202 protein-coding genes, 1 tRNA gene, 1 other RNA gene, 7 pseudogenes and 1 riboswitch (1 of these 212 cut by a window edge) are annotated in these 230,686 nt (G+C 39.9%); of the genes and pseudogenes, 107 read left to right on the top strand and 104 right to left on the bottom strand.

Annotated features, from left to right (window positions below):
• From FTU12_RS07300 to dnaX, 3 genes are all read left to right on the top strand, one after another.
• Positions 1-422: the 3' portion of a serine hydrolase gene (locus FTU12_RS07300; protein WP_180114064.1), read on the top strand. 865 nt of this gene lie to the left of the window's left edge; 422 of the gene's 1,287 nt are visible here — the last part of the coding sequence; its start codon lies beyond the left edge, outside the window; its stop codon occupies positions 420-422.
• A gap of 84 nt (positions 423-506) precedes the next feature.
• Positions 507-956, top strand: coding sequence for a copper resistance protein NlpE N-terminal domain-containing protein (locus tag FTU12_RS07295; RefSeq protein ID WP_180114063.1), 450 nt, complete (start codon positions 507-509; stop codon positions 954-956).
• Positions 957-1,090: 134 nt separating this feature from the next.
• On the top strand, positions 1,091-3,337 hold the full coding sequence (gene dnaX / locus FTU12_RS07290; protein ID WP_180114062.1) for a DNA polymerase III subunit gamma/tau: 2,247 nt from the start codon (positions 1,091-1,093) through the stop codon (positions 3,335-3,337).
• Positions 3,338-3,358: 21 nt separating this feature from the next.
• Here dnaX and FTU12_RS07285 read toward each other — a convergent pair whose 3' ends face one another.
• Positions 3,359-3,790: a thioesterase family protein gene (locus FTU12_RS07285; protein ID WP_180007898.1), complete on the bottom strand. Its 432-nt coding sequence runs from the start codon at positions 3,788-3,790 to the stop codon at positions 3,359-3,361.
• A 36-nt stretch (positions 3,791-3,826) separates the two neighbouring features.
• Complete coding sequence (locus FTU12_RS07280; protein ID WP_180114061.1) at positions 3,827-4,987, bottom strand: iron-containing alcohol dehydrogenase; 1,161 nt, start codon at positions 4,985-4,987, stop codon at positions 3,827-3,829.
• Positions 4,988-5,105: 118 nt separating this feature from the next.
• On the opposite strand from FTU12_RS07280, the gene FTU12_RS07275 reads away from it, so the two are divergent.
• The 4 genes from FTU12_RS07275 to FTU12_RS07260 are packed head-to-tail and all read left to right on the top strand — an operon-like array spanning position 5,106 to position 8,870.
• Entirely contained in the window at positions 5,106-5,621 is a 516-nt protein-coding gene (locus FTU12_RS07275) for a low molecular weight protein-tyrosine-phosphatase (protein ID WP_180005225.1), read from the top strand.
• A 9-nt stretch (positions 5,622-5,630) separates the two neighbouring features.
• Positions 5,631-6,665, top strand: coding sequence for a UDP-N-acetylmuramate dehydrogenase (gene murB, locus FTU12_RS07270; protein WP_180005226.1), 1,035 nt, complete (start codon positions 5,631-5,633; stop codon positions 6,663-6,665).
• A gap of 22 nt (positions 6,666-6,687) precedes the next feature.
• A complete protein-coding gene (locus tag FTU12_RS07265) occupies positions 6,688-7,827 on the top strand; it encodes a YdcF family protein (protein ID WP_180114060.1) in 1,140 nt (379 codons plus the stop codon).
• A complete protein-coding gene (locus tag FTU12_RS07260; protein ID WP_168377747.1) occupies positions 7,827-8,870 on the top strand; it encodes an alpha/beta hydrolase in 1,044 nt (347 codons plus the stop codon). The genes FTU12_RS07265 and FTU12_RS07260 overlap by 1 nt, the downstream gene beginning before the upstream one ends.
• Positions 8,871-9,320: 450 nt before the next feature.
• Here FTU12_RS07260 and FTU12_RS07255 read toward each other — a convergent pair whose 3' ends face one another.
• Complete coding sequence (locus FTU12_RS07255; RefSeq protein WP_180114059.1) at positions 9,321-10,991, bottom strand: FMN-binding glutamate synthase family protein; 1,671 nt, start codon at positions 10,989-10,991, stop codon at positions 9,321-9,323.
• Positions 10,992-11,831: 840 nt separating this feature from the next.
• Positions 11,832-12,830 (bottom strand): YafY family protein, encoded by a 999-nt coding sequence (locus tag FTU12_RS07250; RefSeq protein WP_180007905.1) that lies wholly within the window; start codon positions 12,828-12,830, stop codon positions 11,832-11,834.
• A 260-nt stretch (positions 12,831-13,090) separates the two neighbouring features.
• Between FTU12_RS07250 and FTU12_RS07245 the strand changes: the two genes are divergently transcribed.
• Genes FTU12_RS07245 through FTU12_RS07230 form a run of 4 tightly spaced genes read left to right on the top strand, consistent with a single transcriptional unit; the run spans position 13,091 to position 16,791 of the window.
• Entirely contained in the window at positions 13,091-14,638 is a 1,548-nt protein-coding gene (locus FTU12_RS07245; protein ID WP_180114058.1) for a circularly permuted type 2 ATP-grasp protein, read from the top strand.
• Between the two features lie 22 nt (positions 14,639-14,660).
• The gene (locus tag FTU12_RS07240) at positions 14,661-15,263 is read left to right on the top strand and encodes an alpha-E domain-containing protein (protein WP_168377743.1); all 603 of its coding nucleotides are present in this window, start codon (positions 14,661-14,663) and stop codon (positions 15,261-15,263) included.
• Positions 15,260-16,039 (top strand): transglutaminase family protein, encoded by a 780-nt coding sequence (locus tag FTU12_RS07235; protein ID WP_168377742.1) that lies wholly within the window; start codon positions 15,260-15,262, stop codon positions 16,037-16,039. The genes FTU12_RS07240 and FTU12_RS07235 overlap by 4 nt, the downstream gene beginning before the upstream one ends.
• A 17-nt stretch (positions 16,040-16,056) precedes the next feature.
• A complete protein-coding gene (locus FTU12_RS07230) occupies positions 16,057-16,791 on the top strand; it encodes a proteasome-type protease (RefSeq protein ID WP_168377741.1) in 735 nt (244 codons plus the stop codon).
• Between the two features lie 95 nt (positions 16,792-16,886).
• Here the strand turns inward: FTU12_RS07230 and alr are convergent, their stop codons facing one another.
• The 14 genes from alr to ppsA form a co-directional block, all read right to left on the bottom strand.
• On the bottom strand, positions 16,887-17,960 hold the full coding sequence (gene alr / locus FTU12_RS07225; RefSeq protein ID WP_180114057.1) for an alanine racemase: 1,074 nt from the start codon (positions 17,958-17,960) through the stop codon (positions 16,887-16,889).
• 48 nt (positions 17,961-18,008) lie between these two features.
• Positions 18,009-19,448, bottom strand: coding sequence for a replicative DNA helicase (gene dnaB, locus FTU12_RS07220; RefSeq protein ID WP_180114056.1), 1,440 nt, complete (start codon positions 19,446-19,448; stop codon positions 18,009-18,011).
• Between the two features lie 238 nt (positions 19,449-19,686).
• Positions 19,687-20,133 (bottom strand): 50S ribosomal protein L9, encoded by a 447-nt coding sequence (rplI, locus tag FTU12_RS07215; RefSeq protein WP_078188585.1) that lies wholly within the window; start codon positions 20,131-20,133, stop codon positions 19,687-19,689.
• A 9-nt stretch (positions 20,134-20,142) separates the two neighbouring features.
• Positions 20,143-20,370: a 30S ribosomal protein S18 gene (gene rpsR / locus FTU12_RS07210; RefSeq protein ID WP_004278792.1), complete on the bottom strand. Its 228-nt coding sequence runs from the start codon at positions 20,368-20,370 to the stop codon at positions 20,143-20,145.
• Between the two features lie 12 nt (positions 20,371-20,382).
• The gene (gene rpsF / locus FTU12_RS07205; protein WP_004696436.1) at positions 20,383-20,769 is read right to left on the bottom strand and encodes a 30S ribosomal protein S6; all 387 of its coding nucleotides are present in this window, start codon (positions 20,767-20,769) and stop codon (positions 20,383-20,385) included.
• Positions 20,770-20,926: 157 nt separating this feature from the next.
• Entirely contained in the window at positions 20,927-21,715 is a 789-nt protein-coding gene (locus FTU12_RS07200; protein ID WP_168377858.1) for a DUF3142 domain-containing protein, read from the bottom strand.
• A 6-nt stretch (positions 21,716-21,721) separates the two neighbouring features.
• Positions 21,722-23,839, bottom strand: coding sequence for a hypothetical protein (locus FTU12_RS07195; protein WP_180114055.1), 2,118 nt, complete (start codon positions 23,837-23,839; stop codon positions 21,722-21,724).
• A 102-nt stretch (positions 23,840-23,941) separates the two neighbouring features.
• A complete protein-coding gene (gene cyoE / locus FTU12_RS07190) occupies positions 23,942-24,820 on the bottom strand; it encodes a heme o synthase (protein WP_180114054.1) in 879 nt (292 codons plus the stop codon).
• A gap of 10 nt (positions 24,821-24,830) precedes the next feature.
• On the bottom strand, positions 24,831-25,157 hold the full coding sequence (locus tag FTU12_RS07185; protein WP_078188582.1) for a cytochrome o ubiquinol oxidase subunit IV: 327 nt from the start codon (positions 25,155-25,157) through the stop codon (positions 24,831-24,833).
• The gene (gene cyoC / locus FTU12_RS07180) at positions 25,157-25,777 is read right to left on the bottom strand and encodes a cytochrome o ubiquinol oxidase subunit III (protein ID WP_078188581.1); all 621 of its coding nucleotides are present in this window, start codon (positions 25,775-25,777) and stop codon (positions 25,157-25,159) included. The genes FTU12_RS07185 and cyoC overlap by 1 nt, the downstream gene beginning before the upstream one ends.
• Before the next feature lie 4 nt (positions 25,778-25,781).
• Positions 25,782-27,770, bottom strand: coding sequence for a cytochrome o ubiquinol oxidase subunit I (gene cyoB, locus FTU12_RS07175; protein WP_078193968.1), 1,989 nt, complete (start codon positions 27,768-27,770; stop codon positions 25,782-25,784).
• A 3-nt stretch (positions 27,771-27,773) separates the two neighbouring features.
• Complete coding sequence (gene cyoA, locus FTU12_RS07170; RefSeq protein ID WP_180114053.1) at positions 27,774-28,841, bottom strand: ubiquinol oxidase subunit II; 1,068 nt, start codon at positions 28,839-28,841, stop codon at positions 27,774-27,776.
• A gap of 302 nt (positions 28,842-29,143) precedes the next feature.
• Positions 29,144-29,926 carry an RDD family protein gene (locus FTU12_RS07165; RefSeq protein ID WP_180005233.1) on the bottom strand — a complete coding sequence of 261 codons (783 nt, stop codon included), beginning with the start codon at positions 29,924-29,926 and terminating at the stop codon, positions 29,144-29,146.
• Positions 29,927-30,008: 82 nt separating this feature from the next.
• A complete protein-coding gene (ppsA, locus tag FTU12_RS07160) occupies positions 30,009-32,387 on the bottom strand; it encodes a phosphoenolpyruvate synthase (protein ID WP_180114052.1) in 2,379 nt (792 codons plus the stop codon).
• Positions 32,388-32,540: 153 nt separating this feature from the next.
• Between ppsA and FTU12_RS07155 the strand changes: the two genes are divergently transcribed.
• Positions 32,541-33,377: a pyruvate, water dikinase regulatory protein gene (locus tag FTU12_RS07155; RefSeq protein WP_078188576.1), complete on the top strand. Its 837-nt coding sequence runs from the start codon at positions 32,541-32,543 to the stop codon at positions 33,375-33,377.
• A gap of 997 nt (positions 33,378-34,374) precedes the next feature.
• On the opposite strand, the gene FTU12_RS07150 is transcribed toward FTU12_RS07155, so the two are convergent.
• The 5 genes and pseudogenes from FTU12_RS07150 to FTU12_RS07130 form a co-directional block, all read right to left on the bottom strand.
• Positions 34,375-34,947: a flavoprotein gene (locus FTU12_RS07150; protein WP_180063546.1), complete on the bottom strand. Its 573-nt coding sequence runs from the start codon at positions 34,945-34,947 to the stop codon at positions 34,375-34,377.
• 263 nt (positions 34,948-35,210) lie between these two features.
• A pseudogene (gene yiaA, locus FTU12_RS07145) lies at positions 35,211-35,687 on the bottom strand (inner membrane protein YiaA).
• Positions 35,688-35,918: 231 nt separating this feature from the next.
• The gene (locus FTU12_RS07140) at positions 35,919-36,926 is read right to left on the bottom strand and encodes an LLM class flavin-dependent oxidoreductase (RefSeq protein ID WP_180114051.1); all 1,008 of its coding nucleotides are present in this window, start codon (positions 36,924-36,926) and stop codon (positions 35,919-35,921) included.
• 179 nt (positions 36,927-37,105) lie between these two features.
• Complete coding sequence (locus FTU12_RS07135) at positions 37,106-37,621, bottom strand: hypothetical protein (protein ID WP_078188572.1); 516 nt, start codon at positions 37,619-37,621, stop codon at positions 37,106-37,108.
• 286 nt (positions 37,622-37,907) lie between these two features.
• Positions 37,908-38,336, bottom strand: a complete 429-nt coding sequence (locus FTU12_RS07130) for a glycine zipper domain-containing protein (protein WP_078193959.1) — start codon at positions 38,334-38,336, stop codon at positions 37,908-37,910.
• Between the two features lie 368 nt (positions 38,337-38,704).
• Between FTU12_RS07130 and prfA the strand changes: the two genes are divergently transcribed.
• On the top strand, positions 38,705-39,793 hold the full coding sequence (prfA, locus tag FTU12_RS07125; protein ID WP_078188570.1) for a peptide chain release factor 1: 1,089 nt from the start codon (positions 38,705-38,707) through the stop codon (positions 39,791-39,793).
• On the top strand, positions 39,793-40,611 hold the full coding sequence (gene prmC / locus FTU12_RS07120; protein WP_180063547.1) for a peptide chain release factor N(5)-glutamine methyltransferase: 819 nt from the start codon (positions 39,793-39,795) through the stop codon (positions 40,609-40,611). Before prfA ends, prmC begins: the two co-directional genes overlap by 1 nt.
• A 69-nt stretch (positions 40,612-40,680) precedes the next feature.
• Here prmC and FTU12_RS07115 read toward each other — a convergent pair whose 3' ends face one another.
• On the bottom strand, positions 40,681-41,034 hold the full coding sequence (locus FTU12_RS07115; protein WP_078188566.1) for a hypothetical protein: 354 nt from the start codon (positions 41,032-41,034) through the stop codon (positions 40,681-40,683).
• Between the two features lie 200 nt (positions 41,035-41,234).
• Complete coding sequence (locus FTU12_RS07110; RefSeq protein ID WP_180114050.1) at positions 41,235-42,269, bottom strand: AraC family transcriptional regulator; 1,035 nt, start codon at positions 42,267-42,269, stop codon at positions 41,235-41,237.
• A 141-nt stretch (positions 42,270-42,410) separates the two neighbouring features.
• On the opposite strand from FTU12_RS07110, the gene FTU12_RS07105 reads away from it, so the two are divergent.
• The 3 genes from FTU12_RS07105 to FTU12_RS07095 all read left to right on the top strand — a co-directional run bounded on the left by FTU12_RS07105 (position 42,411) and on the right by FTU12_RS07095 (position 46,620).
• Complete coding sequence (locus tag FTU12_RS07105; protein WP_078188564.1) at positions 42,411-43,181, top strand: 3-hydroxyacyl-CoA dehydrogenase; 771 nt, start codon at positions 42,411-42,413, stop codon at positions 43,179-43,181.
• Positions 43,182-43,499: 318 nt separating this feature from the next.
• Positions 43,500-44,636 (top strand): acyl-CoA dehydrogenase family protein, encoded by a 1,137-nt coding sequence (locus FTU12_RS07100; protein WP_180114049.1) that lies wholly within the window; start codon positions 43,500-43,502, stop codon positions 44,634-44,636.
• A gap of 340 nt (positions 44,637-44,976) precedes the next feature.
• Positions 44,977-46,620, top strand: a complete 1,644-nt coding sequence (locus FTU12_RS07095; RefSeq protein ID WP_180004949.1) for an AMP-binding protein — start codon at positions 44,977-44,979, stop codon at positions 46,618-46,620.
• Positions 46,621-46,718: 98 nt separating this feature from the next.
• Here FTU12_RS07095 and FTU12_RS07090 read toward each other — a convergent pair.
• Positions 46,719-47,894: pseudogene (locus FTU12_RS07090) on the bottom strand (multidrug effflux MFS transporter).
• 95 nt (positions 47,895-47,989) lie between these two features.
• On the opposite strand from FTU12_RS07090, the gene FTU12_RS07085 reads away from it, so the two are divergent.
• The 7 genes from FTU12_RS07085 (at position 47,990) to FTU12_RS07055 (ending at position 53,202) form a co-directional block, all read left to right on the top strand.
• The gene (locus FTU12_RS07085; RefSeq protein WP_180088172.1) at positions 47,990-48,592 is read left to right on the top strand and encodes a TetR/AcrR family transcriptional regulator; all 603 of its coding nucleotides are present in this window, start codon (positions 47,990-47,992) and stop codon (positions 48,590-48,592) included.
• Between the two features lie 104 nt (positions 48,593-48,696).
• Entirely contained in the window at positions 48,697-49,476 is a 780-nt protein-coding gene (locus FTU12_RS07080; protein ID WP_180114048.1) for a HesA/MoeB/ThiF family protein, read from the top strand.
• 58 nt (positions 49,477-49,534) lie between these two features.
• On the top strand, positions 49,535-50,833 hold the full coding sequence (locus FTU12_RS07075) for an AarF/ABC1/UbiB kinase family protein (protein ID WP_180114047.1): 1,299 nt from the start codon (positions 49,535-49,537) through the stop codon (positions 50,831-50,833).
• An 83-nt stretch (positions 50,834-50,916) separates the two neighbouring features.
• Entirely contained in the window at positions 50,917-51,297 is a 381-nt protein-coding gene (folB, locus tag FTU12_RS07070; RefSeq protein ID WP_078188558.1) for a dihydroneopterin aldolase, read from the top strand.
• The gene (locus FTU12_RS07065; RefSeq protein ID WP_111884984.1) at positions 51,254-51,703 is read left to right on the top strand and encodes a 2-amino-4-hydroxy-6-hydroxymethyldihydropteridine diphosphokinase; all 450 of its coding nucleotides are present in this window, start codon (positions 51,254-51,256) and stop codon (positions 51,701-51,703) included. Before folB ends, FTU12_RS07065 begins: the two co-directional genes overlap by 44 nt.
• 162 nt (positions 51,704-51,865) lie before the next feature.
• Complete coding sequence (locus FTU12_RS07060; RefSeq protein WP_257227296.1) at positions 51,866-52,444, top strand: DedA family protein; 579 nt, start codon at positions 51,866-51,868, stop codon at positions 52,442-52,444.
• A gap of 77 nt (positions 52,445-52,521) precedes the next feature.
• Positions 52,522-53,202 (top strand): hypothetical protein, encoded by a 681-nt coding sequence (locus FTU12_RS07055; RefSeq protein ID WP_180048876.1) that lies wholly within the window; start codon positions 52,522-52,524, stop codon positions 53,200-53,202.
• Positions 53,203-53,271: 69 nt separating this feature from the next.
• On the opposite strand, the gene coq7 is transcribed toward FTU12_RS07055, so the two are convergent.
• Complete coding sequence (coq7, locus tag FTU12_RS07050) at positions 53,272-53,907, bottom strand: 2-polyprenyl-3-methyl-6-methoxy-1,4-benzoquinone monooxygenase (protein WP_168377720.1); 636 nt, start codon at positions 53,905-53,907, stop codon at positions 53,272-53,274.
• 3 nt (positions 53,908-53,910) lie between these two features.
• Entirely contained in the window at positions 53,911-55,230 is a 1,320-nt protein-coding gene (locus tag FTU12_RS07045; RefSeq protein WP_180114046.1) for an MFS transporter, read from the bottom strand.
• A 177-nt stretch (positions 55,231-55,407) separates the two neighbouring features.
• Between FTU12_RS07045 and FTU12_RS07040 the strand changes: the two genes are divergently transcribed.
• From FTU12_RS07040 to rapA, 6 genes and pseudogenes are all read left to right on the top strand, one after another.
• A complete protein-coding gene (locus FTU12_RS07040) occupies positions 55,408-58,149 on the top strand; it encodes an autotransporter assembly complex family protein (protein WP_180114045.1) in 2,742 nt (913 codons plus the stop codon).
• A 21-nt stretch (positions 58,150-58,170) separates the two neighbouring features.
• Positions 58,171-62,691, top strand: coding sequence for a translocation/assembly module TamB domain-containing protein (locus tag FTU12_RS07035; RefSeq protein ID WP_180114044.1), 4,521 nt, complete (start codon positions 58,171-58,173; stop codon positions 62,689-62,691).
• Positions 62,692-63,030: 339 nt separating this feature from the next.
• Positions 63,031-63,361 (top strand): annotated as a pseudogene (locus FTU12_RS16475) (IS3 family transposase); the annotation flags it as partial.
• Between the two features lie 119 nt (positions 63,362-63,480).
• On the top strand, positions 63,481-64,185 hold the full coding sequence (locus tag FTU12_RS07030) for a phosphopantetheine-binding protein (protein WP_180114043.1): 705 nt from the start codon (positions 63,481-63,483) through the stop codon (positions 64,183-64,185).
• Positions 64,186-64,318: 133 nt separating this feature from the next.
• Positions 64,319-64,963 carry an RluA family pseudouridine synthase gene (locus tag FTU12_RS07025; protein ID WP_180114042.1) on the top strand — a complete coding sequence of 215 codons (645 nt, stop codon included), beginning with the start codon at positions 64,319-64,321 and terminating at the stop codon, positions 64,961-64,963.
• Positions 64,964-65,104: 141 nt separating this feature from the next.
• Positions 65,105-67,942 carry an RNA polymerase-associated protein RapA gene (gene rapA, locus FTU12_RS07020; RefSeq protein ID WP_180114041.1) on the top strand — a complete coding sequence of 946 codons (2,838 nt, stop codon included), beginning with the start codon at positions 65,105-65,107 and terminating at the stop codon, positions 67,940-67,942.
• Between the two features lie 110 nt (positions 67,943-68,052).
• On the opposite strand, the gene FTU12_RS07015 is transcribed toward rapA, so the two are convergent.
• On the bottom strand, positions 68,053-68,490 hold the full coding sequence (locus FTU12_RS07015; protein WP_180114040.1) for a hypothetical protein: 438 nt from the start codon (positions 68,488-68,490) through the stop codon (positions 68,053-68,055).
• 447 nt (positions 68,491-68,937) lie between these two features.
• On the opposite strand from FTU12_RS07015, the gene FTU12_RS07010 reads away from it, so the two are divergent.
• Together FTU12_RS07010 and FTU12_RS07005 are read left to right on the top strand one after the other, a co-directional pair.
• Positions 68,938-69,201 (top strand): PAAR domain-containing protein, encoded by a 264-nt coding sequence (locus FTU12_RS07010; protein WP_180114039.1) that lies wholly within the window; start codon positions 68,938-68,940, stop codon positions 69,199-69,201.
• A gap of 107 nt (positions 69,202-69,308) precedes the next feature.
• Positions 69,309-70,106 (top strand): alpha/beta fold hydrolase, encoded by a 798-nt coding sequence (locus FTU12_RS07005; protein ID WP_180114038.1) that lies wholly within the window; start codon positions 69,309-69,311, stop codon positions 70,104-70,106.
• 64 nt (positions 70,107-70,170) lie between these two features.
• Here the strand turns inward: FTU12_RS07005 and fabR are convergent, their stop codons facing one another.
• Entirely contained in the window at positions 70,171-70,845 is a 675-nt protein-coding gene (gene fabR, locus FTU12_RS07000; protein ID WP_373684140.1) for an HTH-type transcriptional repressor FabR, read from the bottom strand.
• A gap of 168 nt (positions 70,846-71,013) precedes the next feature.
• On the opposite strand from fabR, the gene FTU12_RS06995 reads away from it, so the two are divergent.
• Together FTU12_RS06995 and FTU12_RS06990 are read left to right on the top strand one after the other, a co-directional pair.
• Positions 71,014-72,081 (top strand): ferredoxin reductase, encoded by a 1,068-nt coding sequence (locus tag FTU12_RS06995; RefSeq protein ID WP_180048882.1) that lies wholly within the window; start codon positions 71,014-71,016, stop codon positions 72,079-72,081.
• Positions 72,082-72,093: 12 nt separating this feature from the next.
• Complete coding sequence (locus FTU12_RS06990) at positions 72,094-73,188, top strand: acyl-CoA desaturase (RefSeq protein WP_180040084.1); 1,095 nt, start codon at positions 72,094-72,096, stop codon at positions 73,186-73,188.
• Positions 73,189-73,275: 87 nt separating this feature from the next.
• Here FTU12_RS06990 and FTU12_RS06985 read toward each other — a convergent pair whose 3' ends face one another.
• From FTU12_RS06985 to FTU12_RS06975, 3 genes are all read right to left on the bottom strand, one after another.
• The gene (locus FTU12_RS06985; protein WP_078188800.1) at positions 73,276-73,479 is read right to left on the bottom strand and encodes a hypothetical protein; all 204 of its coding nucleotides are present in this window, start codon (positions 73,477-73,479) and stop codon (positions 73,276-73,278) included.
• A 176-nt stretch (positions 73,480-73,655) separates the two neighbouring features.
• A complete protein-coding gene (locus tag FTU12_RS06980; protein ID WP_180114037.1) occupies positions 73,656-74,285 on the bottom strand; it encodes an HAD-IB family hydrolase in 630 nt (209 codons plus the stop codon).
• Entirely contained in the window at positions 74,252-75,457 is a 1,206-nt protein-coding gene (locus tag FTU12_RS06975; protein ID WP_180114036.1) for a DUF1615 domain-containing protein, read from the bottom strand. Before FTU12_RS06975 ends, FTU12_RS06980 begins: the two co-directional genes overlap by 34 nt.
• 275 nt (positions 75,458-75,732) lie before the next feature.
• On the opposite strand from FTU12_RS06975, the gene FTU12_RS06970 reads away from it, so the two are divergent.
• Both FTU12_RS06970 and FTU12_RS06965 read left to right on the top strand, forming a co-directional pair.
• A complete protein-coding gene (locus FTU12_RS06970) occupies positions 75,733-75,915 on the top strand; it encodes a hypothetical protein (protein ID WP_168377709.1) in 183 nt (60 codons plus the stop codon).
• A gap of 161 nt (positions 75,916-76,076) precedes the next feature.
• Positions 76,077-76,244: an acyl-CoA thioesterase gene (locus FTU12_RS06965; protein ID WP_373683444.1), complete on the top strand. Its 168-nt coding sequence runs from the start codon at positions 76,077-76,079 to the stop codon at positions 76,242-76,244.
• Between the two features lie 91 nt (positions 76,245-76,335).
• Here the strand turns inward: FTU12_RS06965 and FTU12_RS06960 are convergent, their stop codons facing one another.
• Complete coding sequence (locus FTU12_RS06960) at positions 76,336-76,506, bottom strand: hypothetical protein (protein WP_171262568.1); 171 nt, start codon at positions 76,504-76,506, stop codon at positions 76,336-76,338.
• Between the two features lie 329 nt (positions 76,507-76,835).
• Positions 76,836-77,210 (bottom strand): hypothetical protein, encoded by a 375-nt coding sequence (locus FTU12_RS06955; protein ID WP_180027044.1) that lies wholly within the window; start codon positions 77,208-77,210, stop codon positions 76,836-76,838.
• Positions 77,211-77,685: 475 nt separating this feature from the next.
• Between FTU12_RS06955 and dusB the strand changes: the two genes are divergently transcribed.
• Positions 77,686-78,690, top strand: coding sequence for a tRNA dihydrouridine synthase DusB (gene dusB, locus FTU12_RS06950; protein WP_313042773.1), 1,005 nt, complete (start codon positions 77,686-77,688; stop codon positions 78,688-78,690).
• A gap of 218 nt (positions 78,691-78,908) precedes the next feature.
• On the opposite strand, the gene FTU12_RS06945 is transcribed toward dusB, so the two are convergent.
• On the bottom strand, positions 78,909-79,952 hold the full coding sequence (locus tag FTU12_RS06945) for a nitronate monooxygenase family protein (RefSeq protein WP_180114035.1): 1,044 nt from the start codon (positions 79,950-79,952) through the stop codon (positions 78,909-78,911).
• 214 nt (positions 79,953-80,166) lie between these two features.
• Between FTU12_RS06945 and FTU12_RS06940 the strand changes: the two genes are divergently transcribed.
• The 3 genes from FTU12_RS06940 (at position 80,167) to FTU12_RS06930 (ending at position 82,802) form a co-directional block, all read left to right on the top strand.
• The gene (locus tag FTU12_RS06940; protein WP_180106200.1) at positions 80,167-81,426 is read left to right on the top strand and encodes a putative DNA modification/repair radical SAM protein; all 1,260 of its coding nucleotides are present in this window, start codon (positions 80,167-80,169) and stop codon (positions 81,424-81,426) included.
• Positions 81,427-81,435: 9 nt separating this feature from the next.
• Positions 81,436-82,215: a TIGR03915 family putative DNA repair protein gene (locus FTU12_RS06935; RefSeq protein WP_180114034.1), complete on the top strand. Its 780-nt coding sequence runs from the start codon at positions 81,436-81,438 to the stop codon at positions 82,213-82,215.
• A 65-nt stretch (positions 82,216-82,280) separates the two neighbouring features.
• Positions 82,281-82,802, top strand: coding sequence for a hypothetical protein (locus FTU12_RS06930; protein WP_180114033.1), 522 nt, complete (start codon positions 82,281-82,283; stop codon positions 82,800-82,802).
• Between the two features lie 39 nt (positions 82,803-82,841).
• On the opposite strand, the gene FTU12_RS06925 is transcribed toward FTU12_RS06930, so the two are convergent.
• The 5 genes from FTU12_RS06925 to metK all read right to left on the bottom strand — a co-directional run bounded on the left by FTU12_RS06925 (position 82,842) and on the right by metK (position 87,311).
• The gene (locus tag FTU12_RS06925) at positions 82,842-84,053 is read right to left on the bottom strand and encodes a YeeE/YedE family protein (protein ID WP_180114032.1); all 1,212 of its coding nucleotides are present in this window, start codon (positions 84,051-84,053) and stop codon (positions 82,842-82,844) included.
• 135 nt (positions 84,054-84,188) lie between these two features.
• Positions 84,189-84,890 (bottom strand): VIT family protein, encoded by a 702-nt coding sequence (locus FTU12_RS06920; protein ID WP_180034757.1) that lies wholly within the window; start codon positions 84,888-84,890, stop codon positions 84,189-84,191.
• A 147-nt stretch (positions 84,891-85,037) separates the two neighbouring features.
• Positions 85,038-85,382 (bottom strand): hypothetical protein, encoded by a 345-nt coding sequence (locus FTU12_RS06915; RefSeq protein ID WP_180106194.1) that lies wholly within the window; start codon positions 85,380-85,382, stop codon positions 85,038-85,040.
• A 151-nt stretch (positions 85,383-85,533) separates the two neighbouring features.
• Entirely contained in the window at positions 85,534-85,974 is a 441-nt protein-coding gene (locus tag FTU12_RS06910; RefSeq protein WP_180114031.1) for an SMI1/KNR4 family protein, read from the bottom strand.
• 170 nt (positions 85,975-86,144) lie between these two features.
• Positions 86,145-87,311, bottom strand: coding sequence for a methionine adenosyltransferase (gene metK / locus FTU12_RS06905; RefSeq protein ID WP_078188779.1), 1,167 nt, complete (start codon positions 87,309-87,311; stop codon positions 86,145-86,147).
• Positions 87,312-87,755: 444 nt separating this feature from the next.
• Between metK and FTU12_RS06900 the strand changes: the two genes are divergently transcribed.
• The 4 genes from FTU12_RS06900 (at position 87,756) to FTU12_RS06885 (ending at position 91,663) form a co-directional block, all read left to right on the top strand.
• The gene (locus tag FTU12_RS06900) at positions 87,756-88,181 is read left to right on the top strand and encodes a pilin (RefSeq protein WP_180114030.1); all 426 of its coding nucleotides are present in this window, start codon (positions 87,756-87,758) and stop codon (positions 88,179-88,181) included.
• A gap of 463 nt (positions 88,182-88,644) precedes the next feature.
• The gene (gene tkt, locus FTU12_RS06895) at positions 88,645-90,633 is read left to right on the top strand and encodes a transketolase (protein ID WP_180114029.1); all 1,989 of its coding nucleotides are present in this window, start codon (positions 88,645-88,647) and stop codon (positions 90,631-90,633) included.
• Between the two features lie 182 nt (positions 90,634-90,815).
• Positions 90,816-91,031 carry a hypothetical protein gene (locus FTU12_RS06890; protein ID WP_180114028.1) on the top strand — a complete coding sequence of 72 codons (216 nt, stop codon included), beginning with the start codon at positions 90,816-90,818 and terminating at the stop codon, positions 91,029-91,031.
• 188 nt (positions 91,032-91,219) lie between these two features.
• The gene (locus FTU12_RS06885; protein ID WP_180114027.1) at positions 91,220-91,663 is read left to right on the top strand and encodes a GNAT family N-acetyltransferase; all 444 of its coding nucleotides are present in this window, start codon (positions 91,220-91,222) and stop codon (positions 91,661-91,663) included.
• A 66-nt stretch (positions 91,664-91,729) separates the two neighbouring features.
• On the opposite strand, the gene FTU12_RS16465 is transcribed toward FTU12_RS06885, so the two are convergent.
• Complete coding sequence (locus FTU12_RS16465; RefSeq protein ID WP_257227295.1) at positions 91,730-92,245, bottom strand: nuclear transport factor 2 family protein; 516 nt, start codon at positions 92,243-92,245, stop codon at positions 91,730-91,732.
• A gap of 293 nt (positions 92,246-92,538) precedes the next feature.
• On the opposite strand from FTU12_RS16465, the gene FTU12_RS06875 reads away from it, so the two are divergent.
• Positions 92,539-93,135 (top strand): YceI family protein, encoded by a 597-nt coding sequence (locus FTU12_RS06875; protein WP_180114026.1) that lies wholly within the window; start codon positions 92,539-92,541, stop codon positions 93,133-93,135.
• Between the two features lie 81 nt (positions 93,136-93,216).
• Here the strand turns inward: FTU12_RS06875 and FTU12_RS06870 are convergent, their stop codons facing one another.
• Positions 93,217-93,846 (bottom strand): LysE family transporter, encoded by a 630-nt coding sequence (locus tag FTU12_RS06870; RefSeq protein ID WP_180114025.1) that lies wholly within the window; start codon positions 93,844-93,846, stop codon positions 93,217-93,219.
• A gap of 66 nt (positions 93,847-93,912) precedes the next feature.
• Positions 93,913-94,620 carry a glutamine amidotransferase gene (locus FTU12_RS06865; protein ID WP_180114024.1) on the bottom strand — a complete coding sequence of 236 codons (708 nt, stop codon included), beginning with the start codon at positions 94,618-94,620 and terminating at the stop codon, positions 93,913-93,915.
• 417 nt (positions 94,621-95,037) lie between these two features.
• Between FTU12_RS06865 and FTU12_RS06860 the strand changes: the two genes are divergently transcribed.
• The gene (locus tag FTU12_RS06860; RefSeq protein ID WP_078193570.1) at positions 95,038-95,313 is read left to right on the top strand and encodes a hypothetical protein; all 276 of its coding nucleotides are present in this window, start codon (positions 95,038-95,040) and stop codon (positions 95,311-95,313) included.
• A gap of 85 nt (positions 95,314-95,398) precedes the next feature.
• Here FTU12_RS06860 and FTU12_RS06855 read toward each other — a convergent pair whose 3' ends face one another.
• The 3 genes from FTU12_RS06855 to cysS form a co-directional block, all read right to left on the bottom strand.
• The gene (locus FTU12_RS06855; protein WP_180114023.1) at positions 95,399-97,498 is read right to left on the bottom strand and encodes a TonB-dependent siderophore receptor; all 2,100 of its coding nucleotides are present in this window, start codon (positions 97,496-97,498) and stop codon (positions 95,399-95,401) included.
• A gap of 624 nt (positions 97,499-98,122) precedes the next feature.
• Positions 98,123-98,198 (bottom strand) — tRNA-Gly (locus FTU12_RS06850).
• A 62-nt stretch (positions 98,199-98,260) separates the two neighbouring features.
• Complete coding sequence (gene cysS / locus FTU12_RS06845; RefSeq protein ID WP_180114022.1) at positions 98,261-99,682, bottom strand: cysteine--tRNA ligase; 1,422 nt, start codon at positions 99,680-99,682, stop codon at positions 98,261-98,263.
• A 356-nt stretch (positions 99,683-100,038) separates the two neighbouring features.
• Here cysS and FTU12_RS06840 point away from each other — a divergent pair, with 356 nt between their 5' ends.
• From FTU12_RS06840 to FTU12_RS06805, 8 genes are all read left to right on the top strand, one after another.
• On the top strand, positions 100,039-101,016 hold the full coding sequence (locus FTU12_RS06840; RefSeq protein WP_168377848.1) for an SIS domain-containing protein: 978 nt from the start codon (positions 100,039-100,041) through the stop codon (positions 101,014-101,016).
• 4 nt (positions 101,017-101,020) lie between these two features.
• Positions 101,021-101,560 carry an HAD family hydrolase gene (locus tag FTU12_RS06835; protein WP_078188762.1) on the top strand — a complete coding sequence of 180 codons (540 nt, stop codon included), beginning with the start codon at positions 101,021-101,023 and terminating at the stop codon, positions 101,558-101,560.
• A 35-nt stretch (positions 101,561-101,595) separates the two neighbouring features.
• Positions 101,596-102,138, top strand: a complete 543-nt coding sequence (gene lptC / locus FTU12_RS06830; protein ID WP_078188761.1) for an LPS export ABC transporter periplasmic protein LptC — start codon at positions 101,596-101,598, stop codon at positions 102,136-102,138.
• The gene (gene lptA, locus FTU12_RS06825; RefSeq protein WP_168377635.1) at positions 102,128-102,694 is read left to right on the top strand and encodes a lipopolysaccharide transport periplasmic protein LptA; all 567 of its coding nucleotides are present in this window, start codon (positions 102,128-102,130) and stop codon (positions 102,692-102,694) included. Before lptC ends, lptA begins: the two co-directional genes overlap by 11 nt.
• Complete coding sequence (gene lptB, locus FTU12_RS06820) at positions 102,694-103,437, top strand: LPS export ABC transporter ATP-binding protein (protein ID WP_078188759.1); 744 nt, start codon at positions 102,694-102,696, stop codon at positions 103,435-103,437. The genes lptA and lptB overlap by 1 nt, the downstream gene beginning before the upstream one ends.
• Before the next feature lie 269 nt (positions 103,438-103,706).
• Positions 103,707-104,306, top strand: a complete 600-nt coding sequence (locus tag FTU12_RS06815; RefSeq protein ID WP_180114021.1) for a YigZ family protein — start codon at positions 103,707-103,709, stop codon at positions 104,304-104,306.
• On the top strand, positions 104,299-104,916 hold the full coding sequence (locus tag FTU12_RS06810) for a DapH/DapD/GlmU-related protein (RefSeq protein ID WP_180114020.1): 618 nt from the start codon (positions 104,299-104,301) through the stop codon (positions 104,914-104,916). Before FTU12_RS06815 ends, FTU12_RS06810 begins: the two co-directional genes overlap by 8 nt.
• A 130-nt stretch (positions 104,917-105,046) precedes the next feature.
• Positions 105,047-105,889 carry a universal stress protein gene (locus FTU12_RS06805; RefSeq protein WP_078188753.1) on the top strand — a complete coding sequence of 281 codons (843 nt, stop codon included), beginning with the start codon at positions 105,047-105,049 and terminating at the stop codon, positions 105,887-105,889.
• A 209-nt stretch (positions 105,890-106,098) separates the two neighbouring features.
• Here the strand turns inward: FTU12_RS06805 and FTU12_RS06800 are convergent, their stop codons facing one another.
• From FTU12_RS06800 to FTU12_RS06735, 14 genes and pseudogenes are all read right to left on the bottom strand, one after another.
• Positions 106,099-106,764: an O-methyltransferase gene (locus FTU12_RS06800; RefSeq protein WP_180114019.1), complete on the bottom strand. Its 666-nt coding sequence runs from the start codon at positions 106,762-106,764 to the stop codon at positions 106,099-106,101.
• Between the two features lie 131 nt (positions 106,765-106,895).
• The gene (locus FTU12_RS06795; RefSeq protein WP_078188751.1) at positions 106,896-107,618 is read right to left on the bottom strand and encodes a D-Ala-D-Ala carboxypeptidase family metallohydrolase; all 723 of its coding nucleotides are present in this window, start codon (positions 107,616-107,618) and stop codon (positions 106,896-106,898) included.
• A gap of 138 nt (positions 107,619-107,756) precedes the next feature.
• The gene (gene fdxA, locus FTU12_RS06790) at positions 107,757-108,080 is read right to left on the bottom strand and encodes a ferredoxin FdxA (RefSeq protein ID WP_004651686.1); all 324 of its coding nucleotides are present in this window, start codon (positions 108,078-108,080) and stop codon (positions 107,757-107,759) included.
• Positions 108,081-108,465: 385 nt separating this feature from the next.
• A complete protein-coding gene (gene mutS, locus FTU12_RS06785; protein ID WP_180064208.1) occupies positions 108,466-111,096 on the bottom strand; it encodes a DNA mismatch repair protein MutS in 2,631 nt (876 codons plus the stop codon).
• Between the two features lie 286 nt (positions 111,097-111,382).
• Positions 111,383-112,600: pseudogene (locus tag FTU12_RS16655) on the bottom strand (GGDEF domain-containing protein).
• Between the two features lie 250 nt (positions 112,601-112,850).
• Positions 112,851-114,818, bottom strand: coding sequence for an esterase/lipase family protein (locus tag FTU12_RS06775; RefSeq protein ID WP_373683043.1), 1,968 nt, complete (start codon positions 114,816-114,818; stop codon positions 112,851-112,853).
• Positions 114,819-114,985: 167 nt separating this feature from the next.
• Positions 114,986-115,900 (bottom strand): ABUW_2363 family tetratricopeptide repeat lipoprotein, encoded by a 915-nt coding sequence (locus FTU12_RS06770; RefSeq protein WP_180003856.1) that lies wholly within the window; start codon positions 115,898-115,900, stop codon positions 114,986-114,988.
• 105 nt (positions 115,901-116,005) lie between these two features.
• A complete protein-coding gene (cysE, locus tag FTU12_RS06765; RefSeq protein WP_180003858.1) occupies positions 116,006-116,815 on the bottom strand; it encodes a serine O-acetyltransferase in 810 nt (269 codons plus the stop codon).
• Positions 116,808-117,650 (bottom strand): RNA methyltransferase, encoded by an 843-nt coding sequence (locus FTU12_RS06760; protein ID WP_078193553.1) that lies wholly within the window; start codon positions 117,648-117,650, stop codon positions 116,808-116,810. Before FTU12_RS06760 ends, cysE begins: the two co-directional genes overlap by 8 nt.
• A 51-nt stretch (positions 117,651-117,701) precedes the next feature.
• Entirely contained in the window at positions 117,702-121,274 is a 3,573-nt protein-coding gene (gene dnaE / locus FTU12_RS06755) for a DNA polymerase III subunit alpha (RefSeq protein WP_180003861.1), read from the bottom strand.
• 233 nt (positions 121,275-121,507) lie between these two features.
• On the bottom strand, positions 121,508-121,909 hold the full coding sequence (locus FTU12_RS16445; protein ID WP_257222563.1) for a hypothetical protein: 402 nt from the start codon (positions 121,907-121,909) through the stop codon (positions 121,508-121,510).
• Positions 121,910-122,273: 364 nt separating this feature from the next.
• Positions 122,274-122,969, bottom strand: a complete 696-nt coding sequence (locus tag FTU12_RS06745) for a methionine ABC transporter permease (protein WP_078188742.1) — start codon at positions 122,967-122,969, stop codon at positions 122,274-122,276.
• Positions 122,966-123,991: a methionine ABC transporter ATP-binding protein gene (locus FTU12_RS06740; protein WP_180003863.1), complete on the bottom strand. Its 1,026-nt coding sequence runs from the start codon at positions 123,989-123,991 to the stop codon at positions 122,966-122,968. The genes FTU12_RS06745 and FTU12_RS06740 overlap by 4 nt, the downstream gene beginning before the upstream one ends.
• A 75-nt stretch (positions 123,992-124,066) precedes the next feature.
• Positions 124,067-124,939, bottom strand: coding sequence for a MetQ/NlpA family ABC transporter substrate-binding protein (locus FTU12_RS06735; RefSeq protein ID WP_180007758.1), 873 nt, complete (start codon positions 124,937-124,939; stop codon positions 124,067-124,069).
• Between the two features lie 654 nt (positions 124,940-125,593).
• On the opposite strand from FTU12_RS06735, the gene FTU12_RS06730 reads away from it, so the two are divergent.
• On the top strand, positions 125,594-125,914 hold the full coding sequence (locus tag FTU12_RS06730) for a pyrimidine/purine nucleoside phosphorylase (RefSeq protein ID WP_078188739.1): 321 nt from the start codon (positions 125,594-125,596) through the stop codon (positions 125,912-125,914).
• Between the two features lie 247 nt (positions 125,915-126,161).
• On the opposite strand, the gene FTU12_RS06725 is transcribed toward FTU12_RS06730, so the two are convergent.
• The 10 genes from FTU12_RS06725 to FTU12_RS06680 all read right to left on the bottom strand — a co-directional run bounded on the left by FTU12_RS06725 (position 126,162) and on the right by FTU12_RS06680 (position 135,693).
• Entirely contained in the window at positions 126,162-126,719 is a 558-nt protein-coding gene (locus FTU12_RS06725) for a GNAT family N-acetyltransferase (protein ID WP_180114018.1), read from the bottom strand.
• A 12-nt stretch (positions 126,720-126,731) separates the two neighbouring features.
• Positions 126,732-127,574 (bottom strand): TIGR02391 family protein, encoded by an 843-nt coding sequence (locus FTU12_RS06720; RefSeq protein ID WP_168377620.1) that lies wholly within the window; start codon positions 127,572-127,574, stop codon positions 126,732-126,734.
• 81 nt (positions 127,575-127,655) lie between these two features.
• Positions 127,656-128,939, bottom strand: coding sequence for a phosphoribosylamine--glycine ligase (gene purD / locus FTU12_RS06715; protein ID WP_180114017.1), 1,284 nt, complete (start codon positions 128,937-128,939; stop codon positions 127,656-127,658).
• 150 nt (positions 128,940-129,089) lie between these two features.
• Positions 129,090-130,664, bottom strand: a complete 1,575-nt coding sequence (gene purH, locus FTU12_RS06710) for a bifunctional phosphoribosylaminoimidazolecarboxamide formyltransferase/IMP cyclohydrolase (RefSeq protein WP_180088454.1) — start codon at positions 130,662-130,664, stop codon at positions 129,090-129,092.
• A 95-nt stretch (positions 130,665-130,759) separates the two neighbouring features.
• Complete coding sequence (gene fis, locus FTU12_RS06705) at positions 130,760-131,029, bottom strand: DNA-binding transcriptional regulator Fis (RefSeq protein WP_001086304.1); 270 nt, start codon at positions 131,027-131,029, stop codon at positions 130,760-130,762.
• Positions 131,030-131,421: 392 nt separating this feature from the next.
• Positions 131,422-132,306, bottom strand: coding sequence for a DUF3426 domain-containing protein (locus tag FTU12_RS06700; RefSeq protein WP_180114016.1), 885 nt, complete (start codon positions 132,304-132,306; stop codon positions 131,422-131,424).
• A gap of 18 nt (positions 132,307-132,324) precedes the next feature.
• Positions 132,325-133,227, bottom strand: a complete 903-nt coding sequence (gene prmA / locus FTU12_RS06695) for a 50S ribosomal protein L11 methyltransferase (protein ID WP_078188734.1) — start codon at positions 133,225-133,227, stop codon at positions 132,325-132,327.
• Positions 133,228-133,353: 126 nt separating this feature from the next.
• Positions 133,354-134,241 (bottom strand): bile acid:sodium symporter family protein, encoded by an 888-nt coding sequence (locus tag FTU12_RS06690; protein ID WP_180114015.1) that lies wholly within the window; start codon positions 134,239-134,241, stop codon positions 133,354-133,356.
• Positions 134,242-134,316: 75 nt separating this feature from the next.
• Positions 134,317-135,195, bottom strand: a complete 879-nt coding sequence (locus FTU12_RS06685; protein WP_180114014.1) for a bile acid:sodium symporter family protein — start codon at positions 135,193-135,195, stop codon at positions 134,317-134,319.
• A 147-nt stretch (positions 135,196-135,342) separates the two neighbouring features.
• The gene (locus tag FTU12_RS06680) at positions 135,343-135,693 is read right to left on the bottom strand and encodes a hypothetical protein (RefSeq protein ID WP_078188731.1); all 351 of its coding nucleotides are present in this window, start codon (positions 135,691-135,693) and stop codon (positions 135,343-135,345) included.
• Positions 135,694-135,946: 253 nt separating this feature from the next.
• Here FTU12_RS06680 and mnmG point away from each other — a divergent pair, with 253 nt between their 5' ends.
• From mnmG to FTU12_RS06665, 3 genes are all read left to right on the top strand, one after another.
• Positions 135,947-137,827 (top strand): tRNA uridine-5-carboxymethylaminomethyl(34) synthesis enzyme MnmG, encoded by a 1,881-nt coding sequence (mnmG, locus tag FTU12_RS06675; RefSeq protein WP_180003879.1) that lies wholly within the window; start codon positions 135,947-135,949, stop codon positions 137,825-137,827.
• 343 nt (positions 137,828-138,170) lie between these two features.
• The gene (mhpT, locus tag FTU12_RS06670; RefSeq protein WP_180007765.1) at positions 138,171-139,376 is read left to right on the top strand and encodes a 3-(3-hydroxy-phenyl)propionate transporter MhpT; all 1,206 of its coding nucleotides are present in this window, start codon (positions 138,171-138,173) and stop codon (positions 139,374-139,376) included.
• Between the two features lie 114 nt (positions 139,377-139,490).
• The gene (locus tag FTU12_RS06665) at positions 139,491-139,817 is read left to right on the top strand and encodes a hypothetical protein (protein WP_078193710.1); all 327 of its coding nucleotides are present in this window, start codon (positions 139,491-139,493) and stop codon (positions 139,815-139,817) included.
• 70 nt (positions 139,818-139,887) lie between these two features.
• Here the strand turns inward: FTU12_RS06665 and glnG are convergent, their stop codons facing one another.
• Entirely contained in the window at positions 139,888-141,363 is a 1,476-nt protein-coding gene (gene glnG / locus FTU12_RS06660; protein ID WP_168377613.1) for a nitrogen regulation protein NR(I), read from the bottom strand.
• Positions 141,353-142,459: a nitrogen regulation protein NR(II) gene (glnL, locus tag FTU12_RS06655; protein ID WP_078188727.1), complete on the bottom strand. Its 1,107-nt coding sequence runs from the start codon at positions 142,457-142,459 to the stop codon at positions 141,353-141,355. Before glnL ends, glnG begins: the two co-directional genes overlap by 11 nt.
• A gap of 352 nt (positions 142,460-142,811) precedes the next feature.
• Here glnL and rimO point away from each other — a divergent pair, with 352 nt between their 5' ends.
• From rimO to lpxA, 12 genes are all read left to right on the top strand, one after another.
• Entirely contained in the window at positions 142,812-144,155 is a 1,344-nt protein-coding gene (gene rimO, locus FTU12_RS06650; RefSeq protein ID WP_078193536.1) for a 30S ribosomal protein S12 methylthiotransferase RimO, read from the top strand.
• A 45-nt stretch (positions 144,156-144,200) separates the two neighbouring features.
• Positions 144,201-144,929 carry a UMP kinase gene (pyrH, locus tag FTU12_RS06645; RefSeq protein ID WP_078193535.1) on the top strand — a complete coding sequence of 243 codons (729 nt, stop codon included), beginning with the start codon at positions 144,201-144,203 and terminating at the stop codon, positions 144,927-144,929.
• A 79-nt stretch (positions 144,930-145,008) separates the two neighbouring features.
• Positions 145,009-145,563 (top strand): ribosome recycling factor, encoded by a 555-nt coding sequence (gene frr / locus FTU12_RS06640; protein ID WP_078188724.1) that lies wholly within the window; start codon positions 145,009-145,011, stop codon positions 145,561-145,563.
• Between the two features lie 6 nt (positions 145,564-145,569).
• Positions 145,570-146,325 (top strand): polyprenyl diphosphate synthase, encoded by a 756-nt coding sequence (uppS, locus tag FTU12_RS06635; protein ID WP_180114013.1) that lies wholly within the window; start codon positions 145,570-145,572, stop codon positions 146,323-146,325.
• Positions 146,326-147,150, top strand: a complete 825-nt coding sequence (locus FTU12_RS06630; protein ID WP_180114012.1) for a CDP-archaeol synthase — start codon at positions 146,326-146,328, stop codon at positions 147,148-147,150.
• A complete protein-coding gene (gene ispC / locus FTU12_RS06625) occupies positions 147,151-148,347 on the top strand; it encodes a 1-deoxy-D-xylulose-5-phosphate reductoisomerase (RefSeq protein WP_180114011.1) in 1,197 nt (398 codons plus the stop codon).
• Between the two features lie 3 nt (positions 148,348-148,350).
• Entirely contained in the window at positions 148,351-149,706 is a 1,356-nt protein-coding gene (gene rseP / locus FTU12_RS06620; protein WP_180084302.1) for an RIP metalloprotease RseP, read from the top strand.
• A 40-nt stretch (positions 149,707-149,746) separates the two neighbouring features.
• The gene (bamA, locus tag FTU12_RS06615; RefSeq protein ID WP_180007770.1) at positions 149,747-152,290 is read left to right on the top strand and encodes an outer membrane protein assembly factor BamA; all 2,544 of its coding nucleotides are present in this window, start codon (positions 149,747-149,749) and stop codon (positions 152,288-152,290) included.
• A 41-nt stretch (positions 152,291-152,331) separates the two neighbouring features.
• Positions 152,332-152,832: an OmpH family outer membrane protein gene (locus tag FTU12_RS06610; protein WP_180007771.1), complete on the top strand. Its 501-nt coding sequence runs from the start codon at positions 152,332-152,334 to the stop codon at positions 152,830-152,832.
• A 3-nt stretch (positions 152,833-152,835) separates the two neighbouring features.
• A complete protein-coding gene (lpxD, locus tag FTU12_RS06605; protein WP_180007772.1) occupies positions 152,836-153,906 on the top strand; it encodes a UDP-3-O-(3-hydroxymyristoyl)glucosamine N-acyltransferase in 1,071 nt (356 codons plus the stop codon).
• Between the two features lie 5 nt (positions 153,907-153,911).
• Positions 153,912-154,397 carry a 3-hydroxyacyl-ACP dehydratase FabZ gene (gene fabZ / locus FTU12_RS06600; protein ID WP_171263789.1) on the top strand — a complete coding sequence of 162 codons (486 nt, stop codon included), beginning with the start codon at positions 153,912-153,914 and terminating at the stop codon, positions 154,395-154,397.
• Positions 154,394-155,182, top strand: coding sequence for an acyl-ACP--UDP-N-acetylglucosamine O-acyltransferase (lpxA, locus tag FTU12_RS06595; protein WP_180114010.1), 789 nt, complete (start codon positions 154,394-154,396; stop codon positions 155,180-155,182). The genes fabZ and lpxA overlap by 4 nt, the downstream gene beginning before the upstream one ends.
• Positions 155,183-155,242: 60 nt before the next feature.
• On the opposite strand, the pseudogene FTU12_RS06590 reads toward lpxA, so the two are convergent.
• Positions 155,243-156,104 (bottom strand): annotated as a pseudogene (locus FTU12_RS06590) (YbgF trimerization domain-containing protein).
• 291 nt (positions 156,105-156,395) lie between these two features.
• Between FTU12_RS06590 and ffs the strand changes: the two are divergent.
• Positions 156,396-156,492, top strand: an RNA gene (gene ffs / locus FTU12_RS06585) — signal recognition particle sRNA small type.
• Between the two features lie 107 nt (positions 156,493-156,599).
• On the opposite strand, the gene FTU12_RS06580 is transcribed toward ffs, so the two are convergent.
• The 4 genes from FTU12_RS06580 to FTU12_RS06565 form a co-directional block, all read right to left on the bottom strand.
• Positions 156,600-157,244: a regulatory protein RecX gene (locus tag FTU12_RS06580; protein WP_180114009.1), complete on the bottom strand. Its 645-nt coding sequence runs from the start codon at positions 157,242-157,244 to the stop codon at positions 156,600-156,602.
• An 80-nt stretch (positions 157,245-157,324) separates the two neighbouring features.
• Positions 157,325-158,368 carry a recombinase RecA gene (gene recA, locus FTU12_RS06575; RefSeq protein WP_180088428.1) on the bottom strand — a complete coding sequence of 348 codons (1,044 nt, stop codon included), beginning with the start codon at positions 158,366-158,368 and terminating at the stop codon, positions 157,325-157,327.
• A gap of 146 nt (positions 158,369-158,514) precedes the next feature.
• Positions 158,515-158,955 (bottom strand): RNA-binding S4 domain-containing protein, encoded by a 441-nt coding sequence (locus tag FTU12_RS06570; protein WP_180007773.1) that lies wholly within the window; start codon positions 158,953-158,955, stop codon positions 158,515-158,517.
• Complete coding sequence (locus tag FTU12_RS06565) at positions 158,948-159,649, bottom strand: HAD-IA family hydrolase (protein ID WP_180007774.1); 702 nt, start codon at positions 159,647-159,649, stop codon at positions 158,948-158,950. Before FTU12_RS06565 ends, FTU12_RS06570 begins: the two co-directional genes overlap by 8 nt.
• Positions 159,650-159,662: 13 nt before the next feature.
• Here FTU12_RS06565 and FTU12_RS06560 point away from each other — a divergent pair, with 13 nt between their 5' ends.
• Together FTU12_RS06560 and FTU12_RS06555 are read left to right on the top strand one after the other, a co-directional pair.
• Positions 159,663-160,514, top strand: a complete 852-nt coding sequence (locus FTU12_RS06560) for a 3'(2'),5'-bisphosphate nucleotidase CysQ (RefSeq protein ID WP_180021720.1) — start codon at positions 159,663-159,665, stop codon at positions 160,512-160,514.
• 69 nt (positions 160,515-160,583) lie between these two features.
• Positions 160,584-161,327, top strand: coding sequence for a histidine phosphatase family protein (locus tag FTU12_RS06555; protein WP_078188709.1), 744 nt, complete (start codon positions 160,584-160,586; stop codon positions 161,325-161,327).
• Positions 161,328-161,415: 88 nt separating this feature from the next.
• Here FTU12_RS06555 and FTU12_RS06550 read toward each other — a convergent pair whose 3' ends face one another.
• Complete coding sequence (locus tag FTU12_RS06550) at positions 161,416-161,859, bottom strand: hypothetical protein (protein WP_180066534.1); 444 nt, start codon at positions 161,857-161,859, stop codon at positions 161,416-161,418.
• A 444-nt stretch (positions 161,860-162,303) separates the two neighbouring features.
• Between FTU12_RS06550 and FTU12_RS06545 the strand changes: the two genes are divergently transcribed.
• Positions 162,304-164,898, top strand: a complete 2,595-nt coding sequence (locus FTU12_RS06545) for a M66 family metalloprotease (RefSeq protein ID WP_180114008.1) — start codon at positions 162,304-162,306, stop codon at positions 164,896-164,898.
• A gap of 104 nt (positions 164,899-165,002) precedes the next feature.
• Here FTU12_RS06545 and rpsT read toward each other — a convergent pair whose 3' ends face one another.
• Entirely contained in the window at positions 165,003-165,269 is a 267-nt protein-coding gene (rpsT, locus tag FTU12_RS06540; protein WP_078188707.1) for a 30S ribosomal protein S20, read from the bottom strand.
• A 215-nt stretch (positions 165,270-165,484) separates the two neighbouring features.
• On the opposite strand from rpsT, the gene FTU12_RS06535 reads away from it, so the two are divergent.
• From FTU12_RS06535 to FTU12_RS06510, 6 genes and pseudogenes are all read left to right on the top strand, one after another.
• Positions 165,485-166,150 (top strand): NAD(P)H-binding protein, encoded by a 666-nt coding sequence (locus FTU12_RS06535; protein ID WP_180114007.1) that lies wholly within the window; start codon positions 165,485-165,487, stop codon positions 166,148-166,150.
• Between the two features lie 10 nt (positions 166,151-166,160).
• The gene (gene rraA, locus FTU12_RS06530) at positions 166,161-166,673 is read left to right on the top strand and encodes a ribonuclease E activity regulator RraA (RefSeq protein WP_168377554.1); all 513 of its coding nucleotides are present in this window, start codon (positions 166,161-166,163) and stop codon (positions 166,671-166,673) included.
• A 146-nt stretch (positions 166,674-166,819) separates the two neighbouring features.
• The gene (locus FTU12_RS06525; protein WP_180114006.1) at positions 166,820-167,599 is read left to right on the top strand and encodes a glutathione S-transferase N-terminal domain-containing protein; all 780 of its coding nucleotides are present in this window, start codon (positions 166,820-166,822) and stop codon (positions 167,597-167,599) included.
• 226 nt (positions 167,600-167,825) lie between these two features.
• Positions 167,826-168,509: a response regulator transcription factor gene (locus tag FTU12_RS06520; protein WP_078188703.1), complete on the top strand. Its 684-nt coding sequence runs from the start codon at positions 167,826-167,828 to the stop codon at positions 168,507-168,509.
• A 53-nt stretch (positions 168,510-168,562) separates the two neighbouring features.
• Positions 168,563-170,401, top strand: coding sequence for an ATP-binding protein (locus tag FTU12_RS06515; protein WP_257227293.1), 1,839 nt, complete (start codon positions 168,563-168,565; stop codon positions 170,399-170,401).
• A 42-nt stretch (positions 170,402-170,443) separates the two neighbouring features.
• Positions 170,444-170,878 (top strand): annotated as a pseudogene (locus FTU12_RS06510) (nitroreductase family protein); the annotation flags it as partial.
• Between the two features lie 156 nt (positions 170,879-171,034).
• On the opposite strand, the gene FTU12_RS06505 reads toward FTU12_RS06510, so the two are convergent.
• On the bottom strand, positions 171,035-172,822 hold the full coding sequence (locus FTU12_RS06505; RefSeq protein WP_180114004.1) for an acyl-CoA dehydrogenase: 1,788 nt from the start codon (positions 172,820-172,822) through the stop codon (positions 171,035-171,037).
• A gap of 122 nt (positions 172,823-172,944) precedes the next feature.
• On the opposite strand from FTU12_RS06505, the gene FTU12_RS06500 reads away from it, so the two are divergent.
• Positions 172,945-173,931 (top strand): GlxA family transcriptional regulator, encoded by a 987-nt coding sequence (locus FTU12_RS06500; protein ID WP_180114003.1) that lies wholly within the window; start codon positions 172,945-172,947, stop codon positions 173,929-173,931.
• A 7-nt stretch (positions 173,932-173,938) separates the two neighbouring features.
• On the opposite strand, the gene FTU12_RS06495 is transcribed toward FTU12_RS06500, so the two are convergent.
• The 5 genes from FTU12_RS06495 to FTU12_RS06475 all read right to left on the bottom strand — a co-directional run bounded on the left by FTU12_RS06495 (position 173,939) and on the right by FTU12_RS06475 (position 178,360).
• Entirely contained in the window at positions 173,939-175,138 is a 1,200-nt protein-coding gene (locus FTU12_RS06495; RefSeq protein WP_180114002.1) for an MFS transporter, read from the bottom strand.
• Positions 175,122-175,568, bottom strand: coding sequence for a MarR family winged helix-turn-helix transcriptional regulator (locus FTU12_RS06490; RefSeq protein WP_180114001.1), 447 nt, complete (start codon positions 175,566-175,568; stop codon positions 175,122-175,124). The genes FTU12_RS06495 and FTU12_RS06490 overlap by 17 nt, the downstream gene beginning before the upstream one ends.
• Before the next feature lie 190 nt (positions 175,569-175,758).
• Positions 175,759-176,532 (bottom strand): DUF805 domain-containing protein, encoded by a 774-nt coding sequence (locus FTU12_RS06485; RefSeq protein WP_180059602.1) that lies wholly within the window; start codon positions 176,530-176,532, stop codon positions 175,759-175,761.
• Between the two features lie 139 nt (positions 176,533-176,671).
• A complete protein-coding gene (locus FTU12_RS06480) occupies positions 176,672-177,226 on the bottom strand; it encodes a thermonuclease family protein (protein WP_078193824.1) in 555 nt (184 codons plus the stop codon).
• A gap of 216 nt (positions 177,227-177,442) precedes the next feature.
• Complete coding sequence (locus tag FTU12_RS06475; RefSeq protein WP_168377547.1) at positions 177,443-178,360, bottom strand: LysR family transcriptional regulator; 918 nt, start codon at positions 178,358-178,360, stop codon at positions 177,443-177,445.
• 93 nt (positions 178,361-178,453) lie between these two features.
• Between FTU12_RS06475 and FTU12_RS06470 the strand changes: the two genes are divergently transcribed.
• From FTU12_RS06470 to FTU12_RS06450, 5 genes are all read left to right on the top strand, one after another.
• On the top strand, positions 178,454-179,695 hold the full coding sequence (locus FTU12_RS06470; protein WP_180114000.1) for an acyl-CoA dehydrogenase family protein: 1,242 nt from the start codon (positions 178,454-178,456) through the stop codon (positions 179,693-179,695).
• Positions 179,696-179,805: 110 nt separating this feature from the next.
• On the top strand, positions 179,806-180,927 hold the full coding sequence (locus FTU12_RS06465) for a phosphotransferase family protein (RefSeq protein ID WP_180113999.1): 1,122 nt from the start codon (positions 179,806-179,808) through the stop codon (positions 180,925-180,927).
• On the top strand, positions 180,924-181,622 hold the full coding sequence (locus tag FTU12_RS06460) for a histidine phosphatase family protein (protein ID WP_180003718.1): 699 nt from the start codon (positions 180,924-180,926) through the stop codon (positions 181,620-181,622). The genes FTU12_RS06465 and FTU12_RS06460 overlap by 4 nt, the downstream gene beginning before the upstream one ends.
• Before the next feature lie 19 nt (positions 181,623-181,641).
• Entirely contained in the window at positions 181,642-182,385 is a 744-nt protein-coding gene (locus tag FTU12_RS06455; RefSeq protein ID WP_078193819.1) for an SDR family oxidoreductase, read from the top strand.
• Between the two features lie 294 nt (positions 182,386-182,679).
• Entirely contained in the window at positions 182,680-183,726 is a 1,047-nt protein-coding gene (locus FTU12_RS06450; RefSeq protein WP_180113998.1) for a fatty acid desaturase, read from the top strand.
• Positions 183,727-183,790: 64 nt separating this feature from the next.
• Here the strand turns inward: FTU12_RS06450 and FTU12_RS16440 are convergent, their stop codons facing one another.
• Positions 183,791-184,222, bottom strand: a complete 432-nt coding sequence (locus tag FTU12_RS16440; protein ID WP_257227292.1) for an esterase family protein — start codon at positions 184,220-184,222, stop codon at positions 183,791-183,793.
• 10 nt (positions 184,223-184,232) lie between these two features.
• A complete protein-coding gene (locus FTU12_RS06445) occupies positions 184,233-185,156 on the bottom strand; it encodes an enterochelin esterase domain-containing protein (protein WP_257227291.1) in 924 nt (307 codons plus the stop codon).
• Between the two features lie 228 nt (positions 185,157-185,384).
• Here FTU12_RS06445 and FTU12_RS06440 point away from each other — a divergent pair, with 228 nt between their 5' ends.
• Positions 185,385-186,101, top strand: coding sequence for an SGNH/GDSL hydrolase family protein (locus tag FTU12_RS06440; RefSeq protein ID WP_180113997.1), 717 nt, complete (start codon positions 185,385-185,387; stop codon positions 186,099-186,101).
• Between the two features lie 39 nt (positions 186,102-186,140).
• Positions 186,141-186,749: a uracil-DNA glycosylase family protein gene (locus tag FTU12_RS06435; protein ID WP_180113996.1), complete on the top strand. Its 609-nt coding sequence runs from the start codon at positions 186,141-186,143 to the stop codon at positions 186,747-186,749.
• 107 nt (positions 186,750-186,856) lie between these two features.
• Here FTU12_RS06435 and FTU12_RS06430 read toward each other — a convergent pair whose 3' ends face one another.
• On the bottom strand, positions 186,857-187,294 hold the full coding sequence (locus tag FTU12_RS06430) for a hypothetical protein (protein WP_180113995.1): 438 nt from the start codon (positions 187,292-187,294) through the stop codon (positions 186,857-186,859).
• Positions 187,295-187,431: 137 nt separating this feature from the next.
• Here FTU12_RS06430 and FTU12_RS06425 point away from each other — a divergent pair, with 137 nt between their 5' ends.
• Positions 187,432-188,100, top strand: coding sequence for a class I SAM-dependent methyltransferase (locus tag FTU12_RS06425; protein ID WP_180113994.1), 669 nt, complete (start codon positions 187,432-187,434; stop codon positions 188,098-188,100).
• A gap of 92 nt (positions 188,101-188,192) precedes the next feature.
• On the opposite strand, the gene FTU12_RS06420 is transcribed toward FTU12_RS06425, so the two are convergent.
• Positions 188,193-189,749, bottom strand: a complete 1,557-nt coding sequence (locus tag FTU12_RS06420; protein ID WP_168377539.1) for a phospholipase D family protein — start codon at positions 189,747-189,749, stop codon at positions 188,193-188,195.
• A 125-nt stretch (positions 189,750-189,874) separates the two neighbouring features.
• Here FTU12_RS06420 and FTU12_RS06415 point away from each other — a divergent pair, with 125 nt between their 5' ends.
• The 3 genes from FTU12_RS06415 to FTU12_RS06405 all read left to right on the top strand — a co-directional run bounded on the left by FTU12_RS06415 (position 189,875) and on the right by FTU12_RS06405 (position 193,506).
• Entirely contained in the window at positions 189,875-190,990 is a 1,116-nt protein-coding gene (locus FTU12_RS06415) for an S-(hydroxymethyl)glutathione dehydrogenase/class III alcohol dehydrogenase (protein WP_078193885.1), read from the top strand.
• 291 nt (positions 190,991-191,281) lie between these two features.
• Positions 191,282-192,301 carry a flavin reductase family protein gene (locus tag FTU12_RS06410; protein WP_180113993.1) on the top strand — a complete coding sequence of 340 codons (1,020 nt, stop codon included), beginning with the start codon at positions 191,282-191,284 and terminating at the stop codon, positions 192,299-192,301.
• Between the two features lie 35 nt (positions 192,302-192,336).
• Positions 192,337-193,506 (top strand): acyl-CoA desaturase, encoded by a 1,170-nt coding sequence (locus FTU12_RS06405; RefSeq protein WP_180113992.1) that lies wholly within the window; start codon positions 192,337-192,339, stop codon positions 193,504-193,506.
• A 491-nt stretch (positions 193,507-193,997) separates the two neighbouring features.
• On the opposite strand, the gene FTU12_RS06400 is transcribed toward FTU12_RS06405, so the two are convergent.
• Positions 193,998-195,581 carry an ATP-binding cassette domain-containing protein gene (locus FTU12_RS06400; RefSeq protein ID WP_180113991.1) on the bottom strand — a complete coding sequence of 528 codons (1,584 nt, stop codon included), beginning with the start codon at positions 195,579-195,581 and terminating at the stop codon, positions 193,998-194,000.
• Between the two features lie 700 nt (positions 195,582-196,281).
• On the opposite strand from FTU12_RS06400, the gene FTU12_RS06395 reads away from it, so the two are divergent.
• Both FTU12_RS06395 and FTU12_RS06390 read left to right on the top strand, forming a co-directional pair.
• Positions 196,282-197,364 carry a 3-deoxy-7-phosphoheptulonate synthase gene (locus tag FTU12_RS06395; RefSeq protein WP_180113990.1) on the top strand — a complete coding sequence of 361 codons (1,083 nt, stop codon included), beginning with the start codon at positions 196,282-196,284 and terminating at the stop codon, positions 197,362-197,364.
• A gap of 270 nt (positions 197,365-197,634) precedes the next feature.
• Entirely contained in the window at positions 197,635-198,825 is a 1,191-nt protein-coding gene (locus tag FTU12_RS06390; protein WP_111884361.1) for a PilT/PilU family type 4a pilus ATPase, read from the top strand.
• Between the two features lie 97 nt (positions 198,826-198,922).
• On the opposite strand, the gene gcvH is transcribed toward FTU12_RS06390, so the two are convergent.
• From gcvH to FTU12_RS06335, 11 genes are all read right to left on the bottom strand, one after another.
• A complete protein-coding gene (gcvH, locus tag FTU12_RS06385; RefSeq protein WP_180008881.1) occupies positions 198,923-199,297 on the bottom strand; it encodes a glycine cleavage system protein GcvH in 375 nt (124 codons plus the stop codon).
• A gap of 72 nt (positions 199,298-199,369) precedes the next feature.
• Positions 199,370-200,398 (bottom strand): AraC family transcriptional regulator, encoded by a 1,029-nt coding sequence (locus tag FTU12_RS06380; RefSeq protein ID WP_078190954.1) that lies wholly within the window; start codon positions 200,396-200,398, stop codon positions 199,370-199,372.
• A 149-nt stretch (positions 200,399-200,547) separates the two neighbouring features.
• A complete protein-coding gene (locus tag FTU12_RS06375; protein WP_180054813.1) occupies positions 200,548-200,997 on the bottom strand; it encodes a MaoC family dehydratase in 450 nt (149 codons plus the stop codon).
• Positions 200,975-202,849 carry an ABC transporter ATP-binding protein gene (locus tag FTU12_RS06370; protein WP_180113989.1) on the bottom strand — a complete coding sequence of 625 codons (1,875 nt, stop codon included), beginning with the start codon at positions 202,847-202,849 and terminating at the stop codon, positions 200,975-200,977. Before FTU12_RS06370 ends, FTU12_RS06375 begins: the two co-directional genes overlap by 23 nt.
• A 95-nt stretch (positions 202,850-202,944) precedes the next feature.
• On the bottom strand, positions 202,945-204,228 hold the full coding sequence (locus FTU12_RS06365) for a GGDEF domain-containing protein (protein WP_180113988.1): 1,284 nt from the start codon (positions 204,226-204,228) through the stop codon (positions 202,945-202,947).
• A gap of 635 nt (positions 204,229-204,863) precedes the next feature.
• Complete coding sequence (locus FTU12_RS06360; protein WP_168377530.1) at positions 204,864-206,114, bottom strand: mechanosensitive ion channel family protein; 1,251 nt, start codon at positions 206,112-206,114, stop codon at positions 204,864-204,866.
• A gap of 247 nt (positions 206,115-206,361) precedes the next feature.
• Positions 206,362-206,898, bottom strand: coding sequence for a DUF2058 domain-containing protein (locus FTU12_RS06355; RefSeq protein ID WP_168377529.1), 537 nt, complete (start codon positions 206,896-206,898; stop codon positions 206,362-206,364).
• Positions 206,899-206,910: 12 nt separating this feature from the next.
• Positions 206,911-207,585, bottom strand: a complete 675-nt coding sequence (locus FTU12_RS06350; RefSeq protein WP_180008875.1) for a YoaK family protein — start codon at positions 207,583-207,585, stop codon at positions 206,911-206,913.
• A 34-nt stretch (positions 207,586-207,619) separates the two neighbouring features.
• Positions 207,620-208,813 (bottom strand): serine/threonine transporter SstT, encoded by a 1,194-nt coding sequence (sstT, locus tag FTU12_RS06345; RefSeq protein ID WP_180054809.1) that lies wholly within the window; start codon positions 208,811-208,813, stop codon positions 207,620-207,622.
• A 204-nt stretch (positions 208,814-209,017) separates the two neighbouring features.
• The gene (locus FTU12_RS06340; RefSeq protein ID WP_180113987.1) at positions 209,018-210,754 is read right to left on the bottom strand and encodes a SulP family inorganic anion transporter; all 1,737 of its coding nucleotides are present in this window, start codon (positions 210,752-210,754) and stop codon (positions 209,018-209,020) included.
• Between the two features lie 302 nt (positions 210,755-211,056).
• Positions 211,057-211,374 carry a helix-turn-helix transcriptional regulator gene (locus FTU12_RS06335; RefSeq protein ID WP_078193801.1) on the bottom strand — a complete coding sequence of 106 codons (318 nt, stop codon included), beginning with the start codon at positions 211,372-211,374 and terminating at the stop codon, positions 211,057-211,059.
• Between the two features lie 282 nt (positions 211,375-211,656).
• Between FTU12_RS06335 and cysK the strand changes: the two genes are divergently transcribed.
• The 5 genes and pseudogenes from cysK to FTU12_RS06315 all read left to right on the top strand — a co-directional run bounded on the left by cysK (position 211,657) and on the right by FTU12_RS06315 (position 216,582).
• Positions 211,657-212,655 carry a cysteine synthase A gene (cysK, locus tag FTU12_RS06330; protein ID WP_180011715.1) on the top strand — a complete coding sequence of 333 codons (999 nt, stop codon included), beginning with the start codon at positions 211,657-211,659 and terminating at the stop codon, positions 212,653-212,655.
• A gap of 571 nt (positions 212,656-213,226) precedes the next feature.
• Positions 213,227-213,388: pseudogene (locus tag FTU12_RS16650) on the top strand (cation transporter); the annotation flags it as partial.
• A gap of 72 nt (positions 213,389-213,460) precedes the next feature.
• Positions 213,461-215,899, top strand: coding sequence for a copper-translocating P-type ATPase (locus FTU12_RS06325; protein WP_373684141.1), 2,439 nt, complete (start codon positions 213,461-213,463; stop codon positions 215,897-215,899).
• Position 215,900: 1 nt separating this feature from the next.
• A complete protein-coding gene (gene cueR / locus FTU12_RS06320; protein WP_180113985.1) occupies positions 215,901-216,320 on the top strand; it encodes a Cu(I)-responsive transcriptional regulator in 420 nt (139 codons plus the stop codon).
• 67 nt (positions 216,321-216,387) lie between these two features.
• On the top strand, positions 216,388-216,582 hold the full coding sequence (locus FTU12_RS06315; protein WP_078190942.1) for a heavy-metal-associated domain-containing protein: 195 nt from the start codon (positions 216,388-216,390) through the stop codon (positions 216,580-216,582).
• 66 nt (positions 216,583-216,648) lie between these two features.
• Here the strand turns inward: FTU12_RS06315 and FTU12_RS06310 are convergent, their stop codons facing one another.
• The gene (locus FTU12_RS06310; protein WP_078190941.1) at positions 216,649-217,254 is read right to left on the bottom strand and encodes a TetR/AcrR family transcriptional regulator; all 606 of its coding nucleotides are present in this window, start codon (positions 217,252-217,254) and stop codon (positions 216,649-216,651) included.
• A 605-nt stretch (positions 217,255-217,859) separates the two neighbouring features.
• Between FTU12_RS06310 and FTU12_RS06305 the strand changes: the two genes are divergently transcribed.
• From FTU12_RS06305 to FTU12_RS06290, 4 genes are all read left to right on the top strand, one after another.
• Positions 217,860-219,638, top strand: coding sequence for an acyl-CoA dehydrogenase C-terminal domain-containing protein (locus FTU12_RS06305; protein WP_180113984.1), 1,779 nt, complete (start codon positions 217,860-217,862; stop codon positions 219,636-219,638).
• Positions 219,639-219,739: 101 nt separating this feature from the next.
• Positions 219,740-220,909, top strand: a complete 1,170-nt coding sequence (locus FTU12_RS06300) for a thiolase family protein (RefSeq protein WP_180113983.1) — start codon at positions 219,740-219,742, stop codon at positions 220,907-220,909.
• A 133-nt stretch (positions 220,910-221,042) separates the two neighbouring features.
• Positions 221,043-222,542 (top strand): succinate CoA transferase, encoded by a 1,500-nt coding sequence (locus FTU12_RS06295; RefSeq protein WP_180041494.1) that lies wholly within the window; start codon positions 221,043-221,045, stop codon positions 222,540-222,542.
• Positions 222,543-222,765: 223 nt separating this feature from the next.
• Positions 222,766-223,083: a hypothetical protein gene (locus FTU12_RS06290; protein WP_111884393.1), complete on the top strand. Its 318-nt coding sequence runs from the start codon at positions 222,766-222,768 to the stop codon at positions 223,081-223,083.
• 90 nt (positions 223,084-223,173) lie between these two features.
• Here the strand turns inward: FTU12_RS06290 and FTU12_RS06285 are convergent, their stop codons facing one another.
• Entirely contained in the window at positions 223,174-223,875 is a 702-nt protein-coding gene (locus tag FTU12_RS06285; RefSeq protein ID WP_180113982.1) for an HAD family phosphatase, read from the bottom strand.
• A gap of 190 nt (positions 223,876-224,065) precedes the next feature.
• Between FTU12_RS06285 and FTU12_RS06280 the strand changes: the two genes are divergently transcribed.
• The 4 genes from FTU12_RS06280 (at position 224,066) to uca (ending at position 230,318) form a co-directional block, all read left to right on the top strand.
• Positions 224,066-224,959: a LysR substrate-binding domain-containing protein gene (locus FTU12_RS06280; protein ID WP_168377518.1), complete on the top strand. Its 894-nt coding sequence runs from the start codon at positions 224,066-224,068 to the stop codon at positions 224,957-224,959.
• A gap of 196 nt (positions 224,960-225,155) precedes the next feature.
• A riboswitch (guanidine-I (ykkC/yxkD leader) is annotated at positions 225,156-225,267 on the top strand.
• Positions 225,268-225,296: 29 nt separating this feature from the next.
• Positions 225,297-226,034 carry an urea amidolyase associated protein UAAP1 gene (locus FTU12_RS06275; protein ID WP_180113981.1) on the top strand — a complete coding sequence of 246 codons (738 nt, stop codon included), beginning with the start codon at positions 225,297-225,299 and terminating at the stop codon, positions 226,032-226,034.
• An 11-nt stretch (positions 226,035-226,045) separates the two neighbouring features.
• Entirely contained in the window at positions 226,046-226,708 is a 663-nt protein-coding gene (locus FTU12_RS06270; protein ID WP_180113980.1) for an urea amidolyase associated protein UAAP2, read from the top strand.
• A gap of 4 nt (positions 226,709-226,712) precedes the next feature.
• Positions 226,713-230,318: an urea carboxylase gene (gene uca, locus FTU12_RS06265; protein WP_180113979.1), complete on the top strand. Its 3,606-nt coding sequence runs from the start codon at positions 226,713-226,715 to the stop codon at positions 230,316-230,318.
• The last annotated feature ends 368 nt before the right edge of the window (positions 230,319-230,686 follow it).

Below are 230,686 nucleotides of genomic sequence, written 5' to 3'. Positions count from 1 at the left end.
AGGGTTTACAAGCCATTATACCTGCGGCTACTGGTGTATTTAGTGCCAATAGTTTAGCGAAAATCTATGCAATGCTGGCTAACCAAGGGCAGTGGCAAGGACAGACCTTAATCACGCCACAAGTTTTTGAATCTTTAAGTAAAATTCAATATAAAAAACGTGATCGTATTATGCCTTTACCAATGAATTGGCGTTTGGGTTATCACCGCATTTTAACTTTAGGCAAATCTAGTGAAGGTTTTGGACATATAGGTTTTAATGGTTCTGGGGCCTGGTGTGATCCGCAGCGTGATTTAAGTTTTGCTTATACACATAACTTTGCGACGGGTTCAATCACTGGCGATTATCGCTTATGGGGCTTAACTCAAGAAACGCTACGCTGTGCAGACAAAGCACTTAAAGGACGTAAGGGCTGGCTTTAAGATACTTCGGGATAGAACAGGAATTGGGGAAATGTGAAAAATATGCTATTTTCCCACGTAGTTTTAGACTGCTGTGATATCCCTATGAAAAAAGTTGTTTTGATTCCCTTAGTAGTAACGTCGGCAATGTTGGGTTGTCAGGATTCAACTCAAACGAAAGCAAAAGAGATAGAAGCGATTACTGCCGAAAAACAGCAAGCTGCATGGGTCGGTGATTTTAAAGGTACAACGCCGTGTATGGGCTGTCTTTCTCGTTGTGAAGATTGTCCCGGTATGGCTGTGGCTCTTGAGCTACATGAAGACCAAACCTATACACTTACTCGTGAAAGTCTAAGTGGTCATAACGAAGTAGAAGTGCTAAAAGGTGTAATTCGTTTTAAAGATGAATCAAAGCAGCAGCTAGAACTTATGAATGTGCAAACGCGTAATCTTTTGTATGTTGATTTGGATCAGCAATTACTTGAAATTCGGGAAGACCAGACGGCGAAACGCTATCAAATGCAAAGTGATTTCCTTTTAAATAAAGCAGTTTAAGCATTCGTAATTTATATTAAATTTGCCTGATCATTGGGAGAGCCCAAGATCGGATTTTTATTGTCCAAACTCTGCCATTTATTTCACTATTAGACAAAAAAACAGTATGCTTACACCTGTAAAAAGGAGCATACATGTATCAAGTACTTGCACGAAAATACCGTCCACGAAATTTCATTGAACTCGTGGGGCAAAACCATGTGTCACGCGCACTTACCAGTGCCTTAGAACGTGGTCGGTTACATCATGCGTATTTATTTACAGGTACTCGAGGCGTGGGTAAAACCACCATTGCCCGTATTTTGGCAAAATGTCTGAACTGTGAAACGGGTGTAACCTCAACGCCGTGTGAAGTCTGCCCAACGTGTAAAGCAGTAAATGAAGGTCGTTTTATTGATTTAATTGAAATCGATGCGGCATCACGGACCAAAGTTGAAGATACCCGAGAGCTTCTCGACAACGTTCCTTATGCACCAACCCAAGGTCGCTTCAAGGTTTATCTAATCGATGAAGTGCATATGCTCTCTACGCATTCATTTAATGCGTTATTAAAGACTCTCGAAGAACCGCCAGAGCATGTGAAGTTCTTATTTGCAACCACAGATCCACAAAAATTACCGATTACGGTCATTTCACGTTGCTTGCAATTTACTTTGCGTCCTTTAGCCGTGGATGAAATCACCACGCATCTGACCGATATTTTACAAAAAGAACAAATTCAAGCGGAGCAAGATGCGATTTGGCAAATTGCTGAATCGGCTCAAGGTTCACTGCGTGATGCGCTGTCACTGACTGACCAAGCCATTGCCTATGGTCAGGGTTCAATTCAGCACCAAGATGTTAAAGACATGTTGGGCCTAATTGACCGTACGATCATTTATGATTTGATTTTAGCCATTCATCAAAATCAGCGTGAACGCGTGAGTGCTTTACTCATGCAATTCCGTCAACAAGCGTTGGATGTTTCGCTGGTATTAGATCAGTTGATTTCAACGTTACATGAACTGGCATTATTACAATACTTGCCAGACTTAGCGTTGAAATATAGCGCTGAGATCAATCAAAAAATTATGCAATTGTCGCAGTTGATTTCAGCTCAAGATTTGCAGTTGTATTATCAAGTCGCATGCAAAGGTCGGGCAGACTTGCAGTTGGCAGTCACGCAAGAGCAAGGTTTTGAGATGTGTGTGCTGCGTCTATTAGCATTCCGACCATTACAGCCAAACGAAATGTTGGTCTCTGCCGTACAGCAAGAGTCAGCCGCACAGCCACAGCTTGCTCAAAATCAGGCCGAAACAGTTCAGCCGACTCAAACACAGTCTTTGCAGCAACCCAATACCGTTGTTGAGTCTGCTGCACAGGTTGCCACTGTTGAGCAGCCTGAAGCTGTACCCGCTGTAGACACATCGCCAGCGTTCGATGATTTTGATGATTCACATTATGATGACGATGATGACGATGATGACGATGATGACGATGATGGCTATGTTTCTGCACCTGCAGCCGACGAACCTTCATCTGATGATTTTTTAGATGATCCTGAAGAAGACGCAATAAGCCAAACTTCTACAGCATCTACAGCAAATGGCACTCTAGATACGCAAGAGGTTGCACCGGTTGAGTCTGTATCGACACAGCAAAATGACACGCTTGTTATGGATGCCGTGGCAGAAGATACATTATTTGATTTAGATCCGACGCCGAGTACTGAAACTGAAGAAGTTGATGTGAGCGCTATAAATTTTGAAGATATTACACCTTTAGAACCAACAGCTTTAGAGTCAAAAAGTGTAGAGCCTGAAACAGCTCAGCCACATTTGATAAATGCCATTGAACCACAACATGTGGTGAATGAATCAGTTTCGGGTGCTCAAGGCGACAATGGTTTTGATCTAGCATCACCACAAGTTACGCAAAGTTCCGTTTCTTCGGATGTTGTTCAAACGGGTTCATCTTCTCCCTTGATGCCACAAGATATTTTGACTTTACAGCCTCAAACCCTTGAAGGTGAGTGGACGGTCGAAAAGTGGGAGTATTGGTTCCGAAATAGTCAACTTTCACCTGCGGTACAAGAGTTGGCGCAGCATGGCATTATGCGCGGTACGATTGACGGTGAATCGACTTTCCATATTCCAAAGCGATACGAAGCTTTAGTGACTCAATTACAGCATGTATTGGAACAAGCCATTCATGCACAATGGTCAAAATGTCGTTTCCATATCAGCTTTGAAGATGTCGAAGAAACCACACCGTATGCTTTACAGCATGTCCGCAAAGAAAAAGCGTTTGCACGTGCAAATGAGTTATTACATGCAGAGCCTGTTGTGAAAGACTTACTCAAAAGCTTTGATGGTGAGTTGCAAAATATCCAGCTCAAATAAGTTTTAAGCTGGATATAAAAATTAAAGTAAAAACTGAGTTAAAGCATATCGCATATCATCGGGTATCGAGGTGCTTTTTCGTGTTTGGCGGTCGACAAACACATGTACGAAATGTCCTTGGGCAGCAGCCTCATTTTGTCCTTGTTTAAAAATGGCTAAGTCATAACGCAGTGAAGAATTGCCAATTTTTTCAATCGAAACCCCAACTTCAATGATTTCAGGATAGGACAGTTCTTGTAAAAAGCTGCAGGCTGAATCGACCACTAAACCAATGATCGGGGTATTTCGCAAATCAAAACCGGCATGTTGAATCAAGAGCGCATTTGCAGCGGTATCAAAATAGCTGTAATAGGTGACATTATTGACGTGGCCATACATATCGTTGTCTGCCCAACGCGTTTGGATTGGAAATAAAAATCGATAGTTTTGGCGGCGTTTAGTTTCAGGTTTCATCGTTGGTATTTTCTTTATTTCAAAAATGAGTGAACTTTAGGCATAAATTGATTGGTAAATCTGGCGTGCATCTTCAAACTGCAGTTCTCGCGGATTATTTTGTAATAGTCGTGTTTGTAATAATGCGTCTTCTGCTAAACGATTGAGCATATTTTCAGGCACATTCAGTTGGCTGAGTTTTAGCACCAAACCGCTCTGATCTAAATGATTTTGCATATGATCAATAAATAAATCACATAAACCATCGGTACAGCCCGTACTGTATGGATCTAGCCAACTCATGAGTTCTGCATAATGCTGCTTGGCCTGAGGTGCATTAAACTTTAACACCTCGGCTAGAACCAGTGCATTGGTATGACCATGCGATAGATGAAAGTGTCCACCGAGTGGATAGGCGAGTGCATGCACCGCTGCAACAGGTGCATTAGCAAAGGCCTGACCTGCAAGCATTGAACCGACTAGCATGTGCTGACGCGCTTCAAGGTTATGTCCATCTTGTAAAACCAGTGCTAAGTTTTTATTGAGTAAACGCAAAGCTTGTTTGGCGAGCATATCCGCATACGGATTTTTTTTAATTTTTGACGTATAGGCTTCAATGGCATGCACCATGGCATCGATACCGGTTGCTGCGGTAATGTGTGCGGGAAGATTTAATGTAAAGTTCGCATCGAGGATACAGACATCGGCATACAATACAGGGGAGACAATACCAGTTTTGGTGGTTTCACCTGTAGTGACGATAGAGATTGGTGTGACTTCAGAGCCAGTCCCTGCCGTTGTCGGAATCAAAATGAGTGGCAAGCGAGGTCGTTTTGCATTAGCAACACCATATAAATCACTGATTTGTTGTGTTTGCTTAGGATGAGCTAAGATCGCAATAATTTTAGCCACATCCATTGAACTACCACCACCAAAGCCAACAATCAAATCCACTTTTTCATTCTTGGCAAATTGAACTGCATCTAAAACTATATGTTCTGCAGGGTCAGCTTGAATACTGGAATAAATCACATAATCTTGATGGATACTTTCTAAAATATCCAAAATGGGTAAATGTAATTGTTGTTGCAACATACCGGGGTCGGTCACAAGCATGACACGTTTGGCTTGAAAGTCGTCTAGGACCTCTCTCAGTTGGGAAATAGAGCCTAAGCCTGAAATAATATTGCTGACGGTTTGAAACTGAAATTGACTCATTGGCTTATCCCTAATTTTTTATATCCAAATAAACATTATTCTTGAGTGTTGATATAGGATTCATCCTGTAAATAACTTAACATAAGACGCTTGAAATAAAAGTAGTCTTGAGGTTGTTATGTCATCCAGCACGCCATATAAGGTGTTGTGTGTTTGTTTAGGAAATATTTGCCGTTCACCTACGGCTGAAGTGGTTTTTAGACATTTTTGTGATGAAGCGCAACTCAATATTCACGTCGATTCTGCGGGTACGAGCAATTATCATCCGGGTAAAGCGCCTGATCTTCGTAGTCAACAGCATGCAAAATTACGTGGCTATAACTTATCTGCATTACGCGCACGTCAGTTAACGGTTCATGATTTTATTAAATTTGATTTGATCTTGGCCATGGACTACGAAAATTTAGACAATATTCAAAACCTCATGCAAAAAGCGCAGCAACAATTGGGTCAGCTACGTGCCCAAGTGTCTTTGATGAGTCAACATGATCACCAATATCCGCAACAAGAAGTACCAGATCCGTACTATGGTGGTGATGCAGGGTTTGAACATGTATTAGATCAATGCGAATCTAGCAGTCAGGCTTGGGTCAATTATTTAAAAACTCAGTTACAAGCACAGCAAAAAAATTAAGGTTTAAGAATGCAAATTCAAACACAGGTTCAGCTTAAGCCATTTAATACATTAAGTCTCGATGCTGTAGCATCTCATTATGTACGTGTTCAATCGGTAGAAGATATCCAAGCAGCGCTCGACTTTGCCAAAGCTGAGCAATTAAATGTATTGGTACTTTCAGGAGGCAGTAATATGCTGTTGCCTGAGCAAATACATGCTTTAGTGATGCATATGGATATTCAAGGTATTGAATATGTACAAGACGATGCCGCAACCCAAACTTTAAAAGTGGGTGCAGGGCAAGTGTGGCATGACTTTGTACTTTGGACGACGGCACACCAGTTTTATGGCTTACAAAATCTAGCATTGATACCCGGTTTAGTAGGGGCTTCACCTGTCCAAAATATCGGGGCTTATGGTGTTGAAGCGGGTGAATTTATTGAATCTGTACAGGTCTATGATCGTGTAAAAAAACAGCAAAGTAGTATTAGCGCTGCCGATTGTCATTTTTCATATCGCCATAGTATTTTTAAAGATGAGCCAGAGCGTTTTATTATTACGCATGTCACTTTTAAACTTTTAAAACACGCCGATTTAAAATTAAATTATGGTGATTTAAAGCAGGCTGTAAGCGAAGACTTAAGTGCAGAAAACCTACAACAGCAAGTCATTCATATCCGCCAAACTAAACTTCCAGATCCCAAAGAATTTCCAAATGTCGGAAGTTTCTTTAAAAATCCTGTGATTAGCCAGCAAGCCTTTGACCAAATTGCGCTGCAATTTCCAAATTTACCCCATTACCCACAACCGAATAATGCGGTAAAACTGGCAGCGGGCTGGTTGATTGACCAAGCGGGTTGGAAAGGGAAATCTGTGGGTTCAGTGGGAATGTTTCATAAGCAAGCTTTGGTATTGGTCAATTACCAAGACGCCACGCTGCAAGATGTGCGTACAACTTACAAAGCTGTACAACATGATGTTTTTGAAAAATTTAATATTGAACTACATCCAGAGCCTGTATTATTTGATACAAATGGCTTGATTCGATCTCACGCAGATTAATAAAAACATAGGTTTTAGATTTATGCATAAAACACATTGGATGGTTCGCTTAGTACAAATTGCCGCAGTGCTATTTGTACTTTTGGGCTGTCTGATGATTTTTATCTATACGCCGTTTTATTCTAAATTGATCGTTAAAAGTTTAAATTATTTCGTTCCTGTAGAAGTCAATCAGCTCGCAGCGCAAAGTCAAAAACTCGGTGCTTTGAGTGATGATGATAACTATGAGCCGGGTTCTGACTTATGGATCGCGCGCCAAGCGTATTTAAAACTCATGGAGCAAGCCATACAGTCTGATGAGCCTCAAGACTTGACCCTTATACAAGCGCGTTATAAGGCTTTACAGCAGCTCATTGAAGAAGAACATGAAAAAGAAATAAGTGATAATCAAAAGGACATACCGAAAGTTCCTTTGCTGAATCCTTCTGCATCCGAGGCGGCATCCTCTGAAGCAATGGCGGAAAATCCTGCTCAAAAAATGAAAGAGCTGCTTGAGCTCAATAGTGCGGAAAATAAAGGACTCATGACGCAATATACAGAGTTCTTAAAAACTCATGAAATTGAACAAGCGGCTTCAGAAGCGGAACCGATCGATGATGAAACCTATCTTGATCTAGCCAAAATGAAAGATAAAACCCTGAAGAAACCAACCGCAGATCCGTATGCGATCGTGGTGTTAGGTGGTGGCTTAACTTTAGATAAAAATGATAAAGATATCGTGGTGAATGACTACACACGACTTCGACTGGAAAAAACACTCGATGTCGAACGCACACATAAGCTACCGATTGTACTGAGTGGTGTGGAAGCACCGTATATGCAAGCTTGGTTAAAGCAATATGATGTCGATGCGAAATTGCTTGAAAACCGGAGTATGAATACTTGCGAAAATTCACGCTTTAGTTCGTTACTTTTACAGAAAAAAGGCGGCGCACCGACGGTTATTTTAATCACCGACCAATATCATATGCCTCGAACACGGCGTTTATTTGCATTAAATGGTATCGAAACCATTCCTGTTGTTGCACCTATGCCAACGACATTAACCACATGGCGACCAAGTGAAAAAAATTATGACCATAGTCGTCGTGCCAATTATGAATTATTAGCTACCTTACGTGACGTTTGGTTTGGCTCAAGTGACTGTCGGGAGGTCCCATAATGTCAGATATCCCATTTCTTAATCCTTCGATCCTTAAACAATTAGATCTTCCTGTTCCAAGTCGAGAATTAACCCCACAATTATTAGAACCGCTAAATTTAAATCGGCCGTTTGAGCCTAGTGTCGAAATACAATCTTATCGACGACTCTACGGCTTAGATGCCTTGAACTGCGAACATTGGCAAGGCTATGTAGAAATGCCTTTGTTCAAACTACATGTACAAGTGTTTCAACCGAAACTAAAGGCTGAAACAGATGTCATTAAAGGCACTGTATTTTTATTACATGGTTATTTAGAGCATAGTGGAATATATCAGCCGATTATTCGTGAGCTCTTAGATCAAGGTTTTAGTGTTTTGACCTATGATTTACCGGGGCATGGTCTAAGCAATGGCTCGCCAGCCAGTATTCAAAACTTTGACCATTACCAACAAGTTTTGGAAGCGGTATATCGTTATGTGAAACATGCAGCTCAATTACCGACACCGTGGTTAGGGATTGGGCAGAGTACGGGTGGTGCGATTTGGCTGCATCATCTGTTAGATTTTGCTGAACATCGCAAAAACCCTTATGTCGAACGGGTTTTATTATTATCTCCGCTGATTCGTCCTGCAAAAACGGCATGGTGGCATAACTCGGTTGGATTAGGCATTATTCGTCGTATTAAACGTGAAGTGCCACGTCATTTTAGACGGAATAATCATAACCCTGAGTTTTTACGTTTTGTCCGCTTAAAAGATCCACTACAACCTCGAATGATGGGGATGGATTGGATTTTGGCCATGTCAAAATGGATGCAGGAGATGGAAGAACGCCCAGCGTGCCGTATTCCAGTGTGGTTAGCGCAAGGCGCACAGGATCAGACGGTAGATTGGCGTTATAACATTGAGTTTATACGTCGTAAATTTCGTTTACAGACGCTTCTCATGCTTGAAGAAGGTTCGCATCAGCTGATTAATGAACGTGCCGATATTCGTGCTGCATTAACAGGTTTGATCCCGGCATTCTTGCATGCTCAATCCAACAGTAAGTCTTATTACTAACTGATGTTACGCACTAACATCAGGAGCGTAATTTGATTCAAATAAAAGTACGATACGCGGGAAGGTCATCCGCAAGTATTTGAGACTGGACTACTCCTAATCAAAAATGTTTTTGCAATACTTTGAATAATTTGACGCTAGTGAACGAGTTTTGTTGGTGAGGTGCATTGCACCGCAAGATGGTTTCCTTGCGAAGCACGCTTCTCATTTTACCAAATGAGAAACAACGTTTCGTAAGAGTACCTCCAGCCGAAGGCTAATCCCGTTATTTAAGCCCTAGATGTAAGACTCCGTCGAATAGGCTTAAAAATTATTTTAAAAATGCGTAATTACTTTTACGCGCGTAACATCAGTTACTAATTGACGATTGAGCACAGCCTACCTTAATCGGTGTGATGGATCTAGACGAAAAAAAGAGGCGTAGTCGCCTCTTTTTTTATGGGGTAGGAATCAGAACTTTTCTAGATGTGCCATATTCCACATACGGAAATAGAAGTTTTCTTCATCTTTATTTTCACAGCTGAGTAACTCCCCATCTTTTAACCAAAAATGTAGCTGTGCATAGTTTTTAATTTCACGGTTGTTAATACGCTGTGCTAGATGGTGTGCACGGATATCCGACGGGTGTTGTAAACCCGCAGAGGCAATAAGTTCAGATAAACCATGCAAGGTATTTTTGTGGAAATTAAAAACACGCTCTGCTTTAGTTGGGACATGAATGGCTTTTTGACGGTCTTTGTCCTGCGTTGCAACGCCAACAGGACATTGGTTGGTGTGACAGCTTTGAGCCTGAATACACCCGACTGCAAACATAAAGCCACGAGCCGAATTGACCCAATCTGCGCCAATTGCCATGGTACTGGCAATATCAAAAGCACTAATAATTTTACCACTGGCACCCACTTTAATTTTTGAACGTAAGCCTGCACCAATCAGGGTGTTATTGACAAAGAGTAGGCCTTCCCGCAGTGGCGTACCCATATTATCGATCAATTCAATTGGCGCTGCGCCAGTCCCACCTTCAGAACCATCAACCACGATAAAATCGGGTGTAATCCCTGTATGTAACATGGCTTTTACGATACTCATAAATTGCCATGGTTGCCCGATACACAGTTTAAAGCCTACAGGTTTACCTTCGGAAAGCTCGCGCAATTGCTGAATAAATTGCATCATTTCAATAGGGGTGCTAAAGGCAGGATGGCTAGATGGAGAGATACAGTCATGTTCACGGCTGACACCACGGATTTGAGCAATCTCTTCGGAAATTTTGTCTTTAGGTAAAATACCACCATGGCCTGGTTTTGCACCTTGAGATAATTTGATCTCAATCATTTTGACTTGAGGGTGCTTGGCTTGTTCAGCAAAACGTACAGGATCGAATTGACCATCAATGGTACGACAGCCAAAGTAACCACTACCGAGTTCCCAAACAATGTCGCCACCATTTTCCAAGTGATACGGACTAATACTGCCTTCACCGGTGTCATGGTAGAAATTGCCCATTTTTGCACCTAAGTTTAAGGCACGAATGGCATTGGCACTTAAGCTACCAAAGCTCATCGCAGAAATGTTTAATATCGATGCACTATACGGTTGCTTACATTGTTCATTACCGATGTTAATACGGAATGTTTCAGGAATGGCAGGAATGCAAGGTGACAAGGAGTGATTGATAAAGCGGTAATCATTTTGGTATACATCAACAATTGAACCAAATGGTTTATCTGCATTTTGGTTTTTTGCACGTTGATAGACCAAACTACGCTGCATACGAGAAAAGGGCAGTGCATCTTGATCAGATTCAATAAAATATTGGCGAATTTCAGGTCGAAATTCTTCAAAAAGAAAACGAAAGTGCCCCATGATGGGGTAATTTTTTAAAATCGAATGTTTGTTTTGTATGACGTCATACAAACCCAATAAACTCAAAAGCCCAGTAATGACCCAGATACTATTCAATAAGGTCTGTGGAATAAAATATTGAATATAACGAGGGGAATAACCTAAATGAAAACTCGAAATGAGTAGGAAGATAAAAATACAAACAAACCAAATGGAATGCCGAGAAAAAAAAGTATTCAGTAGCTTGTGGCGAATAGTTTGCGCTGGACTGGCCATATTTTGAAAAATCTTATTCAGCTCATTTGCTCATAATTTGCCGAGTTTATGCACAATGCTCAAGCTTTAATTTGTTGATTCAGTGTAGCATTTATAAAAAACAGCACTGAAGTTGGATGAATTTTTCATTTAAAGCCAAATGAGATAAGAAAAGCAGGAATGTTCTTTAAGAAAATTTGTGAAAAGTAGCGCGGTTCTTGTTATTTCACAGTGCGCAAAATGAAGGTTAAAGTGATTTTACTTTCTAAACACGAGGTGCTGAATATGACTATGAAATCTATTCGTTATAATAATGCCGACCTAGCCTGCCTATGTCAGTAATTGATTATAGCCATGAGAAATTAGCGCTACGGCATAAGGTATTCAGCAGGTACTTATGCTGTAGTTCCTTTGACCTAAACGACTAAAATTACAAAAATATTCTAAGAAATTATCCAGTCCCAGCGTTGGGACTTTTTTATGTGTTGATATTTTAAGGGAAAATCTAAGCATAAATAATGTACTAGATATTCATTATGCGTTAGAAGTTGTCACCTCAAATAAAAGAATGATACGCGGTAAGGTCATCCGCAAGTGTTTGAGACAGGACTACATTTATTTAAAAATGTTTTTGCGATACTTTGAATAAGTAGACGTTAGTGAACGAGTTTTGCGGATGACAATGGTTTTGGGTGCTTTTGCCGAAACAAAAGTACCTCCAGCCGAAGGCTAATTCATTTATTTAAACCCTAGATGTAAGACTCCGTCGAATAGACTTAAAAATCATTTTTAAAATGCGAAATTACTTTTATGTGCGTAACATTAGTTAGTATTTCAGGTAGCAGAAAACCTTAGATCGGTTTAGTCATTGCGTTGTTGTACAACGACAGCGACTTCTTCAGGTTCAATTTTCTGAATCTTTTTACCAAAACTACGTAGCCACCAAGTTAACTGAGAGGTAAATGGTACTGTTGCGCTAACTTCAACCCAGCCATCTTCGGTTTTTTGAATCACTTGATCTTTACTTAGCTGACTTTCTTCAAAATAAACTGCTTCTGATTCCGACATGGTTAATTTGAGCTGAATCATTTCAGTCGGCTTATTGAAGTCCACACGGAAGCCAAGCGCTCCAGAGTCAATATAGGCATCAATATCAAAATCGACAGGGTGTAATGCACGTGAATTTAAGACCGTAGCAGATTTAAAACGATGTAAAGCAAAGGTTTGGATGTCTGTTTTGTCATGACGTGTGCACACCAAATAAATAATTGCACCTTTTTGGACCAACGCCAGTGGATTTAAAATATAGGTTTTTTCTTCGCTTTGCTGTCCACGACCTTGATATAGACATTCAAGTTGTTTGTCTTGTAGTAAACCTTCATAAATCGATTGCTGTGCGGCCTTTTCAACCACTGGTGGAATCAATGGCTGAGTTGCTGGCACGATACGCACGCGGTTAATCCACTGACGAACATTATTTTGCGACGACAGGCTCCGACGTGCGAGGTCAAACCAAGGATTCATTTCTTCAATTAAGCTTGGTGGAAGCAAATGTTTTAGGTGTTCCTCAACCATCATAAAGGTGACCGCTTGTGAGCTAGTCATATGTGGCAAGCTTTGAATCGGTGCATCAGAACGCCAACGCCAGCCTTGTGGCGTTGTTTTACTACTCTCAATTGGGAAACGCAGAGAAATTTGATTTAAGTCACGCTGAATGGTGCGTAGGCTGATATCAATGCCTTCACGGTTCAGTATTTCTTGTAATTCACGCGTACCCATCCACTTACCTGTGGACAGTCGTGAAAGAATTTGCCACTGACGATAGAGGCTGTTCGACGTTTCTTTTTCTTGTGAAGACATAATCTAGTGCTTGAACTTGGACTTAAATGAATAAAATGATGCTGTGGGACACAATAAGAAATCTTCCTGCGTTAAGCAAGTCTTCATCTGAAAAAACTAAGATGATTTTAATAACGCAATTTGACACAACTTGAGCAGTTACATGCTGTACCACTTTGCAAAAATGATGCATAAATAATCAAAGAGAAGCAGCATATGTATTGATGGCATATATATTGCTTTATCTGATTTACAAAACATGACAAAAACATGGAGTTGCTATGCTGAAAGAAAATCGTAATACAACTTCAAATGGAATTGAGGGTTATGAGGCAAAGTTAGTCAATACTTCTGTCTCTACATTAAAAAATTTACCTCTTGCTCGAGGACATGCGCTGTTTAATCAATTTTATTCGGATTTTTTTAATGAAATGCGCGATAGCAAAACGGTAGCTAAAGAATCATGCCAACGGATAGAGCAGTGGTTATCACAGCATACGCTTGATGAATTGAAGCAGCTGAATCAGGTTGCAAAACAACATTTTCTCTATGAAGGCATTACCTTTACAGTGTATGGCGAAGATGAGGGCATTGAACGCACCATACCTTATGATCTTATTCCTCGTGTGATTGCACGAAAGGAATGGAATAATTTATCTCTAGGCTGTGCACAGCGCGTGAAAGCACTCAATCTGTTTTTACATGATGTCTATCATCAACAAGATATTTTAAAAGCAGGAATTATTCCTGAACTGCAAGTCTTAACCCATGAAGCCTATTTGCCACAAATGTATATGCATGGGCTAAAAGGTAAAATTTATAGCCAAATCAGTGGCATTGATATCATCCGAGATCAATCAGGCGAATTTTACGTCCTTGAGGATAATCTTAGAACACCGTCTGGTGTGTCGTATATGCTAGAAAGCCGTAAGATCAGTCAAAAACTGATGCCTGAACTTTGCCAGCAAAGCAACATCATGGGGATTGAGCAGTATCCGCAGCTTTTACGTGAAATTCTTGCAGAAAATGCCTACGTCGATAACCCGTTTATCGTGGTTTTAACCCCAGGGCGTTTTAACAGTGCTTATTATGAACATGCTTTTTTGGCAAGGGAGATGGATGTACCCTTAGTGACATCGCGTGACCTTTATGTAGAAAACGATAAGGTTTATGTGAAAACCATTAAAGGCCGACAACAGGTTGATGTAATTTATCGTCGTGTGGATGATGCTTTTCTCGATCCATTATGTTTCAAACCTGACAGTACTTTGGGCGTAGCAGGGCTCATGTCAGCGTATATGCAACATAATGTGGTCATTGCAAATGCACCGGGAACAGGCGTAGCAGATGATAAATCGATTTATCCATATGTGGATAAAATGATTCATTTCTATTTAGGCGAACAAGCGATCCTGAAAAATGTGCCGACCTATCAATGTCGTGAGCAGAACGACTTGGACTATGTGCTGTCGAATATCGAAAAATTGGTGGTCAAAGAAGCGCAGGGTTCAGGTGGTTACGGCATGCTGATCGGTCCACAAGCTTCTTTACAAGAATTAAATAGCTTTAAAGATAAAGTGGCCGCAGCACCACATTTATATATTGCACAGCCGACTTTAAATTTATCTGTCAACCCAACCCTAAGTGAGGCGGGTGTTTCGGAACGCCATATCGATTTACGCCCATTTGTACTGAGTTCACCATATCGAACTGAAATTGTACCGGGTGGCTTAACTCGTGTCGCGATGCAAGCAGGTTCATTGGTAGTGAATTCTTCTCAAGGCGGCGGCATTAAAGATACGTGGGTAGTAGACGATTTACGCTCATAGCACTCCAGTGAAGGAGCAAAACATGATTTTATTAAACAGTAATGCAGAACATATTTTTTGGTTGGGGCGTTATTTAGCACGTACTCAATATTTATGCAGTATTTTCCCTTTTCAAGATGTTGATACGGCATTGAACTATGCACATGCTTTTTGTTTGCCAGCATTTGATGCCGACTCAATGAATGAGTTAGTTTTAAATGCGGAGCAGCCGGCGTCATTTTCCAGCCAATTTCAATATGCGCAAAGTAATATTCAGGACTTAAGGGGTGTACTTTCAGCAAAAAGTTATGCAGAACTCAGCCGTTTAATTCGTAATGCGAGTGATAACCCAGGTTATATCTGTGACGTGGTAACAGATTGCCAAGATGTTTTAGAGTCCGAATCTGAAGATGTATTTTTATTTTTTAGTTTAGGACAAGCCATAGAGCAGCTTGATCGCCAGTTACGCATGCAGCAGGACATTCAACACACCCTAGCGAAGATTGAACATATTGTCATGGCTTTGGTTCAGTTTGGATGGGAAAGCGTGCAAGAGGCATGGTTGGCACTTAAACAGCAGCCGAATAGCCAAAACTTCTACCATTTCAGTGATCATATCCAAAATATGTTTGAGGTGGCTGTATGAGGCTCATGATCAACCATCAGACCCATTATGTTTACACTGATGTGGTAAACAGAAGCATTCAATATATCAAAATGACCCCGTCCACCAATGCACACCAACAGGTGCAAAATTGGGATGTGAGTGTGCCGGGGCAGCGTGATATGCAATTGGATACTTTTGGTAATGTGTGGTTGACCACAACGCAGCGCGAACCTTATCTGCAAATGACCATTATGGCGCAGGGCATCGTAGAGATGAATTTGAGTTCAAATGATTCAAATGCGGATGATTTAAACCCGAAATTGTTTTTACAGCCAACGCCGAGTACGCAGTACGATATTCACATGAAAAGTTTTGCCGATTGCTATGTCCCTCGTATCAATCGTGCCAATCTGATTCGTTTGGCTGAAGCGATATTGGCGCATATTCCCTATGTATCGAATCAAACATCGGTACATACTTCAGCGATTGATGCTTTTCATCATAAGCAAGGGGTATGTCAGGATCATAGCCATGTCATGATCGCAATGTGTCGCTATTTGGGTATTCCTGCACGTTATATTTCTGGGTATTTATTTGTGCCGAATAGTAGCCACCTTGCCAGTCACGCTTGGGTAGAAGTCTATATCGAAAATAAATGGTATTGTTTTGATGTCAGTAATCAGCTATTTACACCACAATCACATATTTATGTTGCGATTGGGCGGGACTACTGGGATGTAGCTCCAGTTCGAGGCGTTCGTGATAAAGGTGGTATTGAGTCTATGAGCTCAATTGTACAAGTGCTGAGTTGTTAATCATTTGAGGGATAAAAATGACCTATTGTTGTGCATTACGGTTAAAAGATGGCATGGTATTTATCAGTGATACACGGACAAATGCAGGTGTTGACCATATTTCAGTTTTTCGCAAACTTTATTCCTTTGGTATTGTGGGTGAGCGATTTATTACCATCCAAACCTCTGGAAATTTAGCCACAACACAAGCGGTCATTGGGCATTTACAAAATCAGCTAGAGGTCAAACAAGAGCCGAATTTATATAGTGTAAATACGATGTTCGAAGTGGCTGAATTGGTCGGGCATACCTTAAAAAAAGTCATCTCAGATGTCACCTCAGATATTTTAGAACAAAGTAATTATTACTGTAGTTTATTGGTAGGCGGTCAAATTGGCAGTGCGGATATGCAGTTATATAACATCTATCCACAAGGCAACTTTATTTGTGCGACACCAGATACCCCATATTTTCAAATTGGCGAAAGCAAATATGGCAAGCCGATACTCGACCGAACTTTGCGTTACGATATGCCGCTCGATGAAGCAATGCGTTGTAGCTTAATTTCTTTTGATTCAACGATACGCTCAAATGTGTCAGTGGGTATGCCTTTAGATGCTTTGGTTTATAAAAAAGACAGTTTAGAAATACCAAATGGTAAGCGCATTTATGAAGAGGACCCATATTTCACCATGATCAGTAAAGGCTGGTCAGAAGCATTGCGTCAGGGTTTGATTGAATTGGCAAAACCAACAGCTGACTATTTTCAATAACCATTTGATCAACAAATCGATCAATTTAAAAAGTGAATAAAAAAAGCGAGATAAAAAAAAGCCCAGAATTGATCTGGGCTTTTTGATTTGGCTAATTAAGCTAATTTACGTACAGGGCGCGCGCTCATACGGCATAATAATTCATAGCCAATGGTTCCGTTCGCTTCTGCAACGTCATCAACTAAACGGTCTTTACCCCAAAGCTCAACTTCAGTGCCTATTGGTGCATGCATACCGGTGATATCAATTGCAATCATATCCATGGCAACACGGCCAATCACACGCGTTTTTTGTCCTTGAATAGATACATAGTTTTGTTTAGGGAAGGCACGTGGATAACCGTCACCATAACCAATCGACACAATCGCAAGATTCATTTCTTGTTCTGCAACGAAAGTCGATCCATAACCCACAGATTCACCAGCTTGAATGGTGTTTAAAGCAATCACTTCAGCGGTAAAGGTCATCACTGGTTTAAGATCTAAGGCTTCTACAGAACGATCTGCAAAAGGGGTTGCGCCATATAGCATGATGCCCGGGCGAACAAAATCAAAATTCAGTTCTGGCCATTTGAAAATCGCAGCCGAGTTACAGCACGAACCCATGATTGGCGCACAAGCTTCTTTGACGTGTAAAAATTGTTCACGTTGTTGGTCATTTAAAGGATGATTTTCTGCGTCGGCATTGGCAAAGTGCATCGCCAGTACGCAAGTAAAACCTTCCGCCTTTAATGCATTGATGACATCAATAATTTCAGGCACTTTAAAGCCTAAACGGTTCATACCGCTGTTGAGTTTGACCCAAACTTTTAGACCTTGAGCGATATAGGCATCTTTATGCGCACGTAACCAATCTAGTTGTTGCTGATGATGCACTACACATTCAATTTTTTTATCGATGATAATTTGCATTTCATCATCTGAGAAAATACCTTCAATCAACGTAATGGGTTGTTCATAACCCAACTCACGAATTTCTAAGGCTTCTTCTAGGCAAGCAACACCGAAGGCATCACTGTCTTTTAAGGCTGCTAAGCAGTCTTTAACTCCATGTCCATAAGCATTGGCTTTCACCATGCTTACAATTTTAGCGGTTGGGGCAAGTTGTTTGACACGGTTTAAATTATATTGAAGTGCTTGTTGATCAATATAAACTGTAGCTTGGCGCACCCTAAATACTCCTACAGGGTCGATGAATTAATGGATGATAAAGAGTCTTTACTCTTCATCATCATACTGAGCATAAAACTCAGGGGAGAGGTTACTAAATTTGGTGTATTGACCTTCGAAGGCAAGACGCACAGTACCAATTGGACCGTTACGCTGTTTACCAATAATAATTTCTGCAGTACCTGCTTCTTTAGACTCTTTGTTATAAACCTCGTCGCGGTAAATAAACATGATCAAATCGGCATCCTGCTCGATCGCACCCGATTCACGTAAGTCGGACATCACTGGGCGTTTATTAGGGCGGTTTTCCAGTGATCGGTTCAACTGAGACAGTGCAATTACAGGGCAGTGCATTTCTTTAGCCAGTGCCTTTAAGCTTCGGGAAATTTCCGAGATCTCGCCAACACGGTTATCGCCCATACCGGGTACTTTCATAAGCTGCAAGTAATCGACCATGATACAGCCGAGTTTACCGCCATGCATTTTTGCAATGCGTCGCGCACGGGCACGTACTTCCGTTGGAGGAAGTGCAGATGAGTCATCGATATACAAATTCTTTTCTTGGAGATGCACAATGGTACTGGTGACTTTTGACCATTCATCAGCATCCATTTTACCTGCACGTAAATGCCCTTGGTGTACACGACCGAATGAGGATATCAAACGCATGGCAATTGAGTCTGCAGGCATCTCCATGGAATAAACCAGAGCGGGCAGGTTGTTATTAAACAGCACGCTTTCAACCAAGTTCATGGCAAAAGTAGTTTTACCCATCGATGGACGAGCCGCTACAATAATCAAATCGCCTGCTTGCATACCTGAGGTTTTATTATCAAGTTCAACAAATCCAGTAGTTAAACCCGTGATACTACCTTCAGTTTGTGAAAGTTCATTCAACTTATCAAAAACACTGGCAACGACAGAGTTAATGGCTTTAGGGCCTTGTGCTTTGGCGTTATTGTTGTGTTGTTCGGCAATCGAGAAAATATTGGTTTCTGCTAGATCTAAAATTTCACTGACCGTACGACCTTTGGTGTCATAGGCATTTTGTAAAATTTCAGAGCTGACCTTAATCATATTACGTAAGGTTGAGAACTCTTTAATTTTGGCTGCATACGTTTCAATGTTATAGAAACTTGAAGGGGAATCTGACATCAATTGCATCAGATATTCTTCACCACCAGCAGCATCAAGTAGGTTTTGTTTAATTAGCCAGTCATTGACCAGCACAGCATCATACGGTGAATTGTCTTTCGATAATTGATCGATGGCTCGGAAAATATATTTATGTCGTGTTGCATAAAAATCAGCTTCTGTCAGCACATCACCCACTTGCTCAAAAGACTCAGCCACAGTCATCAGTGCGGCTAGTACAGCTTGTTCAATGGCAAGATTATGGGGTGGGGTACGAAACTCTTTCAACGAACTTTGTTCTGTGGTTTTTGCTGTTGGCGTAGAGTTTGGCTTGATGGCATTCGCCTGTGACATAAAAATCCCTGATGCTGAAACCATTTAATGTGATGGAAATGGGTGCTAATTACAGTTTTTTCAACTCTTCATTGAACTGAAATGATAGGCGTTTTCTACAGAAATGCGAACAAGTATTTCCGATTAATTCGTCATACATTGAATTGAATGAAGAGTTAAAAATATAAAAAAGTTGGAGCACTATTTTTTACAGATAAAAAAAGAGCATGCGTAAGCATGCTCTTTTCTTTGCAAGAAATTACTCAGCTACGATAGTAACTAGAACTTCTGCAACAACATCATGATGCAATTGGATTGCGATGTTGAATTCACCAGTGTTGCGAAGCGCACCATTTGGTAAACGAACTTCTGCGCGGTCTACAACAAGACCAGCATTAGTTAACGCGTCAGCGATGTCACGAGTACCGATAGAACCGAATAGTTTACCTTCGTCACCAGCTTTAGCAGTGATCACGATGTTAACTTCGTTCAATTGGTCAGCACGTGCTTGAGCAGCAGCTAATACTTCAGCTTCTTGTTTCTCAAGTTCAGCACGACGAGCTTCAAATGCAGCAGTGTTAGCTTCAGTAGCAGCAACTGCTTTACCTTGAGGGATAAGGAAGTTACGGCCGTAACCAGCTTTAACTGAAACTTTATCGCCTAATTTACCAAGGTTTTTAATGCGTTGTAATAAGATAATATCCACAGCTCAACCTCACTTATGATTGTCAGTGTAAGGGATCAAAGACAAGTAGCGAGCTTGTTTGATAGCAAGCGCTAATTGACGTTGGTAACGAGCTTTAGTACCTGTAATACGGCTAGGAACAATCTTGCCGTTTTCAGTGATGTACTGTTTTAAAGTGTCGATATCTTTGTAGTCGATGTACGTAACGTTCTCAGCTGTAAAGCGGCAGAACTTGCGACGACGGTAAAAACGTGCCATGTTATGTTCTCCTTATGCTTCAGCAGAGTCTTGAGCTTGTTGTGCTTCTTCACGTTGAGCTTTACGCGCACGTTTTTCTTCAGCACTCTTAGCCAATAGTGACTCTTCAGTGATAGCGTTTTCACGACGGATGATAAGGCTACGAATGATTGCATCGTTGTAACGGAACAATTCTTCTAGCTCATCAAGAGTAGTTTGACCACACTCAACATTCATAAGAATGTAGTGAGCTTTGTGGATCTTGTTGATTGGGTAAGCCAATTGACGACGACCCCAGTCTTCAAGACGGTGGATTTGACCTTCAGCTTCTTTGATGTGAGTTAGGTAACGTTCTACCATACCCACAACTTGATCGCTTTGGTCTGGATGTACCAATAGTACGATTTCGTAGTGACGCATTGTCAGCTCCTTACGGTTTAGGCAGCCCCAATCATTAATTGATTGAAGCAAGGAGTCACAACCAAAGTTGTGTCGCAATAATTGCGAAGCGTGAATTCTAGAGCGTTTAGGTTTGAAATACAAGGCATGGATTTAAAATGCATGAATTATTTATGGTTTAAGGCCGATTAGCGGTACGCAATAAAAACACCACATAACCTTTGAAATAAGGATCTTGAATTAAATGTTTGGGTGCTTGCCAAAGGCCATTTTGTACAAGGCCTATTTTATAAGGTAGTTTCAATTTTGAGACTTTATTCAAATAGCTCGTGTAATTCTCGATCGTGACACTACCACGATAAGTTTGAATAGCGATCTCATCAATATTGCGTCGCAAAACACTGAGCGTTTGCTGATCTTGAATATTTGTCCAATCCATTAAACCAGTAATGCTTAAACGATATTTTTGAGGTAGTTGCTTTCGTATATTTTCAAGGAATAAGGCATATTGATGAATGTTTTTAGTTTTTGCGTCAAAATCGATTTGTAAGCCTTGGATCTGATTGCCGTTATTTTCCCAATGTTTTAGCCGCTGCAAAATTTGCTGAATATTGCTATTTGACCATTGTAAATGATGGCTACGGATTACAATCCAAATTTTCTGCTGTGGTTTATGGAGGACTTGAATGCCTTGAGGGATAAACTCGGATCGTTTTAAAGGTTTATTCCAATTCAATTCACCTTGTAAAATATAGAGCTCCGTGGCTTGCTGTAAGTAGGGGCTACTAGAAATATTGCCCCAAATCCAAAAACTTGAATAATGTGCTGCATCAACACGTTGCTGTAATTTGGTTTGAGCCTGTTGTGTTTTTCCAGATTGGGCAGGTGTGCAAGCAGAGCACAAACCTATACTCAAGATAAGCAAAAGTCGAAATGTTCTTGACCACTTGATCACCTGCAAAATCATCATCAATTACCAATAATATTTTAGAGATTTAGCCCAGCTGGTTTCTGGATAGTCGCGTTTGATTTGATCAAACCATTGTTTTCGAACCGACTTATTTACATCTTTGTCTTGGCATTCATTATTGCCACTTGGCGCATAACATTGAATGGCACGGTACAGCGCATAAGCCGTTAATTCAGATTTTGTCCCTGTTTTAATAATGTTTTTATATACATCGCCACGGGCAAAATAAGTCCCCTTGAAACTTTGCAGTGAATGATCAGGCAGGTAGTTGAGATTTAGTATGGTATAGGCTTGTGAACTACGCGCATATTCACCTAAGCATAAATTAAGGCTCAAGTCTTTTGGGTTGACTTGCAATTGTTGGGTCAAAGTTGCCAAGTCAGGACATTTAATCGAATTGCTCACGCTTGCACCTTTCCATAAGAAATTTGCAAATGATGGCTGATTGCGAAACTTCTCCGCAGTGTTTTGTTCAGTATTAAATTGAGCCGCGTTGCTTGGTAATTCACGGTACGCTTGGTTAAATAAATCAAAGTTTTGATAAGCCAATGACTTATTTAGTAGGGTATAAAGCGCTACATTTTTTTGATCTTGTGTGGCCACATTATTTTTGACCACAGACATTAAACTTTGTTCATTCGCTGCATCGACTAAATATTGTTGCTGTAGATAAGCTTGCTTGATTTTGGCTGAAGAACCAATAAATTGTGCAGTATTTTGCTGTTGAGCATAGTAACGATACAGCATAAGTTCAGCCAATCCACGTTGTTCGGCGGTTTTGCTGATGGAAAGTAGGTTTTCCCAATATTTTTGAGTGGCCTGATTTCGCCCACTAGCTTCCAGAATACGGCCTTTAAGTAGTAACTGACTCAACTGTAGATAACTGTTGATGCTGCTCGGTGCTCGTTGTGGCAGATATTTGAGTGCTTCTTGTGCTTTGTTTTGCACATAAAATAAGTGATTTGCCTGCAAATACTGGAACAGTTCTAGTGAATCTTTAAAATAATTTTTCTGTGCGTTTAACTCAGCCCATGAAATGACCACATCATCTGCCGTTTCTTTTTTGCGCATATGCATAAGGTCATAAATGCTAAGAAAAAATGGATCTTTCAAATTTTTGACATTGAGTCTATTACTTTGAAAAACATGTCGATCTAATTCATAAGGTAGATTTGGCAATTCTAAATTATAGACGCTGGATGTTGGATGATTGATTTGCCAGACATATTCATTGATCAGTAAATCGTGTTTACCACTCAGCCAAAAACCACGTCTTAATAAACCGCGTGCGCTTGCTGCATATTGACCCTGCGGATAGAGCTTAAAGTACTGAGTAATGTTATTAAAAAAAGTGGTTAATAAGTTTTGATTGAGTTTGTCATGTACTAAATCACCATATTCACCAACACCACTTTGATAGGCTTCATTTAAGGTGCTACGAATCAGCATATATTGAGAAGTTTCTTTTAACCACGCTTGATCAACATTGGTTAGTACTGAATAAATCTTAGTCGCTGTGGAAAAGTGAGTATTATAAAAAGAGATCGTTGCATTTAGATAGGATACATATTGACGTGCAGCGGCAGACCAATTTGGATTCACGCTCAGTAAAGCTAATGTGTTTTCACAATTATTAATTTTTTCACGCTCATGGATCAACATGTCTTTTTCACTGCTTGAAAGCTTAGTGTCCGTTTTGACTTGTTGAATAAACGCGTGCGCACCATTTTGCAGGCTATTGCAATGCTCGTTATAGCTTAAATCTGGTGCTTTTAGAGGTTTGCGTGCATTTGGCAATTTATTGTGGCTATTCACTAAAAGACTGGAAACTTCAAAAGGAACTTTGCTATAGCTAGTTGTCCATAAAGTGGATTTTTCTTCTTGAATATTAAATTTGGCAATGCCTAAATCGCTAAGCAACAGCAGCATATTGGTTTGATTGTCATTTGCCGGCGTGAGCGCAGGCAATTCATTGCATGCAGTATAGGCAGTGGTCTGAATTTCAGTCGAAGGTTCACAATAGACATCCATACCTGCATGACTGTGTGCACTAAAGAAAATGCCAAAAGGAATACATGATGTGAAAAGAGCAGAGCGAAGAATTTTTTGTTGAGAAGACATAAGGCACAGTTATTTATAATTGTAGGTGCAATGATATCAAGTGGGGAAAGTTGATTGAAGATGCCTAGAAATAAAAAAAGATAGAGTAAAACTCTATCTTGTTTAAAAAAATACAATTGGCTTTAGAGGGGCAGTGGAGGTAAAACTAAAAATTAAACTAATCACTGTGATCAATTTGACCGAAAACATGAAATATTGTTTTGCCCAAACTTGATCATCTTCAGCTTTGAATCCTTGAATGGTTAAATAAATCCAATACAGACTTAAGGCATTCAGGACAATCATATAAATCCAATTGGCATAACCATAAAAGTATAAACCGTTCATGGTAATGCAGAACAAAATCACGTAAACCAAAGATTCAACCTTGGTTCGATGAATTGAACGTGCTACAGGTAAAATTGGAATTCCTGCATTTTTGTAGTCATCAAATCGGTAAACTGCAATTCCCCAAGAATGAGGCATTTGCCAAAATGCATAACCAATAAAAATCAGTAATGCACCTAAATCAAACTGGTTTGCAACTGCCGTATACCCGATTACAGGTGGCGCTGCGCCAGAAAGACTGCCGATAATGGTTTGATGGATTGTTGTTCGTTTTGTCCATAAGCTGTAAAAACCAACGTATACGACAAAACCAATAACAGCAAAAAGAAAAGCGTAAGCATTTACCCAGAACCATAAAATGCTAAAACCAATTACACCTAAAACTAAAGCAAAAACTAAAGCAACAGGAATCGAGATTGATTTTTTAACCATCGCACGATTTTGTGTGCGTTGCATTTTTGAGTCGATGTCTTGGTCAATAACGTTATTGACAACACATCCAGAAGCGACCACAAAGAGGGTGCCTAAGAGGGTAAGAAGCAACAGAAGGAAATCTACAAAACCTTGGGCAGCTACAAAGTAGCCACCCAAAGCGGTAACAAAGTTACCAAAGAGAATTCCTGGTTTAGTCAGGAATAAATACTTTTTCAGCATGACGAGCAGTTTAGATCATCATGTTGAAGTGAAGGTAGTTCATAATCCACACAGAACCTACTAAAAGGATAGCAATTGTGAGGATTGTATAAACAAATGCAATCACGTTCCAGCGTTGCTCTGAAGAAGAGTTCATATGCAGGAAGTAAACTAACTGAATAAGAACCTGAGCAACCGCAGTAATCGCGATTACGGCAACCAATAGACCGCGGCTAAAACCACCTGCCATTACCATACCGAATGGAATTACGGTAAGTAGAACAGAAAGGATAAAACCGATTGTATATTGTTTAACGTTACCGTGAGCTGCACCAGCAGAGTTATGATCGTGACTCATTAGATAACTCCCATCAAGTAAACAACGCTGAATACGCAGATCCAAACGATGTCAAGGAAGTGCCAGAACAAGCTTAGGCAAGCAAGACGACGAGTGTTTGGAAGTGTCAAACCATATTTCTTGATTTGGAACATCAACACAAGCATCCATACCAAACCAGAAGTTACGTGAATACCATGCGTACCAACTAGAGTAAAGAACGCAGATAAGAACGCACTTGTGCTTGGGCCATGACCAGCATGAACTAAATGGTTGAACTCATAAAGTTCCATGCCAATGAAGGCTGCACCAAATACCCAAGTAACTGCTAACCAAGTTAAAACTTGACCAACATTTTTCTTGTATGCTGCAAGAACAGCAAAACCAAAAGTTACAGAAGAGATAAGAAGGGCGAAAGTTTCAGTTAAAACGAAACCTAAAGATTCACCAAACAGCTCTTGTGCACTTGGCGTACCCACTGGAACGTGGCTACTTAATACAGCGAACGCGATGAAGAGTGTCCCGAAAAGAACCAAGTCACTCATCAAGTAAGTCCAGAAACCAAAGACAGTGATGTCAGTATCATCGTGATGATGATGCTCGTCATGTCCGTGGTTGTCGTGATGAAGTACTTCAGCCATTGTCTTAGTCCTTCTTCAAGTGTTTTTCAAGAAGCGCATAGCGTTCGTTTTCGATACGTTCAACTTCTGCAGCTGGAACATAGTAGTCAACTTTCTTAGTGAAAGAAGAAACGATGAAGCTGATAATTGAAGCAATGAAAGTTACAACGACTAACCACCAGATATGCCAGATTAATGCGAAGCCCATAACTGTAATAAACATTGCAATTACGAAACCTGCCGCACGGTTTGTAGGCATATGGATGTCTTCGTATGTAGTTGGCTTAGCGTAAGCAACACCATTTTCTTTGTCAGTCCAGAAAGTATCAATACCATTGATCTTTGGAAGATAAGCAAAGTTATAGAATGGTGAAGGAGATGAAGTAGCCCACTCAAGAGTACGACCATCCCAGATATCGCCAGTAACGTCCATGTTGTCTTTGCGTTGAAGGAAACCAACAACGATTTGCATAACAAAACAGAAGATACCGATAGCAACCAATACAGAACCAAATAAAGCGATCGCTAAGTACGGATCCCATTCAGGGTTGTCATATGTATTCAAACGACGAGTCATACCCATGAAACCAAGGATATAAAGTGGCATGAATGCAAAGTAGAAACCGAAGAACCAGAACCAGAACGCTGCTTTACCCCAAGTTTCATTCAATTTCCAACCAAACATTTTTGGCCAGTAGAAAATGATACCCGCGAACATCGCGAACACTACACCACCAATAATTACGTTATGGAAGTGAGCGATAAGGAATAAAGAGTTGTGTACTAAGAAGTCCGCTGGTGGAACTGCCATTAATACGCCTGTTAAACCACCAATACCGAAAGTCACAAGGAAGCCAAGTGTCCAAAGCATTGGAGTTGTATAGGTGATGCGGCCCTTGTACATAGTGAATAACCAAGAGAAGATTTTCACACCAGTAGGGATCGCAATGATCATGGTCATGATACCGAAGAACGCGTTAACGTTGGCACCAGCACCCATTGTAAAGAAGTGGTGAACCCATACAACTAGTGAAAGAACACCAATTGCTACAGTTGCGTACACCATAGATTTGTAGCCGAACAACGCTTTGCGTGAGAACACAGCAGTAACTTCTGAGTAAATACCAAAAGCTGGTAATACCAAGATGTAAACTTCCGGGTGACCCCAAGTCCAAATCAAGTTTACATACAACATTGGGCTACCACCCATGTCATTTGTAAAGAAATGGAAGCCGAAGTAACGGTCAAGTGAAAGCATTGCAATAGTCGCAGTCAAAACTGGGAATGTTGCAACGATAAGCACTACAGTAACTAATGCAGTCCAAGTGAAAATAGGCATGTCCATAAGTTTCATGCCAGGCGCACGCATTTTGATGATGGTAACGAAGAAGTTAACACCAGTAAGAAGCGTACCTAGACCAGAAACCTGAAGTGCCCAGATATAGTAGTCTACACCTACACCTGGAGAGTATTCGATGCCAGAAAGTGGAGGGTAAGCCATCCAACCTGTTGCAGCGAATTCACCAATTGCAAGAGAAGCCATCATCAAGCCCGCAGCGCCGGCGAATAACCAGAAGCTAAGAGAGTTTAATAATGGGAATGCTACGTCACGTGCGCCAATTTGAAGTGGTACAGCAACGTTCATTAAACCAACAACTAGACCCATTGCTACGAAGAAGATCATGATTACGCCATGGGCAGTAAAGATCTGGTCATAGTGTTCTGGGTGTAAGTAACCTTCACCGCCACCTTTTGCAAGGAACAGTTGAAGACGCATCATAATCGCATCGGCAAAACCACGCACAAGCATGACAATTGACACGAGGATATACATGATACCAATTTTTTTATGGTCTACAGATGTGAACCATTCGTTCCACAAGTAGCCCCATTTTTTAAAGTAGGTGATACCAGCAACAATTGCGATACCGCCAAGGATCATCATTGCAACAGTAACCAACACGATTGGATCGTGTGGAATTGCATCTGGTCCTAACTTACCTAATAAGCTCATGTCTTATTCCCCTGCAACAGTCGCATGTTCAACGCCTGCATGAGCTTCAGAAGCAGCAGCTTCGTGTCCAACAGTAGCTGTATGATCAGCACCGTGGTAGTTACTCATGTATTTATTGATCACTGATTCGAACAATTTAGGTTCTACTGAAGAGTAATAAGTCACTGGATGTGGCTTAGTAGGGTAAGGCTTCATTGCTTCAGCTTTAGCCTTTTCTTCAGGAGTAGTTGCTCTAGCAACTAAAGCTTCGATCTGATGTTTAGAGCGGTCGCCGTCTTTAAGAGTTTGGAATTCAGCTTGGTCTAAAACAGTTTTTTGAACTGCTTGTGGATTCACTGAAGTACCATTACCAGCTTTAACAGCAGAAATCCATTCAGCAAACTGAGTATCTGTCACAGAGTGAGCGCGGAAGCGCATTTGTGAGAAACCGTAACCTGAGTAGTTAGATGAGAAACCACGGAAGCCTTCAGCAGGACTAAGTTCGTCAGCTAAAAGGTTCAGGTGAGTTTGCATACCCGCCATTGCATAAATCTGACCACCTAACGCAGGGATGAAGAATGAGTTCATCGTAAAGTTAGATGTAATACGAAGCGATACCGGAGTTTTCTCTGGGAAACGCATTTCGTTTACAGTCGCGATGCCTTGTTCCGGGTAGATAAAGATCCATTTAAATTGTTCAGCAATAACTTGAACTGTTAATGGTGCTTTTTCTGATTTTAATGGTTTGTATGGATCGTACTCGTGTGAGCCCCACCATGTTAATGCCGCTAAAATACCAATAATAATGACAGGAATACCCCAAACTACAACTTCAATTGCAGTCGAGTGTGCCCAAGTAGGTTTATAGTCTGCATCTTTATTTGACGCGCGATATTTCCAACCAAACCATAACGCCATAAGTGCTGATGGAATAACGACCAACAACATTAGGTAGATCGCAGTAAGCATGAGGTTTGATTGACCTTCAGCAACTGGACCTTTTGAGTTTAGAAGTACCATATCACCACCACACCCAGTTAAGAGTGCAGCGATCGCAGATAAAGACAATACAGCTAAAATTGTTTGTCTCATTTTACAACCTCGGTGAAGAGTCCCATTCCCTAAATTTAAAATTTGGGATAGCGAATAAAGTGTCGCATGATTGTGATTTTTTCAGACATGAAAAAACAGTCACAATGATGCGACACCGCTACGTTGTAGGGCATTATGCCTGATATCGGCAAACTAAGCTATACATAAAGATGCTTTAAATGACTGTATTAAAACCCTATTTTGCTAGTCGGGATTGTATTTTTTTTATCTAAATTTTATTTTAATTTCAATATAATGCACAAAAAAGGGATGAAAAAATCATCCCTGAATAAAAGTGAAAATTATTGGTTTATTACCTTGGTTTTTGCTAATTTGTCATGCAAGGTTTGACGCTTCTTGCCGAAAATGAAAACGGAATCGATGATTACGCTTAATGGCATTGATAAAAAGTTCAGGAAAATAAATAAAACACTGCGTAAAGTGAAGCCACGCATGAGGTTTACAGGTTGACTGGTTTCGGCATCTACAATTTTAATCTTGGTGATTTTTTTACCAATGCTTTGACCTGATTTAGCAATCAAATACGCTTGAATGAAAAGCATGATAAATAGGTAGGCAAACATTGCAATCCAAGCTTGGTTGGGAAACATTTCAACCATTTGTGTTTGTAATGCCTGTAAAACATTGGGGTCAGCATTTGGGGTCATCACAGCTTGCATAAACTGTTCATTCAGATTTGCAAATTGTGTCTTTTCACTTGGACTAAAAAATGCCGTTAAGATAAAAGTTGCTGGTATCCAAAGCAGTAAATCGACGATTTTCGCCAAAACACGTTTAGGAATACTAGCTAGGCTAGTTTGCTCTTGTACCGCTTGAGGCTGTGCATAGGTATTTGATGGCGTAGTTGCAGTTTGATTTGATTCGAATGCTGTTGGTGCAGTATATCCTGCAGGCATATAAACCAACTGACCTTGAGTGAGTTCACCCAAAGCTTTCCATTCGGTCATACCTTGGTGCCAAACCAAGTCCGTGAGTAACACTTGTTGGCTCGCGAGCATTTGGTTAAGTTGTTCTAAGGTGTAGGGACCAGCTTGTTGGTTATTTCGTGCCAAGTAAATCTGCATAAAACTAAAATCTCAAAAAACGTCTGTAAAAGTATAAATAAAAAAAAAGACCCACATGTGGGTCTTTTTTTAACACAGTTTATTAAGCTTGTTGAGCTTTTTCTTCAGAAAGGAAGAACCATGTGTCTAATACTGAGTCTGGGTTAAGCGAAACAGACTCGATGCCTTGTTCCATTAACCATTTAGCTAGGTCAGGGTGGTCTGAAGGACCTTGACCACAAATACCTACGTATTTGCCAGCTTTACGACAAGCATGAATTGCCATAGAAAGAAGTGCTTTAACGGCTGGATCGCGTTCATCAAATAGGTGAGAAACGATACCAGAGTCACGGTCTAGACCGAGTGTTAACTGAGTTAAGTCGTTAGAACCGATAGAGAAACCGTCGAAGTGTTCAAGGAACTGTTCAGCCAACAATGCATTGGTTGGAAGTTCACACATCATGATCACTTTAAGACCATTTTCACCACGTTTAAGACCGTTAAGCGCTAACAATTCAATAACACGTTTCGCTTCAGCAACAGTACGTACGAAAGGAATCATGATTTGAATGTTAGTTAAGCCCATTTCGTCACGTGCTTTTTTCAGTGCGCGGCATTCAAGTTCGAAGCAGTCACGGAAATTGTCAGACACATAACGGCTTGCACCACGGAAGCCAAGCATTGGGTTTTCTTCTTCAGGTTCGTATAACTTACCACCGATTAAGTTTGCATATTCGTTTGACTTAAAGTCAGACATACGAACAATCACTGGTTTGTCAGCAAACGCTGCAGCAAGTGTAGAAATACCTTCAACTAGTTTTTCAACATAGAATTCGATAGGAGATGCATAACCCGCAGTACGTGACATTACAGCAGCACGAGTTTCACGTGGTAGGCTGTCAATGTTAAGCAATGCTTTAGGATGTACACCGATCATACGGTTGATAATGAACTCAAGACGAGCAAGACCAACACCTTCGTTAGGAATTTGAGCAAAGTCAAATGCACGGTCAGGGTTACCTACGTTCATCATGATTTTGAACGGAAGTTTAGGCATAGATTCGATAGAGTTGCGTTGGATTTCAAAGTCCAAAGCACCTTCGTAAATAAAGCCTGTGTCACCTTCAGCGCAAGACACAGTCACTTCTTGACCGTCAGTCAATACTTCAGTTGCATTACCACAACCTACGATTGCAGGAACACCAAGTTCACGTGCAATAATCGCAGCGTGACAAGTACGACCACCACGGTTAGTGACAATCGCAGCAGCACGTTTCATTACTGGTTCCCAATCTGGGTCAGTCATGTCAGATACAAGTACGTCGCCGTCTTGAACTTTGTCCATTTCTTTGATTGAAGTCACGATACGCACGCGACCAGAACCAATACGTTGACCGATTGAACGACCTTCACAAATCACATTACCTTTTTGTTTAAGAAGGTAGCGTTCCATTGTGCCTACATTTTGACGGCTCTTCACAGTTTCAGGACGTGCTTGAACGATATAGATTTGGCCATCATCGCCATCTTTCGCCCATTCGATGTCCATTGCTGAACCGTAATGGTTTTCAATGATCAATGCTTGTTTAGCAAGTTCTTGAAGTTCGTGGTCATTTAAAGCGAATTGTTGACGATCTGCTTTTTCAACGTCTACAACAACCACTGATTTACCCGCAGCACCTTCTTCACCATAAATCATTTTTTGGTGTTTAGAACCAAGGTTACGACGTAATACAGCGTGTTTTCCTGCATTTAGAAGTGGTTTAGATACATAGAATTCGTCAGGGTTAACTGCACCTTGTACAACCATTTCACCCAAGCCATAAGATGCTGTGATGAAAACTGCGTCACGGAAACCAGATTCTGTATCAAGTGTAAACATTACACCAGCAGCACCTGTTTCAGAGCGAACCATGCGTTGAACACCAGCAGATAACGCAACGACGTCATGTGCGAAGTTTTGGTGTACACGGTAAGAAATTGCGCGGTCGTTATAAAGTGAAGCAAATACTTCTTTAATCGCAACAAGGATGTTATCGATACCACGGATGTTCAAGAAAGTTTCTTGTTGGCCTGCAAATGAAGCGTCTGGTAAGTCTTCTGCAGTTGCAGATGAACGAACGGCAACCGCGATTTCAGGGTTGCCGTTTGAAAGAGCTGTGAAAGCTTCACGAATTTCTTTTTCAAGTTCAGCAGTCAGCGGAGTGTCTACAATCCATTGACGGATTTTCGCACCAGTTTCAGCAAGTGCATTTACATCGTCAACATTGAGTGCAGCAAGTTCAGCGTTAATTTTAGCGTTCAGGCCACTTTGCTCGAGGAATTCACGATATGCTTGAGCTGTAGTAGCAAAACCACCAGGAACAGATACACCAGCATTTGCGAGATGGCTGATCATTTCACCTAATGATGAGTTTTTACCGCCCACGAGTTCTACGTCGTGTTTCCCTAATTTTTCTAGACCAATTACGCGCGCTTCCAAAGTTGTTACTCCACTTTTGCAGTATTAATCACTATCTTGGCATGAAATTATAACAAATTACTTAGCATTCTAAATTTACTAAGTGACAGTCATGTAAGATGGTTTACTATAATGATTATATAGCACTAAGACAAATTTTGGAGGAGAATTTTAATGTCAGAAGGTAAACAGATTCAGCGTAGTGTTTTCTTTGTTTCGGATGGGACAGCGATTACCGCAGAAACGCTTGGTCATTCACTGTTAGCCCAGTTTCCTCATGTAGATTTTGACATTCATATTATTCCTTATATTACCTCTGAAGAAGCGGCTACAAATGTGGTTGCAGAGATCAATCTTAGAGCGCAGCAAGACGGTCAAAAGCCTTTGGTGTTTGACACCCTTGTTGACCCGTATGTACGTGACATTATTAATACGGCAAATGCAGTAAATCTTGATGTTTTTGAAGGGCTTATCAGTAAGCTGTCTGACGAGTTAGGTACTGCGCCTACGACTTTAGTCGGTCAAACCCATGCAGTAACAGATTCTGAGTCTTATAAAGCACGTATTGATGCGGTGCATTTTGCTTTAGATAACGATGATGGGGCACGTACTCGTCATTATGATAAAGCCGACTTAATTTTAATCGGGGTATCACGTTCGGGTAAAACACCAACTTCCATCTATCTCTCTTTGCAATTTGGTATTCGTGTAGCGAACTATCCTTTGACAGAAGAAGACTTGGATGACAACCGTTTACCTGCAGTTTTACGTGAACATAAGCATAAGTTATTTGGCTTGATGATTGATGCAGAGCGCCTTGTAGCAATTCGTTCAGAACGTAAGGCCAATAGTCGTTATGCAAGTTTTAGTCAGTGCCAGATGGAATTACGTGCGATTGAAGGTATTTATATTTCAGAAGGAATCAAATACTTAAATGTGTCGGAAATGTCGATTGAAGAAATTTCAACTCGTGTTTTACAAATGACTGGACTGAAACGTCGTATTGGTTAAGTGTAAATTGAGCCACTTCGGTGGCTCTTTTGATGATAATGAATTTCTGTATAAATTATATAAAAATAGTATTAATTTCTGGCTTGTCATACTTTTAATGAATGATAAATATTTAAAATATTGATGAAAATTTTCCTCAATATTTAGACTTAAAATTTAAGCAATTTCTGCATTCAAATGTGTACCAATTTGATGAATTTTTTTGGCTGAAAATTTATAAAATATGGCCTAATTGACAGCTTGAATCTTTTAAAATAATCCGTGCTGTGCTGTATTTTTAGCTATGAATTAAGCCTGAATAATCTACTTGATAAGAGTGGTGTATATACCTGATTTAGCACATACAGTTTAATATTTGATCAAGTTTTCAAAAATAGCTTGTTTAAATGCAAAAAAAATAGGCAAAAATAGAATAAAAAATAATCAAACAGTTGCTTTTAGGTGTTAAATCTCAAGAAATGGCATCATTTATTTAATTGATGTGGGTGAAAAATAGTCAAATTAATAACATTCAGGCTCTAAACTCCGATATAAATTGATATTTAAACTGGATTTCAATCTGTTATTTTCCTATTAAATATAGATAACAATATAGGTAAATATCGGTTGAACATAAGCATCAATATAAATTTTTCAACTTACAGTTAAGGAGTAAATAGAGCTGTGTAAAAAAAATAAGCACTGAAAAATTATTGGTTTGATATAAATTTTTTATGAAGAATTGATCATAACTATTCAAAATTGCACGTCTATAAACTCGCTGTAGCTGATGGTGTAGGTCGGAGGCATGATTTAAGTCTGAGAGATGAAAAAGCATGTAGCACGATTAAAGCTATTTTCATTTATGGATTTTTAAGAATCCTTAGCCTTATCGAATGAAAGTATTCAATAACGTAGGGGATTTACTAAAAGCCACCAAAGATGGCTTTTAGTGTTGTGAATTTTGATCAATTGGATAAATTTTAGTAAATGTCATGTGAAAATAATTGCAATGTCATTACTTTTCTTTGGATTGGTTAGATTCGCTGCGCACAATGACATCACACTCAAACGTATGTTCATCTAAAGCCGTGATTGAATTACTCTGAATTTTTGCAATTGGCCAAGTATTTAAGATGCAGTTTGGCTGCTGTAATGCTGCATAATAATGATCAGATTTTAGGAAGGTTTTGTTCTGAATTGCGGTATTTGGACTGAGTAAATGTCTTAACCAATGGTTCGGCACTTGATCTTCTAAAAACCGAATCGCCAAAATACTCTTAATACGATTGCTAAATAAACGTCGATTTTTTGCAATCAGTGGGTGCTGGATTAATTTATTCAGTAGACGTTCGGTGCGTGGTAAGACAAATTGCGGTTTGATTTGATAGACCATGATGTTATCTGCAACCTGACATAGATGATGTAGTTCAGAGACCACATGCTGATCTATCCCAATAATGGCGATTTTTTGATTCTTAAAATCATAATCTTTGATCTGTTCTGAACTGATGATCGTTCCACGAAAGTGTTCAAAATCCTCTAGATGATTATTAAAAATATGGTGGGTTGCATCCTGCTTGTTGGCCATATTTATTCCTTGTCTTTTGTTTTTTTAGTTGAGTCTTAGATAGGAATATATTCTGTGATGGGCCAGTCGGGGTAAAGCGTTTTTTCAGTCTGATGAGTCATACAATTTGTCTAGAATTGATTTGCTTGGCCCTTGTCATTTATACATTTCTAGGAGTGAACTGATTTTTTTATGCGTTGTAGTTCATTAACCGCTCAAGCAGATCGATAAAACAATGAGCGACCTGCATGAACAGCTTTTGAGATCTATAAATTTTGTGAGTTTTAAAGTGGTTCATCATCTGATGAGTTATAGTCAAGCTGACTCGGGGTTGAATGCTTAAGTTCGGGTTGGTCGGTATGTGTACGTAAATAGTCCATATCACGAATATTTTTTTGTACAGCAACTGCGCCAAACAAACTCATTAGGAAAGCCATCATGTAAAAACCTTTTTCACTTAATGCCAGTTCAGTATTCTATAGACCAATGGCAAGGAGTACGAGGCAAATAATGACGGATGCCCAGCAAAGTCCGAAGTAGATTGCAGTGACATGCATTCCTTCTAAACGGTCACGAATGATTTTTTGTAGTGAAACCGATGAAAATAATCCATAGAGCAATAAAATGAGATAAAAGCCTTTTTCATTCAACATCATATTTGCATTGAATAAACCTATGCAAAACACCACAGCGCCTAAGATCAGTGCACACCAACTTGCTGCGATAAATGCGGGTGTGGGTTTATTAATATATTGGCTCATCTGCTTATTTTTCTCTTTGTTTTGCTTATGTTTAATATTTATACAGTAATAAAAATGAGTAAAGCAATTATTTCGTTGAGGCAATGATGGTTTTTAAGTGTAGTGATGGTCGTTGTTAGCCGAAACCATATTATCTGTTGACTGCTATCCGTCTAAAGAACCACAAAACGTAGTCGCAATCCTGCCTTTAGACGGATTAAACGCTTGGATTAGATCATTAAGTTGAGAGTCTTAAGCGAGATCATTTTTGATTTGCATTAAACGCTCGAAGTTTTCAATGCGCTTATCGGTATCGTAAATGTCGCAGGTGAAAATAAATTCATCAACGTCATATTTAGTAAGCAGGTTTTCTAAACCTGCTCGAACGGTTGCATTTGAACCGACTTGTCCCATAGCGTAGAAATTATCAACAGACATCTTTTCTGCAGCAGACCATAAGCCTTGCATACTGTTGACTGGAGCTTTGAGTTTTAAACTTTGACCACGCATTAAACCTAAAACGCGTTGATAAGCACTTGTTGCTAGATATTCTGCTTCTTCATCTGTTTCAGCAACAACCGTTGGTACGCCCATAGAGACATAAGGTTGATCTAAATATTCGGATGCTTGGAAATTTTCACGATAGAGCTGAATTGCTTGTCCAAGCATGCGTGGTGCGAAATGTGAAGCAAAAGAATAGGGTAGACCTAAACGTGCAGCGAGTTGTGCACTGAATAAACTAGAACCTAGAAGCCATACGGGAACATGTGTATTTTGTCCTGGTGTAGCAATGATGCGCTGCTGTGGCTCAGGTGCTTTAAAATATTGCAATATCTCAAGGACATCTTGTGGAAATTGATCTTCAGTTTCCTGACGGCCACGGCGTAGTGCGCGCATGGTGGTTTGGTCTGTACCTGGTGCTCGACCTAAGCCGAGTTCAATACGGCCGGGATATAGCGTTTCAAGCGTGCCAAATTGTTCAGCGACAACCAAAGGTGCATGGTTGGGCAACATAATCCCGCCTGAACCGAGCTTGATGGATTGTGTATTTGCTAAGAGATAACCAAGTAAAACCGCAGTTGCAGAACTTGCGATGCCATCCATATTGTGGTGTTCGGCTAACCATAGACGCTCATAGCCAAGTTGTTCCGCTTTTTGTGCTAACTGGAGTGCATGTTTGAGTGAAAATTCGATGGTTTTATCATCTCGAACAGGTGCGAGTTCAAGTATTGAAAATTTTGTATCGGCTAGAGTACGCATGTTTTCTCTCAGAGATCTTTATATCGAAATAATACGATATAAAAAGCTGAATGTATATCGAATAAATTCGATATGGTCGTGGGGCGGTGTAAAAAGACAACTTTAGATATATCTAAACTTTTTTTATATACAAAAAAAGCACCCGAAGGTGCTGATTTTTTTCCATTGAAATATATCGATTAACGTTTACCGTTTTTGTACCAACCTAAGTGACGACCATTGTCTCCACGGTAGCCTCGGTCATTGTAGCTATAATTATTGGTACGATAGCCACGGTTGTTATAACGACGGTCATAGCGATCATCATAACGATCATCATAGCGACGGTCTTCAGACACTTTTTTACCTAGTGCAGAACCACCGGCTGAACCAAGTGCAGCACCGATATAACCACCGTTTGTGCCGCCCATGTTTTTACCTACGGTATAACCACCTGCGCCACCAAGTGCACCACCGATGATGGCACCATTACGGTCACGTTTGTTTGCCGATGCTGCTGCACCTGCACCGCCACCAATTGCTGAACCAATCATTGCGCCAGTTTGGCCGCCAACTTGGTTCCCGATTGCTGCACCAACAACACCACCTAAAGCAGAAGTTAAAGCAGTATTGGTGCTATTACCTGCATGTGTAGCAGTCATGGTAAGCGCTGAAGCGGCAATTGCTGCACTGAATAGAATTTTATTAATTTTCATTTTTAAACTCCTTACGAAGCATGATGTTTATCTGTTGATATCAATATATGAAAACACATAGCGAATATTTGGAGCGTGATGTGAAATAAAATATGTGTTCCGTTGCTGCAATGTAAATTTTGCACTTTATTTCTACATGATTGATCACATGGATAGAGTGGATCAACTCTACATATTTGAGGTGCAATAAATAAAATTGTATTTATCATTTGAAAAAAGGCGATACATAAAAAAAGCACCCGAAGGTGCTCTTTTCACGATCCAATACGGACTCACTAATTTTGAATTAGTGACGACGACGGTAACGTTTTTTGTATTTACGTTCTTGGTGTTTGTCGTAGGCTTTATCTTTAGAGATTTTATTACCTAGAGCAGCACCACCAGCAGCACCTAGTGCAGAGCCGATGTAACCACCGTTTGTACCGCCCATGCTTTTACCAACGGTATAACCTGTACCACCACCTAAAGCACCGCCGATAGCAGATTCTGTACGGTTACGTTTATTACTTGCTACCGCAGCACCACCAGCACCACCAAGAGCAGCACCAATTGTAGCGCCGGTATTACCGCCCATGTTTTTACCAATTGCAGTACCTGCAACACTACCTAATGCACTAGCTGCAGCAACGCGTGTTGTACTATCTGCATTTGCAGACACAGTGAACATAGAAGCAGTTGCTAGAGTGGCTGTCATTAAAAGAGTATTCAGTTTCATAGTTCACTCCATGTCCTTCATAAACGCGAGGACTTTTTCATAATCATTTCGATGGCAGTAAATGTAACAAAACTATTCGCTATAAATATGGAGAGCTTTCACTTTATTTAGTGATTTGAGTGTCTAGTTTGTATAAGTTTTATTAATATTGTGAAAAAAAAGGTCGAATGCTGAAAATCTGTACGACTTTATGGAGAAAGGTAGGAGTGATGAAGTTCACACTTTGATATTTAGGGTCATTGATAGGCCAAAAAACAATATATATGTCATTTCAGACCCATTATCGGTACACTAGCGCCATTATTTTGAATTTTGGCATATCCGTGAAAGTTTAGCGGTAGAGCCTGTGTATTGAGATTTTTTGAAAAATGAAAGAATCGTTACGTTTACGATTAGATCAGCTCTCTGACCGTCACGAAGAATTAAATGCATTACTCGCAGATGTAGAAGTCATTTCAGACAACAAACGTTTCCGTCAGTTGTCACGTGAGCATAGTGATTTATCTGAAATCACTGAAGTTTGGAAAAAATACCGTCAAGCAGAAGAAGATATTGAGACTGCTGAAGTAATGATGACGGATCCAGATTTTAAAGAAATGGCCGTTGAGGAAATCAAAGAAAATAAAGCTTTGATCGGTCAGCTTGAAGCAGACTTAAACATTCTGATGATTCCAAAAGATCCGAATGATGCGAACTCTGCTTATTTAGAAATTCGTGCCGGAACAGGTGGTGACGAAGCTGCAATTTTCTCGGGTGACTTGTATCGAATGTACAGTAAATATGCTGAATCACAAGGTTGGCGTATTGAAGTGCTGTCTGAAAATGACGGCGAACATGGCGGTTATAAAGAAGTGATTTGCCTTATCAATGGTGAAGGTGTATATGGTCGTTTGAAATTTGAAAGTGGTGCACATCGTGTACAGCGTGTTCCTGCAACAGAGTCACAAGGTCGTGTTCATACTTCGGCATGTACTGTTGCGATTTTGCCGGAAATTGATGTAGACACAAGTGTTGAAATTAATCCTTCAGAATTACGTATTGATACCTATCGTGCCTCTGGTGCAGGTGGTCAGCACATTAACAAAACTGACTCCGCGGTGCGTATTACCCATATACCAACGGGTACAGTTGTAGAATGTCAGGATGAACGTTCACAACATAAAAACAAAGCCAAAGCGATGGCGCTGTTGGTTTCTCGTTTAGAAAATGCCAAACGTGCGGCGGCAGATGCCGCGACATCTGAAATGCGTCGTGACTTAGTAGGTTCTGGTGACCGTTCTGAGCGTATTCGTACCTATAATTATCCACAAGGTCGTATGACTGATCATCGGATTAACCTAACGCTGTATAAGTTGGATGCAGTGATGGAAGGTGATTTGACTGAATTGCTAGATAGTTTGCATCGTGAATATCAAGCCGATCAGTTGGCGTTATTAGCACAGCAGAATGGTGGCTGATGAATATTGCACAGGCTTTGGCCTATCGTGGTGAACCTGAAAGTTATGAACGTCAGGAAAATGCGTGGTTGTTAGAGCACATCACCAAGATTGATTCTTTTGATTTAATCATGAAAAAGGATCAAGAATTGACGGCAGAACAAGAACAACTCTATGTCGACAGTCTTGCTCGTATTGCAGCAGGTGAGCCTTTGGCTTATGTCACAGGTTCTCAGCCATTTTGGACGCTAGACTTAAAAGTGACTAAAGATACTTTGGTTCCACGTCCTGATACGGAAGTACTCGTTGAAACTGTACTCCGTTTAGAACTTCCTGAAGATGCTCGTGTGGTCGATTTAGGAACAGGAACTGGTGCTGTAGCCTTGTCATTAGCCAGTGAACGTCCAGATTGGTCAATTGTAGCTTCGGATATTTACGAACCTACCTTGGAAGTTGCTGAGTTTAATGCCAAAAAGCATGATCTTGAACATGTGCAGTTTGTCTTAGGTTCTTGGTTGAAACCCTTTGGTCGTGCTTTCTTTGATGTAATTGTGTCAAATCCGCCGTATATCGATGCTGATGATGTACACATGAAAGATTTGGCGACAGAGCCTGAACGTGCTTTGGTTGCGGACAATCATGGGCTTGCAGATATTGAGCAAATCATTCTTCAAGCTAAAAAACATTTAACCGTGAATGGTTGGGTGGTGCTCGAACATGGCTATGACCAAGGTGAATCGGTCAGACATTTGTTCTTGCAGGCTGGATATCGAAATGTTCGGACTATAAAAGATTATGGCGGTAATGACCGTGTCAGCTTAGGTCAGTGGCAACATTGATTTAGTGTTAGATAAATAGTCAAAAATAAAGCGCATTGAATGCGCTTTATTTTTATATTCGATCAATGCTTACATTGGGTAGTCTTGTAAGCTATCGAAAACTTCAACTTGTTCTAAAGCTGCTGTTTCTACTGCAAGACAGTAAGCAATAATTTTTGCAGTTGCATTCACTAAATTTTCATCTTTTAGATTTGCACCTGCTTGAATTGCTTCAATGTCATCTGCTTGGATATCCAGTGCATGAGCAACTTCAACTGCATTTTCAGTGCTAAAAAATTGTGAGATCAAATTTTGCAAATCGATATCTGCGACAGTTTTAAGCTGTTCATGAAACAGTTCATCAATTGCGTCAATCTGAGTGAAAAGAGAATCTGAAAAGTTTTGAACAAGTTGTTGTTCAAGAACATCAATCATCTTAAGCATAGGAAAGCCTTTCAAGGAGATGCAGGAGAATTGGAATATAAATAAGCAAAGTGCTTTAAATTGAGTGAAAAATAACCTAATTAGACTAAAGTAGCAATCGTTCAAGGATGAATGGTCAGTCTATTTATTGAATATTTTTAAGTTATTGATTTTCTATTAATTAGATGAATATTCAATTTATAAATAGCGAATATCAAATTTTAGGCCTTGAATTCAGGCGCATTATTTTGTCGATACGCACCGGGACTGACACCTGTCCATTTTTTAAAAGCCCGATGAAAAGCACTCGGATCATGAAAATTTAGTTCTTCACTGATATCTTGTAAGCTTTTATCGGTATGGGTTAAAAAATCGATGGCAGTATCACGTCGGATATCATTTTTGAGTTGTTGATAACTCACACCTTCACTTTTAAGACGGCGATGCATCGTGGCTTCCGACATATTCATTTTGACTGCCAACTCATAAAACTCTAACCATTCGGCAGGAGAAACGTCTAAGAGTTGTTTGCGAATTTGGCTGCTAAGTGCATACGGGTTTTTAAAACGAACCAAGAGGTTTTCAGGCGTTTGTTGTAGGAATTGATACCAGGAACGTGTGTCTTGTTTGATGGGAAGGCTTAAATAACTGGCATCGAGCTGTATATAGTTTTGACTGGCTTGGTAATGAATATTTTCGCAGAAGCGAACTTTATAGTCGTGATCATCAAGCGGTGCATCACATTTAAATTGGATTTGGTTTAATAAAATCCGTTGACCACTTAGCCAGCACAGTAGCGTGTGGATGAGCATTAAATATGTGGCATAGCTGAACATGCGTTTAGGCGCATGTTGGTCATAGATCACGATATAAGCAAAGTGATCTTCAATGGTTAAATCGCTATGTAAGTCATCTAAAACCAGATTTAAAAATTGTAGGATTTGCTTGAGTGCATCACCCAATGTGCTGTTATGCATGACCATTTTCGACAGTAGCTTAAAACTACCACGTCGCATAGCATGCCGATCCATGCCAAAAAATTCATCATCCATCACATCTGCAAGATGAGTCCATAAAGCCGCATATTGTGAAACGGAAACTCTGGTTTTACGCGATAGCAGTAACTCTGAGGGTATACCAGACTTTTGTAAAATAGCAGAAATATCAAAGTGCTTTTTTTGCGCATCGTGTAATGCTTCATGCACCAAGTCGATAGAAATCGTCCCTTTGCTGTATTCGAGTCCATGCTTCGGCATATGTGCGGATAGGTCCTTGTTCAGAATTGTCCAAATACATCAGAAAAGATGCAACATTTGGAAATTGTACTGAATAAATTCTCTGTTTACTCTGCATCTTAAGTCGAATTTAAAACAAGACATCGTAAATAGGGAAATGCTATGGACATTAAAGGAAAAGTTTTTGTTGTGACAGGTGGTGCATCAGGACTAGGCGCTGCGACAGCAACACATCTGATTGGCTTGGGTGCCAAAGTGATTATTGTGGATATGAATCATGAGCATGGCGAAGCGATGCAACGTCAACTAGGTGATCATGCCAAATTTGTTCAATTGGATGTCACTGATGAACAAGCGGTCGGCGCTTTCTTTGCACAAGTTGAAGCTGAATTTGGTCAACTCAATGGCTTAGTGAACTGTGCAGGTATCGCACCCTCTGCAAAAGTTTTAGGGCGTGACGGATTACATGATTTGGCGATGTTCCAAAAAGTATTAAATATTAATGTTTCAGGCACATTCAATATGCTGCGCTATGCGGCACAACTGATTGCTAAATATGAATTAAAAGCAGGTGAAGAAGAGCGTGGCGTGATTGTGAATACGGCGTCGGTTGCAGCTTTTGATGGTCAAATTGGTCAGTCGGCTTATGCAGCATCTAAAGGGGCAGTGGTTGCAATGACATTACCTCTTGCACGTGAGCTTGCACGTGAGTCGATTCGTGTGATGACCATTGCTCCGGGCATTATGGAAACGCCGATGCTCAAAGGCTTGGCACAAAATGTACAAGATGCTTTGGGGCAAATGGTGCCTTTCCCACCACGCTTAGCAAAACCACAAGAGTTTGCAAAATTAGTGACGCATATTTTTGAAAACGCTTATCTCAATGGCGAAGTGATACGTCTTGATGGCGCGATTCGTATGCAGCCTAAATAGTTATTTATTAAAACTGCTTATTCAGGCTTCTACGACGGAGTCTTATCGAGAATAACTTCGTTGACAGTAGCTCATCTCATTACTTTTGTTTCGGCAAAAGTAACCAAAACCATTGTCATTTGCAAAACTCGTCATCAAGTATTTATTGATTTATAGGTCGCAGAAACATTTGAGATTAATGGCGTCCTGCCTCAGACAGTTGCAAATGACGTCGTCGTGTATCCAACTTTGCTTTATACAGCCAAAGTATTTTTAATTCCGCAGTTATCCAAAAATTAAAGCTATACACGCTATAAAAGATTTAGAAAAGGAAGTCTCATGATTTTAAATGATGAACAAAAAATGGTTCAGGACATGATGCGAAGTTATTCGCAAGAAAAACTGAAACCGACGGCAGCAGAGCGTGACAAAATGGCATCATTTCCTGCACAAGAGCTAAAGGAACTTGGTGAGCTGGGTGCTTTAGGCATGACGGTTTCGGACGAATGGGGTGGTGCAGGTTTAGACTATGTGTCTTTGGTTGTTGCCTTAGAGGAAATTGCTGCAGGTGATGGTGCGATTTCGACGATTGTCAGCGTACAAAACTCACTGCCATGTGGCATTACACAGCGTTATGGTACTGAATCACAAAAAGAAAAATACTTAAAAAAATTAGCCACAGGCGAATGGTTAGGTTGTTTTTGCCTAACAGAACCACAAGTGGGTTCAGATGCGAGCGCATTGGAATGCAAAGCGGAGCGTGATGGTGACGAGTGGGTGTTAAATGGCACCAAGCAATTTATTACCACAGGAAAACATGCCCAAGTAGCCTTAGTTTTTGCGGTAACGGATAAGTCTGCAGGTAAAAAAGGGATTTCGTGCTTTTTAGTGCCGACGGATGCGCCGGGTTATATCGTATCGCGATTAGAAGACAAAATGGGTCAGCATTGTTCCGATACAGCAACTATTGTTTTAGATGACTGTCGGATACCTGCAGATAGTCTCTTAGGTCAAGAGGGAGAAGGCTATAAAATTGCCTTATCAAACTTAGAGTCAGGTCGAATTGGTATTGCAGCGCAGTCTGTGGGTATGGCACGAGCAGCACTTGATGCAGCCGTTGAATATGCCAATGAACGAAAGGCATTTGGGGTGGAGATTGTTCAGCATCAAGCCGTGGCATTTCGCTTAGCAGATATGGCCACCCAAATTGAGGCAGCACGCCAATTAATCTTCCATGCAGCGACGTTAAAAGATGCCGGTTTTCCATGCTTAAAAGAAGCCTCGATGGCGAAACTTTTTGCATCGACAATGGCTGAACGGGTGTGTTCAGATGCCATACAAATCCATGGTGGCTACGGTTATGTATCTGATTTCCCTGTAGAACGAATTTATCGTGATGTGCGTGTCAGTCAAATCTATGAAGGTGCATCGGACATTCAACGGCTAGTGATTGCACGTGAAGTAACCAAAGGGTAGCTGATTAAAAAATAGACTTTTGTCGATGTTCAAACCCTGCAATGGCATTGATAGTTATGGAAATTGCAGGGCACATCCAAACATGGTTATCTAGGTATAGACAATCTAAGAATAGGTAATTTACGAATAGATAGTCTAAGAATAGACAGCCTAAGAATAGATTGTCGAAGAGTATAAGCTTCAAAACTAAAAAACCGACCTTGCAATCGGTGTATGGAAAAGCAGTAAAAGCAAACGTGGCAAAGGAATCGTCACTAGTACGCAGCGGTATAACAACAAGATTAATAAACCTCAAAGTATTGCACTTTGAATCATAGAGAACAGGATAGGAATTGTCGTCATGAAGACACTAGAACAAGCATATCGTGATTTTAATTTTGAAAAAATGGTTGCAGAACAATTGGTCGGTACGCCAAGTTCAATCAATGCTTATGATGAATGTTGTGGGCGCTATGTTGGGCAAAATCGAACTGCGCTGATTTGGGAAGGCAAGAATGGTGAATCTGAGCAATGGACTTTTGAGCAATTAGATTTATCTTCTGCACAATTGGCAAATTATTATCAACGCATTGGATTGAAAGCAGGTGATTGCATTGCAGGTCTATTACCCCGCACAGCAGAGTTATTGATCACCGTATTGGCAACATGGCGTATAGGGGCAATTTATCAACCGTTGTTTACGGCATTTGAATCCAAAGCGATTGAACATCGGGTGCAAACTGCGGGAACAAAGCTGATTGTAACCAACACTGAGCAACGATCAAAACTCAATCATATTGATTTACCACATATTTTAACCGTGCATGCCGATCAAGCAATTCAAACAGATCCTGACTTTTGGTCAGAGTTGCAATTGCATGACGCCACATTTAACTCAGTTCCCCGTTCATTTGACGATGAATTTTTAATGATGTTTACATCGGGAACGACCGGTTTAGCCAAGTCTGTACCTGTGCCACACAAAGCGTTATTGGCATTTAAAGGGTATATGACACATGCGGTTGATTTGCGTGATGAAGATTCATTTTGGAATTTGGCAGATCCGGGTTGGGCTTATGGTTTGTACTATGGAATTGCAGGGCCATTAAGTTTAGGACACAGCATTATTATGGATGAACGGGCTTTTAGTGTTGATCATGCACTTCAAGTCATCAAAAAATATAAAGTCAGTAATTTGACCGGTTCTCCAACGGCTTTTCGTATGTTCTTTGGCTTCAAAGAAAAATTTGACGCATCCATAAAATCACATTTACGGGTTGTGAGTAGCGCAGGTGAGCCGCTAACGCCTGAAGTGATTCAATGGTTTAATCACGACTTAAACGTCAATATTTATGACCAATATGGACAAACGGAACTTGGAATGGTGATTGCAAATCATCATGCTTTAGAACACTACAAAAAAGTGGGTTCAGCCGGTTTTGCTATACCGGGTCATCGTTTCGCGGTGCTTAATAAAGACTATCAAGAAATTGAACGTGGTGGCATTGGAACATTGGCATTAGATTGGTCGCAATCTCCACTCATGTGGTTCACAGGTTATGGTGGCAATAACCGTAAAGCCTTTGTCGGGAACTACTATTTAACCGGTGATACCGTTCGTTTAAACGAAGAAGGCGGCATTGATTTTGTAGGTCGTGCAGACGATGTCATTACAACGTCAGGCTATCGTGTAGGGCCTTTCGATGTGGAAAGCACATTATTAGAATGTGAAGAGGTTTTAGAGTCGGCAGTTGTTGGTAAGCCTGATCCTGAGCGAACTGAATTGGTCAAAGCTTTTGTGGTATTGAAACCACAATATCAAGCAAGTTCAGAACTCATGGATAAGCTACAAGCCTATGTAAGATCTCGTTTATCCAAGCATGCTTATCCAAAAGAAATTGAATTTGTGGATGGGTTGCCTAAAACATCGAGTGGAAAAATCCAACGTAACTTATTAAAGCAACAAGAAGTGGCCAAAGCGCAATTAATTCAAAAGGTCAGTTAAGTTTAGGCTGAGATAGATTAAAGGAAAGGCTGCGTAAATGCAGCCTTTTTTGATTTGCTTATTTAAGTTGGATAATAATTATTTTTGAGTTTGCAATTTTAATGCTGAGACATCGGTAAATGTTTTGGAAAGCTAATGAGGCAAAGCAGTGCAGAAATAAGTGCACAAGCAAACATGATTGTGACTAAACCTAAGCTGCCAAAACTACTAAATTTACCGGTTAAAGTTGTAATGATCGCACCAAAGCCAAATTGTAAAGCCCCTAATAATGCAGATGCTGTGCCAGCATTTTTATGCTGAAACATAAGAGCCAACTGGCTGCCGGTAGGCATAATGAAACCTAATAGTGCAACGGCAATAAATAGTGCGCTACAGAAGAATATTAGATTTGAATAGCCTAAGCATTGGGCAAGGAGCAATACAGCCATAATGAGCAAGAAACTGCTGTTCATGATTTTATAGGTATTCAGTGGGCCAAAGTTTTCATGCACTTTGGGGTTGAAGATTGCCGCAACAATTAAACCAAATGCATTGAATGCAAAGAGCAGGCTAAATTGGGTAGAACTTAGCTGATACTCACTGATAAATACACTGGCTGAACCAGCGATATAAGCAAAGAAGCCAGCTTGCGCAATACACAGTGTCAGTGAGTAAATGATGAACTTACGATCCCTGATAATTTGCCCATATAATTTGATGGTTTGTGAAAGCTTGAATTGTTGGCGCAATTCCACTTGACGTGTTTCAGGGAGCAGCACCGCAACGGCTGCCAATACAATCGCCGCATATACGGCTAAAAAAATAAAAATATTTCGCCATGAACCTAAAGCCTGTAAGCCATCGCCAACTAAAGGTGCTGCCACCGGTGATAGTCCTAATATCGCCAAAACCATCGACATCAATTTGCCCATTGCCGGACCTTGAAACTGATCTTTGATAATCGCAAAGGCAATCACCATCCCAATTGAACCACCTAAACCTTGAATAAAGCGAATTCATTGTAATTGTTCAACGCTTTGTGCAAATGTGCAGCCGATCGAGCCTAAAATATAAATCCCTAAACCTAAGTAAATAAGCGGCTTACGGCCAAATTTATCCGATAGTGGGCCATACATCAGCTGGCCAAGCATTAAACCCACAAAAAATGTCATCAAACTCAGTTGGATCGCACCTTCGCTACTCCCTAAAGATGTTGCCATAACGGGAATGCTTGGTAGGTACATATCAATACCTATCGGGCCGATGGTTGCGAGTAATGCAATGAGTATGGGCATTGCACGTGTATTTGATGCTGTCATAATGTGGTTGGATCTTGTGGAAAGCAGCGCATTCTGAAACTTATCGGTTTCCTAAGTCAAAGAGAGCAGCATTGGCAAAACTAGGCCGTCCTTTGGTCATGTCGGCAGAACAGCGGCGTGCAGAAATTTTTTCTATTGCAGAACAACTCTTTGGTGAGAAGGGCTTTGAAAATGTCACCATGTCTGAAATTGCGACCGCAGCAGGTATGTCTAAAAAAACGCTATATGTGTATTTTTCTGATAAACGTGAACTGCTTATTTCATTGGTTGAGTCGTCCTATATCTGGACTGAAGATGCTTTTGATGCCAATAGTTTAGATCGTGTGTTGGCCTTGCAAAATCAACTGAAGAAAATTGCTGAGCATGTCCTGTCCGAGCGGCATATTAAGTTGTGCCGACTGGCGATCGCAGAGCGTGTTGGTGTTGATGGAATAAGTGATACTTTTTATGAAAAAGGTATCGCCAAAAGCCGAGATCATTTGATTCATACTGTGAGTCATATTCCAAGTGCCCAATTTGTATTGAACTTAAATGCAGATATCATGGCGGATATGTTATTTGGTGCAACCATTTCGAAGCCTTTCGTCGATTTACTATTTTTAAATCAGCAGATCGATATGCAGCAGGTGTATACGGCAATTGAACAAAGTATTCAGGCTTTGTTTAAAATGTGAATGCCTAAATTTTCATAGCAAAATTGAATATTTATTTTCGTCCTTATCTTTGGATTGCTCGTTATAATGGCCTCGGTTTTATGTTTTAAATGAGATAGCAGAACATGGATGCACAGCTCGATCTAGATTCAGACATGGAATTAAGTGATGATGAAATGCATCTATACAGCCGTCAAATATTGCTTGATGGTTGGGACATCGATGCGCAAGAGAAGCTAAAACTTGCCAATGTACTCATCGTAGGGTGTGGTGGAATTGGTTGTACTACAGCCGAATTATTGGCACGTGCAGGCGTCGGACAAATTACTTTAATCGATGCAGATCGCATTGAAATCAGTAATTTGCAACGACAAATCGCGTATACAGAACACGATGTAGGTTTTTATAAATCGGAAATTTTGGCTAAACGATTACAAGCGATTAACACGCATATTCGTGTGCAAAGCTATACCACAAAATTAGATGAAAGCAACGCAAAGATATTGATTTCACAGCAAGATTTGGTTCTCGACGGTTGTGATAATTTCAGCACGCGTTATTTGGTCAATGCAAGCTGCGTAGAAAATAATGTGGCGCTGATTAGTGCTTCAGCGATTGGTTTCCAAGGGCAACTGTTTATGGTCGAAGGAAACGCGGCATGTTATGAATGTCTATTTCCAAAAGAACAGCATGCCAATGAAAGTTTGCGCTGTGCAGACTCGGGTGTGCTTGCAACCACACCAAATGTTATGGCAAGTTTGCAAGCTCATCATGCTTTGCTTTATTTGGGTTTAGGAAAGACAGTATTGAAACAAAAACTTTTGTTGTGGGATGGTCTGTCAATGAAACAAAAAATTCTCGCTTTTGAAATAGATCCCGATTGTCCAATCTGTCAGGCAAGATAAAGCAGCAAGCCCTTATTTTTTTGCTACACTCACGTTAATTATTTTTTTCTAAGACATTATGAAAAACAATATCTGGTTAGATGGAATTCGCTCGGTTGCCCGCATGGGTGAGACCGCTATCGTTGCGGCAAAAGCCGGCTTTAAATATGCAACTGAAAAACCAAGTAACGCAAAATTAATGCGTGAAACTTTTGAATCACTAGGTTCAACCTATATTAAATTGGGTCAATTTATTGCCAGTACACCTTCTTTATTTCCGCGTGAATATGTCGAAGAGTTCCAAGGCTGTTTAGATCAGACACCGTCATTGCCGTTTAGTTATGTGCAGCAGGTATTGGCTTCAGAATTTGCTGGTCGTAATTTAGATGAAATATTTGCTTCAATTGATGAAAAGCCTTTGGCTTCTGCATCGATTGCACAGGTGCATGCCGCTAAATTGGTCACTGGTGAAAATGTTGTTATTAAGGTGCAAAAACCGGGTGTCGAGACGATTCTCTATACAGATTTAAACGTCTTACATTGGGCTACTAAACTGGTCGAAAAAGCTGTACCCAAAGTCAAATTTGCTTCACTTGCAGATATCGTTGAAGAAATTAAAGTTCGCATGGTACGTGAGGTGGACTTTATTGAAGAAGCTCAAAATCTTGACGACTTTGTGAATTATCTGAACGTAACTCAAAACAAAGCCGCAACAGCACCAAAGGTTTATCACCAATATTCAACACGTCGTGTCTTAACCATGGAACGTTTATACGGCGTGCCATTGACCGATTTTGACGTGGTCAAGAAAGTCGCTAAAGATCCATCGCAAGTTTTGGTGACAGCGATGAATACATGGTTTGGCAGCTTGATGTTATGTAACAGTTTCCATGCAGACTTACATGCAGGCAACCTGATGCTGCTAGAAGATGGTCGAGTAGGCTTCATCGATTTTGGTATCGTGGGCCAGTTGAAACCTGAAGTGTGGACAGCATGTATTGCGTTTATGGATGCCCTACAAAAAACTGACTACAACTTGATGGCTGAAAACATGCTGAAAATGGGCATGACGGCTGTCAAAATTGACACACAAGTCTTAGCTGCCGATTTAGAGCGTTTATTTAGCGGTGTGCTTTTGGCTGATCCACAGGAATTATTAACCTCAAATCCTGCCGATTTGAATGACATCATGATGGATATGGTACAAGTCGGAGAGCGTCATGGTATTCGCTTCCCACGTGACTTCGCTTTATTATTCAAACAAATGTTGTACTTTGACCGCTTTATGCGCATCCTTGCGCCATATACTGATATTTATGCAGACCAGCGTATTCAAATGGTGCAGACTATGGACCCTAATTTATTGTTGAAGCAATAATTTAGCCGCAAGATATAAATAAAACCCTCCTTCTTTAACAGGAGGATTTTATCGATGTTTAAGATTTTAATTTGAGTGTAAGAATGGACGCAATTATCATTGAAGGTTTGAAAGTTGAGACCGTCATCGGCTGTTTCAATTGGGAGCGTCAAATTATTCAGCCTTTGATGCTCGACCTCAATATTCAAACCAGTTTAGCGCAGGCGGCTCAGTCAGATGAGCTTGAAGATACCTTGAATTATGCTGAAATTTGCGAAATATCAGCCAAAGTCATTCAAACTGCTCAACCTAAATTGATCGAACATGCAGCAAAACTGGTGATTGATGCACTTTTCGCTACCTATGACAGTATTGAATCTATTATGATTACCATCCGGAAGCCTGCCATTATCGCGCAAGCCAATTCTGTAGGAATTCGTCTTGAACGCCACCGAAACGATTTTCGCCCTAGCTCTGGCGAGTAATTTCAATCCCAAACCGCATTTTCAACTGGCTTTACGTCAAATTCAGGCTTTGGGTCATGCTGAATTTTCCAAAATTTATGTGATTCCTTGTCGTGATGGCATTGGGGCGGATTATTGGAATGCAGCTTGTTTGGTGAAAAGCAGTTTATCTGTAGATGAAATCAGCACCTTACTGAAAAAAATGGAAGCAGACTCAGGTCGTGTTCGTCCGTCTCATAATATCGCTTTGGATCTAGATCTGATCGCGTGGGGCGAAGGCTTAGCGCACATGCAATTTAATCCGAAAAAACTGCCATTAGCACTCGATGTTAAAATTCCAATGTTCGATATTTGGAAAAATGAGATGTTTGAACATCCAGCACATCAATTTCCTATGGTGAGTTGTCAAAAAGTTTTAGTGGATTGAGCGAATGAAACGCAATGTTTTCAATGCACATGAGTGGTATTTCAAACTGACCTAACTATGCTAGATAAACAATAACAAAAATATTCAAATCCTGTCATGGTATGCGCTAGCGTATAGGCTGTCGCAGGATTACATTATCTTTTTTAGCTTCAAAATAATGATATGAACTGGACTGATCTGATTCAGCATTATGGCTATATTGCGATTTTTATTGGCACATTGTTTGAGGGAGAAACAGTGCTGATGATTGGCGCCTATGCCGTCCATCAACACATACTTCATTTTCCAATGTTGATTGCAGTGGCGATGTTGGGCAGTTTTATTGGCGATCAGTTTTATTATCAAATGGGCGCTCGCTATGGGCAAAAACTTATCCAGTCGAATGCAGAATTTGCACAAAAATTCGATCGTGCGAGCCAGTTTATTGAACGTTATCCTATTTTGACCATTTTATTTATGCGCTTTGCTTGGGGTTTTAGAACTATTTTACCTATTGCAGTCGGTGTGCGTGCTTATCCTGTTTGGAAATATGTGCTGATTAATCTAGTTGCCTGTTTTATTTGGGCGATGTTAGTCGCAACGATTGGCTTCCAAATCAGTCATTATTTACATCTATTTTGGGCGAAAATGCTGCCTTATCATCAAGATATTTACATCGTTATTGCCGTTATTTTATGTATCGTATTCTTCCGTGTGCTCTATACGGTGTTGAAGTGGTGGTGTAAGCATCATCAACATTGATAAAGTGCAAGTGTTTGATCTGATAAAGTCGTCAAAACATAATTAAAAGATTTAAAGGGATATTTAGTGAGAGCAATATGGGCTTAGGTTATGGTGCGGGTGCGGGAGGTTTCCTTATTATTTGCTTTGCGATTTTGGTGCTATTTATTGTCATTGCGATTTGGTTGAGTTGGAATAATTGGTATAAAAAGCAAAAAAATCGACCATATAAAGTAAATGCGGTACTTAAAATTGGTTTATCTGGCGTATTGTTTTTCCCTTTATTTGTTGCAGTAACGCTTGGATTGTTCGTGATTTCAGATCTTAGTTCTGACTATGCAGAGTGGCAGCATCAAAAGAAAATTCATATACAGTTGCAGGAACCTTTAAACTTTGGAGAGGTTGTACTGCCTGAAGGCACGTGGATTAACCGATCATTTGAAACCGATTATACTCTGGAACAGATGACTGATATTCGTCAAGGTTTGACATCGGCTCGTTTTCCACAGCCGATTCAAATAGCTGGATTTGATGTTATTGCATTTGAGCTGCATCGCCATTTATTGCTTGAGTTGGCACATGATCAAACCGTTATGATGAATAACCAAAAAGTAATTTGTCCGGCAGGATGGCTGCTTGAATTAGGGGGATCAGGTTATCCGTCCACTGCACAACGTTATAGTTTGAATTTTGATTGGTTTACACCAAGTCGATGGCAGCCTATAAACTGTTTTGATGGTGAAGGAATTATTGTATTAAAGTCAAAAGATTTCTCATAAAAAAGCCTGCATCATTGCAGGCTTTTTTTTCACTATTTATAAAACTTAGCGACAATCATTAGAAAATCATTAAATGTAATAACTGGTTTTGGTCATCAGCTTTGAAATACCAGTCATGGCAATACGAACTGGAACAGGAAGGTCTACACCACCTGCATTGAGTGCTGTATCACGGTGATGCAGCTCATCTTCATTCATTTGCACTAAGATTTTACGTGAACGTTCGTCTTGTTCAGGAAGTTGGCGGATGTGATCTTCTAAATGCAGGCTCACTTGACGCTCAGTTTCAGCGACAAAACCTAGGCTGTATTGATCACCGGCAATACCTGCCAATGCACCCATCCCAAAAGAAAGGCCGTACCAAACAGGGTTGAGCAGACTGGTATGGCTGTCTAATTCTTTTAAGCGGTCTTCACACCAAGCCAAATGATCTTGTTCTTCAATCGCAGCTTGTTCCATTTCACGGCGTACATTTGGAAGTTTCGCGGTGAGGGCTTGGCCATGATAAAGCGCTTGAGCACACACTTCACCACTATGGTTGACCCGCATTAGGCCTGCCACATGGCGTGCTTCGCTGACTGCAAGTTGAGTCTTTTCAGCGACAGACGGATTTTCACGATGTGCAGCCGTTGCTCCGGGAACTAAACTACGTAAGGCCTGATCAAATGAGTGAATAAGTTTGTCGACACCTGTAAATTGACGCATGGATTAATCCTCCAGAGAGACTTGCGTAGTGTGAAGCAAAGGTTTGATGCGTAATAGCAGCCAAATACAAAAGATTGCACTGAGTACTGCAGTTATACAAAAAAGTATTTTAATATCAATCTTTAAAACACTCAGAATAATAATTGAAAATATAGCAGAAGATACCATAAATACCGCATTTAAAATGTTGTTTGCGGCAACGACTCGTGCACGATGTGAGCGTGGAGAATAAGCTTGCATCATTACATAGAGCGGAACGATGTAAAAACCACCACTAATACCTAATAAAGTCACGGCAATCATGACATGGTAATAGCCCCAACCTTGATGAAAAACTTCTGAAAGGTTAATAAGTGGGCCAGTTTGAGTAGGGACGAGGGTCAAACTAAAGGCTAAATACAGTGCAAATACCGTTAAACCTACAGCACCGATGGGAACCATCTTAATATTGACTTGAGTGCCGCCCAATTTACGACAAAGTAATGAACCCACGCCTACACCGACAGAGAAAAAAGTCAATAGCAAGCTAACGACATTTTCAGAGGCATGTAGGTTTTGCTGGGTCATTTGTGGAATTTGAGTGAGGTAGGTAGCACCATAAAACCAATACCACGAGTTCCCCAATAAAATGGTAAAAATCAGCGGCAAACTTTTGGCATATTTCATCGTTTGGTAACTGGTACGAAAAAAGTTCCAATCGATTTTTAAATCAGGTGTTGTGACATTTTGCTTAAGAATAAAACGACTGGTGATATAACCTAAAATGGCGATGGTCATTACCGTCAGGCTGATCCACATTAAATTGCCTTGTGATGAAGCAATCACTGCACCGCCCAAAATCATCCCGAATAAAATTGCCATGGATGTTGCCGATTGGAAGAGCGCATTGCCTGACATCAGCTCATTGGGCTTTAAAATTTCAGGCAAAATTGCATATTTGATTGGACCAAAAAATGTCGAATGGGTCCCCATCAAAAATAAAGCCAGCAACAATAACCATAAATGACCGGTCAGAAAGCCAATACTGCCGATGATCATGATGATAATTTCTAAAATTTTGATGCCACGGACAAGTTGTGAACGTTCAAACTTATCTGCGATCTGTCCCGCTGTCGCTGAAAAAATAAAGTAGGGTAAAATAAACAATAATGCAGCCAGATTGTTTAGCGTGCTGATGGGTAATGCCTGTTGTTGGATTAATCCATAGGTAATGACCAACAATAAAGCCTGTTTATAGACATTGTCATTGAGCGCCCCAAAAAATTGGGTCAAAAACATAGGCAGGAAACGGCGTGTACCTAGCAGATGTTCGTTGTTATTCATAAGCGTCTTGCTACATTAAGTTTTATTAAGAAATGTGAGTGATTGGTAAAATCTCTAAAAAAATCATGTAATATGTTTTTGAGTTTGGAGATGGCGAAAAACCAATAGATATAAGATCTTTAGCTCTACATCTGGTTGACTAAGTCCATTACATAATGAAATTTGTTAGAGTTTGCTATGCCTGCAAAAATCAAGTTTAAAAAAACAATGCTTCATCACAGTATGGCTCACTGCATACGACAGCATCATAGCAATAAAAGTCTATATATGAGCATCTTTTTGACCTTGTGTGCTCAGCATAGTTTCGCCCAAACTCCCGCAGAAACGGTTCCAACATCTACCGATACAAAAGCAGAGATTGTTGCTGAAATCAAGGATGAGGCTGTAAAGCAAGGGCTATCGACGCCTGAAGCAATTGAAAAAATTGAAAATATAAATGAACCAGAAGAATCTGTTGATAGCATGAAAATGCTGCAAGAACAGCAGCAAGCAGGAACTCAACTACAAGAATTTAAACCCATTGAGTTTGAAGATTTAGAAAACTTACCCGTGACACCTGTTGATCAAAACATGGCGAATGAAATCTTCCAAGTTGCTGAAGAAGCCAAACGTCAAGCGCAGGAGTACCGTGCAACACAGCAAACAGAAGTTGCTGTTGCAGATATTACCCAAAAAGAGTTAACGGAAATTAACCAAGCGCCAGTCAATATTGATCAGCTCATGGGTGAAATTCGTTCGGATAATGAAATTACCGCGACACGAAATGAAAATGCCAGTACGCTGCAAGAGCTGCATAACCCAACAGTTGAGGATGATGCAGAGCCGGGTATTTTCAAGCGCTTATTATATAAAGTACGTCCGCCACGTCAGATGAACACGGCAAAAGTGCCACGAATTAGTGCGGATGTTGAAATTACATCAGCACATAATACCAGTCAAACGTCGAGTAAAGCCTACGGTGCGGCACTGGAAGATCTCAAAGCCAATATTAAAGGCAAGCTTTCAAGTTTTACTCAAGAATCCTTTAGTGATTTTCCATCGGCTTTGCCTCAATTACGTAGCTTGTCCAATCAAGCCGCGCAAGCCGTGGGTTTCTATCAATCTGAATTCAAATTTGAAAAAGTGTCTGACAGCAAAGTTCGTGTATTGGTTACACCAAATACGCCTGTGCAAATTGAAAAACAGAATGTTGAATTTTCTGGGGCTGGGGCGAACCAAGCTCAGTTTCAGGTGATTGGTGTATTACCAGATCAGGAAGAAGGTGACATTCTTAATCATGGTAAATACGAAACCACGAAAAGCCGAATCAATGAGGCAGCGACCAATAACGGTTACTTCGACTCGTATTGGCGTTTACATGATGTAAAAGTGGCGCAACCGCAAAATACTGCCGATATTAATTTGCGCTTTGAGACGGGCGAGCGTTATAAGCTTGGCGCAGTTGAATTTAGAATGAGCGATCCGAATGCAGAGTTTCCATTGGATCGCGATATTTTAGAAAGTTTGGTGACGTGGAAAGACGGTGCTGACTATACTTTCTGGCGTGTGAATGGTTTGGCTAATAACTTGACCAACTCTCGCTATTTTAACTACACCTTGGTTGATCCAATTCGACCAGACCCGATTGAAAAGCCACTTGAACTGCCCCCGGATATTCAAACCTTGGTCGATCAAAATCAGTTGTCAGAAAGTTCACAAGTGGTGAAAGACAAAACTGAAGTGATGTCGAATAAAGAAGTGACGCAAAAAGTGGTCGATGAAGACCAATTTGCGGGGGTGAATGATGCAGAGCAACCATCTAAATTACGCAGTTTGCAAGATACGCAAGACGCCAAACAAGAAGAGCAAGAACGCTTAAAGGCCCAAGTACGTGAAGATAAAAAAGTCCCTGTGATCGTGACACTGAATGCAGACAAGCTGAATAGTGCAGAAATTGGTGCAGGTTTCGGTACCGATACAGGTACACGTGTTCGTGGACAGTATCGCCGTGCAATCGTGAATAGACGCGGTCATTCATTTGATGCCAACATGGAAGTATCCAAAATCCGTCAATCGATTGATGGTCGCTATAACATTCCATATAACCATCCATTAAATGACTATGTCAGCTTAGTCGGTGGTTATGAACGTGAAGAACGTGATGATGTCGGTCAAGGCGTCAATCTTTCGATTGAATCTGCTGTAGCTGGGGTTGACCGGATTATTAAAAACCCCCGTGGTAGTTGGCAGCATACCTTTGGTTTACGTTATCGTTTGGACCGTATTACTGATGACGGACTTAATCCTAGTGATGATATTCCAGATGCGTTCTTGGTCAATACTAACAATGAACAGCAATCCTTAATGTTTGGCTATGAAATTTCTCGAACCGACTCAGATAAACGTGTGAATCCAAGTAAAGGGATAAAGCAAACCTATAAAGTTGAAGTCGGAAGTGAAAGCTTACTTTCGGATGTTGATATGGCTATCTTGAATGCGGGCTGGCGCTTTATTTATTCATTGGGTGAAAATGATAATCACCAGTTCGTGGGGCGCAGTGATGTAGGTTATATTCTGACAGAGAACTTTGATAAAGTTCCTTATAACTTACGCTATTTTACCGGTGGTGACCAAACCATTCGCGGCTTTGACTATAAGAGTTTAGCGGCTGAAGAAGATGGCTATAAAATTGGTGGTCAAGTTTTGGCAACTGGCTCATTAGAATATAACTACCAATTTAAAGAAGGTTGGCGTGCTGCGGTCTTTAGTGACTTCGGTAATGCTTACGATAAAGACTTTAATACACCGACTGCATATAGCGCAGGTGTGGGGATACGTTGGGCATCGCCAATTGGTCCAATTCGTTTAGATGTGGCTACGGGACTTTCTGACGACAGCAAACCAATTCGTTTACATTTCTTTATTGGTTCACAATTATAATTTTTAGGTGATGTGTTTTTTATGACTGAACAAGAGCAGCAAGAACCAGAAAACGAAACGCCGGTAGAACAACTGCCGAAGAAGCGTCGTATTCTTCGAAGTGTCATTTTGACCTTCGTGTTCGTGCTTATCTTTTTGGTGGCTGCATTAGCAGTTATGTTCTCTACAGACAAAGGCAGTAAGTTTTTACTTGACCGTGTTCTGGAACGTCAGCAAATCATTCACTATGAATATGAAGGTGGTAACCTGTGGCGGGGCATTATTCTACGAAATGTCCTCGTTACGCTAAAACCTGTCGATGTAAAGATTGACCGTGCCGATATTACACTCGGCTGGCGCGCCATTATTAATAAAGAAATTCATTTAAATAAGGCAGATGTTAAAAATCTGCAAATTATTACCAAGACACCGCCAAGCGATAAACCTTTTGCATTTAGTGAAATCCGTCTGCCTTTCGTACTTCGTGTCGATCATGCAGATCTAGATCATATGCTGATTAAAACCCATAGTTCTGGTGTGGATTTCTATGACATTGAATTAAATGAAGCGCTTTGGTCAGGGACGGAATTAAAATTTGAAGATACCCGTATGGATATGGGCTATTTATCTGTGCGCCAAGCCTCGGGGAATATGAAATTTGAAGGCAAGTATCCGCTAAATGCTGTGGGGATTGTTAATTTACCTTCATTACGTGAAAGCCTGAAAATTCATGATATTCAAGTGGTGGCTAAAGGATCTCTTGATACGATTCAAGCCGGTGTGGCAACTCATACGCCTGATCTTTTAACAGGATGGGCAGTGGTCCATCCAATGCGTCCACATGTCCCGATGTTTGGTGCGCTTAAATTTAAAAACTATCATTTACCTTTACTGACTGAGCAAAAGCTCTTTGCTAAAAATGGGCTGGCAAAATTCAAAGGGGATATTCAGCGTCTCAATTTAGATTTAGACACGGACCTGAGCGGGGCCAATATTCCTGAGGGTAAATATACTGCGCTCATGAGTACGGACTTGGTCAACCAACTTGATATTTCTAACCTAAATGGTCAAGTGATGGGCGGTGCTGTCAATTTGGGTGGCGTGGTGAGTTGGAAAGATCAGGTCACTTGGGATGTAAGTGGTCGTTTGGATAAAATTAATCCAAAACATAAGCTGATCCCGCAAGTGGTTCAAGATTTTCTACCTGTAAATTTAAACAGTAAGATTGCGTCCAAAGGGACCCTTGAAAAAGGTATGCACTTGACGGCGTTGGTGGATTTTGACCAATATGAAACTTGGAATTTAAAACTCGATCAAGCGCCTGCCAAAAATAATAAAGCTCAGCCGATGCTGATGGATGTGTCTTGGAAAAATATAGACCGTGCAGTGCCATATGTTGGATGGTTGAGTAGTGATTCGGGCAATGTGCAATTGGCGCTTACAGAAGGTCAGCAGAACATCAACGTGGCGACCACCGTGTCAAGACATGAAAAAGGTGCTCTGCCTGCTGGACAATATCAAGCCAAACTGAATCTGAAAAATAACAATCTCAATGTCCCTGCCTTTAGTTATGTGGCCGACAAAGGTCAGCTCAAAGGTAATGCAGTTGTAGAATTGCCTGATCAAAAACGTATGCTGAAATGGCAAGCCAATGTACAAGCACAGCAGTTCAATCCGCAAACCATCGTAGCTGCTGCGCCTGTCGATCAAATTACAGGGTCATTAAAAGCCAATGGTTATGCAAAACCAAATCAACAGATTATTCAGCTGAATAATATTGATTTGTTAGGCCGACTAGCACAGCAAAATGAAACGGTTCATTTAACAGGTAAATCTACTGCTGCGCTGACTTTCCATGATGAGAAACAAGGTGGAGGCTTTAAAGCTTTTGCTGTGAATTATAATGGTGGCCTCAATGCAAGCCAAGTTGCCGCAAGTAAAGGCAGTTTGATTTTCAAAGTATCGGGTACACCTGAATTAATTAAAATAGCCGAGCTACGTCATGATGGCGTGGCAGGTAAAATTTCTGCCAATGGACAGGTTTTACTACAAAAAGCCATTGGTTGGGATATCAATGCATCACTGGTGCATTTTAAGCCGCATTACTTTGCCTCAAATGTACGGGGTGAATTATCTGGAAATTTAAAAACCAGTGGTGTGTGGTCAGATACGCTAAAACGTATTCAAATTGAACGTCTGAATTTGGCAGGTATGATCAATAACAAACCTGTCCGTGGTCAAGGTAACTTGGCGATGGTGATTAATTCAAATCAATCTGGTTTTATGCCAAAACAGTTTGAAGCGAATAATTTACTGTTGGCTTATGCCAATAACCAAATTCAAGCCACAGGTAATGCACAAAATTTACAATTGAAAATTAATGCACCGGCATTATATGAAATTTATGCAGGCCTACGTGGACGTGCTTATGGCTACTTAAATGTTCAAGCACAACCACGACTGCAAGCATCTGCCAATATCGCAATAGATGATTTTGCTTTTAATAATTTATTCAGTGTGAAAAAAATACGGGTGCAAGGCGAGTTGCCAACTTCTGCGACTTCACCAAGTTTATTAACGGCAACGATGGATAATTTACGCAGTAACAACCGTGAGATTGTGAAAGGTCAAATTTCACTAGCCGGAACACGTAATGCGCATTTATTAAAAGTCAGTGCTGAAAATAAATTATCAAAATTTTATGTGCAGTTAGCTGGTGGTTTTAACGCACAAAATAATTGGCTTGGTCAGATTCAAAAAGGCGATTTTGACTCCTTACGTACCCGTCTTGTGCAGCGTCAAAATGCATCGATTATTTACAACACTGCACAGTCTGACTTATTTGTTGGCGCACATTGTTGGATGAGCCAGCAAAGTGAATTATGTTTTGATCAGCCGATCCGTGTGAATAAAAACCGCGGCAATGTATCTTTTGTGACAAAGAATCTAGACTTAAACGACTTTGCAGCATTTATGCCTGAAGGCCTGGCGATTACGGGTAAAGTGAATGGTTATGCGAAAGCGTCTTGGGCGAAAGGTGCAAAACCTAAAATTGATGCACGATTAGTGACTCGTGACGGTTTACTCGGTTTAGCAGCGGAAGACCCACAGTATTTAGCATCCACTTTAAAATATGATGAAGTAGGTTTGATTGCGAAAAGTGTCGCTGAAGGGCTACAAATTCGACTCGATACCAAAGCTCCTGATATTGGTACAGGTTATGCCAATATTATTATTGATCCGTATAAAGCCAATAAACCGATCCGTGGTGAAGTGGCCTTTAACCAAGTTCAATTGAAAATCTTAAAACCATTTATACAAGATGTCCGTTCAATGGGCGGTACGTTGTCTTATGCGGCAAAAATTAGCGGAACATTGTCACAGCCTTTAATGGATGGTGAGATTCGAGTGAAAAATGGCTCGATTAGCATGATTTCATTACCTGTGAACTTGACCAATATTCAGTTGTATTCTGCTGTACGTCAAAACCACGCGACGATTGATGGTGCATTTAATAGTGGTCGTGGTGTGGGCAAATTAAACGGAAATATTGACTGGAAAAATGATCCACGTATCCAGTTGAATTTAACGGGTAATGAAATGTTGGTCCGTCAAGCGCCATTGATCACTGCTGTTGTAACGCCTGATTTATCTTTAGATGTGCTGCCTTTTAGTAAGAAATTAACCCTAAAAGGTAAAATTGATGTGCCGCGCGCATTAATTTCGATGCCAGAATCTTCTGCAACCGTGGTTGGGGTATCTTCAGATGTACGTGTAGTGCATGAAGGTGATAACCAACTTGAAATCTTAAAATCGGCACGTCCTTGGGATATTCGCGCAGATGTACAGGTGAACATTGGTAATCAAGTGATTTTCCAAGGTTTTGATAGTCGAATTCCACTGATTGGTCGTTTGAATTTGACACAACGTGGATTAGAAACAGCAATGCGTGCCAATGGTGCAATCGGTGTTTCTCAGCGTGTGAAAATCGAAGCTTATGGTCAAAGTCTGGACTTGAACCGTGCGATTGCCCGTTTTAATGGGCCATTGGCGAACCCTACTTTAGATATTGATGCCAATAAAGCCGTTCAAGGCAGTACCGTTGGTGTCCGTGTGATGGGTACAGCATCAAGTCCTGCAATTCAGGTGTATAACGATGCAGGTCTATCTGAACAAGAAGCCTTAAATGCCTTAATTACAGGTCGTATCAATGAAGGAAGTTCAGGTTTAAGTCAGGCGGAAGGTTTCCGTTCTGATGTGAACAACACGATTGCTGCTGCCGGTATTAGTATGGGCTTGGGTGGTACACGTGCATTGACCAACCAAATTGGTCGTACATTTGGTCTGAGTGGTTTGGCACTAGATGCTCAAGGAACAGGGGATGATACTCAGGTTTCTGTGACGGGTTATATCACACCTGACTTATTCATTCGTTATGGTGTCGGGGTATTTACACCAGTGAATAAACTGACCTTACGTTATCAAATGAATCAACGTTTGTACTTGGAAGCGAGTCAGTCTTTAGAGCGTGCAATTGACTTGTTTTATAATTGGCGTTTCTAAGGTGTTGAATTATAAGTGATAATCTAAGGTTTTAATAAAAATTCTTGTTTATGGCTGATCTAATAATTTTTAGACTAGACAAAAATAGGTCTATAAAGCGGTTTTGTGTAACACAACCCTTTAAGAAAGATCCTACAATCATACATATTTGAAGTGCTTAAAGCGGGTGTAGAGCTATTAAAAAATAAAAGAGGTGTGTTTCCACAAACAGTAGCTCAAACAATTGGCCTCAAAAAAAGTATTAAATTTGTTGAGAGAAGGATCAGGAAATTTGGACAATTGACATAAGTATATTTGTCTCCCTAAATGATGTTGTAAACATCAATATATCAGTATTTTATGGCACATGGACCAAGAAGAAATCATTCAAATGATTTTAAAGCTAAGTGAGCATTTGCTGCGATTAAAGCGGAAAAACACTTGTTGAATTAAGTGCTGAATTTGATTTTATCAAAACCAAATTATCGACTGGGAAAATCAATTGATCGCAGCCTCATTGCAAGCTTTCGATCAATTAAAAGCTCTTATAGAACTGCAAATTGATCTAAAAAAAACTACATGCAAAAATCGGCGAGCAGGCATGAAAAAGTGATTTTTCAGAAGGTGTGTTGAAGAAAATGGGGCGCTTCAACCACAAAAGTTAATTTGCAGCTCACTTCAAATTTCAGTTTTAGTTGTCCAACAAGTGAAATCACCTCCAAGTACATCATCATAAGATGAAAGCCACTTTGAGACTCGGTTCTGCGGTAACATAACTGTTGTTCCAACATGAGTTTTTACCGAGCCTGTATGCTTTACCCAATGCCCAAAAAAATCCAATTTATACCATCTCAAGCGAAATGGCAGCTGGCATCAACACAGTCGGTATTGGTTCTGGTTGGCTTACAAAATTTACGCATGCAGCATGGCATACAAGATACGCAGTTGATGGAAAATTTGATCCAACTGATCAATAAAGCCAAAGCATTAGAGATTCCGATTGTTGATTTATATGGTGATGATTTACTTCAAGGCATGCAGCAGCTCGGTGAATATGCAACAACACACCCGCAGCTGATCTTTACAGGGCAAATCACGCCTATGCTGAAACAGATCTTGCCGCATCTATATAGCGTGACAGAGCAAATCTGTATTATTGATGACGCAATTGTGCTGAATAATCAGGAACAGCATATTCAGTGGGTGGACTCCATGTCAGGCCAAGGTATACATCATATGAGTAGTTATAATTTGATGCGGCTTTGGAATCTGTCAGCACCAACGGAATTCGTCTTGTCGGCCAAAGGCATATTATTGGCTATTGCAGAGCAGCTAGATATGGACGCATTGGAAATAGATCCCTTAATCGATTTACGCAGTTATGGACTCGATTCCGTTGCCATGGTCAGCTTAATTGGTTTGTGGCGTGCCAATGGTGCAAACATCCGTTATGAAGACTTTTTAGAGGATGCAAGTTTAAAAGTATTGCTAGAAAAATTGCTCAGTACAGACTAAACAAAGCCAATTGGAATTATTTTTGTTCTAAATCGGAAAATACGTCGGGAAATATAGCTTTGTGCATTGTAATTGTTGGCTAAGCTTTTTATTATTGCCGCCTTGTTTTTCGAGATCAGAACTGGATTGAACTTTGAGTAATTTTCTAACCGAACACCTGATACATCGTGACACTGACTTTATGGTGATCCATAAACCAGCAGGTTTACTCACAGTTCCGGGAAAAACAGCAGATTTACAAGACTGTGTTATCAATCGATTATTAAAAATTGAACCGAATACCTTGCTCATCCATCGTTTGGATCGTGATACCTCAGGTATTTTGGTTTTTGCATTAACCCGTCAAGGGCAAAATCGAATTTCACGCCAGTTCCAAGAACGTCAAACTTCAAAAACATATCAGGCATTGGTTGCGGGTACGCTCGAAGGTGAAGGTACTGTCGATGTACCGGTCATATATGACCCAGAACATCCGCCACTGCATATTGCCGATCCTGCACACAATAAGCCTGCGCTTACGCATTGGAAAGCCACTGAACATTTTGAGATTCAGGGGCAAGCCGTAACACGTGTAGTGTTAACGCCTATTACCGGTCGATCACATCAGCTTCGTGTTCATATGCAATATTTAGGTCATCCTATTGTAGGTGATACTTTGTATGCAACAACTGAGCAACAGCAGCTGATGCTGCGCTTATGTTTACATGCTGAGCGCTTGAGTTTTAACCATCCTGAAACTGAGCAAACAGTTGAATTTCACTGTCCTGTACCATTTTAGGAAAATCATTTAAATCCCTAAGAATTCTGCTCACTATTTAGTGGGCTTTATGTCAAAATATATTGCTTTATGGTCTAGATTTTTGCTCAAATAACGTTCACAGTTTGAGCATAATATTTTCAGACCGAACTTGAGAAAAAGGTGGAAAAATTGCAGCAGTTTGCTATTGGTCAACGTTGGTTATCAGATACAGAAACGGAACTGGGTTTAGGTGTTCTTATTGATGTTGATGAGCGATCGGTCAGCATTTTATTCCCAAAAAGTGATGAAACTCGTGTCTATGCCCGTCACAATGCACCTTTATCTCGTATTGTTTTCAATGTAAATGACGAAGTCCAAGACCAAGAAGGTCAAATTTGGATTGTCGAATCTCTTGAAGACCGTGGTGGTGTGGTTCGTTATAACGCGGTACGTAAACTTCCCGATGGCACAGAAGAGCGTAAAGCACTGAATGAAACACGTATTGGTGCAAGTATTCAGTTAGCAAAACCATTAGATCGTTTGCTTGCAAGCCAAGTGGACTATAAAGAATGGTATGACCTGCGTATCGAAGCACTGCTTCTTCAAGCCAATATGAAGTCTAGCCCTCTACGTGGCTTGGTAGGTTCACGTGTGGGTCTCATTCCACACCAACTGTATATTGCGCATGAAGTGGGTAAACGTTTTGCTCCACGTGTATTACTTGCTGATGAAGTGGGTCTAGGTAAAACCATCGAAGCAGGTCTGATTATTCATCAGCAACTCAAAACGGGTCGTTCAGAACGTATCTTGGTCTTAGTACCTGATTCATTGCAATATCAATGGATGATTGAAATGCGTCGTCGTTTCAATCTTGAGTTCTCATTATTTGATCTGACACGTACAGCATCAATTAAAGAACACGATCCAGATCTAAACCCATTCTTAACAGAACAATGCATCATTGCGAGTGTCGATTTGATGATCGACCATGATGACTTGCGTGAACAAGCCCTTGAAGCTGGGTTTGATTTGCTCGTAGTCGATGAAGCCCATCATTTAATGTGGTCAGAAGAAGAAGGCGGCAATGACCGTTATGACCTTGTTGAAGAACTTGCTGAAAAAACGCCGGGTGTCTTGTTATTAACAGCAACGCCTGAACAATTAGGTGTGGAAAGTCACTTTGCACGTTTACGTTTACTTGATCCACAACGTTTTAGTTCACTTGATCGTTTCTTGGATGAAGAGGAGCAGTATCACCAAACAGCTAAAATTGCTGAAGTGCTGATGTCTGATCTGCCACTCGAAGAAGGGCATTTGGCAGCGATTGAAAGCCTATTAGGTCATCGAATTACTGACGAGCCAGAACAACGATTCCGTGCTATTCATGAGTTATTAGACCGTCATGGTACAGGTCGTATTTTATTCCGTAATACCCGTGAAGCGATTCAAGGCTTCCCAGGTCGTGACTGTCAGCCTGCGCCATTACCTGCACCTGAAAACTGGTCTAAAGATGGCAAGCTACGTGAACAAATGTGGCCTGAAGAAGCGCAGCTTGATGGCTCGTGGATGGAAACTGACCCACGTGTGATGTGGTTGATGGAACGTCTGCGTACAGACCTGAAACACAAAAAAGTGTTATTGATTGCACGCAGTGGTCCAGTGGTTGAGTCTTTAGAAAATGTACTTCGTTTGCATGCAGGTATTCGCACAGCGATGTTCCATGAAGGCATGAGCCTATTAGAGCGTGACCAAGCAGCGGCTTACTTTGCGGAAGAGTCATACGGTGCGCAAATTTTACTATGTTCAGAAATTGGTTCTGAAGGTCGTAACTTCCAATTTGCATCGGACCTTGTGTTATTTGACTTACCTGCTAACCCAGACGTACTTGAACAACGTATTGGTCGTTTAGACCGTATTGGTCAAGAAAATCGTATTCAAATTCATGTGCCTTATCTGGTTGGTACTGCTCAAGAGCGTATGTTCCGTTGGTATAACGAAGCATTAAATATTTTCTGTAATATCTCGCCGACAGCGCAAACCTTACAAGAAAACTTCATCGTCAATCTGAAAGATTGTTTGTTGGCAGATAAAGGCCAAGAGTTTGAAGATCTGCTCGAAGCCGTAAGTGTGCAACGTGAAGCGCTTGAAGCTGAACTTCAAGAAGGTCGTGACCGTTTACTTGAATACAACTCTTGCCGTCCAATCGTGGCACAAGAAATTGTGACTGCACTTGAAGACTACGACGACAATACTACGTTACCAATGTTCATGAAGCGCTTTATGGCGGCTACAAACATTGATTTTGATGAGCAAAGTAATGGTACCGTGATCATCAAACCTACGGATCAAATGCAAGTTCAAGGTCTGACTTTGGACGAAGAAGGTATGACGGCGACGTTCTATCGTGACCAAGCACAGATTCGTGAAGATGCTCAGTATTTAACACTTGAGCATCCATTCACTGAAAGTGTGATGGAAATGATTAATACACAAAGCTTTGGTAGTACTAACGTTGCTGTATTGAAATCAGCAGCTTTACCACAAGGTTCTGTGTTAATGGAAGTGTGGTTTAAAGTCGATGTCGTTGCACCGAAAGCACTGAATTTGCCGTCAAGTTTGCCACAACAGTTGGTTCGTGTATTACTAAGCGAAAAAGGTCAGGATTTATCGCAAAAAATTGCACCTGAAATTTTACGTCCTTATTTACATCATCTTGATGGCAACAGTTGCCGCCAAGTGGTTAAGGCGCGTCGTGATGTCATTGAACAGCGTTATACACAAGCACTTGAAATTGCGCGTGGTGCATTACCGGGCTTTAAACAACAAGCTAAAGAAATCTACGGTAGCAAATGGCAATATGAAATTGACCGTTTAACTTATTTGAAGCAGTTCAACCCAAGTATTCGTGAAGACGAAATTGCACGTTTACAAAAACTGCAAAAAGAAGGATTAACACTGCTTGATGGTCTGGCGGTTACACCAGAAGCAATTCAAATTATGGTAGTGGTTAAGCCATAAGTTAAGAATCTTCAAAAAGCACCTTCGGGTGCTTTTTTTTATGGCTAAAATTATAACTGTAAAATTAATCACGACAGATTTAAGCTAAATCTTAGTTTTGTATTATTTTTTTAATCTAAATTGTCGACATCGGCATAAAAAAAGTAACTATTTTTCAGTAATTCTACAGCTTGATCAAAATCTTCTAGTTCATCCAACATATAAAATATGGCTTCGAGCTTGGTAAAGTCCGGATGATTTTTTGCTAACTGAATTTGGATCGTACATCGGTCTGCTTGGCTGCGTGTTGCATAATGAGCGCTAAGTAAATCAAACTTGATGTCATTACATAGTGGCTGTTTTAAAGCGATTGCATCACAATAATCATGTATTTCAGGCAGTAAGCGTAAGACTAAATTTGCCTCTTTGTTTTCCGCCACGATGAGTTCTGGGTCTGCGGTCTTACACAAGGCGAGTATTTCTGTTAACAGGGTTGAGTCATCTAGTGTATGGTCTAACACGATGACTTTTTTGGGTTGAGTTAAATCAAAGTCATTTATCAAAATCATAAAACCTCCTGAAAATAGAATGGTTATGCTTTATTTATCTGTGCTACAAATGAAATGGTGGTATGTATTGAGTCTAAATATTTACTAAAAATGCTTTTGAATAATATGTTCAGTCTATGAGCGTTCTAAAGTTAATCATGGCGTAGAAAAGCACCATTTTCTGATTCGAAGCTCAGTTAAATACTGAAATTGTAAAATGGGGCGCTACGCTTCATGCTCATTGCTATACCCAATATACATGCTTTGATTAGTAAAAGAATCAGTGTGGCGACATAAGCTGTCGTTGTTGATGTCGATTGAATCATGAACTGTCTTAATGTCGTGTTTTGATGCTTTAGTTAAGTAAAGTTTTGGCTTTGTTAAAATTATACGTCGATGCTAGCGAGTTGAGGGCAGTTCCGTTAAAATGCTTCAAATTTCAGCAGTTCGTTAAAAGAAAATAAAAATATGAAATCCTTAATTACCTTAGGAAGTAAAACATCACACGGTGGCGTGGTCGCAGAATGTGAACCTTCATTTGTCATTAATGGTATTGCAGTACATTTAAATGGCATGAAACATTTTTGCCCGAAATGTAATTCGACTGTGGCTGCGATCGCGGCAGATCAAAGTACAACGGTAAAGGGGCGTGGTGTTGTGGTTGCTGGAGATAAAACCACTTGTGGCGCAACCTTTTTACCGAATCAAACGATGGTCGGATCACAAAAATAATCTGCGTACTGACTTTTGGGTCATCTTGATAAGCTTATTAAGTCCTGTTTAAATCGCTTTGATCACTTTATGATGGGCCATCATCAGTTGATTGGATGAATTTATACATGAAAAGTGCGATTCATTTTACCCATGCCAATGGTATTCCTGCTGCGAGTTATCAAAAGTTTTTATCCTACTTTTCACCGCAGTTCGATGTGAAGGCGATACCGCTTATTGGTATGGATGAACGCTATCCGATCACCAAAGACTGGCGATATTTGGTTGATCAAGTTATTGCAGATATTGAGCAACAATTTCCAAAGCAAAAAGTGATTGGGCTAGGGCATTCTTTTGGCTCTTTAGTGACACTCATGGCAGCGTATCAGCGTCCTGATTTATTTTCGCAATTGGTCATTATGGACCCGCCTTTTGTAATTGGCCCTAAGTCCGCAATTTTTGAAGGCATGCAAAAATTAAAGCTCAAAGCAGTCGATAAAATTACCCCAGCAGCAATTACATTGAAGCGTAATGACCATTGGCCAAATTTGGATGAAGCCTATACGGCACTACGGAATAATCGTTTATTTAAAAGTTTTGATGCGCAGTGTTTTGAAGATTATTTTGCACAAGGCATTCAAGCTGATGAAAAACGCGGTGGCGTGACCCTCAGCATTCCAAAAGCCGTGGAAGCACAAATTTTCCGTACAGTGCCTGCATGGTGGTGGCGTACTCCACGTAAAGCGCCCCAAATACCTGTACACCTTATCACCGCAGATGACAGCCATTTTTATAAACAAGGTTTGCCTGACGGAATGAAGAAAACCTATGGTATAGATTATAGTGTAGTTGAAGGTGGACACATGTTTCCACTTGAGCAGCCGAAACAGACAGCGCTACACGTCATGCAGTACTTACAGCATTAGAAAAATATATTTTGCTCATAAAAAAGGAGACCTGAACGTCTCCTTTATTTCTCACCGTTAATTTTTAGCGAATCTGTGCTTCGTCTAAATGGCGAGCACCTTCCAAGATCATACGAATCATAATCATGGTTTGTTCGGCAACTTCTTTGCGTTGTTCTGTCGGTAGATCAATGACTTTTGCACCCATGTTAAACACCAATTGGGTAATACCACGTGCCACGATGTCAGGATGAGCCAACTTGCTCTGATTTAAACGTTCTAGGACGATTAAATCTTCTCTTAATTCTTGTTGGAAATAGTTAAGTTGACGCTCAACTGCATTTTTATAGGAATGCGAACCAGTATAGCCTTCACGAAGCAATAGGCTTAAGTTGCCTTCATCGGCATCTAGCTGCTGAATAAATACTTCAACTGAACTACGAATAATACTGCTTTGGCGTGATGCCTGAAGGCGTGCTTCATGCAAAATTTGACGTAACACACCGCCAGCTCGATCAATCAATTCAATGGCTAATTCATCAATATCTTTGAAATGACGATAAAAACTATTTGGAGCAATGCCAGCTTCACGTGCAACTTCACGCAAACTCAGTGATGAAATACTTTTTTGTGGACCAATTAAATTAAGCGCTGCCTGAAACAGTTCTTCCTTGGTAATCGTTGCTTTACGACCTACAGTGCGAACTGTAAGTGGAGTTTCAGCTTCAGAATGTAATTCTTCCTGGTACATGTTAACCATATTCGTCTGTGCAGACTGAGTCATATTTTTTAATAGATTAAAAACATTAACATATTATAGCGTCTGCTAATAGCTTTTGTGAAAATGTCGATTAAATGCACAAGCGTATATACAAATATATATACATATGTATAATAATTAAAAACCTCCCATGAGTTGTATTTGATTATGCATGTACTCGAAAAAGCGAAAAAGCCTTTAAACGCACTCAAAGACAGTGTTGTAGACGTCAATGCGGTAAATTTCTGGTTGCAGAAATTTAATCCGTTATGGTCTGGTAATCAGGCTCTCGGCAAAATTGTACAAAAAGAAAATGCAGCAAATGAGATGGTCAGCCTAACTATACAGGTGAACCGTTTGTTTAAAATGGGTGAAGCTGGTCAGCATCATCCTGTTTTTGCTCGTGTAAATGGGATCCGTTACGAACGTACTTATAGTTTGACTCAGTTAGATGATCAACACGTATTGCTTAGCGTAAAAAAAGTGAATACGGGTATTGTGAGTACTTGGCTGGTAGAACAAGCACAAGTTGGTGACATCTTAGAATTTGGTCAGCCTTTTGGTGATATGACTTTGGTGTCAAATTCTACACCCTTGCTACTATTGGCTGCGGGTAGTGGTATTACGCCAATGTTGAGTTTGTTGAAAGGGATGAGCAAAACTAAGCAAATTGCGGAGCAACCAATTCAGTTAATGTATTGGGTTAAGTATCACGATGATGCTGCATTCAAATTACGCTTCGAAGCTTTGGCAAATCAATATCCAAACTTTAAATTTCAAATTTTCTTTACCCAAGAAGATGTTGCTGATCCACGATTAAATGCCTCTCACGCTGCTCAATTTGACAACATTGAGCACAGTACTGTGTTTGCATGTGGTCCATCGGGTTTCGTCACTCAGGCCGAAGCGTTATTTGATCATGCACAGTGCTTTATGAGTGAAGCATTTAGCATGAGTCCAATCGCAACGGATGATATTGGCTTTGTGAATGTCACGCTTACGCAATCCAATAAAACCGTCAGTATTCCAAAAGGCCAATCAATTCTAGCAAGTCTTGAGCAGCAAAATATCAAACCTAATCACGGTTGCCGTATGGGCATTTGTAATAAATGTGCCTGCAACAAAGTAGAAGGTTCGACTAAAAATATGGTCAATGGTAGCCAAAATACAGAGCCGGGTAATTTACTCAAAATTTGTGTGAACTCAGCACAGTCAGATCTTGTTATTGATTTATAAGGTAGAAAAAATATGAACATGCCTGTAAAAATTGAATATTTTAAAAATCCAAAAAACCGTGAGTTAACCCAATCGCAATTAGACGAACTTGCGCGTGAGCTTGATGCCATTAAGCAAGAAGTTTTAGATGACTTAGGTGAAAAAGACGCGAAATACATTCGCCGAGTGTATTCGACAGTTCGTTATTCATCTATGGCGGGTCGTGCTTTATTGTTTGCAGGCTGGTTTCCGCCAGCGTGGATTTTGGGTACAGGTCTTTTAGGTTTTGCCAAAATCATGGAAAACATGGAATTGGGTCATAATGTCATGCACGGTCAATATGACTGGATGAATGACCCTAAATTCAATGGTCAGACCTACGAATGGGATATCGTAGGGACAGCAGATAACTGGCGCCAAACACATAATTTTAAACATCATACCTATACCAACATTAAAGGTATGGATGATGATATTGGTTATGGTCTTGTTCGTTTGTTCCCAGAACAGCGTTGGAAGCCGGGCTATCTATTACAACCGATTTATAGCATTCCATTTTGCTTATTGTTCCAATGGGGTGTTGCCATTCAAAACCTTGAATTGGGTAAATACTTTAAAGGTCGTAAAACAAAACAGCAAACCAAAGAAGAATGGAAACCAATGCAAGCCAAAATCGGCAAGCAATTATTTAAAGACTATGTGTTCTTCCCGCTTATTGCAGGGCCTGCAGCATTACCTGTGCTCACAGGGAACCTAGTGGCGAATGGTCTTCGTAACATTTGGACGTTTAGTATTATTTTCTGTGGTCACTTCACCAAAGATGTTGAAGTTTTCCCGAAAAAAGTACTTGAAAATGAAAGCCGTGGACATTGGTACATGCGTCAAATTCGTGGTTCTTCAAACCTTACCGGTTCAGAAGCATTTCATATTTTGACAGGGCATTTAAGCCATCAGATCGAACACCATTTATACCCAGATGTTCCTGCGCGTCGTTATCGTAAAATGGCGCCAAAAGTACAGGCGGTATGTGAAAAATATGGTTTGAACTATAATAACGCAAGCTTGGTGAAACAGTACGGCAGTGTTATCAAACGTATTGTGAAATATGCGTTTCCATTTAAAAAGTAATAAAAGCTAGGCTTGAGTTGCTGAATCAAAAAAAAGCCATGCATTTACATGGCTTTTTTCATATTAACTTTGGGGGAAATATCTATTTTACTTTTTGATATGTAATTTGAGGATCTTAATCAAATTCATATAATTTCCTTTTTTAGCCATACGAATGACCAATTCAATTTCTTCTTTCGTCCACATCTGGCGAGTGGCTGAGAAGGCAAATTGAGCAAGGAGAACAAATGGATTTTCGCCAAATTTAATATGGAGGCCTTTGACATATTTCGGTGGATTGAATTGATTCATATTCTTTTCCCGCTTTTAATATTTGACCGCATTATTTCTAATTAATGAGAAAAATAGCACACTATAAAGTCAAAATAAAAGCAGAATTTTCAAAGTTTAATCATATATTAGAGCGACTTAAATTTAAGTTTGTGATTGTTAACTTTGATTAATAAACCAAACTAAATCACTCAACTTTAGTCGAGTTCAGGTAGGCACTTATCCTGTCCATTCATGAAATGGTGGGTGGCCAATTCAAACATAGCGAGGTCTTCATCGCTATTTCCATAGGCATAAACATGCTCATAGTCTTGAAGGTTAAATTGCTCCAAAACTCGAATTTTCTTTTGCTCACCACTACAGTCTAAGGTTTGATATAAACCAGTAAGCTTTTGGTTATTGGTTGCTGTTTCGGTACAAATCAGTTTGACCCCGAGCTTTTCGGCCACAGGTTTAAGATATAAATCGACTGAGGCAGAAACCAATACGACTTCATGACCGCGTTTTTGGTGTTGCTGTAATTGTTCATACAGTGAAGGATTGAGTTCTGCCATCAAATGTTCAGCATATTGCGCTGCTTGATTTAAAACCTGCTCATGATTGGCTTGGCTAAACATTGCGGCATACAGGCGAGGACGCATTGCATGTGCAGGATATAGCTTGAGATAATAGCCTTGAATCCAAGGGAGAATTTTAATCCCTTGGCGAACAATATGCCGTTTAGGTAGGGAATAGAAGATGAACCCTGTAAAACTGTCTTTGTTACACAGGGTTCCGTCAAAATCGAATAAGGCTAGAGTTTTAGGCTTTTGATGCGGCGCATGCATGTTTGATAACGTCCATCGACTCGTGTGGCAAACCAATTGGTATTGTAATCACGGCTTAATTTCGGCCCCGAAATTACGACTTCAGGCATCATCGCGTAAAACGGTTCTTTTCCAGTCTTTTCTTGATACAGCTTTTTGACCGCTTTATACGTCAAAGTATCTTCAAAGTCCTGATCTTTTTCTTTTTTAAGATCTGAACGAATTTGACGTGGCGTCGCAATCACATTATTTTCTGCAAAAACGGCAATCAGCGCAGTTTCAGACTGGCTTTTTGCTGAACGTGGAGAACCATCTTTATTATAAAGTAAGAGGTCACCATCTAAGCCGAGCTCAGCAGGGGTTAAGTCATTCAACATGCTTTGGAATGCCGCATTACGACTCGAATAACGACCCGAGTTATAATCTGCAAAACGATAAATCGGTTTGTCATATTCAGCTGGATACATCATTAAACGGTGGATGCCGTAATACAAACCGCCATATTGGCTATACATGTCAGTACGTAGAGCAGCAATATTTCCACCTTGGCGTTTGTGGTCTTTGGCATAGCCTATATGAACTTGCATGGAACCCAAAGTGGTAATGGGGTTGAGCTTTTCACCAATATCTTGTCCAACCAGTTTCGCTGCGCCCGTCAAAGCACTCACGTGATAATGTTTAGACATATAGTCAAAAATTTCACGATATAACTCGTCTAGTTCACGTTCAGTTTGTACACGGCGCATTTGGCTCAGATAGTTATCTTCTGGACTCGGTTGATTTTTTAACACATCTTGGAAATAGCCAGCGACTGTACCACCGATGCCATCACCCAATTTATCTTTAAACTTTTCTTCAAGACGATCTTGAACTTCTTTGACGGCTTTTTCACCGAGTCCCGGCACATGCGGGTCGGCAACAAAATTGGACTCTTGATCGACTACAGCAACAATCGTACAAACATTTTCTTTCGTGGTTGGAATACCGAGCTGATCACTAATGTCGTAGATATCATTGGCCCATGACAGACGTTCATTCACGCGAGGTGGAATGGCTTTTTTAATCTGTTCCGCTTCCATAGTGGGTTCATCTTTGCTCCACCATGAACCATTACCACAGGCAGCCAAGCCAATGGATAAAGCCAGTACAGAAAGGGATTTAAAGCATAATGTGGTCGAAAAAGTTTTGTTCATATTTTCCAATAAACTCAGCCATATGGGGGCGACAAAGCAAGAGCAGTATACTATGCAAAATACATAAGTAATGAATAAATATGTATATGCCTCATAGGGGACTGTCAATCTATTTATGGAGATCTACGCGTGTAAAAACAAGCAGTTCTGTCAGGATGATTGGAAAAAGAATGCTTTTTGAGCTAAATAGATGAATATTCCAATATCATTTTCAACAGATTATAAAAATGAAGGTATATACTAGCTGAAATCCATAATTTTTTAAGGGAATTATTATGCCAGCTAAATTTTTCAGTCGTTTCTTGGGTTTGATTGCGTTAGTTATGGTATTGGGGGCAATCATTATTAACTTTGTTGTGGCTAAACCGATGGTGGAATATTGGATCTTACTCTTACTACCTTGTTTTGCCGTTCCAATTTTAACCTCAGTGATGATCACGAAGGATGAAAATCTTTAACATCATCGTTCAGTAAATCTATATTTCAATCCAATAGATGATGAATACTCAGTCTGTGCAAAAAGCTCACATCGGGTGGGCTTTTTGTTGATGTGTCTAAAGTATTTTATACTGTGCAAATGAGAAATTTAAAACGCCAGCACAAATTAAAGGTATCAAACGTGATTTGGTCAACTGAACAAGATGCCGTGTTGATCGAACATGCAGATTTAGCTATGTCTGAATTAATCCAGCACTTGGGATTTAGTGAAGAAGACATTTTACAAAGAAAAAAAGTATTGGGTTTAAACCGGCGGGCACGTCAAATTCAACGTTTATATTTTAAATAATTGAAATCAAATTCATTGAAAGCTGCGACAGATCTAAAATGTCTGTGAATTTAAAAACCCACAATCTGTGGGCTTTTAAATTTTTGCTCAATTATTTTGCAACAGCTTCAGAAGCAGGAGCCGCTTCAGTTGCATCTTGAGCAACTTCAGTTGTTTGAGCTTCAGATGCAGCAGCTTCAACTTTTTGTTCTTCAGCAGCAAATGTAGTTGCAGCAGCAGCAGAGATAAGTGTAGCGAAAAGTACTTTGTTTAAAGTTTTCATGATTCAATCTTCAGTCTATTTTTTTGGAAAAAACAACTTAATGTATTAATCATGATAAAAGTGTAATTAAAATGAGTTGTTATGTGTCTAGATTGTGAACACATGCGAAAAATTATCATATTAAATCAATAGTTTGAAATCCATTACAAAATAATATGTGTCATTCAAATGTCGTTTAATATTTTAAAGACTTTAAAAAAAGACTTTAAAAAAAGAAAAACCCGAATAAATCGGGAAGTGTATTTTACGTTGTTATTACAGCGAAACTTACCCACTTTTCACTTAATAACAATTTATCGCACAATTATGACGCCATGATGAAAGGGAGATTATTCAGCAGGGCATTCAATTTTGAGTTTTTCTTTGTAATAGTCCTGTGCAATCTTCAAATCATTCAACATTTTATCTTGAGTATAGTCTTGGGCTGCGAGTTTGAGCATGGCAGGCATGTAGTTAGTTTTATATTCATGAGGGTAGTCATGACATAAGACTTGGGTTTTTTCCTTGATCGATGTACTTGGAGCATCTAAAACATCAAGGTATTGACTGATTTGCGCATCTGACTGCTCAAATTGTTGAGTCGCTTGTTCCGTTGTTAAATCAGCGTTTTGGCTTTCAGCTGCAGCCATCTCGTCATTGGGTTGTTGGCAGGCAGTCAGAAAAGTAGCGAAAAATATAAATGAGAGAATTTTCAATTTTTTCATAAAGTTCAACTCACTCGTGTGAATTTATAGATTTAAGTTTTCAATGATTTTAGCAGTATCCCTCTATAGTAACACCTGTACAGGCATATCTGCTGAAAGTCTGATGTTGAATCGATAGTGTGTTAACTACATGGCTGATGCATAAGTTTCAACGACTCTTAAGCAAAAGCGTAGAAATTTTTGTTTGGAATTACTAAACTATCGCATTGCAAATTTTCCGTCCAATTCCGAAGCTTCAAATTCCTCAATTCAATCGTTGAACGATGTTGATATTCATTGTCATCATTCAATTGCATAATCATTGCCATGAAACGTTTTTACGCTCAACTGATTTTGCGAACATAGATTTGAATTTAGCATTGTTGAATGTGGCTTCGAAGATTTCGAATCTGGTTCAGGCATCATTTGCTAAATATAGCTAGAGGTTAAAACATTGAGTCAACATCCTGTCATTCAAGAATTATTCGATCGTCCCATCGAGAGAAAACTGTGGGTGGCACCTATGGCAGGGGTTACAGATCGCCCATTTCGTACACTTTGCAAATATTTTGGCGCAGGTCATGCGGTCAGTGAAATGATGACAGCAGATAAGACGTTACGCATGAGTAAAAAGAGTCTTTATCGTGCCAATTTTGATGGTGAAATAGCGCCTATTTCTGCTCAAATTGCAGGGTCAGATCCAGCTGAACTGGCTGAAGCTGCTCGCTATCAAGTGGCAAATGGTGCGCAAATTGTCGACATTAATATGGGATGTCCGGCGAAGAAAGTCTGTAATAAGTTGGCAGGTTCTGCACTACTTAAAGATGAAGACTTAGTGGCTCGCATTTTAGATGCTGTGGTTGATGCAGTTGATGTACCCGTGACTTTAAAAACCCGCTTGGGCTATCTCAATGGTCATGAAAACATTATGCGCGTTGCGAAACGCGCCGAAGAAGCTGGCATTGCTGCATTGGCACTTCATGGTCGTACACGTGAAGATATGTATCTGAATACGGCGCGTTATAGCTTAATTAAAGATGTGAAATCGTTGATCAATATTCCTGTGATTGCCAATGGTGATATTGATACACCTGAAAAAGCCAAATATGTACTGGATTATACTGGTGCCGATGCAGTCATGATTGGCCGTGCAGCTCAAGGTCGCCCATGGATATTCCGTGAAATAGGACATTACCTGACGACGGGTGAGCATATGGCGGCACCAAGTATTATGGAAGTCCGTGACGTATTGCTCGGACATTTATCTGAGTTATACGGTTTTTATGGTGAATATTCAGGTTGTCGAATTTCACGCAAACATATTGCTTGGTACACCAAAGGTTTACGTTCAAGTAATGAGTTCCGCCAAAATATGTATAAAGTTGAATCTACAGCAGATCAATATAAAGTCGTCGAGAACTATTTTAATCACTTACTTGATCATGGTCAGATCATGAGTGATGTTCAAGTTGATCAGGTCAATTTGCTTGAAACCAAATAACTTAAAGCCAATCGAAATGGATCTGTGCAATGTGATACAAAGTAGGTCGATTAAAATTAGCTGGATTTATTTGAAATAGATTTAACTAACTTGATTCAAATGATCTGAAGCAATTATTAAATTGTGCATCGATGATGGCCTAAATTACATATAAAAAGCCCTCAATGTTGAGGGCTTTTTATAGGCATTCATGTTTGAATGACGCGTTGAGCCAAGTATTAGTTAAAGCGCATTTCTAAAACCAATTGATTGATCAAGTCAGGTGCTTCCAATTCACGTATTTGAGAGACGTTGGTTCCCGCCCAAAAAGCACCATATTCATGTATACCATGCTTGCTAGCAGCGGCATGTAATTGTTTGCCTAAATCATAGCTATATGGGTAAGCCGGAACGGTCGGGCGTGTTGGTGTGTCAATATCTGTGTGCCAGTTATTGATAATGCCACGCGCAGGACGACCTGAAATACTTGATGTAATCTGCGTGATGGGCGCATCAAATAATGCTTTGCGATAAGCCTCATTGGCATTTGAGCTTTTGCATTGCACAAAAGCAGTGCCCAGTTGAACAGCATCTGCTCCCAACTCCATAATTTGATAGGCTTGATGTCCATTCATAATTCCGCCTGCCGCAACAACGGGGCATTGAATATGTCGTTTTAAGAGCTGAACCAAGTCACGAGTCTTAACGCTGCTATCGAAGTTTTCATTGAAAATACCGCGGTGACCACCAGCTTCAATACCTTGAGCGATCACGATATCAATACCTGCAGCTTCGATCAATTTGGCTTCTGCTAAGTTGGTTGCAGAAACTAGAGTCAAAATACCCGCTTGTTTTAAGGCCTGAATTTGATGTGGGTGCGGAATATCAAAATGAAAGCTTACCGCTTTGGGGCGCGTTTCCAGTACGAGGTTTAGAAACTGGTCATTGTCTTTAAAGCTTGGGTAAATACAGTTGAGTGCTTCTGGAGCTTCTGCATTATATTGAGCAAAGCGTGATTTAAATTGCATGATCCATTTGGCAGCAACTTGTTCATCGAGTTCTACTGTGTCATGACAAAAAAAATTGACCTGAAAAGGTTGTTCAGTGAGTTCTTGAGTTTGTAATATTTGTTGACGTGCATTCTCAACACTGCTTGCACCTAAACCCAGTGAACCAAGTCCACCTTGATTTGACACTTCTGCAGCAAGTTCAGGTGTAGAAACACCTGCCATTGGGGCAAGAAATATAGGGTGTTTGATGCCAAGTTTTTCTAATAAAGTCATGTGCATACTCCAATCACTCTAAATACTTTGCCCAAGCGAGTGAAATTAAGCAAATAATATTCGTTATTTCATATCAAAATGGTCTTATGCTTACACGAAAGTTGTACTTGAAATTAAGCGACACCTCGTGTCGTAGTAATGATGTATGACCCGACTTTTGAGGTGGATCCTTTTAAAATAATGCTGTGTTCACTTTAAACTTTATAATTCTTCCATGTCTGAACGTATCCGTGAAAAACTGCAAATTTTAGCCGATGCTGCCAAATATGATGTCTCATGTTCTTCGAGTGGTAGTAAGCGCCAAAATAAAGACAAAGGTCTGGGTAATACTGGAAACGGTATTTGCCATAGCTATACCGAAGATGGCCGCTGCGTTTCGTTATTAAAAATTCTATTTTCCAATGTCTGTATTTTTGACTGCGCATATTGTGTGTCCCGTCGAAGTAACGACGTAAAGCGCGCAGCATTTACGGTACAGGAAGTGGTCGATTTGACTATGAATTTTTATCGTCGGAACTATATTGAGGGGCTATTTTTAAGTTCGGGGATTTTTAAATCGGCGGATTACACCATGGAACGTATGTTGCAGGTGGTAAAAAAACTGCGTTTAGAAGAAAATTTTAATGGTTATATTCATCTGAAGACCATTCCGGGGGCATCTCAGGAAATCATTACCGAAGCAGGTTTATATGTTGACCGTATGAGCATTAATTTAGAAATGCCGACAGAAGATGGTTTAAAAAAATTTGCACCTGAAAAAAGTCATGTCGAAGTCCAAAAAGACTTAGGTATTGTGCGAGATCGTTTGATTCAATTCAAAGATGAACGAAAAATAATACGTACAGTCCCCAAATTTGTACCCGCAGGACAAACGACGCAAATGGTGGTGGGCGCACATCAAGAGTCTGACCGTGATGTCATACTGATGGCAGACCGTCATTACAAAGAGTTTAAGCTCAAGCGTGTGTATTACTCGGGTTATATTCCAATTAATGAAGAGGAGCGTGCGCTGCCAGCTGTGGGGTCTGCGCCACCTTTATTACGAGAAAATCGGCTGTATCAAAGTGATTGGTTGATGCGTTTTTATGGGTTTGAAGCGACGGAATTGGTCGATGAAGAGCATCCAAATTTAGAATTGGATATTGACCCTAAATTAGCGTGGGCACTGCGTCATCCCGAGCAATTTCCCGTGGATATCAACCGTGCAGAATATCAGATGATCTTGCGAGTGCCGGGTATTGGTGTGCGTTCTGCTCAAAAAATTGTTCAAGCACGACGATTTGGGAAAATCCATATCGACCAATTAAAACGTATGGGTATTTCCTACAATAGAGCACAACATTTTATACGTTGTGAAGATTCTCCCAAATTTATTCGAGATCAACAGCCACATCAAATACGTCAGCAGATCTTGCAAAGTGGTCAGTCGAAATATACGCAGCAAGTTTCTCCACAATTGAACTTAGGATTTTAGGATACAGTCGTGAGTATTTATGTCTTTGATGGCACGATGACAGGATTGCTAAGCTGTATTTTTCGGGCCTTTCAATTTAAGCAATTTGATGTACAGATTTGTACGGATGGGCAAGTACAGGCGGGTCTTTTCGCCGATGTCATTGATGTAGCAAGTCATGATGAACATGCACAGCGGGTATGGCAGGGTTTAAAACTCAAAGCATCTGATCGTGCGTTGAAACAGTTTTATTATGCATTTTTATCCGAGCAGCAGCAGGCTTTTCAGCATTGCTTTAATTTTGCAGTGTATGTGTTTCAGCAGCAGCGAGATGTATCAAAGAATTATGGTCATGCAGACGTATTGGGTCTGAGTCAATGGGCGAAGCAAGTGGGACGTGAAAAACATCGTATGGAAGCTTTTGTGCGTTTTAAAAAATGTCAGGATGGTTTGTTTATTAGTTTAGTCTCACCTGATTTTAATGTATTGCCTTTGATCGAGCGGCATTTTAAGGCACGCTATCAAGATCAGCGTTGGTTGATTTACGATGAAAAACGCAACTATGGCATTTACTATGACTTAAAACAGGTGCATCAAGTGGATATGGATGCCAGAATCATAGATGGGCAAATACAGTCCGGCCATAGTCAATCTTTCAATATCGAACTGGATGATGATGAAGTTTTATATGATCAGCTTTGGAAAGATTATTTTAGAAGTGTCAATATTGAAGCCCGACGTAATATGAAATTACATGTGCAGTATGTGCCACGTCGTTATTGGCGTTATATGAATGAAAAAGCGATTTAGGTGCGAATCATCTGGCAATTTTCGGGCATAATGATTGCGCTTTTGATTGTTTAAGTGAGACCTTGATGAAATTATTTCTTGTTACGACCGTTCTGACGGCAATGACGCTCACGGCGTGTTCTGCAAATGAACAAGAAAAGAAAACATTCAATCCGCAAAGTTATCAAGTTGCCGATACTGCTGGATTACAACTACGCTTTGAACAATTAAACCAAACTCTAGCTATAGATTTTAGCCAACTGAAAAAAGTAGAAAGTTTGGCTTTTTCAGACCAATCCGCTTTAGATGTTCATAACTTAAAAACTTTAAATCAGCATTTTGTTGCCAACACCGCTTTAAAAAGCTCAAAAATTGCCTATTGCGAAGTAATGAATCATTATTTTTCTGAAATGTATCATCTCGGACATGTGAACTTAGCCTTGGTGAAAGACGTTAAACTGCCAAATGCCGCAAACGAAGATTTGAGTCAGGTATTTGCGAATGCAGACCAATTTTATGATTTTATTATCAACCGCTATACCACATACAAACAGGCACAAGAAACCATGCAATATGGTTGTAATCTAAAAGCAGCTCTGACAGATTAAAAAAAGCCCCTCATTTGAGGGGCTTTTTATTTACTGAAATTAGCAGCCTGTTAGTTTTTCCGGTTGTGGACGTTCACCAGGGAAGAAGATTGGACGTAGTTTGACGCCAATACCGTTCCCAATGAAGGCAAATACTAACCATAACCAACCGTGTAAACTACCTGAAGCGATACCGCTGAAATATGCACCAATGTTACAGCCGTATGCTAAACGTGCGCCATAACCCAACATCAAACCACCGATCACAGCTGCTAGCAGTGAACGTTTTGGGATATTAAAGTTCGGTGCAAATTTGCCTGCTAGGCTCGCTGCGAGTAAAGCTCCGAGCATGATGCCGAAATTCATCATTGACGTGATATCAAACCATAATGACTCGGTCAGTGCTTTAGCATTTGCAGGTTGCTGCCAATATGCCCAAGATGCGACATCGATCCCCATGACACTTGCTGATTTTGCGGCCCAAACGGCTAAGGCAGAGGTCACGCCCCAAGGACGGCCTGCAAGTGCGAGTGTGGCAAAGTTCAGTAAAGTCAGGATAATTCCGCCCCAAACCAATGGCCATGGACCACGTAGAAAACGTTTCCAGCCGTGTTGCATTGCTTGCGGCTCAACCTCAAGCTGACCATGGCGTTTCTTTTCAAAGTAAATTGTTGCTGCGGCAATCATTGCAAAGAGCACAAAGTTTAAAATCAGTGCAGGGACTACACCAAAGCTTTTGACTAAAGAAATCGGCTCAAAGTGGGGAAGGTCAAACCACCATTGAATATGTGAAGTTGCAATCAGTGAACCTGTACAGAAGAAGATCAGCGTTACAATCATACGTGCACTACCTGCGCCCACAGTGTACAGGGTGCCTGATGCACAGCCGCCGCCAAGTTGCATACCAATACCAAAAATAAAGGCACCGATCATCACGGACATTGAAACAGGATTAACGTTACCTTTGACTGGGTTGCCAAATAATTCACCCGCACCTAAGGCAGGGAAAAAAAGTAATACAGCCAAAGCCAACATGATCATTTGTGCACGCAAGCCACGACCACGACGCTCTTTAATAAAGACACGCCAACTCGAGGTAAAACCAAAAGAAGCATGATAAAGCGTCATACCCAAAGCACCACCAATTAAAAATAGCAATGCTTGGTTAACGCCCACAACCAGATAAGCACCAAGGGTGCCTAAAATTAATAAAACAAAAGCCACCCAAATCGATACATTGGATCGATTGGCTGGCGCAGCAATCACAGACATGGAGAAAAAAGCTTAAAAAATGTAGCTCTATTTTACGGTTTTTATATATTGTAAAAATGAATATTGTTGAAAAATCACACAATCATTGCTGCGTATAATTGATTTAACATATACGAAAAACTGATAAAGCGAGCGTTAAACTGGATTTACATTAAATAAAGAACCAATCCAACTAGAAAAAAGCATGGCTGCAATGCCCCAAAGCGCAACACGTAGACTGCCTTTCAACATAGAAGTGCCAGCTGCATAGCTGGCTAAAGCACCGAGGAGTGCTAGGGAAATCACGCCTACGGCCATAACAGTTTTTTCAATATGCATGTCAGCACTGATCAAGATCGCAACCATCGGAAATAGTGCACCAATTGAAAATGCTAAAGCCGATGAGAGTGCTGCTTGAACGGGTTTTGCTGCTGTATTGTCATGGATTCCAATTTCATCTCGCGCATGGGCCTCTAGTGCATCATGGGCAGTTAATTGGACTGCAACTTCATGGGCCAGTGTAGGCTCTAAACCACGTTGAATATAAATTTGGGTAAGTTCTTTAAGTTCTAGCTCAGGGTTCTTTTGTAGTTCTTTATGCTCCATGTGAAGATCTGCTTTTTCGACGTCTTCTTGAGATTTCACAGAGATATATTCGCCCGCCGCCATAGAGGTTGCACCAGAGATGAGTCCTGCAATGCAGGTAATGAGTAAGGTATGGCTAGAAGCACCACTTGCAGCCATGCCCATAATTAAACTAGTAACGGAGATAATGCCATCATTTGCACCGAGTACAGATGCACGTAGCCAACCCGTACGTTCCATAAAATGTTTTTCGGCATGATGTGAGTAAGACATTATTTTCTCTAAGTTTGTTATTTATATGACCTCATAAGATTGACCTGACATCAGTTAAATTTCAAGTTAAAAATAGATTGAAACAGTAAGTTGAATAAAATACAGATGTAAAAAAAGCACCCGAAGGTGCTTTTTTTTATAAAATGCTTATTGCTGCGCTTTTTCTTTCACGTCAGCTGCACCTTGTTCAACAGCACCTGCTGTTGCAGCAGTTGCGTCTTTAGCTGCTTCTTTGGCATTGTGTGCAGCAGCTTCAGCATTTTCTGCAGCATTTTCGGCTGCTGTCGCAGTTGCAGTTGCAGCATTATCTACAGCAGTAGCTGTTGCAGTTGCTGCTTCTGAAGTTGCATCAGCGATGTCATGGCCTGCTTGGTCAGCAGCGTTTTCTAGGTGTTCACCAGTTGTTGCACCTGTTTCTGGCGCTTTGTCTTTATTACAGCCAACAAGTGCAACAGTTGCAGCCAAACCTAAAGCAACAAGTAATTTATTCATTTTGATCTTTCCTTTTGTTGTTATGCCCGTAGCATGGGCTGAATTTATATTAGCTGAAAAAATATTCGATATTTGATCAAAAATTGTTGATTTAGTGTAATTTTATCCAGCTTATTTTGTAGTTTAAAAGGCTTTATATCTGCTTATAACGTTAAGGATTTTGACTAAATAATTCTTCAATTGAAGTCACAAGTAGATAGATAAATTCACTGTCTTCATGGCGCCATAAATATATTTCTTCCCCCAATTGTGTATCGTCTACCGTACGCATCAATAAATAATCGCCATCGCCGTTATGTGCAATAGCAATGCTTTTTTCAGGGAAGTCTTCTATTTCACTGATGGATTGATGTTCTACGGCTAGATGATTCATCGTACGTTTTATTCTTTTCACATCGCTGGTGTCTTGGAAGGGAAAAAGCCACCAAGCTTCGATGTCATCACCATCTTTAAATTCATCCGCACTAGAAAAGCTAATGCCGAATTCGCCACCATTATCAATTTGCATTCTGGCTTTATATTTTTCTGGAAACTTAAATCCTAATTGTTCTTCAGTTGCAGTAATAAATTTTAAGTCTAATGGAAAGGGCATGATGTTGTTCTTAAATTATTTTGGTGTTTTATGAATAAGCTAGGCGTAAATTTTAGTCAATATTTTTTTACACTCGTTATTTTTATCCTAGATGTTTTAGTTATGGACATACGGGCCATAAAAAAGCCTGCAATCAATGCAGGCTTTTTTGGGAAATTAATCTATTAAGTTTAAAGACCAGCAGATGCTTTAAGCGCTTCCACTTTGTCAGTTTTTTCCCATGTGAATGCGGTATCAGAACCTTCACGACCGAAGTGACCATACGCAGCAGTTTGTTGGTACATCGGTTGGATCAAGTTCAACATACGAGTAATACCGTATGGACGTAAGTCAAAGTGTTCACGTACAAGTGCAATAATCAAATCTTCAGATACTTTTGCAGTATTGAATGTGTTGATCGAGATAGATGTTGGTTCTGCAACACCAATCGCATATGACACTTGAATTTCACATTTGTCAGCTAGACCAGCAGCCACAATGTTTTTAGCAACATAACGGCCTGCATAAGCAGCAGAACGGTCCACTTTTGATGGATCTTTACCAGAGAACGCACCACCACCGTGACGAGCCATACCACCGTAAGTATCTACAATGATTTTACGGCCTGTTAAACCACAGTCGCCTACAGGGCCGCCAATCACGAACATACCTGTTGGGTTGATGTGGAATTTAGTGTCTGCATGGAACATTTCAGCAGGAATCACTTTTTTCACGATTTCTTCAATTACCGCTTCTTTCAATTGAGCTTGAGTAATTTTTGGATCGTGCTGAGTCGAAAGTACAACTGCGTCTAAACGAACTGGCATGCCGTTTTCATAAGCAAATGTTACTTGGCTTTTTGCATCAGGACGTAACCAAGCAAGTTTGCCTTGTTTACGTAGTTCAGCTTGTTTTTCCATTAAGCGATGCGCATATGAAATAGGTGCTGGCATAAGCACATCAGTTTCACGGCTTGCATATCCAAACATTAAACCTTGGTCGCCTGCACCTTGATCTTCAGGTTTTTGACGGTCTACACCTTGAGCAATTTCAGGTGATTGTTTACCGATCATGTTGATCACGGCACATGTTGAGCCATCAAAGCCAAGATCTGAATGATGATATCCGATACCATTTACGGTATTACGAACAATCGCTTCAAAGTCAACATTTGCAGTTGTTGTGATTTCACCGGCAAGTACAACCGCACCCGTTTTTACAAGCGTTTCACAAGCAACCCGTGCATATGGGTCTTCTTTTAAGATTGCATCCAAAATAGCATCACTGATTTGGTCAGCCATTTTATCCGGATGGCCTTCGCTTACAGATTCCGAGGTAAATACAGCGTACTCGCGCATAAGTCCTATCACAGTTAAATTTAAAGACGCAATATGTTACATCGAGAAAGCGTTTAGGACTAGCTCAACATGACCAAATTGGATGAAATTAATTCATTTCAATGACTTTTTAATTGATATAGGCATCTAAAAAATTGATATGAGCTATGGATTTCTCAATTTAAATTTTTATGATGAGATAAAACAGAGATATTGGGCTTTGGCACAAGCAACAATGTGATTAGGCGTTAAAATGCCTAAATTGGCTTTTTAAGTGAATCAATTATAAGAAAAAATCAAATCAGTATCCTGTGATTTATCAATGATGAATGTCATGAACTGCCAGAATATGACTGTTCATGACAATTAATCGTTTAATTTGAAAAATAAAACACAATAAATGCGGGCTTTTGAGACTTAGTATGCAAATTGCCTATTTGTCATTACGTTGAATGGGGAAACGTAATGAAACAGTCTGGTTTTACACTCATTGAAATTATGATCGTGGTGGCAATCATCGGTATTTTGGCTGCAATTGCTACTGTATCTTACAATGGCTATGTCGCTCGGGCGCAAGTAGCTGAAGTATTAACAATGATTTCACGCTATAAAATTAAATTGATGGAAAATTATTCAGAGGAACAAAGCTGTGTAGATTTGAATACAGCGCTGAATGAAAGTATCAGTACCAAGTATATTGCGAGTAGTGAAATTACTGATGTGGCAGGAACGTGTTCAGTGGTTTTTACGTTTAAAGCAGCAGATGTTAATTTTGCTCTTCGCTCAAAGCAGATCTATTTTAATATTCCAGATGATTTAAATGGTGCTTGGTATTGTCAATCGGATGATATTTCGCAGCGAAATTTACCTGCTACATGTCGTGGGATCTAAAGTATTGAATGTGAAACCGTGAGTATATTGGATAAGTGCTGATTTCACAGGGATGAGTATGCTCTTAGAGTTTCATAAATATTCATAGGTTTCTTTATTGAATATATTTCATATTTCTAATGGCCATTTATATGGATCGGCTTTGGCTGCTATTTATATTCACGATTTCCATTCGATGTAGCGGACTTTTATCAGTTATGAAACGGTTGCTTTCTCTGCCAAACTCTAAATATGCATTGTGCTGTCATTGATTCGCCATATAAATACGTCACTGTATACAAAATAAACGACATGCATAGGCTTGAAATTGAGCAATAAGCGCACAAAATACAGGTGGTGCAGGAATAATTAGCGAAAATTTGCCCCTGAGGCTTTACCCATTCCGCTTTTTTTAAGACAATATGCGCATCTTTGAATTCTTATTCATCTTACTCTTTTAAACCATTTGTTTGGACTCTGACCTATGACAACCCCGCTTAACGAACGTCGTATTGCAAACGCAATTCGTGTATTGGCAATGGATGCTGTGCAAAAAGCAAATTCAGGACATCCAGGTGCTCCAATGGGGATGGCAGATATTGCTGATGTGGTATGGCGTGAATTCCTCAACCACAACCCTGCAAACCCACAATGGGCAAACCGTGACCGTTTCGTATTGTCAAACGGCCATGGTTCTATGTTGCAATATGCGTTATTGCACTTAACAGGTTATGACCTGTCTATTGAAGATTTGAAATCTTTCCGTCAATTGCATTCTAAAACTCCAGGTCACCCAGAATTGGGCTATGCACCGGGTATCGAAACAACCACGGGTCCATTGGGTCAAGGTATTGCAAACGCTGTAGGTTTTGCACTTGCTGAAAAAACTTTAGCGGCTCAATTCAATAAAGAAGACATCACAGTTGTAGACCACAACACATACTGTTTCTTGGGCGACGGCTGTTTAATGGAAGGTGTTTCTCACGAAGCATGTTCATTGGCTGGTACTTTGGGTCTAGGTAAATTGGTTGTTTACTACGATGACAACGGCATCTCAATTGACGGTGAAGTGGAAGGTTGGTTCTCTGACGACACAGAACAGCGTTTCTTGGCATACGGTTGGCAAGTGCTTAAAGTTGATGGTCATGATGCAGACGCAATCCGCGCAGCAACTGTTGAAGCAAAAGCTGAAACTACCAAACCAACTTTAATTATCTGTAAAACCATTATTGGTTTAGGTTCGCCAAACAAACAAGGTAAAGAAGATTGCCACGGTGCGCCGCTTGGCAATGATGAAATCGCTTTAACTCGTGAAGCTTTGGGCTGGACTGAAGGTCCATTTGAAATTCCAGCTGATGTTTATGCAGCCTGGGATGCAAAAGCGAAAGGTACTACTTCTGAATCTGCTTGGAACGACACATTTGCGGCTTATGCTGCTAAATATCCAACAGAAGCGGCTGAACTCAAACGTCGTCTTTCTGGCGACCTTCCTGCTGACTTTGCGGCAAAAGCGGATGCGTATATTGCAGAAGTAAATGCAAAAGCTGAAACAATCGCTACCCGTAAAGCGAGCCAAAATGCCATTCAAGCATTTGCGCCGCAGCTTCCAGAAATTCTAGGTGGTTCTGCTGACCTTGCAGGTTCTAACCTGACTTTATGGAAAGGCGCAGAAGGCGTTGAATCTAACCCAGCGGGTAACTACGTACACTATGGCGTACGTGAGTTTGGTATGACAGCCATGGCCAATGGTGTGGCATTGCATGGTGGTTTCATTCCTTATGTTGCGACATTCCTAATGTTTATGGAATATGCACGTAATGCAGTACGTATGTCTGCATTGATGAAACAACGTGTGATCCATGTGTATACCCATGACTCAATTGGTCTAGGTGAAGATGGTCCTACACACCAACCTGTAGAGCAAATTGCATCTTTACGTGGTACACCAAACCTAAACACTTGGCGTCCATGTGACACTGTAGAAGCGTCTATTTCTTGGAAATCTGCGCTACTTCGTTCAGAAGGCCCTACAGCGTTAATCTTCTCTCGTCAAAACTTGCCGTTCCAAACACGTACAGCAGATCAAATTGCTGACGTTGCGAAAGGCGGTTATGTACTTGCAAAAGAAAAAGGCGAATTGAAAGCAATCATCATTGCGACTGGTTCAGAAGTTTCATTGGCAATGGATGCTTACGCACAGCTTGAAGGCGTACGTGTTGTTTCTATGCCATGTGCTGAAGAATTCGTAAAACAAGACGCTGCTTACCGTGAAGCGGTTCTTCCTGCTGCGATCCGTGCGCGTGTTGCTGTTGAAGCTGCGCATGTGGACTACTGGTGGAAGTTTGTAGGTCTTGACGGCCGTGTAATCGGTATGACGACTTACGGTGAATCTGCTCCTGCAAAAGACTTGTACCAACACTTTGGTATCACAGCTGACGCTGTTGTTGCAGCAGTGAAAGAAATTACCGCTTAATCTATAAAGATTAACCGTAATAAAGACGCCCCAGAGAAGGGGCGTTTTTTATTGCAGAGATTAAATTTATTTTTAATTGTGAAATAACGATTTGTAACGAATGAATTAAAGCATTGGTTTAAAATTAATTCATTCATGCAGTATTCAGCCACGGGTGCAATGTTGCCCCAAGTGAGGAAACGATGAGCCTTTACGATCAGATAAATGATGAAATTGTACTGATGGATGCTGGTGAACAGAAATGGATAGGCGCGGACTTAGAGCTTGAAGCCATGGTTGCAGTAGAGTTGATGCTGCAAGATTTGCAAGATGACAAAGTGATTAAGATTCGCCGTAAGAACCATGAAAAGCATACAGGCTTGAAGCAGGTTGACCGCATTTTGGTTGAGAAGCTATAAGCTAAATGGTTAAAAAGTCCGATTGTTCGGGCTTTTTATTTGCCTATCGTATTTATAAAACGGATAAGAAAAAGTCCATCCAAGACTTATCAAGACTAAAAAAGAGCGCATTAAATAAAGTGTTTTAAACACATGAAGCTTTATTTCAGTTATAAAAATCCAGTGCTCATTTAAAAAAGACATCAAACGTGCAAATACAGATTAAAAATTTAACAGAAATTTCAAAAAACCAATGGCAGCCGCTTTGGGAGCTGTATTTAAAATTTTATAAAAGTCAGGTGCCAGATGAAGTGACTGAGCGAACGTGGCACAGGTTACATGCTGCTGACTGCGAACATATGTATGGCTTTGCAGCTGTGATTGATCATCAAGTGGTTGGGATCGTGCATGTCATTGAACATGAGAGCTGCTGGACATTGCAGCCTTATGCCTATTTGCAGGACTTATATACCCTTGAGGATTATCGCGGGCAGGGCATTGGCAAGGCGCTGATCGCGAAAGTGAAAGAATATTGTGATCAGCGGCAGTGTGACCGTGTGTATTGGCTTACGCATCAGGATAATGAAACTGCGCAAAAACTGTATGATCAAATCGCGAAAAAAACAGGATTTATCCAATATCGCTGTCATTAATTCAATGTAAAAGGCTATTCTAAATGAACAGCAGCTCTTGCGTGAAGAGCTGCTGGATCTGAGCATTTAAGCTGAAACTTTAAAGTTTTTAGCTGAGTCGGCTTCTTGCTGAATGATCCATTCTCCACCTACGCGGAATGATGATGCTGAGGCGTAGGTGTCTTCCATAAATTGGAAAAAGCTGATTAAACCGTTTTGAACTTTGGCTTTAATTGAAAAAGGCGAGGTGAAAGTATTTTTTGCATAGACTGAGGTGTAGGTGAATTGACCAAATACAGCTACGGTTTCATCTTCAGCGATCATATCCGTGATTTGAAAGTCGTCGATATTCCAGTAGGTCCCGACGTTGGCAAAGGTATATATATAAATGTCTCTACCTGTGCCAGACCCAGCCCATGGCTCAATTTGTTTCAGTTCTGGGTTGCTAAAGTTAAGGGAAACATATGCTGCGTCTTCGGCTACCAGTAGCTGAGTTGTATTTTCAATGAGTTCTTTTGAAGTATTCATAAGAAATGCCAAAACCACATCTTTGGGTGTTTTAGTGTTTAAGGCTTTTTCAATAGCCAGCGATTGTTCTGTCATTTTTGGGTACTCAGATTTTTATGATGTCTAAAAATCTTAAGTGGATTTGTTTAGAAAACCTACGACTCTGATAGGTTGATGTTTCCTAAATTTAGGATAAATAACTCATGGATCAATTAAATTATTAATTATTTGAAATATATGGGAAATTTAATAATTGAGAGTGGTTGTAGATGCTGCTACAGATTTTACAAAACTATCGTTCTAAACATGCAACAAAACGTTTTATCTTTAAAGCTGTAATACGGCTAAAAATCTATAGACTTAATGGTATTCGAAAGTGAGATAAAAACATGAACTTTAAAGCATTAACAATCGGTTTGGCGGTAGCATTAGTTACAACAATTTCTATGGCAAAACCTGTTGCCTATCAAATTGATCCTACTCATACAGCAACAGTATTTACTTGGAATCATTTTGGTTTCTCAACGCCTTCTGCAAACTTTAGTGACATTCAAGGGACAATCAATGTCGATAATGCAAAACCTGCAAATTCGTCTGTGAACGTGACGATTCCATTATCGAGCTTAAATACCAATGTCAAAGCATTAGATGATCATTTAAAAACAGCTGATTTCTTTGATGCTGAAAAATATCCAAATATCACGTTTAAAAGTACAAAAGTTCAAGCGATCAGCAAAACTAAATACAAAATCACGGGTGATTTAACAGTTAAAAATGTGACTAAACCAGTGGTATTGGACGCTGTATTGAACAAGCAAGCCGTTCACCCAATGACTAAGGCGGAAACGATTGGTTTCAATGCAACGACTTCTTTTGATCGTTCAGCATTTGGTGTAGGTGCATATGTACCGAATGTAGGCGACAAAATTACGGTAAATATTACGACTGAAGCCGCTGTATCTACAGCAAAGGCAGCAGCGAAATAAGATTTAGCTCCCTCAGCTAAGTTAGGAAAGCACCCATTTGGGTGCTTTTTTATGTCACGTAAATGTGTATCTGATGAATCATCAATCACGATTGAGTAGTAATAGGCAGCCAAAACTAATGAAGATTCCACCGGTAATTGCGTCAATTTTTTTACTAAATTTTTGATAGTAATGCGTCATTTTAGGTGCTGAGAATAAGACCGCAACCAATGCAAACCAAATCAAACTTTCAATAAAGACTAAAGCCAGTAAAGAGCTTTGATCAAAAATACTGACCTTTGCACTGATTCCAATAGAAAATACACTACTGAAATAAACCAATGCTTTAGGATTGGCCATATTGGTCAAGAAACCGTGGAATAACAGCGTCAAAGGCGATTTTTTCTGTACGGCTTGCTCGGTTGGTTTTGTTATTGTGCCGAGGTCTTTACTCCATGCAGACTTTAATAACTGAGAGCCTAAATATAAAAGATATAGGCCTCCCAAAATCATGAGGCATTGTTGTAACCAAGCCATTTTTTGAAATAGAAAATGTAAGCCACTTATTGCACAAATTGACCAAACTAAAATACTGAGTGAAATACCTAACGCGGCAAATAATGCATGTGATCTGGATTGTCGAATAGCACTTTGAGTGACAAAAAAGAAGTCTGGGCCTGGGCTGATGAGAGCAAAAAAGTGGATGAGCGCAATGCTGAGTAAGGGAGTCATTCTAATGGCTTATACGTTTTGAAGTGCAACTGTTATAAGCCATTTAGCATTAAATTAATAGCTGTTTTAAAGCTGAAGTTGTTGTAAAAATTGCTGCAAAATAAGGGGAGCAACACGTTCTAAATGAGGTGCTTGTTGTTGGCTTTGCATGCGTAAATTTGAGATGTTAATTTGTGCTTTATGTAATTCACATGTATGCCCAATCAGCCATTTTTCCATGGCCTGTGCTTCTGCTTCAATATGAAACTGTAGGGCTAAAATATTGGGCCCATAGCTAAACGCTTGATTCGGGTAAATTGCCGAGCTGGCGAGTAACTGTGCATTTGCAGGTAAATCAAAAGTATCGCCATGCCAATGCAGTACAGGCACTTGATCTAATGGCGCTAAAATATTGTGAGTAATGGCTTCAAGCGCTAGGGAACTCCAACCGATTTCTTTGCTATGACCTGCATAAACTTTAGCGCCCAATGCATACGCAATAAGCTGAGCACCTAAGCAAATGCCTAAAGTCGGTAATTTACTCTCTAAACGTACTTTAAGTAAGTCTATTTCTTTTTGTAGGAATGGGTAGTCATCAGTTTCATAGACTCCGATCGGGCCACCCAAAATGATGGTAAGCCCTGTATGTTGCATAGCTTTACTCAGGTCATCGACTCCAGCTTCGAAGTATCTCACCCGATAACCCAGTTGGTAAAATACATCTTCCAATGAACCCAAATCTTCAAATGCAAGGTGTTGAATGACGTAGATGGTTTCGTTTAATGCAGTACTCATAGGGATTTTTCAGGATTAAGATTTCAAAATAGAATGTAGCTTGAATTGCCGGAGATTAAAAAGGAAAACTGTAAATTTTTCACAATTTCGAAAAGAAATAAATATAGAAGTTGGTTGAAGCGGATTGTTTTTTCTTTGAGTGATTATGTTCGACGATAGAACTTAGCATTTAAAACTTTGGTGCTGTGAATTAAGGGATCCCGCAAGGCTTTATTGGCAAAATTTATGAGAAAAAGTGCATGAAATTTAGATAAAGCTTTGGTTTAGTATAAAAAAAAGATGAAAAACCAATGGAAAAGCGTTTAGAGATGCGTATGATGAAATCTTCGACAAACAACAGTTCATTTTTCTTTTAATATCATCACATAATTAGATAACTGATTTTAAAAGTAAAAAAATATAAGCCAGGGAACTTGTATGCAGTCAAAACATAATCGAGATGCCAGTCTCTTGCATGCGATACATAAAATTTTATTAAAGGAATGGGACCCGTTAGGGATTCGCCGTATTCCTGCTTTACGTGATGAGTATGATGATTATTTGCCCAATATTTTTAAATTAATTCAAGAGGATTCAAGTGAATCAGAAATTTTTGAATATTTATGGTGGGTTGAGCAAAAAGTCTTAGAGAAAAAAGGACAGAAGGAACATACCCTAAAAATTGCGAAAATGCTGAAGGCAATTGAGCGCTAGTTTGCGGTCGTGTACGCATAAAAAACCGATATATATCCGTATCGGTTTTTTATATTGAATCTCTTAGAAGTCTCTTAGGAACGGTTTAGAATTTCTTTTCTAAGGTAAACATAAAGCTTGGAATTGATTCATTGATACGAGATTGGTATAGCGCGCCAGAACTTTGTTCCTTTAACACTTCTTTATAATCTGAGCTGAGAATATTACGTGCATTCACCGATGCAGACCAATTTTGATCAAAGCGTTTAGTAAAACTCACATCCATATTGACGCGTTCATTGCTGGTGCGATTGTACGGTTCGTTACTCAGTGCACGTGTATATTCAGGGGTATAATCGAGATTCACACTTGTTGCAATACGCCACGGTTGGTAGTTGTATGATAAACCAGCACTTGCGGTATAAGGTGCAACATCACTTGCCAAACGGTCAGAGCCGTCAGTTTCTTCAATTTTTGCACGTACAGTTGAAAGCTGAGCATTCAACATAAAAGAATGACCATTCTCCGTTTGCTTCAGTGCATAGCGTCCAGCAATCTCCACACCATAAGTAGTTGCACTGTCTTGGTTATATGGGCGTTCGACAAAACGGCAATCGGTATTTCCCGTTTCGCAACGACCGCCTGTAGCATTTTCTGACAGGATCGATTTTTCGATATAGTCATTAATTTCTCGATAATATGCAGTGATATTTACACCTCCAGCAGGGGTGTTATAGCCTAAGGTTGTTTCGTAAGCATTAATAGTTTCAGGTCTTAGGTGAGGATTACCACCACGATCAGGATTGTTTAGTTTCCCTGCATCGCTATCTGTAGAAACTGAAATAGTCGGCATTAATTGATTGCTACGTGGGTTTTTAAAAGCCTGACTCAAATTGGTTTGAAGTGACCACTGGTCATTAAAGTCAAAACGGTGTGCTAATACAGGACTTAAATGCTGATCTTGATAATCCACTAAACCTGAACGATCAATCCACTCTTGGCGTACACCTAAAGTTAAGGTTTGGCGCGGCGTATATTTCCAACTTCCTTCAACATAGGCAGCATACAATTGTTCATCTAAGGTCTTTGCAATATTGCTTTCAAGTTCATTGCTACGTAGATCAGTACCAAATTTTATTTGGCGTTTTGAGTCGAACTTGCGGACACCGTCATAGCCTAAGCCATATTCATTAATTTGTTCATCAATATACGATTGAGAATCTCTATACTCTGTTAATTCTGTTTCATTTTGCTGCTCGATTGATAAGCGAATTTTGTCGGAATTGCCTTGGTCTTTACGCTCATATCGTGTGTTGAGTCGAATGCTGTCATTTTTATCTTTTTGGACTTGGGAGCCACTTGTGCCTTCGCTTTCATTGTTGCGATAAAACATTTCAGCGACCAATTTTTGTTGATCATCAAGTTGATATTCAACACGTGGGGTGAGCATTTGCGACGTACGATTGGTGATGCGTTTTTGAGTTTTCGTCCCTGTTGCATCTTGTGTGCGGGTGAGCGTATCTGAATCATTCCACATTTGGCTCCCAGATAAACTATAGATCCAAGGGTCTGAACGACCATCCATTTGAAAGTTTAAATTGGTGCGTTCTTCTTCACGTGTATTTGATTTGGTTAGACCATAACCAGCACGTACAGAACCACTTAAACGTGTGCCATTCAATGGTTCTTTTAAAATAATATTGATGACTGCAGATGAAGCAACCGAGCCTTGAGCGACGCTCGGTTGTTTGGTGATTTCAAGGCGTTCGATCATTTCAGGCGTAATGCTATCAACAACTGACATGCCACCACGAGGACCACCTTGTACAGGTTCACCATTGATTAAGAACACGGGTGCACCACCACCACGGAAACGCATGCCGCCAGCACCTGCACCACCACGTGGACCACCGCCGGCACCGGGGAGTTGAAACCCTGCAGCACGACGCAGTGCATCATTGATGGACTGATCGCCAAATTTCAACATTTCATCACGGCTTATGATGGTTTTTGCGACAGCACTGATATCTGGGTCTTTGGGCTTAGTGCTTGCTGTTGGAACTTCAAATGTTAAAGCTTCCATTTGCTGAACTGCTGCAGATTCTTGGGGATTTTGAACAGTATCTGCGGCCCAAATTGATGTTGAGATCGTAAGTAATGCGTAACTTAAGCTGGTCAGTTTGAGTGTAGTGTGCGCGCCGTGCATTATTTGGTTGTCCAAATGTAATTTTGGCAAAGAATAACGGAAAATTATGGAGAAAAATTGAGGAAAATTGGCGAGATGAGCATTTCATCAGATTATTTTTTAACAGGTAGGTGAAAGGTCGTGTGGCAATAGGGGAAGCCTTATTCGTTGGGGAAAATTAAGGCCTATTAACGTCGCTACAATATAATAAATAACTGAGGTGACGCAGTAACATCAGAAGCGTACTTTGCTTCAAATAATAAAGATACGCGGTAATGTCATGCGCAATTGTTTGAGACAGGACGACTTCTAATCAAAAATGTTTTTGCGATACGTTGAATAATTTGACGGTAGTGAACGAGTTTTGTTGGTGAGGTGCATTGCACCGCAAGATGGTTTCCTTGCGAAGCTTCGCATCTCATTTTGCCGAATGAGAAACAACGTTTCGTAAGAGTACTTCCAGCCGAAAGCTAATCCCTGTATTTAATCCCTAAATGTAAGACTTCGTCAGATTTAAATATTATTTTAAAAATGTGAAATGGCTTTCATGTGCATAACATGAGTAAATACATATAAAAATAAGCCTTTGAAGAAAGATTTAGACATAAAAAAACCCTCATCTTTCGATGAGGGTTTTTCGTATTCTGGAGCGGGAAAGGAGACTCGAACTCCCGACCCCAACCTTGGCAAGGTTATGCTCTACCAACTGAGCTATTCCCGCAATGAGGTGAATTATAGAGAATTTCACGCAACTGTCAACTCTCTATGCTTCTGTTTGCTTAATTAATCAGCGCGACGCCAAATAGTACCTTGACGTGTATCTTCCAGAACTACGCCCTGATCCAGTAAAGATTGACGAATGTCATCTGCTTTGGCAAATTCTTTGGCTTTTTTCGCATCTTTACGTTGTTGAATTAAATCTTCAATCTGTTCTTCAGAGAGACCTAGAGCTTCCTGACCAATATCTGATTTTAAGAATTCATCAACATTATGCTGAACCAAACCTAAAATATTGGTTAAGTGACGCAATGTCGAATAATACACAGCCGCTTGTTCAGCATTTTCATCTTTTACGGCACGGTTCAATTCTTTGTTGACTTCAAACAATACCGCAATTGCTTCTGCGGTGTTGAAATCATCACGCATAGCGGCATTAAAGCGCTCAACTAAAGCATCATCCAAAGTTTCTACGGTTTTTTCACCATAGACTTGCTGATAAGCTTTAAATGAATGATAGAAACGGGAAAGGGTATTTTTCGCTTCTTTTAAAGCAGTGTCAGAGAAGTTTACTGGGCTACGGTAATGTGATGACACAATAAAGAAGCGGATCACTTCAGGGTGGAATTTATCCATGACATCACGAATAGTGAAGAAGTTACCTAAAGACTTCGACATTTTTTCGCCATCGACATTAATAAAGCCGACATGCATCCAGTAATTAACATACTGTTCGCCAGTAGATGCCTCAGATTGCGCAATTTCATTTTCATGATGCGGGAAAGTTAAGTCTGAACCGCCACCATGAATATCAAAATGGTTGCCTAAGCAGCAGGTCGACATCGCTGAACATTCAATATGCCAGCCCGGACGGCCATTGCCCCAAGGTGAAGCCCAAGAAGGTTCATTTTCTTTGGCATGTTTCCAAAGCACGAAGTCAAAAGGATGTTTCTTTTCTACTTCTACATCAACGCGTTCAGAAGCACCAGCCTGCATATCGTCAAGTTTACGACCCGAAAGACGACCATATTTGGCAAACTTTTCAACTTCAAAATAAACATCGCCATTTGCAGATGGGTAGGCTGTACCTTTGTTAACCAAGCTACCAATCATATTCTGCATTTGATCGATATAGTCTGTTGCACGTGGTGCTTCATCAGGTGCTGCACAACCTAAATTGGCAGCATCTTCGTTCATGGCCTTAATAAAACGGTCGGTTAAAGCAGTAATGCTTTCGCCATTTTCATTGGCACGGGCAATGATTTTGTCGTCAATATCGGTAATGTTTCGAACGTATTTTACGCTCCAGCCCTGACTGCGCAGGAAACGGATAATATAGTCAAATGCAACCATAACTCGAGCATGACCAATATGACAGTAGTCATACACAGTCATTCCACAGACATACATGTCGATATGTCCTTCTTTGCGAGGTACGAATTCTACTTTTTTACGTTGCTCTGAGTTATATAGAACAAAAGGTTGCATAGGTCTTCAAATTGTTTCTACCAAAAGATGGCTCATCTTAACCTAAGCATTTTTTTTCATAAAGTTAAAACCCAAAAAAGCAGATATTTTTTAATGCTTGATGTAATTGTACTGCTGGAAAAAGAAGTTGAAGGCTCATTTGATTCGGGCTGAATTTCATTTGAGAGTTTAATTCAATTTATCTGTTCCTAAGATAAAAAAGAAGAAATGCATCTTTTCTGCATAATTCATGAATTCTTATACATTTGGAAACGTGCTATTTGCATAGATATGATAAAATTGTGAAAATTTTTTATTTTGAAAGTGAGAGCGCACCTCTCACGGCTTAAGGTATAACAACTTTGAATCCACCAAATATGCCGAATCAAGTCGATTTTCAGAAAGTCGCATTAGAAACTTTGCGTATTGAAGAGCATGCTTTACAAGTATTAGCGACGCAAATAGATGATCGTTTTAGCCAAGCCTGCGAAATCATTTTACAGTGCAAAGGGCGTTTAGTGATTACTGGTATGGGTAAATCGGGTCATATCGGTCGTAAAATGGCCGCTACGTTTGCCTCGACCGGTACGCCATCTTTCTTCATGCATCCGGGTGAAGCGGGGCATGGTGATTTGGGTATGTTGGTTAAAGGTGATGTGCTCATTGCAATTTCAAACTCAGGTAAGAGTGATGAAATTATGATGCTCATGCCGTTGATTAAACATTTGGGCATTCCTTTAATTACCATGAGTGGCGACAATAAAGGTCCCATGCCACAAAATGCCGATGTCGCATTGACCTTGGGCAATATTCAAGAAGCTTGCCCTTTGGGGCTAGCACCGACCTCTAGTACCACTGCAACATTAGCCTTAGGTGATGCACTTGCAGTCGCATTATTGGATGCACGTGGCTTTACTTCAGATGATTTCGCACGTTCTCATCCTGCTGGAGCGTTGGGTAAACGTTTGTTATTGCATGTAAAACATCTTATGCATACAGGTGAAGACTTACCAAAAGTGTCGCCAGAGACACCAATGAATAAAGTTCTGTATGAAATTTCAAATAAACGTTTGGGTCTTACCACGATTGTCGATGAAAACGATACCTTATTGGGTATATTTACCGACGGTGACTTACGTCGTTTGATTGATAAACAGCAAGGCTTTGACGTGAATATGAAAGTCTCAGAAGTGATGATTAAAAATCCTTTGACGATTTCACAAGAAGAACGCGCGGTACATGCTTTAGAACGTATGAACGAAAAGAAAATTACACAATTTGTAGTTGTTGATGATGCCAATAAAGTGATTGGGATTATCAGCATGCATGATCTGATTCAGGCTGGGGTAAATTAAGAAAATGGCATCGTATGTATTGCTAGAACAAGCGCGTCACATAGAAGCACTAGTACTGGATGTAGATGGAATTTTAAGTGATGGATTTGTAACGTTGACCAATAGCGGCGATGAAATCAAATCTTTTGATATTCGAGATGGCTTAGGCATGAAGTTGGTGCAAAAAGCGGGTATCAAAGTCATCATTATTACTGGCCGTAAAAGTAATATTGTTGAAAAACGCATGTCTGACTTAGGTGTCGATTTGGTCTTTCAAGGACGTGAAGACAAAGGTGTTGCCTTGACTGAAGCCTGTGCACAGTTTGGTATTGATCCTTCAGATTGCCTATATATGGGTGATGATTGGCCCGATCTTTCAGCCTTTGCTATTGCAGGGATGAAAGTGACCGTACCGAATGGACATTTAGAAGTACGTCGTCGTGCAGATCTTGTAACTCAGGCGATGGGTGGACGTGGTGCTGTTCGTGAAATCTGCGATATGCTTTTAGTTTCTAAAGGTGTATACCAGGAACTACTTGAAAAATATGCAAGTGCACCTTATTAATAAATTGATGCAGTCATTGGATTGAATCTCCGCTTATGGATACTAAAGTTTTATACGTGACAGCTGTGGTCATTGCTGCAGTAAGCGGTGGTTTTTACTATTTCGGTGGAAAGGGTAATAAGCTTCAGGCGGACTCTTCGAAAAGTATGACTTACTCAGCTGAAAACATTAACCTGACGCAGACTGATGAGCAGGGAAAATTGCATATTCGTGCGCAAGTCGATCGACTTGAGCAGGATTTGCAAAAGCAAACTTCTCATTTGGTCAATCTGAAAGCATCGACCTATCAAGATGGTGCTGTCGATGCCACGTTCTTTGCCAAACAAGCCAATGGTATGGACGATAACCAAAAAGTCGTACTGAGTGACAATGTGGTTGCGACAAAATTGATGCGTGAAGGGCAAATGGAGTTTCGTACTGAGGAACTAACTGCTTTTCCAAAACAGCGTGAAATAGAAACGGACAAGACTGTAACGGTGATTTCACCACAAGCCGAATTTGTCAGCCAAGGTTTAAAAGCAAATTTAAACGACGGTCAATACGAATTTTTTAATATTCGAGGAAAGTATGAACCATAATTTTAATCGAAAAACTGCAAAAACTTTCCTAAAACGTACAGCGCTACTCGGTTCACTGGCGTTATGTTCAGTTGCAGCTTTTGCTTTGCCTTCAGACCGTAATCAACCGATTTCATTGGTTGCCGATCGTGCAACATTTAATGAAAAAACTGGGATTACGACGTATACCGGTAATGTCATCATTGAACAGGGTTCGATGAAGCTTCAGGCAAACTCAATCGTTGCGAACTTAAACAGCAAAAAAGAGATCAGTACGATTACAGCAACGGGTGGGCCAGCACATTTCCAACAAAAAACTGACCCTGCCAAAGGCTTTGCAAAAGGCCAAGCACAGAAAATCGTCTACAATGCTGAAACAGGTATTATCACCATGACGGGTGGTGCTTTGTTGCAACAAGATGGTGCAAGTATTCGTGGTAATAGCTTGAAATACAGTATGAATAAAGGCGATATCGTTGCTGAAGGTACGCCAAATAAATCTGGATCTTCTTCAGGTCGTGTACAAATCGTGATTCCGCCGTCAAGCACTAAGTCCTTCCCAGGAGCACGTGATTAATGGAGCAGACCTCGCAAGTTCAAACTTTATGTATTAAGCATTTAGCCAAAAACTACAGTAAGCGTTGGGTGGTAAAGGATGTGTCCTTTAGCATGCAAAGTGGTCAAATTGTGGGTTTACTTGGTCCAAATGGTGCAGGTAAAACCACAAGCTTCTATATGGTTGTTGGCTTAGTTCGTATGGATAAAGGTGAGATTCATTTAGATGATCTTGATTTGTCTGACTTGGCAATGCATGAGCGCGCACGTAAAGGTATTGGTTATCTACCTCAAGAAGCATCTATTTTTAGAAAATTAACCATTTCTGAAAATATCATGTCGATTTTAGAAACCCGTAAAGATCTAAATAAGCAACAACGTCAGCAACGTTTAACGGAATTGCTTGCTGACTTTAAAATCACACACATCAAAGATTCTCTTGGTATGAGTGTGTCGGGTGGTGAGCGACGCCGTGCGGAAATCGCGCGCGCGTTAGCTGCAGACCCTAAATTTATGTTGCTAGATGAACCTTTTGCAGGGGTCGATCCTATTTCAGTGGGTGATATCAAAGACATTATCCGAACATTGAAAGATCGTGGTATTGGTGTATTAATTACCGACCATAATGTGCGTGAAACTCTAGCGATTTGTGAGCATGCTTATATCGTGAGCGAAGGTTCAGTGATTGCAGAAGGTACTCCAGAAGAAGTGCTTGCAGATGAGACGGTACGTAAAGTTTATCTTGGTGATGATTTTACTGTTTAATTGAATAAAATAAGAAATTTCCCGTTGAATGGCGCTAGTTTGGTTCAGCGGGTTTATCTTATTGTCGGAAATGACAAAAACTGAGTAATTAATCTAAAAATTAACAAAAATATCAGTATACATTAAACTAAAAATACGATCTGCAAAAATCATGCGATTACGAAAGATGAATGGTCTTCAATCAAGCCTCCAGTATTGGGGGCTTTTTTGTGGATGTAAGTCTTTCAAAAAACGCTATAATATCCGTTGATAGAGGATCTAAAGACGTTATGCCATTTACACTTGCCGCACAGTTTGAATATGAAGAAGACATAAAAAAAAGCCGTTTTCAAGCCATCGCAGTTCCTGTGGAAAATGAACAAGCCGTTAAAGACTTTCTCGAAGCCCATAAAGATATCTCAACAACACATCAGTGCTGGGCATGGAAAATTGGACATACCGTACGTTTCAATGACGATGGTGAGCCTTCAGGCACAGCAGGTCGGCCCATTCTAGCAACCATAGAAGGGAATGATCTAACCAACGTATTGGTCTTGGTTAATCGTTGGTATGGTGGAATTAAGCTCGGCACAGGGGGCTTGGTACGTGCCTATGGTGGCTGTGCCGGTCAATGTCTGCTGCTGGCTGAAAAAATTGAACTCATTGAGAAGAAAAAAGTGCAATTTAGTTGTCAGTTTAATGAGTGGGCAATTTTCCAATATGAACTCAATCAGCAGCAAATTGAATTTCAGGAAGACTACACAGTGGAAGGTGTAAATGTACTTGCATCATTGCAAATTCATCAAATCCAACCACTGCAGTTAAAGATACAAGATGTAACTCGCGGACGTGAACAACTGCATATCGTCGAGGCTGATGAAGATGAATGAACAAGATCCATTATTGAAATATCGAGAGCAACATAAGCATCGTCTGAATTATATGCCTTGGTTGTATTGGTCACTTAAACCGAAAAATCGTGGTTGGGCCGAAGCTTGGCAACAGGAATATCAAGACTATCTCAAATCGATGGAAACCGTTGAAATTGGTAAAAACTGTTTTATATCGCCATTGGCTCATATTTTTGCCGAACCAGGACGTAAGATTGTCATTGGAGATAACAGCTTTATCGCTGCAGATTGCACCCTGCATGGCCCAATTGAAATTGGCAATGAAGTGGCGATCAATCATCACTGTATTTTAGATGGTGGGCGAGTGGGTATCAAAATTCACGATCAGGTTCGTATGGCGGCATATTGCCATTTATACGCTTTTGATCATGGAATGGATGTCAATCAACCGATCTATCAGCAAGCTGTACGATCACAAGGGATTGAGATAGAGCGTGATGTTTGGCTAGGTGCGCATGTTGGAATCAAGGATGGCATTCACATTGCTGAGCAGGCTGTGGTCGGCATGAACAGTATGGTGACGAAAAATGTCGAAGCGCGTGCAATCATTGCGGGAAATCCTGCAAAACTCATTCGATATCGTGAATAAATAATCGCCAAATAGGTCATAAATCGTTTTTATGCTTACACAAATGCATGCACAGTGAAACAGAGTTGTGATAAGTTAAAAATAACAAACAACATTTTATAGCCAAGCAATAATAAAACGAGGGCTAATCATGAAACGAGTTATCGCCTGTATCGACTCTTCTCCATGCATTAATGCACTAGCTGATGCTGCTGCTTGGGTTGCTAAACAAACTCACCGTGAGTTGGTTTTACTGCAAATACTCGATTATTATCCGGCAAGTTATCACTTAGGTGAAATCAGTGGAGTGATTGGGTTTGAAAGTAATGCTATGCTCTTGAAAGAACTCGCGGAGTTAGAACAAAAACAAAGTGATTTAGCGTTAGATTATAGTAATAACTTGCTCAAACACATTTCTGAAATGATCCAAGATAAGCATGGTATTCAAACCACCCATATTCAGGAAAAGGGCGACTTCTTAGAGCAAAGTTTTAATGTGTTGCAAGATGACGATATTGTTTTAATTGGTCGCGTGGGTGAACGTTCAGCAGAGCGCAATAAGCCGCTTGGTAGTAATGTTGAAAACTTTATACGTGGTGCAAGTTGTACAGTTATGACTGTAGGGCCAACGTTTAAACCACCGACTCGTTTTATTTTTGCCTATGAATATTCGCCTAAATGTGTTGAGTTAATGAAGCGTGTGGCACAAAGTGACCTACTCAAACTTTTACAATGTCATTTGGTCTATGTTGGAGATCACCCACAAATCTTGGATGATCCAAAAAATTATTTAACCAATGCGGGGCTCGATGTGGTGACGGAATACCGCTATGGCGATGTTTCGGAAAATATTCTGGACTATCAACAAGAGCATGGTATCCAGTTAATCGTACTGGGGGCATTTAGTCACAGTAAAATCCATCAGTTCTTCTTGGGCAGTATTACCACCAGTATTTTCAGAAATTCGAGTGTTCCACTGTTGGTTGTAAAATAAGATGAAACAACAAATAGGTGATTTAATAGACGGACAAATGCGAGTAAATAAATAATAAGTTGTTGTGTTAAAAATAATCAGAGTTATCCTCATAAATTGTGGATAACTCTGTGTGTAGTGTTTGTAAGTAGTTGTTTTAAAAATAAAATATTGTATTGATTATTTTTTATACCTTTATTCGAGGTGGCTAAAAAACACCTCGATTTAGATTATTTAACGATTGCAATCGCAAAACCATCATGACCTTTACAACCTACAGTTTGAAGTGCCGTGCAGGATAAAATTTTCGGATGATTTTGCATGGCTTTGAACATATCACGGATACCTTCAATGCTTGGTTTGTGGTTTTCAGCATTTAGAATCTCACCTGCACGAATTACATTGTCTAAAACAATCACTGTACCTGAATGAGATAAATTTAAGCTTAATTCTAAATATTCAGGGTAGCTCTGTTTGTCTGCATCGACAAAAATAAAGTCAAAAGGTTCGGTATCTTCAGGAAGGGCACGTAAAATATCTGCCGCACGACCACATTTCAGTTCTATCGTTTGTGCAAGCTTTGCATTATCAATATTTTCTTGACCGAGGGCAGCATGTGTATCACGACCTTCAATGGTCAGAATGTAACCATCTTCAGGTAATGCACGTGCTAACCACATGGTGCTATAGGCTGCAAAAGTTCCAAGTTCTAAAACGCGTTTACATTTGTTCATTTGGATTAACATTTGAAGCAGCATGCCTTGATTGGCCGCTACAGCAAGATGATTAGGAAAGCCACGTTCATCCGTATGTTGAAGTGTTTGGGTCAATATTGGATCTTCAGGAATTAAATGTGAATCGATGTAAGCATCAATGTCTGTCCACATTTGTTGCATGTTGTCGCACCTCGTGATTGATGCAAGCATTTTAAACCTTTCCACCAACATCGCAATTTATTGTTCTATATTTGAATATTTTATGTACAAAAAAGACCTCCGAAGAGGTCTTGATATGACGATGTAATGTTTTAGTAATTACACATTGATGAGCGACTTGAGTGATCAGGCCCCCAAGTACGGTAGCCTTGAGTATCAATATGAATTTGTCCGCTGGCATATAAACCTAATCCCATATTGAGACTCTGCCCGTGTTGTGACCAAAATTGGCATAAACGGAACTTGGTATTTTCAATATAACTGTAGTCTTCGGGCTGCGGGTACGCAGGTCCAATACGGAAATCAATCGCAGAGTTGTATAAGTGACGAGATGAACTTGCACCACCGGCACACTGGTTCAAAGGCAAATCACGATAAACCGATGTCACTTCAAAGTCCGTTAAGATATTGGCAGCTACTAAATATTTAAAGACACGTAAGGTTGCAATTTGGTTTTGCCATAATTCACGGTTAGGTACCATATATTCTGAGCGACCACATTTTTGCCAGTCACGTGCAGTACGCATCAACTCAAATGAAGGAATGATATTGCCTACACCATTTTTCTCTAAAAAGACTTCATAGTCTCGAACGCGACGTAAATTATCGACAGACGCGACCCACGAATTGTAGGCATAAGGCACCACTTTAGGCGGGGCTTGTCTGATGGTCGTCACTTTTTCTTGAGGTATGTAAATACGTTTACCGTCGGGAGTTGTAATAGTGTGACCTTGTTTTTGTGGTGTAGTTGTACAACCAATGAAAACAAGAGGGAATATTGCAACGGACAATAATCCCTTGAGTAAATGCTTCATTATAGAAATCAATTATTTATAAACTCGTTCTATTTTAATCCAATTTGATTGAGAAAATTTGAATAATTTGCAATGAAATGTGTGCTTTAAGTATAAAAAAAGATCAGCATGTGCTGATCTTTTCATGAAAGCGTAAAATTACTTTTCAAGATATTGTAATTTATCAGCTTTACCGTTCCACTCTTCACGGTCGGCAGGTTGATCACCAATTTGAGTGATGTTCGGCCATTTTTGAGAAAGTTCAGTATTAAGTTCGATAAATACTTCTTGACCTTCAGGTAACTCATCTTCAGAGAAAATCGCGTTAGCTGGACACTCAGGTTCACATAGCGCACAGTCGATACATTCATCTGGATTAATAACAAGGAAGTTTGGACCTTCATAGAAACAGTCAACAGGGCAAACTTCTACGCAGTCTTGATATTTACATTTAATACAGTTTTCAGTGACAACAAAGGTCATGGCGACAGCTACCTAAAAAATATGGTTCTAATAAACTAATGGTGTATTTTAGGCAAAAAATAGGGTAACTAACAATTCCTTTTATTGATAATTATTATATGCAGTGCTGTTAAAATCACTAAAAACTGAACAATTTATGTAAATTTCACAATGAATGAGAATCATACTCAAAAACTAATTAAATTACATCTGTTTATCGAACAATATTTTTATGTGCATTTTAAGCATGAAACATTTTAGAACATTAATTTTTTATCAATTTATTGCTGAATAGCCGCAGTAGTAGATAGCAAACATTCACTAATTTACGCGTTTGAATGGTGTCAATGCAAAGAACACCTTCATTGGTGTTCTTTGCATATCTCATCTATCGCTTCTGCTCAATTTAGATCTTAAGTAAATCCTTTAAAGCGTAAAGCTGTTGTAATGCTTCACGTGGACTTAAGTTATCGATATCAATATCTGCTAAGGCATCAAGTACGGGCGATGTTTTTTCAACTTCAACTACGCGTTCAATGACTTCAGGCTCTGCGAGTGCCGAGAATAGATCGGTTTGTACAGCCGTATTGAGTTGCTGTTTTTGCTGAGTTTCTAATATATGAAGGCGATTTTGCGCTTCTTTGATCACAGCTGCAGGAATACCTGCAAGCTTTGCCACCTGTAGACCATGACTTTGACTCGCTGGGCCTTGTTGAACTTTATGCAGTAAGATCAGGTTGCCATTTAGCTCACGAGCAGTCACATGATAGTTATCTATATTGGCGTCTTTGCCTAACTCGGTGAGCTCAAAATAATGCGTTGCAAATAGGCATAAACATTTAATGCGACGGGTGAGATCGAGCACACATGCCCACGCCAAAGATAAGCCATCATAGGTACTCGTACCACGTCCGACTTCATCCATCAGTACCAATGATTGATTGGTCGCATGATGTAGAATCTGTGAGGTTTCAGTCATTTCCACCATGAAGGTTGATTTGCCTGTAGACAAGTCGTCGGCAGATCCTATACGGGTAAATATCCGATCGATCGGCCCTAATACGGCAGATTGGGCAGGGACAAAGCTACCACAGTAGGCTAATAAGCTGATTAAGGCAGTTTGGCGCATAAAGGTCGATTTACCGCCCATATTTGGCCCTGTGATAATCGCCATGCGGTGATTAAAGTCCAAACTAGTATCATTTGGAGTAAATGCTGATTTGCTCAGAGATTCCACAACTGGGTGACGTCCGGCTTTGATTTTGATCCCAACTTCAGGGCTATATTCAGGACGTGACCAATTTCGTAATCGAGCTTGATGGGCAAAATTAGCCAGTAAATCAATTTGCGCTATAGCGGCGCTCATCATTTGTAAGTTGCCAATATCTGCACGTAACTCATCAAGTAATAGCTCAAAGAGCATTTTTTCGCGCGCTAATGCACGTGACTCACTCGAAAGCACCTTATCTTCAAAAGATTTCAGCTCAGGGGTAATGTAGCGTTCCGCATTTTTTAGAGTTTGGCGGCGAATATAATGATCAGGTGCTTGCTCAGCCTGTGCTCGAGTCAGTTCAATATAGTAGCCACTGACACGGTTATAGCCAATTTTTAAGGTTGAAATTCCGGTTTGTTCACGCTCTTTGATTTCGAGATCAATGAGGAATTGTCCTGCATGGTCACGAATTTTACGCAGTTCATCGAGTTCAGTGTCGAAGCCCTCGGCAATCACATTACCATCACGTAAAAGCACCGGCGGGTTTTCTACGATGGCAGACATAAGACGCTCATGTAAGCCGTGAAAATCACCCATTTCATCATTTAACTGAGCGATCAGCTTAGATTGATGTGCCTGAATGATCGGTTCAAGTGCATGTCGAAGATAGGGAATTTGTGCACAAGTTTGACGTAACTGAACAAGGTCTCGTGGTCGAGCACTGCCGAGCGCTACACGAGATAGCACTCGTTCAATATCGCCAATTTCCTTGAGAACTAAGCGGATCGGAGACTCATGATAGCCTTGCAGCATCGCTTGTGAAGCATCTAAACGCGCATCCAATAAAGCGGTATCTCGTAAAGGCTGCATTAAGGTACGACTTAATAGACGGCCACCCATCGCAGTTTGGCAATCATTGATCAGTTGGAACAGGGAAGTGCCATGTTCAAATAAAGGATCAATCAGTTCTAAGTTACGACGAGTGACGGGGTCGAGCGCCACGAAATCACTACTTTGTTCAAGTTGAATGCTGCGGATATGTGGTAAAGCAGTTTTTTGAGTGACTTTTGCATAGTGAATCAAAGCCGCAGCGGCAGCTTTCGCCAAAGGTAAATGGTCAATACCAAAACCTGAAAGTGTGGCTACTGCAAATTGGTCACACAGCGTTTTTTGCGCGTTATTTAAATTGAAGTCGACGTTTGGACGCTTGGTAACAGGGCAGTCTAATTGACGTTTAATTTGTTCGACAATATTCGGATCAATAAGATCTTCATCAATCAAAATTTCGCTCGGCATTAAACGTGAAAGTTCGATTGCTAATTGTTCTAGCTGATAGTCCATTTGCTGAACTTTGAAAATACCTGCACTGAGGTCCAGTAAAGCAATCCCGATCTGATTTTGTTGTAAGCAGATCGCGACTAAATTTGAACTTTGATGAGAGGCAATCAGTGCATCGTCCGTTAATGTCCCCGGGGTAATGATACGAACAATGCCGCGCTCAACTGGACCTTTACCTGTTACCTCACCAATTTGCTCGCAGATCACCACAGTTTCACCTTTTTTTACAAGGCGGGCTAAATAGCCTTCAGCAGCGTGGTACGGCACACCAGCCATAGGAATAGGTTCACCATTGGCTTTACCACGATGTGTCAGTGTAATTCCTAAGAGTTTTGCTGCTTTATGCGCATCTTCAAAAAAGAGCTCATAAAAATCACCCATCCGATAAAACATCAGTGAATGCGGATTTTGCATTTTGACTGACATGTACTGTTGCATCATCGGGGTCAGGGTTGAAAGGTCAACTTTGGAATTATCAGCTTGCATGAAACGAAATACCTTAAAATAAAAATTTGTGCGCTGCTAAACGAAAAACACTGTTTTGATGAAAATTGGATTTAGAAAAAGTCCTTATATTTATTTTGTCTCTTCATTCAAAACCACAGGTGTACGTTAACAAATCGTGTTGCTGATTCTAGCAAAAAAAGTGGTAGGAAAATGCCAGAAAAGGTTTGTCTGCATGTAAAAAAAGCAGTCAAAATATTATTTATAAACGCTAAAAAGTCTGTGTGTAAATTCAACAATGGATACATTTACAAAGCGATAAACTGACTCAAACATCAAGCTGCGCTTCAGCCTGAGCTAATCGATATTGGTTGCGACAGCTACCTTTTGCAAGGTAAAGTGCACGATCGGCAGCCTATATAAATTTCTGAATTTGATAAGATTTGGATGGAATGATCGTTTCCGTACCGATGCTAATCTTCACAAATTTAGACATATGGCTGGCTGGATGTGGAAGTTCGAGTGATTAAATTCTGCGTAATAAATCGGCTGCCAAAGGTTCAATTTTCAGCTTCAGTTAACACCCTAAAGAGGAGTAAAAACTCTTCGCTGCCATAGTGTGCAGCTAACTCACCATTTCGATTAGTGATTTGAGACAAAACCTCTGCAATTTGGGTCAGGCAGATGTCACCCGCCTGATGTCCTAAATGATCATTTTAATTTTCAAAAAATCGATATCGATCATCATGATGCTTAACGGTTGTTGATGACGTAGGGCATAATGCCATAGCTGTTCTAAAGCTCCTTATAACGGACGACGGTTTGCTAGCCCAGTCAGTGGGTCATGCTCTGTCATTTTTTTCAATTGTTCAGATTGCTTTTGCATCTCATTTTGATGCAGTTCAATAATGCAATTTTGCAAGAAATTTTCACGGTGTTGACGGTCGATTACATAGGCAATCGCCATACCCAGAAAGCTACTATAGGTATAGGTACGATTTAAGAACGTCCAGTCAATTTGAAAATCAAAAGCTTTGGTAATGATGTATCCAATCAAGCCACCGCACCAACCCGCAACCATGGCAATATAAAAACGCATACCAACAAAGGCATAGATGATGACCAAGGCATACTTCATGGCTGCATGTAATAGCGCATCATTGTGATCATTACCAATCACAGTAAAGATGATAAATATGATTGCAACAGCGCACATCGAGCCTAGACAAGTATAAACATTAAAATAAGGGGTTAATGCGGAAAAAAAGAAAAATCCCATGCAATCAGAATGATAAACACTACCCAAATATACAAAGGAATCTACAAAACTGCGTTATGGAATCACTTGATAAATCCCCGAACATAACAGGGCATACAGGAGAAAAATAATGATCCCGCGAAAACGAAATTCTTTCGCCGCTTCATCACGGTAGAGCGGCTGATAAATGGATTCTAAATTTGGCGTAAAATAAACTTTATTTAATCTATTTTTGATTAAACTCTCTATTTCATCCCGATGAAGTAACTTTGAGCCTTTTAATTTCATAATTCGATATGCTCATAAAAAATTTAGGATATGTGCACAACTTTTTTGTCTATATTTAACCCGTATTTATCTCTAATATAAGATTTGTATAAAATTTAACAAGTGATTTTGAGTTTTAAAATGATTAAAAAATAAAGGCTTATATAATAATTATGTGAATAATGGCATATTCAAGTAAATGCAGAAATGAAAAAAACCGATCCTGAGATCGGTTTTAAAATATGTAGATCGAATTAAATGTTGTATTGCATTATGGTTTATAGAGGCCAAGTTCAATCAAATGCAGTCGTAGTATACGGCGCAGTTCAAGTACAGCTTCTGGGGTTTCTTGAATCGAATGACCACCTTTAATGATCTTTTCTGAAACAGCACCCTCTAAATGCGCACTGGTGTATGGCACGACATCATCCGAGATTACATTTTTATCTTGGCTATTGGTGTTATTTCCCATAATTGAATGAAACTTCAAACCTTTACGTGGCTGAATATCTTCAGTGAGCGCAATAAATTTGGATTGGTGGCTTAAGTCACTTGGTCCATTTTGGATTAAGCCGTGGTCGATTTCACGGAATAAATCTTTCAGGTCTTCTTCCTGAGTTAACACATCACCCATGGCTGATAAGAAAGCGCCCGGAAGTTTAATGATTTTTCGAGCAGCTTTGGTAAACCAACGATCTGCGTATTCAGTACCACGATGCGGTGCAGCCAAGAAAATCGCACGGCTGAAATTTGGAATATCGTCAATTACCATACGCTGCTTCACGACTGGAATATTGCGGTACTGATTTAATTGACGTGAGTTCATCATTTTCAAAGCAGATTGTGTGGTATCGGCTTGGCTAACCAGTAGTCGTGCAATAATTCCGCCCATACTATGACCAACTAAAACCGCATCTTTTTTAGCTGCAGCATTGGCGTCGACTTTATTAAAAGTTTGAGTCAATATGGAATAAATTTGGAAGCGGCTTTCAATAATCGGCATGTTGGTTGAGTAGAACACTTGCCACACTTGATAGTGCTCACGTAGCACTGAATCGCCCATAATATCGTTGGTGAGACGAATCCATGCTTCAGGGCTACTAGCAAGACCATGTACCAAAACGATGACTTTTTTGTCAGGATTATATGGTTCAAGCATGTATAAATGTGGCATCGTGAGTTTTTCATCACGGTCAATCAGGGATAAATACGCTGCCTTGCCCAAGTTGTTTTGTGCTAACCAAAGACCATAAGGTGCAGAAAAATTGGCTGCAAGGGCATAGTTTTTATTGGCAATATTGACCTGTTCATATTTGTACGGGTCGTAAGCCTTAATTTGAAACTCATGCTGATTTAAAATTTGATCAACTGAAGTTGTGGTGCTTACAGGTTCCGCTGTTAAGGTTGCAGCTAAATAGCGCGCTTGATGGATATTAGGGTTTGAACCAGACGGATATTTAAAATCTATTGGGTTGATAATGTATTTGGCTTTGCCTGTTTCAACTGTATGTTCTTCGGGTAAAACCACAAGGAATTCGGAACCAAAACCATCTCGGCGGGTAATTGAACGTAAACCTGAGAAGTTGAGGTTATAGGTTGACATCAATTGTTCAATTTTACGATTTTTGAGTTCTGGGTAATGGCTGAAGTCAATATGATAGGTGGTTTGTCCGACTTTGATCTGTTGGGTGACTTCTTGCGGTTTATAACGTAGTGCATAGCTGCTAACCAGTTTAGCAATCCCTTGATTATAGAAATCTCGGATTTGAACTTGGCGGTTATCAAAAATACGGTCAGCAGGCGCACGTTTGGTTTTAAACATATAGGCATAGCTATAGCGAATACTTTTATCCAGTAGCGTCAGCTGTTGATCTAAACATTTGTTATAAGTGTCTTGTTCAATTTTTTGTTTTTCTTCTGATTTGTGGCTACTCAGTAAACCTAATTTACAGGCAGAAGAAGACTCATATTCAATGGCTTTTGCTAAATATAATTCACTTGCCGTAGACAGTAACTGTTCGTCTTGAATTTGTGGGATTTGTTGTAGTTCATCAACACAGGCTTTCGGGTCTTCTATACACGCTTTGGCTTCACGACCTGTCATCGACAAGACATTTAAACTGGCTTCGCTGAGTTTGTTTCGAGAAATAATACTTTCACGTTCATTGGCAATAGAAACGTTGAGTTTTTGGTTTTTGACACTGACGACCTGACATCCACTCAGGACGCTGGTACTCATGATTCCAAGGAGCAGTATTGTTTTAGTATTTAGCTGCATAAAGGGGTCGCACATTGGGTTAAATATTTTCAAATCATACGATAATTGTCAGGATTTTCAATTCGCCATAAATGAAAAAAGACCGTTAAAACGGTCTTTTTTCAAAAGTATTTTCTAAATCGTTACAATTAAGACGCAGCTTTAGGCGGATTTAAAACTTGCCAAACATTCCAACGGCCTTGCTTTTCAATTTCTTGAATTAAGCGGTCAGCGACTTCGCCTTCTTGTGGGTATTTCACTTTGTAGTTCTTTAAGACCTGAATCGCGTTCTTTTTTTGTTCCATCGCAATATAGTTATTTGCTGCAGAAAGATAGGCTTCTTGAACACCTGCTTTCATCGCTTTGTCTAAGTATGGAATCGCTTCACGTTGACCACCACCTTCAGATAAACCAAAACCGAACCAGAAGTTTGCTTCAGCATCATCTTGGTTGATTTTTAAAATACGTTGTGCGTAAGTTAATGATTTAGTTGTGTACACAGAACCTAAGTCGAGGTTACGTGCCATCACACTGGCTTTAAATGCACGAACTAAAATATCAAAAGAAGCATTGTCTTTAGACGCAAGCGTATCTAATTTTTGCGTCACTTCTTTAAGTTTAAGCTCAAACCCTTTGCGTTCTTGGCGTTGAACAAAACGTGGTGGATAGTGACGTGCTTTACCTTCAACAAGCTGTAAGAAATCATCAATTTCAGTAATGTCGATTTCATTGTCACCTGCTAAAGCAGCAAATTTCATCGAACGTTCTTTGCTGTCAACAGTGGGGATAATCAGGCGGTTTTCTTCAAGAGTTAATTGCTTAGATGGGTCGGTTGGGCTAGTTACCACCATCTTAGTCACAGGCTGTGCTGCAGCTTTTTGTAAATTTAATTCAAAAGGAGGTGGTGCATCGTAGTTAAATGGGTTGAGTGCGTAGAAAGGTGGAGTCAGTTCAGGCTCTACAAAAATCATGGCATCTTTAGGAGCATTATTTTTAGTTGGGGCGCTTCCACAAGCGGCAAGGGTTAAAGCAATACAAGCAACTGCCAAGGGCTTAAGCGTCATATGATTCATCCATTAATTTATTTTATACAAAAAAGCATGTTGGTCAGTCTAAAAAAACTCTGAACAACATGCAAGTTAAAGGCAACTTATTATGATTGCTTTTGGTTAAGCTTTAGATTGATTACTTTGAGCTTCGCATTCGCGGCGCACATCTTCAATGATTTTAAGTTCTTCCTGACTAAAAGGTTGTTCATTAAGCTGTTGCTTTTTGAACGTTGGGTCAAGGAGAGACAAACGCTGACACAAATTATTCATACGTTTTTCATTGTGCTGAATACGATCTAACAACACACGCATACCTTCTAACATTGGGTCAGTTTGGTCTTGTGTTGCAGCATACGGTTGGAAACCAATACTTTCTGCATAATCGCGACGACGGCTTTCAGCTTCATCTTTTGGCTTATCTTTCGTGATAAAGCGTGCTGGATTACCTACAGCGGTAGTATCCGCAGGAACTTCTTTGGTCACCACGGCATTTGAGCCGACTTTGGCATTTTTACCTACCGTAAATGGGCCTAAGATCTTTGCACCAGCGCCAACCACTACGCCATCTTCCAAGGTGGGGTGACGTTTGCCTTTATTCCAAGTTGTGCCCCCTAAGGTCACACCATGGTAAAGGGTGACATCATCACCAATTTCAGCTGTTTCACCAATCACCACACCCATACCATGGTCAATGAAGAAACGACGACCGATTTTCGCACCCGGATGAATCTCAATGCCTGTGGCAAAGCGGCTAAAAGAAGACAATAAGCGGGCTGAGCCTTTACACTCTTTTTTCCAAAGTTCATGTGCCATACGATGCATGATTAAGGCATGAATTCCTGGATAAGTCGTTAAGACTTCGAGCGTATTTCGTGCAGCAGGATCGCGCGCGAATACAGCCTGTATATCTTCTTTAAGCTGCTTAAGCATTAGATTGATCCTCATTGTCTGTAGATTTTTTCCATGTTCCGTTATTTAAAGCCTGTACTCGGCTAAAGATGCCACGTAATAAGTGGTATTCCATACGATCTAATTGTATACGTCCAAATAGGCGACGCAAGCGTAAAGGTAATAATCTTGGATTTTTTGGATCCATAAATTCAATCTCTGCCAGCATTTTTTCAATATGCGGGTAGAACTGTTCCATCATTTCATGGGTCACTAACGGTTCATCCCATTCCATATCAATGTCATCTGTCACATGCATATTGGCATCAGGATTTGCCGTTAACTCAGTATGTGCAAGGGCAGCCATACGCATTTCATAGCAAATGACTTGAATCGCTTGGGCAACGTTTAAGACGCCATATTCAGTATTTACTGGAATAGTGACGTGGTAGTTGGCCATTGCCAATTCTTCATTGGTCAAACCACGGTCTTCACGGCCAAACACCACGGCAATTTCTTGTTGTTGTTCACAGACCGCTTTGAGAGACATTTCAGCAGCAGGGCGAGCATCAAGCAGTGGCCATGGGATGGTACGACTACGCGCACTGGTACCAAAGACAATATGACAATCTTTAATGGCATCTTCTAATGATTCAACGATTTCAATTTGATCAATTAAATCGACAGCACCGGCAGCCAAGGCATTAATGTCTGGATGCGGGTAAGTCTTCGGTGCAACTAAGACCAGCTTTGAAAGTCCCATGGTTTTCATGGCACGTAATGCACTACCAATATTTGCGGGTAATGTTGTATTCACCATGACAATACGCACATGGGAGAGATGTGCTGAAACCGCAGCATTGTCAGTTTGATTCATGATATTTCCAATATGTTTATTTAAAAAAGCAGTTCAAACAGCGTTTAAACTTTAAGAAAATTGATTGGCTTCTGCTTGGTATAAATCCATGGCATCATCCATGCTCATCCCATCTGGCGGTGGCGGAACCTGCGCAGGAATAGAGGCTTGTTCATAACTTACCGCTTTGGCAGCTTTGGATTTGACATGATATTCGACATGCAAAGATTCTTTACCGAAGTAGTCACGCAGCTTAGACAGTAATTCATCTAGTGGGGCAACTTTCCAGTTTAAGCCCAAATGAATGTCGGCCGTCGCATATGGATAGTCAATATATAACTGCACAGGTATATGCGTACACATATCGACATTGCAAAAAGGCAGTAAAATATTTTGGATGTCGCGTGATAGCGTTTTACTAAAATGTTCAGGTGTTAATTTAATTTGAATGGCATTGGCACGTTTTTGACGGATTTCATTCAAACTGAAGGCTTTAGTTAAGCGACCCATTGGCCGATCAAAACCTTCACGCTCATAAATTTCACCTTCAATGACCACCACTTTTTCGTTTTGAATCACGTCTTTGAAGCGGTTAAAACGTTCGTGATTCGCAGACACTTCAATACGTGCTGTACCATCATCGAGTGTCACCATCATACGGTTCGGGAAGTTGGCTACATCGACGACTAGGCCTGCAAATACTGTAGTGACACCGCGACGTGTAGGCGTAAGTTCATTAATACGCTGTGAAATAAAGGCTTTTAACTCTGATCGATACACATCGATCGGATGACCTGTTAGATAAAGCCCAAGAGTATCTTTTTCACCTTTAAGACGAACTTCATCTGACCACGGTTTAACAGGTTTAGAAGGTTTACGCTGAACTTCTTCAACTTCACCAAATAAATCCATCATCCCTGTTTCGCGGTTAGTGCGGGCTTGGTCAGCCGCTTGTACAGCTTCTGGCAATTGCGCCATCAAGTCAGCGCGTTCTAATCCTAAACAATCCAGTGCGCCACCACGAATCAATGCTTCAAGCGTGCGCTTATTGATTTTTTTTAGGTCAATACGATGGCAGAAGTCAAACAGATCTTTATATGGGCCATCTTGGATACGTGAGTCAATCACAGACTGCATGGCAGCTTCACCGACACCCTTGATCGCACCTAAACCATAGACGATGGTTTTTGGATCGCTGGCATGGAAATTATATAAAGACATATTGACCGAAGGTGGTAAGACTTCAAGACCATTAATACGACAGTCATCGATTAAGAACACCACGTTGTCCGTGTTCTGCATTTCCGAGGTCATCACTGCTGACATAAATTCAGCAGGGAAATGTGCTTTTAACCAAGCAGTTTGATATGCAACAAGGGCATAGGCAGCGGCATGGGATTTGTTAAAACCATAGCCTGCGAATTTTTCCATATAGTCGAAGATATGGTTGGCCGTATCTGCATCAATACCTTTGGTTGCAGCACCCTCAGTAAAGATCTGACGGTGCTTAATCATTTCTTCGACTTTCTTTTTACCCATAGCACGACGAAGTAAATCCGCGCCACCCAAGCTATAGCCAGCACAGAACTGCGCTGCCTGCATTACCTGTTCCTGATACACCATAATACCGTATGTCGGTTCAAGGACACTTTCTAGTAATGGATGTAAGTATTCAAACTCGCCACCATGCATACGGTAAATAAAGTCAGGAATCAGATCCATCGGGCCTGGACGGTATAAAGACACGAAAGCAATAATTTCTTCGAACTTACTTGGACGTGCCTCTTTCAGCATTTTTTTCATGCCGACGGATTCAAACTGGAAGACCGCTGTGGTATTCGCATCTGCGAACACAGCATAGGCAGGTTTGTCATCCAAAGGAATCAGGGAAATATCGACAGGTGTAGTGATATCTGGACGGGTATTAATGTGCTTAATGGCATCTTCAATTACCGTTAAGTTACGTAAGCCCAAGAAGTCGAATTTAACTAGACCTGCAGCTTCCACATCGTCTTTATCGAATTGGGCGACACGGTTAGTTCCATCTGCATCACATAGGACAGCCGAATAGTCAGTTAACTTAGTTGGTGCAATAACCACACCACCGGCATGTTTACCTGTGTTACGGGTAATGCCTTCAAGTTTGAGTGCCATTTCCCAAATTTCGGCTGCATCGTCGTTATCTGGGTTAGATGGGTTAGTGACAATGTCTTTGAGTTGTGGTTCGGCCTCAATGGATTCTTCCAAACTTAAACCTAAAGGCTTGGTCGGAATCATTTTAGAAATACGGTCAGCTAAACCATAAGATTTACCCAAGACACGGGCTACGTCACGAATCGCACCTTTTGCCGCCATGGTACCGAAAGTTGCAATCTGAGAGACCGCATCTCGACCATAAGTGCGTGCAACATAGTCAATAACACGGTCACGACCTGCAATACAGAAATCGACGTCAAAGTCGGGCATTGATACACGTTCAGGGTTTAAGAAACGTTCGAACAGTAGGTCATAACGCAGTGGATCTAGGTCGGTAATTTTTAAACTATAGGCAACCAAGGAACCTGCACCCGAACCACGGCCTGGACCAACAGGGACGCCATTACCTTTAGACCATTGAATAAAGTCCATGACAATCAGGAAGTAACCTGGGAATTGCATGGTCAGGATGATCCCAACTTCATAAGCCAAACGTTCATCATAAGGCTTACGAATTTCTGGCCAGTCGTCACCACGTTGTTCGACAGGATATAAATGCGCTAAACGTTCTTCTAAACCTTCTTTTGATAAATGTTCAAAATAGGTGTCAATGGTATGACCTTCAGGAATTGGATAATCGGGAAGGTCGTGGAAGCCTAAACGTAATGACACATTACAGCGTCGCGCAATGTGATAGGTATTTTCTATAGCCGTTGGAATGTCTGCAAACAGCTCCGTCATTTCCTCGGCAGTTTTAAAATACTGTTCAGGACTGTAATTTTTAGGGCGACGATTGTCACCGAGGACATAGCCATCGGCAATACAAACGCGTGCTTCATGTGCCTCGAAATCTTCTTTACGTATAAAATGCACATCGTTATGAGCAACCACACCAATGTTAAATTTCTTCGCAAGTTTTACTGCTTCGTGAATAAAGTCTTCTTCACCCGAGCGCTCAGTTCGTGTAATCGCTAGATAAACACGATTGCCAAATTTTTCGACCCATTCAGCTAACAGGGGTTCAGCTTTTTGCGGGTTAGAAGAGCAAAGCATTTTGCCGACATCACTTTGCATACCCAGTAAAACAATCAAATCTTGGTGTTGATTTAAAATCCAATCTTTTTTTACGCAAGGAATATCAAGCTGTTGACCTGAAATATAACCTTCAGAAACCAACTCTGTTAGACTGCGCCAACCTTTATTGGTCATCGCTAGAAGAGTAGCTTTGTGTTCAGCATCATTCAAACGAATGGTTGAACCAAATATGGGTTTAATGCCTTTATCTAAGCACTTTTTATAGAATTTTACAGCAGCATGTAGATTTGAAAGGTCAGTAATGGCCAGAGCGGGCATTTCATCTGCAGCTGCAGCTTTTACAAGATCAGGTATACGTACAATAGATTCAGTAATGGAAAATTCTGTAAAAATACCAAGATGTACAAAGTGCATAGATGAGTCCCTGCGAAAACAGCTGCTGATTTTAGCATGCTCTGAGATCAAACTTGCGTTTATTGCATGGCTTTATGCAGATTTATAAACTCACTGTTTAATCAATAAACGCTGTATGACAAACACCATTTAGCAAGCAATACCTTGATTAACTGAAAAAGCTATTAATTTGCTATTTTTAAAGTTGAAGGCTAGATTGCCAATATAGGGTAAATCATAGTTATGCGGCTCTTTCAGTACGGATTTTGCATGAGTGGTGAGAGTAAAATCACATAAGCCACTTCATTTGGATTGGCCAATTTTGCACTTTTGGTAAAGTCTTTTACAAATTGTTGATAGTCATTTTGGCTTATCAGATGTTTTGACCCAATTTGAATTTTAACGCGTATTTGAGTGGATTTATCCCATTCCATCCAAACATTCCCTTTGGTTTGTCCAAGTTGGGCGAAGCTGCTTTTATTTTTATAGAATGAATCATTTTTAACTTGAGAATTGTCCTCAGCATAAATTTCAAATTTTAGAAATTTACCTTTTGATGTGACATGAAATTCAGTATTGCCGGCACATTCTGAATATTCATATTTAAGCTTTACTGGATTTTTGCTGATTAATGCATTTGCTTTTGATGCAGGCAAGGGTCAGGCTAAGTCAACATCATTTACCTTAATACTAGTGACATAGTCATAATCAGCAATGGATGCAGATGCTGCTGAAGTGATGAATATCCACGTTGTGAAAAAAGTTAAGCGTAAAATTTGTGTTAGCAGTATTGTTTGCATGGGGAATATAAAATCCTGTTCTTTTGATATTTTGTACTCAATCAAGTTTTTGTAAACGTAATATTGAAGGTTATATTTTAAATTTTATGGTGTTGCTAATTTGCCGTCAAAATAATTTAAAACTAAAAAAAATTTTGGTTTAATTTTAGCTTAAAAAAAACCAAATCTTAAACATTAAAAAGCCCTCCGAAGAGAGCTTAAATATATGAATTATGCAGGCTTAGCGCAGTTTTGATAACCAGTCTCCCAGACTTTGAACAATTTGTACTAAAATCAACAAGACAATCACGGTCATGATGACCACGCTACTATCAAAACGTTGATAACCATAAGAAATGGCAAGATCACCGATACCGCCTGCACCTACTGCACCCGCCATGGCTGTTGCACCAATTAAGCTAATGGTTGCAGTCGTTAAGTTTAAAATTAAAGAGCTACGAGACTCTGGTAGGACAAATTTAGTAATGATTTGCAGCGGAGATGCACCCATCGCTTGAGCAGACTCAATGATGCCGTCATTCACTTCAAGCAACGAAGTTTCAATCAGACGACCAATGTAAGGACCAACATAGATTGTGAGGGGAACAATTGCAGCCCAAGTACCAATTGAAGTACCCACAATGACTTTGGTCAAAGGGATGACCGCAATCAAGAGGATAATAAATGGCAATGAACGCAGCGCATTCACAATCGGGTTCAAACCATGGTAGATGACACGATTAGGCAAAATGCCTTGTGGACGTGAGACATATAAAATCACGGCCTGGATAAAACCCCAAATACAGCCGAAGAGCATGGCGAAGAACACCATGTGAAAAGTTTCTTGTAGGGCAGTGACGAACTGATCCATAGACAAAGAACTTTTCCAAAAGGGTGCTGTAATTTGAGTCAGCCATTGAACAATTAAATCTCTCATTGCTGAACTCCTGCTTGAGTGACTTCAACCCCATGGTGTTCTAAGAACGCCACTGATTGTTGAATCAATGCTGCATCACCTAATAGCTGAACGAACATTTGACCAATTACCGCACCATTAATTTCAGTCATATTGGCAAACAAAATATTCAGGCTAATATCAAACTGTTTAATTACCGCTTGAATGACGGTTTCCTGTGCCGAACTGCCCAGAAATTTTAAACAATAAATACTGTTATGGTTTTGATTTTCTAGATTATTTAAAATATTAACAGGAAGCTGTTGCTGCAATACAGTTTGAATAAAGTTTTTGGTTGTATTGTGTTTTGGCTGACTAAAAATCTCTAAGGTTGAGCCGTGTTCGATGATTTTCCCTTGTTCCATCACCGCAACATAATCACAAACAGATTCAATCACATCCATTTCATGGGTGACCATGACAATAGTAATGCCTTGTTCTTGATTGATTTTCTTTAATAACGCCAATACCGAGTTAGTGGTTTGCGGATCGAGAGCAGATGTTGCTTCATCACACAGTAAAATTTTAGGATGATTGGCAAGCGCACGGGCAATCCCGACACGTTGTTTTTGACCACCAGAGAGCTCATCTGGATAGGCATTTTTCTTATGTTTTAGGTCAATAAATTCGAGCAACTCTTCTAAACGTTTTTGGCGTTCAGCTTTAGACACACCTAAAAGTTTAAGCGGCATTTCAATATTTTCTGCAACTGTTTTGGTTTGCAGTAAATTGAAGTGCTGGAAGATCATGCCAATATTGGTTCTTTCTTGACGCAGCTCTGCCGAATTTAAAGCAGTAAAGTCTTTATCATGAATAATAATTTGCCCTTCACTCGGACGTTCTAGCAAATTAATTAAACGGATTAAGGTACTTTTGCCTGCACCACTGTAGCCAATTAAACCGAAAATACAGCCATCTGGAATGTCCAGATTAATCTGATCCAGTGCTGTAACGGTTTGGCCTTTTAGCTCAAAATGCTTGGAGATATTTTTAAATTGGATCATAGCGTCAAAAAAGGGTTCAGAAATGAAAAAACAGGCAAAGTAAACTTTGCCTGTTTATTTGAAGAAATTATATTACTATTTTGCTTCAGTGAGGTAGCTAGTTGGTTTGTTTACATCAATTTTAGTACCACCAAAATGTTCATCGATGTAAGCTTTAACAGCTGGAGTGTGATAAAGCGCGCCTACTTTTTGTAGTACTGGGTCATTTTGACGGTCAGCAGCAACAGCAAGAATGTTCACGTTCATTTTTGTACTTTGATCGATTGGCTCATAGTAAACCGCATCTTTCAGTACGTTTAAACCACCTTCCATTGCAAGGGTATTACCCAAAACAATCGCATCAACTTCGTCTTTAACACGAACCGCAGTCGCCATTTGAATTGGTTTAATTACGATTTTCTTCGCATTTTCAGTTACGTCAGCAGGTGTGCCTTTTACATCGTCAAAATCTGCTTTAAGTTTGATTAAGCCAGCAGATTGAAGTAGTAACAATGCACGTGATTCGTTTGCGCCATCATTTGGAATCGCAATGGTTGCACCTGTTTTAAACTCTTCAAGTTTTTTAACTTTGCTTGAATAGATACCCATGGGTTCTAAATAAGTTGTCGAAAGCGGTGCAATTTTATCTTTATTGTTGTCATTGAACGCAACCATATAGGCATATGATTGGAATGCGTTAACATCAATTTCTTTATTTGCTACAGCAGTGTTCATAGACACATAGTCAGTGAAGTTTTTCACTTCAAGTTTAATGCCAGCTTCTTTGGTTTCAGGAAGCGTAGCAATATAGCGCCAAATATCAGCATCCGAACCAGTCGAAGCCATGGTAACAGTTTGCACTTCTGCAGTGTCTTTTTGTTGTGCGGCGTCAGTTGCAGGAGCTTCTTGTTTACCACAGCCTGAAAGGCCCACAGATAAACCGAGAACTAATCCTAGGAGCTTTTTCATATATTCACCCGAGTAAATTTATAAAATTAATAAATTCACAAATCATATTATGGAGAGATTTACTTAAGTCTTTTATCAGACAGGCTGATAGATGCTTAATAATTTAAAATGCTACACAGACTTATACAATTAGATCTGAGTCTATTTCCAAATGGGAAAAGATAGCCATTGCAAGCTGCTGTAAACAAAAGATTTAATAAAGCAAATCTCTATATTTCGCTAGGCATCATATCAATTTTTTATTATTCAATATAGTGATTTAAAAAGTTATGCTTAGCAGCAAAAATGTATATGGAACATGTTTAATTAAATAATTTAATAAGTAAAAACAATATATTATTTATAATTAAACTATTTAAGTACGTCATTTGTATAAGTTTAGGTCTATATAACAAATTTTAAAATGTATTGCTGAAAAAATGATAAAAATGAAATAAGTCCTGTCATACACAAAATTTGTAACATTCATATGTGAAAATAACGGAGAGCTTCAATCTAAGCTGAGTTGAAATCTTTATTGATATTTGAAGTTCAACTCTGATTCATGGTTTTTCAAAATCTTAGATCTAAATCTGAGGAAGATTGAATCCGCTACATTGTTTAATATAAACTGCTTAATAATTGATCATAATAAATTGCTATGTGAGGCACGCTATGTCAAATCAGTTTGATTTCGTCTCAGTTGTAAAAAAGCCTACGGTTCATTATGGCGGTAGATCGGTGAGCCATGTTTTAAAAATGGAAGATGGTAGTCAAAAAACCATCGGTGTATTTTTGCCATCAGAACAACCCATGACGTTTGAGGCACATGTGAAAGAGCGTGTTGAAATCACATCGGGGCAGTGTGTTGTGCAAATTGGCGAGCAGGGCGAGTTTGTTCAATATACGTCTGGCGAAAGCTTTATTGTTCCACAAGATTCTATTTTTAAAGTGCAATGTACTGATGTCGTTGATTATGTATGCCATTTTGATTAAGCATGCTTAGACAGGTTTGCAGTTGCTTCAGCTTTCCAACTTATGATTTTTTATTTCTAAGTCATAGCAATTGTTATGTTTAGAGTTTAAACCCCGCACTTAGCGTGTTTTTATATATGATTCAATGAATAATTTAGTTTTCTTATACGAAATCCTGCGGTAACTAAAATTAAAGTATTTAACATCACCTATAACCACTGTTTGGCAGAGTTAATGTGCTTTGGTTTTGCTGTGAATAAATATTCAATTAGCAAAATGGAATGTGTAAATAGTCACTACGCTGTATTTCATAGAGTACATGACGGTTTAATGGGTGATCCGCAGCTACACGTGGATGATTAAATTCACGGATTTTTTGTATACCAATGCGTTGCATCACACGTTCAGATGGAGTGTTTAAACTCGCTGTGAATGATATGACCTTGTCTAATCTTAGGTTTCTAAATGCATGTTTGAGTACAGCTTTTGCACCTTCGGTGGCATAACCTTGATGCCAATATTGCGGCAGTAAGCGCCAACCAATTTCAGGGGCATCGGCTATTTCAAATTCGGGCGGGTGTATGTGTAAACCGATAAAGCCAATAAATTCACCTGTGGCTTTTAGCTCTACAGCGTATAACCCCCAACCTCGTATTTCTATTGCATCGTGTAGGCGTTGCATAAATGCAGTGGCTTCGGAAGCATCAAGTTTGTTAGGGAAATAGCGCATGACGTCATCATCTGCACACATGTGGATGAATGGAGCAGTGTCGGAATCTTGCCATTGGCGGAGGATCAGGCGAGGAGTTTGGAGTTGATTAGTCATAGTGACAATAGATTATCGTTTGATTGACTCATATTCTAGTTGATACAGCTCGTTGATTAGTAAAAACTCTCTTTGGAGCTGAGAGAAGGATTTTTTTACTTCACTATGAGCGCGTTGATTGCGATAAGCTTTAAACATATTTACAAATAGTCTGCCTATGGCATTAGAGGCTTCTTCATTTTCTGCCTCCCATTTGAAGGGGGATAACTTATTTTTCTTTACGTCTGAACAAAATGCATCTTCCATTAGTGAGCTAGAGAATTTTTGCGAATTTATTTTTTCTCGAATAATATCTTCTAATCGAGTATACGCAGTCATTATTGATGCATCAGCATCTAATTTAAACTTAAAAGCTAAATCTATAATTCTCTCGTCAATTAAATTTAATGGCAATTCGCTAGGATAATAGTCATTTATTTTTAAAGGTTCATTAAGCATAAAATCTAAATTGCTAATGTAATCATAAATTGTGTTAGTCTGGCTATAAGAACTATTTAAGAAAGACTCTACGTTACTATCACTTAACGAATTTTGCCTAATGATTTCAAATTCTTTAGTTGATATAAGCAGCTCTTTGATTTCAATTTTATGCCTTTGCAATAGTTTTAAAGATTTAACAAAACCTTTATAACCTTCTGAGATATAATCTGATCTAAAGCCATATCTAATGAGATAAACAGTTCGATAACCTTTAATTAAAAAACAATGATTATGATCATTAGTTAAAACAAGTGCTCGTTCAACTTGTTCTTCAAATTGTAGAACTAAGGCAATTGCTTCAATGCAATCTTGCGTATAAGGTGTCCCTAAATATTGTATTTCTTCAGATGGTTGATTAAATAAATTAAAGCGCATTTTTAGAAAGTATTTGTTTGATATTTAATTGAATATATCAAAAAACCCCGCACTTAGCGGGGTTTTTATTCTTAAATCTAATTAAGCATTTTCACGTGCAATTGCACGGTAGCCAATATCTTTACGGTATTGAACACCATCAAAAGTCACTTTTTGGCAAAGCTCTAAAGCTTTAGCTTGTGCTTCACCAATTGTATTACCAAGTGCAGTCACGCAAAGCACACGACCGCCAGCAGTCACAATGTCACCATTTTCAAGTGCTTTAGTACCAGCATGGAACACTTTCGCATCAGCCATTTCAGTGCCTAAACCTGAAATTACATCACCATTACTAGACGTTTCAGGGTAGCCCTTAGATGCAAGTACGATACCTACAGTCTTACGCTCATCCCATTCAGCTTCCGCAGGTAAGTTACCTGCAATACCAGCTTCAACAAGGTCAACTAAAGATGATTTTAAACGCATCATAATTGGTTGAGTTTCAGGGTCGCCAAAACGGCAGTTGAACTCGATCACTTTCGGTTGACCTTGTTCATCAATCATTAAGCCTGCGTATAAGAAACCTGTATAAACGTGCCCGTCTTTTTTCATACCTTCAACGGTAGGACGCATCACTTCATTCATAGTTTTTTCAAATACATCAGCAGTTACAACAGGCGCAGGAGAGTAAGCACCCATACCGCCCGTATTTGGACCTTGGTCGCCTTCAAAAATACGTTTGTGATCTTGCGAAGTCGCCATTGGCAAAATGTTGTCGCCATCAATCATACAAATGAAAGATGCTTCTTCACCTGCCAAGAATTCTTCGATCACTACACGTGAGCCAGCATCGCCAAATTTGTTGCCAGCCAGCATGTCATCAATCGCATCAAATGCTTCTTGATTGGTCATCGCAACGATTACGCCTTTACCTGCTGCAAGACCGTCAGCCTTGATTACAATCGGCGCACCATTTTTTTCTACAAATGCTTTAGCCGCATCTACTTCTGTGAATACATCATAGAAAGCAGTTGGAATGTTGTGACGTTTTAAGAAATGCTTAGCAAATGCTTTAGAGCCTTCAAGCTGCGCTGCAAATTGAGTTGGACCCCAAATTTTTACACTTGCTTCACGGCAAGCATCCACCACACCATTGACTAGTGGTGCTTCAGGGCCAACTACGATTAAATCAACGGCATTGTTTTTTGCAAAGTCGATAATTGCAGCATTGTCTAAAATGTTAAGTGCAACATTTTCGCATTTATTTTCAGTTGCAGAACCCGCATTACCTGGTGCTACAAATACTTTTGCGACTTTGTCATCTTGTGCGATTTTCCATGCCAATGCATGTTCACGACCGCCATTACCCAAAACTAAAATATTCATCTAAAAATCCCTCAAAAGAATAGAATCCCTCCCGACCTCCCTTTAAAAAAGGGAGGGGATCACGCTTGAAAGTTATGGTTTCTTACGTGAAAAGTCCCCCTTTTTACAAAGGGGGATTTAGGGGGATTAATAAATACGACTTTTAATCAATTAGTGACGGAAATGACGCATGCCAGTGAAGACCATTGCAATACCAGCTTCATCAGCTGCAGCAATCGTTTCGTCATCACGCATAGAACCACCCGGTTGGATAATGCATTTGATGCCCGCTTTTGCAGCGTTATCAATGCCATCACGGAATGGGAAGAATGCGTCAGATGCCATTACCGCACCCTCAACCACTAAACCAGCATGTTCAGCTTTAATTGCAGCAATACGAGCAGAGTTAACGCGGCTCATTTGACCTGCGCCAACACCAATGGTTTGACGACCTTTTGCATAAACAATAGCGTTAGACTTAACGTATTTCGCAACTTTCCAAGCAAAGATCAAGTCATCAATTTCTGCTTCAGTTGGCGCACGTTTAGTCACAACTTTAAGGTCATCTTTTGTGATCATGCCTAAGTCTTGGTCTTGAACCAACAAACCGCCATTTACACGTTTGTAATCTAACTGTGCTTTACGTTCAGTGATTGCAGGAAGTTCGCCACATACGAGTACACGTACGTTTTTCTTCGCGCCAGTCACTTCTAACACACCTTCGGCAACGCTAGGAGCAATGATCACTTCAACGAACTGACGGTCTACAATGGCTTGCGCAGTTGCAACGTCTAATTCACGGTTGAATGCAATGATGCCGCCGAATGCAGATTCAGGGTCAGTTGCATAAGCAAGGTCATAAGCCGCTTGGATGCCGTCTAAAGATACTGCTACACCACATGGGTTTGCGTGTTTTACGATGACACATGCAGGCTTAGCAAATGATTTTACACATTCAAGTGCTGCGTCAGTGTCTGCGATGTTGTTATAAGATAATTCTTTACCTTGAAGTTGTTTCGCAGTAGAAACAGATGCTTCAGTTGCTGTGTCTTCTACATAGAAAGCAGCAGATTGATGCGGGTTTTCACCGTAACGTAAGTCTTGAACTTTGTTCAATTGAGTATTGAAAGTACGCGCAAATTTATCTGCTTGACCTTCTTCCTTACCTACGCGAGCGCCTAAGTAAGATGCAATCATGCCGTCATACTGTGCAGTATGTTCAAATGCTTTAACCGCAAGGTCAAAACGAGTTGCATGTGAAAGTGAACCTTCAGCTTTTAACTCTTCAACAACAGTTCCATAGTCAGATGCATTTACTACGATACCTACAGATGCATGGTTTTTCGCAGCAGCACGAACCATAGTCGGACCACCGATGTCGATATTTTCAATAGCATCAGCAAGTGAGCAGTTCGGTTTAGCCACAGTCGCAGCGAAAGGATAAAGGTTAACAACAACTAAATCGATTGCATCGATGTTGTGTTCAGCCATCACAGCTTCGTCTAGACCGCGACGAGCTAAGATACCACCATGAATTTTCGGATGTAGCGTTTTTACACGGCCGTCCATCATCTCTGGGAAACCTGTGTGCTCTGAAACTTCAACTACGGCAACATTATTGTCTTTCAACAATTTGTATGTTCCGCCAGTAGATAAAATTTCTACCCCTAGAGCAGCAAGTTCTTGTGCAAATTCAACAATTCCAGTCTTGTCAGACACAGAGATTAAAGCGCGTTTAATAGTCATGATCTTCGTCACAGTTTTCAAGGAACAGATTAAAACAAAATTAGCAAAATGCAGGTTAAAAAAAATGCCTGCGGAAGCCGCAAGCATTTTATCATTTATTCACTCATTAAACCGTGAGCTTTCAACTTTTTACGTAAAGTACCACGGTTTAAGCCGAGAATCTCAGCAGCGCGGGTTTGATTACCACGTGTATATTCAAGAACTACAGATAGAAGAGGCTTCTCCATTTCCGCCAGCACCATATCGTATACCTGAGATGGTTGCTCGCCTTGCAATTGTGCAAAGTAATGGCGAACTGCGCGATCTACGTGAATACGAAGAGCGACATCAGATTGTGCAGTAAAAATAGGAGATTTGCTATTCATGCGAATTAATCCGAAAAATCAAATATCACTTGGGTAAAGTGATTTGTTAAAAGTGGTCTATAAACTTGAATGAACTCCGTTTTAGTTCCTAATGCGGAGTTCTAAAACTTGTACATTACTTGTAGCTTGACACAACTCGCAAAATTGTTCGAAAAATAAGCGTAACATTAGATTAATAATTGTTACAGCCTAAAAAACAAACAAAAAATCTACTCAATACGCAATAAATATTAAAGCGCACGGTTGGGATTGTATTTGTTGTGAAAAATTAGCGAGGAGTTTGCAGCACAAAGCTTTCGTGGCGCGTATCATACCATTGTCTAGGAAAAAGTGAGCAAGAAAACTGCATTTTTTTTATGTTTTTTTAAATTTTTTAATAGTTTTTTCCAATATTAGGGGCGAATCAACTCAATTGAATAATTATCGAAGCTTTTGCGTGCAATTGGTAGACTAAATTGGAATTTAAAAGGACTACTTTTTGGGATCCGTTGGATGCCATGCAGACTTTTGTCCAAATACTCTTCAGGTAAAAGCGTATAGTTTGCTATTTCAGTACCATTTTCTTTTAGTGAAATTTTCATATTGGGTAAGGCAAGGCTACGGTCATGAAAATTGATCATTTCACCTGTAAAACGTGTTTCATTATTTCCAATGCTACGAATTTTGACTTTTTTGGTACTAATTAAACTGTAATGTTCCTCTAGACGTGAACAATTGAATACATCACAGACCGCAGTAAATGCAGCACCCATCACTGGACTATTTTTTAAATATTGAGGATTGAACCAGAAAAACTGGAATATAAGTGCACCAAATAAGAAAGCATTAATACAGAACCACATAAAATAATTCAGTGGTGTACGTTTTTTATCTTTTTCAGCCTGTTCTGCCCAATTTACAGCAGGAAGGTTGCCGATCGGTTCGGTACTGAAATAATTTAAGTTATTTAAATAGGTTTTTAGATCGATATTAGAGTTTTCGACTTTTTGATCAAATAGTTTTAATAAATGGTGGGTTGGTGTTTCTTCAACAGTCACTGGTGTAAGCGTATTATTAAATTCGCTGACATTAATAATAGTATTGGAGTTTTTTTGCGGCGCATTTTCTGGCTCAGGGGTAGAAAAAGACAACGCTTTATCTACCACCAAATGAGACAGTGCATTAAAAGATGTAGAGCACTTTGGGCAACAAACCATGCCCTGAGCGACAGTAAGCTGCGGAACAGTTACTTTATATGTTGTAAAACAAGTAGGGCAGTTAGTTAATTTGTCGCTCATAAGTACACATTTTAAATTTTAATACTGTTGGCGTTTACCCGAAATTCGGCACCATGTTTCGTCACGTTTTTCTACGTCTAATATATCAAAAAATTCTGAATAAACACTAGAAACATCAGAAACTTGCTCTTCAATTACACCTGCAAGTGCGAACTCTCCCTCAGATTTAATTAAAGTTGAGAATTCTGCAGCCAAGGCCATTAGAGGGCCTGCAAGAATATTGGCAACAAACACATCGGCTTTTTGTCCAGCAAGCTCTTGGTTGAACTCTTCAGGTAGGCCTACATACAAATTTTCGAGCACACCATTCAATTCGGCATTTTGTTGTGTTGCTAAAACGGCTTGTGGGTCAATATCAGTGGCATAAACTTTTTTTGCACCCAAAAGTAAAGCGGCAACACCTAAAATACCAGAACCACAACCGTAGTCGATTACGATTTTATCCTTAAGATCAACTTTACCTAACCATTGTAGGCATAAGAATGTTGATGCATGGTTGCCAGTACCAAATGCCAGACCTGGGTCTAGTTTGATGTTTACGGCGTCTGCTTCTGGTGCTTCCATCCATTCTGGTACGATCCAGTATTTTTCACCAATTTGAATAGGCTCATAAGCATCCATCCATGTGCGTTCCCATTCTTGGTCTTCAATGAATTCGCTACGCATTGGTGCTTCAGGAAGTTGAGCTTTAATAAATGTTTCTAATGCAGCAACATCAATTTCTTCATCATCTTCTTGTGCATAGATACCAGTAACGATCACTTTATTCCAAAGTGGTGTTTCACCTGGAAGTGGTTCAAGTAAATCCTGATTCTCTGCATCATCTAGCGTGACACTGACTGCACCTAAAGAACTGAGCAGCGTTTCAGTGTAATCAACTTGTGCTTTTTCAACAGTAATATGAATTTGTAACCACTTCACGGACATAACCTAAATGAGTTTTATAAAAAGCTATTGTAACGGAACTCGGCAACTTGCAGCTAGCGATTATCAAAATTGACCAAAAATAAAAGGATGCACGTGGCATCCTTTTAAGTTTTCAGTGACTTAACTTTTAATTGTTTCGGTTGTCGTTGTCGAGATCGGTGCAAAACGTGTAATTACGAAACCAAATACAGCGGCAAAGATGTACATAAAGATTGAATATACTGCCGCAGGCATTGCAACTGCAGAGCTTGCCATCACTGTTAAGGCGATGGTCATGGCCAACGTGCTGTTATGAATACCGATTTCAAATGCACAAGCACGTGCCTGAGCACTATTGATGCCGAACAGTCTTGGAACAAAATAACCGATACATAAGCTGAAAATACAGAATAGAACCGTAGCTAAGCCAACTTGGGTTAGATAAGCCGCAATATTATGTCGTTCAGAGTAAATAGCACCGATAATAATTAAGATGAGAAAGACCACAGCAAAGATGCGGAGTGGTTTATGCAGTTTCTCAGTCAGTTTAGGTGCATAGTGACGAAGCAGCATGCCTATACAGACGGGGATGATAATGATGCCGAAAACTTGGAGGATTTTTCCAAACTGCAGACTGATTTGTTGCCCTTCTTGCATGAAGTGCATGATCGAAAAATTCACGATCAATGGAAGGGTTAATGCTGCAATGACTGAGTTGATGGCAGTCAGGGTAATATTTAATGCCAAATCACCTTTAAATAAATAACTAAATAAGTTCGCTGTACTACCACCGGGTGAGGCTGCGAGTAGCATCAAGCCGACTGCAAGGAGTGGTGGCAAGGCCAGCAGTTTACATAATAAAAAGGCAACGCCGACAAGTAACACGAGTTGGCAGAATAAAGCGATTAACACGGCTTTAGGATGTTTGGTGACACGTGCGAAATCTTTGGGGGTAAGTTCTAGCCCAAGCCCGATCATAATAAAGGCCAGTGCTAATGGCAAAAGAACCGTAATAATTCCAGAATCCATCGTATTTATTCTCCTTGAGCATATTTAATGGTTTTTCACCAAAGTCCTTATGGTGATTGCGTTAGAAAAAATAGTTTAGGTTTTCACTTGTTGAATCAGGTGGCTGCCACGGCGCGTCAAAATAAAACCAAATAAGGTCGCCAATAAATACATAAAAATAGAATAAACACCGGCAGGTATCGCCACTGTGGTGTTTTCAAGCACACTCAGTGCGATAGTTAACGCGATACTGGTGTTATGAATGCCGATCTCAAAGGTACACGCACGTGCCTGCTTTTCCGGTACACCTGCGAGGAATGGAATTAAGTAACCCAAAAATAAGCCACTGAAACAGAGTAAACAGGTCGCAATGCCGACGCTGGCAAAATACGTAATGATGTTGGATTGTTCACGCAAAACTGCGAGTGTAAAGATAAGAATTAATAAGAAAATAGACAACATTCGCATCGGTTTGTTGATGTGATACGCAATGGTCGGAAAGGAGTTGCGAATAAACATACCGAAACATACCGGTATCAAAATAATCAGAAATACATGGGTGATCTTGTCGATAGGCATACCAATACTGGTACTTTCACCAACAAAATGCAAAATGGATAGATTGACGATAAAAGGCAATGTAAAGCACGATACAACTGAGTTAATGGCCGTTAAGCTAATGTTTAAAGCAATATCACCTTTATATAGGTAGCTAAAAAGGTTTGCTGTGGGGCCACCGGGTGAAGCCGCAAGCAACATGAGCCCCACCGCAAGTAATGGGGGTAACTCAAGCAACTTACACAGGAAAAACGCAATACTGGTCAGTAGAATAAGCTGAGTAAATAAAGCGATGAAAATAACTTTTGGATAGCGTCCAACGCGTAAAAAGTCTTTGACTGATAGTTCAAGCCCCAAACCCATCATCATGATGGCTAAAGCAATGGGTAGAAAAAATGCAAATAATCCCGAATCCATGGAATTTCCTGATATTTTTATCCTTATAGTATTTTTGAGTTTATCTCAGTTTAATAAATAAGCAATAAATAAAAGCGAGTAAAAACTGATGTTTTACCCGCTTTATTTTTGATCTGTTAATTGGTCGATATTTTCATCGACAACTGTTTATTTAGGACGAGGAGGAGTGAACCCTAAAGCACATTTTCCTTTAATTTCTTGTCCATTAATCGTTGCAGTGGTGGCTTTTGCATCTGCACTACATGTGCTTAATAATTCGGCTTCTTCGCCATGAAGATTTGCATTTTTGGAAGAACTAAAAAATTGTGGTTCGCAGGTACCATTCCAGATAATACCGCGATAGGCGAATGATACTTGAGCGCCTTGGCTTTTACCTTTACAGACTTGTTGATATCGCTGTGCATCATACACTTTCTCAACTTTATCATTGGCTGAGGCAGCAAGTGGTGATAAACATAAACCGCATAAAACCGTGGATAGCAAAATATTCTTATTCATGCTTATAGTCCTTATGATTCTCATGGGATCTATAACAGAATAAAAAATCATCAGAATAAAACAACAATCTTCGAGTAACATTTGCTTGAGAAATGTATATTTTTATGTGGAATATGCAAAGTATGTATGTTCATAAAGAAATATATAGGCACAAAACAGTAGCCAATAACAATAAAATCGAGTTAATCAGTCAACTTATCGATGAATTTTTGCTATAATCTTCCGTCATCCTTTTTTAATCTCCTTTACCACTATGCATTATCCTAAAGTTTACGATGTCATTGTTATCGGCGGCGGTCACGCGGGTACTGAGGCAGCTCTTGCTGCGGCACGTATGGGTCGACAGACTTTACTCTTAACTCATAATATTGAGACTTTAGGGCAGATGAGCTGTAACCCAGCCATTGGTGGTATTGGTAAATCACATTTAGTACGTGAAATTGATGCGCTTGGCGGTGCAATGGCATTGGCTGCCGACAAAGGTGGTATTCAATTCCGTATTTTAAACTCACGTAAAGGTGCGGCTGTTCGTGCGACTCGCGCACAGGCTGACCGTATTCGTTATAAAGCTGCGATTCGTGAAACCTTAGAAAATCAAGCGAACTTGGATATTTTCCAACAAGCAGCTGACGATTTAATCGTTGAGGGCGACACTGTAAAAGGTGTGGTTACTCAGATGGGTATTCGCTTTGATGCGAAAACTGTTGTATTGACTACAGGTACATTCTTGGGTGGTGTGATCCACGTAGGTCTAAATAATGCTTCAGGCGGTCGTGCGGGCGATCCTCCTTCAATTTCATTGGCTGCGCGCCTTCGTGAATTGAACTTACCTGTAGGTCGTTTAAAAACAGGTACACCGCCACGTATCGATGCGCGATCAGTTGATTTCTCTGTAATGACGCCACAGCCGGGTGATTTCCCATCTCCGACAATGTCGTTCATGGGTGATGCATCGATGCACCCTGAACAAATCAACTGTTACATCACGCATACCAATGAAAAAACTCACGATATCATTCGTGGCGGCTTAGACCGTTCACCAATGTATACTGGTGTGATTGAAGGTGTGGGTCCACGTTACTGCCCATCGATTGAAGATAAAATTCATAAATTTGCCGATAAAGATTCGCATCAAGTGTTCTTGGAACCTGAAGGTCTGGACACACATGAGCTTTATCCAAACGGTATTTCGACTTCTTTACCATTCGACGTTCAGTTTGAATTGGTTCGTTCGATTCGTGGTATGGAAAATGCGCACATTTTGCGTCCGGGTTATGCGATTGAGTACGATTATTTCAATCCACAATCATTGAAATTCTCTTTAGAAACCAAATCGATTAATAACCTGTATTTTGCAGGTCAAATTAACGGTACAACAGGTTATGAAGAAGCGGGTGCGCAAGGTTTGCTTGCAGGCTTGAACGCAGCACGTCGTGCATGGGATCAAGAGCAATGGACACCGAAACGTGATGAAGCGTACATGGGTGTATTGGTTGATGATTTGATTACTTTGGGTACTAAAGAACCGTACCGTATGTTCACGTCACGTGCGGAATACCGTTTGATGTTGCGTGAAGACAATGCGGATCAGCGTTTAACTGCCATTGGTCGTGAAATGGGTCTGGTAGATGATGCGCGTTGGGATTCGTTCTGCCAAAAAATGGAAGCAGTTGAAACTGAAAAAGGACGTTTACAACACCTTTGGGCAGCGCCAAACAATCCACTAGGCAAAAAATTCGTTGAAATGACTGGTGATGACCTGTCTAAAGAAACCAATGCGATCGATTTGCTAAAACGTCCAAATATCAACTTTGCGCAAATTGCTGAATTGACGGGTTCTGAAGTTTCAGCATTTGTGGGTGAGCAAATTGAAATTGCTGTGAAATATGCGGGTTATATTAACCGTCAGCAAGAAGATGTTGCGCAAATGAAGCGTTTGGAAGATACACGTATCCCTGCTGATTTTGATTACGATGTCGTTTCTGGTCTTTCACGTGAAATTACCATGAAGCTGAAGAATGTATTGCCTGAAACATTGGCACAAGCAAGTCGTATTCCAGGTGTAACACCTGCGGCTGTTCAATTGGTGATGATTACGATTCGTAAGAATAACCAAGCGAAAAAATCTGCATAAGATTTTGAGTTAAATAAAAAACCCGCTCAGTTGCGGGTTTTTTATTGCTTAAAAATTATTGGCTGTTGGTATTTGATCGGATTAAATGAATATTTTGATCATCATTAGTTTTAGCTATGGTTTGATTATTAAAATCTTTCATAAACTTAAGTGATTGATAATAAATTATAAATACAAAAAATAAGATCTAAAAACTATTGATATACAAAGTTTTAGGTCTTAATGGTGGGCTTTTGGTCGTGTGAATTCCGACCTTTGTAGTGGTATTTATTCTACCCAATAAAGCCGAAACTTCAGGGCATGGCGTACAAGTGGGTTTACGCTACATGAATGGAGTTCGATTATGGCAAATCAACAATCGGGAAAAATGCAAAAATTTCTAACGGTATTTTTGTGTTTCTGGGTAGCATTTTTTGAAGGTTTTGACCTGCAAGCGCCCGGTATCGCAGCAAAAGGAATCGCAGCGACATTTTCCTTAGATCAAGTGCAAATGGGCTATGTATTTAGCTTAGGTGTGTTTGGTATGTTATTTGGCGCGTTCTTTGGGGGGCGTGTCGCTGACTATTTGGGACAGAAGAAAGTCCTGATGCTGTCGATTTTTATCTTCGGTGTATTTATGTCTATCACGGCAGTTGCACCAAGCATTGAAATTTTATATATCGCACGATTCTTTACAGGTTTAGGTTTGGGCGCTGCGATGCCAACGATGATCTCGGTGGTGGGTGATGAAGCGACGGATGCTAACCGTGGGCGCTTAAATAGTTTGATGTACTGCGGCTTACCTGTAGGTGCAATCTTTGTTGCTGGCTTGGGTATTATTTTTAAAGATATCTCTTGGCATACATTGTTTTTAATTGGTGGTTTAACGCCTTTAATCCTGATTCCATTCATGGCGCTTATCTTAAAAGATAAGCGTACTGAAAAAGTTCAGGCAGAAAGCAAAGAAGCGGTTCCAGCGATGGGGCAAATCCTTTTTGCTGAACAGCGTTATAAATATACATTGCCGCTATGGTTAAGCTTCTTCTTTACCTTAATGGTGAACTATATTCTGATCAGTTGGTTGCCTAACTTGCTTATGGAACAAGGGTTGGAAAAGCAACAAGCTTTCATGATCATGTTGATGTTCCAAGTGGGCGCAGTGATTGGTACGCTGGGTTTAGGCTACTTGCTTGATCGGCTAAAATTATGGCAAATGGCAGTGATTATCTATTCAGGTTTGTTTGTGGCATTGTTTGTGCTGTTTACAACAAATTCCATTCCTGTACTTATCGCAGCAGGCATCATGGGCGGAATTTTCTCTACAGGCGGTCAATCGATTTTGTACGGGATCTCTCCAATTTTCTATACACCAGCTGGGAAAGTAACAGGTGTGGGGAGTGCGATTTCATGGGGTCGTTTGGGTGCAATGACAGGTCCATTACTCACAGGTAAGATTTTGGCGCTAGGTCTAGGAACGACAGGTATTTTAATTGCAAGTGCGCCGGGTATTGCTTTGTCGGCTATCGCGGTGGCTGCATTGTCAGCCTATAAGTCATCCCTCAAGAAATAATCGAAATCAGTTATATTTAAAGGAGCTACGGCTCCTTTTTTATTGAATAAATACCTTTAGCTGAAACTAAGTTTTGTTAGAATAAATCTAATATTTATGAATAAATTTACTTCTATGTCTTATCAATTGATCGAACTTGATATTTCTCCTTCAGATAACATTCAGTGTCCACATTGTCAGCAGCAAGTGATTGATTGGTCAGAAGAGCAGTATGTGCAGCCATGTGAGCATGTGCTGTTTATTGCAATGGATATTGGTTTTGAGTTTATTACCGATGAATTTGAGCAAACTATGCAGCATACAGTCGATGACTTGCATGCCAATGATGATCAGTATCATATGTTTACTGAAATTACCGCCTCGAGCTTCCCTGAGTTTCTGATTTATAAGTCTGATTTAGGGGTGGAAGGTTATTCACGTTATGTCGGCTTTACGGCATAAAATATTGCTAAAAAATCTCAAAATAAAAAAGCCAGTCAAGTGACTGGCTTTTTTAATGTAAATTAGAAAATTAACTTTCTAATTCTTCTTCGACATCATCTTCGGCACTGTCCATACCGAGTTCTTTAAGTTTACGGGTTAAGGTATTGCGACCCCAACCTAAAAGTTCTGCTGCATGGCGCTTACGGCCACGTGTTTGCTGTAGTGCTGCATTGATGAGGGTGCGTTCAAACATTGGTGTGGCAATGTCGAGAATTTTCATCTCACCATTTTTAAGTTTTTGCACAGCCCATTGACCAAGTAATTCATCCCAATGATGCACCCCGATACGATCAATCCCTTGAGCAGCAGGGTTGCCATCTGTGCCTTGAATTGGAATCTGTTTTAATTCAGACGGTAAATCTTCTGGATACACTTCACGGCCTGTGATCATGACCGTTAACCAGCGACAGGTATTTTCGAGCTGACGCACATTACCTTGCCACGGCAGTTTTTGCATGTATTCTTGCGTTTCAGGACGCAGAATTTTTGGGCTTACCCCAAGTTCTTTGCCTGCACTTGCTAGGAAGTGTTGTGCAAGCATCGGAATATCTTCACTACGATGTGCAAGTTTTGGAATATGAATACGAATCACGTTTAGACGGTGGTACAAGTCTTCACGGAAGCGACCTTCATGTACTAACTTTTCTAAGTCTTGGTGCGTTGCTGCAACGATACGGACATCCACTTTGACTGGGATGTGACCACCGACACGGTAGAATTCGCCATCCGCTAAAACACGCAATAAGCGGGTTTGGGTTTCAAATGGCATGTCGCCAATTTCATCAAGGAAAAGAGTCCCGCCATTGGCTTGTTCGAAACGACCTTGGCGCTGTGTGTTGGCACCTGTGAACGCGCCTTTTTCATGGCCAAATAATTCAGTTTCGATCAAATCTTTTGGAATTGCTGCCATATTGAGCGCAATAAAAGGTTTGTTGCCACGTGGTGAGTGTTTGTGCAACGCATGCGCAACTAATTCTTTACCCGTGCCTGATTCACCATTAATTAATACAGTAATGTGTGATTGAGAAAGACGACCAATGGCACGGAAGACTTCCTGCATAGCAGGTGATTCACCAATAATCTCTGTAGATTGAATCGGTTGAACGGTTTTTGCAGATTCTTGTTGTTGTAATTTGGCAATATGCAAAATTGCACGGTTTACAAGTGCTAAAGCTTCATCAATATCAAAAGGTTTTGGTAGATATTCAAATGCACCCGTTTGATAGCTCGACACAGCAGATTCTAAATCTGAATGAGCGGTCATGATAATTACAGGTAAGTCAGGGTAGTTGCCTTTGACTTTACCTAAAAAGGTCAGTCCATCAATACCCGGCATACGGATGTCTGTCAAAATAACATCTGGCGCATCGACACTTAACTGATCTAAAGCGGATTGTGCTTCTTCAAAACTGGTAACATCAAAACCTTCTTCTTTGAATGTTTTTTCCAGCACCCAACGCATGGCGCGATCATCATCGATGACCCAAATCTTATTACGCGACATGATCTGACTCCCAAGGTAAATATAGGCTAAATACTGTTTTTCCAGGAACTGATTGGCATTCAATCATTCCGTTATGTTGATGCATAATATTTTGTGCAATGCTTAGGCCGAGCCCTGTGCCTTTCGCTCGTCCTGTCACTAATGGGTAAAATACGGATTCTAATATTTCTTGTGGGACACCCGGCCCATTGTCCTCGATGTCAATGCGTACCGCAGAACGTTTTAATACACCGTTGATGGTGACTAGCCGTTGAATACGTGTGCGCAAGGTGAGTTCTGGTTGATGCTCAACAAAGAACTCTTTATTTTCAGTCATCGCCTGAACAGCATTAACACTGATATTCAGCATGACCTGAATTAATTGATCACGATCTGCCAGAACATCCGGTAAAGAAAGGTCGTAATCACGAGTGATCTTAATTTTCTTTTTGGTTTGGTTGACGATCAGTGAACGAACACGTTCAAGGGGTTCATGGACATTGACTGGTTCGTAACTTGGTAATTGTCTTGAACCAAGCATAGTGTCAGCAAGATTTCTTAATCGATCCACTTCACTAATAATAATGTCGGTGAATTCACTGTACTTCGGATCATTTAAGCTACGCGCTAAAAGTTGTGTCGCCCCACGGATACCACCGAGAGGATTTTTAATTTCATGGGCAACACCACGAATCAGTTGTCGTGCGACTTGATGCTGTTGAATTAGGTTTTCTTCTTTAGAGATTTTTAACATTCGGTCGATTTGATTGAGTTCAATCAATAGCAACGGGTGGTAGGGTTTGCCAGAGTTGAGCTGTGACACGGTGTAATCAACATGAATGTCTTTAAAGTTGACATTAATCGTTGCTTCTCGGCGCGTATAGTGCTGACCGGAAGTTAGTGTATTCATTAATGCATCATGCGTATTGAACTCATCATCGGGCATATGGAGTAAATTTAATACAGGCTGACCTGATGCACGAAGTAAGCTGATGTCAAAAAGCGCTTCACAAGATGAATTTAAATAAAAAATATTCAGGTTGCTATCGACCAATAAAATGGCAGTGGTTAAATTATCCACTAAAAGCCGGTAATCAATCGTCATAGTCTGATCCATTAGCGAGAGGTTCCTGTCTTAAAATAGCGCAATGGCATCTTCATAAAGCAAATCGTTCAATCTAATAAGGTTCGAATTGATGCAAGTTATGCAAGATATAAGCCAACTATTTGAGAAATACGCTAAGTTTTGATGCTTATTTGAATAAATGCGCTTATTTAAGACTTTAAATAAAGTGTATAGCCGATTAAAAACAGGCTGTAAATCAAAAATGCATTAAAATGGTGCAAATGAAATTATATGGATGAATTTATAGCATTATTTTGGTGCGTGATATAAAGAGTGGCCTTTTCACCTGTTTTTATGTTTTGAAAAGACATACAATACGCGGATTATAGTGGAGCGCAGATTCATGAAATCCCCCAAAGTCGGTTTTGTTTCTTTAGGTTGTCCTAAGGCATTGGTAGATTCCGAACGAATTTTAACTCAGTTAAAGACTGAAGGTTATGATGTAGCATCAGATTATGATGGTGCAGATTTAGTAGTTGTAAATACCTGTGGTTTTATTGAATCTGCAGTACAAGAGTCGCTAGATGCCATTGGCGAAGCGATGAGTTCAAACGGTCGCGTAATTGTGACTGGTTGTTTAGGTAAAGACGAAGACAAAATTCGCCAAATGCACCCAAATGTCTTAAAAGTGACAGGTGCTGCGGCATATCAAGAAGTGATGGAAGCTGTGCACGAATACGTGCCTGAGCCACCGAAACACAATCCGTTTATTGATCTAGTACCGGAACAAGGTATTCGATTAACACCAAAACATTATGCTTATTTGAAGATTTCAGAAGGTTGTAACCATCGTTGCACATTCTGTATCATCCCAAGCATGCGTGGTGATTTGGTTTCTCGTCCAGTAGGTTCAGTATTGACTGAAGCTCAAGCGCTGAAAAAAGCAGGCGTAAAAGAAGTCCTTGTGATTTCTCAAGATACATCGGCTTATGGCGTAGACACCAAATACAAATTGGACTTCTGGAATGGTCAGCCCGTTAAAACCAAATTCTATGACATGTGTGAAGCATTGGGTCAATTGGGTATCTGGGTGCGTCTGCACTATGTATATCCATATCCACATGTGGATGCTGTGATTGACTTAATGGCACAAGGCAAAATCCTGCCGTATTTGGATATTCCATTCCAGCATGCAAGTCCTAAGATTTTAAAACTCATGAAACGCCCTGCGCACAGTGAAAATACACTGGAGCGTTTAAAAGTTTGGCGTGAGAAATGTCCTGATCTTGTGATTCGTTCTACATTTGTTGTGGGCTTCCCGGGTGAAACTGAAGAAGACTTCCAAATGTTGCTTGATTGGTTAAAAGAAGCGCAGCTTGATCGTGTGGGTTGTTTTACTTACTCACCAGTTGAAGGCGCGACTGCAAATGATTTGCCAGATCATGTGTCTGAAGAAATTAAACAAGAGCGTTATGAGCGTTTCATGCAAGTTCAGCAAGAAATCTCTGCTGCGAAATTGCAAAGTCGTATCGGTCAGAAAATGACAGTACTTGTGGATGATCTTGAAGAAGAGTTCCCAGTTGCTGTTGCGCGTTCTTATGCAGATGCACCTGAAATTGATGGTAATGTTTTTGTTGAGGATATCGATAAGTCAGTGATTAAAGCAGGTGATTTACTTGAAGTAGAAATCACAGATGCAGATGAATATGACTTATTTGCAAAACTAATCTCGGTTAAGTCTGCTTAAACGATTCATTAAAAATAATTGAAATTAAATAATTCGGAGTTGATGATGCTTGATTCTAAAAAACCACGTTTTGGTCGCATCCTGCTTAAGCTTTCAGGTGAAGCTTTAGCGGGCAATAAAGAGATGGGTATCGATGCACAAGTGCTCGATCAAATGTCACTCGCAATTGCGCACCTTGTTGGTTTGGGTGTTCAAGTGGGTATCGTTGTCGGTGGTGGTAACCTTTACCGTGGTAGCCAATTACAAAAAGATGGTTTGGTTGGCCGTGTAACAGGTGACCAAATGGGTATGTTGGCCACTGTGATGAACGGTTTGGCACTGCGTGATGCTTTGGTACGTCGTAATATCAAAACTCGTCTAATGTCAGCTTTGCCAATTGGTGCTGTAGTTGAATCATATTCTAGCCGTGATGCAATTCGTCATTTAACACGTGGCGAAGTGTGTGTATTTGTCGCAGGTACGGGTAACCCATTCTTTACGACAGATACAGCAGCATGCTTACGCGGTATCGAGATTGAAGCCAATCTTATTCTTAAAGCGACGAAAGTTGATGGCGTATACAACAAAGATCCAAGCAAATATGAAGATGCAGTGAAATACGATGCATTAACATTTGACCAAGTTTTAGATGAAAAACTGGGTGTGATGGATTTAACTGCGATCTGCTTATGCCGTGATCACAACGTTCCACTTCAAGTATTTGATATGAACAAATCAGGTTCATTACTTTCTGTGGTAATGGGTGAAAAAGAGGGTACTCACGTTACGAACTAATGTACGTGGGCCCTAAAGCTCTTTATACTACAAGCTATTTTAGAATTTACATCTTTTCGAATTAAGTTAGGAAGATCACATGATTAACGATCTTAAAAAAGACGCAGAAGACCGTATGAATAAATCTCTAGATTCTCTAGAGCATGGTTTTGCCAAAGTTCGTACAGGCCGCGCGCACCCATCAATTTTAAATGGTGTTATGGTTCCTTACTATGGCTCTGATGTGCCATTAAACCAAGTAGCGAACGTGGGTGTAGAAGACTCTCGTACTTTACTTGTTCAGCCTTTTGAACGTTCAATGGTTGCTGCAATTGATAAAGCAATCCGTGAATCTGACTTGGGCTTAAACCCGATTACTGCTGATGCGATCCGTGTTCCTATGGCTGCATTAACAGAAGAAACACGTAAAGACATGCAGAAAGTTGCACGTAACGAAGCTGAAAATGCAAAAGTTGCGATCCGTAACATCCGTCGTGATGTTTTAGGTGATATCAAAGCATTGTTGAAAGAAAAAGAAATTTCTGAAGATGATGAGCGTCGTGCGGGTGATGACATTCAAAAAATTACAGACAAATTCGTTGCTGAAGTTGAAAAACGTCTGGCTGCAAAAGAAGCTGAATTGATGAAGGTCTAAGTTTTAATGACCTCATCTGAAGAAACTTCCCGTCTTCCAAAACATGTTGCCATCATTATGGATGGCAACAATCGTTTTGCAAAAAAGAATCAAATGCAAAAAGGTGAAGGGCATCGTTCTGGAAAGGACATCCTAGATCCCATCGTTGAACATTGTCGTAAAAGAAATATCCAAGCACTGACCGTTTTTGCTTTTTCGAGTGAAAATTGGAATCGTCCTCAGTTTGAGGTTGATCTGTTGATGGCTCTTCTCGAAGAAACCATTCATGAGCAGTTGCCGCGTATGGAAAAATTTAACATTTCCCTACGTTTTATTGGTGATCGTTCTCGTTTATCTCCTAACTTACGTGACTTAATGTTGCAAGCTGAACAAAGGACTGCTAATTTCGACAGCATGACTTTAACTATTGCAATTAGTTACGGTGGTATGTGGGATATGGCACAGGCTGCAAAAAAAATCGCAGCAGATGTTTTAACTAACAAAATAAATCTTGAAGCAGTGGATGCTGAAGTCTTTGGTCAATATGTCAGTTTAAGTGATCTACCTCCGGTAGATTTGTTAATTCGTACAGGTGGTGATTTCCGTCTTTCGAACTTCTTGCTTTGGCAAGCTGCTTATGCAGAACTTTATTTTACCCAGACATTATGGCCTGAATTTACCATTGAAGAATTTGATGACGCACTAGCAGTATTTGGTGGTCGTGAACGTCGTTTTGGTAAGACCTCAGAGCAGATTCAACAAGAGCAGTTTGAGAATAAATAAATGTTAGAGCGGATAATAACCGCATTGGTACTGGTTTCAGTTGTATTGAGTTGCATGTTTGCAACCGAGTCTAAATACCCAATGCTTGTGCTGATGATTATTGCATCAGCTGTCGCTGGTTATGAGTGGTTTAAACTCATGCCGCGTAATACACAAAATGTGATTAAACCTTTCGCTTGGGGCTATGGTCTAGTCACTGCTATTCTTTCAGCACTAGCATTGCATTTTACTGATGTTGCATTGCTGCTTTGGGCGGCTTCAATCTTTACTTGGATCTTAAGTGTATATTGGGTGAAGTCTTATCCTGATTACGACAACTGGTATAACCCAAGTTTGAGTGGTATTGGTTTAGTCTTAGTTCCTGCTGCGGTAACTGCTATTTTTTCTGTGTGGATGAACTCACCGTGGTGGCTCATGTATCTGTTCCTATTGGTATGGGGTGCAGACAGTGGTGCATACTTCGTGGGACGTAAATTTGGTAAGAAAAAACTTGCACCAGATGTGAGCCCGAATAAATCGATCGAAGGTTTATACGGCGGTCTATTCACTGCAATGCTAATTGTCATTATTGTTGAAATTATTTATCTAGATTTAAGCATCGCTGAACATATTTTATTTTTAATTCTTTCAGTAATAACGGTATTTAGTTCAGTACTTGGTGATTTATTTGAATCGATGATCAAGCGTCGTGCAGGGATCAAAGATTCTGGTCGTATTCTTCCGGGACATGGTGGTGTGCTGGACCGTATCGACTCGTTGCTTGCTGCAGCACCTATCTTTGCAGCAGGTATGTATGTTTTAAAATTAATTGGCGTAGATTTATAGATGTCACAATCTGTTTGTATATTGGGTGTAACAGGATCCATTGGTCAAAGTACTTTAAAGATTCTGCAACAGCACCCCGAAGAGTATTCAGTTTTTGCAGTCACTGCACATAGCCGAATTGTAGAACTTGTCGAAATATGCAAACAATATCGACCGAAAATCGCAGTTGTTCCATTCAATAAAGTGGATGAACTGCGCCAATTACTCGTAGCTGAAAAATTAACTGATATTGAACTCCTGCATGATGAAGAAGGATTAATCGCAGTAGCAGAACATCCACAGGTTGATGTGGTCATGGCAGCTATTGTGGGTGCGGCAGGGTTGCTACCGACATTGGCTGCTGCGAAAGCGGGTAAACGTGTCTTACTTGCAAATAAAGAAGCGCTGGTGATGTCGGGTGACATCATGATTCAGACCGCACGTGAAAATAATGCTTTGTTACTGCCAGTCGATTCTGAACACAATGCAATCTTCCAATGCTTACCTGAAACTTATCTACAAGGTGAGCGTCATGGTCAGCCAAAGCTAGGTGTCAAACAAATTTTACTCACCGCGTCTGGTGGTCCATTTTTACATCATAGTTTGGAACAATTACAAAGTGTGACGCCGGCCCAAGCCTGTAAGCATCCAAATTGGTCGATGGGGCAAAAAATTTCTGTTGATTCTGCAACACTAATGAATAAAGGCTTGGAATTGATCGAAGCCTGTCATCTTTTTGCAGTTGAAGAACAATTTGTAACAGTTGTTGTCCATCCACAGAGTATCATTCATTCAATGGTTCAATATGTAGATGGTTCGACTTTGGCACAAATGGGTAATCCTGATATGTGTACGCCTATTGCTCATGCATTAGCATGGCCGAAGCGTATTCAAACACATGTTCCTCCATTAGATTTATTTGTTCATTCACAGTTAAACTTTGAACAGCCTGATATACAGCGATTCCCAGCGCTAAAATTAGCACGCCAAGCCATGAAGGCAGGTGGCTTAGCTCCAACGATTTTAAATGCAGCCAATGAAATCGCCGTGGCAGCATTTTTGCATGAGAAAATTGGCTTTACTCAAATCCCTCAAATTGTGGAACATGTGTTGGGGCAAGTTGAAAACTCAGCTGCAAATAATATTGATGTTATTTTGCATGCAGATAAATCGGCACGTATGGTTGCTGAAAAAGCAGTATTGAATTCAGGAAGTTAAGACATGAATGCCTTGTTTATGATTATTGCAGCAATATTGCTACTTGGACCGTTGATAGCGATTCATGAATTTGGGCACTATTTCGTTGCACGTAAACTGGGCGTAAAGGTTTTGGTTTATTCGATTGGTTTTGGCCCAACACTGCTCAAATGGACGTCAAAGAAGTCGGGTATTCAATATCAACTGTCTGCATTACCACTGGGTGGTTATGTCAAAATGTTGGATGAACGAGAAGGTGATGTCGCAGCAGAAGACTTACCAAAAGCATTTAACCGACAACACCCTTGGAAGCGTATTGCAATTGTTGCGGCAGGGCCACTCATTAACTTGGCTTTTGCAGTAGTGTTGTTTTGGATTTTATTTTTACCAGCTCAGGAACAGCTGAATACGCGCGTAGGTAAAATTTTACCAAATACGCCTGCAGCAGCTGCGCAAATGCAGACTGGTGATAAAATTACTGCCGTAGATGGTACTCAAGTATCTACTTGGGAGCGCTTGAATTATGCCTTGGTTGATCGTGTGGGTGAGACCGGCAATATTCAAATTCAAGCTGAACGTGCAGGGCAAATTCAAAACTTCAGTTTACCGATACAGAGTTTCTTACGCGATCAAACTCAGTCACCACTCGATGTTCTTGGTTTTACGCCATATCGTCCTGAAATTCCTGCAGTGGTTTCAAAACTCAGTGAAGATGGTGCAGCGATTCGCCAAGGGATGCAAGTGGGTGATCGAATTGTTTCGATCGATGGCGTAAAAATGAAAGACTGGTTTGATGTTGTACAAGTTGTACAAGCTTCTCCAGAAAAGTTACTTAAAATTGATGTTTTACGACAAAATAAAATTGTGCATTTAAACGTGATGCCGCAAGGTAAGCGTGACCAAATGGGTAAAGTCACAGGGCTTTTAGGTGTACAAAGTGATCCGGGTAAAGTCAATATTCCAGCCGAATACAAACAAACCATTCAATACACGCCTGTAGAGGCGATGGGCAAAGCCGTAGAAAAAACAGGTCAGATCTCTAGTATGATCCTGAATTCTATTGTAAAAATGGTGCGTGGTTTGGTTGGTTTAGATAATTTATCTGGTCCGATTACTATTGCGAAAGTGGCTGGACAAAGTGCTGAGATGGGGTGGCAAACCTTCATTTCATTTATGGCACTGATGAGTGTAAGTTTGGGTATTTTAAATTTACTACCGATTCCTATGCTCGATGGCGGTCATTTAATTTACTATTTTATTGAATTAATTCGTGGTAAACCTGTTTCTGAACAAATACAATTGGTTGGATTAAAAATTGGTATGGTATTGCTGGGTAGCATGATGCTACTGGCTCTATTCAATGACATTATGCGTTTATAAGAACGTTATACGAAATAAATTAACAGCGGAAAAGACTGGCATGCAGCACAAACATTTATTTATGCCATTGGCACTGGTTAGTGCTATGGCCGTAGCACAACAAGTATATGCAGCAGATGATTTTGTAGTACAAGATATTCGTGTTGATGGCTTAGTGCGTTTAACTCCTGACAATGTAGCCGGAATGATCCCATTCTCCGCTGGTGATCGTGTCAATGATCAAATCATTTCAAACTCAATTCGTAGCATGTTTGCGTCGGGTTTGTTTGATGATGTGAAGTCTTCACAAGTCGGTAATACCCTTGTATATACCGTGGTTGAACGTCCAGTTATTTCTAAAGTTGAGCTAAAAGGCAATAAACTTATTCCTAAAGAAGCCTTGGAAGAAGGCTTAAAGAAAATGGGTCTGTCCGAAGGTGAAGTTTTAAAGAAATCATCTTTGCAAACGGTTGAAACTGAATTAGAACAACAGTACATGCAGCAAGGTCGTTATGATGCTGATGTCAAAGTTATTACAACCGCTCAACCAAACAACCGTGTTAATGTCTTAATCGAGTTTGAAGAAGGCCAATCTGCCAAAGTATTTGATATCAATATCATTGGTAATACGGTCTTTAAAGAAAGCGAAATTAAACAAATTTTTGCATTAAAAGAAAGTGGTTGGAACTCGATCATTTCTCGTAATGACCGTTATGCACGTGAAAAGATGGCTGCGAGTTTAGAAGCTTTACGTGCGATGTATCTCAACAAAGGTTACATCAACTTTAACATTACCAATTCAAGTCTGAATTTGAGTGAAGATAAAAAACACGTCTTTATCGAAGTTTCGGTGGATGAAGGTGAACAATTTAAGTTTGGTAAAACTCATTTCTTAGGTGATACGCTTTATACGCAAACTGATTTAAACGCTTTAAAACTCTATAAAGATGGCGATTTATATTCACAAGAAAAAGTGAATGGTGTGAAACAGCTTTTACTTCGTAAATACGGTAACGCAGGTTACTACTTTGCAGAAGTGAACATTGTTCCTGAAATCAATAAAGACACCAAATTGGTCGATTTAAATTACTATGTGAATCCGGGTCAGCAAGTCACTGTTCGCCGCATTAATTTTACAGGTAACTCGAAAACAGCTGATGAAGTTCTACGTCGTGAAATGCGTCAAATGGAAGGCGCATTAGCAAGTAACGAAAAAATTGATTTGTCTAAAGTGCGTTTAGAGCGTACAGGCTTCTTTAAAACCGTTGATGTTAAACCTGCACGTATTCCGGGTACGCCAGATCAAATTGATTTAAATGTGAATGTTGAAGAACAGCATTCAGGTACAAGTACTTTGGCTGTTGGTTTCTCACAAAGTGGCGGTGTAACTTTCCAAGCAGGTTTGAGTCAAACCAACTTCTTGGGTACAGGTAATGCAGTTTCTATCGATTTGTCACGTTCTGAGACTCAAGATTACTACAACCTCAGTGTAACTGACCCGTATTTCACTATTGATGGTGTACGTCGTGGTTATAATATGTACTACCGTAAAACCAAGTTAGATGACGACTATAACGTTAACAACTACGTCACTGACAGTTTTGGTGGTGGTATCAACTTTGGTTATCCGATCGATGAAAACCAAAGTATCAGTATGGGCTTGAATATTGATAATACCGAAGTAACTACAGGCCCATATGTTTCTACTTATGTGCGTGATTATTTACTAGCAAATGGTGGGAAGGCGACGGATACCACATCATTCTGTCCTACGGATGCGTCTGGTAACTCACAATTAACTGTGCCTGTATACAAAACTGATGCGAATGGAGATTTTGTACTAGATAGTGAAGGTAATAAAATTGTTACTCACAACACTTGCGCAGTACCTGAAGAATCATACGATAGTGCGTTTAAAGGTGATTTCTTAACTTATAACCTTAACTTGGGTTGGTCATACAATACCTTGAATCGCCCGGTATTCCCTACATCGGGTATGTCACACCGCGTCAATGCCGAAATTGCATTACCAGGTAGTGATGTTGAATATCAAAAAATCACTTACGATGCACAAGCCTATTTCCCACTGGGTAAAGACTTTGTATTACGTGGTTACGGTAAGTTAGGCTATGGTAATGATTTGCCGTTCTATAAAAACTTCTATGCAGGTGGTTTTGGTTCGGTACGTGGCTATGATAACAGTACTTTAGGGCCTAAATATCCTGGTGTGTATTATGATGCGCAAAATAAGGTTGACTATGATCCAGAAGAAGTGGGTGGTAATGCTTTAATTCAATTTGGTACTGAATTAGCTTTACCTGTGCCATTTAAAGGCGATTGGGCTCGTCAAGTCCGTCCAGTTTTATTTGCTGAAGGTGCGCAAGTATTTGATACGCAATGTGACGTTCCTAAATCTAGTGAAGACCGTCAATACTGTAAAGATAACTACGGCTTTGATATGAACAATATGCGTTATAGCGTTGGTGCAGGCTTTACTTGGATTACGATGATTGGTCCAATTTCACTCAGTTATGCATTCCCGCTTAATGATAAAGCTGGCGATGAAACAAAAGAAATTCAATTCGAGATTGGTCGTACGTTCTAAGTACGACCCTTCTGGGAATAACAAAATTACAGGTTGATAAGATGAATAAATTATTTGCTAGTTTGGCGGTATTGGGTATGTCGTGTTCTGCTGTGGTAAATGCAGCAGGTTACGGTGTGGTTGATTTAGAAAAGGTGGTGGATCAAAGTACTTATCTAAAACAACAAAATGCTCAAATTCAACAGCAGTTGAAACCACAAACCACTAAAATTGAATCACTGGCTAAAGAGCTGGAAGCAATGCAGCAAAAAGCTCAGCAGGGTGGTGATAAGTTGACTGCTGCGCAAAAGCAGCAAATGGGTCAACAGTATCAAACTAAACTTAAAGAGCTGACTGATTTACAGCAAAAAGTTCAAGCTTCGGTTCAAGGGAATATTCAGTCTTTAAATCGCACGATGGATACACGAATCAAGCAAGTTGCAGAACAATTGCGCACAGAAAATAAGTTAGATGTTGTTTTGAATAAAAATTCAGCACTTGCGTATGACCCTAAGTTTGATTTAACTGATAAAATGATTCAAAAGGTTAATGCAATTAAATAATCAATGAATTCTCAAAAATTCAGTTTAGAAAAGCTTGCTCAACTTGTTCAAGGTCAATGTATTGGCCAGCTAGATTTGCTATTCAGTGGAATGGCAAGTTTAGAGAGTGCTCAACCGCATCAGCTTGCATTTTTAAACGCAGATAAATATCTGAATGAAGCTCAACAGTCTCAGGCTGGTGCGCTGATTGTGACTGCAGAGATGCAGTCACAAATCCCTTCACAGCAAAACTTCATTGTCGTACCCAATCCGTATCTGGCTTTCGCTATTCTGACGCATGTTTTTGAAAAAAAATCTGTAGAAACAGGAATTGAAAGTACTGCCCAAATTCATCCTTCTGCAATCATTTCTGATACTGCTTATATTGGGCATTATGTGGTGATTGGTGCGAATAGTGTGGTGGGTGAAGGAACGCGCATTGAATCACAAGTGAAGATTGATCACGGTGTTGAAATTGGTAAAGATTGTTTTATCGATTCGCATGTGACGATTACTGGTGAAGCCAAGTTAGGTGATCGTGTACGTATCCATGCGAATACTGTGATCGGTGGTGAAGGGTTTGGTTTTGCGCCTTATCAAGGGAAATGGCATCGTATTGCTCAATTAGGTTCTGTACGCATTGGGAATGATGTGCGTATTGGCTCAAATTGTAGTATCGACCGTGGTGCTTTAGATGACACAATTTTGGAAGATGGTGTCATTATTGATAACCTTGTGCAAATCGCGCATAACGTCAAAGTAGGCGCAAATACGGCAATGGCTGCGAAATGTGGCATTGCAGGTAGTACAACTATTGGCAAAAATTGTGTGCTAGCAGGGGCTGTTGGTATCGTAGGTCACATTAATATTGCAGATAATGTGACAATTACAGGTATGTCAATGGTCACAAAAAGTATTTCCGTTGCTGGAAGTTATTCTTCAGGTACGCCAATGCTTGAAAGTGGTTCTTGGAAAAAGGCAGCAATCCGCTTTAAACAATTAGCAGATGTGCCATTGACCCAATTGGTCAAACGACTTGATCATATGCAGTCTCAAATTGAGTCCCTTGAATCAACATTTAAATTGCGTAAATAATTATGATGACAGAGTCGAATACCCCAGCTTTCACAAAACCTGAATTACCAATGACTATTCAGACCATTCGTGAATATTTGCCACATCGTTATCCGTTTTTATTGGTTGATCGTGTTGTTGAAGTGACTGACAACGGGATTGTAGGCTATAAAAATGTAACGATTAACGAAGAATTTTTACAAGGCCATTTCCCTGAATACCCAATTATGCCAGGTGTGCTGATTGTTGAAGCATTGGCGCAAGTATCGGGTATCTTAGGTTTCATTATGAATAATGAGAAACCTTCAGCGGGTTCGTTGTTCTTATTTGCTGGTGCAGAAAAGGTCCGATTTAAAAAACAAGTCGTTGCAGGCGATCAACTTGTATTAAAATCAGAATTAGTGATGCAAAAGCGTGGCATTTACAAATATAATTGTGTTGCCACTGTAGATGGCGTAGTCGCAGCAACCGCGGAAATTATGGTTTCGCATCAGAAAACAGAGACAGCATGAGCAATAACGAATTAATTCATCCTACCGCCATTATTGACTCATCAGCAGTAATTGCTCCGGATGTGCAAATTGGACCATATTGTATTATTGGTCCTCATGTCACAATTGGAGCGGGTACTAAACTGCATTCACATATTGTGGTGGGTGGTTATACCCGTATTGGTCAACATAACGAAATTTTTCAATTTGCCAGTGTTGGTGAAGTCTGCCAAGACTTGAAATATGCTGGTGAAGAAACTTGGTTAGAAATCGGGGATCATAACTCGATTCGTGAACACTGTAGTTTACACCGTGGTACTGTTCAAGATCAGGGTCTAACTAAAGTTGGTAGTCATAATTTATTGATGGTGAATACACATATTGCACATGACTGTGTGGTAGGTGATCATAATATCTTTGCTAATAACGTCGGCGTTGCAGGTCATGTCCACATTGGTGATTATGTCATCGTAGGTGGTAACTCTGGTATTCATCAATTCTGTAAAATCGATTCTTACAGTATGATTGGTGGTGCATCTCTTATTTTGAAAGATGTACCTGCTTATGTCATGGTATCTGGTAATCCAGCCCATGCTTTTGCCATGAACATTGAAGGAATGCGTCGTAAAGGTTGGTCTAAAAATGTGATTCAAGGTTTACGTGAATCCTTTAAATTGATCTATAAAGATGGATTAACGACGAATGAAGCGATTGAACGTATTCGTACTGAAATTTTGCCTGAAGTGGCAGAAGCGCAATTGTTGATCGACTCACTTGAGCAGTCTAAGCGCGGTATCGTACGCTAAATGCTGCGAATAAAAAAAGACACCTTATAAGGTGTCTTTTTTTTTGCGTTAAAAAAAGTCCTATTTTTTAACAAAGCCTGCTTCTTCAGATTTTGGATACTTTTGGGTAAGCTTGGTTTTGAGCTGCGTTGCTAAACTGCTGTTTCGATCTACGTCTTTTGCAATGCTATACAGTTGATATAACGCTCTAGGTGCACGAGTCGACTCAGGGTATTGATCTACTACAATACCATAGTTCTTTTTCGCTTCTGCGTAGTTAGTCGGTTCAACAGCAAGGTTGAATTCAGCTAGCCAAAAATATGCATTGCTAATATAAACACTGTTAGGATTATTTTTAATAAAATTTTTCATCGGTGCGATGGCTTTTTTCGCACCACCTTGTTTATATGCATCTAAAGCAACGGTATAAGCTGCTTTCTCAAGCTCAAGTGAGTCACCACCTGCATTTACAGGTTGTTTTGCAGATGAGCTTAATGTTGCTTGGGTCGTAGGTTGTTTAGCTGGTGTAGGGGCTATATTAGCTGCTACTGGGTGCAGTACCTTGTTGGTTATCCTCCGCAGCCTCTGTGTCTTCACTCGGATCTACTTTTTGTTGGAGTAGCTCTAAACGTTGATCTAAATCTGCATAGCGGTTTGTAAGTTCACTTTTTAATTGTTCGATAATATTGTCTTGCTCTTCCATTTTACCGCGTAAGCTACGCAATTCATTTTCGAGCTGTTGGTTCTTCTGCATGAGCTGCCAATTTAAATTGGTTGGCGTAGGTGTAGAGCCAGCACCTGTTTGAATGGCTGTATTATTTGCTGTATACACAGTGCCATTATCTGCGCCACTCAAACCACGAGATTCAATTGGAATATTGGCAAATAGCGTACCTGAGCAAGTCAATGTAAGGGCACACAATACATGCTGTTTAAACATCATAAAAATTCCATGTAGTTGCAAGCATGTCCGTATTGAATAGTTTTATTACAGACTGCTTTAGATAAAACGATAAGCACATTAAAAACGGCAAAGTTCTGAATTGCAATAAGCTTTTACAATCTTGTTGTGTATTAAAGTAAAAATATAGCGATGAAGGTTCATGTTTTCTACATCATCTACCATCATATTGATTTATAAATAATCAAACAGTATTTTCTACTCAGGAATTCTCTGTTTTAGTCTTGCATGTTTATTAAAAATCTCTATACTCTGTTCTTGCAATGGTAGCCCTGCCGGTTACTTCGCAATTGTACTCTACAAACCCCGCCAGGACCGGAAGGTAGCAACGGTAGTAGAAATATGATGTGCCGAAGTCTTGCTGGTAGGGTTGCCACCAGTTTCAATAATAATAAATTTAACTTCCTCTTATTTTTTCAATCCTAAATTCTTTTTTATTTTAGTTTTATTAATTCTTTATTTAGATCTATATCTTTGTTATTCGTCATCAAATTCTTTACGTGCAATCACTTTAAAAATCGTATCGAGATCAAAGCCTCGATATTGTAAAAAACGTATTTGTTTGGCTTTTTGTTTTGGATCATGTTCAACAGCTTTGCCAAATTTTTTGATCTTGAGCTGGTAGGCTTCGGCGACCCAATCTGTTTCTTTTAATTCATCCTGAATTAATTCACTGTCTACTTTTTTATTTTTTAACGCGAGCTTTATACGGTTGGGACCTTTACCTTTACGTTTTTGACTCGACAGCAGCATTTCTGCTACACGCTGATCGCTTTGATAGTTCTCACGTGCGAGTTCTTCCACCAAGTGTATGACTTCTTCACGACTATCCGCATACAGTGCTAATTTCTCGATTAAATCCGCTTTTGAGTATTCTTTGCGTGTGAGTACTGCAAAAGCGTACGAGCGTAGACGAGAGCCGCGCAGTCCCGATTTTTTTTCAGCATGAACATCTTTACCATTGGTGTCAAAATGCAACGCAGTGTGATCGATCACCGAAGTATTGTCATGTGAAATGTCAGTTTGTGCAGCATGATTTACGCAGGTAGTTTCTTCAGCTTCTGCAAACTGTTGTTTCAGTGCTTCATAGTCGAGCAAGAGTGGAAAATGGTCTTTAGTCATGGGGATATTTTAATACAAAATTTGAGTGCAAAACAAAACGCCCCGTAGGGCGTTTCGTCTGCTATTAAAGCATGCTGTAATTAAGCATCTAAAAAGTCTGGTTCTTCTTCGTCTTTGTCTTCTGCAGGTGCTGTACCTGTAGTCAGAAGTTGTTCACGAATCAGTTTTTCAATGGTTTGTGCAAGTTCAGGGTGTTCTTCTAAGTGGCGAATGGTATTGTTTTTACCTTGACCAATCTTGTCACCTTGGTATGAATACCAAGCACCTGCTTTTTGAACAATTTCTTGTTGTACAGCGAGGTCAACAAGTTCACCTAAATGGTTCACGCCTTTACCATAAAGAATTTGGAAAATCGCTTCACGGAATGGAGGAGCCATTTTGTTTTTCACAACTTTCACTTTGGTTTCTGAACCAATGATCTCGTCGCCTTCTTTCACTTGACCAATACGGCGGATATCTAAACGTACAGATGCATAGAATTTAAGTGCATTACCACCAGTTGTGGTTTCTGGGCTACCAAACATTACACCAATCTTCATACGAATTTGGTTAATGAAGATCACCATACAGTTAGAACGTTTCGCATTACCGGTAATTTTACGCAGTGCTTGGCTCATCAGACGAGCTTGTAAGCCCATGTGTGAGTCACCCATTTCGCCTTCAATTTCGGCGCGAGGGGTCAGTGCAGCGACCGAGTCGACAACGATCAGGTCAATGGCACCTGAACGTACCAGCATGTCTGCAATTTCAAGTGCTTGTTCACCATTGTCTGGCTGTGAAACAAGTAAGTTATCAATATCTACGCCAAGTTTACGTGCGTATTGAGGGTCTAATGCATGTTCAGCATCGATGAATGCACAAGTACCGCCAGCTTTCTGACATTGTGCAATAGCTTGTAATGTCATAGTCGTTTTACCAGAAGATTCAGGACCGTAGATTTCTACGATACGACCTTTAGGCAAACCACCAATACCTAGTGCGATATCTAATGTTAAAGAACCTGTAGAGACAGCTTCAACTGCCTGTACGGTGTTATCACCAAGACGCATAACGGTGTTTTTACCAAACTGCTTTTCAATTTGGCTTAAGGCCGCATTTAACGCCTTGCTTTTATTATCATCCATCTTACAACCTCAATACGATGTCACGAAACAATATACTCAAGTGGATGTATTCAGTTTAAATCTGTTCCACGAGGGTATAGTGACAGAAATCATCCTTTTGTTCTATGAAAATCACAACAGGTGCGACATGTTGTGACGCTTTTAACTTAATCATCATTATAAGACCATTGCTGGTCAAACTGTTGATCATTTTCTCTTTTAAATTTACCAATATCTCGACGATCTTTTTTACTTGGTCGATGATCTGGCCGAGCTAGATTATGCAACTTTCTTTGGGATGCGAGCAATTCCCGTTTTGCAATACTGACCTCAGTTTCATCATAAAGCAGCTGAGCGGTTGGGGCAGGCCCACGAACATCCGACAGTGCTTTCACCACCACGGTTTTTTTCTCAAGGCCTTGTGCAATGGTTAATTCCATGCCTACACGAACTTCACGAGAGACTTTAACGCGTTCGCCATTATGATGAACTTTACCGCCTTCAATAGCATTTTTGGCAATAGAGCGTGTTTTAAAAAAACGTGCAGCCCACAACCATTTGTCTATACGCATACCAACCGCATCTTCGGATAGATTTGATTTACGCATATTTTTTCTGTTCCTCGGCTTGCTCAGTCGTTTGAGCTTCTAAAATAGGGATTAAATCTGTTAATGCGGACAGCATTGGGTAATTGCAAGTCTCGCGAGGCGCTTTGGCAGATGAAGGTTGCTGAATCGAATAGAGCTGTTCAATCCCAAAAAGTTTTGCACCATTGAGCACTTTTTCTGTGTCATCAATGAAGTAACAGTTTTTTGCATAGAAGGGGTGTTTGCTTGCTAATATTTGCCAAAACTCAATAAACTCTTTGGCATGACCGAGAGTTTCTGAACTGACGATAACATCAAAATAATCACGAAGACCGGTTTCTTCGAGTTTGAATTGTAAGCCTGCAAAGTCGGCATTGGTCGCAAGCCAAATAGGATAGCCATTTTCTTTTAGATAGGTAAGCAGCTTAATGCAGCCTTCGCGTTTAGCCACTTTGGCTTTTTGTTCTATTTGCATTGCCAAAACATCAACGCCAACTTGTGACGTCCAAAAGCGAGATGAGTACCATTTTAGGGTATGATTATGCTGTTGATAAAAACTAAATAGCGTTTGCTTGCTTTGTTCGAGTGAGCATTGATGCTGTTCAGCATAACGAATTGGCAGCAGCTCATTCCAAATGAAATCATCATAAGCAAGATCGAGTAAAGTACCGTCCATATCAAAAATGATCGTCGGCTTTTCTGAGTAATTTGGCATATAAAGGTATTCTATGTTTAAAACAACAACAGCACCGCAAGACCCACTGATTTTGCAGTTGGTTCCCATTGTGACACAAGCTTGCGAAATTTTGCGAGAAGAATATCAGCGTTATTGCTCAGGTGCGGATTTTGATGTGGAACGTAAAAGTGATGATTCACCGGTAACGCAGGCGGACTATCGTGCAAATAGCTATATTACCCAAGCATTATCCAAAGTTTCTAACTTGCCTGTATTGTCAGAAGAAGGTGATAAGTCTGAGCGTATGCAATGGCAAAAATTTTGGCTGCTTGATCCCTTGGATGGTACCAAAGAGTTTTTACATAAAAGACCTGAATTTACCATTAATCTGAGTTTGGTAGATGGGGCCAATACCACTTTTGCCATATTGGCGATCCCGGGGGAATATAGCGTATATATTTGCCCCTTTGCGGGACTGCCGCTGAAATATGATAGCCAGTCCACTGCATGGTATGAATATGTTCAAACCTCTGCAGAGAGTGTCGTACACGTTGGCTTGAGTCAAAGTGCCAAAAATAAGCCGATTTATACGGACTATCTAGACGCTTTAGAAAAACTCACTCCTTTTCAGGCCTACCATGCTGGTAGTGCATATAAGTTTTGTATGATGTTAGAAGATCGAGTGGATATTTATCCGCGTTTTCATCCGACTTGTGAATGGGATACGAGCGCTGGACAATGTTTAATCGAGCGTATTGGTGGTGGTTTGGTTGATTTTAAAGGTCGCGCATTTCTATATAACCAACGCACGACTTTATTAAATGGTGGATTTATTGCATTTAAAAATGCCGAAATGAAAGAATTGGCCTTAAATGCTTTGGCAAACATGCCTGACAAAACTTGAGCTAAATCGGGTTCATGCTATAGTGTCAGCACACTCCGTTAAATCTCCTGCATTTAAGAACTGTCAATTATGGCCCTAGATTTGCTCCCTCCTAGTATGCTGAAAGCAATAGACTTATTGCCGGATGAAAAGACGCCTGTAACATTGTTTACACGTCATTCCATTCGTGAAGTTGTACAAGGACAAGGCTTGGCCGGTTATGACTTGCAACTGACCCATCAAGGACGTGATTTAGCCGAAGCGTGGGGCAGCTATTTGGTTGAAAATACCGATCGTGTTATTCAGCACTGTATTTCGAGTCCAATTCAGCGCTGTGTGGATACGGCGGCATTGATGATTCAAGGTGCAGATAATGTCACGATTGAACCGAATACCCACCATATCGAGATCATTGAACAAGGATTATTGGTCGAGCCGGGAAGTTTTGTGCTCGATATTAAAAAAGCAGGACCATACTTTCAAAAGCAAGGTGCTTTAGGCTTTATCAATAGTTTTGTGAATAATGCTTTGCCGGGTATGAAACAGCCCATTCATGGGGTGGTAGATGTTTTGGAGTTGATTTACAACACTCATCCAACCAATGATTATGGTCTGAGTCTAGCGGTGAGTCATGATACGATTTTGGCTGCAATTCTTGCCATTATTTCAGGTAAAAATATCGTGACACGCGAAGACTGGCCGAAAATGATGGAAGGTTTATTTGTTTGGTTTGAAGGAGATGTATTCCTTGAGTCAAAACTGAAATGGATTTGGCGTGGAGAACTAAATGAATTAAATATTCGTGAATTTCAGCAGGCTGAGCAGCAACTCTAAGTATTTTTGCGCATACAAAATATTTAAAAAAGGCATCCATGTACGGGATGCCTTTTTTATCTGCTTCAATATTTCATTAAATAAAAGATTAAATATTGGCTTTAATTCGTGCAGGATACTGATTTAAATCAATACTTGAACCGTCGTCACTATAAGGCCAGCGGCTAGTATTGACAGGGAGATGTTGTTGGTGGATTCGACTGTATTTGTCTGCGGCAATCAATGTGGCAATGTCATGATCTTTAATGCTATACGCTTGTACGATTTCAACTGGATATTGTGTGCGTTCAAAAAATTCAGCTTCTGTTTCCCCTTGATGCAGTGCAAAAATACGTTCTACAGCTGGTAAGTACACGCCATATGCTAACCATGAGTCTACGCCTTGAGAGGCTTGAATCTCAGCGGTCGATTTCATATTTGAAATGACTTTACCTAAAATGTCTTTTTCACCTTTCGATGTAAAATATTCAATATATTGATTTTCTGCTTCTGCAAATTTTTCTAATGATGGCAAAAATTGGTTAATCGACATTTTTATCCCTCTTTTCATTTGTACAGCAATGGCTGCCTAGGATGAAAATTAAAATACCATAAAAAATATATGGGATTAAACCATTTCTAAAAATTTTTATTTACAAAGTTTCTAAAAATATCCTGACAATTTTTGTCGGGAATATACGATTGTATTTAAAGGACTACACCTTAATTTTAGTTGATAAGTGAAGTACCTGTCACAGCAATCGTGATTCAGCCAATACTAAATATTTAGATTTAATTTGAATTGTTAATAAGTGACAAAACGCGGCAATTGAATGATTAATAAAAAGAAAATAGCATTATATTTGTTGTAACTTATTGATTTATATATTTTATGTAAGTCTCTTAATTGGATTTTTTTGTGGCTAATTGGGGAATAGTAGTGAAAAGTGTGATAGGTTTTTCATATAACAAATTATCAATTTGTATTGTGTCATTAATGTTAGTTGCTTGTGGTGGCGGAGGTGGTGGTGATAGTTCAAGTGGCACTGCATCATCTGCCAGTTATCCAGAACCGACCCAAGATATAGTCGATGAAACAAGCATTGGTTTTTATGACTACGATGCCAATGATGCTGTTCGTGAAATACGTAATGATTTAGTCGGTAGCTTTTCCGCGCAAGTTCAATTTGGTCAAAGTCATGTCGTTGACCCGAATGCGAACGAAGCCAAGAAAATGCCACGGTTAACCAGTGAAAAAGAAGCGCTGCTTATCGTGACGCCAACACTTGATATGCAAAACATCAAGCAACTCAAAGTAGAAATCTATCAAAACAATCGTTTAGTTCGTACCGCGACATTGGATGATCCAACGCACATGCCTATTTCAGACCAGAGTGGGCAAAGAGGTCGTCCAGATGTTTGGTACAGTAAACGCGCGTGGACCACGAAACTCAATTGGGATGAAGTTAAACCCGGTCTAAGATTAAAATTTATTGACGCAAATAAAGTCAGCGGTGAATTGGCTGAGGATAAAATCGATTTTGCTGCACCAGGTGAATTGGTTTTAAATAATATCCGTGTTGGTATGTTGGCAGATAAGCCAAATTCTACCGGCCACTATATGCTACTAGAGCCTGAAAAAGCGGGCACAGATTATTTCCAAACCATTCCTGCAGCAGAAATGACGGTTGCACAATATGATGATATTCAGTTAACACGTGCAATGGTATCTTCAGGTGTTATTTATGACAGTAAAAGTGCCGGAGATGGTGGTGTTTATGCAGGAGACATGCGTGAGGATGTCGGTAAATCAACCTTTAGTGTTGGTATAAACCTTGCTAACTGGGGTATTACCAGTGCATCTATGGCCAACCAAAGTCAGCCACAATTAACCCAAACAGTAGTTGTCCATCATACGAAGGGGAACTATGCCAATGGTGTGCATACTCATGGACTGAGTGGTGGTAATGGCATGCTCACGCTTTATGATTCTGTAGGGAATGAATTTAGCCATGAAATTGGCCATCATTATGGTTTAGGACATTACCCTGGTCAGGTAGGTGACAATCTATTTTGGGCTGCACATCATGCGGACAGTGGATGGGGTTATATTGCCAATCGCAATATGATGCGCGGAAATCTATCATGGACGGCGACATGGAAGTGGGATGGAGCGAATGGTATCCCAAATTTTAAAAATTTGTTTCCGTACGGAAAAGATGCCATGTCCGGCGGGTATCCTGATAGTAATGTATCACGCTACACACACTATACGGGTTACAGCACATTCCTGAAAATTCAACCGCACTTTGACCGTTATGTCTGGGATGAAACATCACCTACCGGTTACAAAAAGTGGAATAAAACCACTCGTGAAATGGAAGTCGCTCAACCGAAGATGCCAAATTCTACGGCTCCGGTTTGGTATAACGCAGATCAAAATTATCCACGACCACGGGTCTTTGGTCAGCCCGTAATTACCATTTTAGGGGGCTATGATCCAGTCAATCAAGTTGGTTTGTTGTATCCTGCTGCACGTTCAAACTGGGGTAATGTGTATGACTTAAATGCTGCCAATACTACCTTAGACCAAGCGGCATGTTGGTTGAATGTGCAATTCACGAATAAAGTCAACAATATTGCTTTAGCACCTGCACGATTAGGCAGTAATGCCAATAAACTGCATGTCAATTTAGCTTTGGCAGATCAACCACAGAAGGTCAATTTATACTGTAAAAAAGCAGGTGAAGAAGCCAAATTATTAGCAAATATTGATATTCCAGTTTACAGCACAGCGATCAAGCCGGCCGTCAAAATTGGACGTCAGCATGGTTTTAGTGCTTTGCGTGCTATCGAACTTCCTCAATTAGAAAGTGCTTTGGAAGCGCAAGCTGCAAATGCTGTTGTTGCTCTTAATCCAACTGAAAAAATGCTGTATGAGTCATATAAAAATGACAAGTCATTGATGAATAGTGTGGCGCGTCAGCAATTAACCCGTTATGAGTCGCAACAAAACACAGCATACCGACTAAATCGTTGGATGAATGTGTATGCACAAGACCTAAACAATCAAGTTCCTGAGGCACAAAGCGCACTCGACGCATTTATGACAAAGCTTTCAGTATCTCAGGAAGGTTTGTTTGATCAGGCGACATTGATCAAAAATGGTAACAACTGTTTGAAATCTGAAACCTTAACTGATGGAACATTAAATTTATACATCAGTGGCCCAAGCGGTTGTACGGCGGATGATACTGAACAGTGGGTATATGATGCCATTGGTCGTATACACAGTAAGTCAAATCCAGATCAATGTATTACAGGCAACGGTGGTTCAGCTAAAGTGACGCTAGAACGTTGCGTGTTAAACCAAACCAACCAAATTTGGACCATGGACCCTGCGACTACAACGATTCGTCAAAGTGGTCAATGTATGGATTTAAATACGGGACGTTTGCAAAATAACCGTGCGGATTTAATTCGATATAGCTGTACCCATGGTGGCAATCAACGTTGGACAAATTTGACAGCAAGCCAAAACTTATTATGGACATATTTATCAGCGACGAATATGAAACTGATTAATAAATAATCTGTAAATAGAAAATAAGGTCCTTATTGGACCTTATTTTTTTGCCTTTAAAAATCGATAGGTACAAAAAAAGCCCTAAAAAGGGCTTTTTTTATCGCAACAAATTAGTTAGCTAAAGCTTTAACTTGTGCATTTAAACGGCTCTTATGACGAGCAGCTTTGTTTTTATGGATGATGCCTTTATCAGCCATACGGTCAATTACAGGAACAGCTTTTTTGTAAGCTTCTGTAGCGACAGCATAATCACCAGCAGCAATAGCAGCTACTGTGCGTTTAAGATAAGTACGAACCATAGAACGTAAGCTTGCGTTGTGTTGACGTGCTTTAACGTTTTGACGAGCACGTTTTTTTGCTTGAGCAGAGTTTGCCACTCGTGCACTCCTTGAAATAGATTGGTCTGGGCGGGCTGAAATTACATCTGAAAACCAACATCAGAAGAACTATCACCAGCCCGTAAACAAGTGCCATATTGTGATTAAACTAAGCGCTTAAGTCAAGTCTTGACATGCTTTGACAACATTTTAGATGCAGAAAAATTTTAAAGAAAACGTTAGATTAGTCTAAAGTTATTGAGATTGTATGAAAAATGACTAAAAGTATAGAGAATGCAATTGTCATTGGGGCAACAGGATTGGTCGGGCGGGAACTGGTTCGTCAGCTCAGTCAAAATGCAAGATGTAAGAATATTACTGCTGTGGTACGTCAGCGTGACCATGAACTGAATGGACTGGCAAAAGTTCAACAAATGGTGATCAGTGACTTTCTTTCTCTGACTCAGGATGATGTGAGAGATTATAGTCATGCCTTTAGTTGTTTAGGTTCGACCATTAAAAAAGCAGGGTCTAAAGATCATTTTTATCATATCGATTTTAGCATCAATGCGCATTTTGCTGAATTATTAGAATATACAGATACACAATTGATCATTGTCAGTGCTATGGGCGCTGACGCCAATTCCGCATTTTTTTATAATCGAGTCAAAGGGGAATTGGAATATTATTTAAAAACCTTAAAGTTAAATCAACTTTCGATATTAAAGCCTTCGCTGTTACTTGGCGAGCGTCATGAATCTCGGCGTTTAGAAGATGCGACACAGAAACTTTATATGCGCTTTTCGCATTTTGTACCTGACCGTTTTAAATTTAAGCCAGTGACAGCACAGCAAGTGGCTCATACTATGGTCGAGGCGGCACAAACTCAGACTGAAAAGTTCGAGATTTATGATAATTTACGCATACTAACAATTAAATGAGGGAAATACCGTGTCTACAGTTCCATTCGTCACCTGTGATTTACTTGATGATCATCCAGATAAAGAATTACAAGTGGTGATCCCGTCGTTGGATGGTAAGTTCTTTCAAAGTTATGGTGCACGAAAAAGTTTTGGCGGTCAGGTGATGACGGTCAAATGTTTTGAAGATAACTCTCGTGTTAAAGAATTATTGGCAACCGATGGTACGGGTAAAGTATTGGTTGTGGATGGTGGTGCGTCGATGCGCTGTGCCTTGATGGGTGATATGATTGCTGAATCTGCAGTTAACAATCATTGGAATGGCGTCATTATTTACGGCTGCGTGCGTGATGTTGATGCGATTGCCGAACTTGATTTAGGTGTGCATGCTTTGGCTGCGATTCCACAAAAAAGTAACCGCAAAGGCGTGGGTGAAACAGATATTCCATTAAGTTTTGGTGGTGTAAACATTCAGTCGGGTGATTTTATTTATGCTGACAATAACGGCATTGTTGTTTCAAAAGAGCAATTGGTTGTTCTATAAGTGTGTTTGAGTTTTTAGTCATGGAATGAGTGGGCATTGCTTACTTATATACGACGATATAAATGTGAAAAAGAAAATACAAACTTCAGCTGAGGACTCTCGGCTGTTGTATAAAAATACGAAATAAAAGAAGAAAGGAAGAATGTATGTTGTTGCATCAATTAAAAGTGGCGCAAGCGTTGCTCTCAGGCGTAGCAGAGGGAGGACGTGGTACAAATGGGACGCCTTATCCCAAACAACCTGAAAAAGCCCTTAAACTGTACGAATTTGAAGGTTCTCCGTATTGCCGTCGTGTGCGTGAAGTTTTGACCACACTTAATTTGGATTATGAGGTTTACCCATGTCCCAAAGGGGCTAAAAAGTACCGTTTAGAGGTACAGAAATTAGGTGGAAAACAGCAATTCCCTTTCTTGGTGGATGACAATACTGGGGATCGTTTGTACGAATCTCAGCAAATAATTCATCATCTATTTAAACATTATGGCAAAACAGGTCAGACTCCTAAGAAATATGCCAATTATCCTAAAATTCCGTATGTTGCCTATGTTGGAACCTTAATTAATGGGGCTCAAGGCGTGTGGGTGCACCGTAAAGTCATTCATCGTGATGCTCCAAGTCAACTCTTAGAACTATGGGGTTTTGAAGCGAGTCCATATACACGTATCGTACGTAGCGCATTGTCTGAAATGGAATTGGCATATATCTTTCATAATGTGGCTAAGGAACGTTGGCAAGATCAGGGATTAGCGGTAATGCGCTTAAGACCTGGTAAATATGTACCCCTGAAAGGTGGCAAGCGTGAACAAGTGTTAAAAATCATGGGGAACAATATTCAAGTGCCATATTTGAAAGATCCTAATACTGGTGTAGAACTTTTTGAATCTGAAAAAATTGTAAAATATCTGAAGAAGCAATATTTGAGCTAATCACACTCAAGTTTAAGCTAAGTGCAGTGTATAGTCAGACTGATGGCTATACACATATTGTAATGTTAAATGGATTTAAAATTAGAAGAAAAATGCATCATAGCTGCATCAATTGAATTAGAATAAATTGTTAAAAAATAAGAAATTTACTTAATTATAGGGATATCCTAAAAGGATTAAACTCATTAATGTAAAAGACATTTCATTTTTTCGGGGGAAGTAAATCATGTCACCACAAGAAGTCATACTACCCGTACCGGTGCTCGTCGTTGAAGATGAGGAAATTATTCAATTACGTTTACGTCAAATTTTGACAGAGCTGGGTTATAAGCGTGAAGAGCTTATCTTCACCAAAAATGTTAAAGAATCTATTCAAGCCGTAGAGACCCAACCGATATCCTTAGCCTTAGTTGACTTAGGTTTGCCTGATGGTAGTGGTATCGAAATTATTGAAAAAATACGTTCCCTCGAAAGTAATACCATGATCTTGGTTGTCTCTGCATGGAGTACACAAGAAAGCTTATTTGCCGCAATTAAAGCAGGTGCAACGGGCTATGTATTAAAAGAACGTGATGATGCTGAAGTACTTTTATCTATTCGGAGTATTTTACGTGGTGGGGCGCCGATTGACCCATTTATTGCACGAGAAATCCTTAAACAAATATCCGAAGCCGAAGCGCCAAGTCCAGAACAAACAGTCGCCGATGAAGCAGACTTGAACCTCTTGACCAGTCGTGAAAAAGAAATTTTATGTTTGGTTGCTCAAGGTTTGAGTAACCGTGAGATTGCTGAACAGCTTTTTGTTTCACGCTATACGGTAGAAAGCCATATTAAACATATTTATCGCAAATTAGCCGTAACGAAACGTACCAAAGCCGTGAGTACAGCAAGATCTATGGGTATTCTATAATGCGTAAAGGAGGATATTTTTTCTTATTTATCCTCTGTTTAGTATGGGGGAGCTTGAGTCATGCAGAGCAAGTTTTCCCTGTAAATGATCAATGTAATGTAACTGTGAATAGCATTTCACGGGTGAAGACACCATCCAATCAAGAATTACCCAGAACGGGATGGAAAACCACGCAATTACCTGACCGTTGGAAAGAAGATAAAGACTGGGAGGGTTATCAAGGTGGTGCTTGGTATAAATTAGACTGGTCTTGGTACTGTAAAAATAATGCGCGTTTGGCAGAACCCATCGCACTATATGTTGATTACATTATTAATACGGGTTCAGTCTTTCTGAATGGCGACTTGCTGTGGACCAATAAAAATCTTCAAGAACCGGTCTCTAAAAGTTGGAATGTTGCACGCTATTGGATTTTACCGATAAGTGGAATCAAGCATGATCATAATGAAACCTTGATCTATGTTTATGGCTACTCGAGTTTAAATGCTGGCTTGGGCCCAGTAGTATTTAACAATGTAATGGCAACGGTAGAGCAAGCCGAAAAAACAACATTTACACGTCGGACCATATTACAGTTAAATATTTTTCTTTCTGGGGTCTTGGGTCTAATTTGCTTTATCATTTGGTTGATGCGTCCTCGTGATACCAGTTTTGGCTGGTTTGCGCTTTCAACAGTGCTGTGGATTTTATTTCTCAGTAATGCCCTGACCACTGAAACCTTTCCATATCCAAATTCGGTTTTTTCCACCAAAGCTAATTTGATATTTGCAATGCTGTACTTTCAATGTTTTAGCATCTATATTTTGCGCTTTCTTGGGCGTAAATTTCCTCGCATTGAGCTGTCATTTACCATGCTGACAGCATCTCTGATTGGTGTAGTGTGTATTTGGCCATTTGAACAAAATGCGGAAATTTCGAGCCTCATTTTCTTATTATATTGCAGCCTCTTTTTTATCACTTACATTTATCTTTGCTGGATTAGTTTTAAAGAAAGAAGAAGGGATTATACTTTATTAGCACTTTGTTTGACTGCGATTATTGTGATGGTCATTGTAGACATCACAGTACTGGCCCTCTTTCCAAAACATGGTTTTACACCGTTATCTCCATTTACCTCACCGATTATTACCTTATTTATCGTGGTGATCTTGGGGGCGAGACTCAATCGGAATATACAGAAAATTGAAAAATATAATGATGATTTGGCATTTGAAGTTCAGAAAGTCAGTGATGAATTATGCAGTAGCTTGAATGATAAACATCAGCTTGAACTGAGTAATGTACGCTTACAGGAACGGATTAAATTATCACATGATCTGCATGATGGTCTGGGCGCATCTATTGTGCGCTCGATGATTTTGGTTGACCAATGTGAAAGTAATATTCCAAACAGACAGTTCTTGTCGATGTTGAAATTACTGCGCGATGATTTAAGGCAAATTATTGATAGTGGATCATCTTTGGACAGCAAAGTGCCAGATTCACCTTTGCTCTGGATCGCACCTGTTCGACATCGCTTTAGTCAGTTAATGGATGAAGTTGAAATGAATGCCAAATGGTGTATTCCTTCGCAGTGGGCGATCAAACCAACGGCAATTCAGTGTCTGACTTTAATACGAGTGATTGAAGAAAGCCTGACCAATATTGTGAAACATAGCCAAGCTAATCATGTCAATGTAACGCTGTCACAGTTCGAGAATGGCGCATTGTTATTAACCATTGAAGATGATGGCGTAGGTTTTGATGTTGAGAGTGTTTCAAATCATGGCATGAGTATCGGCATGCGAAGTATGAAAATGCGTGTAGAACGGATAGGTGGGAATTTCAAAATTCATTCTCAGCAAGGCTGCACGATTATTCATACAGAAATTAATTTAAAATCAGCTGCATAAATATCTCTAGATGAGCATAATTAAATATCAACAGACTCTACTGGTGAAAGCGAAAAATTTTGGGGCTTAGTCGCTGACAAATTAAAATCTTATGCAAAAGATGAAGAAAGTGCTGCGAAGACCACGGCGAAAATGGCAAGTTTTGCAGCAGGTTTGGGTACGGTTCTGTTCTTTGAAGATTTGGATGTGGTCAGTGCTCTACAAGCACAGTTTCCTTCTTATGCAGAAAACTTTCCAATTTGGGCAGAACACTCAACTGCCATTGCCCAATTTGCAACTTGGACTGCGTTGCATACCGAAGGTTTAGGCGCATCACTACAGCATTACAACCCAATTGTGGATGAACAAGTGCATGCTGAATGGGACATTCCTGCGCATTGGAAACTTCGTGCTCAATTGGTTTTTGGTTCAGTGGAAGGTGAAGCGAAAGAAAAAGGTTATATGGATGATGCAGCTCGGTTTAAAATCTTCCAATAATTGCAGCGTATAGCACTCAATTTTGATAAAAAAGGAACGAAAAATAAGTTCCTATTTTTATAGCAGTTTTTATTGAAATAGATAGGGTTGGACAAGATTTTCATCCGTGAAAACCTTGTCCAGATTAGCCCATTGAGGACTGAGCTAAACGGGTGGCTAGAACCAACTTTCTTGCATGTTGAGGCAAGTATCATCAAGTTCTAGCAATAACTTGGCTTGGTGCTCTATTTCAGGTAATTCCCAGCGGATAAAATATTGCGCGGCTTGTAATTTACCGGCTAAGAATTGTTGATCTTCAGCTAAATCTGAATGTTCAAATTTCACAAGAGCTTGATTAGCCATTTCAAGCCATAGCCATGAAATGATGACTTTGCCCATCATGTCTAGATACAAGGCAGAATTACCCAGTGCCTGATCGACACGACCTTGGGCGAGGACTTGTCCCAAACTTTGTGTGGTTTTCTTCACCGTGTTTAAATGCGCTGAAAAAATTGCTGCAAGCGCCTGAGTTTTTGGATGTTGAGCTTGATCAATTGTATTTTGCATACGTTGTAATAACAGCATCAAACCTTTACTGTTGTGCTGCCAAAGCTTACGACCCAACAAATCCAAAGACTGAATGCCAAATGTGCCTTCATGGATCGGATTTAAGCGGTTGTCGCGATAGTATTGTTCAAGCGGATACTCACGGGTATAGCCCGCACCACCTAAAACTTGGATGGCTAAATCATTGGCTTTTGGTCCATAGGCGGAAGGGAATGATTTGACGACAGGGATAATCAAATCTAATAACAACGCGCTGTCTTCATTGTTAGCGGCTTGATGTTCATCAATTAATCGTGCAGCAAATAGGCATAATGCGAGTGCGCCTTCCACATAGGATTTTTGTGCCAAAAGCATCCGTTTAACATCTGTATGTTGAATAATATTGACAGGTTTTGAGGTAGGATTTTTATCTGATACTAAGCGACCTTGTGGACGGTTTTTGGCATATTCGAGTGACTCTAAATAGCCACGGTATCCAATCATGGCTGCACCTAAGCCGACACCGACTCGTGCTTCATTCATCATCTTAAACATATATTTAAGACCAGCACCTGCTTCACCAATCAGATAGCCAGTACATTGATCTTTTTCACCAAAGCTCAGTACTGTCGATGTTGTACCTCGGTAGCCCATTTTATGCAATAAGCCAGCCAGTTGTACGTCATTGGCATCTGCAAGTGAACCATCGCTTAGGGTTTTAAACTTCGGAACAATAAACAGCGATATACCTTTCACGCCCTGAGGTGCATCTTGGATGCGAGCAAGGACCAAATGCACGATATTTTCAGTGATGTCTTGGTCACCCCCTGAAATAAACATCTTTTGGCCTTTGATAAGGTAAGTACCATCGGCTTGTGGTATGGCTTTTGTGGTCAAATCACCCAAAGATGAACCCACATCAGGTTCAGTCATGGCCATCGTTCCAGCAAAGCGACCACTGAACATATGCGGTACAAACCTATCTTTTTGTTCAGTCGTACCGAAAGCTTGAATTACATTTGCAGCCGCAGCGGTTAAAAATGAATAAGCCACTGATGAAGGATTTGCTGACATGAAATAAGCATTTGCAGCCATGTTGATCAAAGTCGGAAGTTGCATACCGCCTGCATCATAATCATGCTGCGCACAAAGCAAGCCGGCATCTGCAAATTGCTTCCATGCCGTTTTGACTTCAGCAATGGTATTAACCTGTTGACCATCAAAGGTTGGTTCATTTTGATCGGCTGTTGCGTTATGGGGTGCAAAAAAGTCTTGAGCAATACCTTGTGCAGTTTCTAGGATGCTTTTGAAGGTTTCAGCATCATGCTCAGCAAAACGTGGGTAATGCGTTAAGTCTTGCGCTTTAAACACGTCAAATAGCAAAAAATTTAAATCTTTGTCATTGATTAACTGCGCCATTGATCAATCTCTAATCGGGTCGAATTTTATGGCTTAAGCCTAGCAGTTGATTTTTAGATATAGAATTGTCAATAATGACACTTAATAAGTCAAAAATGACATTTTGATAATTTGAACTTTAAATGAAGAAAATCATAATTTTAGCATTTGATGGCGCTTTAGCTTCCGCGATTACTGGGGTCATTGATTTATTTGCAATGGCGGGGGTCAGTTGGAACCGGATCCAAAAACAGAATGTGCAGAGGCTATTTCAGGTTAAAATTGCCTCACAACATGGTCAAGCTGTGCAATGTATTAATGGCATCAAGCTTTATGCAGATTTAGCATTTTCTGAAATAACAGATGCAGATATCATCATTGTTCCAACGATAGGCGCGGCGATTTTAGATGTTTTAGCGCAAAATTCAGCACTAATCGAGTTATTAAAAACTCGTCAATTACAAAGCGGACTGATCGCAGGAAATTGTACGGGTAATTTTTTTCTGGCAGAAGCAGGGCTTTTAGATGGTAAGCAGGCAACGACGCATTGGGGCTTTCAGCAAATGTTTCGTGAACGCTATCCTTTGGTAAGACTGAATGCAGATCAGCTCATTAGCCATGACCAAAATATTTACTGTGCAGGCGGGGGCTTAGCATGGTTTGATTTGGGACTGCACCTAATCGAACGTTTTTATGGTTTTGAAACGGCAATCCACACGGCAAAATCATTTGTATTGGATTATCGTCGTGATAGTCAGTTGTCCTATTCATTATTGAAAATATCTAAACCGCATCAGGATGGTTTAGTGCAAAAAGTTCAAGATTGGTTGGAACAGCATTATCATGAAAATATAGTCTTAGATGAACTTGCGGCGCAGTTTAATGTGACAACGAGGACATTGATTCGACATTTTAAAACGGCTTTGGATATTCCTCCCAATCAATACTTACAATCAATACGGATAGAAGCTGCACGAAAGCGTTTAGAAGAAACGGGACACGCATTAGATCTGATTATGCGAGAGGTCGGCTATAGTGACCCAAGCTCATTTCGACGGTTATTTCAAAAAAAAACGGGGCTGAGCCCCTTAGAATATCGTCGACGTTTCAGCCGACGATTTGATGTTTAGCTATAGTTTAAGCAGTTCGAACAGTATAACGACCATGTAAAATATAGTAGGCACCAATACATGCAAAGGCAGCAAATGCGCTATACAAATACAATTGTGAGTAGCCAATATGGTCGAGCAATTTACCGATAAAGTATGGTCCAAAGCCTAAGCCGGCATCCAAAAAGATAAAGAAAGTCGAAGTGGCAAAGCCCATACGTTCAAGCGGCGCACTTTTTACCGCAACTGTTTGGCAGACCGACTGAATATTGCCATAACCGAGTCCAAGTAGGCCTGCACAAAGTAAAAGCATCCATGAACTCTGAGTGATGCTGAGTAATACCAATGCCACGCCCATAATCACAAAAGCAGGGTAGATCACTACATTTTCACCTTTACGGTCCATCAACGGGCCAGTAAATGGGCGAGAAATTAAAATCGCAATGGCATACATTAAAAAGAAAAATGATGCTGTTTCAACTAAATCGATTTCTTTGGCGTAGAAGTTAATGAAAGATAAAACACCTGAATAGCAGATTGAAGCGAAAAGCATGATGAATGATATAGGTAATGCTTTAGGCTCTACAAATTGAGCAATCCAACTTGTTTTTTTGACGGCTTCAACAGTATCGAGGGGTTTATTGATTTTGGGTAAATCGGGCACTTGAATCAACAAGGCAACCAATAGGCAGCTCAATGCGATAATCGTAGAAACGATAAAAATCGCATGATAACCAATATGTAACATCATCCAAATGGCAAGAAATGGCCCAATAGCCGTACCTAACGTACTACTCATGCTGTAGTAGCCAATGCCTTCACCGCGACGTGTCGCTGGTAAGATTTGGGCAATTAAGGTACCCAGCACTGTTGATGCAATACCCATCATAAAGCCATGCATAAAGCGTATGAATAGCAATATGCCTACACCAAACTGAATGAAGTAAAAACCAGAAAAGACTAAAAAGCCAATTAAACCAACGATCAGTGTTGTTTTACGACCAAAACGTTCTAGGAACTTACTCACCAATAAACGCCCGACCAATGTGCCGACAATGAACAAGCCTGAAACTAAACCTGCTTGGGCTGTAGTCGCACCCAATTCAGCCACCGCATAGCCCACGATCACCACAACCAAGAGATAAAAGATTAAAACCAATTGGAAGTTAATGGCGCTGACTAAAATAAAATTTCGAGTCCAAAGTGGTGCTTTATCTTGCATGATCATCACCTACAGTGCTTTGTTCAAGTTCTTGCATGAGACGGTGTAAAATTTGAATGGAATGTTGGATATCTTGGCTAGCTAATGGCGCGATCAGGCGCTGCTCAAAGGCATCAATGTCTTTTGCACATTGCTGAAATAACTCACGTCCAGTCTCGCTGAGCATCATTTTCTTTTGACGTTTATCGTTAGTTTGTACATGACTCAAAATATCCATCTGCGCAAGAATTTTGACACGCTTAGTGATGGATGGCTTGGATACGTTTAAATATTCAGCCATTTCAATAGATGTACAAGCGGTTTTTTCACGGATGACAAACATGACTTGCCAAAGCGAATAGTTCAATTGATAGGGCAATAAAATCGTGTTGATTTCATCACTCATCAAACGCGCACAGCGTAGAAGTGAAGAGCGGAAACCTAATGTGGAATTCATGATAGTTAACTAGGGTAACTAAATTATCGCAACTTTATGCCTTATTTATTTTGAATTCAAGTGAACAACTCAAAGCATAAAAAACAGGTATAAAAAAACCTGTGCGCACACAGGTTTTTTTGCATAACATTTCATTTAAAGCTTATCGTTCAATGTATATCATTGAATTGATACCTTAAACAATACGTGTTTATTCTACAGAAGCTTCTGCAGCTGCAATTGCAGCATCTTCCGCTGAACTGTCTGCATTTTCTGAAATTTCTACACTTTCACCATCTGCATAAGCAAGTTCTTCACCTTCTGATTCAGCTTGCTCTAAATAAGCCGCAATTTGTTCATCCGTTAATTCAGGTTCACTATCAGACATCATCGCTTGTTCTTGTAATTGCGCTTGTTCTAAATTGTTCATCATACTTTGCATATTGAACATCAATGGGATCATGACCAATAAATAAACAATCATCAGGATTAGATACAATGACCCAATAACTTTCTCTGTTTGTTCCGTTGGACGTTTTATGCCATATTTATTTTCACCTTCAGTGCCTTTTGAAGCCATCACATAAATGCTAAAGATGGTTCCGACCAGTGGGATGAGAAAAATTAAACAGAGCCAACCGCTTTTATTTAGATCATGTAAACGACGAATCGTAATGCAGATCATTGCGACAAACATTGCAACAATAGAAACGACAATCAGAGCGATCGCACTGAGTCCTAAGAATGAATTAAAAAGTGCATCAATACTACGTTCTGCTGAATTGAAAAATGCAAAAAGACCCAGCGCGACGCTGATGCCCAATAGGCAGGTATAAATCATACTAATGATAAATAACCACGCTAAATAAGACATGCGGCCAAAACGTCCCTCAGGAGACAGGGGATGATCGGCTTTTTGAATTTGAGGCTGAATATTTTGATCTTGTTGAAACGGATTCAATTCGCTTGAAGTAAGTTCAGTCATTATTATTCCAATTTTAATTATCTAATTTATTTTCTATGCCCAAAAGGGCAGCATTATTGTATAGCGAAGTAAAAAAAGGTCAAATATTAGACATGGCTAAGTCGTCAAATATTCCTTAGCCATGCTGTAATGTGGTCTGTTATTTATGTAATTTACGATACTCTTTAGGGCGCATTGGACGACTGGCTTTCCACAAACCTTTCTTTTGTTTACGTGCTTTGCTTTGTAAATTCATCATATAGTGCAAATGCTTTTGGTCACGGATGTATTCTTCGTAAACCCACGCAGCACCACGTTTTACCATTTCTTCATTCATGCATTTACGATAGCGATAAATAACCCCAACGCAGCGGCCATAACGGTCTACATCAGTGATTTTTACGCGAACAAATTTCTTGTAAACCATGGATTTGATCAGTCGAGCGGACTCTTTACCGTAGGCTTGTGTCGATTCTGGCGCATCCACATAAGCAAAGCGAAGTTTGGTTTTAGAACGTCTTAGATTCATCCGATAGCAGGTGAGGGTGTCGCCATCACTAATATCAGATACACGACAGAGGTAAGATTTTCCTTTCTTAAAAGGTTGGAAAAAATCCTTTAAGAAAATGGTGACTTTATAAAGAACATAGACTGTGATCAGGCACAGTACTGCACCTAAAGCCATGAGCCAATTCGCGGAGAGATTTGAAAGCATACACAATGATATGAACGAGGTCATATCGCATAAAAACAGGAGTTTAGATTTTATAAGAACTCATGATATATGGCTGTCGAACAAACCGACGGTCAGTTAAAAATACCTTAAATAATCAGCATTTGATCTATAAATATACAGCAAGTTTCATCACGCAAAACTCTATCTAAATACATGCAAATAGCCTAAGTAAAGTGGTGTCCTATTGAAAATAGCCTAAGCAAATATTTTAGAAATTTCGCTTCGCAAAAAAACATGCCGTGAATTTAATTCCAAATCATTATGCCAATACATCCCTAATTTAATTTTCGGCAAGTCTACAGGTACATCAAAAATATTCAGTTCGGGAGCAACCTGTAAATGCGTCAAAATATTTTGCGGAATCGTCAATATCGCCTTGGGTTGCTGTGCCAAAATTTGTAGCGCAGTAGAGTAATGCTGACAGCGTAAAAAAATCTCTCTAGAGTGTTTTTTACGATTTAAATAAATATCTTCAACTAATACACCTGCACGTCGGGAAGAAACCCCAATGTGAGGAGCAGAAAGATAAATAGATTCATCCATCTTGGAATGTTGACTACAAACCACGAATTGGTCTTCAACTAAAGTTTGAAAATTTATTTTTTCACCAAAGTTTTGCTCAAGATCAATCGCAAAATCGATTTGCTGTGCAGCAAGGTCAGCCACAATGGTTTTGCGGTCTAATTTAATACTGGAAAATTGGATCTGAAACTGTTGCTGTTGAAAGTGTTCAACTAACTTAGGAAAAATAATCGGTTCAATTTCATCATGTACGGCAATTTTTAAGCTCTGTACCATTGAAGGAGTAAATTGTTGTTTTTGGATAGAAATACTTTGAATCGCAATAAGCGCATTTTTAATTACGGGATAAATCTGTTCAGCAAATGGAGTCGGGAGCATTTTTGCCCCAGCACGTACAAATAAGTCATCTTGTAAATGTTGTCTTAAACGTTGAAGTGCATGACTCGCTGCAGACTGAGTAATACACAAAATTTGTGCTGCTTTTGAAATGCTTTTTTGTTCATAAACTGCGATATACAGTGGATATAAATTGATATCCATACGGTGGAAAACACCCATATCAATGACGGTGTTTTTATGAATACTATTCATGTTCATCTATTGAATTAAATCATTTTGTTCATATTAGATTTCAGGTTATGGTGTTGTAAAGCGTAAAGAACATAATATTTAAAGGATGTTGTCATGTTTGAACTTTCAGCACGTGCACAAGATTATATTGAAAGAACAAAAAAATTTATTAAAGATGAAATTGAGCCTGTAGAAACTGAGTTTTGGGCAGAAGTTCATGAGTTGAACCAAGGTGGTGATTGGACCAAATGGCAATGGCCAGCACAGTTAGAGGTTTTAAAGGATAAAGCCAAAGCTGCAGGCTTATGGAATATGTTCTTACCTTGTCCTGAACTTGGGCAAGGCTTATCTGTACAAGAATATGCACACATCGCAGAACTTTCAGGCCGTAGTTTACTTGCACCCACGGTATTCAATTGCAATGCACCAGACAGCGGCAATATGGAAGTGATTTGGCGCTATGGCACGGAACAACAAAAGCAGCAGTGGTTAACACCATTACTAGACGGCAAAATCCGTTCGGTGTTTTGTATGACAGAACCTGCTGTTGCTTCAAGTGATGCCACCAATATGGAAGCTACAGCTGTCGTTGAAGGCGACGAAATTGTGTTGAATGGACGTAAATGGTGGTCTTCAGGTTTAGGTGATCCAAATGCCAAAATTATTATTTTTATGGCACATACACCAGATGAAAGTAAAGATCGTCACCATCAGCATTCAATGGTTTTAGTACCAGTTGAAACTGCTGGAGTGAAAATCGAACGTATGCTTCCAGTCTTTGGTGATTATGATGCACCACATGGACATGGAGAAATTAGCTTCACAAATGTCCGTGTTCCTGTTGCAAACTTTATTGGCGGCGCTGGTCAAGGTTTTGAAATTGCACAAGGTCGTTTAGGCCCAGGCCGTATTCATCATTGTATGCGTTGTATTGGTGCTGCTGAAAAATCGCTAGAACTGATGATTGACCGCGGTATGAGCCGTACTGCTTTTGGTAAAGAAATTTTAAAACTCGGTGGCAATTTAGAACGCGTAGCAGAAGCACGTGTTGCGATTGATCAGGCACGTTTACTGACCCTTTATGCAGCATATAAAATGGATACTCTAGGGAATATGGCTGCATTAACCGAGATTTCTGCAATTAAAGTAGTTGCGCCGAGTGTCTTAGAAAAAGTTGTCGATATGGCGATTCAAATTCACGGTGGTGCTGGAGTTTCTCGAGATACACCGCTCACAGGTTTCTTTGCGCAAGCACGTTCACTGCGTCTAGCTGATGGCCCTGATGAAGTGCATAAAGGTATGATTGCTAAATTAGAATTGGCAAAGCGCGGTTATACCAGCCGCCGTAAAAAATAAACAAGTTGTAGTCACATATTTGGCATGGCAACCCCGAGTTGTCCATGCTATAAAACTATAGAAAATTATATTTTTATCATCATGATAGATTCAAGTTTAGGAAGAAAAGCATGTCAGTGATCGATGTAGGCGGTTCAGTTCGTGAGGGTGAAGAACTGGATGTCCGTGCTGTAGGCAATTGGTTGATTGAACATGGCGTTGAAATAGAAGGGCCTGTAGAAGTCACTCAATATTCAGGTGGTGCATCAAATTGGACTTATCGCTTAAAATACGACAATGCTGATTTAATCTTACGTCGTCCACCGAAAGGCACCAAAGCCAAGTCTGCACATGATATGGCACGTGAATATAATGTACAGAAGGCATTATCTGAATTTTATCCTGTGCTCCCTGAAATGGTGGCACTTTGTCAGGACGAATCAGTGATTGGCTGTGATTTCTACGTAATGAAGCGCGTAGAAGGCATCATTCCACGTGCAAACTTACCCAAAGAAATTAATTTTGATGAAACTCAAGTTCGAGCGTTATGTACCAACGTCATCAACAAATTAATTGAACTGCATCAAGTGCCATATGAAGGCACAGCTTTAGAAAAAATAGGCAAGGGCGACGGCTACTGTCGTCGTCAAGTGGAAGGTTGGGACGCACGCTATGAAAAAGCCAAAACCTTAAATGTTCCTTCTTTTAAATATGTCCGTAATTGGCTCAAAGACAATATTCCTGCTGACTCTAAAACCTGTGTAATTCATAACGATTGGCGTTTTGACAACGTCATTTTAGATCCAAATGATCCTACCCAAGTGATTGGCGTATTGGATTGGGAAATGGCAACGCTTGGCGATCCACTGATGGACTTAGGTTCAGCTTTAGCGTATTGGGTTGAAAGTGGCGATAACGCAATTTTTAAAGCGACTCGACGCCAGCCGACTAACTTGAAAGGTATGTTTAGTCGTAAAGAAGTCGTTGAATATTACTTAGAAAAAACTGGTCTACAAACAGACAACTGGACATTTTATGAAGTGTTCGGCATTTTCCGTTTAGCCGTGATCGCACAGCAAATTTATTACCGCTTTTACCACAAACAAACCAATAATCCGGCATTCAAAGATTTTTGGATTGTGATCCATGCTTTACATATTCGTGCCTTAAAACTTATCGGTTTGCAAAAACTTGAAGCCAATGATGTGGCACAAAAATATATTGAAAAAATGAAGGATATTTTAGGGAAATGACCACGATATATTTAATTCGGCACGGTCAGGCTTCTTTTGGTGCAGAAAGCTATGACAAGCTTTCTCCCAATGGTGAGCTACAGGCTAAGGTGCTGGGACAGTATTTCGACCGTATTTTAAAAGAAAGTCCTTATGTGGTTGCGGGCTCCATGCAACGTCATCAACAAACAGCCAATCTTGCATTGGCTGAATGCTTTCCAGAAGCACAAGTTGATACAGATAACGCATGGAATGAATTTAATCATCAGCAAGTTTTTGCTCAGTATGAACCTCGATTTAACCAGCCGCATTTATTAAAAGAAGATGTATCTAAGCATGAAAACCCGCGTGCTTATTTATCCAAAATTTTTGAAGGTGCCATTGAACGTTGGACAGGCGGAGAATTTCATCATGAATATGATGAATCTTGGCCACATTTTAAAAGTCGAGTCGAAACAGCGCTAGAAAAGTTATGCAATCAACTGGCTGAAACCAAACCACGCTATGCTGTTGTGTTTAGTTCAGGTGGAGTGATCTCGGTTGCCGTAGGTAAAATTTTAGGACTCAGTCCTGAAAAAACATTTGCACTTAATTGGGCCATTGCCAATACCAGTATGACAACACTACGTTTGGTTGGAAATGAACCGCAATTACTCAGTTTAAATGAACATCATTTTATAAAAGCAGTTGATCCAAATTTATTGACTTGGATCTAAGATAAACAAAGGAATTATCATGGCTAAAACAATTTTAATTACAGGTGCAAGCTCAGGGATTGGTGCAGGAATGGCACGCGAGTTTGCACAAAAAGGCTACAACTTAGCCATTTGTGCACGTCGTTTAGAGCGTCTAGAAACGCTAAAAAATGAACTGGAAAGCCAATATGGCATCAAAGTGATTGCGAAAACCCTCGATGTCACAAATTACGATCAAGTGTTTGAAGTGTTCCGTGCCTTTAAAGCAGATTTTGGCAGTATTGACCGTGTTATTGTCAACGCAGGTGTTGGTGAAGGCCGTCGTATTGGTAAAGGTAATTTTGAAATTAACCGCGCCACAGTTGAAACTAACTTTATCTCTGCTTTGGCGCAATGCGAAGCTGCGGTTGAAATTTTCCGTAGCCAAAATGCAGGGCATTTGGTGGTGATTTCGTCGATGAGTGCTATGCGTGGTATGCCTAAACATTTAACGGCTTATGGTGCAAGTAAAGCAGGTGTTGCTGCTCTAGCTGAAGGTATTCGTGCAGAGCTGATTGATACCCCAATTAAAGTGACGACTATTTTCCCTGGTTATATTCGTACGGAGATCAATGAAGGTGCGAAAAAACTGCCATTTGAAGTCGATGAAAAAACTGGTTCACATCTTTTAGCAAAAGCCATTGAGAAAGCACCAGTTAAAGCTTATGTACCACAATGGCCTTGGTTGCCTTTAGGTCTTGCGATGAAAGTATTGCCATTGAAGATCGTGAATAAATTGGGTTAAACCTTTATGCAATAATAAAGCTCCAATTTTGGGGCTTTATTATTCTCAAATGATATTCGTCATCCTCTGTAGGTTAAAAAGGAATACATAAAACCTGTGATGAAAAGACATAAAAAGCAGCCGATTTTGCAAAGAAAAATTGGAGTAAATACTCAGATTATTTATAAATAAGATATTGAAAATAAATAAAATGTTGAATATTTGAACAGACGATGATTTGTTCTCAAAATAGCGATTTCCTTTTTTTTATTTTGCTTTAATGTACAACTGTTCATTAATTTTTAGGTTTGTACTATGTCTATGTCTTCCGATATGACAGATCAACAGCGAATTAACAAAGTCAGAACTGTCGTAACGAAAGCTGGTGAAGACTTACGTCAGCAGTATCCCATTTTAAAACATCAAAACTTTATAGGCGCAGCCATCCTTATTTTTGCGCTACTGGGAATGTTGGGTTCAGCTTGGGCGTTTGCCGTTGGCATTTTACCGGCATGGGCTTGTGTGATTTTGGTGGCGATGTTTGCGTCACTGACACATGAATTAGAACATGACTTGATTCATTATATGTATTTTAAAAAGACGCCATGGGCTCACCATCTCATGTTAGCCTTGGTTTGGTTAGCACGTCCGAATACTATTAGTCCTTGGGCACGTCGTCGTTTGCACCTCAACCACCATAAGTATTCAGGTTCAGAATACGACTTGGAAGAACGGGGCATCAGTAATGGCATGCCGTGGGGATTACGTCGAATATTGGTCATTAGCGATCAATTGATGACGGTGTATTTGCGCCCATTTCAAATGTTTAAAATGATAGGACAATTCATTGAAAAACAACCTGAAAAAGAACGTAAAACGGCATTGTTCTCTCAATTGACTGGATTTTTTCCTTTAAGTTTTGTTTATTACGGCATTTGGTATGTATTTGTCATTTATCATGTGGTGAATGGTATTGCTCCAATGTTAGGACAAAGTATTAGTTGGTCAGTCAATTTAGTGAAATTAATTCCAACGATTAATTTTCTAGCTGTAGTTTGGATTATTCCGAACTTTATACGCTCTTTCTGCTTACAATTTATCAGCTCAAATATGCATTATTATGGTGATATTGACCCACGCGATGTCATTAAACAAACTCAGGTGTTAAATCCTTGGTGGTTGTTCCCAATGCAATTATTTTGCTTTAACTTCGGTTCGACCCATGCCATTCACCATTTTGTGGTCAAAGAGCCGTTTTATATTCGTCACTTAACTGCAAAAACTGCACACCAAGTCATGCGTGAGGTTGGTGTACGTTTCAATGATTTTGGAACCTTTAAACGCATTAACCGTTGGAATTAAACCAGTACCATCTTCAAAAAAAGCCCTCAATTGAGGGCTTTTTTATGATCTAAACGTTTATAAACTACTTGTGTACAAAAAAATGTTTGAGCGCATCTTGTAAAGCAACTTGCCAAACCGCGTAGGAATGTCCGCCGATATACGATTGGTAATGTACATCATGACCTTTGCTTTTTAAGTCGGCTGCAACAATAGGCGAAGTCTCTAAAATACTCAGTTCATTATTATTGCGTGAGCTTTCATAACTATTGGCAGTAATAAACCAATGCTGTTTAGGTTGCGAGGTTTTATCACGAATGATTTTACTCATGCCATTGGGGAGGTCTGTCGGCGCATTTTGCCACCAAAATGAGCCAGATAACGGTACGACATGACTAATTTGATTTGGATTTTCTAAGGCTAAATAAGCTGAACTTAATCCGCCAAGACTTGACCCAAGTAGTACCGTTTTCTTCGAATCGACTTTTGCAGGTGCATTTTTTTGAATCCAAGGCATCAGTTCATCACTAAAAAAAAGCTGAAAATTTTGCATTGGGTGTTAATTCTTTCGGTCGTTCCTGATCGTTCGGTGGAGAAACAAAAATGGCTTGAATTGGCGGTAACTGACCTTGCTCAACTAAAATGTCTAATGCCTTTGGAACATTCAGTAATTCATTATATTGCTGACCATCAAAAAATATAGCGGTGATATAGCTCTGGTTTTTCTTGGTTTTAGATTGGTAAATTTGGATTTTACGTGAGTTATTCAAAATTTTGCTATCTAGAGCAAACTCTTGTAATTTGGGCTGTTTAACATTTAGATATTGTTTTGGATCAATAAAAGGCGGGGCATCTTTAAGGGCCACAAAATTTTCATTACGCAAGCCTGATGTGTCATCACTTGCGAGATAAGTGTTTTTGTTGAAAGGATCGATGCGTTGTACTTGTATCACAGCACGACGCTGCGTTCTTGATTCTTTAAGTTTAGGATTCAGATGCGGACAATAATTTGACAGATAACCTTCTAAGTTCGGTAAGTCGACAGCAAAGCTATAACTGCCAATATAACGATGATCAATAATCGATTCTTTAAACCAAATATCGGTATTTGGTAGGCGTGTTAACCATTCATGGTCATTACTCGGGCCACCAATAAGGCGTACATTATGCTGCGCACCTTTCCATAAAAAAATTATACGGTCATGTTTTTCATCATAGTTTTCAATGATTGGTGTACCTATAAGCTCTACACGCTTCCAAAAATCTTTAAGAATTTGAGCATGTTGTTTTGGATTTTGATTTAACTGATGTTGTAGGTTTAATAATATTTGGCTTTGCGCTTTGACATCTTCACATGCAGCAGCATAAGGGAAATGTTTTTTTTCTGTTGTATCGGTTAAAGCGGGTAAGTTTTGAGTTTGGGCAAAAGCAGAAGAAATAGCAAAGCTCATAGAACAAGCCAAAAAAAGTAGGGAAAGTTTTTTCATTGAAATAATAAAATAGGTAGAATGAAATCAGATAAATGATAATCATTATTAATATAAAAAACTAGCAATATGCCGCAGAATGGTGCTTTTAAAAAAAGAAAATGTAGAAAAATAACAATAGAGTCAATGCTTTGTTTTTTAAACTAATTAAAATAATGAAGACGATAAGCTTTAAATCATTACCCAAATATTATGCTACTCAAAGTATCAACACTGCTGCTGTTACCTGCGTTACTGATCCAAGGTTACCGTGTGAAAAAAAATACCCCACGTTTAGCAGAAGCGATGGGAGAACGTTGTGGGATGAGTGGTCAGGGTAATCGACCATTATCGCTATTAATACTAGGTGATTCAGCAGCAGCAGGTGTCGGCGTCGAGCATCAGTCAGATGCGCTATTGGGACAATTGCTTAAAATTTTATCGCCTGATTATCAAGTTCACTTTTGCCTTGAAGCCACAACGGGGCGTAACAGCCAGCAAATCATCAATGCTTTGGATAATGTCACAACGCAGAACTTTGATGTCGTGATCAGCTCTGTTGGTGTCAATGATGTCACAGCATTAAAACAACCAGACCAGTGGTTGAAGCTCCAGCAGCGCTTATATCAAGCTGTCGAGGAAAAGTTTCAACCACAGCTATTGATCATTTCAGGTGTGCCACCAATGGATGAGTTTCCAGCTTTACCGTTTCCATTGTCATGGCTGTTTGGACAATATTCTCAGAAGATGAATGCGCTGTTAAAAAATTTTATTAAAACAAAGCCTAATACGAGGCTAATTGAATACGATTTACAAGAATATCGTGAAAAAAATTTACAAATGGCAAAAGACGGCTTTCACCCGAGCAAAGAAATTTATCAGTTATGGGCTGAAAAAATAGCAAAACAAATCACTGAACAATTTTCATAGACATTTTATGATTCAACCACTGGGCGAAGTTAAATCTACATGAGCAAAGATATTTCCGACGCGAATCCGCAAATCGAAACGCATCCTTTAGCGCCATTTTTGCCATCAAATGGGAAACTCTTGATGCTAGGGAGTTTTCCGCCACCTAAAATACGCTGGAAAATGGATTTTTATTATCCAAATTTTCAAAATGACATGTGGAAAATCTTTGGCCTATGTTTTTTTCAGGATAAAAATCATTTTCTCAATCTAGAGAGCAAAACTTTTAAAGAACAGCTCATTCGAGATTTTTTAAATGAAATAGGCATAGGCATTTTTGATACGGCCTATCAAGTGATTCGTTTGAAAGGCAATGCGTCAGACAAGTTTTTACAGATCCATCAGCAAACCGATATTGCGAAGCTTCTTACGCAGATGCCGAATTGCCACAGTATTATGACGACGGGAGACAAGGCGACTGATACTTTGATGCTCTCGATGCCAGAAAATACGGAAAAACCACACATTGGGCATGCTGTTCGTACCGAATTTGCAGGCAGAGATTTGACTTTATACCGCATGCCATCATCATCTAGGGCTTATCCACTGGCACTGGAAAAAAAAGCCGAAGCCTACCAAAGCTTATTTAAAGATATAGGCTTCCTTTAAGTAAGTTTTCGGATTTATGAAATGCCTTGAATAAAATTTCTTATTTAAACAGGCAAACATTCAATGATTAAAACGTGGCATCTTAATAATGGATAAACATCAACTCCTTAGCCATCATATTCAACATAATCCCAAAGGTTTAAACGCGCTTTAATTTCTTTGCGAATATTCGGCAGCATAGGTAGTAAAGTACCATCGATCCATAAACTCAGTGTCTGAGATGAAACTTTTTTGTTTGCATCATCTAAAATTTGTGCGCCTTTCACGATCACCAAAGTTTCTTCGCTAGCTGCAGTTTCAATGCCTTTAAATAAAAGCTGTAATTCATGACCTGTATCTTGGATTAACCATTCCAACTCAATTTGGATATTGTGATTAGATTTAAGCACAGCTTGCCCTTCAATCATGTCATTGTCAGATAAGCAGTCATGCTCAACCCGAACTTTCGACAAAAACCATTCTTGATGACCAAGTTCAGGAAGTGTCGTAAAAGGCGTTAAAATATCACTTAAATTAAATTGGCGGCTTAAATCAAAAAATTGCATTAGAAAACTTTAGGAGGAGATAAAACAAAATAAGAGGTGGATGTTAAAGCATCATCAAGTGTGAGTAAAACCTTTGCTTTTATTGAGATATTTTATGTATAAATAGCATTCAATCTATCTAAATTAAGTCTAAGAAAATGAATTGTGAAAATAATAAACACATAACCGATGTGCCCAGCCCTATAGACTTAAAAGATACAATCGAAGCTAAACAATGGGCCGCTGAAGTGAATCTTAAACGACCGTGGCGTTATGACATCTTTCAAATGTATGTTGACTCTATTTGGGCTTTCAACCCGAATGCCCGTGTACTTGAACTGGGTTCAGGTCCAGGTTATTTGGCTGAATTTTTAATTAATCATTGTCCAAATATTCACTACACAGCATTTGATTTTTCCGAAGCTATGCATGACTTGGCAAAAGGAAAACTAAGTGTAGCGCAACGCTTAAAATGCAATTTTATAACAGGGGATTTCAAACAATCGGATTGGGAAAAATCTCTTCACTTCAATGAAAAAAGTACCTTTGATGTGATTATTATTCATCAGGCCTTACATGAATTGAGACATAAGGCGTATGCAGCAGAGTTTCATCGGACTGTAAAAACGTTGTTAAATACACAAGGCGTGTATTTTGTATGTGATCATTTATATGCAGCACATGCTCAGCAAAATCATGAGTTGTATAAGTCAGTTGAGGAACATTTAGCAGCGCTTAAAGCAGCCAATTATGGCCAAGTGGAATGTCTTGGCGAAATCAATGGTTTGGTTATTTTCAAAAGCCAGCACTCATATAAACGAGACTGACCAAGAACATCTTCGACTTGATCGAACTTTTCAGATTATTTCAATAAATAGCCTCGATGAGGAAAATTTAATCATTTAGCAGTGCATTGTCATTACATCATCCATTCAATCGGGAGGTATGACACTGCTTTTATGCTAAATCTTTGGAATCGAGTTGTTTCTGGTTCATGAATATAGGTTTTGATTTTTCCATTTTTTTGATGCTCTAACCAAATGATTTCGCCGTTTTTATCCAGTTTTAGCTCATATGCAATTTGCGGTAAGTATTGGTTTAATGCGGCAGAAATATCGTTTTGTAATCGATCAGATTTAACGACTAGACCAACTTCCGAATTTAAATTTGCGGAACGTGGATCAAAGTTAAACGATCCAATAAACACCATACCGTCAATATCGAAAAATTTTGCATGCAAACTAGAGGCATTTTTGCCTTTCGCAGGGATGATATTTCCAGTCATGACTTCATACCATGTGCGTTTAGAGCGTTCTATATAGGGTTTAAATTCATATAATTTCACGCCATTTTCGAGTAAGTCTTTGCGATATTTTTGATAAAACGCATGAACGACAGCGACGTCATTGGCTAAAAATGAGTTGGTTAAGACGCGGACTTCTACATTTTTACCTGCAAGGCCTGTCAGAAAGTCAGTCCCTTGTTGTGTGGGAACAAAATAAGCTGAAACCAATTCCATGCGTTCTTTGGGCTGTCCCATCAAGGTCGAAAATTGGTTATAAATCAATTCTTGTTCTTTGGCTTCACCACGTATTTTATTCGGACTATCCGCAATGAAATGTGCTTCGGCCCAATTCACCGGTATTAGTTTAAGCTGAGCCGCCAGTTGTTGCTGTGCATAGTTAATGCGCTGCTGATCTTTAGTTAACGTTGTAGAATTTTCTTGGTATGTTTGTCTTAATTGATTTAATTCTTCTTTTGTACCTGCACCAATCCATTGCTGGACAGAATAACTCAAATCATCATTCCAAAAGTTCAAAAACACCTGATTGGCTTGTTGTATGGCTTCGCCATAGAAAAGGATGTCCAAATCTGTAAATTGAAAACTTTCACTGGCATCAAAATATTCATTACTGATGTTACGACCGCCAGTTACGCCCATAAAACCATCGGCAATAATTAATTTATTATGCATACGATGGTTAATGTGCTTTAAGCGAAATGCATAATCAATGACACGTAAATTTCTGAATTTATAGGGATTAAACAGTTTGATTGAAATATTGGGATGAGCTGAAAGGGATTGTAAGGTCGGATCGAGTTTCGTCCCGTTTTGATCATCAATTAATAGCCTTACTTTTACCCCACGGTCAGCGGCATGCAGTAATTCTCGAAACATCAGATGCCCAATAGCATCATTTCCCCAAATGTAATATTGCAAATCGATGGTGTATTTTGCATTTCGAATTAAATGTAGGCGAGAAGCAATGCTTAAGAAAGCATCATCTAAGGCTAAATAAGCCGTTTGTTTTTGTTTTAATTTTTCAAAATCCGTAGCAGACGTAATCCATTTTTCTGCATGTGATTGTATAGGGACATCTTTTTTTGACTGATTGCTAGGTAAGCTGCATCCAGTTAATAGGCTGATCGAAACAGTTAAACCGACAGTACAACTTATTTCACGTAATTGTATCATTCGAATAGCATTAATCATTCCTTGAAAAATTCATCATAACATCATGTTTTAAGGTTGTATTTAGGCTTAAAAAGAGGTTACTGTAACTCATCTGTTAATATAAGCCATACAGGATGTTTTTAGACATGAAATCACGTGCAGCCGTTGCTTTTGGACCGGGTCAGCCTTTAGAAATTGTTGAAATTGATGTGGCACCACCTAAAGCAGGTGAGGTTTTAGTCAAAATTAGCCATACAGGTGTGTGTCATACAGATGCATTTACATTATCAGGTGATGATCCTGAAGGCGTATTTCCAGCTATTTTAGGGCATGAAGGTGCAGGTGTTGTGGTTGAAGTCGGTGAAGGTGTGACTTCAGTGCAACCAGGTGATCATGTTATTCCGCTTTATACCGCAGAATGTGGTGAATGTTTATTCTGTAAATCGGGTAAAACAAATCTTTGTGTATCTGTACGAGCAACACAAGGGAAAGGTTTAATGCCTGATGGCACAACACGTTTTTCTTATAATGGTCAGCCGATTTATCACTATATGGGCTGTTCAACATTCTCTGAATATACTGTGGTTGCAGAAGTGTCTTTGGCAAAAATTAACCCTGAAGCGAACCATGAGCATGTGTGTTTGTTGGGGTGCGGCGTAACAACAGGTTTAGGTGCAGTTAAAAATACCGCTAAAGTTCAGGAAGGTGATTCAGTTGCAGTCTTTGGTTTAGGTGGTATTGGTTTGGCTGTGGTACAAGGTGCTAAAAAAGCCAAAGCAGGTCGTATCATTGCGGTAGATACCAATCCTGACAAATTCAAACTGGCTGAAGAATTTGGCGCTACAGATTTTGTTAATCCAAAAGATTATGATCGTCCAGTTCAAGAAGTGATTGTAGAAATGACCGGCTGGGGCGTCGACCATTCATTTGAATGTATTGGCAATACCAATGTGATGCGCTCTGCTTTGGAATGTGCTCACCGTGGTTGGGGCCAATCTGTGATTATTGGTGTAGCTGGTGCAGGTCAAGAAATTTCAACGCGCCCATTCCAATTGGTTACTGGTCGTACTTGGAAAGGCACTGCTTTCGGTGGTGTTAAAGGTCGTTCACAATTACCGGGTATGGTAGAAGAGGCCATGTCAGGTGAGATCAAACTTGAACCATTCGTGACCCATACTATGGGGCTGGATAAAATCAATGAAGCCTTTGATTTAATGCATGAAGGTAAATCAATTCGCTCTGTTGTACATTTTGAAGACTAATATTGATTTAAATATTATTGATTTATCTACTAATCATTAAATATTAATGCGTTAATTTTCACTGTTTTAAAAACTAGGCTTTGGCCTAGTTTTTTTTATTTGTGTTGTTACGACAAATCAGAACTTCAAATTTGGATTTGCAAAAAGTGACAGATTGTTAGACATAAAATGATAAAAAATGCCAAATGATAGATTTTGTCCCGAATTCACATGGTGGGGAATTAGCACTAAACTTAATGTAAGCATAATTTAAAAAACAAATGTATATTAATGCATTATCCGAGGCAAAAAATGACAACTACAAGTTACAAGCCTGAGTGGATTCGGGAAGATTTTATTGATTTTATTACAGAAAAATTTGATGCAATTTGGGCCTACAAACGTGTAAAAGCACAATTAGTCAAATCACGTTGTGTGGGGATCGGGTTTTATGAACTGAGTTTTTTAGCGAATCAAAATTTTAAAGCAGCAAACTATCGACCAGGCCAATGTGTTCTGGTGACAGTTGTCAAAGATGGTGTACGTCATCAACGTAGCTATAGCATCGTCGAAATCAATACATCAGGTCATGTGGTGATTGCCGTCAAACAACAAGGCAAAGTGTCCAACTGCCTGACGCAATTAAAAACAGGTGATGTTGTTGAATTATCCCAACCGCAAGGTGTGTTTGGTCTAAAGCTAAATTCGGATCGCCCAATTTTACTGCTTGCTTCAGGGAGTGGTATTACCTCAATCATGGCTTTGTTTAAACAAGCCATTCAGCTTGGACGTACGGTTGACCTGATTTACTTCAATCGAGATGATGCTTATTTGGATGAATTGATTCAACTAGCGAAGCAATCTAACCATGTACATTTACATGCGATTAATACGCTGAAAACCAAATTGCATATCTCACCAGAGGTGCTAAATCACATGGTTCCTGATTTTAAGCTGCGAGATTGCTATGCCTGTGGTGCAACGCAAATGATGCAAAGCATTGAGCAATTGTATCGTGAGTTAAGGCTTTCAGAATATTTAAATACTGAATATTTTCAGATGATTGCTGATGATTCAGTACCTGCTCAACCTGTTACTTTTAGTTTAGCCCAACAAGATTTTTTAGCAGAAGGTAACTTACTTGAAAGTGCTGAAAAAGCCGGTTTAAAACCTGCGCATGGCTGTCGAATGGGTATTTGTAATACTTGTTCGTGTACGAAATTGCAGGGTTCAGTGAAAAACTTACTTACTGGCGAAATCGATCATGCGAATAACACACAAATCAAATTATGTGTCTCTCAGGCAATTTCACCTGTACGTATTCAACTCTAACCCAAGCCGCATAAAAACAAATCAGGGGCATCAACATGAATCAATCGATATATATTCGTCCGAATAGTAAGTCACGTTATTTATCTCCAGAACAAACTGCTGAATTTGGCGAAAAAGTTGAGCAAATTCGCCGTGAAATCATGCAGAGTGTAGGTGAAAAAGATGCAGCGTATATTTATAAAATTCGCAATTTTGTCCGTTATAGCGAGATTGCTTCTCGTGGCATGTTGATGTTTGCAGGTTATATTCCGCCGGTTTGGTTAATGGGTACGGGTTTATTAGGTATTTCTAAAATCGTAGAGAACATGGAACTCGGTCATAATGTGATGCATGGTCAGTTTGATTGGTTAAATGACCCGAGTTTAAATGGTGCTAATTATGATTGGGATACCATTGCCACGGGCCAAGACTGGAAATATACCCATAACTATGTGCATCACACCTATACCAATATTGTCGGTATGGACCATGATGTCGGCTATGGTTTAATTCGTGTGAGTGAATCGCAAAAGTGGGAGCCACGTTTTCTTTTCAATATTCCACTGGCAGCCCAACTCATGGTTTTCTTTGAGTGGTATGTCGGCATTCAACGTTTACATTTAGAAGATGTTATTGCGTATAAAACCAAAACTTGGAAAGATGTATGGCATGAAGCGGCCGATGTACGTCAGAAAATTAAGCGCCAAGTGATTAAAGATTATGTGTTTTTCCCGCTTATTGCAGGTCCCAATGCGATTCCGGTATTTGCAGGAAATGCGGTAGCCAACGTGATTCGTAGTTTATGGGCTTCCGCTGTAATCTTTAATGGCCATTTTACTGAAGATGCGGAAAACTTCGAGATGGACAATACCGAAAATGAAACTCGAGCAGAGTGGTATCTCCGTCAAATTCGTGGCTCCAGTAATTTTAGTGGAACACAATGGTTGCATGTACTCAGTGGTAATTTGAGTCACCAAATTGAACACCATTTATTCCCTGATATGCCTGCAAACCGCTATGCAGAAGCCGCACCTAAAATTAAAGCACTTTGTGACGAATATGGTATTCACTATAACGAAGCCAGTTTTATCAAACAATTTGCAAGCGTTTGGGTTCGCCTCGCGAAATGCTCAGTGCCGAATGACTGGAGAGCCGAAATCAAGGAACGTTCAGCATCACTTCAACAGCATGTTAAACAAAAAATCATGAAGAAAATCGGGCGTTAAAACACAGTATTGTTTAGCAATATTGTCCTAAGAGATCTTAAATTAGAAGCTGAAGCTACGTATTAACATCAGAAACGTAATTTGATTCAAATAAAAGAACGATACACGGTAATGTCATCCGCAACTGTTTGAGACAGGACTACTTCTCATCAAAAATGTTTTTGCGATACTTTGAATAATTTGACGCTAGTGAACGAGTTTAGTCGGTGAGGTGCATTGCACCGCAAGATGGTTTCCTTGCGAAGCTTTGCTTCTCATTTTGCCTAATGAGAAACATCGTTTCGTAAGAGTACCTCCAGCCGAAGGCTAATCTCTTTATCTAAACCCTAGATGTAAGACTCCGTCGAATAGACTGAAAAAGCATTTTAAAAATGCGAAATTACTTTTACGTGCGTAATATCAGTTAAATAAGAACGATTTCTAAAGCAGTAAATTCGCCAAAGTAGCGTTCATCTACTTTGGCTTTTTTAGATCTTTCTAAAGAGTAAGAGCTATTCAACTAATTGGACGCTACTCTGAATGCCACAAGATTCTACAAAATAAGCATCATGTGAAACGAGGATCACAGCACCTGTATAATGCTGAATGGCTTGAGCCAATAACGCTCTAGATTCTATATCTAAGTGATTTTCAGGTTCATCTAACAATAAAAGCTCTATATTTGGCGTTAAATAATTTAAGCCTAACAAGGTCACTTTTAAACGTTCACCACCACTTAAACAGTGAAATGGCAGTTCCGCTTTTTGACCACGGATTCTAAGTTGACCAAGTTGATTACGCCATTCCGTTGAGGAAACATCACGATTAAACTTTGCTAGATTGTCCAAAACACTCAGTTCAGGTGATAAATCACTCAAGTTTTGGTCTAAATACAGGGTATTCACAGACAAAAATATTTCATGGCTAGACTGTGATGTGGTCTGACTCAGATACTTTAGAAATGTAGATTTACCAATACCATTTTTTCCTTTTAAATGAATTTTGTCACCTGCTTGTAAGGCCAAGTCGAAAGGTAGGTGCTGAGATGTTTTGCTATGAAAATCTTTAACTCTTAAGATTTCTCCTGTTTTTTCAGTGCGATGTTGAAAAACAAATTGCTGCTCTTTGATATGCTCAAGTTGTTGCTGTGATTGAAGCAGTTGGGTTCTCTTTTCTTCCAATTGCTTCTGCTGTTGCGTTTGAACTGTCGCGAGGCTTTGACCGGCTTGCTCTTTTTTAAAATCGAGTAAAACTTTAGCTTGGGAGCCTGACTTGCGTAGTGCATGACCTTGTTGTTCTCGTTTTTGTGCTTTCATTTGTGTTTCGTGTTGTTGTAATTTGAGTTGTTTTAACTCACGCTGATGCTGCATAGCATTACGCTGTAAGGCTTTATTTTGCAGATCATTTTTTTGAATGTATTCTTCATAGTTACAAGTAACATGCGTGACTCCAAACTCATTTAAAGCGTAGATATGCTCTACATGTTGCAGCAACTCTCGATCATGACTGACAAAAAATGCACCGGCAGGATGGTTTTTTAAGCGATCGATGAGCCATAAACGTGAAGATACATCTAAATGATTACTTGGCTCATCCAAAAGCAAATAATGGTCGGGTTTTAAAAATAATGCACACAATGCCAATTTGGTTTTTTGACCTTCACTCAGCTGAGCGACTGGGAAATTTAAATCTGTTGGAAGTGAAGCCTGCTTAAGTTGTTGCTGCCATAGTGCAGGATGGTGCCACTGGTTTTCAGTCAGTTCAAAGTCTTCAAAACTTGCGCTGCCTATTTCGATACGTTGAAATGCGCTACATAAATCTTCCACACCGAGTGCAGAAGCAATCGTGTCAGCCTCAAGTCGAGAAAATTGTGATAAATAGGCATGTGGTACATTCCATGAAATTTCACCTTCATAGGGGAGATCTTTCATATTTTGTTCATGTAAGATTTTAAGGATGCAGGACTTTCCTAAACCATTGCGACCAATACATGCCGAAAGCTGTTGTTGATTCAGGTTGAATTTCAGGTTTTTAAAAAGTTTTTTAGAAGGAAATTCCAAGCTTAATTTGGAAATTATACAAGCCGTTTGAGTCATAGATGCACCTTGCGATAGCAAAGATGCGCAACACAAATAACTAATTTGATTCTATAAAAAAGACAATATTTGAGAAAATGCAGTCGAAGTCATTAGCCATGTGTTTGCACATCAAAAAAATGGATTTGATGATGAAAAAAACAGGGCTTACTTCATTGGCAAATACTCGAATTAAAAATAAGTGGAAAAAAGCTTTAAACAGCCTAATGTTGTGCAGTCTAATAAATGTTTATTTATTAATCAATACATCAAATTTTAAAAATAGGTCGCAGTAATTGACAGTAGAGTTATTTAATACAACAAAATAGCAAAAAACTATTGTCAAACCGATGAATACAGCGTATTTTAATTTTCAGACAGATACTTTTTGATGAAATCAAGATGTTAAAGCAACCTTTAATCTTAAACGCATATTATTACTTTTGGCAGTTTAGATAATTGCCTGAACGCGTTCGGGCATGAAAAAGGTTGCCCACCAAGTTTATACCTGATCGGCAACCCTGATCAGGTTTTTTTATGTCTTGATTTTTATAATATTTTTGGAGAAATCTCATGTTTACAGTAAAAAATTCATATTTTAGCAACGGTTATTGGTTTTACTTTAGTCAGTCTATGTCTAAAGCCTTGAAGTCCCAAAGTCCCATAACGCTCAGATAAAAGATCGGACTGTTTATACGTACAGTCCAAAGGAATAGAACCAATGAATGCGCTAAATACAGCTTTACAACAAACTCAAAATTCAGAAATTCAGAAATCTACACAGTCAAAAGAAACGCTTTTGAGCTTGCCACATCAACTGAAACAACAATTACCTTTATCAGTTCATGCAGCAGAACAAATTGCTGCACATCGTGCAACGATTCAAAATATTTTGACGGGCCAAGACCCGCGTCTAATGATTATTACCGGTCCATGTTCAATACATGATCCAATTGCTGCTTTGGAATATGCCGAAAAATTAAAACAATTACAGACACAAGTTTCAGATCAAATTTTTCTTGTGATGCGCGCATATATTGAGAAACCACGTACTACAGTGGGCTGGAAAGGCTATATGTATGACCCAAGTTTAGATGGATCATCTAATATGCAGTTGGGCTTAGAAAAATCGCGTGAGCTATACTTACAAATTATTGAAATGGGTTTGCCGATCGCCTCTGAAATTTTAAGCCCAATGGCGACGGGTTATTTTGATGACCTTTTGGCTTGGGGTGCAATCGGTGCGCGTACCAGCGAATCACAAATTCATCGTGAAATCTCGAGTCATATGCCATACAGTATTGGTTTCAAAAACGGAACAGATGGCTCAATCCAAATTGCTCTAGATGCCATTCAATCTGCTTCGCATCCACACCAGTTTTTAGGTATGAGCCAAACTGGCTTACCGTGTATTTTAGAATCTGTTGGCAATCCGCAAGCACATTTAATTTTACGTGGCTCCAATACAGGTCCAAATTATAGTTTGGCTGAAATAGACAAAATTCGTAGTAAAGTAAAAGGCGATTTACCGGCTTTAGTGATCGATTGTAGTCATGGCAATAGCCATAAAGACCCAATGAAGCAACCTGAAGTATTACGTACAATTGTAGCAGAGCGTGAGCATACCCAAGTGCGTGGAGTGATGTTGGAAAGTCATTTGGTGGACGGAAATCAAAAAATTAGTTGTGACATGACTTATGGTCAGTCTGTAACAGATGGATGCTTAGGTTGGGACAAAACCATTGATTTGATTCAACAGGTTGCGAATGAACTTCGTGCATCACAAATCAAACGTAGTGCTTAACAATCCAGAGCATATTCAGTCTGAATTGATTTAGCCCAAAGCCTTAGAATATTGATTGTTCTAAGGCTTTTATTTTGAAATTTACTTTATTGTAAACTGTGACGTAAAAATTGAAATATGGCCTATATTTTAAAATATATACTGATAATTCAGTATTTTATGTTTGAGTGAGTCAGAATTTTTATGCACAATAATATCTAAGCCCAATACAGCGCCTGAAATAATGACAATCTGTGCTTGGGTGTTTGAAATTTTATATTGGGGAAGTTGATGTACACTGCTGAATTGCTGGAAGAAGCACGCCGTTTTATGTTCCACATGTTAACCAAAGTGGTTGAATATGGTGGTTCTGATTTATTTATTACGGCAGATTTTCCACCAAGTATTAAACATCAAGGCATGATGAAACCCTTTGGGCAGCAAGAGCTTGATGCTGAGAAAACCAAGCTTTTCGCCTATAGTTTGATGAATGAGAAGCAGCGCAAAGAATTTGAGAAAGAATTAGAATGTAACTTTGCGATTAGTGTGCCAAACGTTTCGCGTTTTCGTGTCAATGTTTTTCAGCAACAGTTACATGTGGGTATGGTTATTCGTACCATTACCGCAGAAATTCCAAATTTTGAAAAGCTTAAATTACCAGCATCGCTTAAGCACGTGATTATGGAAAAACGTGGTTTGGTTTTAGTGGTTGGCGGTACGGGTTCAGGAAAATCAACCTCTTTAGCAGCGCTGATTGATTATCGAAATGAAAATAGTGCAGGCCATATCATCACTGTTGAAGACCCAGTGGAATATGTGCATAAACATAAAAAATCTATGATTACGCATCGTGAAGTTGGTGTAGATAGTCATTCGTGGCATAACGCTTTGAAAAATACACTACGACAAGCGCCAGATGTGATTTTAATCGGTGAAATTCGTGACACCGAGACTATGGAACATGCGATTGCCTTTGCTGAAACAGGGCATTTATGTTTAGGTACGCTACATTCAAATAATGCCAATCAAACCCTAGATCGAATCATTAACTTCTTCCCAGAAGAGCGAAGAAATCAATTGCTTATGGATTTATCGAGCAATATGAAAGCGATTGTTTCGCAGCGTTTAATCCGGACTGAAGATGGTAAAGGACGCCGTGCAGCCGTTGAAATCATGTTAAACACGCCGCTTATTTCAGATTTGATTTTGAAAGGTGAGTTTCATGAATTAAAAGCGATCATGGCAAAATCTCGTGAACTTGGGATGCAAACTTTCGACCAAGCTTTATTTGATTTATATAATGACGGCGCAATTTCTTATGAAGAGGCCTTAAGAAATGCTGATTCAACCAATGAACTACGTTTGCAAATTAAACTAAAAAGTTCACGTGCAAATGGTACTTCAGCGGCTGCGCAATCGTTTAGTATGGTTGAAGAAAAGAAAGAAGAACCTGAAAGCACCGAAGCTTCGGAAGAAATATAAGCTGCATATTCATGCAAATGGTATATAAGCCAATTTAGCTATCAAATTGAAATAAAAAAATCAGCCTGAGGGCTGATTTTTTAGATATTAGAAATATTTACAGACCAGCTTCGTATTGTTCGCTGGTCAATAAAGCATCTACATCAGCCATATTGTCTGGTTTAATTTTATAAATCCAACCTTTGCTATAAGGTGCATCGTTTACAAAATCAGGATCATCTTCAAGGTCTGGATTGACTTCAACAACCACACCAGAAATCGGTGCATGAATATCAGAAGCGGTTTTTACCGACTCGACCACACCCGCTTGTTCACCAGCAGTGATATGTTGACCCACATCTGGTGCTTCAACATAAACTAAATCACCCAATGCGTCTTGTGCATGATCAGAAATGCCTGTAACAACAAGGTCACCTTCAATTCGCACCCATTCATGTGTACTTGCGTACTTTAAATCTGAAGGATGATTCATTGATAACTCCTTAAATCCATTAAATTCATTTTTGGCATGAGTTATACATGCTTTTTAGGTAAAACAAAAGACTTATAAGTACGGATCTTTACGCCAATTGCTTGGGCTACGACCACTCCAACGCTTAAAAGCACGGCTAAAATTGGCGACATCGCTATAGCCCAATTCATCAGCAATTTGCTCTAAGGTAAAATCAGTCCGTGATAGAAGCGAAGTAGCATGACGGTAGCGAACTTCGTCAACCAATGTTGAAAATGAAGTCCCTTCGGCAGCAAGTTGGCGTTTAAGGGTTCGATCGGACATGTGTAGCCGTTCAGCAACACTTTCAATACTTAAATAGTGCTGCTCAGAGTTGGTTAAAATGTCACGAACGCGCATGGCAATACGGTGGCGTTCGCCCAAAGCAGAAAGTTCAGCTTCACATTGATTAATCGCGATTTGACTGGCAATCGGGTCTGCATGGACCAATTTATTGGTTAAATATTGCTTATCAAAACTAAGTAAGAGATGTGGCTGATCAAATCTAAATTGGTGTCGTGGATATTTGGCAATAAACCGCTCAAAACCTTCAGGTTGAGGGAAATCAAAATCAATTTCTCCTGCAGAATAATCCACACCAGTAATTGCTTTGCCCATGCTGATCATGCCAAAAATTAAGGCAATAGAAATCTCAGTACGTAAAGGCTCAATCGTAACGTCGGTTTGTAGTTGAACAGTAGCTTTGGTTCCAAAAGTTGAGAAAAAAAGCTGTAAAAAGGGCATGCGTAACTGAATAAAACGGTTTGCCAAGACTAAGGCATCAGTTATGTCCTTCGCCGTCATGATGGCATAGCCAATAAAACCATGAATTGAGATGCGCATTTGGTTGCCCAAATGAAAACCTAGAGTTGGCTCACCAGTTAATCGTAGTGCGTGCTCTACCAATTGATTGGCGATGGGTGTTGGAATACGGAAATCTGGTTCAGCCAATTGTTCGCTGTTTAATCCGAATGGACTAAATAATGTTTCTGCAGTGTAGCCCCATCGAGAGACCACATCTAAAAGGAGCAATCCATACACTCCGGGAATACCCTGATCCTGACGGGAATTAATTGTTTTCATAGCGTTCCGTTGCAATGCGGGTTTTTCTTCTGTTCAAGGTTATATTGGCATGATTCCGTGTTGTATCCCACAAAAATTGTTGGACAAACTGACTAGGCTCAACTATTTATAGCGGCCTACCTTAGCGTTGTAAAGTAGGCCGTTAAGGATTAATTCGGTTTAAAATCTTTGGAAAAGACCACAATTTTGGTCGTAGACATATAAAGAACGTCATTGTGCTGATTGAGCGCTTGCGTAACATAGGTCACAATGCCGCGGTCTGTCTTACTTTTCGACGGAGTAATTGCAGATATTTCAACTTCTACACGAATTTTATCCCCCGGACGTGTTGGGCATGGCCAACGCAGACTTGACTCAGAGCCAATTAAGCCATAAGCCACAGGGAAACATTCAGTCCATAAGCGCATCGTTACAGCAGCGGTATGCCAACCACTTGCCGCTAATCCTTGAAAGATCGGGTGCTGTTGGGCTTTGACTTCATCTGTATGAAATTCCTGAGGATCATAAGCGTTGGCAAATTGCTTGATTTCTTCAACAGTCATTTCATATTCACGACTGCTAAAGTGATCACCAACTTTAAGGTCTTCCAGATACAGCATTTTCATCTTCCTTTGATTCTACTTTATGTTGTTCTATTAAAAATCCACCGGTTTGACGCTGCCACAAGTGTGCATAAATACCATTCAAAGCAACAAGCTCTTCGTGGGTGCCTTGCTCAGCAATACGTCCTTGATCCAAGACAATCAAGCGATCCATTTGCGCAATGGTTGAAAGTCGATGCGCAATGGCAATCACAGTTTTGCCTTGCATCAAATCATCTAAACTCGATTGAATCGCGGCTTCGACTTCTGAATCGAGCGCACTTGTGGCTTCATCTAAAATTAAAATCGGTGCGTCTTTTAAAAATACCCGAGCAATCGCAATACGTTGACGCTGACCACCTGATAATTTTACGCCACGTTCACCGACAAATGCGTCATAACCACGTTGACCACGTAAGTCGATCAATTGAGGAATGAATTCATCAGCTTTCGCTTTACGCACTGCATCATACATTTCTTCATCTGTTGCATTCGGGCGACCATATTTAATATTTTCTTCGACCGTACGATGCAATAACGAGGTGTCTTGAGTCACCAAAGCAATATTTTTTCTTAAGCTATCTTGGGTAATATCTTCTATATTTTGGCCATCAATCGAAATACGACCATGGTTGATACCATAAAAGTGGAGTAAAAGTTGAATTAGTGTTGATTTTCCGGCACCCGAACGCCCGACAATACCAATTTTTTCACCTGGTCGAATAGTTAAATTAAATTGATCGATGACATTTTTATCATTATAAGCAAAACTGACGTCCTCAAATTTAATTTCGCCTTGCGGTACTTTTAAGTCGGTTGCATCAGCTTTGTCTTGAATCTGAATTGGGCGACCCATGGTTTTCATCCCATCTTGAATGGTCCCGACATTTTCAAATAGGGCAGACGTTTGCCACATCATAAACTCGGAAATACTACTGAGTTTTAAAATCATAGCGGTCGCTGCTGCAATGACCCCAAGCTCAGCTTGACCATCCATCCAAAGCCAAACGGCTGTTCCAAGTACGCCACCATATAAAACAATGATCAGCAAATTCGTCGCGATGTTGTATTTTGCTGCAAGACGCATTTGCTTATACACCGTCACCATAAATTCTTTCATTGAGGCTTTGGCATATTGGCTTTCGCGGCCCGCATGGGCAAACAATTTCACCGTTTGAATATTAGTGTAAGCATCGGTGACACGACCAGTCATTACTGCGCGTGCATTGGCTTGTTCATTTGAAATTTTGCTCAATTTTGGGATGAAATAGCATGCAGAACCAATAAATAAAGCCAGCCAAAGTAATAACGGAACAATCAACAGTGGCGATATAGCACCTAAAATCACGGTGATCGAAATCAGGTAAATGAAGACATAGGCCAACATATCCCCAAGAATAATCCAAAACTCACGTACAGCCAGTGAAGTTTGCATGACTTTGGCAGATAAACGACCAGCAAAGTCGTTGTGGAAGAAATCTAAACTTTGTTTCAGTAATAAGTTATGAAATCTCCAACGTAGACGCATTGGAAAGGTGCTATATAAAATCTGATGTTTAATAATGGTTTGAAGGCAAGAAAAGAAGATATTTGCCAATAAAATAAAGCTTAAAATGGTCAGATTGGTCTGGTGCTGCTGTAAAAAGGTTTCAGGTTGAGACTTACTGATCCAATTGACTAATTCACCAATTTTGGCATAAAGCAGGGCTTCAAAACTCGCTACACCAGCTGTACAGAGTACCAATATCAATAGGTATTTTTTTACACCCGTTGCAGCTTGCCATACAAAGGGGAAAAATTTTGTCGGCAATGGTTTATTCAAGTCCTGTTCAGGATAAGCGTCAACTAAATTTTCAAACCATTTAAGCATGCAGATAACCTGAGAATTTTACTGTAATTAATCTTTCTTTCTTCAGCTCTGAGTGTAATGGATTCGCTAGTTTTTCTCCATTTTGATTTGTTTATTTACTTAAAAACTTGGCTGCAAAAATTCATAAAATTAAAATGCACAACCCGATTACGACCTTGGCGTTTTGCTTCATATAAAGCAATATCTGCTTGTTTAATTAACTGATCAAGTTTGGCGTGGTCAGGGTCAATTTTGGAAACTCCAATGGAGATCGAAAATTTCACCAATTGACCATCCATGTGAAACTGATGTTGTTCCATTTTATGTCTTAACCGTTCAGCAATTTTTAATGCATCTTCTGGGACAGTAAAAGGTAAAAGTACAATAAATTCTTCACCTCCAAAACGTGCCAACATATCGTAAAACCGCATTTCTTTACGTGCAATTTCAGCAATTTGGCATAGCACTTGATCGCCGACATCATGTCCGTATTGATCATTAATCGCTTTAAAATGATCGACATCAAAAATCAAAAGACTGGTGCAGACCGTCATCGGGGTTTCTTGGATTTTTTTATTGGCGGCATGTACAAATTGGCGACGATTACTTAACTGGGTTAATTCATCCGTATGGGCAATTTTGCGAAGGGTATGAAAGTTCCAGTCATCTAGCAGCGCTCTTAAAAACGTTTTACGAGAGTTCAGCGTTGAGTTCCAGCAGATATACATACTGAATAGCAGCACAGGAATATACACCAATAAAAAAATCGTAAAATCACCAAAATCATTAGTGCGCCATGCGCCAAAAAGTATCGCTGCCGAGATCATGGCAGAGGTCATGATCGAAGGGCGAAAATGCACATGAATACTTAAATTACCCAATACAATCAAAATAATGGCGGCATATTGATAGCTATGCACCAGTTCATTTTGCGACTGAAGTAATATCTCAAACCAGAGAATCGCTGAAAGGCAAGTGGCGAGTGGCAAAATCAAATCGAGCAATTTAATCTGTTTGATATATTTAAACAGAACATAATTCAGACCAAATGCAGCAATAATGGCAATAATACGAATCACACCTGAAAGCATTTCTACGTCTGGCAGCACATAGCGATCTGCCCAAAAATAGATTAAAAATGCCAATTGAGCGAAATAGTTGACCTGCTTTAAATAGTCTTTCTGGTTGTAGTACAAAAATTTGTAATAAGCATTTTTAAACTGTGCCGGAATACGTGCAATCGGGTCGGATAAAGCACGCTCAATACGGACACGATTCTCTAAATCACATGCTTCTGCCTGTATGAGCGTATGTTTGGCAGAAGTGCGATTAATCGATTCTATGAGTAATTGTGATTCGTTTTTAACTGATTTCTGAGAAGGTTTCTTGGGGCCTTCCATGACCAAGCTCCTATTTTAGAAGCGTTTTTATGCAACTGTTAACAAATAGTATCTAAAATTGTCTACATTTGTATAGTATTTGTTTGGGTTTTTTTAATTACTGATGTTACGCAGTAACACCAGAAGCGTAATTTGATTTAAATAAAAGTATGATACGCGGTAACGTCATCCGCAAGTGTTTGAGACAGCACTTCTTCTAATCAAAAATGTTTTTGCGATACTTTGAATAATTTGACGCTAGTGAACGAGTTTTGCGGATGACAATGGTTTTGGGTGCTTTTGCCAAAACAAAAGTACCTCCAGCCGAAGGCTAATCCCTTTATTCACCCCCTAGATGTAAGACTCCGTCGAATAGAATTAAAAATCATTTTTAAAATGTGAAATTACTGTTATGTGCGTAACATCAGTTAATTATTTTTAGTTGTTTCAGATGCATTATATTTTTAGGAAATTATACGATCAGCGCATTTATCTAGCCTGCTCTAAATCCTTGCATTGCGCGATAAAAAAGCACTAGCAGATGTCGAATAGCTTTTAAAGAAAACGCCCCCAATATATATTCAATCGACATTGTGAATTCTTTAACCTAAAGAATTTCTTCTTCAAATATACATGGGGAGATGCGCAATTAAGTCTTAGCTTTTATCGACATTTGGTTGAACGAGGGCTTTAAAATCGGCACTAGAAGGGGCTTGATAGATTTTAAGTCCAAACTCAGGTGTGATTGCGATCAGATGGTCAAAGATATCCGATTGAATCGCTTCATAATCTTTCCATGCAATAGTTTTACTAAAAGCATAAATCTCTAAAGGAATGCCTTCACTCGTGGGTTGTAACTGACGCACCAAAATCGTTTGGTGTTGGGCAATGCCTGAATGCTGTTGTAAATAAAATTCTACATAGGCACGAAAGGTCCCAAGATTGGTTAAACGGCGCTGATTATATTGCGACTGATTGGAAAGTTGCTGATTAAACTGAGCAAGCTCTTCATGCTTATGATCAAGATATTGATCTAATAATAAAAATTCTTTGAGTTTATTTTGCTCATCCTGAGTCATGAAATGAATAGAGCTTTGATCGATATAAAGTGAGCGTTTGATGCGGCGTACACCGGACTGTGCCATACCACGCCAGTTTTTAAAGGTGTCTGTCACCAGTTTATTGGTTGGAATCGTGGTAAAGGTCTTATCAAAGTTCTGTACAGTAATGGTATGTAATGACATATCAATGACATCGCCATCCGCATTGAGCGAGGGCATTTCAATCCAGTCACCAATTCGCACCATATCATAAGAAGAAATTTGTACCGAAGCGACCAGTGACAAAATGGTATTTTGGAAGACCAACATCAGTACAGCCGCCATAGCACCGAAGCCTGCGAGTAATGTAAATACATCTTTTTTCAGAAAAGTACCTAAGATCATTAGGCCACAAACCAAAAAGATGATCAATTTGACCAACTGCAAATAGCCTTTAATTGGTTTGTTTCTAGATTTTGGATTACGTTGATAAATCAGATTAAAAATATTTAGTAATTCAGAAATGGCTAAAGCAATGGTCAGGAAGATAAAGGCCTGACAAGCCATTTGAACGATTGAGATAAACTTCACAGATAAATGTGGGACTGTGGTTATGCCATTTAAGATTACAATTGCTGGAACAATGTTGGCAAAGCGTTTAATCACACTATGTTCTGACAAAATTTGACTGTGGCTAAATGCCATTTTAGACACGAGCTTACGAATACCACGTACCACAATTTGCTTGGCGATAAAATTTGCGATAATGGCAAAAATAATAATAAGACTGAGCGAAGTCAGCATTTCTAGCCAAGGGTATTGATCTGACCAGTCTTGAATATTTTTAATGAACTGAAATTTTTCCAAAATCATTCTACTCTTATTGATGTAAATGAAAGGGTTAATGATCAAACTATTGTAATTGTGGTGATTATATAAGCAATTTTATACTCGTAAAATTTACGGAGTTACGACATGTATAGTCCATAATGTTACTTATTGGGTGCTAAGGAATGATTTTTTGAAGGTATAACCGATATTTATGGACTGAAAAAGATTAATGTTGATAAAAAAAAGCCCCCGAATCGGGAGCTTCATTAGCGATATGAAATGCTTACCACATTAAATCATCAGGAATTACATAAGCTGCATATGGATCTTCTTCATCCGTGGTTTGTTCATTCACTTCAGAATTATTCACAATAATAAAGCCTTCCATTTTCGCATTAATACGGTCGGCTAATTCTTTTGGTAAAAAAGCATAGTTGCTATTTTCACGTGCAATAACAAGACTACCCGCAACAAGGGCATTATAAATTTGCTGATTGATATAAAGCTTTTTGATCTTGGCATCATCGATAAATTGATAGGTCGATTCGCCATCGGTATCACGAATTTTATGCTGATTAATCATTTGCATGATGGCAGCTTTTAATTCTTTTTCTTGCAAAACTGCTTTACGATCTTGCTCTAAAGCATGATCTTTGGCCATTTTCTGCTGCTGATCTTGCTCAATTTTCGCCTTGATTTCAGCATCTTTACTTTCACCAGTACGTTTTTCATGTACGGCTTGTTTAGACAATTTTTTTGCCTTTTTATTATCGACCAGACCTGCTTTAAGCAGTTGCGCCTGTAATGCATTTTTAACCATAGTACGTTCCAACTAATCGTGTATATGTCGATAATGAAAATAGATGATCCAATATACCGCGCTCATGATTAAACTGAGTGCGGCAGGAATCAAGAATGCGTTTAATTTTAAATAAGGATAAAGCCAACTGGCAAGTATGCCACCGACGATAAATCCCGCCAAAATTAATAAATGTAAGACCACACGTTTCGACTCAACCGGAAGTCCACGGGCTTTATAACCCAAAGCCAAACCTAAGTCCGTCAAAACACCAGAAAGGTGTGTGGTACGAATAATGGTACCTTTATAGTGGCTAACCATTGCATTTTGTACACCCATAGCCACACATGCCCAAAGCAAAGCGTAACGTGGAAAATAGGGCAATAGTAGCCAACATAGGACAATAAAAAAAGCCACTAAGCTTAATGGGACGCCATAACGTCGCGTTAAGCTAAAGTGACTATTTCCTAGAATTAGCCCACTATAAAATGAGCCAATCACATAACAGAGCAACACTAAAATCAAATAAATAATTGTAGCCGGCTGCCCTGCAATTAAAGCCATGGCTAACATACTGACATTACCCGTCATGTGAGATACCGACTGGTGCAAGATCGTCACCAGGCCGAGTACATTAATCATTCCTGCATTCACTGCGAGAAAAAAAGCACCCAGTTGTATCCAAAGCGGTAAAGTCTGAAAAGGCATGGCCTCGCCTTAAAAAGTATCCAATATCAGGATATTATCTTAAACCACGGTCTACTGCAGCTGTAAATAATACGTCAGTCGAAGAGTTTAAAGCGGTTTCAGTTGAATCTTGAAGTACACTAATGACCATACCAATGGCAACAACTTGCATCGCGATATCGCTTGAAATACCAAACAGGCCACAAGCCACTGGAATAAGTAGCAATGAACCACCAGCAACACCTGAAGCACCACATGCAGAAACGGTAGCAACGACTGATAAAATCAACATGGTGCTGAAATCAACAGAAATGCCCAAAGTATGAACTGCTGCTAGAGTGAGGACTGTAATTGTGACTGATGCACCTGCCATATTGACAGTTGCACCTAAAGGAATTGCTACACTTGCAGTTGATTCGGGGACACCAAGACGCTTTGCAAGGTCAAGGTTTACAGGAATGTTTGCAGCTGAACTACGTGTAAAGAATGCAGTGATACCACTTTCGCGTAGGCATTGGAAAACCAATGGGAACGGGTTTGAGCGAGTCATAAATGCCACCATTAGTGGGTTAATGACCAAAGCTACAAAAAACATGGTACCGAGTAATACAGCAAGTAAGTGCGCATAACTAACAAGCGTTTTTAGACCTGAGTCGGCAAATGTAACAGCAACCAAACCGAAGATACCGACAGGTGCAAAGTTAATCACTAAACGGATTACTTTATTCACTGCATCAGCAGCGTCAGATAAAAAGACTTTGGTGTTCTCTGATGCATGACGAAATGCAATACCTAAGGCAACAGCCCAAGCCAAAATACCAATGAAATTTGCTTCAGAAATTGCTGTAACAGGGTTTGCGACAAAACTTAATAATAAGTTTTTCAATATTTCAGCAAGACTGCCTGGCGGCACAAGGTTTTCTGCAGCAACATCAAGAATTAATGTACTAGGGAATAAAAGGCTTGCTACTACTGAACTTAAAGCAGCAAGGAACATACCAATAGCGTACATCAACATAATCGGTTTAATGTAAGAATTACTGCTACCCACTTTGAAATTTGCAATGGATGACAGTACAAGTACAAAGACCAGTATCGGTGCTACGGATTTCAATGCCTTAATGAATAAATCACCAAGCAAACTTAAATAGGGTGCAACGCCCGGAGCCACAACAGCAACCAATACACCTAAAATAATGGCGATAATAATTCGGGTTACTAAACTCAAGCGTGTAAATGCTGAAAACATAGGAGAGCCTTGTCAGAATTACAATGACAAAATGATGAAAATTAGCCCTGTATTTTATACGAAAATGTGGAATGCTTAAAAAATAATTTAATTTAAAAATAAAACTTTGTTTTTTATAATCTATTTTTGTGTATTAAAATGTAAACCCTTCAAAACTCACTGTTTATCAAATTCGCATTGATTAAACAGTGAGCTAATAGGCCTTTAAATTTGGTACTCAGAACTGGCTGTCGCAAGCTCTGTAACGGCTTGATAGTGGGTGAGAAAAATTTGACCACTCAAATGCGTGAGTAGTTTTGAGTGCTGCAATTTGTCCATGACAGGGCCTTTGACCTCGGAAAAATGCAGTCGAATATCTAATTTTGATAATTCAGCATTTAAATCTTCCAACATTTCTAAGGCACTGAGGTCAATTGAACTGACGCTTGAGCAGTTGATAACAACATGCTCTAGATCAATATTTTCACTGACTTCATTGATCAGGAAACCTTTAAGCGTATTGGCATTTAAAAACGAGATATTTTCATCTATACGGAGCGAGAGAATATGTGGTGCGGTATAGACATGATGGCGCTGTACATTGCGGAAGTGCTGTGTGCCTTCGACTAAACCGATCACCGCAATATGTGGACGACTGATGCGCCATAACAACAGAATAAAGGTAGAAATGATGCCAATAATGAGACCTGTAGAAATATCGATACACACCACACCGAAAAAGGTCACCCACATCGCTATACCATCAGCTTTTGAATAACGCCATGTATCCACAAAAGGTTTAAAGTCGACTAATTTCCAAATGGAAACAATAATTGTGGCCGCCAAGATCACTAAGGGCAAGTCTTGGAAAAAACCAGTGAAGTAGAGACTGACAACGATAATCAGCAATGACGACAACACGCCAGCCATCGGGGTTTTTGCACCTGCATCTGCATTAACCACTGTACGAGATAAGCTACCTGTCACAGGAAAGGCAGAGCTAACCCCAGCGCTTAGATTGGCTAAACCTAAAGCGATCAACTCTTGGTTACTATTGAGTTGGCTTCGTTGTTGTAAGGCAGTAGCTTGGGCAATAGACAGTGACTCAACAAAACTGATCATGGCAATCATTGTTGCACCGGGCAGTAAGGTTTGTACCAGTTCCCAGTTCCAATGTGGAAAGCTTAAGGGTGGAAAACCTGAAGGAATTTCACCGACGGTTTTAATGCCGACATTTTGTAGGTCAAATAACATCACCGATGCAATCGAGATCACCACTAGTATCAATGGAAGTGCTTTACTTAAAAAGGCGGTAGAGCCGAATCGAGATTGGATCGATTGAGTGGCCAATATTTTTGGTACATAGATTAAAAACAGTATGGCCAGCACACCAAAGATGAGTGAAGCAAAGTGAGTTAAACTCAGGTATTCCCACAGACTTAAAACAAACTCAGGGATGTTGTTGGCTTTTAGCGGGACATCGACGAGAAACTTAAACTGACCCAGTGCAATGAGCAGTGCAGAAGCAATAATGAAGCTTTTAATGACAGGATGACTGATCAACTGAATTAAAAAACCGAAACGTAGTACACCTAGCAGCAGAGAAATCAGCCCGACCATTAAGGCCAAAAGTGTCGCTGCTTCAATATAAACAGGCGAACCGACTTCAAATAGCGGATTGAGCGTGGCGAAGGTCATCATCGAAATGATTGCCACAGGGCCTATCGATAAGGTTGAGCTTCCACCAATGAGTGCGTAGACAATCATCGGTAAAATACTGGCATATAAACCCATGATTGGAGGTAAACCTGCCAGCATAGAATAGGCCATACCTTGAGGGACTAACATGGCAATCACGATCAGCGAAGCAAGTACATCAGATTTAAATTTCACTGGGCTGTAGTGCTGTAACCACTGCCAAGCAGGAAATTTCTGTAAGAAATGAGGTTTTAAATCTGACATAAACTTATCTAAATCACAATTTCATATATATTATGCATAAAAAATGCTAAGAAGTCTTGTACAATAAATTTTGACCGTTCAATATCGCTGCTTATTTACGGGATATTTAAGAAGCCATCATTTTAAATGAATTAATGAAAAGTATGAGCTGATTTAAAGCTTTGGATATTCGATATAAATATAGATATTTTGAAGAAGTTTGGAGGGTAAATTGAGATATTGAATTGCTGCCCATTGCGATGATTCATCTATAGTGGTGCAAGAACAGCATGTCTGGCTTGAAATTTTAAAATAACTGAATGTTATTTATAAGATTGGTTGCAATACAATTGGTAAAGAGTATTGAGAACTTGAACTAAATTTGCATCTTTAATTGAATAATAAATTTGCTTACCATCACGACGCGTAGTCACAACATCACTTTTACGTAACATCATCAGTTGTTGTGAGAGGGTTGGCTGTTTAATATCAGTGATTTCTTCAATCTGAGACACATTCAATTCTTGCTGTGCTAGATGACATAAAATTAGTAGACGATCCGTATTTGCCAGCGACTTTAAAACGCCCACGACTAATTCGGCAGAATCACGCATAGTAGTGATTTCCAGATCGGTATTCATTGGATATGTCCATACGATTAACAACAGCTCAAGTATACGGATATCACGGCTTAATACATTGAATAAATAAGACAATTTCTATGGTTTTTTATGAAATCAAATATCATTAATTTTTATAAGTTTAAATTTAGTTAATCAGTTAAATTTATTGCTTGATTTTAGTGCAAGCTTTCACAAAATGCACATAAATATAAGACATTAGCTTAAAACATCATGCACACTTTGAAAATAATTGTATCATCTAAAGATCGTATTCAATAAATACACAAGGGATAAATAGTCATGACAACAGATTCAGCTTTTCCAGCAACGAGTAATTTAGGTATCGCAGTATATAGTAATAACGCTGAAGCGATTGGTAATACACCTTTAGTTCGTATTAATCGTGCGATTCAGTCAGAAGCAACGGTCTTGGCTAAAGTTGAAAGCCGTAACCCAGCATTTTCAGTGAAATGTCGTGTAGGTGCAGCTCTCATTGCAGATGCAGAAGAAAAAGGCTTATTAAAACCGGGTATGCATATTGTAGAACCTACAAGTGGTAATACAGGGATTGCTTTAGCATTTGTTGCAGCAGCGAAAGGTTATGCAATTACATTAACCATGCCAGCAAGTATGAGTATCGAACGCCGTAAGGTATTAAAATCTTTTGGTGCAAATCTCGTATTGACTGAACCTGCTAAAGGCATGAGAGGTGCGGTCGAAGAAGCACAGCGCCTCGTTGCCGAACATCCTGAAACGTATTATTTACCACAACAGTTTGAAAACCCTGCAAACCCTAAAATTCATGAATTGACCACTGGCCCAGAAATTTGGGAAGCGACCGGTGGTAAAGTGGATATTTTAGTTTCAGGTGTAGGTACAGGTGGTACGATTTCAGGCATTTCAAGCTATTTTGAAAAAGTGAAAAATCAGCCACTTTATTCTGTTGCGGTTGAACCGGCTGAATCTCCGATTATTGCCCAAGCGAAAAAAGGCGAAACACTGACTCCTGGGCCACACAAAATTCAGGGAATTGGCGCTAACTTTATTCCGGGTAACTTAGATCTAGACCTTGTTGATGAAGTGATCGGTATTGAAAGTGCTGAAGCGATCGAATGGGCACGTAAAACGGCTACTCATGACGGTATTTTAGTGGGTATCTCTAGCGGTGCTGCTATGGCTGCGGCGGCAAAACTTGCTGCGCGTCCTGAGAATGCAGGCAAAACTATTGTGGTCATTTTACCGGATGGTGGTGAACGTTATCTTTCGTCAGTTTTATTTGAAGATATTAGTGCTGACTAATAGGTCTGACATGAAAAAAAGCCCGTTCATTTGAATGGGCTTTTTTATTGATGATTTTGTTATTTATACTTGTCTTAAGCCGCGTCTTGATCATCGTTTTTGGCATTTTGTTGTTTAATTTTTCGTTTAGGCGGTTCATATCCTAACTTTCGAGCGATATATTTAAACAGGAAGCCTAAGAGTATGCATATCGTGACAGCAGGGATAACCACTTGAGTGAGCCAAACATCAATATGATCTAGACTCCAACTTAAAATTAAAAATAAAAAAGCACACAAATATGCGCAGTTAAAGCAAATGTTCGACAGTTTGTACATGCGAAAGAGAGTAATTCGTTTGGTGGTCACGAATCTCTATCTTACTGAATAATGAGGAAAGGTGTAGTTTTAATATCAGAAAAATAAACTAATTTAATAATCATTATTCAATATTATTGATTATGTTTTTAAATCTTCGCAATTCTTTATACCTTAAAGAAAAGCCTTGCTGTGAGTCAGAAAAACTTGACCTTCCCATTGTGGTAAAGTTTAAGCTATAGCCTAAAACAAGCACATATGATTGGGATGTTGCCATGATAGATTCGACAGAACGCAAACTTTTTGATGGCACACTTGCTATTGAAGGGATGACCTGTGCTTCTTGTGTGGCACGGGTTGAAAAAGCCTTAAAAAAAGTCGATGGCATCACTGATGCTCAAGTGAATTTAGCCACTGAAACAGCACATGTTCAGAGTGATAAAAATGTGGATTATTCTGCTGTAATTCAGGCCGTTGAAAAGGCAGGTTTTGGCGTTGCACAAAAGCAGATTGAACTTGAAATTGAAGGAATGACTTGCGCATCGTGTGTTGCACGTGTTGAAAAAGCCTTAAAGGTAGTTCCAGAAGTCATCGATGCAAAAGTGAATTTGGCAACTGAAAAAGCCACGATTACGGCATTGGCATCTGTTGAAAATTCTGCATTGGCGAAGTCTGTAGAAAAAGCAGGTTTTCATATTGCACAGCCCAATATTGAATTAAATATTGATGGAATGACCTGTGCTTCATGTGTGGCACGGGTTGAAAAAGCCTTAAACGCTGTAGACGGTGTCAATAAAGCAACGGTAAATTTAGCTGGTGAAAAAGCCTTTGTTCAGGCTCCCGCTTCAAAAACACAAGAATTGATCGCGGCAGTTAAAAAAGCGGGATATAGTGCGACCGTTGCTACGCAGCAACAACCCACAATGGCAGAAAAAAAAGCCGACGAAGCTCGGTTACTCAAGCGTGATTTAATCATCGCATTGGTACTCGCTGTTCCTGTTTTTATCTTGGAGATGGGATCACATATGATTCCAGCTTTTCATCATTTTATTGCGCATAATTTAGGGACACAAAATAGTTGGTATATTCAGTTTATATTAACCACTTTGGTGTTAATCCTACCCGGAAGACGCTTTTATCAGCACGGCATACCAGCACTTGCGCGACTTGCCCCAGATATGAATTCTTTAGTCGCAGTCGGGACTTTATCTGCTTATAGTTTTTCTTGCGTTGCCACGTTTGCTCCGCAATTATTACCACAAGGTACCGTTCATGTGTACTTTGAAGCAGCTGCAGTGATTGTGGCGTTGATTCTGTTGGGTCGTTTTATGGAGGCGAAAGCCAAAGGTAAAACATCGCAAGCCATTCAATACTTAGTCGGTATGCAACCCAAAACTGCACGTGTAGAGCAATCTGGTAGCTATATAGATTTACCGATTAGCGATGTTGAAACAGGTATGTTGATTGAAATACGGCCTGGTGAACGTTGCCCAGTCGATGGTGCTGTAGTGTCTGGGAACAGTTATATTGATGAATCCATGATCAGTGGCGAGCCAATTCCTGTCGAGAAAAAAGCCGGTGATCAAGTTGTCGGTGGAACCATTAACCAAAATGGGGCATTGAAAATACAAGCCACTGCGGTGGGTCAAGATTCTGTTTTGGCACAAATTATCCATATGGTCGAACAGGCTCAGGGTTCAAAATTACCAATTCAAGCTTTGGTGGATAAAGTCACGTTATGGTTTGTACCAGTGGTGATGGCGTTGGCCTTGATCACCTTTTTAGTTTGGTATGTTGTAGGACCTGAACCGAGTTTAACCTATGCTTTAGTCAATGCTGTAGCAGTACTGATCATCGCATGCCCATGTGCAATGGGTTTGGCAACGCCAACATCTATCATGGTCGGTACAGGGCGTGGTGCAGAACTTGGAGTTTTATTCCGTAAAGGTGAAGCCTTACAACAACTCAAAAATACACAAGTGGTTGCAGTTGATAAAACAGGGACTTTGACGGAAGGTAAACCGAAACTGACTGATTTTGAAGTCACTGAAGCTTTTGATAAAGATCGCGTATTTCAGTTATTGGCCTCTGTAGAGCAGAAATCTGAACATCCGATTGCCTATGCCATTGTACAAGCTGCGAAAGAGATGCAAGTGCAACTTTTAGAAGTTGAACAGTTTGATTCCGTGACTGGTGCTGGGATTCAGGCGGTTGTTGAAGGACAAAGCATTTATATTGGTGCAGATCATTTGATGCATAAACTTGGTTTAGAAACACAAATCTTTTCAGCACTGGCAGAACGCATGGGCAATGAAGGGAAAACCCCGCTATATGTATCGATCGATCAACAGCTTGCTGCCATTGTTGCTGTAGCCGACCCGATCAAAGCCACAACCTTCGCAGCCATTCAAGCTTTGCATGATTTAGGGCTGAAAGTGGCCATGATTACAGGCGACAACCGACATACTGCTTCTGCCATAGCACGACAGTTGAAAATTGATCATGTGATTGCTGAAGTGATGCCAGATCAAAAAGTGCAATCTGTACAACAGTTGCAAAAAGAACATGGTGTTGTATGTTTTGTTGGCGATGGTATTAATGATGCGCCTGCACTTGCGCAAGCAGATGTGGGCATGGCGATTGGTACAGGGACAGATGTGGCGATAGAGGCCGCGGACGTTGTGCTTATGTCGGGTAATTTACAAATGGTGCCGACAGCAATCGCACTGAGCACAGCGACGATGAATAATATTCGCCAAAACCTATTTTGGGCATTTATTTACAATGCAGCATTGATTCCTGTCGCTGCAGGTGTGTTATATCCATTCTTTGGCATATTGCTTTCACCTATGTTCGCAGCAGGTGCAATGGCACTTTCATCGGTGTTTGTTGTGTCGAATGCCTTACGTTTAAAAGCATTTAAAGGGCCAGTTTTTCAGGAGTCTTGAGATGAATATTGGACAAGCAGCAAAAGCTTCGGGCATTTCTGCAAAAATGATCCGTTATTATGAATCGATTGGGCTGTTAAATAATGCACAGCGCACCGATGCAGGCTATCGAATTTACTCGGAAGCCGATATTAAAACCTTGAGTTTCTTGAGACATGCGCGTGATTTAGGTTTTTCTTCTGAACAAATGAAAGATTTACTTGGACTTTGGAAAAATCAAAGTCGGCAAAGTGTAGAAGTTAAGGCATTGGCGTTAAAACATATCCAGACCTTAAATCAAAAAATCGCAGACTTACAGGCTATGGTTGAGATCTTGCAACAATCTGTCGATGGCTGTGCTGGTAATGATCAAGCCGACTGTACGATTTTAAATCAAATCGAAACAGGCATGGCTGAGTGTTGTCATACATCGAAGAATTAAACTCGCTTGACCTTACAATCATGTCAAGGTTTATAGTATTGAATATTAGAAAATAAGGATGAACAGCATGAAATTTCGTATTGATAATATGACATGTGGTGGTTGCGCACGTAGCGTGACAGCAACGATTAAAGACTTAGACGAAAATGCAACGGTCACTATTGATGTAGCAACAAAATTAGTTGACGTTGAATCTAGTGCTAGTGCAGAGCAATTGATTAGCGCTTTAACCGAAGATGGTTTCCCACCTGTGATTGCATAACTTAGATACTGTCGAATGAATAAAAAAGCCGAACATTTGTTCGGCTTTTTTATTTATAAATCAATTTTATACGGCTGAAATTTTATCTGGCGTCATCAGCGCCTGATTAATATATAGCTTGATTAAACGCTCACGAGAACCGATTGATTTTTGATAATGCGTTGAATTAAGGAGTAGGGACGCACCATAAGTGACCGTCCAAATATAGGATAAATAATCACGAATCGACATTGCGCTTTCAAGTGATTTTAGATAATCACTGGTCATATCCTTAATTTCAATAATACGTTCTTCACGAACACGATAGAGCTCTTCAAATAACTCTTTTAATTTACGTTCATTATTGGTTAAGCGTTCTTCAATGACATGTAATAATATGGTTCTATTAGAATTCAACATATTATAAAGCATATATTGTGAAACATAAGTTTTAATATCGTGATTATATTTTTTTGAAATTTCTAATAATCGTTTTTCATTTAAAATAATAAGTTCTAAATATAATTGGTTTTTACTTTTAAAATGTTTATAAATCGTGCCTTTGGCAATATCTAGTTCACAAGCTAACTCACTTAAGGTGATGTCTTGATTATTATCTAATAGCAGGGTTTCTGCCATGGCTAAAATTTTTTCCTTGCGAAGGATAAAATTTTGTTGGCGTACTGAACTCATGATAACTGTTCCATAAACATCTTGAGGGTGAACAAGCCTAGCTTAAGCTAAATCTTGTGAATCTTACATTCCACTATGGTCTCAAATATTACATAAATTGGTTTAAAAATAAACACATTAGTAGAGTGCGTAAAACATATAGAATTCATAGCATAAAATTAATGTCAATAAAACTGAACCCTTGAGGTCATTTTTTTGAAATAAAATTCCATTTTTATTTTTTTTAATTTATTGTCTTTTCGCTTTTACAACAAAAGCAGCATTTAACAAAACGGTCTTGGTTGTTATGTTATTAATCCAACCTAAATTAAACATGATTATAGGTACTATTATGTTTGGTTTTAATCAATTACCAATTATAAATTTAGTCAATTCAATAAATTTATTTAATTGTAATAAAATAATGCTGCTCAAAATATCAGGTGGTTATTTTCCACTTGTCGGTAAAAACACATTATCTATATCCATTTTAGATATCTATCTGAAAAAACAGATCTTTAAAAAATCCACACAAAATTGATTTGATGATTTTGTGCGGGAGCGTGCAACTTTAAAAAAGTACTTTGTCAAAGACGCTGACAAAGCCTGTAGAAAAGGAAAGTACAATGCCAATATACAATGCGCCGTTAAAGGACATGGACTTCATCTTAAATGATGTATTCAATGCAGATGAGTTCTGGCAGTCAAATGAAAACTTAGCTCATATTGATATGGCGACTGCAAATGCCATTTTAGAAGAAATGGCTAAGTTTTCTAAAAACGTTATTCTAGACTTGAACCGTACTGCAGATGAAGAAGGTGGTGCGCAGTTTAGTAATGGTGTTGTTACTACGCCTACAGGGTTTAAAGACGCTTTTAAACAATTCGCTGAAGGTGGCTGGGTTGGTTTAGGCGCTTCTGAAGAATGGGGCGGCCAAAACATGCCGAAAATGTTGACAGTACTTGCTGACGAAATGATTTGGAGTACCAATCCATCATTTATGTTGTATCCACTACTGACTGTGGGTGCAGGTATGGCGATTAATGACCGTGCTTCGCAAGAGCAAAAAGAAACCTATCTTCCAAAATTTTATACGGGTGAATGGTCAGGCACTATGTGTTTAACTGAACCACATTCAGGGACTGATTTGGGGATCATTAAAACCAAAGCAGAGCCGAATGAAGATGGTTCATTTAACATTACAGGCACTAAAATTTTCATCACTAGTGGTGAACATGATCTGTGTGAAAACATCATCCATCTTGTGTTAGCAAAAACGCCAAATGCACCTGCGGGTTCACGTGGTATTTCATTGTTTATCGTTCCAAAATTCCATGTCAATGCCGATGGCTCAGTCGGTGAACGTAATGCCGTATCAGCGGGTTCAATTGAACACAAGATGGGTATTAAAGGTTCTGCAACGTGTGTTATGAACTTTGATGGTGCCAAAGGTTATATCGTTGGTAAAGAAAACGAAGGTCTTGCGGCGATGTTTGTCATGATGAACTACGAACGTTTATCGATGGGTATCCAAGGGATTGGCGCAGCAGAATTTGCTTACCAAAATGCTGCACAGTATGCGACTGATCGTCTACAAGGTCGTTCTGCGACAGGTGTGAAATCTCCTGAAAAACCAGCAGACTCTATTTTAGTACATGGTGATGTACGTCGTATGTTGTTGAATGTACGCGCCAACAACGAAGCATCTCGTGCATTTGCTGTGTATGTTGGTCAGCAACTGGATATTACAAAATATTCAACTGACGAAGCTGCAGTGAAAAAAGCCAATGACCGCGTGGCTTTATTGACACCTATTGCAAAAGCCTACCTAACAGATACAGCCCTACAAGCTACTTTAGACGCGCAAATGTGTTTTGGTGGTCATGGCTATATCCGTGAATGGGGTATGGAGCAATGCATTCGTGACTTACGTATTTCACAGATTTACGAAGGCACAAATGGCGTACAAGCGATTGATTTAATTGGACGTAAAACCACGAAATGTAATGGTGCATTTATTGCCGAATACATTACTGAAATTCGTGATTTTGCTGCAACCATGGCTGATTCAAAAGTTAAATCTGCAGCATTGCAAGTTTCTGACGAAGTTGAAGCATTAACGCAATTCATTGTAGAACAATCTAAGACCACCCCAGACTTTAGCAGTTCGGTGGCAGTCGATTACCTGCACGCTGTTGGTTTACTCAGCTTCGTTTATATGTTTGCGCGTATTAGCAAAGCTGCGGCTGCAAAACCAGAGAGCTTCTTCCAAAACAAACTGGTACTCGCAGATTTCTATGTTGAGAAAGTTCTACCTGACCTTGCTGCTCGTGCTCAACGCATTAAAGCAGGTTCTGAACTTATCATGCAGCTATCTGAAGAATACTTCACCGCTCAATCTTAAGGTTTCATCGAAACCACTGTGAAAAACATTAAGATGGAAAATCTGAGGAACCAGTCATGGTTCCTTGGGGTTAAAAGATTTAAAACAGGATGAAATAAGAAATGATTGTAATTGTAGATGGCGTACGTACAGCGATGGGTGGTTTTCAGGGTTCACTTTCATCTTGTACAGCCCCAGACATAGGTGCTGCAGCGATTCAGGCTGTTGTTGCACGTGCAGGTTTAGAACCTACAGATATTGACGAAGTTATTTTTGGCTGTGTATTACCGGCTGGTCTTAAACAAGGTCCTGCACGCCAAGCGATGCGTCAAGCAGGTTTGCCAGATACAACGGGTGCCACCACGATTAATAAAATTTGTGGTTCAGGCATGAAGGCAGTGATGCAAGCAGCTGATGCGATTAAAGCCGGTTCTGCTAATATTGTGGTTGCTGGTGGTATGGAGTCGATGTCAAATGCGCCATATTTACTTGAAAAAGCGCGTTCAGGCTATCGTATGGGGCATGGTAAAACTACAGACCACATGTTTCAAGAAGGCTTAGAAGATGCTGAGACAGGTTTATCGATGGGTATTCTGGCACAAGATATGGCAGATAAAAAAGGCTATACACGTGAACAACAAGATGCTTTTGCCATCAACTCACTTAATAAAGCTGTTGCCGCGATTCAAGGCGGTTTCTTTAAAAATGAAATCGTGCCGGTTACCGTTAAAAGCCGTAAAGGTGACGTCGTTGTTGACACAGATGAACAGCCATTAAGTGCTAAGCCTGAAAAAATCCCGACACTGCGTCCTGCATTCAAAAAAGACGGCACGATCACAGCTGCCAATGCCAGCTCAATTTCTGACGGTGCTTCAGCTTTGGTGGTTACATCAGAAGAAACGGCTCAAGCACGTGGTTTAACACCACTGGCAAAAGTCGTTGCTTATGCTACAAATTCACAGCATCCGTCAGAATTCACGATTGCTCCAGTCGGTGCTATTGAGAAAGTACTTGCACAAGCCGGTTGGGATGCACAAGAAGTTGACCTGTGGGAAGTCAATGAAGCATTTGCCATGGTTACAATGCTGGCGATTGATGGATTTAACTTAGATGAAGCAAAAGTGAACATTCATGGTGGTGCTTGCTCACTTGGTCACCCACTAGGTTCATCAGGTTCACGTATTATTGTGACGCTGATTCATGCCTTAAAACGCACTGGCGGTAAAAAAGGTGTCGCAGCACTGTGTATTGGTGGCGGTGAAGCAACTGCAATTGCGGTTGAACTGATTTAATTTGCCTCAATTTATATAAGTAAGCTTTTAGATAAGTACGTTTTTAGATAAGCAATAACAAACGCTATCTCAGTTCGCTGGGATGGCGAAAAAAGATGTTTATTTTGAGATATTTATTTTTTGAGATTTAATTATGAATGGTTTAGATCGCATTCGCTTACTCTCCCTTCGCGACAAAGTGATGTCTGCTGAAAAAGCGATTGAGTTAATTCAAGATGGTTCAGTGGTTGGTTTAAGTGGTTTTGGTGGTGCAGGTGAGGCAAAGACGGTTCCTTTGGCACTTGCAGATCATGCAGTTTCACATCCTCTTCGTATCACGTTGGCAACGGGTGCTAGTTTAGGAAATAGTATCGATGGTCGCCTCAATGCGGCGCATGCGATAGAACGTCGTTATCCGTATCAGGCAGATCCTGGTTTACGTAAAGCCATTAACGCTGGCGAGGTCATGTATATTGACCAACACTTGTCTGAAATGGCCGATAATATTCGTCATCATAATTTACCGCGCATTAATGTGGCCGTTATTGCAGCGACTGCAATTACAGAAGATGGTCAAGTTATTCCGACAGGTTCATGTGGTAACTCAGCCAATTTCATTGAAATGGCAGATCATGTGATTATTGAAATTGATAATACGATTAACCCAGTGCTCGAAGGTGTACATGATATTTATGTGCCGAAAGTGCGACCAAACCGTGGGCCAATTCCACTGACTCAGGTCGGTGAACGTATCGGTACGATTGGGATCAATGTCAGCCCCGATAAGATTTCAGCTATTGTGTTGAATGATCTGCCAGATACCCAGTTTAAAATGGATGAACCTGATGCTGAAACCCTAGCGATTGCTCAGCATCTGATTGATTTCTTTGAAGGTGAAGTCGCAGCAGGGCGTTTGCCTGAAAATTTAGGCCCGCTACAGTCAGGTGTGGGTTCGATTGCCAACGCTGTATTTGCCGGTTTTGAGCATTCGAATTTTCATGATTTGGAAATGTATTCAGAAGTACTACAAGACTGTACTTTCCAGCTAATTGATTCTGGAAAAATGAAATTTGCCTCAGGCTGTTCAATGACGTTATCTGAGCCTTGTGCACAGCACGTGATGAACAATTTTGATCAGTACAAAGACAAAATTGTGTTACGTCCACAAGAGCTATCCAATAACCCTGAAATCATTCGACGTTTAGGCATTATTGCGATTAATACGGCGCTTGAGTTTGACATTTACGGAAACGTAAATTCGACCCATGTGACGGGTACGAAAATGATGAACGGTATTGGCGGTTCAGGAGACTTTACTCGTCATGCGCACATTGCCATTTTCGTAACCAAGTCGATTGCAAAAGGTGGTGCGATTTCATCTGTCGTGCCAATGGTGAGTCATACCGACCATACTGACCACGACGTTGACATCGTGGTTACAGAGCAGGGCTTGGCAGATTTACGTGGTCTTTCACCACGTGAGCGTGCACGTAAAGTCATTGAAATCTGTGCACATCCAGATTATCGCGCAGCATTGTTGAGCTACTTTGAACGCGCATGTGAGCGTGGTGGTCAAACGCCGCATATTTTAAAAGAGGCTTTGTCTTGGCATGCCACTTTTGAAGAAACCGGTTCAATGCGTCAAATCGTATAAATCTAAAGATTGATAATATTTAAATAAGCCCACGATCAAGTGGGCTTATTTATTATGAAAGACTACAAATGTTTCAAAACATGACAAAAGAAAAACAGTAGGACTTGGTTTGCAACTTTTGCACAACATGAACGGTCTTAAGTTCTCTTCAAGGCTTTCTATAATGCAAAACTCATTGACAAAGAAGGTCAGTATTTTGAAAAAGATTCAATTATTTTCTGCGATGTTGTTCGCAGTTCTCCTCACTGCATGTAAACAAAGTCCAGCGCCTGATTATGCTGGAACATGGCAAAATACCGCAGTAGATCCGCAACTTGAAAATGCGTTGATTATTAGTAAAAATGGTGAAAACTATTTCATTACCAATACTTTAAAAGATAAACAAAGTGGTAAATCTGAAAAGAAAAATCCTGTACCTGCATCTGTCGCTGAATCTGGTTTACTGGCTGTAAACTCTGGTACAGGTGCTGTTGAATTTGCGATTGACGAAAAAACTGGAAATTTAGTCGGGTCTGGATCAATTTATAAAAAAGTAAAATAGATCAATTATCTATTGATGCAAAAATATCAAAAGCAGCCTCTAAATTGGGCTGCTTTTTTAACTTTAAAGCGAATGTTTATTTGCTTTAACTCAGTTCAAAACCGAAGAGAAATCATGGATAAAATAATCCGCTTTATTTTTGATTTGCTCAATTTCGTGTTCTGAATATGCATCATACACGGCAACGACTTCAATACCCGCAGCATTTGCAGCTTCTACACCAATGAGTGAATCTTCAAAAATTAAACATTCTTCAGGTCTTACTGCAAAATGTTCAATCGCCTGTAAATAGACTTCAGGATGCGGCTTAATATTTTTGACATTTTCACGGGTCAGGATCAGATCAAAACTATTTTCAAAATGCAGCTTTGGATAAATGTTAATATTTTTTTGATATCGATAAATATTTTGCAGGCTGGTCGTGGTGGTAATTGCCACCTGAATGCCTTGCTGAATGAACTGTTGAACAAATAACGCTGCATGTGGTTTAAGCAAGATGATATGTTCTAAAAAATGCTGTGAAATGGCATATCGTTGCTGTTTGATTTGATCTGCAGAGTGTTGTTCAATTCTATAAGTATCTTTTAGATAGTTACAGTACATTAAGTAAGGGTCTGGTGTGTTTTTAAATAATTGCAGCTGAATGTCACGTTCACGTTGAATTAAACCCAGTTGGATGGTTTGTCCAGTTAACTGTTGAATCAAATCTGCATCGACCTGATTCCACACGCCAACAGAGTCGATAAGTGTGCCATCTAAATCAAAACAAACCAGTTTTTTTCCTTGAAGCATGTTGATATCCAAATTCGAGCTGTGTCTATTATGCGGACGGATTGGAGTGTTGAAAAGCTGATTGCAACTGAGCAGGCTAAACTGGCGTTTCATCTGCAATAAAAGTAATATTTCGTTATTGGCTTTTTGTATAATTCAGCAGATGATGCACAGCATAACTTGCAATATTTAATTAGGGATTAAATCTTTCGTGTTTGAATTGGACTGTAAACTTCTTAGCATTTTTTTTCATGTTTATAAGTACAAAAATGTGTCACAAGCTGCTGAACACTTGCAGATGAGTCAGCCTACAGTCAGTAATATTTTAAATAAAATACGACAGCATTATAACGACCCCTTATTTTTACGTATCGGCAATGAAATGGTGCCTACGGAGTTGTCGCGTCAGTTATTTCCTTTAGTCAGCGAAGCCTTGAGTAAAGTTGAAGCCATTAATAATTTTACAATTAATTTTGATCAAGCCATTTCAGATCAACAATTTACTCTAGCCATGACCGATGTTTCTCATTTGGTTTTATTGCCTAAAATCAGCCAATATCTAAAAAAACACGCGCCACAAATACGTCTAAATGTACGACCGATTACCACTGAAACCAGTTATCAAATGGCGAATGGTGAAATTGATTTGGCACTGGGTTTTTTACCGCATTTGGAAAGCGGCTTTTATCAGCAAAAACTGTTTGAGCAATATTATGTGGTGATTGCAGCTAAGGATCATCCGCGATTAAAGGGTGACACCATTACAACTGAGCAATATTTATCAGAGTCGCACATTGATATTGATGCAGGGATGGGGCACTACCATATTGAAAATGAGCTGCTTAACCTTGATTTAAAACGTGATATTTTGATGCGTTTACCTAGTTATTTAGGTGTAGGCTTAGTCGTGCAAGACACTGATGCGATTGCTACTGTGCCGTATTACTTGAGTGAAGTATTGCTTTCGCGCGGCAACTTAAAAATATTTGACGCACCGATTGCATTTCCAACCTATGGCGTGAAGCAATATTGGCATATGTCTTGCCATCATAAAACCAGCCATCAATGGCTACGTCATATGTTCCACGAGATATTGGTAAAATAATTTTTATGCATTACATAAAGCCCAAAAATGATTTTGGGCTTTTTTTTGCAATTTTTGCAGCAATTTTGTGCATGGGCTGCACCCGATTTGGTCATGCTATAGCTCAATACTATAAAAAAGTCTAATAAATAGCAGTATTACGTTTATATAAATTGGTAATACTAAATTGGCACAGCCTTTGCATTTCTACATACATCATAAAGTGATCTAGGGTTCCGATACATCTTCATGTATGACCGCGACCGAGAGTTCACGGCTTCGTTTTAATTCAAAGCAAAGCTGCACGGAGGGATAAAAGCCCGGGAGGTAAACAGTTAAGAATTAGGCAGAGGCTGCAATGAGCACAATACATTATCATGACGATAAAGCACTATGGACTGAACTTTTACCGGGTGGACACCACTGGTCAGCGCGTATTCAGCGTGGGGCAGTATTACAGCTTAAATCGCTAGGGCAAAATGCCAATGTGGCACTGTACTGTGTAAATAGTGAAGATAAGCTTGAACGCTACAACATGCCAGATAGTCTTAAGGGGCAGCACACGGCTTATTTAAGTACAGGTCATATTTTGGCGTCGGATTTAGGTCGCGCGATGATTTCGATTGTTAAAGATGACCATGGCTGGAATGATGCGTTCTGTGCGCCAAGCACCGCACAGCAAATCGAAAAACAGTTCGGCACGCAAACCTTTCAAGATGCCCGTAATGACATGTACCGAAGTGGCAAAGATAGTCTATTGCTAGAAATGACCAAATTCGGCTTATCAGCAACAGACCTCAGTAGTACTTTAAATCTCTTTTCCAAAGTACAGCCAGATGACAATGGCAAGCTCAGCTATGTGGCGTCTGACAATACTGATCAAGTGATTGAATTACGTTTTGAAATGGATTGCTTGGTGTTCTTATCATCCGCACCACATGCATTAGATAACAGCACGGAATATGCACCTGCCGATGTTCAATTGTATTTATACAAAGCACTTCCTTTACTTGATACCGATGTATGTCGTGATTCATGCCCGCAAAATCAACGTGCTTTTCAAAATAATAAACGCTATTACGCTTTAACGGCTTGAGGGGGATGATCATGACTGCATTAGTAAACCCAACACAAAATTTTGAAAAATCAGTGTTAAGCGAAGTATGTCCTGCTGGTGAAGCATGGATGTGCGAAGTCAAAAAAGGGCAATATTTTCGTATCGTTGACCTCGAAGGTAATCAAGCTGTCGATACCTTATTTATTTCAAGCCTAAACCGTGAAGAGCGTTATAGCGCAACCGATACATTGGCTATTAATCAACAAATCTATTTAGAAAAAGGCACAGCTCTATACACCAACTTTGGCAATAAAATTGCCACCATCCATGACGATAATTGTGGCCGTCATGACACCTTAGGCGGTGCATGTTCATGTGAGAGCAACACTGTTCGCTATGCACATGACAAATTTCCAATGCACAGTTGCCGTAATAATTTCATGATTGCGTTGTCACAACATCCGATTGCAAAAAAACATGGCTTAAACGTGCGCCATATCGGCCCAAATATTAACTTCTTTATGAATGTGCCTGTGACCGCTGAGGGACATTTGAAATTTGATGACGGTATTTCTGCACCGGGAAAATATGTAGAGATTAAAGCCGAAATGGATTTGGTCGTATTGATCTCAAACTGCCCACAACTGAATAACCCATGTAATGCCTATAACCCAACAAAAATTCAATTGATCATTCGTGAAGGCGAGGAGTAATACCATGTTCAATAAAGTCCTCATTGCCAACCGTGGTGCAATCGCTTGCCGTGTGATCCGTACACTGAAAAAATTAGGCATTCAGTCCGTTGCAGTGTATTCAGAAGCAGATCGTGATTCTTTGCATGTGACCTTAGCTGATGAAGCGGTATTTATTGGTGATAGTCCTGCCAGCCAAAGCTATTTAAATGTCGATAAAATTTTAGAAGTTGCAAAGCAAACAGGTGCAGAAGCGATTCATCCCGGCTATGGCTTCCTGTCTGAAAATGCCGAATTCTGTAATCTGTGTGAAGCGCAAGGCATTGTATTTTTAGGGCCAAATTCGGCACAAATGAAATCATTTGGCTTAAAACATATTGCACGTGAACTTGCAATTCAAGCCAATGTACCACTTCTTCCGGGCAGTCAGCTTTTGGCAGATGAAGCCGAAGCCTTAACGGAAGCTAAACGTATTGGTTATCCTGTGATGCTGAAAAGTACCGCAGGCGGTGGCGGTATTGGTATGCGTTTGGTGTGGAATGAAGAAGAGTTGAAAGATGCTTATTCTACGGTTTCATATCTTGCCCAAGCCAACTTTAAAGATGCGGGTTTGTACCTTGAGAAATTTGTACAAAATGCACGTCATATCGAAGTGCAAATTTTTGGTGATGGCAAAGGCTTAGTCTTGGCACTTGGCGAGCGCGATTGTTCGGTACAGCGCCGTAATCAAAAAGTTGTGGAAGAAACCCCAGCACCACATATCAATGATGAGCAACGTGCTTATATTCAATCGATTGCGATTGGGCTGATGCAGTCGGTAAATTACCGTTCGGCAGGCACAGTTGAGTTTGTGATGGATACCGACACACAGGAATTCTATTTCTTAGAAGTGAATACCCGTCTGCAAGTTGAACATGGCGTGACAGAGCAAGTGTTTGGTGTCGATCTTGTGGAATGGATGGTGACTTTAGGCAGTGGTGATTGGATTACACCAACAGAACAACTTGAATCGAAAGGTCATTCGATTCAAGTGCGTTTATATGCCGAAGACCCAATCAAAAACTTCCAACCTAGTGCAGGGCTTTTAACGCACGTTGAATTTGATGCCAATGCGCGTAATGAAACGTGGGTGGAAACGGGTTCAAATGTATCGTCATTCTATGACCCGATGATTGCCAAAATCATTGTCACGGCAGATGACCGCGATTCAGCAATTCAAGCCATGACCGAAACACTTGCCAAAACATCGGTTGCAGGCATCGAAACCAATCTTGAATATCTACAAAATATTATCGACTGCGATGTATTTAAAGCCGGTACGCAAACCACACGTTTCTTAAATACATTCGAGTGGAAAACTCAAAAAATTGAAGTGTTGCAATCAGGCATTCAAACTTCTGTGCAAGATGTGACAGGTCGTTTGGGGTACTGGGATGTCGGTGTGCCACCATCAGGTGCCATTGATCCACTATCACTGAATGTCGCAAACCAGTTACTTGGTAATGCCTATAACACTGCAGGCTTAGAATGTACGCTACAAGGTCCGACTTTAAAATTCCATTGTGACAGCCAAATCGTGCTTGCCGGGGGCGATATGCCATCAACACTAGATGGCGCTCAAGTTCCGATGTGGCAGAACGTGAATGTGCGTAAAGGTCAGGTGCTCAAATGTGGCAAAATTGCGACAGGTTGCCGTACCTATATTGGTATTAAAGGCGGTTTAAATGTACCTGAATATCTCGGCTCACAAGCAACCTTCACCTTGGGTCAGTTTGGTGGTCATGCAGGGCGTAACTTACTGATTGGTGATATGTTACCAATCACGGGATTTAGCTCTGATGAAGTGAAAACGCTTGCCCCTGAACAAGTGCCAACGTTTAGCCATGAATGGGAAATTGCGGTGATGTACGGCCCGCATGGTGCACCAGACTTCTTTACTAAAAAAGACATTGATACCTTCTTTGCCAATACTTTTGAGATTCACTTTAACTCAAGCCGTACAGGTATTCGTTTGATTGGTCCAAAACCTGAATGGGCACGTGAGGATGGCGGTGAAGCCGGTTTGCATCCATCAAATATTCATGACAATGCATACGCGATTGGTGCGATTGATTTCACGGGCGATATGCCGATTATTCTCGGTCCAGATGGTCCAAGTTTAGGAGGCTTTGTTTGTCCTGCCGTGGTGATTAATTCTGAGCTTTGGAAGCTTGGTCAATTGAAAGCAGGAGACAAAGTTACATTTATACCTGTGAGTTATCATCAAGCGAAACTTTTAAATGAAAAATATCATGCACAATTAGAAGCAAATGATACGCAGGTTGTGGCATTTGATGAGTCATTTTATCCTGAACTTTCCACCTTAAAAAATGCGGTGCTTGATACTTTAAAAGGTCAGAATGGCTTGCCAGATGTGGTATATCGTCCTGCGGGCAACAACTACATGTTGGTGGAATATGGTGAGTTGGTTTTAGATTTAAACTTACGCTTCCGTATTCATGCACTCATGCAATGGGTTCAAAAGCAAAACATTACCGGGATTATTGACCTGACACCGGGCATCCGTTCACTGCAAATCCATTTTGATTCGATCAAGCTTGATCAATTGGATTTATTGCGTTTACTACAAGTCGCTGAAGCTGAACTGCCTGATGTGACCCAAATGCAAGTACCGTCACGGACTGTGTATTTACCACTTGCTTGGGAGGATTCACAAACCCAGCTAGCAACAGAGCGCTATATGCAAACCGTACGTCCAGATGCGCCATGGTGTCCTGACAATATTGAGTTTATCCGTCGTATTAATGGTTTAAAAGACAAACAAGCGGTCAAAGATGTGGTTTATGACGCGAGTTATTTGGTCATGGGTTTGGGCGATGTGTATTTAGGTGCACCTGTGGCAACACCACTTGATCCTCGCCAGCGTTTAGTGACAACGAAATACAACCCTGCACGGACATGGACGCCTGAAAATGCTGTCGGTATTGGCGGTGCGTATATGTGCGTGTACGGTATGGAAGGTCCGGGTGGCTATCAGTTCGTCGGTCGTACTACGCAAATGTGGTCTCGTTACCGTAAAAACCCTGACTTTGAGCAAGGTATGCCGTGGTTATTACGCTTCTTTGACCAAATTAAGTTTTATGAAGTCTCTGAGTCCGAGCTTATGCAAATGCGTGAGGACTTTAAAGCAGGACGTTTAAAATTACGTGTGGAAGAAGGTGTTTTAAACCTAAAAGAATACAATGACTTCTTGACTGAAAATGCAGAATCAATCTCAGCATTTAAATCCGTCCAACAAGCCAATTTTGATGAAGAACGTCGTCGTTGGCATGAAGCTGGGCTTGCAGAGTATGTTTCTGAAAGCTTAGATGCTGTAACTGATGATAGTGATGTTCAAATTCCAGAAGGTGGTTGTGCTGTGGAATCACACATGTCGGGAAGTATTTGGAAAATTGAATGCAAGTCAGGTGATATTGTTGAAGAAGGTGCAACGCTTGCGGTGATTGAAGCGATGAAGATTGAGATTCCAATTATTGCGCCTGAGCGGATGAAGGTTTCTGAAATTACCATTGAAAAAGGGCAAACAGTGAAAACAGGGCAAGTTTTGTTTACGTTGTCGCCTGTGGCATAAAAAATCCTCACTAACCCTCCTTTAAAAAAGGAGGCAATTTTAAGACCGTCCGTGAGGGCGGTTTTTTATTTGCAGTGTTTACTCGATTAAATTATGATATAGCTTATAGTCTATATTTTGGTTGTGCTATGTGGACAGTATTGACCACAGATGTATTTAATGAATGGCTTGCTCAGCAAGACGATTCGACACAAGAAAAGGTCTTGGCAGCTTTAGTTGTGTTGCAATCACAAGGACCAAGAGAGATGGATCCGGAAATTTGAACAACTCCTATAAGTGATACTCTGCTCCTCAAATGATGTTATAAACATCAATATATGGAGTATTTTATGGCACGTAGACCAAGAAGAAATCATTCAAACGACTTT

The sequence above is a fragment of the Acinetobacter sp. YH12063 genome (assembly GCF_013419715.1).
GTDB classification, from domain to species: domain Bacteria; phylum Pseudomonadota; class Gammaproteobacteria; order Pseudomonadales; family Moraxellaceae; genus Acinetobacter; species Acinetobacter amyesii.
This window is presented reverse-complemented; position numbering and strand designations above follow the sequence as displayed.

Excerpts from the sequence above, each read along its gene's own strand:
- FTU12_RS07295 (WP_180114063.1), top strand. The coding sequence starts at position 507 with ATGAAAAAAGTTGTTTTGATTCCCTTAGTAGTAACGTCGGCAATGTTG.
- dnaX (WP_180114062.1), top strand. The coding sequence starts at position 1,091 with ATGTATCAAGTACTTGCACGAAAATACCGTCCACGAAATTTCATTGAA.
- FTU12_RS07285 (WP_180007898.1), bottom strand. The coding sequence starts at position 3,790 with ATGAAACCTGAAACTAAACGCCGCCAAAACTATCGATTTTTATTTCCA.
- FTU12_RS07280 (WP_180114061.1), bottom strand. The coding sequence starts at position 4,987 with ATGAGTCAATTTCAGTTTCAAACCGTCAGCAATATTATTTCAGGCTTA.
- FTU12_RS07275 (WP_180005225.1), top strand. The coding sequence starts at position 5,106 with ATGTCATCCAGCACGCCATATAAGGTGTTGTGTGTTTGTTTAGGAAAT.
- murB (WP_180005226.1), top strand. The coding sequence starts at position 5,631 with ATGCAAATTCAAACACAGGTTCAGCTTAAGCCATTTAATACATTAAGT.
- FTU12_RS07265 (WP_180114060.1), top strand. The coding sequence starts at position 6,688 with ATGCATAAAACACATTGGATGGTTCGCTTAGTACAAATTGCCGCAGTG.
- FTU12_RS07260 (WP_168377747.1), top strand. The coding sequence starts at position 7,827 with ATGTCAGATATCCCATTTCTTAATCCTTCGATCCTTAAACAATTAGAT.
- FTU12_RS07255 (WP_180114059.1), bottom strand. The coding sequence starts at position 10,991 with ATGGCCAGTCCAGCGCAAACTATTCGCCACAAGCTACTGAATACTTTT.
- FTU12_RS07250 (WP_180007905.1), bottom strand. The coding sequence starts at position 12,830 with ATGTCTTCACAAGAAAAAGAAACGTCGAACAGCCTCTATCGTCAGTGG.
- FTU12_RS07245 (WP_180114058.1), top strand. The coding sequence starts at position 13,091 with ATGCTGAAAGAAAATCGTAATACAACTTCAAATGGAATTGAGGGTTAT.
- FTU12_RS07240 (WP_168377743.1), top strand. The coding sequence starts at position 14,661 with ATGATTTTATTAAACAGTAATGCAGAACATATTTTTTGGTTGGGGCGT.
- FTU12_RS07235 (WP_168377742.1), top strand. The coding sequence starts at position 15,260 with ATGAGGCTCATGATCAACCATCAGACCCATTATGTTTACACTGATGTG.
- FTU12_RS07230 (WP_168377741.1), top strand. The coding sequence starts at position 16,057 with ATGACCTATTGTTGTGCATTACGGTTAAAAGATGGCATGGTATTTATC.
- dnaB (WP_180114056.1), bottom strand. The coding sequence starts at position 19,448 with ATGTCACAGGCGAATGCCATCAAGCCAAACTCTACGCCAACAGCAAAA.
- rpsR (WP_004278792.1), bottom strand. The coding sequence starts at position 20,370 with ATGGCACGTTTTTACCGTCGTCGCAAGTTCTGCCGCTTTACAGCTGAG.
- rpsF (WP_004696436.1), bottom strand. The coding sequence starts at position 20,769 with ATGCGTCACTACGAAATCGTACTATTGGTACATCCAGACCAAAGCGAT.
- FTU12_RS07200 (WP_168377858.1), bottom strand. The coding sequence starts at position 21,715 with ATGATTTTGCAGGTGATCAAGTGGTCAAGAACATTTCGACTTTTGCTT.
- FTU12_RS07195 (WP_180114055.1), bottom strand. The coding sequence starts at position 23,839 with ATGTCTTCTCAACAAAAAATTCTTCGCTCTGCTCTTTTCACATCATGT.
- cyoE (WP_180114054.1), bottom strand. The coding sequence starts at position 24,820 with ATGCTGAAAAAGTATTTATTCCTGACTAAACCAGGAATTCTCTTTGGT.
- FTU12_RS07185 (WP_078188582.1), bottom strand. The coding sequence starts at position 25,157 with ATGAGTCACGATCATAACTCTGCTGGTGCAGCTCACGGTAACGTTAAA.
- cyoC (WP_078188581.1), bottom strand. The coding sequence starts at position 25,777 with ATGGCTGAAGTACTTCATCACGACAACCACGGACATGACGAGCATCAT.
- cyoB (WP_078193968.1), bottom strand. The coding sequence starts at position 27,770 with ATGAGCTTATTAGGTAAGTTAGGACCAGATGCAATTCCACACGATCCA.
- cyoA (WP_180114053.1), bottom strand. The coding sequence starts at position 28,841 with ATGAGACAAACAATTTTAGCTGTATTGTCTTTATCTGCGATCGCTGCA.
- FTU12_RS07165 (WP_180005233.1), bottom strand. The coding sequence starts at position 29,926 with ATGCAGATTTACTTGGCACGAAATAACCAACAAGCTGGTCCCTACACC.
- FTU12_RS07155 (WP_078188576.1), top strand. The coding sequence starts at position 32,541 with ATGTCAGAAGGTAAACAGATTCAGCGTAGTGTTTTCTTTGTTTCGGAT.
- FTU12_RS07150 (WP_180063546.1), bottom strand. The coding sequence starts at position 34,947 with ATGGCCAACAAGCAGGATGCAACCCACCATATTTTTAATAATCATCTA.
- FTU12_RS07140 (WP_180114051.1), bottom strand. The coding sequence starts at position 36,926 with ATGCGTACTCTAGCCGATACAAAATTTTCAATACTTGAACTCGCACCT.
- FTU12_RS07135 (WP_078188572.1), bottom strand. The coding sequence starts at position 37,621 with ATGAAAATTAATAAAATTCTATTCAGTGCAGCAATTGCCGCTTCAGCG.
- FTU12_RS07130 (WP_078193959.1), bottom strand. The coding sequence starts at position 38,336 with ATGAAACTGAATACTCTTTTAATGACAGCCACTCTAGCAACTGCTTCT.
- prfA (WP_078188570.1), top strand. The coding sequence starts at position 38,705 with ATGAAAGAATCGTTACGTTTACGATTAGATCAGCTCTCTGACCGTCAC.
- prmC (WP_180063547.1), top strand. The coding sequence starts at position 39,793 with ATGAATATTGCACAGGCTTTGGCCTATCGTGGTGAACCTGAAAGTTAT.
- FTU12_RS07115 (WP_078188566.1), bottom strand. The coding sequence starts at position 41,034 with ATGCTTAAGATGATTGATGTTCTTGAACAACAACTTGTTCAAAACTTT.
- FTU12_RS07110 (WP_180114050.1), bottom strand. The coding sequence starts at position 42,269 with ATGCCGAAGCATGGACTCGAATACAGCAAAGGGACGATTTCTATCGAC.
- FTU12_RS07105 (WP_078188564.1), top strand. The coding sequence starts at position 42,411 with ATGGACATTAAAGGAAAAGTTTTTGTTGTGACAGGTGGTGCATCAGGA.
- FTU12_RS07100 (WP_180114049.1), top strand. The coding sequence starts at position 43,500 with ATGATTTTAAATGATGAACAAAAAATGGTTCAGGACATGATGCGAAGT.
- FTU12_RS07095 (WP_180004949.1), top strand. The coding sequence starts at position 44,977 with ATGAAGACACTAGAACAAGCATATCGTGATTTTAATTTTGAAAAAATG.
- FTU12_RS07080 (WP_180114048.1), top strand. The coding sequence starts at position 48,697 with ATGGATGCACAGCTCGATCTAGATTCAGACATGGAATTAAGTGATGAT.
- FTU12_RS07075 (WP_180114047.1), top strand. The coding sequence starts at position 49,535 with ATGAAAAACAATATCTGGTTAGATGGAATTCGCTCGGTTGCCCGCATG.
- folB (WP_078188558.1), top strand. The coding sequence starts at position 50,917 with ATGGACGCAATTATCATTGAAGGTTTGAAAGTTGAGACCGTCATCGGC.
- FTU12_RS07060 (WP_257227296.1), top strand. The coding sequence starts at position 51,866 with ATGAACTGGACTGATCTGATTCAGCATTATGGCTATATTGCGATTTTT.
- FTU12_RS07055 (WP_180048876.1), top strand. The coding sequence starts at position 52,522 with ATGGGCTTAGGTTATGGTGCGGGTGCGGGAGGTTTCCTTATTATTTGC.
- coq7 (WP_168377720.1), bottom strand. The coding sequence starts at position 53,907 with ATGCGTCAATTTACAGGTGTCGACAAACTTATTCACTCATTTGATCAG.
- FTU12_RS07045 (WP_180114046.1), bottom strand. The coding sequence starts at position 55,230 with ATGAATAACAACGAACATCTGCTAGGTACACGCCGTTTCCTGCCTATG.
- FTU12_RS07040 (WP_180114045.1), top strand. The coding sequence starts at position 55,408 with ATGCCTGCAAAAATCAAGTTTAAAAAAACAATGCTTCATCACAGTATG.
- FTU12_RS07035 (WP_180114044.1), top strand. The coding sequence starts at position 58,171 with ATGACTGAACAAGAGCAGCAAGAACCAGAAAACGAAACGCCGGTAGAA.
- FTU12_RS07030 (WP_180114043.1), top strand. The coding sequence starts at position 63,481 with ATGCTTTACCCAATGCCCAAAAAAATCCAATTTATACCATCTCAAGCG.
- FTU12_RS07015 (WP_180114040.1), bottom strand. The coding sequence starts at position 68,490 with ATGATTTTGATAAATGACTTTGATTTAACTCAACCCAAAAAAGTCATC.
- FTU12_RS07010 (WP_180114039.1), top strand. The coding sequence starts at position 68,938 with ATGAAATCCTTAATTACCTTAGGAAGTAAAACATCACACGGTGGCGTG.
- FTU12_RS07005 (WP_180114038.1), top strand. The coding sequence starts at position 69,309 with ATGAAAAGTGCGATTCATTTTACCCATGCCAATGGTATTCCTGCTGCG.
- fabR (WP_373684140.1), bottom strand. The coding sequence starts at position 70,845 with ATGGTTAACATGTACCAGGAAGAATTACATTCTGAAGCTGAAACTCCA.
- FTU12_RS06995 (WP_180048882.1), top strand. The coding sequence starts at position 71,014 with ATGCATGTACTCGAAAAAGCGAAAAAGCCTTTAAACGCACTCAAAGAC.
- FTU12_RS06990 (WP_180040084.1), top strand. The coding sequence starts at position 72,094 with ATGAACATGCCTGTAAAAATTGAATATTTTAAAAATCCAAAAAACCGT.
- FTU12_RS06985 (WP_078188800.1), bottom strand. The coding sequence starts at position 73,479 with ATGAATCAATTCAATCCACCGAAATATGTCAAAGGCCTCCATATTAAA.
- FTU12_RS06980 (WP_180114037.1), bottom strand. The coding sequence starts at position 74,285 with ATGCATGCGCCGCATCAAAAGCCTAAAACTCTAGCCTTATTCGATTTT.
- FTU12_RS06975 (WP_180114036.1), bottom strand. The coding sequence starts at position 75,457 with ATGAACAAAACTTTTTCGACCACATTATGCTTTAAATCCCTTTCTGTA.
- FTU12_RS06970 (WP_168377709.1), top strand. The coding sequence starts at position 75,733 with ATGCCAGCTAAATTTTTCAGTCGTTTCTTGGGTTTGATTGCGTTAGTT.
- FTU12_RS06960 (WP_171262568.1), bottom strand. The coding sequence starts at position 76,506 with ATGAAAACTTTAAACAAAGTACTTTTCGCTACACTTATCTCTGCTGCT.
- FTU12_RS06955 (WP_180027044.1), bottom strand. The coding sequence starts at position 77,210 with ATGAAAAAATTGAAAATTCTCTCATTTATATTTTTCGCTACTTTTCTG.
- FTU12_RS06945 (WP_180114035.1), bottom strand. The coding sequence starts at position 79,952 with ATGACTTTATTAGAAAAACTTGGCATCAAACACCCTATATTTCTTGCC.
- FTU12_RS06940 (WP_180106200.1), top strand. The coding sequence starts at position 80,167 with ATGTCTGAACGTATCCGTGAAAAACTGCAAATTTTAGCCGATGCTGCC.
- FTU12_RS06930 (WP_180114033.1), top strand. The coding sequence starts at position 82,281 with ATGAAATTATTTCTTGTTACGACCGTTCTGACGGCAATGACGCTCACG.
- FTU12_RS06925 (WP_180114032.1), bottom strand. The coding sequence starts at position 84,053 with ATGTCTGTGATTGCTGCGCCAGCCAATCGATCCAATGTATCGATTTGG.
- FTU12_RS06920 (WP_180034757.1), bottom strand. The coding sequence starts at position 84,890 with ATGTCTTACTCACATCATGCCGAAAAACATTTTATGGAACGTACGGGT.
- FTU12_RS06915 (WP_180106194.1), bottom strand. The coding sequence starts at position 85,382 with ATGAATAAATTACTTGTTGCTTTAGGTTTGGCTGCAACTGTTGCACTT.
- FTU12_RS06910 (WP_180114031.1), bottom strand. The coding sequence starts at position 85,974 with ATGCCCTTTCCATTAGACTTAAAATTTATTACTGCAACTGAAGAACAA.
- metK (WP_078188779.1), bottom strand. The coding sequence starts at position 87,311 with ATGCGCGAGTACGCTGTATTTACCTCGGAATCTGTAAGCGAAGGCCAT.
- FTU12_RS06900 (WP_180114030.1), top strand. The coding sequence starts at position 87,756 with ATGAAACAGTCTGGTTTTACACTCATTGAAATTATGATCGTGGTGGCA.
- tkt (WP_180114029.1), top strand. The coding sequence starts at position 88,645 with ATGACAACCCCGCTTAACGAACGTCGTATTGCAAACGCAATTCGTGTA.
- FTU12_RS06890 (WP_180114028.1), top strand. The coding sequence starts at position 90,816 with ATGAGCCTTTACGATCAGATAAATGATGAAATTGTACTGATGGATGCT.
- FTU12_RS16465 (WP_257227295.1), bottom strand. The coding sequence starts at position 92,245 with ATGACAGAACAATCGCTGGCTATTGAAAAAGCCTTAAACACTAAAACA.
- FTU12_RS06875 (WP_180114026.1), top strand. The coding sequence starts at position 92,539 with ATGAACTTTAAAGCATTAACAATCGGTTTGGCGGTAGCATTAGTTACA.
- FTU12_RS06870 (WP_180114025.1), bottom strand. The coding sequence starts at position 93,846 with ATGACTCCCTTACTCAGCATTGCGCTCATCCACTTTTTTGCTCTCATC.
- FTU12_RS06865 (WP_180114024.1), bottom strand. The coding sequence starts at position 94,620 with ATGAGTACTGCATTAAACGAAACCATCTACGTCATTCAACACCTTGCA.
- FTU12_RS06860 (WP_078193570.1), top strand. The coding sequence starts at position 95,038 with ATGCAGTCAAAACATAATCGAGATGCCAGTCTCTTGCATGCGATACAT.
- FTU12_RS06855 (WP_180114023.1), bottom strand. The coding sequence starts at position 97,498 with ATGCACGGCGCGCACACTACACTCAAACTGACCAGCTTAAGTTACGCA.
- cysS (WP_180114022.1), bottom strand. The coding sequence starts at position 99,682 with ATGCAACCTTTTGTTCTATATAACTCAGAGCAACGTAAAAAAGTAGAA.
- FTU12_RS06840 (WP_168377848.1), top strand. The coding sequence starts at position 100,039 with ATGCCGAATCAAGTCGATTTTCAGAAAGTCGCATTAGAAACTTTGCGT.
- FTU12_RS06835 (WP_078188762.1), top strand. The coding sequence starts at position 101,021 with ATGGCATCGTATGTATTGCTAGAACAAGCGCGTCACATAGAAGCACTA.
- lptC (WP_078188761.1), top strand. The coding sequence starts at position 101,596 with ATGGATACTAAAGTTTTATACGTGACAGCTGTGGTCATTGCTGCAGTA.
- lptA (WP_168377635.1), top strand. The coding sequence starts at position 102,128 with ATGAACCATAATTTTAATCGAAAAACTGCAAAAACTTTCCTAAAACGT.
- lptB (WP_078188759.1), top strand. The coding sequence starts at position 102,694 with ATGGAGCAGACCTCGCAAGTTCAAACTTTATGTATTAAGCATTTAGCC.
- FTU12_RS06815 (WP_180114021.1), top strand. The coding sequence starts at position 103,707 with ATGCCATTTACACTTGCCGCACAGTTTGAATATGAAGAAGACATAAAA.
- FTU12_RS06810 (WP_180114020.1), top strand. The coding sequence starts at position 104,299 with ATGAATGAACAAGATCCATTATTGAAATATCGAGAGCAACATAAGCAT.
- FTU12_RS06805 (WP_078188753.1), top strand. The coding sequence starts at position 105,047 with ATGAAACGAGTTATCGCCTGTATCGACTCTTCTCCATGCATTAATGCA.
- FTU12_RS06800 (WP_180114019.1), bottom strand. The coding sequence starts at position 106,764 with ATGCAACAAATGTGGACAGACATTGATGCTTACATCGATTCACATTTA.
- FTU12_RS06795 (WP_078188751.1), bottom strand. The coding sequence starts at position 107,618 with ATGAAGCATTTACTCAAGGGATTATTGTCCGTTGCAATATTCCCTCTT.
- fdxA (WP_004651686.1), bottom strand. The coding sequence starts at position 108,080 with ATGACCTTTGTTGTCACTGAAAACTGTATTAAATGTAAATATCAAGAC.
- mutS (WP_180064208.1), bottom strand. The coding sequence starts at position 111,096 with ATGCAAGCTGATAATTCCAAAGTTGACCTTTCAACCCTGACCCCGATG.
- FTU12_RS06775 (WP_373683043.1), bottom strand. The coding sequence starts at position 114,818 with ATGAGTACCAGCGTCCTGAGTGGATGTCAGGTCGTCAGTGTCAAAAAC.
- FTU12_RS06770 (WP_180003856.1), bottom strand. The coding sequence starts at position 115,900 with ATGACGCTTAAGCCCTTGGCAGTTGCTTGTATTGCTTTAACCCTTGCC.
- cysE (WP_180003858.1), bottom strand. The coding sequence starts at position 116,815 with ATGCTTAAGCAGCTTAAAGAAGATATACAGGCTGTATTCGCGCGCGAT.
- FTU12_RS06760 (WP_078193553.1), bottom strand. The coding sequence starts at position 117,650 with ATGAATCAAACTGACAATGCTGCGGTTTCAGCACATCTCTCCCATGTG.
- dnaE (WP_180003861.1), bottom strand. The coding sequence starts at position 121,274 with ATGCACTTTGTACATCTTGGTATTTTTACAGAATTTTCCATTACTGAA.
- FTU12_RS06745 (WP_078188742.1), bottom strand. The coding sequence starts at position 122,969 with ATGAGAGATTTAATTGTTCAATGGCTGACTCAAATTACAGCACCCTTT.
- FTU12_RS06740 (WP_180003863.1), bottom strand. The coding sequence starts at position 123,991 with ATGATCCAATTTAAAAATATCTCCAAGCATTTTGAGCTAAAAGGCCAA.
- FTU12_RS06735 (WP_180007758.1), bottom strand. The coding sequence starts at position 124,939 with ATGAAAAAGCTCCTAGGATTAGTTCTCGGTTTATCTGTGGGCCTTTCA.
- FTU12_RS06730 (WP_078188739.1), top strand. The coding sequence starts at position 125,594 with ATGTCAAATCAGTTTGATTTCGTCTCAGTTGTAAAAAAGCCTACGGTT.
- FTU12_RS06725 (WP_180114018.1), bottom strand. The coding sequence starts at position 126,719 with ATGACTAATCAACTCCAAACTCCTCGCCTGATCCTCCGCCAATGGCAA.
- FTU12_RS06720 (WP_168377620.1), bottom strand. The coding sequence starts at position 127,574 with ATGCGCTTTAATTTATTTAATCAACCATCTGAAGAAATACAATATTTA.
- purD (WP_180114017.1), bottom strand. The coding sequence starts at position 128,939 with ATGAATATTTTAGTTTTGGGTAATGGCGGTCGTGAACATGCATTGGCA.
- purH (WP_180088454.1), bottom strand. The coding sequence starts at position 130,664 with ATGACTATTAAACGCGCTTTAATCTCTGTGTCTGACAAGACTGGAATT.
- fis (WP_001086304.1), bottom strand. The coding sequence starts at position 131,029 with ATGAATAGCAAATCTCCTATTTTTACTGCACAATCTGATGTCGCTCTT.
- FTU12_RS06700 (WP_180114016.1), bottom strand. The coding sequence starts at position 132,306 with ATGAGCGACAAATTAACTAACTGCCCTACTTGTTTTACAACATATAAA.
- FTU12_RS06690 (WP_180114015.1), bottom strand. The coding sequence starts at position 134,241 with ATGGATTCTGGAATTATTACGGTTCTTTTGCCATTAGCACTGGCCTTT.
- FTU12_RS06685 (WP_180114014.1), bottom strand. The coding sequence starts at position 135,195 with ATGGATTCGGGATTATTTGCATTTTTTCTACCCATTGCTTTAGCCATC.
- FTU12_RS06680 (WP_078188731.1), bottom strand. The coding sequence starts at position 135,693 with ATGAATAAGAATATTTTGCTATCCACGGTTTTATGCGGTTTATGTTTA.
- mnmG (WP_180003879.1), top strand. The coding sequence starts at position 135,947 with ATGCATTATCCTAAAGTTTACGATGTCATTGTTATCGGCGGCGGTCAC.
- mhpT (WP_180007765.1), top strand. The coding sequence starts at position 138,171 with ATGGCAAATCAACAATCGGGAAAAATGCAAAAATTTCTAACGGTATTT.
- FTU12_RS06665 (WP_078193710.1), top strand. The coding sequence starts at position 139,491 with ATGTCTTATCAATTGATCGAACTTGATATTTCTCCTTCAGATAACATT.
- glnG (WP_168377613.1), bottom strand. The coding sequence starts at position 141,363 with ATGTCGCGTAATAAGATTTGGGTCATCGATGATGATCGCGCCATGCGT.
- glnL (WP_078188727.1), bottom strand. The coding sequence starts at position 142,459 with ATGGATCAGACTATGACGATTGATTACCGGCTTTTAGTGGATAATTTA.
- rimO (WP_078193536.1), top strand. The coding sequence starts at position 142,812 with ATGAAATCCCCCAAAGTCGGTTTTGTTTCTTTAGGTTGTCCTAAGGCA.
- pyrH (WP_078193535.1), top strand. The coding sequence starts at position 144,201 with ATGCTTGATTCTAAAAAACCACGTTTTGGTCGCATCCTGCTTAAGCTT.
- frr (WP_078188724.1), top strand. The coding sequence starts at position 145,009 with ATGATTAACGATCTTAAAAAAGACGCAGAAGACCGTATGAATAAATCT.
- uppS (WP_180114013.1), top strand. The coding sequence starts at position 145,570 with ATGACCTCATCTGAAGAAACTTCCCGTCTTCCAAAACATGTTGCCATC.
- FTU12_RS06630 (WP_180114012.1), top strand. The coding sequence starts at position 146,326 with ATGTTAGAGCGGATAATAACCGCATTGGTACTGGTTTCAGTTGTATTG.
- ispC (WP_180114011.1), top strand. The coding sequence starts at position 147,151 with ATGTCACAATCTGTTTGTATATTGGGTGTAACAGGATCCATTGGTCAA.
- rseP (WP_180084302.1), top strand. The coding sequence starts at position 148,351 with ATGAATGCCTTGTTTATGATTATTGCAGCAATATTGCTACTTGGACCG.
- bamA (WP_180007770.1), top strand. The coding sequence starts at position 149,747 with ATGCAGCACAAACATTTATTTATGCCATTGGCACTGGTTAGTGCTATG.
- FTU12_RS06610 (WP_180007771.1), top strand. The coding sequence starts at position 152,332 with ATGAATAAATTATTTGCTAGTTTGGCGGTATTGGGTATGTCGTGTTCT.
- lpxD (WP_180007772.1), top strand. The coding sequence starts at position 152,836 with ATGAATTCTCAAAAATTCAGTTTAGAAAAGCTTGCTCAACTTGTTCAA.
- fabZ (WP_171263789.1), top strand. The coding sequence starts at position 153,912 with ATGACAGAGTCGAATACCCCAGCTTTCACAAAACCTGAATTACCAATG.
- lpxA (WP_180114010.1), top strand. The coding sequence starts at position 154,394 with ATGAGCAATAACGAATTAATTCATCCTACCGCCATTATTGACTCATCA.
- FTU12_RS06580 (WP_180114009.1), bottom strand. The coding sequence starts at position 157,244 with ATGACTAAAGACCATTTTCCACTCTTGCTCGACTATGAAGCACTGAAA.
- recA (WP_180088428.1), bottom strand. The coding sequence starts at position 158,368 with ATGGATGATAATAAAAGCAAGGCGTTAAATGCGGCCTTAAGCCAAATT.
- FTU12_RS06570 (WP_180007773.1), bottom strand. The coding sequence starts at position 158,955 with ATGCGTAAATCAAATCTATCCGAAGATGCGGTTGGTATGCGTATAGAC.
- FTU12_RS06565 (WP_180007774.1), bottom strand. The coding sequence starts at position 159,649 with ATGCCAAATTACTCAGAAAAGCCGACGATCATTTTTGATATGGACGGT.
- FTU12_RS06560 (WP_180021720.1), top strand. The coding sequence starts at position 159,663 with ATGTTTAAAACAACAACAGCACCGCAAGACCCACTGATTTTGCAGTTG.
- FTU12_RS06555 (WP_078188709.1), top strand. The coding sequence starts at position 160,584 with ATGGCCCTAGATTTGCTCCCTCCTAGTATGCTGAAAGCAATAGACTTA.
- FTU12_RS06550 (WP_180066534.1), bottom strand. The coding sequence starts at position 161,859 with ATGTCGATTAACCAATTTTTGCCATCATTAGAAAAATTTGCAGAAGCA.
- FTU12_RS06545 (WP_180114008.1), top strand. The coding sequence starts at position 162,304 with ATGTTAGTTGCTTGTGGTGGCGGAGGTGGTGGTGATAGTTCAAGTGGC.
- FTU12_RS06535 (WP_180114007.1), top strand. The coding sequence starts at position 165,485 with ATGACTAAAAGTATAGAGAATGCAATTGTCATTGGGGCAACAGGATTG.
- FTU12_RS06525 (WP_180114006.1), top strand. The coding sequence starts at position 166,820 with ATGTTGTTGCATCAATTAAAAGTGGCGCAAGCGTTGCTCTCAGGCGTA.
- FTU12_RS06520 (WP_078188703.1), top strand. The coding sequence starts at position 167,826 with ATGTCACCACAAGAAGTCATACTACCCGTACCGGTGCTCGTCGTTGAA.
- FTU12_RS06505 (WP_180114004.1), bottom strand. The coding sequence starts at position 172,822 with ATGGCGCAGTTAATCAATGACAAAGATTTAAATTTTTTGCTATTTGAC.
- FTU12_RS06500 (WP_180114003.1), top strand. The coding sequence starts at position 172,945 with ATGAAGAAAATCATAATTTTAGCATTTGATGGCGCTTTAGCTTCCGCG.
- FTU12_RS06495 (WP_180114002.1), bottom strand. The coding sequence starts at position 175,138 with ATGATCATGCAAGATAAAGCACCACTTTGGACTCGAAATTTTATTTTA.
- FTU12_RS06490 (WP_180114001.1), bottom strand. The coding sequence starts at position 175,568 with ATGAATTCCACATTAGGTTTCCGCTCTTCACTTCTACGCTGTGCGCGT.
- FTU12_RS06485 (WP_180059602.1), bottom strand. The coding sequence starts at position 176,532 with ATGACTGAACTTACTTCAAGCGAATTGAATCCGTTTCAACAAGATCAA.
- FTU12_RS06480 (WP_078193824.1), bottom strand. The coding sequence starts at position 177,226 with ATGCTTTCAAATCTCTCCGCGAATTGGCTCATGGCTTTAGGTGCAGTA.
- FTU12_RS06475 (WP_168377547.1), bottom strand. The coding sequence starts at position 178,360 with ATGAATAGTATTCATAAAAACACCGTCATTGATATGGGTGTTTTCCAC.
- FTU12_RS06470 (WP_180114000.1), top strand. The coding sequence starts at position 178,454 with ATGTTTGAACTTTCAGCACGTGCACAAGATTATATTGAAAGAACAAAA.
- FTU12_RS06465 (WP_180113999.1), top strand. The coding sequence starts at position 179,806 with ATGTCAGTGATCGATGTAGGCGGTTCAGTTCGTGAGGGTGAAGAACTG.
- FTU12_RS06460 (WP_180003718.1), top strand. The coding sequence starts at position 180,924 with ATGACCACGATATATTTAATTCGGCACGGTCAGGCTTCTTTTGGTGCA.
- FTU12_RS06455 (WP_078193819.1), top strand. The coding sequence starts at position 181,642 with ATGGCTAAAACAATTTTAATTACAGGTGCAAGCTCAGGGATTGGTGCA.
- FTU12_RS06450 (WP_180113998.1), top strand. The coding sequence starts at position 182,680 with ATGTCTATGTCTTCCGATATGACAGATCAACAGCGAATTAACAAAGTC.
- FTU12_RS16440 (WP_257227292.1), bottom strand. The coding sequence starts at position 184,222 with ATGCCTTGGATTCAAAAAAATGCACCTGCAAAAGTCGATTCGAAGAAA.
- FTU12_RS06445 (WP_257227291.1), bottom strand. The coding sequence starts at position 185,156 with ATGAGCTTTGCTATTTCTTCTGCTTTTGCCCAAACTCAAAACTTACCC.
- FTU12_RS06440 (WP_180113997.1), top strand. The coding sequence starts at position 185,385 with ATGCTACTCAAAGTATCAACACTGCTGCTGTTACCTGCGTTACTGATC.
- FTU12_RS06435 (WP_180113996.1), top strand. The coding sequence starts at position 186,141 with ATGAGCAAAGATATTTCCGACGCGAATCCGCAAATCGAAACGCATCCT.
- FTU12_RS06430 (WP_180113995.1), bottom strand. The coding sequence starts at position 187,294 with ATGCAATTTTTTGATTTAAGCCGCCAATTTAATTTAAGTGATATTTTA.
- FTU12_RS06425 (WP_180113994.1), top strand. The coding sequence starts at position 187,432 with ATGAATTGTGAAAATAATAAACACATAACCGATGTGCCCAGCCCTATA.
- FTU12_RS06420 (WP_168377539.1), bottom strand. The coding sequence starts at position 189,749 with ATGATACAATTACGTGAAATAAGTTGTACTGTCGGTTTAACTGTTTCG.
- FTU12_RS06415 (WP_078193885.1), top strand. The coding sequence starts at position 189,875 with ATGAAATCACGTGCAGCCGTTGCTTTTGGACCGGGTCAGCCTTTAGAA.
- FTU12_RS06410 (WP_180113993.1), top strand. The coding sequence starts at position 191,282 with ATGACAACTACAAGTTACAAGCCTGAGTGGATTCGGGAAGATTTTATT.
- FTU12_RS06405 (WP_180113992.1), top strand. The coding sequence starts at position 192,337 with ATGAATCAATCGATATATATTCGTCCGAATAGTAAGTCACGTTATTTA.
- FTU12_RS06400 (WP_180113991.1), bottom strand. The coding sequence starts at position 195,581 with ATGACTCAAACGGCTTGTATAATTTCCAAATTAAGCTTGGAATTTCCT.
- FTU12_RS06395 (WP_180113990.1), top strand. The coding sequence starts at position 196,282 with ATGAATGCGCTAAATACAGCTTTACAACAAACTCAAAATTCAGAAATT.
- FTU12_RS06390 (WP_111884361.1), top strand. The coding sequence starts at position 197,635 with ATGTACACTGCTGAATTGCTGGAAGAAGCACGCCGTTTTATGTTCCAC.
- gcvH (WP_180008881.1), bottom strand. The coding sequence starts at position 199,297 with ATGAATCATCCTTCAGATTTAAAGTACGCAAGTACACATGAATGGGTG.
- FTU12_RS06380 (WP_078190954.1), bottom strand. The coding sequence starts at position 200,398 with ATGAAAACAATTAATTCCCGTCAGGATCAGGGTATTCCCGGAGTGTAT.
- FTU12_RS06375 (WP_180054813.1), bottom strand. The coding sequence starts at position 200,997 with ATGCTGTATCTGGAAGACCTTAAAGTTGGTGATCACTTTAGCAGTCGT.
- FTU12_RS06370 (WP_180113989.1), bottom strand. The coding sequence starts at position 202,849 with ATGCTTAAATGGTTTGAAAATTTAGTTGACGCTTATCCTGAACAGGAC.
- FTU12_RS06365 (WP_180113988.1), bottom strand. The coding sequence starts at position 204,228 with ATGGAAGGCCCCAAGAAACCTTCTCAGAAATCAGTTAAAAACGAATCA.
- FTU12_RS06355 (WP_168377529.1), bottom strand. The coding sequence starts at position 206,898 with ATGGTTAAAAATGCATTACAGGCGCAACTGCTTAAAGCAGGTCTGGTC.
- FTU12_RS06350 (WP_180008875.1), bottom strand. The coding sequence starts at position 207,585 with ATGCCTTTTCAGACTTTACCGCTTTGGATACAACTGGGTGCTTTTTTT.
- sstT (WP_180054809.1), bottom strand. The coding sequence starts at position 208,813 with ATGTTTTCAGCATTTACACGCTTGAGTTTAGTAACCCGAATTATTATC.
- FTU12_RS06340 (WP_180113987.1), bottom strand. The coding sequence starts at position 210,754 with ATGTCAGATTTAAAACCTCATTTCTTACAGAAATTTCCTGCTTGGCAG.
- FTU12_RS06335 (WP_078193801.1), bottom strand. The coding sequence starts at position 211,374 with ATGAATACCGATCTGGAAATCACTACTATGCGTGATTCTGCCGAATTA.
- cysK (WP_180011715.1), top strand. The coding sequence starts at position 211,657 with ATGACAACAGATTCAGCTTTTCCAGCAACGAGTAATTTAGGTATCGCA.
- cueR (WP_180113985.1), top strand. The coding sequence starts at position 215,901 with ATGAATATTGGACAAGCAGCAAAAGCTTCGGGCATTTCTGCAAAAATG.
- FTU12_RS06315 (WP_078190942.1), top strand. The coding sequence starts at position 216,388 with ATGAAATTTCGTATTGATAATATGACATGTGGTGGTTGCGCACGTAGC.
- FTU12_RS06310 (WP_078190941.1), bottom strand. The coding sequence starts at position 217,254 with ATGAGTTCAGTACGCCAACAAAATTTTATCCTTCGCAAGGAAAAAATT.
- FTU12_RS06305 (WP_180113984.1), top strand. The coding sequence starts at position 217,860 with ATGCCAATATACAATGCGCCGTTAAAGGACATGGACTTCATCTTAAAT.
- FTU12_RS06300 (WP_180113983.1), top strand. The coding sequence starts at position 219,740 with ATGATTGTAATTGTAGATGGCGTACGTACAGCGATGGGTGGTTTTCAG.
- FTU12_RS06295 (WP_180041494.1), top strand. The coding sequence starts at position 221,043 with ATGAATGGTTTAGATCGCATTCGCTTACTCTCCCTTCGCGACAAAGTG.
- FTU12_RS06290 (WP_111884393.1), top strand. The coding sequence starts at position 222,766 with ATGTTGTTCGCAGTTCTCCTCACTGCATGTAAACAAAGTCCAGCGCCT.
- FTU12_RS06285 (WP_180113982.1), bottom strand. The coding sequence starts at position 223,875 with ATGCTTCAAGGAAAAAAACTGGTTTGTTTTGATTTAGATGGCACACTT.
- FTU12_RS06275 (WP_180113981.1), top strand. The coding sequence starts at position 225,297 with ATGAGCACAATACATTATCATGACGATAAAGCACTATGGACTGAACTT.
- FTU12_RS06270 (WP_180113980.1), top strand. The coding sequence starts at position 226,046 with ATGACTGCATTAGTAAACCCAACACAAAATTTTGAAAAATCAGTGTTA.
- uca (WP_180113979.1), top strand. The coding sequence starts at position 226,713 with ATGTTCAATAAAGTCCTCATTGCCAACCGTGGTGCAATCGCTTGCCGT.